Origin of the sequence: Candidatus Enterococcus myersii, assembly GCF_017316025.1 — a bacterium.
Lineage (GTDB): Bacteria > Bacillota > Bacilli > Lactobacillales > Enterococcaceae > Enterococcus_C > Enterococcus_C montenegrensis.
Genome location: NZ_JAFLVT010000005.1, coordinates 1 through 230,686, shown reverse-complemented (window position 1 = coordinate 230,686; position 230,686 = coordinate 1). Strand labels below are relative to the sequence as shown.

The window sequence follows — 230,686 nt, the reverse complement described above, 5'->3', positions numbered from 1 at the left end:
TGGCCAATGAATTTGGCGGACAAGTATTAGAAACTTTAACGATTGAAAATATTATTGGAACGCCAAAAACAAAAGGTCCTAAATTTATGGCCGAAGTAAAGCAACATGTTGAAGAATACGATGTTGATTTGATTGATGGGCAAATTGCCACAAGTATTCAAAAAGATGACCTCGTAACCCTTAATTTAGAAAATGGCGCAACCCTTCAAAGTAAAGCGGTGGTTTTAGCTACAGGCGCACATTGGCGTAACCTGAATATTCCTGGCGAAGCTAAATTCAAAAATAAAGGAGTAGCGTATTGTCCCCATTGTGATGGTCCACTATTTGCTGGAAAAGATGTCGCCGTTGTTGGTGGCGGAAATTCCGGTATTGAAGCGGCTATTGATCTAGCTGGTATTTGTCATCATGTCTATGTTTTAGAATTTTTATCGGAATTAAAGGCAGATAAAATTTTACAAGAACGACTAGGCGAACTTCACAACGTTACGGTTATCTTGAACGCTGAGACAATGAGCATTGACGGAGATGATAAAGTCGCAGGCTTAACATATCGCAAACGTGAAACTGGTGAAAAAGAAACCCTTGCCGTAGCCGGCGCCTTCATTTTGATTGGCTTACAACCAAATACAAAGTGGTTAGAAAGTACGGCTGTTAATTTAAATGAACGCGGTGAAATCATTACCACCGCTGACGGCAGGACAAATGTTGCTGGAATTTTTGCCGCTGGTGATTGCACAGACAGCCGGTATAAGCAAATCATCATTGCTATGGGATCAGGTGCAACCGCTGCGTTAGGGGCTTTTGATTATTTAATTCGTCAAGGTTAAAAAGTAAAAAAAATTTTTTTTTTACGGAAATAATAAGCTGGAAAAACCGGTTATGTCAGTCTTTTACACCAAGAAAAGTTATGATTTTTTTCTAAAGTCATAGCTTTTTTTATTGGGGTTTGTTATCATGAATGAGTAATATTTTTTCCATATTTTGTAATGGTTGAGTCAAAGACTTCAAGGATCGCGTTCTTCAAGGGGTGAGAAGAGCATTTTTGAAGTGCTTTTTTTAAACGTACTTCAATATAGTTGAAGTACGTTTTTTTTATTAGCAAATGACGAGTTATCATTACGATTAGGGCAGTCGTGTCTAGTTTTTTAAAATTACGCTTTTTCGTATTGTAGTGAAGTATTGATAGAAATACTAAGCAAAAATTTTAATGAAAGACTTAAAAGTTGAACTTTTGACAGTTGACTGAAAGCTTTTCTTATTCGCAGCAAAGGAGGAAATCAATTGAAGGAAGCTTTAGATAAGATTAAAGCAGCAGAAATGAAAAACGAAGATTTACAAAATGACTTACAAAAAGAGTTGCAAGAATATGCTGAAAAAAAAGAAATACAATTGCAATTACTCAAAGATGGTCTTAAAGCAAACCGACAGCAACAACTTGAAGCAGCAGAAAAAATTGCAGAAACAGCACTAAAAAGTGAGAAAGAAGAACTTTTAGCCGCTGCTAAACAAGAAAAAGCGACATTTACTGCGCTTTACAAAGAGCGTCATGAAAAAGTCGCCACTTTCATTATAGAAAGGGTGCAGGAGACTTATGGCAGTTGAAGCAGTAAAAAAGATTTCCTTAATTTTAGAAAAATCCCATCAAGAGGAGCTACTCCAACTTCTTCAGGGGCTACAAACTGTTGAAATTACAGATTTAGTATCAGATGAAGAGAATAAAACCTGGATTGACTATTACTTTCCCGCTGGGGTACAGATTTCCCACGAAGGTATGCAAAAATACGAAAAATTATTACAGCAAATTGAAACAGCTTTGCGCTTTGTCAGAAATCATGGGAATGCAAAAGAAAAAACAGTGGAGTTAAAACGCAAGACGCTGGATTTTTTTGCTTTGGAAAATGAGTTTGATGAAACTAAATTACGCAAACAATTAGACCAGTTAGCTGATTTACAAAATCGCTGGTCTGAAATGCAAGAAGCTAAAAAAGTTAATTTAGAAAAAGAACAATGGGGAACATTATGGCAAAGTCTTGATGCATATACAGCTGATGAAACTGCCAGTACCCAAATGTTGTTAGGAACTTTAGAAGATAAATCGTGGTTAGATTTTTTAAGTGAAGTAAAAGATAATGACAATCTTTATGTCGAAAATATCTTTACTGAAAAACAAATGACAGGTTTTGCTTTGATCTATTTAAAATATGAAGCAAAAAATGTGCAAGAATTATTACAAAAGTATGGGGTCAAAGAGGAAGTAAACCCATATAACAAATTACCAAAACAAGTCCTACAAGCCGCTAAAGCACAATTGGCAACTCTTGCTAAACAAGAAAAAGCTTTGGTGGCAGAAATTGGGCAACGAAAAAAAGAAATTGCTTCTTTACAATTAGCTGAAGAAGTCATTTTAGCTAAAAAAGAACGAGAAATCGTTAAAGCAGGCTTAGTAAAATCTGATAATCTCGTCGTATTATCCGGTTGGATCGCAGATAGTGATTGCCAACAGTTTGAAATGCAGTTAGCCAAACACTTTTTGAATCATGAAATTTACTATACCTACGCAAAACCAACAGCAGCAGAAATAGAAACGTTAAAAACCCCCACCAAGTTGAAAAATGCAGCCGTGGTTCAGCCTTTTGAAATGTTAACTGAGATGTATAGTCTGCCACAATATCAAGAAATTGATCCTACACCGTGGTTGGCACCATTTTATTTTGTCTTTTTTGGCATGATGGTGGCAGATTTAGGCTATGGTCTTTTAATGCTTTTAGTCACAACCGTGGCATTAAAAAGAGTTACCTTAAGTAAAGGCGTCGCGCGCTTTATGAAATTGTTCCAATATTTATCAGTTTCGACGATTATTTGGGGGCTCATCTATGGCAGCTGCTTTGGGGCAGAATTACCATTTTATCTCTTGTCTCCTTCAAAAGATTTCATGGCGATTTTTGGTATCTCAATGGTTTTTGGCGGAATTCAATTGTTTACCGGCCTGTTCTTAGCTGCTAAAGAAAACATTAAGAAAAAAGATTATGTACAAGCTGTGAATCAAGGGTTTTCTTGGCAAGCAATTTTAGCTGGGATTATTATCGCCGCAGCTGGGAAATTGGTACTCGCATCTGAAGCAATCTTTATTTTAGGAATTGTCGTCGCAGTAATCGGTGCAATTTGTGTTCTTTTAATTCCGGCTGTAACCGGAAAATCAAAAGTGGGCGGCTTTTTCATGGGATTGTATGAACTTTATGGCGTTACTAGTTATATTGGCGATTTCGTTAGTTATAGTCGCTTAATGGCCTTAGGGATTTCTGGGGGGAGTATTGCTGCTGCCTTTAACATGTTAGTGGGGTATATGCCCCCTGTGGCGCGCTTTAGTGCTGGTGCCGTTTTAATCATTGCTTTGCAGGGGTTAAATATTTTCTTATCTTTGCTTAGTGCTTATGTTCATGCGGCACGGTTACAGTATGTCGAGTTTTTTGGAAAATTTTACAACGGCGGTGGACGTGCTTTTAAAACGTTTAAGCCGACAGAAAAATATGTCAACTTTAAAGAAGAAAATGGAGGAAAGAACAAATGATCGACTTTTTAATTAACAACCAAGGTGGTATGATTTTTGCGATTATCGGAATGGGGATTGCAACAATTTTTTCAGGGATTGGATCATCTAAAGGGGTAGGTCTGACCGGTGAAGCCGCTGCGGCGTTAACGACGAGCCAACCAGAAAAATTTGGACAAGCGTTAATCTTGCAATTATTACCAGGTACTCAAGGTTTGTATGGATTTGTTATTGCGTTTATGATTTATGGTAGTTTATCTGCTGATATGTCAATTGTAACGGGCATGGCCTATTTAATGGCTTCTTTACCAGTTGCGTTTACCGGCCTATTTTCAGGGATAGCCCAAGGTAAAGTTGCTGCTGCTGGTATTCAAATTTTAGCAAAAAAACCAGAACACTTCTTTAAGGGGGTTATGTTTGCGGTAATGGTTGAAATGTATGCCATTTTAGGTTTCGTTATCTCATTTCTACTTTTAGGTAGCATCTAGTTTCCAATAGTAAAAGGAGGTAGAAAAATGGACGCCATTACAAAAATTATTGAACAAATAGATGAAGCTGCAGCAACAAAACGTGCAGCCTATAAAGCAGAACAACAGGCGCAAATTGATGATGATTTTCTGAGGCGCAAAGCTTTGATTGAAGCTGAAGACGAAAAATTAACCGCACAATTAGAAAAAAATCAAAACGTAAAATATAAGCAACTTCATGCCCGGCAACAGATGGAAGTAAAGCAAGAAACGCTGTTGGCAAAACAGAATTATCTAAGTCAAGTCTTTGAGGAAGCCTATGCCAAAATGCAAGCTTGGCAAAATGACGCCCTCCAAGATTTTGCTGCCGCTTGTTTACAACAGCTTCCTTTTGAAAAAGGGAAAAAAGTTATTTTCAAACCAGCAAACAAAATGCCAAAATCATGCTACCCGGAAAAATGGTTAGAGCAAATGAATGAAAAATTGGACTATGAGTTGGTTTATGGAGAAGAAATTACGGCAGATTCATACGGTTTTATCGTCGATGATAACGGCGTGCAGTATAACTTTTTGTACCGAGACTTACTAAATGAAATCAAAACATCAAATAGCAACAGTATTTCACAAATGTTGTTTGAAGGATAAAAAGTCGAACCTTTTAAAAGAGGTTGGCTTTATGACAAGGAGCGCGTTTATGAAACAAGATTTATATCATCAACTAAATCCTTATGTTCGCTTGAAAGAAACAGAAATTTTAGCTCCTAGCTTTTATGAGCAATTGATATCTTCAGATTTACCAAAAATAAAAGAACTATTAAATGCTACGGTCTATGGTAAATATTTAACAACGGATTTCCCCAATAATTTTGATGCTGTTTTAAATCAAGAATTACTAGCAAGCTACCGTGAACTAGTTGAAAGAGCACCCGTACCAGAGGTTATTTTTATCTTTACGATGCGCTTTACTTTGCATAATTTAAAAGTTTTAACAAAAGCGCATTATATTGGCGAAAATTACGACTATTTATATTTACCAGATGGCTTTTATGAACTAGATGAGCTAAAACACGCCATTGAAACGGGAAAATCCGCTGTATTGCCACCCTCAATTTTAAAAAGTATCAATGAAGTGCGGGAGTACTTGGCAGAATCTGCAATTTTGCAAGGAATCGATGTTATTTACGATCGTCGCTTTTTAAAAGAACAAAGACGTTTAGGCGAGGAACTAGGTTATCCTGAATTGTTAAAAGAAATCATTACTTTTATTGATTTAACTAACATCATAACCGCTTTACGCTGTCTTTTACAAAAACGGAGTCAAGCCTTTTTAACGGCCGTGTTGTCAAGTTCTGGTAGTATTTCAAAAGAAACGTATTTGGACTTTGCCAAATTAGATATTTCAGCTTTAAAAGAGTATCTTTTGGCAAGCGAGTATGGGGATCTTTTGGCACCTGCGATTAGTGGTGAAAAAATTGATTTTGCCAAATTAGATACAATTAAGGATAATCGGCTGACAGAAATGTTCGCATCCGCCCAAACGGAAGCTTTTGGACCGTTACCGCTATTAGCGTATCTAAACGCCAAAGAAATCGAAACAAAAAATCTACGACTGATTGTTACGGGTAAGAAAAGTGGCTTTACAAACGAACAAATTAAAGAGAGGATGCGAATAACCTATGACATATAAAATTGGTGTAATTGGAGATAAGGAATCCGTATTGCCGTTTAAACTGTTTGGGTTCACCGTCTTCTCAGACACGAAGAAAGAGGCTGTTTTGCAAGCTTTTTTACAAATGGCATCAGAAGGTTATGGTGTTATCTATTTAACCGAAGCTTGCGGTAAAGAAATTGCAGAAGAAATCAATCGGCATAAATCAAATCCTAAACTGTCCGTAGTTTTGATTCCAAATCATGATGGTACGTTAGGTATTGGCCGCCAAATGATTCAAGACAATGTTGAAAAAGCAGTCGGACAAAACATTTTGTAAAGGAGCTAAAGATAGTGCAAGTTGGCAAGATAATCAAAGTATCCGGTCCCTTAGTAATGGCCGAAAATATGAGTGAAGCCAGCATCCAAGATATTTGTTTTGTAGGTAGTCTTGGAGTTGTTGGCGAAATTATCGAAATGCGAGGCGATGTTGCTTCAATTCAGGTTTATGAAGAAACTGCTGGTATTGGACCTGGAGAACCCGTTCGTTCTACGGGTGAAGCTTTATCCGTTGAATTAGGACCCGGGATTATTTCCCAAATGTTTGACGGTATTCAACGACCGTTGGATGTTTTTATGGCCCAAACAAAAAGTAATTTTTTGACACGGGGTGTTCAACTACCAGCATTGGATCACGAGAAAAAATGGGACTTTCAAGCCAATGTAGCCGTTGGAACTAATGTCTCTGCGGGAGATATTGTCGGGACAGTGGCGGAAACAAAAATTATTACCCATAAAATTATGGTACCAAATGGCGTTTCTGGTACGATAAAAGAGATTAAATCGGGTATGTTTACTTTAGATGAAGTTATTTATGTCTTAGATACTAAAACAGGTGATAAAGAATTCACCATGTTGCAAAAATGGCCGGTGCGTCGTGCGCGGCCTGTGAAAGAAAAAATGAATCCCCAAGCCCCAATGATTACCGGACAACGTGTAATTGATACTTTTTTCCCTGTAACCAAAGGTGGCGCTGCGGCAGTTCCTGGTCCTTTTGGGGCGGGTAAAACCGTCGTTCAACACCAAATTGCCAAATGGGCAGATGTAGATTTAGTTGTTTACGTCGGTTGTGGTGAGCGGGGCAATGAAATGACGGACGTTATGAATGAATTTCCAGAATTAATTGATCCCAATACTGGGGAATCTTTGATGGAACGCACAATTTTAATTGCAAATACATCAAATATGCCAGTGGCAGCCCGGGAAGCTTCAATTTATACCGGTATTACAATTGCCGAATACTTCCGTGATATGGGCTACTCTGTGGCCATTATGGCAGATTCTACCTCTCGTTGGGCCGAAGCGCTAAGAGAAATGTCTGGTCGGCTAGAAGAAATGCCTGGAGATGAAGGGTATCCTGCTTATTTAGGTTCACGTTTAGCTGAGTACTATGAACGAGCTGGCAAAGTAATTGCCTTAGGACAAGAAGGTCGCCAAGGCAGTATTACAGCTATTAGTGCCGTCTCTCCTTCTGGTGGGGATGTTTCAGAACCGGTGACCCAAAACACACTACGCGTCGTAAAAGTATTCTGGGGCTTAGATTCTACTTTGGCACAAAAACGACACTTTCCGTCAATAGACTGGCTTAAAAGCTATTCTTTATATGACACAGAAGTTGGCAATTACTTAGACCAAGAATTACAAGTTCCTTGGTCAGAACTTGTAATAAAAGCCATGCGTCAGCTACAAAAAGAATCAGAATTACAAGAAATCGTGCGCTTAGTCGGAATTGACTCTCTATCTGAAAAAGATCAGCTGTTACTAGAAGTAACCAAATCCATTCGTGAGGATTACCTACAGCAAAATGCTTTTGATGATGTTGATACTTTCACTTCAAGAGAAAAACAATATCAGATGCTTTCTAATATTATCGCTTTTGGGGATGAAGCAGAAAAAGCCTTAGAATTAGGATCTTACTTGTCAGAAATCATGTCAGGCACTATCTTACTGCGCGATAAAATTGCCCGTATGAAATACGTGCCAGAAAACGAAATCAATAAAATTACAGATTTAGCGCAAGAAATTAAAGAAACAATTAAAACGATTATCCAAGAAGGGGGCATGAATCGTGATTAAAGAATATAAAACGATTGGCGAAGTTGTTGGCCCCTTAATGGCTGTTGATAAAGTTGCCGGTGTGAAGTACGAAGAATTAATCGAAGTACGTTTACAAACAGGAGAGATGCGCAAAGGTCAAGTTTTAGAAATCTCAGAAGATAAGGCCTTGGTTCAAATTTTTGAAGGTACTGGCGGTATCAATCTTAAAGATTCAGCAGTACGTTTTTTAGGTCATCCTTTACAGTTGGGCGTATCACTAGATATGATTGGTCGAACATTTGACGGGTTAGGACGACCAAAAGACAATGGGCCTGAAATTTTGCCTGAAAAAATGTTGGATATTAACGGTGAAGTAATTAATCCAATGGCACGAGATTATCCAGATGAATTTATTCAGACCGGTATTTCATCCATCGATCACCTGAATACACTGGTCAGAGGTCAAAAGCTACCCGTATTTTCTGGTTCAGGTTTACCTCATAAAGAACTAGCTGCACAAATCGCCAGACAAGCAGCAGTGTTAAATACCGATGATGATTTTGCTGTTGTTTTTGCTGGTATCGGGATTACTTTTGAAGAAGCGGAATATTTCATGGAAGACTTTCGTAAAACCGGAGCAATCGACCGTTCGGTAGTCTTTATGAACTTGGCTAACGACCCTGCGATTGAGCGGATTGCGACACCACGTATGGCATTAACTGCTGCTGAGTATTTGGCTTATGAAAAAGGAATGCACGTTTTAGTTATCATGACAGACATGACAAATTATTGTGAGGCATTACGGGAAATTTCAGCAGCACGGCGAGAAGTTCCAGGCCGACGAGGTTATCCAGGATATTTATATACCAACTTAGCAACGTTATACGAGCGAGCAGGTCGAATTAAAGGGTTAAAAGGTTCTGTCACGCAGATTCCAATTTTAACTATGCCAGAAGATGATAAAACACATCCAATTCCCGATTTAACTGGCTATATTACAGAAGGACAAATCATTTTATCTCGAGATTTGTATAAGAGTGGGATCAAACCACCAATTGACGTCTTACCTTCTTTATCGCGACTTAAAGATAAAGGAACCGGCCCAGGTAAAACTAGAGAAGACCATGCTGCGACCATGAACCAACTATTCTCAGCCTACGCTCAAGGAAAACAAGCGAAAGAATTGGCGGTTGTTTTAGGGGATTCTGCTTTATCTGAAGTTGATAAAATTTATGCCCAGTTTGCTGAACGTTTTGAAACTGAATACGTTAACCAAGGTTATGAAACGAATCGCTCGATTACCGAAACCCTTGATTTAGGTTGGCAATTATTAAGTATTTTGCCAAAAACTGAATTAAAACGAATTAAAGATGATATGATTGAAAAGTACTTGCCAGAAAAGGGGTAGTTTAGATGGCGCGTTTAAATGTTAATCCGACTCGAATGGAGTTGGCGCGCTTGCAAAAGCAGCTGACAACGGCCAAACGGGGACATAAATTACTAAAAGATAAACAAGATGAATTAATGCGCCGCTTTATTTTGATGGTCAAAGAAAACAATCATTTACGCCAGGAAGTAGAAGGGTTGATGGAAAGCGCCATGCGCGCTTTTCGCCTTGCTAATGCAACTTTAAATGAAGCGTTTATTGAAGAATTGTTCATTTTACCCGCTACCAGAGTAGAACTGGAAATGGATCAAAAGAATATTATGAGTGTGGAAGTTCCTGTTTTGAATTTCCATTACGATGAGGATCTTTTTGAGGCACCATTAGAGTATGGCTATCTGAATTCTAATGTTCCTTTAGATAATGCCATTGCTCGATTTACGACCGTTTTACCGAAGTTGTTAGCTTTAACCGAGGTGGAAAAAACGTGTCAATTGATGGCTGGTGAAATTGAAAAAACAAGACGCCGAGTGAACGCATTAGAGTATATGACGATTCCAGAGTTGGAAGAGACAATTTATTACATCAAAATGAAGTTGGAAGAAAATGAGCGTTCTGAAGTAACGCGGATGATTAAAATAAAAAATATGAACCGTAATATGTAACAAAATTTTGCTTTAAAAAATCCGGGAGAAATCATTGCGAATTTTTCCCCGGATTTTTTTATTATCTGGTACAATCTAGGGTAAGCATTTCATTGCTTTAACTTAAATTATCCTAGAACGTGTAATTGGAGGTAAGTTTCTTGAAACGATGTAAAAAAGCTCCCTTAGCAACACCGCAGCTAATATCATTAGGTTTTGCCGCGGTAATTTTTGGCGGAGCTTTATTATTGATGTTGCCTATTTCTAGTCGTCAAGGCGTAGTTACGCCCTTTATTGATGCCTTATTTACTGCAACATCGGCAACTTGTGTTACCGGCTTAACAACAGTTAATACTGCAGAACACTGGACACCTTTTGGTCAATTTATTATTTTAATGATGATTGAAACAGGCGGTTTAGGTTTTATGTCGTTACCGGTATTCTTTTTTATGATTGCTAAAAAGAAAATCAATTTACGCACCCGAATGCTATTAAAAGACTCACTTAATTTGGAGCAAATGAATGGCGGCGTCAATTTGATGCGCTACATTTTATTAACTTCTGTCATTATTCAAGGTCTCGGCGCTTTGGCTCTGAGTTTTTCCTTTATACCGCGTTATGGTTGGGCAAAAGGAAGTTGGTTTAGTATTTTTCATTCTGTTTCGAGTTTTTGTAATGCTGGTTTTGACTTATTGGGTGATAGTTTAGCAGGTGACCAACAAGATATTTGGCTTCTTTTTGTGGTGATGATTTTAATCATCGCAGGCGGACTAGGCTTTTTAGTCTGGTACGATATTATGCAATATCGCCAGCGCAAGCGTCTGTCCATCCACTCTAAAATTGCCCTGATCATGACAGGTAGTCTTCTTTTATTGGGCACTTTGGGATTTTATCTGACCGAACATAACGGTGAAAGCTTAGTGGTAGGAAATTGGTTGCAACGTCTATTTAATACCATGTTTATGGCAGTAACACCACGAACAGCAGGTTATTACTCGGTCAATTACTTTGAGATGAGCCATGCCGGTTTAATTCTAACCATTGTTTTAATGTACATCGGTGGCACATCAGGTTCCACTGCTGGTGGTTTAAAAACCACAACTTTTGGTGTGTTACTCATTCAGATGAAGAGCATCCTAAAAGGACGCAATCAGGCGGAATTTAGCGGTCGAACGATTCCAGCTGGTGCTATTTTTAGAGCTTTAACGCTATTTTTTATTACATTATCACTTTGCATTTTTGCGACGATGATTTTATCAGTCACAGAAAAAATTCCCGATGTTGATGGCTTGGGACTAGAGTATATTGTTTTTGAAGTTGTCTCAGCTTTTGGGACAGTCGGTTTAACGATGGGATTAACCCCTGAACTTAGCATGGTAGGCAAAGTAATTATTATAGCCTTGATGTTTATTGGCAGGGTGGGAATTATGACAGTATTATTCTCATTAATTGCAAAAGCAAGACAGCAAGAACAACATTTCAAATATCCGGAAGAATCAGTTTTAATTGGGTAACAATAAGTTTCGTATAATTAGAATATGTAAACTTACAACCTAAAAAAGTATGCCATTATTTTTCTGGCATACTTTTTTTTAGGGTCAATTTAGGTTCTAATTGTTGTTTACGGTAGCTATTGGCAAAATTATCGTCAGTTAACCAGGAGCGAATAGCTTTTTTTTCAATGATTAACGGCATCCGATCATGAATTTTAGCAACAGTTTCATTGGGACTCGTCGTCATAATAACAGATTCCAACTCGTCATTGTGTTGGCGATAAAAGCCACCGACATAAATTTCTTTTTCATCGGTAGGGGTAAATAGAATTTTATTTTTGTCATGATCCCATTCAAAGAATCCTGTCATTGGAAAAACACAGCGACGCTGATAAAAGCTTTCAGCAAAAAGTGGTTTTTCTGTTACCGTTTCACTACGGGCGTTAATAATACGACTTTTATTTTTGGTTGTCGTAAATCCCCAACGCGTAAGTCCCAAGCGGATTTTTCCGTCTTTACCAGGAGCAAGGGTTACAACATTTTCGCTAGGAGCAACCTCACCGATTTTCCCTAATTGTTGTAGTTGTTGATAATATTTTAATAATTCCGTTGTCTTTAAATCAAAAAGATAACGACCACACATCACAAAAACCTCCTAACCTCAGTTTCATACATTCATAAGTAATTGCGCTATAATGAAGAAGAGGTGATAGTTTGAAACAACAGGTATATGCATTATATCAGAAAATGTTCCAAAAGATGGGGCCTCAAGGCTGGTGGCCAGCTGATTCAAAAGAAGAAATTATATTAGGAGCTATTCTTGTTCAAAACACCAACTGGCAAAATGCAGCAATTTCACTAGAAAATTTGAAAATGGTAACGGATTTTTCTAGTTTCCAAATTGCGAATTTATCTGTGGCACAGTTACAAGCATTGATTCGTCCCAGTGGCTTTTTCAAAAATAAAAGTCAGGCTATTCACGAAATTTTTACCTGGTTGCTAGCTTTTGATGTCGATTTTTTTAAAGTGCGTAACTATTATGGTGAAAATTTAAGAGATCAATTACTCACTTTACACGGGATTGGTCCAGAGACAGCCGATGTGTTATTACTGTATGTTTTTGATCTGCCTGTTTTTGTCGCAGATAGTTATGCCAGACGTCTTTTTACACAGTTGGGAACACCACAACTACATAACTATCAAGCTTTAAAAAAGCTGGTTAACTTGAGTGATTTCACCTTAGCAGAGGCACAAGAATTTCATGGGTTAATCGATGAGTTTGGAAAAGAGTTCTTGAAAAAGAATACATTTAATAGGAGTTTTTTAAGAGATTACAAAATCAATTTACGTCAGGAGTAAAATTATGAATCCATTTTTTACAGTTTTTAAAAAGACCCAACAATTTCTTTTATTACAAGCTTATGCAGATGAAATTATGAGTGAAGAAGAGCTAATGACATTTTTGTTAAATGAAACAACGGATGCCCGCTTTAGCCTGATCAGTCAAAAAGGTTTATATCTGGTAACCCCAAATGTATCATTGGATGAGTTTACCTATGATTTTTATGCCCCAAGTGAAGTTCAAGCCAGTTTAGCAAAAGAAAGTGTTGCGGTTTTACTAGCCACGAAGGTAGAAACAATTGCTTTACCTTTTAGTGAACTAGATGATGCAAAAAGTATTTTGGCAGATATTAACTATTTGTGGTCTAATTAACTTCACATTTACGAACAAACGTTCTATACTGTTGTTATCACCAACTCTTTTATGTTTATTTTAAAATAAATAAATTTTGGCAGTTGGACAACTGATTAAATGAGGGATGTTATGAAGACAGCACTAACTTTAGCCATGGAGGAAGCTTTATATTTTCATTGCCGCCAAAAAGGTGATGTGGTAATTGAGGAAGTTGTTATGCCAGACAATAAAGGGATCGTGGATACTTTATCTTGCAAAATTTTACCGGATCAAACTTTTGAATGGCGTTGTTATGAGTTAAAAGTGAGTAAGGCTGATTTTAAAAGTACCGCAAAGTTGTCTTTTGTGGGTCACTTAAATTATTTTGTTTTACCTCCGTCTTTGTACGAAAAAGTCAAAGAAGAGATTCCACCGCATGTGGGCGTACTTCTCTTTCACCCATATCTAAGTGATTTGGAGTATGGCGTGCCGGGATATTTTGAAACGGTAAAAAAAGCGCAGCGCCAACTTTTACAAGTAAATGAAAATGAACTCTTGTATCACTTGATTACTTCTCAAGCAAGGGAAGTGAATAAAGCCAAACAAACCGAACGTGGGTTACGAGTATTTAGCACCGACCAACTGTATAAAGAGTTAAAAAGACGGGAAAAAGATTACGATATTTTTAGCGGTGCGGTTAATTATTATGATCGTTTTATTGCAGAAACACAAAACCAAGCAGTAGAAGCACTAAAGGAAGAATTAGAAGCAACGCGGGCCGCTTATTTCACTCTTGAGCAACGTCTATTGGAGGAGTAGTGATGTATTATCCTTATTTTCGCGGTAAACAATTTGACCTGTTAGCTTTACGCCAACTCAGTGAAGCCGGTAAATTAAGCCCGGTTATTAAGCCTGTTATTGAGCCAGTCAAAGATAATCCTGCTTTAGGAAAATTGCTGCTACAATTTAACAACGTCAATCAACCTTATTTTCTCATTGACAACCCGCAAGCAGGTGATTTTTTAACATTAGCAGGGCAAGAAAAATTACAGCAGTTAAATGGTCTTAAGACGCACATTATCACGGAACCTGTAAAAAGTGTGACAGATTATCCACTTTTGATTGCGCAAAGTGCAGCGGTACTACAAGATGCTGACTTTCCTACTTTTGAGATACCTACAATTGCACCTTTAGAATTTCGGCTGTTGCAACATGTAAAAGGACCCAAAATAGTTTTAGAAGATAATTTTTTACGCTTAAGAGCTAGTTCCTATCGGGAAATACCTGATGAAGTTTTTACTCTCAGTCATCTAACGTATCAAAAAAGAGGGTTTGTAGGCTTTAGCGACTTTTCAATTGATAGTCGACTTTACTATGAGCAAAACTACCCGACAAAAGCAATCGTGTTACATTTGGTTTATTTTGCTGAACAAGAACAATTAAGAATTCATCATTTTGTTTCCCCCGCCGAAGAATTACCTGATTTTGCGACGCGTTTTATGGCGGTGATGGCAGAGGTTAGCCAATTTCCGGCGTTTTTAAGTAACGATACCTTAGGGTTGGAAATTTTGAAACAAAGTTACGCAAAAGGGAAATTTCCCGGAATGGGTGTCCTACGCAAAGCTTGCGTGATGCACCATTTAGAATTGATGAGTCGTTTTTTTGAGACAAAAACAAAGGAATGAACATTTTTTGCAAACTTCTTTTGTTATTGCGCAATAAGATTAGGATATTTCATTTTCATTTTTCAGATTTCAAAATTTATATTTTCCGAAAAAATAGTTTGTGAAGTTACATATGGATATGCCAGCTGTAAAAAGACTTATTCATATGAAAATTTTATATTATCCTTCTAAATAAAAAGTGCACAGTTTAGAAACTGTGTATTTTTTTTACCTTGTAGAAAAGTTAGGCTTGCCGAAAAATAAAAGTTTGGGTATACTAATCTAAAGTATTATTATTTAGGTATGCCTAAAAATATAAAATGATGAGGTGAATGAAATGATTCGTTTTGAAAATATAACTGCAGCATATAGTCAACAAATTGCTGTCGATCATGTTAGTTTTGAAGTTACACAACCAACTATCGTGGGTCTTTTAGGACCCAACGGAGCGGGTAAATCCACTTTTTTAAAAGCGGCTTTAGGATTAATTCCTGCAACTGGCTCAGTCACTTATAAAGGGGAACCCTTACAAAAAAATCAGCAAGAAGTCGCCTACGTTGAACAAAAAAGTGCAATTGATTATACCTTTCCAATTACAGTAGCAGAAGTAGTCTCGTTAGGTGTCTACCCGCATTTAAAACCATGGGCTAGTATGAAAAAGTATTGGGGAAAAGTTATGGATGCCCTAAAAGCGGTGGATATGCAAGATTTTGCCAAACGTCAAATTGGTGAACTGTCTGGCGGTCAATTTCAACGTGTCTTGCTTGCCCGCACATTAGTACAAGATGCAAGTTTGATTTTCTTGGATGAACCTTTTGTTGGCATTGATGCCACGAGTGAACAAATTATTATGGGCTTGTTGCGTAAGTTAAAAGAAAATGGAAAGACTATTTTTATCGTTCACCATGATTTAAGTAAAGTTTCAGTGTATTTTGACGAAATTTTACTATTAAGACAACAAAAGATTGCCTACGGAACAGTCCAAGAAGTTTTTACCCCCCACTATTTAAAAGAAGCCTATGGGGATGCAATACTTATTGGAGGTGATTTTACGTGATTACGCATTTTATTAACGGTTTAACAGAATACCATTTTTTACAAAACGCTTTAATTACGTCAATTGTGATTGGGATTGTAGCCGGTGCGATTGGATGTTTCATTATTTTACGTGGAATGTCACTAATGGGGGATGCAATTTCTCATGCGGTCTTACCAGGAGTTGCGTTATCGTATATTTTAGGGATAAACTTCTTTATTGGTGCGGCTGTTTTCGGTATTTTAGCAAGCTTGGTTATCACATATATCGCCAATAATAGTACGGTCAAAAGTGATACTGCCATTGGGATTACCTTCAGTTCGTTTTTAGCTTTAGGTGTGATTCTAATTGGTGTTGCTAACAGTTCCACAGATTTATTCCATATTTTATTCGGGAACGTTCTTGCAGTTCAAGATAGTGACAAATGGATTACCATTGGAATTTCTGCTTTGGTGTTACTATTACTTATTATTTTTTACCGTCCCTTATTGTTGACCTCTTTTGATCCCATGATGGCCAAAGCCTTTGGAATGAAAGTAAATGTGTACCACTACTTATTGATGTTAATGTTAACATTGGTCTCTGTTACTGCAATGCAAAGTGTAGGGACAATTTTAGTGGTGGCGCTGCTGATTACACCAGCAGCAACAGCCTATTTATTTACTAAGCGATTAAAATATATGATTTTACTTTCCGGAACACTAGGGGGCTTAGCTTCTGTTATCGGACTTTTCATAGGGTATAGTTTTAATATTGCTGCTGGTTCTTCAATCGTATTAACAGCAGCGACAATGTTTTTAATCGGCTTTTTCATATCACCTAAAAAAGCTGAACAAACAAAAATGAAACAAAAAGTTTACACGGCCATTGCTGCTCTTGCAGTTTTTGGTATTGGTATTTTTGGCTATCAGCATTTTAGTACACCAAAAGTAAATGGCAGTGAAGAAAAAATTTCGGTAGTAGCGACAAATTCGATTATTGCCGATATGGTAAAAGAAGTAGCCGGCGACAAAGTGGCACTCCACAGCATCGTCCCCGTAGGAAAAGATCCCCATGAATATGAACCTTTAGCCAAGGATGTTCGTAAAACTCAGGATGCAGATGTCATTTTTTATAACGGCTTGAACCTTGAAACAGGTGGTAACGGCTGGTTTACCAAGCTAATGGCCAATGGACAGAAAAAGCCAAATGAAGATTACTTTGCAGTAAGTGACGGTGTTGCGGTGATTTATCTTGAAGGGGATGGTCATGGTAAAGAAGATCCTCATGCTTGGTTAAATATCGAAAATGGAATTTTATATGCTAGAAATATCGCGAAAACATTAAGTCAAAAAGATCCTGCTAACAAAGCGATCTATGCGGAAAACTTAACAAAGTATGAAGAAAAATTATCCGCTTTAGATAAAGTGGCAAAGAAACAATTTGCTAGTATTGCTACCGATCAAAAATTAATTGTAACCAGTGAAGGCTGTTTTAAATATTTCTCTAAAGCATACGGCATTCCTTCTGCTTATATTTGGGAAATCAATACAGAAGAAGAAGGGACACCAGATCAAATTACCTCGTTAGTTGATAAATTGAAAGCTTCGCAGGTAAAGGCGCTTTTTGTAGAAAGTTCTGTTAATAAAAAACCGATGCAAAGCGTTTCAAAAGATAGCAAGATACCAATTTACGGGGAAATTTTTACTGATTCAATTGCAACTCCTGGTAATCCTGGGGATAGCTACTACAATATGATGAAGGAAAATTTAGAAACTATTTTTGCTGGTTTAGCCGGTAAAAATGATTAATATTATTTCCTACACAAAAAGCAGCCAGTTTATTCTGACTGCTTTTTGTTTGGTGTAAAATAGGCGCAAAAAGCATAAAAATATTTTACTTTATGCTATTCTTAACCCAGGAGATGATAACAATGAAATATACTTGGGTAGCAAAGACAGCGATGTGGGATAAGGCCATTTTGTCGATTGAAAAAGTCCCTTGGCCAGCTGGGGCCCATTTAGCAGAGCAAATGAAAAATCACGCTTTAACTGATTGGGAAAATGTCTTGATTTGTTGGCAAAAAGAAGAATTGGTCGGTTTTTGCGCGCTGTTAAAAAAAGACATATTAAAACAAACAGCGTTAACGCCCTTTATTGGCGTCGTCTTTGTGGCTGAAAAATATCGCGGACACCGAATTAGCCAAAAACTTGTTGCAAAAGCAGAGGAAAAAGCGCGTTCTTTAGGATTTGAACATACATTTATCGCAACGCAACATTTAGGTCTATATGAAAAATTCGGATACCATAAAATCGGCGAAGAAAAAGACATTTTTGATCGCTGGTTGAACCTTTACCAAAAGGATCTCACGCACTAGTTAGCTGCTTTAAAATAAATAAATTAGCTAAATGTTTCCAAGCAGATGGAAAAAAGGCTTTGAAAGATATTAGAATCGAAATTTTTAACATTATCTTCACTTGAAAAAACGATTTCAGAAATTGTTATGCTAAAATAGAGTTATTAAGTGGATTAGGAGTTTTGCTATGCAATCGTTTAAAAATTCGAAATTGTTTTATTGGACCGCAGAATTGGTCTTAGTTATTATAGGTGTTTATTTTTTATGGCAAATGCCAGAAGTTTTTAAACCTGTTTTTGAAATGGTAGGGGCCGTTTTATTACCCGTATTTATTGCAGGATTTTTATATTATATGTTTGACCCAATCGTCAACTTCTTACAAAAGCGTGGATTATCCCGAGTCTTAGGTTTTTTACTTTCATTTTTAGTCGTAGTCATCATTATTGTTTTAACCGCAATGAATGTCATTCCCCAGTTGATTGAGCAGACAGTCCAATTAACACAACAATTACCTACTTATGCTGATGAATTAGTTAAGTGGTTAGATGGACTAGCTAAGCAAGATGAATTCAAAAATTTTAATTTAGAACAACAGCTGGATTCGGCCAATATTACGATTAATCGCATTATTAATTTTATTATTGTGAATGTAACTTCCAGTTTATCTTCTATTTTTTCTATTTTAACGAAATTTTTTGTTCTCTTGTTTACGGTACCTTTTATTTTGTTATTTATGTTTAAAGATGGTCATCGTTTCTTAGATGCGCTATCAAATTTTTTCCCGCGGACAATTCGCACTGAACTACGACAAACGGTTCGAGAGTTAAATGATACGTTGTCTGCTTATATTAGCAGTACAGTATTAGATGCATTTATTATTGGAATTATGAGCTTTATCGCCATGACAATTTTCGGGCAGCCCTATTCATTATTATTAGCCCTGATTTGCGGTATCACCAATATAATTCCTTATGTCGGTCCGTTTATCGGCGCTGTACCTGCTGTGATTGTGGGGCTGTTTATTTCACCGTGGCAAGCCTTGTACATAGCATTATCTATTCTAGTTATCCAGCAACTCGATGGGAATCTGATTAAACCGCTTTTATTTGGGAAATCATTAAATGTGCATCCTATTACTATTATCTTAGTTTTATTGGGTGCTGGTAGAGTTTCTGGTATCATGGGGATGTTGATTTGCATTCCTGTCTATGCGGTAATTAAGACATTGATTATTAATATTCGTAAAATTTATCTCTTGAAAAAAACAGAAGCATTAACAACTAATTTAGAAGAAACCGAAGAGTAATACACAAACCTCATTTTAGTGTTCTTAAAAGAACTAAGATGAGGTTTTTTTACGTGAATTGCAAATGCAAAAGTACTTGTGATGCAACGATCAAAAAAAGGAAAACTTTTTTACTGCAGAAGTAATAACAAGCAAATAATTTCTTCTTATAAAATAGAAATTTTCTGCTAATAATCCTTCAGAAGGAGAAATTCAATAAGCAATGTAAGTTACGCTACTCAATTTAATTGTTGTGGTATTTTTTTGCAAATGGTTGGTTTGAAAACATGCCAATTGGTTGTGGGCAACCCACTGGAAGTTTGCTAGACTTTTAATCACAAAGGGGGATAAGAGGATGACAAAAATAGTGTTAACGATTGGTGGGTCAGATCCTTTTGCCGGCGGTGGAATACAAACGGACTTAAAAACATTCGGTGATTATCACACTTTTGGTATATCAGTTTTAACTTCTATTGTCACGCTTGTTGACAATAATTTAGCAATTCATCCCGTTACAAAAGAAGTATTCTTAGCCCAATTAAAAAGTATCGAGCAGGTAAATTTTAGTGGAATTAAAATTGGGTTAATTGCAAATCCCGAATTTATTCCTTTAATTAAGGAATTTTTGCAAAAGCATCCCGATATCCCCATTATCTTAGATCCTGTTTTAGTTTTTAAAGAGGGAAATTCAGCGATTGAAAAAGAGATTTTAGCAGGAATTCGTGGTGAATTGGCTCCTTTGACCACTTTAATCACACCTAATTTAACTGAAGCCGAAACGTTGAGCAAAAGAAAAATTAACAGCTTGCAGGAAATGAAAGAGGTAGCTATCCTGCTACAAAAAGAGTATAAAACAGCTGTCTTAATAAAAGGTGGCGGGCGACTTGCAGGAGAGCGTGCTATTGATTTATTAGCACTACCAGAAACGAAAATAGTAGAATATCAGGCACAAAAAATTAAGGCCATTACAATTAATGGTGCCGGTTGTAGTCTATCTGCTGCAATTACAGCTGGTCTAACTAAAGATAAGCTAGAAAAGGCCGTAAGTGATGCAAAAGGTTATGTTTACAAAAGCATACAAGCCGGCGTGATGGTGACAGCAGAATTTGGCAGTGTTTATTTTGAAGAATCGATTATTAAATCAAATAATCTTCCAGCTTAAAGTTAAAGGAGAGGGGAAACAATGCAAATAAAAAAAATAACACTATATGCTGTCTTAGCAGCTTTAACAAGTGCAGTTTCTTTACTTGTTATAATTCCAATTCCGGGTACAAATGGCATTATAACTCTGTGTGATGCCGGCATTGCGATTACAGGGTTATTATTAGGTCCAACAGCGGGACTTTTTGTCGGTGCTATCAGTGGTGGATTTATCGATTTATTAGCGGGCTATCCACAATGGATTTTGTTTTCACTACTTATTCATGGCGTACAAGGATTTGTATTTGGTTATTTTTTCCAACAAAAGAAATTTTTAAAGTCATTAGGATTAGTTTTGGGCGTCATCATTATGGTTGTGGGTTACGCTTTAACTACAGGATTACTTTATGGACTTGGGGCTGCGATTGCCTCGATTCCAAGCAATCTATTCCAAAGCACATTTGGCGCATTAATCGCAATCCCAATAACGACCATGTTAAAAAAGGCAACAGGGAAACGTTTGAAGTTTGATCATTAAATCAAAATGATTGTTCATATCAGGTAAATGGATCAAACATAATCATTTTGAGTATTTCAGCTTATGATTTTATTTGAGATAAAAAATTCAGTTTGAAATTAATAGTGCACTTTAAAATTCGTGAGACAGTATCAGATCAAAAAATTTCTTTATAGTAAGTTATTTCGCGCAGCTGCATTTAACAGTTTTTAAATGCAGCCTTAAAAATTAGGCAGGGAAGTGCAAAAGTAGCAATATAATCAGTAAATTAGATTAGTTTTACATTTTAGTTTACATAATATATATTATACGAAGTTAATATTCAAAGGCGAATGTTGAGATTAAGTGCAACAACCTATTGTTTTAACACAATCATTGTTCGTGGTTTAGTCTATTATACCATGTCGTTCATTTTATTTAAAGCACATCGTTCGTGAACGTGTTTTCTATAACAAAGAAACATAATATTGTAAGTTTTCATGTTACTTTTGCGTATTCTAGTTTGAATTTATGTTCAGGAGTTTTCCAACCCAAAACTTTTCTGGGACGAGTGTTCATACTAAATACAGCTTCGTCAATTTTACGCTGTGAAACGTTCTTAAAGTTAAATGGTTTGGGGAAATATTCTCTCAATAATCCGTTATGATTTTCGTTAGAACCACGTTCGTAAGGCGCATAAGGATTAGCGTAATAAATTTTGCAACCAAACGTATCTTCAAGCGTCCCAATATTGAATTGATTCACAAACTCGGTTCCACGGTCACAGGTAATGGATTTGACACCTTGAGGATATAATTCTATGAGTCGTTTGATTGCTAACATCATATCCGTCCCAGTCTTATGAGGGATCTTTATGGCCACGTAATGCCTTGTTTTACGCTCCACAAATGTAGCTAGACAAGTTGCTACACCACGCTTAGAAACCACCGTATCTGCTTCCCAATGGCCAAATTCTGTACGCAATTGTACTGCCTCGGGTCGAAAGTCAATGGTTCGATTTGCGAAAAATGTACGGTCTACTCGGATTTTAGCTCCTGTCGTCTTTACTTTATAACGTTTTCCGTAATGTCGTAATTTCTTCATATCGAAATTGATAACCTTCGAATAAATCCAATTGTATATTGTTGCCCTACACACCTTCACGCTTCGTACAGCGTTTACAATTTGTTCTGGTGAGTACTTCATATTTAGATATTTTAAGATGGTTCGAGTATTATGAATCGTTGCTTTTGTTTTCGTACCACAGTTACGTTTACGCATTCTTGCAATATTTTGAGCACTGGTTGCTTGGTAACGGAGTCTGGCAATGCTATTACGACCCCGTTGTTCGCTGCCCCGTTTTATTTCTCTTGAGATAGTTGAACGGTTTCTATCTAGTCTTCTAGCTATTTCAGCTTGGGATAGCCCTTCGTCAAGATATGCTTCAATCTTGCCACGTTCTTCTGGTGTTAGATGTTTATAGCTCATACAAGGTATTCCTCCTTACAAACTACACATGAAAGTTAAACGCACACCGAGACTAACAGATTTAGTATTAGTCTTGGTGTGCGTTCTTCCATTCCTGACAAGGGTCATTTTTCCTGTAATAACTGTTTGATTTCTTTTGGTTTTGCAACTCGGCCACTAACTACCAATTTATCATCAATGATGAGACCAGGAGTCTTCATGACACCCGACTTCACAATTTCAGCCATATCCTCTACTTTTGTGATTGAAGGCGTAATGCCAAGATCATTGGCAGCTGTTTCTACGTTTTCCTTCAGTTTTTGACAATTTTTGCACCCTGGGCCTACGATTTTAATTTCCATTGTTTTCAATCTCCTTTAATTTTTATATAGCTACACTATTGAATATCAAACCAATCAATAGAATGCCGACAACACAAATGGTAATAAAGATTCCTAATAATTTTGGTTTTACTACTCGACTTAACATTACCAAGGATGGTAAAGAAAGGGTTGTAACTGACATCATAAAGGCCATAAGCGTGCCTACAGGAACCCCTTTAGAGAACAACGCTTCTGCTATTGGCAGAACACCAAAAATGTCCGCATAAATTGGCGCTCCAATCAAAGTTGCGATAATAAGTCCAAATGGATTGTTATTGCCCAAAATGCTTTGAATAAAACTAGTTGGAATCCAGTTATGGATTAAAGCACCAATTCCTACCCCTATCAACACATAGATCCAAACTTTGCTTGCAACTTCCTTGACTTGCTCCCAACCATAAGCCAATCGCTTCTTAATCGTGTATGTTTCGACTTGGCTGAGGCCCTCTTCCATCTCACGAATATAATCTTGAATCTCGTTCTCCAAGTGTAGTTTATCGATTATCGTGCCCCCTACTACCGCTAAAATTAAACCTAAAACAATATAGGCAATGGCAAATTTCCAACCGAAGAAAGACATTAACATAATGATGGATGCAATATCTACCATCGGAGACGAAATCAAAAAGGAAAAAGTCACGCCTAAAGGCAATCCTGCTGTTGTAAAACCGATAAAGATTGGAATACTTGAACAACTACAAAACGGTGTTACCGTCCCTAAAAGTGCGCCTAATAAGTTCCCTTTCCAGCCCTTTAAGCCACCCAACAACACCTTGGTTCTTTCTGGTGGAAAGAAGGTTTGGATGTACCCCATGAAAAAGATTAAGACGGTCAATAAAATAAAAATCTTAATTGTATCAAACAGAAAGAACTGGAGACTTGCACCAACCTTACTGTCAAGGGAGAGACCAAACAACTCGACCAATTTCCCCATCAATTCATTTAACCAAACCATTTTTAACAACTGGTCACTAATCCACGTCCACATAATTTACTCCGCCCCTTTAATTACCCATTGAGCTGCTTTGCCAGTTCAATCATTCGTCTTTCAATCTCATCTCGTGTATTACGAAAAGCAGTCATAATCTCTTCTTCTGTTCCCACAGCTTTTGCTGGGTCTTCTAAATCCCAATGAAGATGGGTGCTTTCTTTTGGAATCATTGGGCACTTGTCTGCTGCGTCGCCACAGAGGGTGATAATCATATCGGATTGATTAAAGTAATCTAAGTCGATTAAATCCGAAGTTTGAGTAGAAATATCTATCCCTGCTTCCTTCATCACGGCTACTGCTTTAGGATTTAAGCCGTGGCTTTCCACACCTGCGCTGCGAATTTCCCATTTGCTATTCAAATATTTCTTTGCGTACCCTTCGGCTATCTGACTGCGACAGGAATTGCCTGTACATAAAAAATAGATCTTTTTCATTTTGTATCTCCCTTCGTTGTGAACCAACCTCTTGTATGGTTAATCATTTTTACTAATAACAACATTACTGGTACTTCTGTTAAAACGCCCACCGTTGTGACTAAAACAACAGGTGAATTTACCCCAAATAAAGTAATTGCCCCCGCCACAGACAATTCAAAGAAGTCAGAAGCTCCAATTAAAGCCGCTGGTGCTGCTACATTGTGTGGCTGTTTTGTCCACTTACAAGTGAAATAAGCAAAGTTTGCCGTGATGATATTTTGCAACACTAACGGCACCGCAATCATCAAGACATGGACTGGGTTATTTAGAATAATATCTCCTTGGTAGGTAAAGATAATCACCAACGTCAATAAAAGCCCAATCGTTGTAATGGAATCAAATTTAGGCAAAAACTGTTGGTTAAAGTAGTCAATCCCTTTTCTCTTAATCATGAGATAGCGTGTGAGTGCTCCGCCTACTAATGGTACCAACACGAAGAGTAAAACTGAGGCAAAGAGGATATTCCAAGGTACAAATACATTGTTTACGCCCAAAAGAAAAGAGACAATCGGAACGAACAATACAATAATTAGTAAGTCATTAATGGAAACTTGTACCAAGGTATGTGCGGGATCACCTTTTGTTAGATTTGACCAAACAAATACCATTGCAGTACAAGGTGCTGCCCCTAATAATACTGCCCCTGCTACATAATCTTTCGCTAAATCAGCCGGTATAAAATTACTGAACACAACATAAAAGAAAAATGTTGCCAAGCCAAACATTAGAAACGGCTTGATTAACCAACTCGTAATACTGGAAATTACGATTCCTTGGTAGGTTTTACGCACATTTAGAATGGATTTAAAATCAATTTTCATCATCATGGGAAAAATCATGACCCACGTTAAAATGGCAATCGGGATATTGGTATTTAGGACTTGATAGCTTTCCAGATGGTCAGCTACTCCTGGTAAGAATTTCCCGATTAGCATACCAGCTGCCATACAGAGAAGCACCCAGACAGTTAGATACTTCTCAAAGAAACTGATGCCAGACTTTTCTTTTACTTCGGTGTATACGTTATTCATTCAAAAGACTCCTTATGGTTTAGTAGCGGATGGAAGTTTCTGGTAAAAGAAATTCTTTTAATGAGGATAGAAACTCCTCAACAAATTCCTCTTGCAAAGCGTAATGACTCCACTGACGCTTCTTCGTCACACTGACAATACCTGCTTTCTCCAACAGCTTCATATGATGAGATAAAGTTGGCTGAGTAAAGTCAAAGTGTTCCAACAAGTCACAGGCACAAAGTGAATCTGTGGCGGAAAGTAATTCTACAATTTTTAATCGTTTTGGATCAGCTAAAGCTTTAAGAATCACTGCTAATTGTTCATAGTTCTCCATGGAAAATCCTCCTATTTTAACACATAGATAATTATCTATATACAATATAGATGAATGTCTATTTGTCGTCAAGCGTTTCTGTCTTTTTGATTATAGCTCCTATTAGATAACAAAAACACCCAACAAGAATCTGCTGAGTGTTGCACTTTATTTTGGCATTCAGGAGTTAATATTCAAAAGTGTATGTTAGAATTAAGCGCAACATCTGCCTTAGCTATCATAATCAAATAATGATTACCCATGATTAGGTCTATTAATCCATGTTTATTTTTTATGATTGTATAATATTGTTCGCGGTAAAATTATTTTGATTGTTTCTGGAAAGCTTCCGAGTACTCGAAATTAAATTTGTACTGAGAAGATTTCTGTTTAAAAATTTTTCGTAACTTTAAATTCTCATCCTTTGCACAGTTTGATCAATTTTATTTTGCGAAATATTTTTAAAATCAGACGGTTTTGGGAAATATTTGCTAAGTAATCCGTTGTGATTTTCGTCAGGTCAGATCCGCGTTCCTGCAGCACACACGATTAAAACATACATAATATATTTTACGATCGAATTTTTCCTCAATAAGTCCAATTTCAAATTGATTTAAAAATTCGTTTTCATAGTCACATGTGATTGATCTCACACCATGGGGATACATTTCTACTAAATGCGTGATTGTAATCATCGTGGGTCAACTAGTTTTGTTTGGTATTTTGATTGCTACGTAATGTCTCAATTTGTACTCGATAAAATCTTGCTAGGTACGCTGTTAAACTCGCTTAGAGGCAACTGTGTCTGCTGCTTAGCTATTTTTCTTTGTTAGACGCTTCAAGATGAAATTTCATAATATAACGCAAATTATCATTATGCCCAACGTGCCCAAGCAGAAAATTCCAACGTATTAAAACCTAAATTTTAAGTGGCTTTGTTAATTCTTTTTTTTAATTATAGCCCCCCTCTTACATTTTATCTTCGCAATTGTTGCACCATTTAATTGATTATTTGTGCTAAAATGAAGTTTAATAGTACTGGTAAAGTGAAAGGATGGGATAAAATGAATTTGTCTTTGCAAGTTGAAGAAACGCTTAAAGCTTTGGCGATCCCTTTTGAAATAGTGGAACACCCTCCTGCTTTGACAACTGCGGAGGCCGACAGCTTTATTACTGGAATTGAAGGTGTCCGTACAAAATCAATGTTTCTAACGAATAAAAAGAAAACTGCCTATTATTTACTGATTATGGACGATGAAAAACGTTTAGATATGGATAAGTTTAAAGAGATTGTAGGCGCTAATCGGATCAAAATGGCTTCTACTGATAGCCTAATGGAGCAATTACAACTCCCTCCAGGTGTGGTTTCGGTGTTTGGTTTATTAAATAATACCAAAAAAAATGTTCAAGTATTTTTTGATACAGAAATTTTGGACAAAAAGAAAATGAGTTTTCATCCAAACGTCAATACGAAGACAATTTTCCTATCAACTAAAGATGTCTTAAAGTTTGTCAACGCAATTGGCTTTGAATACACTATAATCGATTTGTAGACTAAAAAACCTGCTAACTATCTAAATAGTCAGCAGGTTTTGTTTTTAAACTTCTTTTAATTCAGGCAGTGCTGTTTTATTTTTATCTCTACGGGCAATTGTTGGTAAAATCATGCCCAATAAAATTAAAACGATCGGTGTTAAGACATTTGTCATTAACTGGAACCACCAAGCTTTTGGATTTGTTGCGTAATCCAATTTTGGAACCATTCCTAAGACACAAGCAAAAGCTGTGAAGGCAAAACACCATGTACCCGCGATAAAGCCAAGTTTTGGATTTTTTAAGAATTTATATTCGGATTGATAGTTTTTCCAAGCTTTATTTAACATCATATAAGCAAAGAATACCCATAAATAACGCATTGGCATTACGACAGAGTTAAGGTTAGTCATCCATTTTACTAGCTCATCTGTATTACCGATTCCTAAAATTGGCAATAAGATAATGACGCTAACTAAAATACCAGTTAATAAGTAACCATTAACTAAAGTACCTTTGGCTGAACGTTTTCTTAACCAATTTGGCACAAACATTGGATCTGCGTCCGCCAATAAGATTTGTAATGGCGCATCAATTGAAAAAGCTAACGCTGAAATTTGGCCAATTGTATTGGTTAATGCATAAATGATCATTAATAAGTTTCCAACACCGTAATAATTACCTAGTTGTTGGAATGCGCTGTAAGCCCCGTTACGCATTAAATCAGCTGGGATATTATTGCTAGCAAACAACATACCCATAGCCACAGAACCTAAAATTGCAGAAACCCCTACCATACCAGCTAATAAGAACATACCACGCGGGAATTCTTTGGCAGGATTTCTAGTTTGGTTAACATAAGGCGAGATTTTTTCAGCTCCCCCTACGGCAAAAACTAACATGGAGATGGTTGTAAAATAAGAGAAGTCAAATTTTGGAATGTATGTTTTAATATTTCCCATGTCAGGGGTCGCAAATTCCATACCTTTACTTACAGCCGGCGCACCTACTGCTAGCAAGATAAACAGAATTGACATCACAAACATCGCCGTACCAGCCAAACCGCCAATAACTTTTAATGTTGTTAATCCCTTTGTCGATAAATATAAAAACAGCAAGAAAATAACTAAACTTAAAAGTGCAATAGTTGTCATTGACATGCTTGATACCATATCTCCATTACCTTGGACAGCCCAACCTAACGCAATTAAGATTGCTTGCGGTTTTTGCGCAAGATACGGAATATGCACGACCCAATATGTCCAGGCCGCATAATAAGCTAAGCGTTTTGTTGAGGTATTTTCAACCCATGAGCTGACGCCGCCTTTGCTGTTTTTAAAAGTCGAGCCCAGCTGACCGACAATTAAAGCATATGGAATAAAATAAAGTGCTAAGATAAGAATCCATGAAGTAACAACAGAGATTCCTTGTTGGGCATAGTTATTTACAACATTTCCTAAACCCCAAACCATATTAAAGGCAATTAAGCCAACGGTGAACCACCGCAGTTGTTTTTGATTTTGACTCATGAAAAAACTCCTTTAAATAATAAATTGCAACTTCTATATCATAGTTATTTTTAAAGGAATTCTCAACTACTAAAATAATGAATTTAGCACAGTTTCACCAACAATTAATACTACTTTCATTTAAAAGACAAAATTTTGCTAAAATCGTTTGCAAAAATGTTATTTGGATAACAAAATAGCAAAACAACTTTTTGATCACTCAAAGAAAGTTATTTTGCTATTAGTAAATTTTCATTCTGAAATCGTAGCGATATCTTCCGTAATAATCCAGTCATCCATATTTTTTTTGCATTTATAGTAAAAAGAATCGATTTTTTCTAAATTTGCAATTTCATAAACCGCTAGATATTTTTTTCCAGTCCAGCGTTGTTCTTGTTTTGTTGAGAGTTGAAGTTGATTGGCGTAATTTTCTACAAAAGAAGCGGATTCTTCTGGAGTCATCTGCTCAGACTCAATCACAGCTTTAATCACAGCACGATAATTTACCACTAGATTGCTGTTAGTTTCGACAAAATAAATATCCTCCCCCGCTCTTGCTCTACCCCCTAAAGGCGATTTTCTGCCAGCAGCACCACGAATAATCATCGTTTTTTCGCCAGATAAGAGTTTTGGTAGTTCCTCTGCCTCACGATTCAAATAGACGAGATGCACTGCTTTAGCGCCTCTTTGATACCATTGTGATTTTTCGGCTGCCTTTTTTTGTGCTGGAATTTTTTTAGCAGAATCGGCAGTAATTAAGCGATAATTGTTGGCATTAATCGTTAATTGAATTTTTCTTGCTGGTTGCCAGACATAATAATTTTTCCCTAATTGGGTAATTTCGGTGTCTGCTGCTAGCAAAATCACTTGAACAAGTTTCTCGATTTGGCTCGGAGTATAATTTGTTTTTAGTTTTTTGTTGAAACGATCGTATACAAGTTGTGTGTATCCGATATTACTGGCAATTTTTTTTAACATTGAAAATCTCCTTTTAAATGATAAGGCTTTCTTTTACAATACCATATTAGACTATAGATGCGATTAATTTGTCATAGCCATGAGGTAAAAAAACTAATCTTTATTTTTTAGATAAAAAATTAAAGATTGGTCTTTAATTTATAGTGTTTATATTTTAAATCTTATCTTCTAAAGTCGGCATCTCCATTTTATTCTTTAAAGTTGTTTAGAGCATACTTTTAATTAAACAGCTATTGGGAATAAAGTAGCTTTTTATGCATAACATATCTATTGACAAAGCATGTATTGAATCAAGATCCTTGAGGTAAAAAAAAGCCAAGAACATTTTTTCTTGGCTTTTTAACTATCCTAATTAGGTATTCATTTTTCTTTGTCCAAGCCAATCAATTCACGCTGCTTACGGTTGGATTCATCTGCTACAAATTTAAAGACTGTTTTCAATTCTTTTGCAGAAGCATTCTTTTGTAATTTAGAAAAGTTACGATCGTACTTTGCCATAATTTTTTCAACTTTTTCTTTTTCAGTCATGTAACTCCTCCTCCAATCCGTGTTTTGTGTAATTAATCGGTAATGTCAACGTAATATTATCAATATCCATTAGAAAATCAGAAATCGTATTTTGAAAATCCTTCACCAAGACATTGATTGTAACTCGTTCTTGAAATTCTTCTTTCACGTGTATCAAGTTCTTCCGTGATTGGAAAAAAGCATTGATAAAACGTTCTTTCGGAACAAATCGGCCTTCAACCACTTCTCGTTTTTTGGTAAAATCCCAAGCGATAAACGGATCTTGATAAACATAATAGACAAGAACATTATAATTCTTTTTGAGCGCTCGTTCAATGTTTTGATTTACCTTAGCAGTTGCAAAAGTACCATCAAGAATAAAACTATACCCCTTTTTTAGAACTAGATCGAGAGCCGCATCTACCAAAAGAGCCGCGCCTCTTTGAAACTCATCAGAATTATTTCCAATATAACCAGGAAATAAAGCCCGAAACTTATCTGCATCAATTATACATAGATTATTATTTAACGCCATCAAAGTTTGTGCTACCTCAGTTTTTCCAGCTCCAGGACTTCCCGCCATAAAAATGGCAGTCTTTTCCTCTTCTATATCTTTCCCCTCAGTAATAGAAGAAATTAAGATTTTCTTATTCTTTTTGGCATAATGCAAAGAAAAATCTTCCGTCATTTTTATGGCACCTCCTATCGCCTTCAAAGCCAGTTTACCACACTTCCTAAAAGACAACCTCAAATTATAGCACTCTGCTAAGTGCTAATTTTCAAACTATACTCTACGACTTTACGATGAATTTTAACTGAGTAATTTAAATGACGGTGCTTACGAAATTATAAACCAGAGGAACTGACGGTTTTAAAGCTCCCTAAAAAATTTTTATCAATTTTCCCAAACATCGGCGCGTAACAGCTTAACAATTTCAATTTGCGACATTTCTGGACCAATCATTTTTTCATTTTCAAATTTCAAATAATCTTTGTCTAACCACCAGTTAGCCATGTTGATCTCGGAAAAAGAAAATCTTTGTATTCGTTGCTGGTGGCGTGAAACAGTTGTTTCAAACGAAAGGTCAAAATAATAACAATGTGTCTGATCGAAAAGTTCCTGCAGTTTATCAAGCATGTGACCATATTTCTTTCGACTTAAAATTCCTTCGATAATTACGATAGGATAATGTTGGCATCCAAAAATTGCGAGGGTTTCAATTGCTAAAACAGCCAAATTAGAAGTATCATCTTTGATGTTTAACATATCTCGCCTTACTTCATCTTGTCCAATAGACATGACAGTTCCTTGCGGAAAGCTGTGTTGTAATGCTTTGGCGACTGTAGTTTTGCCACTGCCAGAATTCCCCCGTAAAATAATTAGTTTACTCATAACCTTAAACCCTTTCCAATGACTGAAGTTCTGTTCTTAAAATTCCATATTTAATAGAATCCCAATATTGACCTTGCCAATAGCGCACTTTTCGAATTTGCGCTTCTTTTTTCAGCCCCAGCTTTTCACCTAATGCTATCATGGCACCATTTCCTGACCAGGTGGTATACCCTATCCGTTCAATTTTAGGATAAAGAGCAAATAAATAGTTAATCCATAAAGTGACAGCTACCTGTCCAACGCCTTTATTCCAGTTTTTAGGTTGATAAATCGAAATCCCAAATTCCAGCCATCTTTTTAAAGAGCCGTCTTCAAAATAGGCCGTTACCACACCCAGCATTTCAGCTCCATAAAAAATGACGCCGGCATTTTCATCTGTTATAAGCCGTTTGCCAAATCCCTTTTGATATTCTTCCCAAGTAAGAATGGGGTCTTTAAAATAAGGACCATCAAAATTTTTCCAGGTTAAATCTGCTTTAGGCCCGTAGCTTAACTCCCATAGCTCCTTTAACTCTGTTTTTGTTATGTTCTTAATCGTAATGGGCGATGTTTCTGATTTTAGCTGCAAAATTTTTCTCCTTTTTCGCCTAAATTATTCCCTTTTATTTAACTGTAGCACAATCGCGATAGGCAGTGAAGAAAATCACGATGCTAGCGCAAAGTTTTAAAATCGCGCGAAAAATGAAATAGCAACAAGGTATTTACACCACTAAAAAATTTGTGGCTTTTCTAAAAGACCACTTTTTTGAAAGTTAAAAGCCTAAACAGCGGAACTAACCCTGTGTAGGCTTTTAATTTAACTTTCTAATTCGATTATGCGATCGACAAAATCTTCATAAAACTCTGCTTCATGGGAAACGACGACAATCGTACCAGGAAAAGCAATTAAAGCTTCTTGGAGATTTTCTTTTGAAGCCTGATCAATGTGATTGGTGGGTTCATCAAGAAATAAGAAGTTACTTTTTGGCAGCATCATTTCGGATAGTTTAACTTTTGTTTGTTCGCCACCGCTTAAGTATTTTAATGATTCTTGGACATGTTGGCTGGTTAAGCCTGCACGAGATAAGTAACGTCGCAATTCTTTGTTGTTAATTGTTGGATATTTGTCACTTAAATACTGTAAAGGTGTTGCTAGTGGATTTTCCCAAGCTAATTCTTGCTCAAAATAATTAATCTTTGTATGCTGCGGAAAGTGAAATTCGCCACTGAGGGCTGGAATAAGCCCTAACAGTGTTTTAATTAGGGTTGATTTACCGATCCCGTTGAATCCGCGCAAAGCGATCTTCTCCCCGGCTCGAATCGTCAAATCAATTGGTGCTAACAATGGTTTTTCATAGCCGATAACAAGTTCTGCTGTCTCTAGAGCCAAAGTTGTTACAATTGGGGCATAGGTAAAGGTTACATGAGGTTTTGGTGCATCTGTTGGCGGCGTGAGACGATCAATTTTTGCTAACTGTTTTTCCCGGCTTTTGGCCATTGTAGAACGAGAACCGGCTTTGTATTTGCGAATATAGGCTTCTGTTTTTTTGATGTGATCTTGTTGGGCTTCATATTGGCGCATATAAGTTTCTTGTTGGAGTTCCTTTAGCTTCAATGATCGATTAAGATTTCCAGTGTATTTGGTTAATTTGCCAAATTCAATATCAATAATATGAGTAGTAATCGCATCTAAAAAGACTTGGTCATGGGATACTACGACAAAAGTGCCATCAAAGTCTTGTAAAAATTGTGTCAACCATTGAATATGATTATCATCTAAATGGTTTGTCGGTTCATCCAAAATTAACAAGTCTGGTTTTTCTAACAGCATTTTGGCCAAAATAATTTTTGAACGCTGTCCGCCACTCAAATTTTTTAAAAGACTATCCATTCCCAATACGTTAATTCCCAGTCCCGTAGCTAAATCATCAATTAAGGTATCCATTTGATAAAAAGAACCTTGATCCAACTCGTTTTGCAAGCGACCAGCCTGCTCTAATAAGCGGTCATCAAAACTTTCGCTATAGTCTTCATAAAGTTTTGCTATTTTCGCTTCTTTTTCAAATTCTTCCTTAAAAGCAGTCTGCATAAATTTTCGAATACTTAAGTGTTCATCTACACCAACATATTGATCTAAATAACCTAAACGTAAATTTTTAGGAAAGTTAACGTGCCCGTCATCAGGCAAAATCTCACCGGTGATAATTTTGATTAAGGTGCTTTTTCCTGCTCCGTTGCGGCCGATTAATCCGACGTGTTCGCCGCGATTAACTTGGACAGATACGTCTTCATATAAAACTTTATCGCCAAATTGTTGGGTAATATTTTCTAAGCGTAACATGGTTGAATCCTCATTTCTCATAATAAAAAGCGCCAGATAAAATTCATCCGCCGCTTTTGTTTATATCCAGATGGTATTACGTAAAGCCTAACATGAAGCTAGAAGCTTGTCAAAGACTGAGATAAAAACTACAGTTTATCGTGAAGTTTAAATTCTTTTGTAGTAGGATCTGCCTCTTTTACATCATCGGCATAAAAAAGAAAATGTTCCCCGGAATCAAGATCTGTAGCAATAACGAGTCCCCGCCGTTTCAAATCTTTTGATTGCTCAATTTGGGCGGTACGGGCTAGTTCTTTGGTATCAAAGTTGGATGCAATGGCATTCCCAAGATTGAAAAAAACCGTTTCTTCCATCGTAATCCCCTCCTTACTCTTTATTTTACCATGTTGTTTGATTTTTCTGATACTAATAAGAGTTACTTGCAATGTTTTTATTTTTGGTGATAATAAAATCAGAGGTGAAAAAAATGAGCCAAATTACTGAAAATGAGTTAAAAAAACAATTAACTGCGATGGTTGAAAGTGTCTTAGCCACTGCTAATTTACAAGCGGATGATATTTTTGTCTTAGGCTGTTCTACTAGCGAAATTATCGGTGGTGTAATTGGTAAAAATTCTAGTGCTGAAGTTGGCCAATGGGTTATTCGTACACTAAAAGAAATATTAGATCCTTTAAATATCCATTTGGCAGTCCAAGGCTGTGAACATTTAAATCGGGCACTTGTGGTTGAACGCAAGGTAGCAAAAGCGAATCATTTTGAAATTGTTTCGGTTAAGCCGTCATTACATGCCGGGGGTGCATGTTCAGTAGCAGCTTTTGATCAATTTACTGATCCAGTTGAAGTAGAACATATCGTGGCGCAAGCAGGTATTGATATTGGGGACACGTCTATTGGGATGCATGTCAAACATGTTCAAGTTCCCGTACGTCCTAGCTCTAATACACTTGGAGCAGCACATGTCACTGCGCTAAGAACCCGACCAAAATATATTGGTGGTCCTCGGGCTGTCTACGAATAAAAACGTTAATTTTTAATTTTGCTAAATTTTCATAAAAAAACAGGACAGCCGGCTAATAATGGTCTGTCCCGTTTTTTTGTTCTTATAGCTGAAGGGTTGAAGAACCTTTCAGCTTAATCCAATTCAACTTTTCCGGTATAAAGTTGGTAATACATACCTTTTTGTGCTAATAAATCTTCGTGACTCCCACGTTCAATAATACGTCCGTGGTCTAACACCATGATTACATCAGCATTTTGAATGGTAGAAAGACGGTGTGCAATAACAAAGACCGTTCTTCCATGCATCAATTTATCCATTCCCGACTGCACAATACTCTCTGTTCTCGTATCAATACTAGAAGTTGCTTCATCTAAAATCATGACGGGTGGATCAGCAATTGCAGCTCGAGCAATCGCAAGTAATTGACGCTGTCCTTGCGATAATCCTTCGCCATCACCAGTAATTACAGTATCATATTTTTCAGGTAAATGATTAATGAAACTATCCGCATTGGCTAATTTGGCCGCAGCTAAGACATCTGCATCACTGGCATCTAGTTTACCGAAACGAATATTTTCACGAATTGTGCCGGTGAATAAATGAGTATCCTGCAATACAATCCCTAATGAACGACGTAAAGAATCTTTTTTAATTTTTTTAATGTTAATTCCGTCGTAACGAATTTTACCATCTTGAATATCATAAAAACGATTGATTAGATTCGTAATCGTGGTTTTACCAGCACCGGTAGCACCTACAAAGGCTACCTTTTCCCCTGGTTTAGCATATAGGTTGATATCATGGAGAACGATATTATTATCTACGTAGCCAAAATCAACGTCTTCAAAAACAACGTCCCCTGTTAATTGTGTGTAGGTGATACTTCCATCGCTGTGGGGGTGTTTCCACGCCCATAGACCCGTTCTTTCTTCAGTTTCTACTAATTGACCATCAATTTTCTTGGCATTTACTAGCGTAACGTAACCGTCATCTTGTTCAGATTTTTCATCTAATAAATTAAAAATTCGACCAGCACCAGCTAAGGCCATAATTACAAAATTGATTTGTTGTGAGATTTGGCTAATCGGACCATTTAAAGAACGACTCAATTGTAAGAAAGAGGCAATCATGCCGACAGTTAATCCTGAAATCCCATTAATAGCAAATAAGCCGCCAATAATCGCAACTAAAACGTATTGTACATTTAACAAATTCATCATAATTGGCATTAATGTGTTGGCATTAATATTCGCCTTAGTTGCACTTTCTTGAAGTTGATCATTTAACGTGTCAAATTCTTCCATTACTTTCTTTTCGTGATTGAAAATTTTAACAACTTTTTGACCATGCATCATTTCTTCAATATAACCATTAACTTGGCCCAAGTCTTTTTGTTGTGCGCCAAAAAAGCGGCCGCTTTTTTTCGAGATAAAGCGAATGACATTTAACATCAAAAAGACAGAAATTAAAACAAACCCTGTTAATGGCAAACTTATTGTAAACATCGCGATAAAGACTGAAACAAAAGTAACAAAGGCCATCATTAAGTTTGGGATACTTTGAGAGATCATTTGGCGTAAGGTATCTGTATCATTTGTAAAATGACTCATAATGTCGCCGTCAGAATTTGCATCAAAATAACGAATAGGCAAACTTTCCAAATGGGTAAACATTTGATCGCGGATTTTCTTTTGCGTTCCTTCACTGATTTTGACCATCATAAAGTTATACGTTAAAGAAGCGACTACCCCGATCAGGTAAATGAGTGCCATTTGCATGATGGCTTGAAGCAGTCCAGAAAAATTAGGATCAGACTGCCCAATCAGTGGCGTAATATATTGGTCAATAACCACTTGTAAGAACAAAGAGCCCTTAACGTTTGCATAAGCACTAAGTAAAATCATAATCAAAACGAAAACCAGTTGAATTTTATACTGGCTAAACATTAAAGTTAACAACCGTTTCAGATTAGATCCGGTTGACCGTTTCACGGTTGGTTTACTCATTTCCACTTTCACCAAATCCTTTCTGTTGGGATTGATAAACTTCTTGATAAATTTGATTATTTGCTAGTAGCTGTTCATGGGTACCAACCCCGTTGACTTTTCCATCATCTAAAACCACAATGCGGTCAGCATCTTGGATGGAGCTGATTCGTTGGGAAATGATAATGGTTGTCATGCCAGGGATGGCACTTGCTAGACCTTCTCTGATTGCGCGATCGGTCTTCGTATCTACGGCACTTGTGGAATCATCTAAAATGAGAATTTTAGGTTTTTTAAGTAGGGCCCGGGCAATGGTTAAGCGTTGCTTTTGACCACCAGAAACGTTATTGCCCCCTTGGGAGATCATCGTGTCATATTTATCGGGAAATTCGTTAATGAAACTATCTGCTTGAGCGATTTTACAAGCTGCAACTAATTCTTCATCTGTAGCCGTTTCATTGCCCCAGCGCAAATTATCTTTAATGGTACCTGTAAATAACACATTGTTTTGTAAAACCATACTTACTTGATCCCGTAAAGTAGCTAGATCATATTTTCTTACATCGACACCAGCAACTTTAACTGCCCCATAAGTAACGTCATAAAGGCGGGGGATTAATTGAACTAATGTAGATTTAGAACTACCTGTCCCACCAATAAGCCCAATTACTTCCCCTGTTTTTATGGAAAGGTTGATATGTTCTAAAGCTAATTTATCCATATCATCAGCATAACTAAAGCAGACATCTTCAAATGTAATTGAGCCATCAGCTACTGTAAACAAGGGTGTTGTTTCGTTTTTTAAATCACTTTCTTCTGATAAGACTTCAGTAATACGTTCAGCAGAAGACCGCGCAATTAAAATTTGGACAAAAGCCATCGACATCATCATCAAGCTCATTAAAATCTGCATGGTGTAGTTAAACATACTAACGAGCTCACCGGTCGTTAAACTTCCCTTATCAACGATTAATTCTGCGCCAAACCAAGAAAGTAAAAGCATACACGTATATACTGAAATTTGTAATAGCGGATTGTTAAAAGCTACGATTCGTTGTGCTCTGGTAAAGTTTTTATAGACGTCAGTAGAAACTTCATCGAAGACTTTTTCTTGTTGTTCTTCTCGCACATAAGATTTTACCACGCGAATGCCTTGCAAATTTTCTTGCACAACATTATTCAATTTGTCATAAATGCGAAAAACCTTCATAAACAAAGGATGAGCAAAATGAATCACAATTGCCAAACCGATTGCTAGAAACGGTAAAACTACCAAATAAATAAGCATCAATTGTGGGTTAATGAGGCTGACCATAATTAGTGAAAAAATCAAAATTAAAGGACTACGCACTAGGATGCGAATAATCATTTGATACGCATTTTGCACATTCGTGACATCCGTTGTTAGACGCGTAATCAAACTTGAGGTGGAAAAGCGATCAATATTTGAGAATGAAAAATCTTGAATCCGGTTAAACAAATTATGCCGTAAATTACGGGCGAAGCCAGCAGAAGCAATCGCAGCTGTTCGACCACCCAAAGCGCCGAAAATTAACGCAATTAAAGCGCATAAAAACAAAACAGCACCTAATTTAAAAATAACACTACTATTGCTCTTTTCTACCCCTTGGTCGATCATCATCGCCATAATTAACGGCATGATGACATCAAGCGCGACTTCGCCGGCAACAAACAACGGTGTTAACAGACTATCTTTTTTATACTGACCAACATTGGCCAATAATTTTTTTATCATATCCTCCGTCCTTTCTTGTAAATCAAATTATATAATGGCAAAAAATAGACACCGATCGCAGGGGCGACCAGTGAGTCTATTATTAACTTTAACGGATAAAAGTAGCTCTTTCAAACAAAAACTTTCTCATTTTTCTTATAAAAGTGAGACTTAAAAGTTTTTATTTTGACTAAGAGGAAAAATGGTTGACATAATAATTTTATGGTTATAAGTAACGCGAAATCAATTGAATTAAATCTTCTGGAAAAGTTTCTAGGTCACTAATATCTAAGAAGCGCTCACTACCGTAAATTGTTTTTATCGCTTCTTTATCATCTCCGATGGCTGCAGCCAAATAAATAATCCCTTGGCGTTCAAATTCAGTCATCACTGCTTGTATATCTTCTTTGGCTTTTGTCCCTGTATAATCAGGCAAAGCTTTTGGTTGACCGTCAGAAATATTGATTAATAACTTCGTAGTTGCATTTTCTTCTGCGAGTTTTTGACTTAATAGTCGCAAAGAAACACCATCACGATTGTTTTGCCGGGGCTTCATCGTCACAAGTTTTGCGCCAAGATACAAATAGTCATCAGAAAACTCCTTATAAGAATAAATAGAAGTTTTTTCACGGGAGGATAAATCTGCTGTATCCCCATAAATCATTAATGGGATATTCACTTTTTCAGCAAAACTAGCTACAGCTAAAGCTGCCAAGCGGGCGTTTTTGATCCGTTCATCTTTTAACATTGAACCTGATTCATCAATACGTAGTGCCAATGCTAATGATGGTTCTTCATGGGGCGGATTTTTTTTATCAAAAGTACGATAATCACCATAAGCCACCCGACTCGCATCAAAACGCGTGCCACTATATTTCCCTTTTCCGTAAACTTCACTTTGGTCGTTTTCTAAAATATCAGTTATCTTCTTGGTTAAACGGGTAACGACAGGCAGCACTTCTTGCGTTAAATCTTGAGCTTTAGCGACATCTTCTTTGGTAAATTTGGGACGTTGGATAATTAGTCCCTCTTTTTCGTGGATTGTCCCTTTCATAGCAGAACGCGCTTTTTTGTTTAACTCTTTACGTAACTCTTTTTCAGCCTTCTCGTAAGTTTCAATATCAACATTTTGCTCTTTTGAGATTCCTTCGGTATTTTCTTTACCTGTTTCACTTGCACCATCATGGGCTTCTCGCTCGCCTTTTGTTTGCGGCTGTTCTGGTGAAGGTTTTTCTGTTGTCTTGTTTGAAGATTCTTCTAATTCTGCTTCATTATTTTTAGCATCCGTTGCATCTTTTACTTCATAGCTTTGTAAAACGGCTTCACTAGGGGCTTCTTTTGTGATGTTGCGCATATCAGCTTCTTGTGCAGAAATTTTACGACCTCTTATCTCTTTTAGGGCATCACTGGCATCTGGTACAAGTACTTGGCGCAGTGATACTAGAAGTCTACTGTCGTCTAACGCTTGTTCCAATAATGTAATTTCATTTGGTTCAGTTGTTAGTTTTTAGATAACTTTAGGATAAAGACTTTTAAAAACGTCTTGTCCTTGTTTAAAAGTATTCACCCAATAAAAATATGAGCGCATCCCTGCTACACCTTTAATCGCATTGGTTTTCGCTGTTTCATCTAATAAGCGAATAATTTCAGCCATTTTTGTTAGTAGGGGTAAATTAGTGACTCCAGTTTTTGCTACAGCCCGCTCTACCATAACTGCAAGTTCAGGTAAATCCATGCGTTCTGCATGTTGCATCCGATCCCGCAAGGATTCATTTAAGGGCCGATTGCCTTGATAATTGCGATTGGTTGTAATGACAATAACACAATCCAAATGGCGTTTTATAATCCCTGTAGGTAAATTTAGCATACCATTTGGCTCTAAAGCTGAATTTAAGGCCACTAAAACAGAAGCATCCCGGATCACTGTGGGTTCTTGTATTTCCAATAGGTAGCCCTTTTCCACAGCCCGAACAATTTCAGACGGATAAAATTTGTAATGGACAACTTCTTGTTCATTTGCATCCACACGACTAACAAGCGCAGCCAGACGCATTTTTGCAGCAGCTAAATCAATACTATAATGCTGCGCAATTAATTTTAGAACGGCATCTAGACTATCTGTTTGATAAATCGCTTCAAGCAATTCTCCATCTGTTTTGTCATCTGTTGCTACGACAGGAAGTAAGGCCCCAAAAACGTCTGATTTATCCATATCCGCAAAACAAGTTACTTTGGTATAAGGGAGTTGTAAATCATAGGATAAAGCCTTGGCAAGTTGAGTTTTTCCTGAACCCGCATCTCCTTCTAACAAGACATTCATAATCTTCATTTCAGTATCGTCCCAGTTATTTTTGATCTCGCTGGCAATGCGTAATTCAATTTCACTGGTTTGATGACTTGTTGGTTTTTGCCAAATCATTTGTTTTTCTAAACGACTAAAAACGCGCTTATTGGTAACTGCATAAGGCATTGTCATAGTTTCACCTGCTTTATTTTAATATCCGGCTTCTTCTAATAAACGTTTTAAAATCCGAAACCGCTCGCCTAAAATTTCTCCATCTTTTTGCCATGTATCATGAAACAATTTAATATCCTCGTCAATCATGGGGTTATTGGTATCCACTTCAACAGTCATACGATTTCCTTGTACACCGACAATGTCGACAACCGGATTTTCTGGATCGTAAAATTTCGGGTAGCGATAAGCATCTTGAAAATAGATACTAGCTTGTGCGACTAAAATTGCTAAATCCAAAATACGATTAATGGGTAACTCTTCAGATTGACGAGACCATTTTTCGCCTGTATGGCGCCAAACCTTCCCGGAAATATCTACTTTCCCCCGATCATTCCATTGGGCTAAGCCCAAAGAAAGCCCTTTTGCGTCCGATTCAAACGCTTGCTTACCATCGGCATTATCATAATTTTCTACCACTAAAACAGGTTTATGCTTCAAATTTGTTGGAATTTCCATTGTAACCACTCCTCGTTATTGTGTGCAAAAAAATTGCAAGTTTTCATTTAGTAATTTACTAACATACTACTCTACTAAATTATAAAAAAGGATGGATAAATTGCCAATTATTTTGACTTATTATAATAATTCTCCCTGCTTCTATTAAAACCAAAGCAATTGCATTGCGTTCAATTTAAAATTTATAATGACTGACAGCTGATGAAAATAGTAACTGAACTTTAACGTGTTTTGCTCTTATAAAAAAAGAAGTTAAAACAAAAGTCATTTCTCCTTTTGTTCTAACTTCTTTATCTTGTAATTTTTTTATAAAGCTGAAATTGCAATTCCAATCGCTTTTTCACCTAAATGTGTTCCAATAACCGGACCAAAATATCCGATTTCAATATCTGCATTGGGATATTTTTCAGCTAATTTTTGTTTCTCTTCTTGGGCAACAGTCAAATTATTCGCGTGAATGACATATAACTTAACAGGACGATTAATCTCTTGATCTCGCTGACCAATCACTTCTTCTGCCCGATTAAAGGCTTTTTTACTAGAACGAATTTTTTCGAACAACTCAATCTTCCCGTCATTAAACGTTAAAATTGGTTTTATTTTTAGTAAACCGCCAATTAAAGCAGCACCATTGGTTAAACGCCCGCCACGAACGAGATTATTTAAATCATCAACGATTAAATAAGCATAAGTATTGTCACGAATGATATCCAAGTGGCTGATAATTTCAGTCAAAGAATTACCAGCATCTTTTAATTGTAAAGCACTTTCAACCATATGCCCCATAGGCATACTCGTAATCTTAGAATCATAAGGAATAACTTTGGCACCTTTAATTTCATCTTTAATTGTATTTAGAGTTGCTACAAATCCAGAAATACCACCAGATAAATGGATACTTAAAATCGTATCATAACCTTTTGTTACTAAATTTTCATAAAGCTCGATTACTTCCCCTAACGCAGGTTGTGACGTTGTGGGAAATTCTTTACTGCTATTTAACATGTCATAATACTCGTCAGCATGAATATCAATGCCTTCGTTGTAAATTTGGCCGTCAATAATAACAGGTACCGGAATAATATATAAATCTGGATGATTTTTGATGGTTTCAGGTAGAAATGCAGAACTATCTGTTACTACTGCTAATTTCATTTATAATCCTCGTTTCAAGAAAATTTCACTACTTCTACAAATATAGCATAAACTACGATTTAGGAAAATAGTTTCTGCCAGATTCCCTTTAAAAGAAACCAAACTGAGAAAAGAAAAAGTCAAAAAGGATTGGTTTGTGCTGCCCAATTCTCTTTGACTTAAAATTTTACTTAAAAAATGGCAAGTTATTTTGCTAAAAAGTTATTTATTGCTGTCTTATTAGCTTCCTTATCCACCACTAAGACACTACCAGCTTCAGCAGTATTCCCGTATTCCCACGTATCTTTGGCTGGCACAGTCAAACGATCAATCCCACTAGCTCCTTTTAGGATACTAAAACTATTTTTTACAAGAAAACTAGTCTTTAAATCTGTTCCAGTGTAACCTAAAACTTTACCAGCGGCATAAGGTAATTTAGCAATGGCCAAAGGATTTTTCATCTGACTAAAAATAGCATTCATTACTTGTTGCTGGCGTCTTACCCGACCAAAGTCACCTTCTTCGTCCATCCGGAAACGTGCATATTGCAAAAGGTGTAAACCATCCATGTTTTGTTGTCCTTTTTGAATTGGCACTTCTAAGTTTGTACTCATATTTTTTTCAGCATTAATGGCTACGCCACCTGGAAATAGAGTATCAATGACTTTTTCAAATGATTTAAAATCAACAACAGCATAATATTTACATTCCAATCCAAAATTTTGCGCTAATGTTTGACGAACCAAATCAGCTCCCCCATACGCATAAGAAGCATTAATTTTATTTTGTCCAACACCTGGAATATCAACTAATGTATCCCGCATAAATGAAATCAATTTGGGCTTTTTACTTGGTCCATCTAGTTGTAACACCATAATAGTGTCCGCCCGCGCAGTCTCCCCTTTACGGCTATCACTACCTAACAGCAAAATATTATTGGCCCCATCAGCTGAGGTAAAACCATTAAATGCTTCTGTTTCTTGTTTGGGAATTTCTTTATCAGAAGAGGCGGACATTTTTCCCATTGCAAAAGCGACCCCACTATAAACGAGTAAAAAAAGCAAAAGCCCAATGATAAAGCGGATTACGGGATGTTTTTTCTTTGATTTCTTTATTTTTTGGGGCTTAACTTGACGAGGTTCTTTTTTATTTCCAGTTTCATTGTAGCTGTTGTTGCCATTATTGCCATTATTACCTGTATTTATCCCCGTATAATTTTGATTTGTTTTTTTCTTATTTTTTTTAATACCAAAGCTTGGCAATGACTTTTTACTTCTATTTTTACGATCAGCTTCAGCCATTGGCGGCTCTTCTTGGTGAGCATCATTTTGCTGATAGTCTATTTTTTTGACACTATCACCATCTTTTATTTGTTTACGAGCAAATAAACTTTCTTTTTTATTGGTTTCTTCGTGTATTTCTTTATAGCGATCCATGCGACTCATGTAGGCTACCTCCAAAAGTAAATCATTTCTCTACAAGTTTACCCTAACTGGGTCACAAAAAAAGATGCTATGAAAAAACTTAAGCATTTCATAGCATTTCTTTTCAATTATGTTAGTTGTGAGCAAATTTGACAGGATATGTCCCCAAACAAGTAACTTCACCGCCTAGAAGTTCAATTTCCTCCAACGCATTTTCAATTAATTGCTGCGGGCAATTGAGTAACAGGTCGACTACAAAAAAATATTCTCCTAGACTCGTTTTAAGTGGTCGCGATTCAATTTTACTTAAATCAATTTGGCGCCAGCCAAATGCCGCTAACATCTGATGCAGTGCACCCGCATGATTTGCTGGTAAGGTTAAAATTAAGGACATTTTTTCTGCTGTACCAAAATTAAAGGTCTGATTGGTACCCACAAGCCAAAAACGGGTTTGATTGAAATCGTTGTCTTGAATATCAGAACTAATAACCTTCAAATCATAAAACGTTGCTGCTTCATAAGAGGCAATTGCAGCGACTGCTTCACCACTATGCGTGACAACGTAATCGCAAGCAGCAGTCGTGGAAGCTGTTGGAATTAATTCTGCCATTGGATAATTAGTCGCTAGAAATTTTTGTGATTGTGCTAGAGCTTGCGGATGAGAATAAATCTTTTTGAAATCCCCTTTTGTTAAGGCTAACAGCTGTTGTTTGATTGGTAAAATTACTTCGGATAAGACCTGTAATCTAGGATTTTGAGATAACGTATCAATCGTAGCATGAACCGTTCCTTCTAAAGAATTCTCGATTGGAACAATTGCAAAGTCTATTTCTTCTTTAAGGGCTGCTTGTAAACAGGCTGGAATAGAAGCATAGGCAATTAAGTTTTCTTTTGCAAATTGTTTTCGTGCCGCTTGATGAGAAAATGAGCTTTCGGGACCCAAATAACCTATTTTCATGCCATTGCCAGCCTTTCCATAATTTCTTCAACTATCTCTTCAGGCGATCGCTCTGTGGTTTCAACGGCAATCGCGGCGCTGTCTTCATAATGAGTAAGACGCCCATTTAATAAAGAAATAATCTCTCCTTCACTTTTTTCTGTTGCAAGGGGACGAATATTTTTCGTGTCATTTTTAATTCGTGTCACTAGCGTTTGTGGTTCAGTTTTTAAATAAATAACTTTTGGCTGTGCTTTTAAAAGACTGCGGTTTAACGCACTGACCACAATACCACCTCCAGTGGCAATAATTGCTTTAGTTCTTAGATTGTCTTTTAAAACATTTGATTCAACTTGACGAAAAGCAGCTTCACCAAATTGGTCAAAATAGTCATTAATCGGCATTTGTATTTTTTCAGTAATTAAATCATCTAAATCAATCATTGGCCAATTTAACTTTTGGGCTAATAAGCTGCCTACAGTTGATTTACCTGCGCCCATAAAGCCAATTAGTAAGATACTATTCATTTTTTTCACCTACTATATTTTTAACATCGTCAAAAAATTCAGGGTAAGAAATATTAATCGCCTCAGGTTGATCCAATTGTGTTTTGCCGGTGGCAATTAAAGCGGCAATTTGTAACATCATTCCAATGCGGTGATCGCCGCGACTGGATACATGAGCGCCTTTTAATGGTGTGGGGCCATTAATTATTAAGCCATCTGTTGTCGGAGTAATATCTGCTCCCATCTTCTGTAATTCTTCTGCTGTAGCATCAATTCGATTCGTTTCTTTCACCTTAAGTTCTTGGGCATCTTTAATAATTGTTTGACCGTGAGCTTGTGTTGCCAGCAGGGCAATCACGGGCAGTTCATCAATTAGACGAGGAATGATTTCACCGGCGATAATCGTGGCAGTTAATGTCGATGTTGTCATTTTTAAATCCGCTGCTTGATTTTTCTCGTCATAATTTTCTATTTTTAAGCGGGCGCCCATTTGTGTCAAAACATCCACAATTCCGGTTCGCGTTGGATTCATTCCAACATTTTTTAGTATCAATTGACTCCCGGATGTAATCGCTCCAGCAACCAAGAAAAAGGCAGCCGAAGAAATATCTCCTGGAATAACCACATTTTGTCCAGTCAAAGTTTGCGGTCCACTTACAGTTATTTCTTTTTTATTTGCGGTGATTTTACCGCCGAATTGACGGATCATCTCTTCGGTATGATTACGGGAAATTTCCTTTTCAACAATGGTGGAAGTTCCCTTAGCTTGCAGGGCTGCAAAAAGAATAGCCGATTTTACTTGGGCACTTGCAACTGGCATTTGGTAGTGAATGGGCTGTAAGTTGTTTGTTCCATTAATTGTAATTGGCGGAAACTCACTGCCATTATCCCCCAATAGTGTTGCTCCCATCTGGCGCAAAGGAGCCATTACCCGTTCCATTGGCCGTCTATTTAAAGAAGCATCACCAAACAAAGTGGTAGAGAAATCTTGACCAGCTAAAATTCCCATCATTAGACGAATAGTAGTGCCAGAGTTACCCACATCAATTGCTTTATCACAAGCCTTTAGACCATTGAATCCAACGCCTGTCACCGTAATTGTCTTTCCATCATCGAAGATTGGAACGCCCAATTTTTTAAAAGCCTTTAGCGTACTTAAACAATCTTGGGCCCGCAAAAAATTTTTAATGGTCGTTTGGCCCGTCGCGAGAGCCCCAAACATAATACTACGATGAGAAATTGACTTATCAGACGGTACCGTAATGCTTCCTTGCAAACCTTTTTGTGCTTGTAATAAATCCATAATGCCCTCCTTTTAGTTGCTTATTTAATTCGCGCGGGATAATTGGTATTTTGCAAAATACAGGCTTTCGCACGCATTAAATCCTGTTCATTGCGAAAACTGATTTGCAAAATACCGTGAATATCTTCTCTAGTTTCCTGAATTTTCAGATTAATTAAATTGATTTGATTATACCCCAATAGACCCGTTACCTCTGCAATTACGCCGGGCGCATCCGGAACATCGACAAACAAATCGTAAAAGGCAGGAATCGCACCATTTTTATGAACTGGCAGGCGGTCTCTGTTATCTTTAGCCTGATTAAAAAAAGTAAAAATTGCACCCTCATCCTCAGTTACTAGCCAATTTTGAACTTTTTTCATTTCTTCGGTCCAACTTTCCAACTGCTGTAAAATCGCAGTCTTATTACTTAACAGTATTTCTGTCCACATTATCGGATCAGAAGATGCAATTCGCGTGATATCCCGAAAGCCCCCGGCGGCTAATTGTTTGGCGCGAGGATGTTCTTGATTAAAGATGTCCCCTTGCGTGACTAACCCTGCTGCAATGATGTGTGGCAAATGACTTAGCATAGCTGTAATTTGGTCATGTTCTTTTGGCGCTAGTTCTACAAATTTTGCCCGAGTTCCCCGTAATAGTTCTTCTAATAAGCGCAGTTTACTTTGCGGTGCGTTTTGATTTGTAAAAATATAGTAGGCATTTTCAAATAAATTGACGTCCGCTGCTGTTACGCCAGACTTATGTGAACCGGCCATGGGGTGTCCGCCAATAAAAGTAAATGGTAAATTTGTAGCAGCTGCCATTATTTGACCTTTTGTACTGGCGACATCGGTTACGATTACATCTTTTTTTAGCTGCAATTGGGCTAATTCTTCTAAATAGTCAATGGTTTTAAAAACTGGTACTGCTAAGATAATAATATCAGCTTCTTTGGCACCTGCTGCAAAGTCAATTGCTAAAGCGGAAACAATATCTTTTTTAAGGGCAATTGCGCCTGTTTTTTCATGCCAGTCAAACCCAATAATTTTTACGTTTAAATGTTCTTTTTTTATGGCTAAAGCAAGAGATGAGCCAATTAGTCCCAAGCCTACGATAAAAACTTTTTGCTCCATCTAAAAGACCTCCTAAAAGTTTTTAAGATATTGGCGATACTGGGCCACAGCTGTTTTCAATTCTTCAAAAGAATCGCTGGAAAATTTGTCTAAAATTTCATTTGCTAAGACAGTCGCAACCACATTTTCACAAACGACACTTGCAGCAGGAACAGCTGTACTGTCTGAACGCTCCACACTCGCTTTGTAGGGTTCTTTTGTCTGGATGTCAACGCTCATTAAAGGTTTATACAAAGTCGGAATGGGCTTCATCACACCTTTTACGATGATCGTTTCACCGTTGGTCATTCCTCCTTCAAAGCCACCTAAGTGATTGGTTGTCCGGCGGTAACCAGTTTCTTGTGACCAAATAATTTCATCCATTACTTTAGAACCTGGTAAATTCGCCGATTCAAAACCAACACCAAATTCTACACCTTTGAAAGCATTGATTCCGACAATCGCTTGGGCCAGTTTGGCATCTAATTTGGTATCCCATTGGACATAGCTACCAAGACCAGCGGGAACATTTCCCACTAAAACCTCAACAACACCACCAATTGTATCACCATTTTTTTTCGTCTGATCAATTAACTGTTTCATTTTTTCTTCAACAGCTGCATCCACTACGCGAACATCAGATTCCTCAGAGCGCTTCTTTACTTCTGCAATGCTAATTTCTGCAGGAATGCTCGCTTTAATACCACCTAGAACTGTAACATGGCCGGCCACCTCAATTGCTAATTCTTTTAATAGTTTTTTTGCCACGGCTCCAACAGCCACCCGCATTGTTGTTTCTCTAGCTGAAGAACGTTCTAAAACATTACGCAAATCATCGTGATGGTACTTCATGCCACCAACTAAATCCGCATGACCCGGCCGTGGGTGTGTGACTTGACGGAGTTTTTGATCTTTTTTAGCTACTTCTTCTGCAGCCATAACAGTTTGCCAATTTTTCCAGTCACGATTTTTTACGACTAAAGTAATTGGTGAGCCTAATGTTTTACCATGGCGCACACCAGAAGTAATGCGAACCTGATCTTTTTCGATTTTCATGCGACCACCACGACCATAGCCACCTTGACGCCGTGCTAATTCCACATCAATATCTGCTGCTAAAAGTGGCAATCCTGCTGGTATACCTTCAATAATGGCAGTCAATTCCGGTCCATGAGATTCTCCTGCTGTTAAATAGCGCATCATAACGCCTCCTTTAAGTAATCTTTCATTTCAGTTAAGGGAACTTCAACAATTTTTGCTTCCCCAATTTCTTTTAGTAAAATTAATTTTAAATTAGTTCCACGAGCTTTTTTGTCATGTGTAATTGCACTATACAGCGCTTGTTCATCCCAAGTTGGTAGACGGGTAGGTAAATGAAATTTTGTAATCATCTCTTTTAGTTGTGCGGTACTTCCCACTGGAGATAACCCTTTTGCCTCAGCAACACTGTTAATTTTCACCATACCTAAAGCAACGCCTTCGCCATGGCTAATAACGCCATAACCGGCAGTATTTTCTATTGCGTGGCCGATTGTATGCCCAAAATTTAAAATGAGTCGCATTCCGTTATCAAATTCATCTTCTTGCACCACTTGACGCTTTACTTCAAGTGCTGACGTGATAATAACTTCTGCCTGATTTAATAAATCTGCTTCATCTTTTAACGCTTTTAATTTCTCCCATAAAATTAAATCAGCAATCGCTGCCGATTTAATAATTTCTGCAATTCCCTCACGCACACGGCGTATTTCGAGAGTCTTTAAAACAGCTGGATCGATTAAAACCCCTGCTGGCTGACTAAAAGTTCCAACTAAATTTTTTGCTTTTTGCGTATTGACGCCTGTTTTACCACCGATACTTGAATCAACTTGCGCTAATAAGGTCGTGGGAATCTGCAAAAAATGAATGCCCCGCATATATGTCGAAGCAACAAAACCGGCTAAATCACCAATTACACCACCGCCTAAAGCAATAATCCCATCACTACGGGTAAATCCTGCTTCGGCTAAAAAGTCGTATAATTGTGCAGCTTGCGTTAAAGATTTACTTGCTTCTCCGGCCGGAACTACGGCTAAATAGGGTGAAAAACCTACACGAGTTAATTGCTTCATAACCGTTTGGCTATATAAAGGCGCGACATTACTATCGGTAATAATTGCTATTTTTTGTGGTGTCCATAAAGAAGCAACCCAAGTTCCCAACTGTTCCAATGCACCACGCTTTATTATGATTTCATAGGAATGTTCCTTTAAATCAACCCACATAACTAGTCCTCGATTTCTTTAATTTTTTCCATCGCATCATTTAAAATAGCAACTTCTTGCATCATCTTCATGTAGTTTTCTTCATTTAATGATTGTTGTCCATCAGACCAAGCGTTCTTTGGATCAGGATGAATTTCAACGATCATGCCATCAGCTCCTGCTGCCACACCTGCTCTAGCCATTGGTGTAACCAAATCCCAAACACCAGTACCATGGCTTGGATCGACAATAATTGGAAAGTGGCTTAGTTTTTTAATCAAAGGAACAGCAGACAAGTCAAAAGTGTTCCGGGTGGCAGTTTCGTAAGTGCGAATTCCGCGCTCAATAAAAATTACAGGAGATTTATCTTGAACCGCAATGTATTCCGCCGCATTTAACCATTCATCAATTGTTCCTGCGATACCGCGTTTTAAGCCGATTGGTTTGCCAGTTTTACCGACAGCTTGCAATAATTTGTAGTTTTGCATATTACGCGCGCCAATTTGTAAAATGTCGCTGTATTCAGCCACCATCTCAATATGGCCTTCATCCATGACTTCGGTGATAACTTTCATGTCAAATTCATCGGCCGCTTGGCGAATATATTTTAGCCCTTCTTCTTCTAAACCTTGAAAAGCATAAGGTGAAGTTCGGGGTTTAAAAGCGCCGCCTCGTAAAATTTGTGCACCGCCAGCTTTCGCAATTTTGGCACATTCTCGAATTTGCTCTAAGCCTTCAATGGAACAAGGTCCAGCCATTGTTACAAAACTTCCATCACCAATTTTAACACCATCTACATCAACAACAGTATCTCCTGGGTGGAATTCCCGAGAGGTTAATTTGTAGGTGTTGGAAATTTTTAGTGTCTTTTCGACACCTTCGTAAGTATTAAAAGGCACATCTTGCATCCCTCTAACATCGCCTTTTAAGCCAATCACAATATGTTCAGTTCCTTGATCGATATTTACATCAAGTCCTTCTTTTTTAATTCGTTTAACAACTAATTCTACTTGTTCTTTCGTGGCACCTTGCTTCATAATTACAATCATTTTATCTGCTCCTTTTAACTGTTTTCTACTAGTGGTTTAACAATTTCTAACGGCATTTTTTTGCCGGTCCATAATTCAAATGCATAGGCACCTTGATACAGTAACATACCTAAGCCATTAGCTGTTTTTAAGCCTTTTTCTTTTGCAATTTGTAATAATTTTGTTTCCCTTGGATTATAAATGACGTCATAGACGGCTAAATTTTCGTGAAAGGCACTAAAATCAGAAAGTGCAGTCTGATCTTCATTTGGTTTCATGCCGACAGCAGTAGCATTTACTAATAAATGACTGTGGTAAATCGCAGTATTTACTGCTTTTGTATCTGCCAAATCACGTAAAGTAATCGTACATTGTGTTTTTTGCGCTATTGTCTCTAGCTTTGCCTGACTTGTCGCAAAAAAATCATCCTGGCGATTAAAAACATTAATTTTTTTGACCCCATCTAAGGCAGCTTGTACACAAATGGCTGTCGCTGCCCCACCTGCACCAATAATGGTCATTTCTTTTTTGATAATGTCCACATTGATATCTGCTAGGCTACGCATAAAACCATTTCCATCGGTATTGTGTCCTACTAGCCCATTACCTGAAGGAACAATTGTATTAACTGCACCAATTAATTTGGCTGCCTCACTTAATTCATCCAAATAAGGAATGACGGCCATTTTATAGGGCATTGAAACATTTGCACCAATCATATTCAGTGCCGTAATACTTTTAATTACAGCGGCTAATTGTGGCTTTTCAACCTCAAAAGACAAATAAACAGCATCAATATTATTGGCTTTAAAAGCGGTGTTGTGCATTAATGGTGAAATGCTATGCTTTGCTGGTTTAGCAATAAGACCTGCCAAACGGGTATAACCAGTTATTTCCATTTTTTTCACTCCTTAAATTTTTAAAGCCTATGGGTACAAAAAAAGTGCCCACCTAAGATACAACAATCTACAGTGAACACCTGACACGAAAAATACATTTTTCGATGGTATAAAAATAGCCACTATAGATTCTTGATCTACGTGGCTTTAAAGTCATTCCAAAATCCCCTAGCCATCATAGATACAAACTGCTTTGGTTTGTATCCATGTTTTCATGAATACAAACTATCTAAAATAGCTAAAGTAATAATTATTCAGTTGTGGTTTGCTTTTTTGTAACATAAAAAAGTCCTCCGAACTGATTAAGATGGTGTTAAGTATAGATTGATTTTTTAGGTCTGTCAACTAGTTTTTGTAAGAACTATTGTTTCTTTCATCAGTTTTTACAAATCTTCTTCGAAAAAGAGCAGTAAATCAGTCAATGTAAGTTGCGCTTTTTCTGCTTGATTTAAATCTTTTGCTATTTCTCCTTTTTTCAAAAGTAACAAGCGATTCCCATATTTTAAAGCATCTTCCATTTGATGGGTAATCATCATACACGTTAAATGATTTTCTGTCACCAAATCATTAGTCAGTGCCATAATATTTTTTGATGTTTTCGGATCAAGTGCTGCGGTATGTTCATCTAATAATAAAAGTTCTGGTCTTTCAATGGTGGCCATCAATAAGCTTAAAGCCTGTCTTTGTCCACCAGATAAATGGCCCGTAGGCGTATCAAGCTGTTCTTCTAAGCCATTACCTACCTTGGTGCAAAGTAGTTTGAAATCTTCTTTGCGTTCGTTTAAATTTCTGGGACGCAGGCGCCGTTTTTGTCCTCTGCGCTCGGCTAAAAGTAAATTTTCTGCCACTGTCATCCGCGGGGCTGTGCCCATTTTAGGATCTTGAAAGACCCGTCCCAAATATTTTGCCCGTTTTTCTTCACCAAAATTAGTAACATTTTCACCATCTAAAAAAACTTGGCCACTCGTTAAAGGCAGTGTTCCAGTAACCGTATTAAATAACGTACTTTTTCCTGCCCCATTGCCACCAACGATTGTGACAAAATCACCAGGATTTAAAGTTAAACTGACATGGTTTAAAATCGTCCGCTCGTCAGCAACACCATTTTTAATTTTTTTAACAGCATTTTTTATCGTTAATACGCTCACAGGCTATGCCTCCTTTTCCAATCCAGTTTTTAAATTCAATTTTTCTTTCAGGGTTGGAATCATTAAACAAATCGCTAAGATTGTAGAAGAGAAAATTTTCAAATACGTTGTATCAAAGCCTAGGTAAATAATTAAGGTGATAATTGCTTGATAAATAATACTGCCCACTACCACTGCAATCAACCGTTCAGCAAAGGCTAATTCACCAAATAACACTTCTCCAATTATAATTGAAGCCAGACCGATAACGATTACCCCAGTCCCCTTTGAAACATCAGCATACCCGTCATTTTGCGAAATAAGTGCTCCGGATAATGCAATTACGCCATTAGAAATTGTTAACCCTAAAATCTTCATGCGATCGGTTTTAATTCCTAATGAGCGGGCCATTACTTCATTATCGCCAGTAGCAATATAGGCTTGGCCTAAGTCAGTATTAATGAAAAAAAGGACTAAAATTATTGTAATAATAACTGCAAGCAAGCCTAAAATGACGATGTCAAAATAATTAGGTAGGTTTAAATTAGTAAAAAAAGTTTGAATCCTAGGAAAATTACTTAACCCTTTGTTGGGACTTTGCATGACAAATAAAATAACTGAATTCAACCCTGCCATAACTAAAATCCCAGCTAAAATCACCGGTATTTTCCCTTTGGTAAATAAAATTCCGGTAACAAAGCCGGCTGCCATCCCAGCTAAAACACCTAATAACGTTGCCAAGATAGGATGAATTCCACTGGTAATTGCAGTCACGCACACAGCGCCACCTAAAGGGAACGTTCCCTCTGTTGTCATATCAGGAAAATTTAAAATACGATAAGTTAAATAAATCCCAATTCCCAGCAAGGACCATAACAGTCCTTGCCCAATTGTTGAAACGATCATTTTATTCGTTATCTCCTTTAGCTGTTTGTACTAGTTTTGCAGTATCTTTTAAATCTGCAGGTAAAGTCAGATTAAATTTTGCCAATTGCTCTTCATTAATAATAGTATCACCTTTAGTGAAGGTGTACACGGCTGTATCTTGTGGTTTTGATTTGCCCGCTAGAATTGCCGCTGCCATTTCCCCTGTTTTAACACCTAACTCTTTTTGATTAATTCCGATTGTCGCTAATCCACCTTGTTCTACCATCGTATCTACTGACGGAAAAACGGGAATATTATTTTTATCAGCTTCTTGCGTCACTGTCTCCATGGCGTTGGCGACGGTATTGTCATTAGGAATAAAGATAAAATCAACAGACTGTGACAATACTTGTACAGCTTGTGCGACTTCATTTGTTGAAGTTACAGCTTTACGTTCGACAGTTAAGCCAAGTTTTTTAGCAGCCGTTTCTGCTTGACCTGTTTGAAATTTTGAATTCATTTCAGAAGAAGAGTACAAAAGACCTACTTTTTTGCCTGCTGGTAAAAGCTTATGGGCTAATTCAATAATTGAAGCAACTGGCGGCTGATCAGAAACGCCGGTAATATTTCCCCCTGGTTTTTCGTTACTTTCCACTAAACCAGCCCCTTTAGGATCAGTAACCGCGCCTAATACGATAGGAATGGTTGTTGTAGCGTTTGCTAAAGCTTGTGCGGCAGGTGTTGCAATCCCAATTAAAACATCTGCTTGATCACTAACTAGCTGTTTGCTCATGGTATCTAATTTACTTTGATCAGCTTGGCCATTTTGAAAATTAATTTTTAAATTTTTACCTTCCTCATAGCCGGCTTCTTTCAAACCTTCTTTCACGCCCTCATAGATTTGATCTAAAGCTGGATGGCTCACAAATTGTAAAACACCGACAGTAAGGACTTTTTCTTTATCATTTACCGTTTGTTCTTTGTTATCCTTTGAATTATGAAGTAATTGAAAACCTAAAAATCCAACTAAGATAATTCCCAATGCGATCACTGTGTACATTAACCCTTTGTTTTTCATCATTATTTCCTCCTAAGATATGTTTTGAGATGAAAAAAAGCAATTTCCTCTACCCGCGGAAATTGCTTTTGTAAACAAAATCCGCATAGAGATTGTCTCTATGCGGAATCATCTCAATATTACCAGCATAGATACAAGTTTTAGAGTTCTCTAAAAAGTTGTATCTATGGAAAAATCCATCAATACAACTATCTACGCCAAAATTGCCATGCAAATAAATTTCCTTTGGTTGTAGTAAATAGTTTCATGATGGCTCACCTCGTTTTGTTTTTGTTGTAGTTAAGAATACCGTAGAATTTTTCAAGCGTCAATACTAATTTTAATTTTTCAGAAAATTTAGTAAAATCAATCATCCAAGTCTTTAATATTCCACATCGGCAGACGATTTAATTCTGGAATAAATTCTTCGTCGTAATTTGTCAGCTCACTTACTTCAAAGCGGTTTTTTTCCACCCCTTTTTCAAAGAAGATAAAGGTTACTTTACTAGGGTTAACTTTGTATTTTTGAGCTAGATTTTGTGTGTCATACACTAAAGGATAATAATAAAAAGTCCGGTTTAACTCTTCTTTCTTTTCACCATTTAACGTATTCAACACGTGGTTTAATTCTTGCCCATATGGTGGTGCAAACATAACAGAAATTGCGTTAGCCGACTTTATTTCCTGGTCTTCACTTCCGTAGTCAAAGGACTTGATTTTATTACTTTTAATAGTAGGATGAATTAATTCTACATATTCAGATTGTCGAATGTGGGCGACAGCCACCACCATAGTTGCAGAAAAAAGTGTGACACCAATCAGTAGACCTAAGACTGTTAAAAGTGCTTTACGTTGATTTTCTTCGGCCCAACTGGCAAAATCTTGCCATATTTGTCTAAAACCAGCTTTTACGCTGACAAAAAAATTTTGAATGATCTTCATTGTCTGGCTCCTAATAAATTAATAAGAAAAATCGAGTAATCTTTATGAAAGATGTGCTTTTTATAACAGATAGCACCACAAAAGCAGCTTTTTAAGTAGGGTTGTTCGTTTTCTTGTGAAATTCATTCACTGCTTGTAAGTTCTAATTAAGTATACGCTAGCCGGATTTCTACCATGACAAGAAACACAGTAAGAAATGTAAGATTCCATTTATGACCTTAGTAAAATGTGCATTTAGACTGTAACGTGTTTTATCGCTATCTTTATAGTAGCAATCATTGTTTGGAATCGTCAAGATAGTTGGCAATTCTTTAAATATTCGCTATCATAAGAACAAGAGTTAAAATAACTTTAGGAGGACCACCAGTGGAAGATCTTGGTCACACTATTATGCACCTGGCGATGCCTTTATTTGATATCATTATCGTCTTTCTTAATTTTTTATCTATTTTAGTATTGGTGTGGGGTGTGATTATCGCAGGCTATGATTTCATTAAATCAGAGTGTTCCCACGCTAATCATGTTGAGGCGGCGCGTCACAATAATTTTATCCGTAACTTTCTGGGTAGTTATGTCTTGTTGAGCCTGGAGATATTAATTGCTGCTGATATTATTGAGTCAATTATTAATCCTACTTCAGCTGATATTTTGCGCCTTGCAGCAGTCGTTGTTATTCGAACGGTAATCTCTTATTTCTTGCACCGTGAAATCCAAGATGCTTTGGATAACGAAGAAACGATGGAAAAGCTTAACAAAAATAAATAAATGACACCCTTTAATTTTCAGCAACGATGAAAAGCCAGATTCGATCACAAAGAATCTGGCTTTTATCTGCTATAATGTAGTTATTCTGTCATGAAAGAAGGTTACACAATGTCTTTTGATGGTGTTTTTACCCATTTAATTACCAATGAATTAACTGACTTATTAGTTGGTGGACGCATTTCTAAAATTCACCAACCTTATCAAAATGAAATTATATTGGTTATTCGCTCCCAAGGAAAAAACCATAAATTACTACTATCTGCGCACCCGAGTTATGCCCGGGTACAATTAACCGATATCGCCTATCAAAATCCTGAGACTCCGCCTAATTTTGTTATGATGTTACGAAAATACTTAGATGGCGCAATTTTAACAGGCATTTCGCAGATTGAAAATGATCGCGTGATCCATTTTACCTTCAATAAACGAGATGAATTGGGGGATTTGCAAAATATTGTTTTAGTAGTGGAATTAATGGGTCGCCACAGTACCATTTTATTGTTAAATGAAGCAAACGGCAAAATTTTAGATGCGATAAAACATATTGGTAGCAGTCAGAATACTTACCGTTCCATTTTACCTGGTGCCATTTATGTCGCACCACCTAAACAAGCACTGCTAAATCCTTTTACGGTTACAGACGTTACGCTTTTTGATGCACTCTCGCAATTACCCGAAATTACAGCCAAGGCGCTCCAACAGACATTCCAAGGGCTAGGTTTTGATACAGCACAAGAACTAGCCTTTCGTCTAAACAAAAATGAAAATAAAAAAGTACTGACTTGGCGTGCATTTTTTGAAAGTCTCAATTCTGGACGCCCTACTTTAACTGTTACGCAAACAAAAGAATTTTTTACACCAATTGCTTTTCAATCTTTAGCTAAAACAACGGTTAGTGCTACGACATATCCAAATTTCAATATCTTGTTAGATGCTTTTTATGGCGATAAAGCAGAACGCGATCGGGTCAAACAACAAGGGGGACAACTGCTTAAAAAAGTAGAAAATGAGTTGGCCCGCAATCAGACCAAATTGAAAAAACGACAACAAACGCTAAAGGAATCTGAAAACGCTGAGGAATATCGGCAAAAAGGTGAACTTTTAACGACATTTTTGCATGAAGTACCAAAAGGTGGAAAAAAAGTCGTTTTAGCAAATTACTACGATGAAGATCGACCACTAGAAATTAAGCTAAATCCAGCCCTATCCCCTAGTCAAAATGCGCAAAAATATTTTCACCGTTATCAAAAATTGAAAAATGCAGTGAAATTAATTTATCAACAAATCGATGAAGCAAAAGCAGAAATTGCCTATTTGGAATCTGTTTTCGCTCAAATCGAAATTGCCGGACCAATGGATTTGGATCTAATTAGTGAAGAATTAATTGCACAAGGCTATTTGAAAAAAAACTCAAAACGTAAAAAAGTAGCATCAAAATCTAAACCTGACGAATATACAGCAAGTGATGGTACCACTATTTTAGTTGGGAAAAACAATTTGCAAAATGATCAACTAACTTTAAAAACCGCCCGTAAGACTGACTACTGGCTCCATACCAAAGATATCCCTGGCTCTCATGTAATCATCAAAAGCAGCCAGCCGACTGATGCAACCATTTTAGAAGCCGCAGAATTAGCTGCCTACTTTTCTAAATATCGTCATTCTGCTCAGGTTCCAGTCGATCTAGTTCAAGTCAAATATATTAAAAAACCAAATGGCGCAAAACCCGGGTATGTCATTTACGAAAATCAAAAAACTTATTACGTTACTCCAGAAGCAGATATTACTACCCGACTAAAAAAACAATAAAAAAATGAACGAAGCCCCTTTATTTTCAAGTAGTGGCTTCGTTCATTTTCTATTCACAAAAATAGATTTTTCGGTCTTTTTTATCTTGTAAGGGTCGATTATTACCTTTTAAGATTTCTTCTTGAAATTGGGATAAAAAAGCGCGGGATATTTGATGTCGCTCTTTAAAGACAAACCAGTTAATCGGGCCTTTTGTCGGTGGTGTAGTCAGAGAACCAACATAATGAAAATAGCGTTGTTCTTTTGGTAAAAACAACTCGGGATTGAAAATTTCAATATGCTCTTTTAAATCCCAACGTTGCGCTTTTTTTAGTGGACCTTCTGGCAAAATTCCCGGTATGATGTCACACAATACGCCTACAACTAAATTTGTCCCATCTTTTCTCATGTGCACCAAATGTATCTCTAGTGGCGCTTGTTGGTTATCTAAAATATGCTCACTAGGTAAATGATAATGAATATCCGTTAAACCATACTTTTCCCCTGCAAAGACAACATAGCTCTGACAATCAAACGGAACAAAATGAATGGTATTTTTAAATTCTTTTTCGGTAAACTTCTCAATTTGATAAGAAAAAGTCAGACGCTGTTTTGCGTTTCCTGCTATAGTTTTGCTCGTTTCAATGGCAATTGGTGATTGGTAAGGAAACTGCGCCCCTTCTTTATACCACTCACACAAGGTATGCCAATATTTTGGACCATTTTCTCCTGTATAACTCCAAGGAACATCTAAATTTCGTTTCACTTTTCCACCTCACAAATTTCAAAAGATTTTAAATAGCATATCAAATCCTTTTAATTGTGGCAAATACAAAAACCAAGCAATCGGGGAAATTGTACCACCAAATAACGTTTTTTTCGGCCCTAATAAGAATAAGACCGCTAAAATAAGGAAAATAGCCAAGACGATTAGTAAGACATTTGCACCTTGTAATAAGTTGAACCAAAGTCTTAAATTGCTAAAGAGCATATCCATTTTTTGATTACGTAAAACTTTATCTGTCTCGGCAATGGCGCGCATTTTTTCAATTCTTTGCCAATTTTCTTTAAATAATATCATTTCTTTTTCAGTCAAAACTTCATTAAAAATTTTTGTGTCTGCAGCAAAATCAAGAAAAAACCAATTTATTGTTTGTCGTTTGCGCTTTTCATCCCAATAGCGCATACTCCATTTTTTGGTTGTGATTCCTTTTATTTTGTCATAAGGAAAACTAGAGAACCCCCCTGTTTCAAAAAAATCTAAGAGGGTAAGGAAAATCATGCGCGTATTGGTAAAAATTAGGAGGCGGTTGCCCCGTGTATCATTAAAAGTTTTCACATATTGTTTGGCTTGTGAAGTTCGGGCATAGCCCATTGCCATGGGACCAGCATTCATAAAACCAGAATTTCCTTCTACGGTCATAGGCAAATAGCCCATAATTTCTTCGCTGACAGCTAAATTTGGTTGCAATTTTTCTTTGACCTCTTGAAATAAAATATAATATTTACTGCGCTTGAATAAATCTTTTTTAGCACTAGTGCTTAAATATCCCGGTTGCAACTTGGCATTTTCTGCAAAAATAATCTCTTTAAAGCTCATGCTAATTCCCCCTTTAACGCATTTTGCAACAGTATTTTCCCCCGCGATAGATGATTATATACTGCACTTGTTTTTATTTCTAAAAGCTGGGCTATCTCTATGGGTGCTGTTTGATAAAAGTAATAATGCAAAAAAATTAACTGATCTTGTTCATTTAAAACATCCAATAATTCTAAAAATTGTTCTTTTGCTAAGGGACTATCAGTTTGTTGATAATTACTAGCAACATTTTCAGTCTTGAGGTCTGTTTGTCGCCTGTTTTGTAACTGTTGTTTTCGTTTAAAGTCAATTGCCTTATTGCGGGTTATAACCATGATAAAGGTTGCTAGGCTACTTTTATCCGCAACATAGTTGGGGATTTTTTTCCATAATGTATAAAAAACCTCATTTTCACAATCTGACCAAAGATTACGCTCAGAGTTGTCTGACAAAACACCCCGGATTGTTTTAATAATGGTTTCACCATAGATTTCAATCATTTTTTCCAAACCTGTAAAATCATGATTTCTAATTAAGGTTACGATTTCATTGTCCCCCATCTTATCCCTCCTTTATTTACTTAATATACGAAAAATATGACGCATTTCTATCACGATGTGCCAATATTATGTAATCTTTCTGTCAAAGAAAAATAAAGTGATTTTTATCCACTACTTTCATCGGTTTTAGCTTCAGATTTTGTCTAATTCAACCTTGTAGTTTACAACTTTGAAAGAGTGATTTTATTATTAACCTTCACGATTGCATATCATTTATATGCAATAAATAAAAAAGTTGTGATCCTCGCTTTTGCCAGAATCACAACTTTTTCATTTTACTTGGCTAACCAATTTTCTGGATCTTCTTTCCAAGCTTTTAATAATTTAAGGTCTGCTTCGCTGATGTAATTACTAGCCAATGCCACTTCAATTAAAGTTGAATAATTGGTTAACGTAACCAATGGAACATTCGCTGCCGCAAAGTTTTCCTTTCCTTTTGGCAATTCATAAGTAAAGATTGCAGCAACACCTAAGACATCGGCACCCTCTTTTTCAGCTGCCTCACAAGTGCCCAAGACACTGCCTCCTGTTGAGATTAAATCTTCAATGATTACCATTTTTTGACCTTTTTCAATGCGACCTTCAATTTGTTTTCCTTTACCATGGTCTTTAGCCTTGGCACGGATATAAACCATTGGTAAGTCTAAAATATCTGCTACCCAAGCGGCATGAGGTACGCCACCTGTAGCTGCACCAGCAATTACTTGCACATCAGGAAACTGCGCTTTAATTTTATCGGCTAAACCTTGGGCGATTTGTTTACGCACTTTAGGATAACTAATCGTAATACGATTATCGCAATAAATTGGACTTTTAATGCCGCTAGCCCATGTAAAGGGCTCATTTGGACTCAAAAATACAGCTTCTACTTCTAACAAATCTTTTGCAATTGTGGTTTCTAAACTAGTCATTTTCAATACCATTCCATTCATTTTTAATTTGGGTATATGCTTTATAAGGATCTTCAGCCAGAGTGATTGGACGACCAACAACAATATAATTCGATCCGATTTTTCGTGCATTGCCAGGTGTCACCACACGTTTTTGATCCCCTACTTCACTACCAGTAGGACGAATACCTGGCGTTAAGCAGATAAAGTCGTCACTTGTGGCGCCTTTTATTTCAGAAACTTCTAGCGCAGAAGAAACAACACCATCAAGACCAGCTTTTTTTGCGCATTGCGCATAATGAATGACACTCTGAGCTAAAGGCACTTCAATTAATTGATCTGCGTGCATTTCTTGTTCTGTCGTTGAAGTCAGCTGTGTGATTGCTAAAAGCTTCGGACGCTTTTTCCCCATGGGTGTGCCTTCTTCTAAACCACGCATCGCAGCAGCCATCATTTTGACACCACCAGCTGCGTGAACGCAAGTAATATCAACACCAAGGCCGGCTAATCCGCGCATAGCTTTTTCAACTGTATTGGGAATATCGTGGAGTTTCAAATCTAAGAAGACGTCATGTCCGTTTCTTTTTAACCAACGAACTGTTTCAGGTCCTTCGTGGTAAAACAACTCCATACCGATTTTAACAAATAATGGTTCTTTTTTTGGGAATTTTTTGAAAAATAATTCAACTTCTCCCCGACTTGAAAAATCTAGGGCAATAATTGGACGTTCATTCATTTTTTATTTTTCCTCTCTTACTTGTTGGATTAATTCACCTAAACTGTTAATACCTAGTTCAGCCATTCTTTTAGGGAGTGCATCAATTAATTTAGGACAAACATAAGGGTCAGTAAAATTAGCTGTTCCAACTGCGACAGCACTAGCACCAGCCATCATCATTTCCAGTACATCATCTACTGTTTGTACACCACCCATTCCGATAATCGGAATATTGGTTGCATGAAAGACTTGATGAATTAAACGAATTGCGACAGGCTTAATAGCAGCACCAGACAATCCACCGGTTTGGTTTGCTAAAAGTGGTTTACGTGTTTTTAAATCAATTCGCATTCCCAGTAAGGTATTAATCATAGTAAAGCCATCAGCACCGGCTGCTTCAATTGCCCTTGCAATGGGAACAATGTCGGTTACATTGGGAGATAATTTAACATAAACAGGCACTTTGGCCACCTTTTTTACCGCTTCTGTTAGACTAGCGGCTACTTTGGGATCTGTTCCAAAAGCAATTCCACCGTGTTTGACATTTGGACATGAAATATTCAGCTCGATTGCTTTTACATTTTCAGCGTTGCCAATTTCCTTGCAAACCGCTACATAATCCTCTTCACAAGAGCCGGCAACATTGGCAATAATATTTAAATTTGGATAACGTGTGTTTAAGTTGGGTAAAATTTCTGATTGCACAACTTCTAGGCCAGGATTTTGTAAGCCAATAGCATTTAACATGCCACTGGGAGTTTCGGCAATCCGGGGTGTCTCATTACCAAAACGCGCTTCAGGAGTTGTTGCTTTAATCATAATGGCACCTAATTTATTTAAATCATAAAATTTGCCATACTCATCACCAAAGCCAAAACAACCACTAGCTGGCATGATTGGATTTTGAAGCTCAAGGCCTGGTAATTGGATGTGTAATAAATTGGTCATAATACGATTACCCCCGTTTTAAAAATTGGTCCTTCATCACAAACTTTAACACTTTTATTTGGCTCATCTTTAACGTGGCAAACACAGCCATAGCAAGCACCAACGCCACAAGCCATTCGTGCTTCCATTGAGATTTGCGCGTTGGGATGATTTTGATATTTTTCATCGACCATTTTTAACATACCATTATTGCCGCAAGCAAACACCGCAGCAGGAGTTTGTGCATGTGTATACTCTGCTAAAAGATGGGAAACATTACCCTTAGTACCCAAGCTACCATCATCTGTTGCAATGTGGGTTTTTCCCAAGGATTGGAATTTTTCAGCATAATAGACAACTTCTTTTTTGGCAAAGCCCAAAAAGTGAATTGGGTTTACTCCTTTTTGCACCAATTGGCGTGATAACTCATACAATGGTGGTACGCCAATTCCGCCCCCAATTATATACGCTGTATCACCTTCTTGTAACAGACTAATATCAAAGCCATTGCCTAAAGGTCCTAAACAATCAAGCGCATCTCCTGGTACTAACTGCGTGAAAACTTTTGTACCTTGACCTTCAACGCGATAAATCAAATGACAGGTCAGATTTTTCTTGTCAAATTGATTGATACTAATTGGTCGGCGTAATAATAAATCTTTTTGTGGTACCAAAACATGCAAAAATTGCCCCGGTTTTTCCATCGTTTTTACTAATTCACCCTGTAAAACCAATTCAAAAATATTAGGTGCAATTTCTTGTTGTGCTACTACGGTCAAAATCCCTTGTCTCATGCTGCTCCCCCTGGTATTTAAAATAGACATTATGCTCGCAAATGAAGCTGTGACAAAAGACTTGTCACAGCCCCTTATTAGAAAATAAACAGCGTTTTTTCAGGTAACTGCTGTCACAGTCTTGTCGTTTAGATTGCTTTAGTTGAAAAGGCGCGATCTTCCATTACTTTTAAAATAGCATCGGCTGTATCTAAAGATGTTAGTAATGGTACCCCATGTTCAACGGCTTCGCGGCGAATAATAAACCCATCCGCAGAAGCGCTCTGACGATCTTTATCCATCGTGTTAATAACCAGCTGAGCTTGATTATTCCGAATTAGTTCAACGACATTTGCATCTTTTTCTTCAGAAATTTTGGCAATTTCTTTCACCCGCAAACCCGCTGTTACAAAATAACGGGCTGTTCCTTTTGTTGCAATTAAACTAAACCCAATTTCTGCAAAGCGCTTAGCCAAAGCTAAGGCTTCTTCTTTTGTATCATCTGCGATGGTAAATAAAACAGAACCAAATTCTGGTACTTTCAACCCCGAAGCTTCAAAGGCTTTGTATAGTGCCTTTTCCAAGTTACGGTCACTTCCCATTACTTCGCCAGTTGATTTCATTTCTGGCCCTAAATAAGTATCGACCTTTTGTAACTTTGTAAAAGAAAAGACAGGTGCTTTAACATGAACGTAATCATCTTCTTGATATAACCCATTTTCATAACCTTGATCGCGTATTTTTTCTCCTAAGATAGCTTTGGTTGCAATTTGAGCCATTGGGATTCCTGTAACCTTACTTAGAAACGGAACCGTTCGACTAGCCCGTGGGTTTACTTCAATGACATAAACTTTATTGTCACTAATGACAAACTGAATATTCATCATCCCGACACAATTTAATCCCAAAGCTAATTTTTCTGTATAGGCTGCGATTGTAGCCTGAATTTCTCTATTTAAAAATTGCGGTGGATAGACAGCCATTGAATCACCCGAGTGCACCCCCGCTCGTTCGATATGTTCCATAATTCCTGGAATTAAAACTGTTTCACCGTCACAAATCGCATCCACTTCACATTCACTACCGGTCAAATAACGATCAACTAAAACGGGATGTTCTGGCGAAGCCTTAACCGCATTTTTCATATAATCTTCAAGATCAGCTTGATTTTCCACGATTTCCATCGCGCGACCACCTAAAACATAGCTTGGTCTAACCAAAACGGGATAACCGATTTTTTCAGCGATAGCGACAGCCTCAGTTTGATTTGTTGCAGTTTCACCTGGAGGTTGTGGAATCGCCAACTCCTTTAAGGCCTGTTCGAATAAATCACGATTTTCAGCTCGATCTAAGTCTTCAATGCTGGTACCTAAAATTTTGACACCATTATCTTGCAGAGGCTCAGCCAAATTAATCGCTGTTTGTCCGCCAAATTGTACGATTACCCCAATTGGATTTTCCAACTCGATCACATTTAAGACATCTTCTAAAGTTAACGGTTCAAAATATAATTTATCAGAAACTGAAAAGTCAGTCGAGACCGTTTCTGGATTACTATTCATAATAATTGCTTCATAACCCGCCGCTTGAATTGCCTTAACCGAGTGAACAGTTGCATAATCAAACTCGACACCTTGGCCAATTCGAATAGGACCTGAACCTAAAACTAAAACAGATGGTTTCTTAGTGACGCTACTTTCATTTTCAAATTCATAGCTACTATAAAAATAGGGTGTTTCCGATTGAAATTCAGCCGCACAAGTATCTACCATTTTATAAACAGGTTTGAGATTTTGTTCTTTGCGGAAATTACGTACTTCACTTTCTTTCAAGTGCCAAAGTTCAGCAATCTTTTTATCAGTAAAACCATTTTGCTTGGCTTTTTTCAAAATAGTCGAATCATTTGGGGCAGCTTTTAACGCAGTCTCTAACTCAACGATGTGCAATAATTTATCTAAGAAAAAGAGATCAATTTTCGTCATTTCCGCGATTTCTTCAATCGGATATTGACGCCGGATAGCTTCGGTTACGTAAAATAACCGATCATCCTGAGCTTTTATCATCTTTTCTGTCAGCTGATTATCACTTAATGTTGCTAATTCTGCTAATTCAACGTGTGTGACCCCGATTTCTAATGAACGAACAGCTTTTAATAAGGATTCTTCAATGTTACGCCCAATGGCCATAACTTCGCCTGTAGCCTTCATTTGTGTTCCTAAAATGCGCTCACCTTTTTCAAATTTATCAAAGGGCCAACGGGGAATTTTACAAACGACATAATCTAATGCCGGCTCAAATTCAGCGTAAGTTGTCTCCGTTACTGGATTTTTCATCTCATCTAAAGTTAAACCAACCGCAATTTTAGCCGCCAATTTAGCAATCGGGTAACCGGTAGCTTTACTTGCTAAAGCTGAAGAACGCGATACCCGCGGGTTTACTTCAATAACATAGTAATTAAAACTATGGGGATCTAGTGCTAGTTGGACATTACAGCCGCCTTCAATTTTTAAAGCACGGATAATTGAAAGCGAGGCGTCTCGCAGCAGCTGATATTCGCTATCTGATAACGTTTGACTAGGGGCAAAAACAATGGAGTCGCCGGTGTGAATACCGACAGGATCAAAGTTTTCCATATTACATACGACAATCGCATTATCAGCTGAATCTCGCATAACTTCATACTCGATTTCTTTGAAGCCGGCAATACTTTTTTCAATTAAACATTGCGTAGCTGGCGATAATTTCAAGCCATTTTCTGCGATCAAACGCAATTCCTCTTCATTATCACACATACCACCACCTGTACCACCTAGCGTAAAGGCAGGACGAACGATAACAGGATAACCAATTTCATCAGCAAAAGTAACTGCTTCATCAACCGTATTAATAATGGCAGATTCAGGAATGGGTTGATTTAGTTCTTCCATTAGCTGTTTGAATAAATCACGGTCTTCGGCTTGATCAATCGCGGCAAGCTTTGTACCTAAAAGTTCAATGTTTAACTCGGCTAAAATACCTGAAGCAGCTAATTCCATGGCCATATTTAAACCCGTTTGCCCACCTAAAGTTGGCAAAAGCGCATCTGGATTTTCTTTTCGTAAAATGCGGGAAACAAATTCAAAAGTAATCGGTTCGATATATACTTTGTCGGCAATTTCTTTGTCCGTCATAATTGTGGCCGGATTTGAATTGACCAAAACAACTTCATAGCCTTCTTCTTTTAATGCCAAACACGCTTGTGTGCCGGCATAATCAAATTCAGCTGCCTGACCAATAATAATCGGGCCAGAGCCAATCACCATAATTTTTTTAATATCCGTACGCTTTGGCATCTTTTTGCTCCTTTCCTGCATCCATCATTTCAATAAACTCATCAAACAAGTGCAAAGCGTCATGAGGACCTGGGGCTGCATCTGGGTGAAACTGAACTGTAAAGGCAGGATAATCTTTGTGGCGCACCCCTTCAATCGTTCCATCATTAACCTCAATATGGGTGACCATCAAACGTTTGTTGTCAATGGAGTTGGCATCTACAGCATAGCCGTGGTTTTGCGAAGTAAAATCAATCCGTCCTGTTGCGATTTCACGCACCGGATGATTTAAGCCACGATGGCCGAATTTCATTTTAAATGTATCCGCACCATTTGCTAGTGCAAATAATTGATGGCCTAAACAAATTCCAAAAATCGGCACTTTTCCTTGAATTTCTTGAATCATTTTAATCGCTTCTGGTACATCTTTAGGATCTCCTGGTCCATTGGTCAACATAACACCATCGGGGCATAACTCTAAGATTGTGGCAGCCTTCGTATCGTAAGGTAAAACAGTTAGATTACACTGTCTTTTTGATAGCTCACGTAAAATACTGTGTTTTAATCCAAAGTCAATCACAACGACATTGTGGCCAATTCCTGGACTTGGGTATGGTTTAGCTGTGGAAACTTGAGCCACTTGATTGGTTGGTAGTACTGCTGCTTTTAATTGATCATAGGCATGGGTGAAATCTTCTTCTGCTACAATACTAGCTTTCATAGTGCCGTGCTCTCTAATTTTTCTGGTTAAAGCTCGCGTATCAATCCCAGCGATGCCAGGAATTTCTTTGCGCTTTAAAAATTCGTCTAGTGTCATTTGGTTGCGCCAATTACTAGCAAGTCTGGCATGTTCTTTAACAACGACCGCTTTACAAGTAGGGGCAATTGACTCGTAGTCATCTCGGTTAATCCCATAATTTCCTACCATTGGATAAGTGAACGTAATAATCTGTCCATTAAAACTTTGGTCGGTGATGGTTTCTTGATAACCGGTCATACTGGTTGTAAAAACAATTTCGCCAAATACGTTATTGCTAGCGCCAAAACCTTCCCCTTCAAAGTAGGTGCCGTCTTCTAAGATTAACCAACGTTTCATATTTACTCCCCTTTTTGCCAAACTTTTTGACCATCAACAAAGGTTAAAAGAGTATCGCCATAAACTTTTTTGTGATCAAATGGTGTATTAACTGCTTTTGATACGAATTTTTCTGAGTCGATTTCATATTCTGTTTCGATGGCAAAAACTGCTAGATCAGCTGGCTGACCAATTTGTAAACGTCCTGCGTTTAAGCCAAAAATCGCTGCTGGTTTTGTCGCCATCCAATCAATAACTTGTGCTAAAGTGAAAATGCCGGTCTTAACAAAATGAGTGTAAATTAGCTGAAAAGCATATTCAGAGCCAACAATGCCAAAAGGCGCTTTTAAGAAACTTTGATTTTTTTCTTCAAATCCATGGGGAGCATGATCCGTTGCAATACAGTCGATTGTGCCGTCTAATAGGCCTTCAATTAACGCCTTGCGATCATCTGCTCCTCGTAATGGTGGATTCATTTTCCAGTAGCCAAAATCATTGGGAATTTCTTCTTCAGACAAAATGAGATGGTGAGGTGATACTTCTGCTGTTACATGGACACCAGCTTTTTTTGCATCTCGGATAATTCTCACGCTTTCTTTAGTTGAAACATGACAAACGTGGTAATGGCAGCCGGTTTCTTCGGCTAAAATTAGATCTCTGGCAATTTGAGAACTTTCTGTTGCACTTAAAATTCCTGGCAAATTAAGTTCTGCTGCTTTTTTTCCAGCATGCATAACACCTGCAAACAGCAGTGACTCGTCTTCTGTATGGGCAACCAAAGCCATATTATTGGCAGCAGCTTCTTTCATTGCTAAATACATCGTTCCTGCTGTTTGAACCCCTACACCATCATTGGTAAAGGCAAAAGCACCCGCTTTTTTTAACGCTTTTTGATCTGTTAAGACCTCACTGCGCAATTTTTCGGTAATTGGTGCATATTGCAACACCTTCACGACGGCATCTTTTTTTATAATTGCTTGAACTTTTTGAAATTTTTCAACAGTATCTGGAACTGGATTTAAATTAGGCATGGCACATACCGTAGTAAAACCGCCACGAGCGGCTGCTTGGCTGCCAGTTTTAATTGTTTCCTTGTACTCAAAACCTGGTTCTCTTAAATGAACGTGAACATCTACAAGGCCTGGTGTAATCAACTGACCAGCTGCATCAAACACTTCATCAAAAAAGGTCGGGTCAAAATTTGTGCCGATAGCTTTAATTACGCCATCTTCAATCCAAATTTCTGCTGTCGTTAGGTTGTTATCATAAGTATTGATTTTACCGTTTTTAATGAGTGTTTTCATAATCATCCTCCTAAAATTTGTTGAAAAAATTGCTTTATTTACTGGAAAGGAGATGGCTAATTTGTCAGCACATCTCCTTTTTTATTTTCTTTTAAGCTCTGCCGGCTAAAACTGCTTCTAAAATTGCCATCCGGACAAAAACGCCGTTGGTCATTTGTTGGATAATGCGAGCTTGGTAGCCTTCTACTAAAGAATCTGCCAATTCAACATCACGATTAACTGGCGCTGGGTGCATGATAATTGCCCCTTCTTTCATTTTTTTGGCACGCCCAACAGTTAGTCCATATTGCGCGTGATAGCCTTCTTTTGAAAAGCTTTCATTGCCATCGTGACGCTCATGTTGAACCCGTAACATCATCATTACGTCTACTTTGTCAACAAGTTCATCTAATGGTAAGTAATGCCCATAAACTTCAAATTCTTCATCATACCATTGTGCCGGTCCAGAGAAGAAGACTTGCGCACCTAAACGTTTTAACATTTGCATATTTGATTTTGCCACGCGGGAGTGGGTAATATCTCCGACAATCGCTACTTTTAAACCTTCAAAACGGCCAAACTCTTCATAAATTGTCATTAGATCCAATAAACATTGCGTTGGATGTTGGCCACTACCATCGCCGCCGTTAATAATTCCACATTGGATTGTTTTACTTTGAATTAAATCATCGTAGTAATTTTCATCTCCGTGACGAATAACGGCAACATCGACGCCTAAAGCAGACATGGTCAAAACGGTGTCGTATAATGTTTCACCTTTTTGAACCGAACTTGTTGAAGCATCAAATTCAATGACATCAATGCCTAATTTTTTTTCTGCCACATCAAAACTTTTATGTGTTCGGGTACTATTTTCGAAAAATAGATTTGTCGCAAAATACTGCTCTTTTTCTGGTGTCCATTTTGCGCCGTTTTTAAATTCTTGACCACGTCTAATTAAGCCCATAACCTCTTGGTCTGTTAAAGCTTCAACGGTTAATAAGTGTTTTAAACTAATTCTCTCTTGTTGGATGATCATCTTTTTTCCTCCTAATAGTTCCCTTAAGTTTTTTACTCGGCTTCTTTATTGATGACAATACGGTCCTTACCGTCTACTTCTTCCATTTCCACAATAATTTCTTCGGCTAATGACGTCGGAATATTTTTTCCAACATAATCGGCACGAATTGGCAACTCTCTATGACCTCTGTCCACTAAAACGGCTAAAGAAATTTTACGCGGACGACCATAGTCCATAATTGCATCCAACGCGGCACGAATTGTTCGGCCGGTAAACAAGACATCATCCACCACGATAACTTCTTTACCTTCCAAATTGACGGGGATATCAGAAGCATGAACAGTTGGATCATCTTCTTTTTTTGCATCATCCCGATAAAGTGTAATGTCTAATTGACCGACTGGCACTTTAATACCTTCTAGTTGTTGTAAACGTTCAGCGATACGCTGGGCAATGTAGATGCCTCTTGTTTTGATTCCGACTAAAACCAAGTCCTCAATACCATGATTTCGTTCAATGATTTCATAGGTAATCCGAGTCAATGCTCGCTTCATTGTTACTGCGTCTACTACTTCTTTTATTGCCATTTTTTTCCTCCTCGTCAATTTAAAAGACAAAAAAACTCCTGCCCGAAGTTAGGCAGGAGTGATAATTGATTTAGTATCTGGGTACACTGACCCTTTTTACTACAATTCACCGAACAAGTTTTACTAAGGCGCACCTTACTAAATTACTTGCACACTCCTTTTTAGCCTCACGGGACTACTCTTAAAGGATTACTATTTATTTTTCCTAAAACAAGGTTACACTTCTTTAAATCAAAAATCAATCTTTTTTTCGTAAGTTTGTTAATGTTTTTTCAAAAATTTCTGGCAAAGGTGCTTCAAAAACCATTTTTTCGTTGGTACGAGGGTGTGTGAAGCCAAGTAACTTCGCATGTAAAAATTGACCGTTTCCTTTTAAGGTTTTTTTCGGACCATAGGTTGGATCTCCGGCTAGAGGAAAACCTATGTATTGCATGTGCACCCGAATTTGATGAGTACGACCAGTTTCTAACTGTAGTTCGACTAAAGTAAAGTCACCAAAGCGTTCTAAGACAGTAAAATGCGTCAGCGCCGGTTTCCCGTCTTCTCTTATTGCTTGCATTTTTCGATTAACTTTAGAACGACCAATAGGAGCTTCAATGGTCCCTTTTTCGTGAGTAATATTACCGTGTACCAAAGCAACATATTTACGCAAACTGGTTTTAGCTTTTAATTGTGCTGCTAATGATTCATGGGCAACATCATTTTTTGCCACCATCAATAGCCCAGAAGTATCTTTGTCAATACGATGAACAATTCCCGGACGTACAACATCGTTAATCGTTGATAAATTGCTCAATTGATATAACAATCCGTTTACTAGCGTGCCGTGACTGTGACCTGCAGAAGGATGGACCACCATTCCTTGGGGTTTATTTATCACTGCGACATCTTCATCTTCATAAACGATTTCTAAATCGAGATTTTCTGGCACTAAGTCCAGTGTTTCTGGTTCTGGAATTTGGATGACAATCTCATCTTGGGCTTTGACTTTGTAATTAGCTTTTAACGGTTGTCCCTTTAAGAAGACTACACCTTCTTTTAACCACTGTTGAATTTGCGAGCGGGTATATTCTGGTAAATATGTCGTTAACGCTTTATCAATGCGCGGCCCGTTTTCTTTTATCACAATTAAAAGTTCTTTCATGCTTTTGCTCCTTTAAAGCGTTCTTCAAATAAAATGTAAATAAAAATCAAAATAACTCCCACTACTAAACAAGAATCCGCTACATTAAAAATAGGAAATGAGACAAAATCAGTTTGAAACATATCCACTACGTAACCTAAGCGCATGCGATCAATGAAATTGCCTAATGCGCCCGCAAGCACCAAACTTAACCCCAATGAATAAAGCTTGACACCGTTACGATTTTTGTACAATAAGTAACTACAAGCACCAACTGCTACAATTGTGACAATGGCAAAAAAACTCATTTGCCCTTCTAACATGCTCCAAGCAGCACCTGTATTTTGAAAATAAGTTAGTGAGAAAACATTTTTAATAATCGGCATCGATGTGCCCAATGCAATATTGGCAACGATCCACCCCTTGACCAATTGATCTACTACGATCAAAAGTACCGCAATAAGAATAAAAATTATCATAAATTCAACTCATTTCTAAACATTAAATAAATCACGCGGACGAATAATTCCTAATAAGTTACCATTAGGATTTCCATCGCGTGTAATTAAGATTGCTTCTAACAATCCATTTTGATGAAACATATTTTCTGCTTCTGCCACAGTTGTTTTACTGTCAACAAACTGGTAATTGGTCACTTTACCATCTTCAATTAACAATTCATCTGCCAAGCGATTGCCTAAAACTATCTCACCTTTTAAGCTTTCTTTGGCAAACCAATAACCTAGCGCTCTCAAAGTGATAAGGCCTTTAAATTTGCCTTTTTCGTATAAGGGAAATTGAGAATAGCGCTTTTGAGCAATGGTTTTTAGAATTTCATAAATTGGTAAAGTAATTTCAAAACCTGTTACATTTTTCCGGAAACGCGGCAAGACCAGTTCTGGCTGCAATAGTGCTTTTTCGATTTCCATAATCCGTTTTACTACCCACTCATTTGGTTCTGCGATCACAAAATCTGTACTAATTTGGTCGTGAACAATAGCATTGCGCAATTGCGCCATTTGCAGTAGATCCTCGGCATAATCATTTGTCAAAAATTCTGGTTTTTTGCTTAAACGGCGTACCATTTCACTAAAGCCCATGTTTTTGGGATTATTTAATTGCTCTTTTAACCATTTGTTAATCCGATTAAAACTAGCTAAAAATAAATCAGCATTTTCCGCCATAACGACTGCTCCTTTTTATTTTATTGAAACAAATCACTTTCTTTGGTCACAAATTTTTCAGCTGAAATATGGGTTTTGAGTTCTGTAATTAATGCTGACTTGGTTTTCTTACGCATTAGAAAATGATATTCTTCACCCAAATACAAAAACTCAATACCGTTTTTGATAATGGCGACTTGGGTAATATTGCGGTAATAAAGTTCTTGCTTTTTCCAAAAGCGAGCATAATAAACCGTAATATGATCATGGGTTAAAACAAAGCGGCGCAGACAGCCAATTATAACACAGACAAAAAAGAAGGCCATGACTAAATTGCTTTTCCAGTAGGGTCTAGTATTTTCCAAAGACAATGTCAAACTATAAAAGAGAACAATCAATGTTAATGACCAATAAATGATACTGACAGCAAGTTCTGGCTGCCAACGATATTTTCTATTTTTCATACTTGTAAATTGCTCCTCTTCTGCTAAAGTTAAAACGTGAATTATTTTAATTATAAGGATGATGACTATGATTAAAGCCTATATTGATGCCGCTACAAAAGGTAATCCAGGTCCAAGCGGTGCTGGGTTGTTGTTAGTTTCTGACAATCTGCATGAACAAATCCACCTACCATTGAAAACGATGAGTAACCACCAAGCTGAATTCCATGCTTTTTACGAATTATTAACTTATCTCATCCAACACAATTATATAAATGAAACCATTTTTGTTTACTCTGATAGTAAGATTTTAGTCCAAACAGTAGATAAAAACTATACTAATAACGAAAATTTCCAAGAAATTTTTCAAAAAATTCAAGCTTTGCTACCAAATTTCCCCCTATTAATTTTACAATGGATTCCAGAAAGTAAGAATAAAGGCGCTGATCAACTGGCCAGACAAGGGCTACAAAAAGCATTGCGACAGCATTAAAGAATAAAGACACCAACACGGCAAAGATCAAAGTAAGCTTTCCTTTGAATCTTTGCCGTTGGTGGCTTTTTTACTATACAAGAAAAAATATTGATTTGACTACTTGAGCACGATCTAACTTATTGCTAGTAAGAAAAATAAGTTCGGAAGTTTTGCTTATAAAATTGGTGACAGTAAACGAGAAAAGTTTTGCTTAAAACGTAGCCAATAGGACTGATTGGCAATTATTTCATCTGTTAAAACATAGCATTTTTCTTGATCGGCTAAAAAGATCTGCTGCATTTGTTTGGTTAGCGTTTCATCGTAGACAAAAGCGTTCACTTCAAAATTTAATTCATAACTACGAATATCTTGGTTGGTTGAACCAAAAGAACATAAATTGTCATCCATGACAATGGTTTTTGCATGTAAAAAACCATTGTCGTAATGATAGATTTTAATTCCCATTTTATGCAGTAAATTAGCATAATATTGCGTTGCACGGTAGATAAAAGGATGATCGGGCATATTGGGAATCATAATTCGGACATCAACGCCTGAACGTGCAGCTGTAACCAAAGCATTAAACATGACGTCATCTGGAATTAAATACGGTGTTTGAATCCATACTTTCTCATCCGCAGACAAAATCATTTTAACAAAGGCACTTTTTAAAATATCGATTTTATTTTCTGGGCCATCTGCCACTACTTGAATCTCAGCTTGACCCCCCGTATCTTTTTCAATCACAAAGTAACGTTCTTCGTAATCTAACTGGTCGCTCTCATTTTTAACCGAAGCATTCCAATCCCGAATAAAGATTTCTTGTAAACTGAAACTAGCCGTACCAACAATGCGTCCATGGGTATCCCGCCAGTAACCAAATTTTTCACTGCGACTTAAATACTGATCCCCCACGTTAAAACCACCGGTCCAGCCGATTTTACCATCAATTACTACGATTTTACGATGCAAGTGATAATTTAACCGAGTTTTGCGAATTAAATCTCGCGAAGTAATAAAGGCGGCAACTTTTCCCCCCGCTGCAACTAGCGGCTGAAAGAATTTTTCATTGGAACCTTTTGCCCCCCATGGATCATAGATTAGACGAACTTCTACGCCAGCTTTCGCTTTTTCAATTAATAGTTGTAAAAATTGATGGCCAATTCTATCCGGGAAAAAAGCATAGTATTCTACATGAATATTATCTTCAGCTGATTTAATATCTTCAAATAAAGCCGCAAATTTCTCATTACCATCTGTATAGAGCTTTACGCTGTTGCCCCTTGTTAAAGGTGATTCATCAACAGATTTTAAATAGCGTTCTAATAATTTTAGTTCTTTTTCTACTTCTTCAATATCATAACGCTTATTATTCTGGTGAATTAACGTATTAATTTCTTTGACTTTTCGATTGGTCTCAACATCATATTTATAAACTGTTTCACCATCAATTCCCCGGCCGCAAAATAAATACACGATAAATCCAATAATGGGGATAAAAATTAAGGTCAAAGACCACGCAAGAATGCTCGTAATCGAGCGTGGTTTTCGAAATACTGTAACCAAAGCACCAATCGTGTTAATGAAAATTATAAGTAAAAAAACTGATTGTAAGATACTTAAATCTTGTTGAATCGTCATTGGCTAAACTCCTTTACGTCAAATTTAGATCGTTATAATAAATAGTTGTGATCAAAGGTTATTTCTAAAGTGACAGCACCCAAACGGTTGGTTAAATATTCTGTCAAATTTTCGCGAATTTCAGAATCTTTTTTACCACATTTGGGTGGCACTACGACATCAAAAGACAACTGATTTTTTTCAATCCGAAAATCATGGACACGCAAATCTAACTGTAATGCGCTAATCGCTTCTTTTACGATCTCCCATTTTTGCTGGTACTCAGGACTTTTCACCGCAACCGGATCTAAATGGCAAACAAGCTCCACCTTCAAGTTTTCGCGAAAATCTTTTTCAATGCGGTTAATAATATCATGAGCATGATTTAAGCTCCACGTGTCATCTACTTCAATGTGGACTGTGGCAAATTGTTTTTTAGGACCATAACTGTGAACCAACAAATCGTGATACCCTAAAATATCAGGATATTCATTTAAGTGCGTTTCCATTTTTAAAATTTCTTCGCTACTAGGACGACTTCCCAATAATTCATCGATAAATTCTTTCACCATTTTTAAACCGCTGTATAAAATATAAAGTGCGATAAAAAGCCCCATCCAACCATCAACATGTAGACCAGTAAATAGTTCAACAAAAGCTGAAATGAGAACAGCTGCCGTTGTAATAACGTCATTTAAGCTGTCTTGTGAGGATGCTTTTAGTGTTTCAGAATCAATTTTGGTTGAAATTTTTTGATACATAAAACTTTGCCAGATTTTAATGCCAATTGATAAGAGCAAAATAATAAAAACCAATGGCGAAAGTTTAATTTTGCTTGGATCCATTATCTTTTCAACAGAGGAAACCAAGAATTGAAAGCCAACAAAGGTAATAATAATCGAAATCATGAAGCCACTAATATATTCAAAGCGCTCATGACCATAGGGATGTTCTTTGTCGGCTGGTTTAGCTGCAATTTGAAAACCAACCAAAGTTAACACAGAAGATGCAGTATCGCTTAGGCTGTTGATGGCATCGGCCATGATTGAAACACTATGGGCGAAAAGACCAATAAAAAATTTCATAATAAACAAGAGACCATTTGAAACAAGTCCTAAACTACCTGCTAAAAAACCAAAAGAAGTGCGCGTCTTTTCTGCGTCTTTTGATTCGATTTTTTTTATAAAATAATTAAGCATTGCCGTAAAACTCCTTCAACTAAACTTCTCTTCATTTTACCCTTTTTATCAATTTCAAACAAATTTAAGGCCATTCTTGATAAATAATTATCGGCTTAAAAACGACATAAATAATAACCCGAACGCAATATGTACTTGGCCTTTAAAAGGCGCAACTCTCTAAAATTAAAGAGTGATACATTTATTGTTCGGGTCATCATCTTTTATCACGATTACAATCTAGGTATTCGTGTATTTTTAATTTTTATTATGCTTGTTGTAAGAAATCGGCTACTTTTGCTAGGGCGGCGCTAATGCCAGCAGGATTTTTACCTCCGGCTTGAGCCATGTCAGGACGTCCACCGCCACCACCGCCAACGAGTGGTGCAATCACTTTAATTAAATCTCCAGCTTTTAAGCCTCGTGCGATTGCTTCATTACCCATTGCCGCTAACAAGTTTACTTTTTCACCGCTAGCATTGGCCAACACTAACACATCAGAAGTAGCTTTTTGCTTCCATTGGTCAGCTAATTGACGCAATTGGTTCATATCTTTAACCTTCACTTCAGCGGCGATAAAACTAATACCATTTATAGTTTCAACGTTTTTGAAAATATCGCCAGCTTGTTGATTGGCTAATTTACTTGCCAATTGTTCATTTTCTTTTTGTAAATCTTTTAGTTGTTGTTGTAGTTGTACAGTTTTGGCAACAACTTCTTTTAATTGTGGTGATTTCACAATTGTGGCGATTTCTTTTAGTTGTGTTTCTTCACTATCAAGTAATTCATAGGCTTCTTTGCTGGTTACAGCTTCAATTCGGCGGACACCGGCACCAATTCCTGACTCAGAAACAATTTTGAAAATACCAATATCTTCTGTATTGGCCACATGCGTGCCCCCACAAAGCTCAATGGACCAGTCGGCAACATTTACAACGCGGACATCGTGACCGTATTTTTCACCAAATAACGCCATTGCTCCCATACCTTTGGCTGTATCAATATCTGTTTCAATTGTAACAACGGGTAGTGCATCCCAAATTTTTTGGTTGACGATTGCTTCCATTTGGCTTAATTCTTCTGTTGTCACTTGACCAAAGTGCGTAAAGTCAAAACGTAAGTGTCCTGGGGCCACTAGTGAGCCAGCTTGATTTGCATGGTTGCCCAATACTTCTTTTAATGCTTTGTGTAATAAATGCGTCGCTGTATGGTTTTTAATAATACGATTACGACGAGCAACATTAATTTGTAAGAAGTAAGTCGTGCCTTCTGATACGGGTGCTTGCAGCGTTACCGTGTGTAAAAATTGACCATTTGGCGCTTTTTTCACATCGTGAACTTCAGCGACGATATTTCCTGTTACATCACAAATGATACCAGTATCGGCAACTTGTCCTCCCATTTCTGCGTAAAACGGTGTTTTGGCAAAAATCAATTGTGCTTCACCACTATTTGCAGCACTAACAATCGCTTCGTCTTGAATTAAAACGAGCAATTCACTTTCAGCTTCATAGTTATCATAACCCACAAACTTACTTTCTACTTTAATTTCAGTTAGTAAAGCAGATTGAACTCCCATTGACACGTCCGTACTGCGAGCTGCACGGGCCCGTTCTCTTTGGGCTTGCATTTCTGCTTCAAACCCAGCGTGATCAACTTTTAAGCCTTCATCTTCTGCGACTTCTTCAGTTAATTCAACTGGAAAACCATACGTATCATACAATTTGAAGATATCTTGTCCGCTTAAGGTATCTTTTTTCTCAGCTTTAACTTTTTCAATGACTTGGGTCAAAATTTCCAAGCCTTCGTTGATTGTTTCATGGAAACGCTCTTCTTCTGTTCGGATTACTTTTTCAATAAATTCTTGTTGTTGTAGAATTTCTGGATAATAACTGTCCATAATCTTACCGACAACGACAACTAATTTATACAAAAAGGCTTCATCGATTCCTAGTTTTTTGCCGTGCATAACAGCCCGACGTAATAAACGCCGCAATACATAACCACGACCTTCATTAGAAGGTAACGCCCCATCGCCAATGGCAAACGCCAAAGCCCGAATATGGTCAGCAATTACTTTAAAGGAAATATCAGTTTGTGGTGCATCGCCATATTGGAATTTGCCACTTAAAACTTCTACTTCTTTAATAATTGGCATAAATAAATCTGTTTCAAAGTTGGTTGGTGCATTTTGAACGATGGAAACCATTCGTTCTAGCCCCATCCCCGTATCAATGTTTTTATGAGGTAATGGTTCGTAAGTATCGTCTGGTTTGTGATTAAACTCAGAAAATACTAAATTCCAAATTTCCAAGTAACGTTCATTTTCCCCGCCAGGATAGTTTTCAGGATCGTCTGCTGCTAAATCGTTGAATTCTTCGCCACGATCGTAAAAAATTTCAGTATCTGGACCGCTGGGACCAGCACCAATATCCCAAAAATTGTCTTCAATTTCCACAATATGATCAAGAGGTAATCCGACTTCTTCATGCCAAATACGCTTGGCTTCTGTGTCTTTTGGATAAACCGTAACATATAATTTTTCTGGATCAAAAGCCATCCATTTTTCATCAGTTAAAAATTCCCAAGCCCAATGAATAGCTTCTGTTTTAAAATAGTCACCAATTGAAAAATTTCCTAACATTTCAAACATTGTATGGTGGCGAGCTGTTTTCCCTACATTTTCAATGTCGTTGGTTCGAATTGATTTTTGTGCATTTGTAATCCGGGGATTTTCTGGAACTACAGAGCCATCAAAATATTTTTTTAAAGTGGCAACTCCAGAATTGATCCACAAAAGGGTGGGATCATTCACTGGTACTAAAGATGCACTTGGTTCAACACTGTGTCCTTTTGACTTGAAAAAGTCCAAGAACATTTGGCGGACTTGGCCGCTGGATAATTCTTTCATCATTTCTCCTACTTTCAAAAAAAATAAGACACCACTGCAAGACAAGGACGAAAACCGCGGTACCACCTTGTTTGCAATGATGTCATTCATTACCTCTTAAGCTCTATAACGCGGAGTTGCGTCAGTATTGCTACTGAATTAAAAAAAGGGAGCAACTGCAAACAGGTTTGTGCTTTTTTCTCAGCAAACAAAAGCTTTCTGTAACAAAGAAACTGTTCGGTTATATCCTTTTTCCCTACAAAGTATAGAAGACAAACCTATACTTGTCAACGATTTAATCTAATTCAATTGAGATTACTTTACGATATAAAAAATCTTGTGGTGTTAATTTTTCATCTGCTTTTAGACGTCTATTGGCACGGTAATAAGTTGCTTCTGGTAGCAATTCTAATAAAGGAATCCCGCTTTTTTGACTATGTTCCATTTTCAAGACAGCATCACAAGTTAGTTCATAGCGATTGGCTCCACCGTTAATAACTACACCAAACATATTGGGACCTTGTTTTAAGCTTTTCACTTGTCTGCCCCAGTAACTTTCGTCAACATCAGCAGCATTTCCCCAGCGAAATAGTTTACGTGTTCCTGCGCCTACCATAAATTCCCACTGATCTTCACTTAATAAATCAAAGCCTTCATTTTGAATCGTACGAATTAAACTTGTTTGGTTGCATTCAAAATGTTCAAAGACATAATAACTATCAGTACCATCTGCAATTTCTAAGTAAAAAGCATTTGGTGATAAAATATGGTATGGCAATGAGTAATTTAAGCTTTCTTCAAAAGTTTGCGGCGGCGTAAGCTGTGCTTTAACCTCCGCTTCAAAAGGACTAAATTTTGCCACATTCCCCGTAAATTCCCCCGTAATAGTATCTAACATGCCTAAATAGCGCGTTCCTGCTGGTAGTGCATGTTTTTGTATCAACATGGGGGGAATATCTTTTTTTCGTAAGGGAGAGGTATGCAAATTGACGTATAAATCCCAACTATCCAAATCTCCCAAGTGATATTCTGCAACAATTTGTTTATCGTTTTTTGTTAAGGGATGTGTGTTCGTAATTGACCAAGCGTTAGTTGCTAGTCCTTTTACACCCAAATCCCAGCCTAAAATTGCTTCTTTTTGTCCGGGCACAAAAACAAAAGCTTCGCCATCGATTTCCAATTCAAACGTGCGGCATTTTACGCCATCTAATTGATAAGTCAATAATTCAAGATTGGTGATTTCTTTTAATGGACTGACAAAATACATTAAGACTTGCTGGAACGCTTGAATCTTCGCTTCATCTGTCAAATTCTTCCAATTATTCCAACGTAACATTTCAAATAAATTCATCGAAATTCCCCTTTAAACAATGACTTTTCATGTTATTCTTTTTTTAACCTGCTAAAATTCAGTATATCATGATTGGAGTACATTATGGATAAAATTTCTTTTGGCTGCCAAAACAGTTTACAAGCAGCAGCCTTTTATGTTCGCTATCACGTTTTTGTTTTAGAACAAAAAATAAAGCCAGAATGGGAATTTGACTCTTTGGATGACAAGAAAAGAAAGTACTTTGTTCTTTTTAAAGACGAAATCCCCGTGGCTAGCGTTCGCTATCAGGCCTGGGATCAAAAGACGATTCAACCGGATCGTTTTTGTGTTTTAAAAGCTTATCGCAACCGTGGCTTAGGTCGCAAATTATTAACAGCCTATGAAAAGCAAGCTAAAAAAGATGGCTATATCTTTTCGCAACTGACTGCCGAAGTTACAGCTATTTATTTCTATCAAAAGTTGAATTATCAAATTATCAGTGATGTTTTCTTAGAAGATGGTATTTTGTGTCAGAAAATGGCAAAAAAGCTGTAAGCTTATCCCAAAGAATAAAAGAAAATACTTTGGGACGGTTTGACTGATTTGATAAGCTGGCCTTATATTAGCTGGCAATGAAAACAACATTTCTGGCAGTAGTGTAAATTTTTTTCACTCGCTTTTTGCTAATGGAAAACAACAAAAAGTCATGATACTAAAGCATCATGACTTTTTTAACTATTGACTTGATTTTTTCTTGTGTTTTCGTGCTGTACGCAGTTGCTGGCGTTTTTCGACTTTACGTTTTTGTTTTTTATCTTTGTCGACTGCCCACTGAATTTTTTTCTTATAACCTGGTTTGATTTTTTTCTTTTTCTTTTTAACCAAACCAATCAGCGTCGGATCTAACTCATCTTTTTTGGTCTGTTCCCGTTTTTTCCGACGGTTGCGATCATAACCTGTGACAATTTCGCCATTTTTGATTTCTTTTGGTTTAAAGGTCACGCCGATTTTTTCAATTGCGGCTACTTTTTCCTCATCTTGCGGGCCGTATAAAGTAATCGCCGTACCAGCCAAATTATTACGGCCAGTTCGTCCAACACGGTGAATAAAGAACTCTAAATCATTAGGAATCTCTGCATTAATAACATGGGAAACGCCCTCGATATCAATTCCTCGAGCTGCTAAGTCTGTTGCAACAACGTATTGAAAATCCATATTTTGGATGCTACGCATGATGCGTTTGCGTTCGCGGGGTGTGATATCACCATGGACTTTGGCAACTTTTAATCCTTGTTCTTTGAGATAATCACTAATTTCATCTACGCGTTGTTTGGTATTGGCAAATACTAAGGCCATATAAGGGTGTCCAATTGTCAATAACTGATAAATTAACCGATTTTTATCTTTGCCCTTGGTAGCGATTAACCAATTATCAATCGAATCAGCTATGACAGCTTTGGGTTGAATCTCTTCAATTACTGGATTTTCCAAGTATTTTTTTAAAAATGGACGTAATTTTTCGGGAATGGTTGCTGAAAAAACTAATATTTGAACTTTTTCTGGTAATCGGCTCGCGATTTGATCAACTTCCTGCAAAAAACCCATGTCTAATGTCATATCTGCTTCATCGACTACAAAAGCAAAAGCTTTATGGATAAATAAGGCTTGTTCATTAATCATATCCAACAAGCGGCCTGGTGTTCCGATGACTACATGAGGTTGTTGATGTTTTAATTTGTCAATTTGCCGTTGTTTATCTGTTCCGCCCACAAAATTGCTCACGCGAATTACAGGATCAGAAAAAGCTGCGATTTGTTTGGCAGCCGCATAAATCTGATTGGCCAATTCTCGACTTGGTGCTGTAATGACAACTTGGGCACTTTCATTAGTTGGATCAACTGCATCAAGCAATGGCAGTAAAAAAGTATGGGTCTTCCCCGTACCTGTTTGCGATTGCCCGACAACGCTTCTTTTTTGTTTAATCACAGGAATCAAGCGTTCTTGCACTTCCGTTGGTTTTTCAAACTTCTTTTCTTTAAGAGCTTCGTATATAAAGGGCTTAAATTGAAAATCCGTAAATTGCATATTTCCACCTTCTTTTCATAATGTTCTTAGGGATTATAGCACAAATGGCACACTGCGTCAGATTTCTTTTGGCAAAATTGTACTTATTACGTAAGTCCCACTTCTTTTTTCATAAAACAATTGTCTTTTCTTACGAATCACTGACCAGATAACGTTAATAACAAACAATCCTTGAATGACAGCTGCCCCGATTGTAACCATAGAAGCAATTCCGACTAAAAAGTGGTTGTTGCTTTTCACCAAAGGCGCAAATAAGGTACCGAGTTGTCCAATACCGCCATAAATTAAATACAACAATCCATAACGCTTTACTAACGCTTTTAAGGTGATATGGCGATGCTCGTTTTCAACCACACGAATTCTAACAATTTTTTTTCCCAGTGTTTGACCATTTAGCCCATAGTTTAAAAGGATAAAATAAAGTAAAATGGTGACAAAATACCATGCTGGGGTATCACTAAAATCAATTGCGTAATCTTGTGTAAAAAAGCGTAAAGCAACAGTAAGCACAAAGGTAAAGAAATAAATGAAAAACCAATCTAAGAAAAAGGCAGCAAAGCGTCGGAAAAGAGTCACATCTCGCCCTTTTTCATAGGCTGTTTCGGCTAACTCTTCTCGTGATGGCAATAATAAAGTAAATAAAGGTTCAACCAAATAACCAAGCGTACCACCAATGGTGTTGTGTAAAAGGTCGTTCACATCAGCCAAACGATAATTTCTGGGATAAATAAAATACAGCCCGGTTAATTGTGTAACTTCAAAGAATAATGACAATAAAAAGCTGGCCAATATCGTTTTCTTCAAAGAAAAACCGAAGAAATAGCGTAGGTAAACGCCAAATGGCAACAGTAAAAATACGTTAAATACAGGTTCTAAAAAAACGCCTTGTTTCATGGCGGGCAAATACGTACTTGGATCATTTAGTCTCAAAGCAGTTTGAGTTAAAAAGTTATGCAATGAAGCACCTAAATGCAATTCATAGTGAGGCCCCGTGTAATGCGCCACCTCCGAAATTGGTGGTAATGGCAAAATGACTAAAAAATAGGCACATAACAAATAAAAGACAAAAGAATACATAATAAGGGCACGACTAAAAATAAAGCGACCAAATTTACGATACTCATAAATAAAGAAAAAAGATGAGATAAATAAGGCTAAAAACGGGAAAATCAAAAGAGCTGTTTTAAGTGGTTCAATATAAGCAGACATAAAAGATCCTTTCTTTGCTTAAGCTAAGTCTTAAAATATTTCCCAAAAAAAATACTTTGGCGTATGATAATTACAGGAGGTGCAATTATGTTAAACGAGTATTTTGCATTGGGTGTTCCTATTGCACTAATTGTTTTATATGGCCTAATCTTGCTACTGCGTAAAAAAAGTAAAATTCCCTATCTGGGGTTTGTATTGTTTATTATAGCAGGCTTTATGGTGGCTTTTAGCTACCAAGTGTTGCAATACGCCATAAAAGAACAAGATGATTTAGTAAAAGCAAGTAAAAACTTAGCTTTAAACTATCCATTTTGGTTATTATATATCCCTTTAATTATCGGGATTATTTTAGTTGGCATTAATATTTTTCGTGCTTACAAGCGCATTAAACCACAACTTAAATCATAAAGCATTCTGATAAAAACACAAAACAAAAACGCCCAAACGCGTAGTGCAGATTATCTGAAACACAATAACCTGGCTTGGTACGTTTGGGTTTTTCTTTTTTTAATTAATCTTCTAAAAACTCTGATTCATCGTTGTCTTCAACATATTGGCTACGCTCTTCTTCGTCTAATTGACTGACCAGATAATCATAATCTGCTTGGGATAAAACCACCACATCGACATCATTTTGTTCATCAATTAATTCCACTGCAGAATAATCGTCACCCAAATTTTGTAAAAGGGTAATAAAACCTTTATCTTTAAAAGTTAAATACTCCGTTTTTTTCATTTTCAATCACTCCTAATAAAATTCGTAAAAGCGAATACTAACGGTATTTTTTTTTGCCAAAGCAGTCAGTGTATAAAGATCTAATTTTACATAATCTTCAGCTACTAACTGATAGAGATTATCTTCTAAAGCCTCTTCGATGTATGGCAATACCTCATCTTCATCTCCGTGTGACGCAGCTTTAGTTTTCAAAATTTGTTGAAATAAACGAGGGTCTAAGAGTAAAAAGTATTCTTTATCATACTTATAGACTGCTACATGATATAGCTTATTAGTCAAATGTGCTTCGATAACAAAAAAGCATTCATTGTTGGCAGTTAATGTATTTAAAAGCTCAGCTGGTTCCATAGCTTGTTGGTAGAACATCTCCATCCCCCCTTAACTTGATTATAGGAGATATTCTAACTAAAATAAAATAATAAGTGTTGTGACAAAAGGCACAATCGTACAAATATTGCGCTTAAGACTTTATTTTTCTTTAGTGGCATCTTTACGTCAGCTTTTCATGTAATCATGTTTATTGTCTATTAAGCCTTCTGTTCAAAAATCAGATTAAAAGAACTCCGCGTTTTCCGGCTCCCATTCTTGATAAAATTCTGACAAAAAAGCTTCCATGAATTTTTGCCGTCGCACAGCTTCTGTATAGGCTGTTTTGGTATTCATTTTATCTGGTAGTAACAACAGTTTTTCATAGAAATGATTGATAACGGTAGTGCCTTTTCGGTATTCTTTTTTATCGGTGAAATTGATGGGTTTTATCATTGGATTGTGTAGCGGATGCTGGTGGCTACCACCAAAATAAGCCGTTCTTAAAATCCCCATTGCCCCAAGTGCCTCGAGCCGATCAGCATCTTGAACAATTTGTCCAGCAATAGATAAATTTGCTTTTGCTTCCAATTCTTTTGAAAAAGACATATTCGTGATAATAAAAATAATTTCTGCCTGCTGTTGTGCGCTAAAATTAATTTCCTTCAAAAAACTTTGTAATTTTGTGAGAGCAATTGCTACATCCGGAACAACTTTATCGTCGATTGTATCATGTAAATAAGCCGCAGCAATTAAAACCTCTTCGTCTAATTGCACAGCTTCTTTTTTTGCAATCTGAGTAGCCAATGTCGCCACGCGGCTGGCATGATCAAAACCATGGCCAGTCAAATCTTCTTGCAACTTTTCTTTAGCATATGCGATGATTTCTGGTATCTTATCCATTTTTTTCTCCTTAATATACAAGTTAATATGCAAATTCGAATTTTCACAATCTTCAAAAAGCGTTTACAATAATAATAGAGTGGTCACTTGTTGCAAGACAGTTTTAGAAGATCTCCCCCTCAATCACTAACTGGTAATTGATGCAGACAATTCTAGCCACTTCCCCAAATAATGCCAAGCGAACTCGCTTGGCATTATTTATACTTTCCATACATTTAGTAAAAAGCAATAGTTATGCTTTAATTTGATAAACAGTTTGATAAAGTTCTGACAAATAATCCAGCAGATACTGAGGATTTAAGGTTTCTTTTGTTGCTGCTTTGATTAATTCACTAGGTGTTTTACTTCTTCCAAATTGGTGAATATGTTCTGTCAACCATGCTTTAATCGGAGCATAATCGCCACGGGTTAATAAGTCATCCACCGCTAGTTCTTTTTCCATTGCGTGTAGTAACTGTGCTGCATACATATACCCCAAAGCATAAGATGGAAAATAACCAAACATCCCGCCAGACCAATGGACATCTTGTAAAACACCAACTAAATCATTGTCTGGTCGAATTCCGAGATATTCTTCATATTTATCATTCCAAGCTTTTGGCAACTCAGCTGCCGTTAAGTCACCATTAAATAGCGCTTTTTCTAATTCATAACGAATAATAATGTGTAACGGATAGGTTAAACTATCAGCTTCAATGCGAATCAGACTTGCTGCGGTAGCTTTTAATGAACGATAGAATGTTTCAAAATCAATATCGTCGAAAGTACCTTCAGCCGCAGCTTGAAATATCGGATATTGCTTTTGCCAAAAACTACGCTTACTACCTAAAATAATTTCATAAAACAATGACTGAGATTCATGAATTCCCATCGATGGTGCATCATAAACTGGTGTCATATTGTATTTTTCAGCCATATTCTGTTCATAAATACCATGTCCAGCTTCGTGTATTACACCAAAAATTCCCATTGAAAAGTCCTGCTCGTTCCAACGGGTTGTAATGCGGACATCATTACGAGCAAGTCGTGTTGCAAAAGGATGGACCGTATCATCAAGGCGTCCGCGATTAAAATCAAAGCCTAGTTGTGACACTAAGTTTTCGACAAAAACTTTTTGTTGTTCTTTAGTCATAATTCTGTCTTTAAAGCTTGTATCAGGTTCTATGCCTTCTTGTGCAATCAGTTGTCTAATTTTTACCAATCCATCTCTTAGTTCAGTAAAAACCTCATCCAAGACCGCAGTAGTCATGCCTGGTTCAAATAGATTTAATAAAACATCATAATCTGTTGCTTCATCTTTTTTATAATAAGGAATCAACTCTTTTGTTATGCGGATATTTTCTTCTAGTGCTGGTTTGAAATCAGCAAAATTTTGTGATTTCCTAGCTTTAACCCAAGCAGTATGGGCTTGACTATACAAGCGACTGCGTTCGACCATTAACTCTTTGGGAATTGCATGAATTTCGTCATAATCTTTTTTTGCTACTTGAAAGACAGTTTTGCCAACTTCCGAAAGTTCAGCTTGATGGTCATTAAAATAATCAAGTGCCGCTTTAATTTTAGGACCAGTTTGCTTTTCAAAAGCTAATCCGCTTAGATAACCACTAGCTGCTCCTCGCTCGGTCGCAGCAGTCTCAGGCATACCAGTTTGGCTATCCCAGTCTAGTAAAGCTAGAGTTTGATTTAATAGTGTGATTTCGGCTAATTCATCTAGAAATTCTTTTTCTTTCATTCTGCTTTCTCCTTTGTTCTTGGTGGGCGTGTTCCCCAGTATTGAAATAAGTCTGTTCGTAAAGCTCCGTTATATAGTTTGCGTTTTTTTGTTGCTTTGGCACCATAAAATGATTCAAATTGTAGATCACTTGTCAAAATATATTTACTCCAAGTTTTTAATGGACGTAAAACAGTTCCCATTTCTTTGTATAGTCTTTGGACAGTTTCTGTTTCACCCAAACGTTCGCCATAAGGTGGGTTTGCTACAATCACACCATACTCTTTATCTGTAGTAAAATCTTTTACCGCTTGTTGCTTAAATGTAATCGTATCTCCTAAGCCGATTTCTTCGGCATTTGCTTTTGCTATTTCGATCATTTTACCGTTAATATCATACCCGCTGATATCCAGTTCAATATCATAATCTGCCGCATTATCAGCATCTGTGCGAACTTTTTCAAAAATCGCTGCGTCAGCCCAATCCCATGTTTCACATAAAAATTCGCGATTAAAGCCCGGCGCAATATTATGACCAATTAAGGCTGCTTCAATACAAATTGTACCAGAACCACAAACGGGATCAACAAAAGGATGATCTTTACGCCAATTGGTTAATAGTACCAATGCTGCTGCTAAATTTTCTTTTAAGGGCGCGCCACCTTTTTCTAAACGATAACCTCGTTTAAATAAACTTGGACCAGTCGTATCTAATGTCACCATAACATGGTCTTTTAAAAGTGCGACTTCTACAGGAAATAATGCACCAGTTTCTGCTAATGGCACAGTTGTAGGGCGATGATAATAGGAGCGCAAACGCTCGACAATTGCTTTTTTTGTGATTGCTTGGCAATCAGGAACACTATAAAGTTTTGATTTAATTGACTTTCCACTAACCGGAAACTCTGCATCCAGTGGTAGTAAATCTTCCCATGACAATGCCTTGACTTTTTCAAATAGTTCATCAAAAGTATAGGCATCAAATTCACCCACAACAATTTTAATTCTGTCTGCAGTTCTTAGCCACAAGTTTGCGGTCGCGATTGTGGTTAAATTTCCTTTAAAACGCGCACGACCATTTTCCACTTGGCATTCAATTCCTAAATCTCGTAATTCTTTTCCTACTAAAGCTTCTAAGCCACTGGCACAAGTTGCCACTAAATTAAACGTTTGTTCTTTCATATATTCTCCTTTACCCGCAGGCATAAATTGTTCTTAAATGTATTGAAACACGACTATCACTCGAATGCAAATGATTGCAAAGAAAAAAAGCTGAACTTACTGTCCAGCTTTTAATTTAGTTTCAAAATAAGCCCTGAATCCTGTGATTTTCTATAAGCCATGTTCTGTCCGCAATTTTTTCAGGGTCAAAAATTGCGGGGTAATCATCTATCTGCATCATAAAGATACCTTCTTGTATTCGTTTGATTCCGTCAAAGAAGTGCCCCTACCATTGTTTGGGTTGCTCGCTCGAGGGGTTTACCGCGTTCCACCGTCAAAGTTTCCCTTGACGCTTCGTCACTGTGGCACTTTCAAGGATACTTATCCGTAGCTTGCGCCTTAGGAATTTTTCCTGCCGTTACTAAAATAGCACCCTGGCTTATGGTTTCGCCAGGCACGAACACTACAAGCATCACAGCTTGTGCGAGCATGGACTTTCCTCAGCCTATTGCTAGACCGCGATTACCCGAAAATCACAGACTTCATTAAAATGTTAGAAACGACGTGTCCGTTCGTTATCATCACTATTTTCATCGTTGGTATAATTACCATTTAAAGATTGAGATACACGTGTTGTGACTTCTGAGCGGTCTGCTGTTGTATCTTGATCTAATTTTTTACCAAAAACTTCTTTTTCCAAGTTGGAAAGACGTTTCAAAATGTCAAAATTTGTAACTGTTTGACTTTTTGGCGCTTCTGTTTGCACACGGCTTGGTGCCGGTGTTGGATTGGCAGCTTGTTGGCTTAGTTTAGCCTGTAAGCGATCGTTTTCTTCTTGTAACGCTAAAATTTCTTTGTTATATGCTTCATAGTCTTTGATGACGTTGTCTAAAAATTCATCGACTTCAACGGGATCATAACCACGCATTTTTGTTTTGAATTCTTGTTGCAAAATGTCTTTTGGACTATAGTTTAAATTCGCCATTAATTCATACACCTCATTTATTTTTAGAAACTCTCTTAAAACATTCTATCAAAAATAAACTAGAAAGCAACAAAAATCATTCATAGAAGGTATTTTGTAAATCATCCATCGTAATGAGATGAATGAGATATTCGTTATTTTCCGCTAGTTTTGTGGCACTATCTAGTAAATATTTCGGCTTTCCTGGAAATTCAGGATCAAAAACAGCAAGAACACCATCTGAGTGCTGTAATAAAAAATTTGTATGATTTTGTAATTGTTGCGGATTTTGATAAGGTTTATGACTGACAGACTCTACGTAATCCGCTTCTTTTTTTAAACGAAGTAACTTTTCTTTATTGCCTTCATTCCACTGTTCACCAAATTCTTCAAAAGGAAATAAAACACCTAAATGTAAATCGGGATAAGTTGCTTTTAATTCGCTAACCGTCTCAGCTGCCCACATTTCCACCCCAAGGTTGCCACTAACAATCACCCACTCTAATCCATCGTCCACATAAGGCAACAAATTATTTTTTATGGCTTTCTTAATAATTGCAATTTTAGGGTCCTTATCTTGAAAAACCCCTAATTCATAACTCCTGTAACCTGTTAATAATAATGTTTTTATAGTTTCCATAACGATACCTTTTCTTTCCTTTTGGCTTTTTGGTATAATACACCGGTAGGAGTGTGACGAATATGGTTTTAAAGTACCCCAACGGTCAAATTTATCAAGCTGCGCTACCTGCTAAGCATAAACAAACAAAGGTTAAAACTCAAGAAACAGCTAGTTTTAGCAATCGCGGCATGCGCTTTGAAGAAGCAATTAATGAAAGTAATCTTTATTATTTAACGCATAATCAAGCAGTGGTGCATAAAAAGCCCACCCCGATTCAAATCGTTAACGTAGATTATCCAAAACGCAGTGCAGCAGTTATTAAAGAAGCTTACTTTAAAGAGGCTTCTACTACTGACTATAATGGAGTTTATCGCGGTTTTTATCTTGATTTTGAAGCTAAAGAAACAAAAAACAAGGCCTCATTTCCTTTTAAAAACTTCCATGACCATCAAATACGGCATATGGAAGCTTGTTTAGCACAAGGTGGCATTTGTTTTGTTTTACTTTGGTTTTCTTCCTTACACCGTTGCTTTTTTTTAGACAGTAAAAATTTGATTTCACTGTGGACACAACAAAAAAATGGCAAAAAGTCGATTCCTCTTGATGTGATCGAAAAAATTGGAATCGAAATTACACCTAAAATTGCCCCGCGAATTCCGTATCTTGAGGCAGTAGAAAAATTTGTTTTAAAGGAGTCAAATAAAAATGGGAAATGACACACCATCACGGGCGTCCCGCCACAATGGCAGCAACACGCCACAAAAGAAACCAAAAAAGATGAAAAAGAAATCAAAAAACTCTGTTGGATCAATTATTTTAAAATGTTTGATTGGCTTTTTTATCGTTGGCTGTATCGGCCTACTTTCAGGAATGGGACTTTTTTGGTTTTATGCTAAAGATGCGCCTAAAATTGAGGATAGTAAATTAGATGCCTCTGTTTCTTCAGTAATATACGCAAGTAATAATGATATCGTTGCGGATCTAGGTTCTGAAAACCGCAAAAAGATTTCAGCACAAGATGTTCCCCAATTGCTAGAAGATGCTGTAGTTTCTGTCGAAGACCGTCGTTTTTATAAACATATCGGGGTTGACCCTATTCGGATTGTCGGCTCTGCCTTATCCAACGTAACTAAGGGTGGATTACAAGGTGGTAGTACGTTAACACAACAATTGATCAAGCTTTCTTATTTTTCCACAAAAAAATCAGATCAAACGTTGAAAAGAAAAGCACAAGAAGCATGGTTGGCACTACAATTGGAACAAAAAAAATCTAAGCAAGAAATTCTAACTTACTATATTAATAAAGTTTATATGGCAAATGGTTTATATGGTATGGAAACTGCCGCAGACACTTATTATGGGAAAGACTTAAAAGATCTCGACTTAGCTCAAACAGCACTACTAGCTGGCATGCCGCAAGCTCCGAATGCCTATGATCCTTACCAACATCCAGAAGCGGCAAAAGAACGCCGGGATACTGTGCTGTATACAATGAAAGAAAACAACAAAATCACCGAAAATGAATATCAAGCAGCAATAAAAAAACCGATTAAAGACGGATTGAAAGATTTAGAAAAATCAAGTGAAAATCTACAGCTCGTTGATAACTATGTTAAAGAAGTCATTGAGGAAGTTAAAAACACTACGGGAAAAGACGTCTATACAGACGGTCTAGAGATTCATACTAATTTAGATTTAAATGCACAAAAGCGCTTGTACGAAATCGTGAATACAAATAAATACGTGAATTATCCCGATGAAAAATTACAAGTGGCAACAACGATGGTAGACGTCAATACCGGAAAAGTTTTAGCCCAAATTGGTGCGCGTAACGTGCCAGATAATGTTGTTTTTGGTAACAATCAAGCCGTCAGCACGGCTCGTGACTTTGGGTCAACCGTTAAACCAATCACCGATTATGGTCCTGCTTTTGAAAACCTAAATTTATCGACAGCAAAACGCATTGATGATGCTCCATACAAATATGAAGGTACAAATATCAGCGTTAACAACTGGGATAAACAATACATGGGAAATATCTCTTTGCGCACAGCCCTTTACGAGTCCCGAAACGTCCCTGCTGTTAAATTATTTAACGAAGTTGGCAAAGACAATGTTACAAAATTCTTGAATGGTCTTGGAATTTCATACAAAGATTTAGTTCAATCCAATGCGATTTCAAGTAATACAGCCCAAGACGGCTCAAAATATGGTGTCTCTTCGCTTAAAATGGCAGCTGCTTATGCAGCCTTTGCCAACGGTGGAACCTATTATAAACCACAATATGTTAATAAAATTGTTTATCAAGATGGCTCTTCTGATGAATTTAAACCAGAAGGAAAAAAAGCGATGTCTGTTGGTACTGCTTATATGATTACGGATATTTTAAAAGATGTGATTACACAAGGCACCGGTACTAATGCAATGATCGACGGGCTAATTCAGGCTGGTAAAACAGGAACATCCAATTATTCGGATGAAGATTTAGAAAAAATTGGTATTACAGACGGTATTTCACCAGATGTTACGTTTGTCGGCTATAATCGCCAGTATGCCATTTCTGTTTGGACGGGTTATGAAAAACATTTGACCCCTATTACATCGGAATCAAATATGATTGCCTCAGATGTTTATCGGGAATTAATGCAATATGTTGCACAAAACGGCGAAAATAACGATTGGAAAATCCCAGATGACTTAATCCGTGTGGGTAGTGAATTATATTGGCGAGATAAATATGAACAATCGCTTGAAACACAACCTTCCTATTCACAAAGCCAAACCGTGCCAAGTTCAAGTACAACAGCTGAAACAAATTCAGAATCAAGTTCAAGTACAGAAGAATCTACTGCTTCTAGTACACCACCTGAAAGCAGTAGTGTCACACCAACACCAGATCCATCAACACCTCCTGAAAGTAGTTCAACACCACCTGCCTCTTCAGAGACACCAGAAAGTAGCACAACACCACCTGCTACGAGTTCATCAGGTGGCTAAGGAAATATTTAAAAACAAAAACCGCTCAGAAATGATTCGTCATTTCTGAGCGGTTTTTTAAAGTTTCTTTTTCATTCGTTCTTTACCATCTTGACAAATTGGCAACAAGGGACAAATTTCACATTTAGGATTACGCGCTAAGCAGTGATAGCGGCCAAAGAAAATCATGCGATGATGATCTTTAATCCATTCGTCTTTGGGCAACTTTCTCATTAATGTTTTTTCAACTTCAACAACGGTGGCATTTAACTTACAAATTCGCAGGCGTTTTGAGACCCGTTCCACGTGCGTATCAACTGCAATAGCAGGTACGCCATAGGCCTCTGCCAAGACCACATTTGCTGTTTTTCGCCCGACCCCTGGTAAAGATTCTAAAATTTTGCGATCATTGGGTACAGTCCCCCCATACTCTGTCGCAATAATACGAGCGCAGGCCTTTATATTTTTTGCCTTGGTACGATATAAACCAATCGTCTTAATTTTTGCAATAATATCCTCTAACGAAGCCTCTGCTAATTTATCAGCCGTACCAAAATCAGCAAATAAAGCCGGTGTTGCTTTATTAACTGAGACATCTGTCGCTTGAGCACTTAAGATAACCGCAATTAAAAGTTGAAAAGGTGTATTGTAAATCAGTTCACCATGGGCATTTGGAAACATCTCTCCCATGACTTTTAAAGCATAACGAGTTTTCTCAACATTTAACATCTCATTATTCTCCTTTCAACCAATTTTCTAAAGAATAAGGTGAAAGTTCTCTGTTATCATTGTCAGCCGGCTTTGTTTTTTGCTTTTGATAGTGTTGTTTCTCTTTTGCCACATCTTGGCCTGACTGAATATTTTTGCTCCGCCAACTTGACAAGATACTTTCAATATATTGTAAACTGCGGGCATTGTTTAACACCGCTTCTTTTAAGGCTAAAATAATAATTTCTGGACTGTATTTATCTTCTTCAAGCCATTGTGCAATTCTTTCGTATTCAAATGACGACAAAGGGCGGCCAAATTCTTGTTGAAAATGCTGAAACATTTGCGCGATTTCTTGTTGCTGCCCTTCTTGGATAGTATTTTCTTTATTTTGTGCTAATAGTTGCGCAATTTTCTCAAAGATTGGGGTAAATAAATAGTGATCTTGTTGCTTATTATCCACTACTACTGTTTCAATTTTAATGACTTGTTTTAGAACTAATTGATTTAAAAGTTCAAAGACTTTTTGTTGTGCCAATCCCATCTCAGTTGCAATTTGATTTAAATCAGGAAAGTTGTCTCCTTGTTCATGATGACGATATAATTGCAACCAAAAAATCAATTCATCACTATTCATCCCTAATTGATGGTAGTGATCTAATATCAAATTGGAAATAACTGTTTGTCCAGCAGCAAAATAATCTTCTAAAGCTAACATGGTATCCCTCATTTCTCTATATCAGTATAACGTATTTTTTATCTCACGGCGAAAAAAAAGCCAATCCAAACAGATTCTGTTGGACTGACTTAAATTAATAAAAGTCGTTTAAAAGTACTATTTCACAACTGCAATAATTTCAATTTCGACCATGGCATCTTTTGGTAAAGCTGCCACTTGTAGTGCTGAACGAGCAGGAAAAGAATCATTGAAATAAGTTGCGTAAATTGCATTAAACGCCGCAAAATCATTGATGTCTTTTAAAAAGCAAGTCGTTTTAACAACATCATCCATTGTTAAATCACAACTTTTTAGTAAGCCTTGAATATTTTTAAACACTTGAACTGTTTGCTCTTCAATCGTTGTTCCGACCATCTCTCCTGTATTTGGATCTAGTGGGATTTGACCTGAAGCAAATAAAAAGCCATTTACAATTTTGCCTTGCACATAAGGTCCTATTGCTTGTGGTGCCAAATTAGTTGTTACATTTTTCATTTTTCGTTCTCCTTTTTTTGGCAGTCTGGACATAAGCCGTATACTTCCAAACGATGATCATTAATTTCAAAACCAGTTAATTGACTTGCAGCAATTTCGACATCTTCCAATGATGGATAAAAGAAATCAACTACTTTCCCGCAGTTCGTACAAATTGCATGATAATGTGGTTTTGCCGCAAAATCAAAACGACTGGAGGCATCACCATATTTCATTTCTTGAACAAACCCAATTTCAGTAAATAAGCGTAAATTATTGTAGACTGTTGCAACGCTCATGCTAGGAAACGCTGGGGATAGCGCATGATAAATTTCATCGGCAGTTGGATGGGATCTATGACCAATTAAATAATCTAAAATGGCTTGTCGTTGCGGTGTCACGCGGATATTATCCTTTTTTAACTTTTCGATTGCTTCGGTGACGCTAAGACGCTCTTCCATTTAATCCCCTCCTCTTTGTATTATTATAGTGTAATCATACTATGAGAAGACTAAAAAGAAAAGTGTCTGTTTAAAATCTCAAACCAAAGAAAACTAAATGATGCAATAATTCAATATAAACCTAATTTGGCAGACTTAAACCGCCAATTTTGGCTAATAAAAAACCCTCGAATTTGTACGAGAGTTTTTTTAAGCCAAGTTTTCAAAAGATCATTCTTCGTCAAATTGATAAAGAACTGTCGATAAATAACGTTCCCCATTATCTGGTACGATTGCTAAAACCTCTTTGCCCTTGCCTAGTTTTTTAGCAACATCAACAGCAGCTTTAATCGCAGCACCTGAGGAAATTCCTACTAAAATCCCTTCTTCTGTTCCCATTTTACGCGCTGTTGCAATTGCATCATCACTTGAAACAGCCACTGCTTCATCATATACTTTTGTATCTAAAGTATCCGGAACAAAGCCAGTACCAATCCCTTGAATTTTGTGCGGTCCTGGTTTGCCACCTTCTAACACAGCTGATTCTGCTGGCTCAACGCCGTAAATTTTAATTTCTGGATAAACGCGACGCAATTCATGTCCTGCTCCAGTAATCGTACCACCAGTACCAATACCAGCAACGAATGCATCTAAACCACCAACGCCAAACGCATCAACAATTTCTTTACCGGTTGTTTTTTCATGAATTTCTGGATTGGCAGGATTTTCAAATTGCAATGGTAAAAAGTAGCCGTTTTCTTTTGCTTCTTTTTCAGCTCGCTTGATAGAACCCGTAATTCCTTCTGAACCCGGTGTCAAAATTAATTTTGCACCATAAGCTTGCATTAATTTGCGTCTTTCAACGCTCATGGTATCCGGCATAACTAAAATGACATTATAGCCTTTTGCGGCACCAACCATCGCTAAACCAATCCCAGTATTTCCAGAAGTGGGTTCAATAATTGTCCCGCCAGGTTTTAAATTCCCCTGTGCTTCAGCCTTTTCGATCATACTTTGGGCAATACGATCTTTCACGCTACTACCTGGATTGAAAAATTCTAATTTTACATACAATTCAGCATCATCACTCGAAACCAAATGATTCAGTTTCACAATGGGAGTCTGACCAATTAAATCCAAAACAGATTGATAAATTTCACTCATGCTACTTCCTCCTTGTATTAGCTGAAAAAACAGCTGTACTTATTAGTATAATAGCGAAATTATCACCATTGTGCGAATAATTTGTCTTAAAAAAAACTATTCCTACAATCAGAATTCAAAAATTCATTACGAAAATGATTTTTGTAAAGATTGAAGAAATAGTCAAAATTTATCATCTATTTTATGTTTAGACGTTGAGTTGTTGGCCAACCATGATAGTATCACTTGATAGACCGTTAGTTGCCATCAATTGCTCTACTGTTGTACCGTACGTTGCGGCAATATCCCAAAGTGTATCACCAGAAACAACGGTGTACACATTTCCTGTCGTTTGACTTTGAGAGGCTGCTGCTGTGTTTTCAGCAGTAGATTCAGTATTTGTGTTTGTTTGTGTTGTATAACTTGTTTGAACATAACCAGAAGCTGGCGTATCATATTGGGTCAAATTATAAGCAGCAATTAGATAATTCAATTTTTGATTATACGTAGGATCAGTGGCATATCGTCCAGTTAGATAAGCGGTCGCATCTAGATAGCTTGCAGTGTTACTCTTCCAAGCACCGGCATAATGAGCTGTTCCAGTAGTGAAACTTGTGCTGCGTAACACGTAAGCGTGATCAGCTAAAGATTCCCAATATGAATTATACTGACGGAAAGGTTCATTCATCGTTACCCATTGGCCGTTCAAATATTCTTGCGTTGGAAAAGTTACGGATTGGCCATTATAAGCACCTTTTACACCAAACAAATTATAATACGGCGCCTGTGCAAGAACAGATGAACCATTTCCACTTTCTAGTACTGCCTGCGCAATCATAACAGATGCATATAAATCGTTCTCCTGGGCAATTTGAGAAGCTGCTGCCCCAATTTGATTAATCAAATTGGCCGTATTATCAATTCCTTGATTCTCCAATTGAGCTGCCTGGGCACTCTGAGCAGGCATAAGTGCCATCACTCCAGGAGTACACGCTAACCCCACGCCAACTAGTGACATGGCTTTTTTACCAGTGAATTTATACTCAAAGGTGACTTGCTTTTTTTGATGTCTTTCACTACGGGTACGATACTCTGACATTTTCTTCCTCCTGAAAAAACTTATATAAAATTAAGATAATTATAAAGATAACTAAGTATATGTATTATAGCTTGAATTTTTTCGCTAATCAAATGTTTCACCCTTTGTAACAAATATTTAATATACGCAACATTAAAAAGTTTTCTTAACGTCTTTTCTGACAATCTGCCTAATTTTATCAAAAAACAAAAAGACTCTTTATAAACTGCTGCAAAAAAGCAATTTACAAGAGTCTTTTAATGATTAATTACAAGGAATTATAAACATTAACGACATTTTCAACAGTGAAGCCAAATTCACTAAGCACTTTTTCACCAGGAGCAGAAGCACCAAAATGATTAATTGCAACTACTTTTCCGGCAAAACCAGTGTATCTTTCCCAACCAAACGGAGAAGCAGCTTCAATCGCCACACGATTTTGTACTGCTTGAGGTAAGACACTTTCTTTATATTCGACACTTTGAGCTTCAAATAAATCAAAACTTGGTAGTGATACAACCGAAACATCTTTCCCAGCCTTCTGCAATTCAGCTTGAGCTTTTACAGCTAAATCAACTTCTGAACCAGTTGCAATCAAGATACCTTCAGGTGTTTCACCTTGTTGCGGTGAAACAACATAGCCACCTTTAGCCACATTTTCATCTGCATTTTCTTTTGTACCAGGTAAAACAGGTAAGTTTTGGCGACTTAAAACTAAAACAGTTGGTTTATTTGTTGTTGTCATAGCAATTTTCCAAGCTGCTCTTGTTTCATTTCCGTCAGCCGGACGAATAACTTGAACATTTGGTATGCAACGCACACTTGCTAATTGTTCAATTGGTTCATGAGTTGGTCCATCTTCACCAACAGCCACTGAGTCATGGGTTAAAACATATACAACAGGTGCATTTTGAATCGCTGATAAACGCAATGCCGGACGTAAATAATCCGTAAAGACAAAGAATGTTCCACCATAGACACGGGTACCACCATGTAATTGGATACCGTTCATAGCAGCTGCCATAGCAAATTCTCTAACACCAAACCAGATATTCCGTCCTTCGTATTGACCCGGTTCAAAATCTTTTTCTGCAGCTACCATCGTATTATTCGAAGATGATAAGTCTGCCGAACCACCCCACAGACTTGGAACTGCTTTAGATAAGGCTTGAATCATTTCTTTACTTGATACACGACTTGCTTGAGCGGTGCCTTCTTCATAGACAGGTAATTTGTCATCCCAATCAGCTGGAAGTTCGCCGGCAAATGCTGCTTTAAATTGTGCCGCTAGTTCTGGATAGGCTTGGGTATATTCGGTGAAAACTTTATCCCAGGCATCTTCAGCTTTTTGTCCCCGATCGTTGATCGTTTCTTTAAAGCGTGCCGCTGCTTGTGCTGGCACGGTAAAATCTGGATATTCCCAACCATAAGCTTTCTTAGCCGCAGCAATTCCTTCTACTCCCAATGGGGCACCATGAACTTTATTCGTACCTTCATTTGGTGCACCAAAGCCAATAATTGTTTTCACTTCAATTAATGATGGTTGATCCACGTTTTCTTTTGCTTTTTCTATGGCTGCTGAAATTTCTGCTAAATCATTACCATCTTTAACTAAAATATGTTGCCAACCATAGGCTTCAAAGCGCTTGCCAACATTTTCTGTGAAGGCTTTTGAAGTTGGTCCATCTAAAGAAATATCATTTGAATCATACAAAACAACGAGTTTGCCTAATTTCATGTGACCAGCCATAGAGGCAGCTTCTTGTGAGACACCTTCCATTAAGTCGCCATCACCACAAAGTGCATACGTGTAATGATCAACAACATTGAAATTATCACGATTATAAGTCGCTGCTAAATGCGCTTCGCTCATTGCCATTCCGACTGCCATGGCAATCCCTTGACCTAAAGGACCAGTTGTTGCTTCTACACCATCAGTATGATTTACTTCTGGATGCCCAGGTGTTTTGCTATCCCATTGACGGAAATTTTTCAAATCATCAATTGTGACGTTATATCCTGCACAATGTAATAAACTGTAAAGTAAAGCCGACCCATGTCCGGCAGATAAAACAAAACGATCACGGTCTGCCCAGTTACGAGAAGTTGCTGGGTTAATTTTCAAATGTTTTGTCCAAAGAGCGTAAGCCATTGGCGCTGCCCCCATTGGTAAGCCTGGGTGACCAGAATTTGCGGATTGAATCGCTTCGATACTTAATGTACGTAAGGTGTTAACGCTCAATTCATCGATTTTATCAAACAATTGTGCTTCCTCCTATTTTTAGGTTTTTTTTACCTTTATTATTTACATCCCTATTGTATAGGATTATTACCGGAAAAGCAATTAAATATCAATCTCGATTGTGTAAACCTTTTTCTTTTTGAATTTGTTTTAATTTATCTGGCGTTACGTCGTTTCCTTTAGGATCAACAACCTTCATGCCTTCAATATGATGCCGCATACCGGAGCGGAAAGCTTTTAGATACTCTTCGCGTAAATTTTTTTGTTCCCGTGTTTCTGCATCAGTTAGACCAGCTTCTTTTTTCTTTTTTGCTAGCGCATTAATTCGTGCTAATTTTTCTTCTGATAGCATTTTAAAATCCCCTTTTTATTATGAACGTTAAATTCTTTGAGTGACGCATATCTTTCCTTATCTTAGCTAAAAAAAAGCCTGGTGACAACTACAAACTCAAAGCGAACATCTGTTTGATTTGTTTTATACTTTATGCTAAACTAAAATTATTAAAGAAAGAAGGTGCAGTATGGCTAAACGCACAGAAAATCGCCAAATTGAAATTTTAAAATTTATTCACGATCGCGTCTCGCAAAAAGGTTATCCTCCTACTGTGCGAGAAATTGGTGAAGCAGTCGCTTTGTCTTCCACATCAACTGTTCACGGTCATCTTTCCCGTTTAGAAAAGAAAGGCTTAATTTTACGTGATCCTACCAAACCACGGGCAATTGAATTAACCGAATTGGGTCTTGAAAAAATCGGCGCTCAGCCGGAGACAATTCCGATGCTTGGGGTTGTAACAGCCGGCGAACCAATTTTAGCAGTAGAAGAAGCATCGGATTTCTTTCCCATTCCACCCCATTTATTAAACGACAGTGGTTCTTTGTTCATGTTAACGATCCGCGGTGAAAGTATGATTAATGCTGGCATTTTGGATGGTGATCAAGTTATTGTTCGGAAACAAGCTGCCGCAAGTAATGGTGATATTGTGATTGCCATGACTGACGAAGACGAAGCTACTTGTAAAAGGTTTTTCAAAGAACGTGACTATATTAGACTCCAACCAGAAAATGATTATATGGAGCCTATCATTTTGCCAAATGTTAAAATTTTAGGTTTGGTAGTTGGACTTTATCGGGATTTACTCTAGAACGAATAATAAATCTTCGAATTTTTCGAGGATTTATTTTTTTACTTTACAAACCGAACATACTTTCGTATAATCAATATACAAACATTTGTTCGTATATTTTAATTGAGGTGAAAAGGATGAATACAATTCGCAATATTTCTTTAATCATTTTAGGTTTAATCGTCAGCTTTGTCATTAGTCATTATGGTGTTGCTCTAGCCGCTTTGATTTTTGTTCCCCCTTTTTTAGTCTGGTTTGCCTTATGGGACGAAAAAAAATATCGTCAAAGTATTCGTAAATTTTATCCTTACAATCAAAAACCACGGGATACCTATCATCAATACAAATAATTTTTAGTAATTATTACAATGGGTTACTTTGACCAATAATTTTTAAGGTTTGACAGATTAGTCTTGAGACTTTTGTGTCAAATCTTTTTTATTTGTTTTATACGTAGAGTATTACAATTGAGCTGCTATTCCAATCCATATTTACCCTAATGACTGCTACTATCTTTTTAAACTTTTATAATTCAAACGAAAATTTAAGCGCTTACTATTTTAAAGTCGGATTATTTCCCTTATTTAAAAAACGGCAGTATATTGGTTTTGAGGTAAAAATTTTCATTCTATTAAATAGTATTAAGGAGGAATTTTATTATGACAAGTTATGAACCTAGAAATCCCGAAAAAGATGAACTGCTTTCGCCCGAAAACAGCGTTTTTGTACTAATTGATTATCAGCCTACACAAGTAAACTCCATCAATTCAATGGATCGCCATGAATTAGTTGAAAGTATTGTAAATTTAACAGCTTTGATGCGGGCTTATAATGTCCCTACTATTGTTTCAACGGTCAACGTAGCAACCGGACGTAACAAAGATACTATTCCCCAATTAAAAGAACTAGTAGCTGATTTGCCAAGCTATGACAGAACCTCCATTAACGCATGGGAAGATCGCGAATTTAATGACGCCGTTAAAGCAACGGGTAAAAAGAAAATTATTATTGCCGCATTGTGGACAGAGGCTTGCTTAACTTTTCCAACCTTGGATGCTTTAAAAGAAGGCTATGAAGTCTATGCTGTCGCAGACGCAGTTGGTGGAACAAGCAAAATCGCCCACGAAATGGCACTTCATCGTGTTGAACAAGCTGGTGCTAAAATGACATCCTTTGCGCAACTTGCTTGCGAATTACAACGTGATTGGAATAGAAGCAATACTGCAGCAAAATTTGTGAAAGCCATGCAAGACAAAGGAATTTTCTTAAAATTAGAATAGTAAAAAAGGAGTAATTTTCATGTTAGATATTCAAGGTTCGCTAAAAAATTTGTCCTGGACAGTAGAACATCACTTTTTGCATATAAAAAATCAGCATCCTTTCATGCGTGCTTGGGCCGTTCAATTTGAATTAGCGTATACTGATTTTCGCGTGATTCAATTAGCGTTGCAATTAGCAGAAAATCAAATGGCGCTCTTAAAGACTTTTACAGCACAATATGATGCAGTCTATCAATATGAAATGGCTTTTGCCAGTGGTGGCTTAGAAGGTTTCAACGAAAAATTCACTTCTATCGCAGATTACGATAAAGCACAAAAAGCTTTACTTACCACCATTGATGAAATCATGCAACTTCAACCTGACGATGCCAATGATTTAATTTAGGAGCGATAAAAATGAAAGTAGTAAATGATATTGTCTATGATATGGGGAATGATTTAAAGTTGGATACCTATGCTCCAACTGGTGATTCCAAAGCGGTTTTACTCTTGATCCACGGGGGCGGTTGGTTTCGTGGCGATAAGGAAAAAGAAAATTTTCTGGCTGAAAAGTTTGTGGAAAATGGCTTTTTTGTAGTTGCTCCAAACTATCGCCTTGCACCTGCTCACCTTTATCCTAGCGCTTTAACGGATATTTTCAATGTCTATGCTTGGGTTAAAAACAATGCTGACTTAAAAAATAAGCTAGTTTTTGCTTTAGGTGCTTCAGCCGGTGGAAATTTGGCAATTGAACTGGCCTTACAAAAAGGAATTCCAGCTGCTTCTTGGTCAGGGATTATTGATTTATATGATTGGGTGACAAAACACCCCGAAGTGAAAGCAGTTATGAATAAAGAACAACACTTCGATGAACACGAGAGTCGCGAAATCGACCAAGATGGCAGTAATGATCAATTCTATAAATGGTTTATTTTAAACTATGTTAGAAATGATTTAAATTTGTTAAAAGCGGCTACGCCCTTAACACGAATTACAGCTAACAGCGGTCCTGTATTTTTAGCTAATTCGTTGCATGAACTCGTGCCGATCAGCGGTGTTTTAAAATTACAACAAGGACTCGCCACAGTTGGTGTGGAAAGTTGTGTTAAACTGATTGCTGGCACCATTCATGGTGAGGGGTACTGGGAGAAAACACTGAATCTTACATTAGCTTTTTTTAACGAGCAGCTAGGAGAATAAATAACTCTAAATTTTTACGACCTTAAAATATTGGGTAATACCAAATATTTTAAGGTCGTTTTATTTTAATTATTTGCGATAAAAGGTTTTTATATAGCAATATCTGCTTTATTACTATATTCCAAGGTTTAAGTTAAGAAACTGCTACCTACTTTTACTTTAAAATTGGCAGTTTCTATTTTTCATTAACCACATAGTCATACTTCTTTAAACGCTTGAATTTTTTGTCGTTCTATAAAGGTCTTCGTTTTGGTTAAAAAGAAGTATGTCTGGATGTATATAGGTTTATTTGGTAGTAATGCGCAAGCTTAGTAATGGCAGTTTAACCAGCCATAGATGATAAATACAAAATAACGAATAAAAATGCAATTTTTAGTCCAACATGAGGATAAAAGCACCTAAATATAACGGTATAAAAATTAGCTACCACCGTAAAAAATACAGGTCTCTAATTTGCCCACTCTTCCCTTCTTTTTCTTGCCCTCCTGCTAATAGCAGGAGGGCATTTAGAAAATACGTAACAAAGCAAGCGCCAAAACTGTTTCTTGTATTTTGAAAAATCCCTCGTAAATTTTTAATCGTAAAAAAAATCGTACCATCTTAACCAGAGAGTACGACTTTTTCTTATTTGTTATAAATTTTTGGACCTTTACGCATATTTTTGCGATCATTTTTTGGTGCTTGCATTTCTTTTACACGGCCGCCGCCTTGTTTTTTCTTAATTAATTCCATCATTTTTTCTTTTGTATTCATGATTTTCTCCTCAATTTGCCTTTAACAATCATTAATTTCAGGCGCAGACTTTGTTAGGCTACCAACTTCAAATCAAGCTGTTTAGCCTGCGACTTTTGATTATACAAGATGCAACTCTTGAAAGCAAATACTGCATTTTTATGAGAAGGTTAACTTTTCCATCCGGTCAAAGGCTGATTTTAAAATAGATACCGGTTGATTTGCGGCAATTCGAACCTGGTCTTTGCCAGTTGTTTCACCAAAAGCGACCCCTGGTACCAATAAAACATGACATTCTGCTAATACTTTTTTAACAAAAGTTAAAGAGTCCAAATTAGTTTTAGAGATATCTAAATAAGCATACAAACTTCCTGCAACTTCCTCCATGCTAAGAAAATTAATTTTGGCGACCCGTTTTTCAATATAGCGCAACCGATCGTAAACAAGACTGGCAACTTCGCTAAAGAGCTCTTCCCAATTATCTAAAGCAAAAACACCGGCTGCTTGTGAAATGGAAGGTGCTGTAAAAGTTACGAATTCACTGACATTTCGGCAGGCATCAATAATCTGCTCTGGGGCAATCATAAAACCAATTCGCCACCCCGTCATTGCAAAAGTTTTAGAAAAACTGTTAAAGGTTATAGTATTTTGCGGTGCGTAACTCATCATTGGGGTGAAATTTTCATTAAAACAATAAGCTTCATAAACCTCATCTGAAAAAATATACAAGTTATTTGCAATTGCTAGATCAGCAATTTTTTGCATTGTTTCTTTTGTAAAAACTGCTCCCGTTGGATTATTAGGGGAGTTAATAATAATAATTTTCGTTTTATCGGTGATCTTTTCTGCTAATTTTTCAACATCTAATTGATAGTTTTCTGCTGGATTGGTTGCTACAAATACCGGTATACCTTGACAAGCAAGGACTTGCTCTTTATAAGGGGTAAAGTAAGGTTCATGAATAATCACCTCATCACCTTTATCAACTAAGGCCATTAAGGCTAAATACATACCATGCATCGCACCCACTGTTGCCCGTACTTCATTTTCACTAATTGTCATGTGATAACGTTTTTTGTAATAGCGACAAACAGCACCGAGAAATGTCTTCGTCCCATCTGGCGCTGTATATTTTGTTTCACCATTTTTGGCAGTAGCAAAAGCTGCCGCGATGATTGACTCATTCGTGGTTACATCTAGATCACCAATCGAAAGATCAATTAAATCTGGCGTATCTTTTGCCAAAACAGCAATTTCCATTAGCAAACTATTTTGTTGCTGATATTTTTGATTGATTTGCATTCTATTGGTCAAACTAATCCCTCCTCGCCCATTTTATCTCGTAGTAATTATTTTCTTATTTTAAACAGTAGACCGTAGTTTGCAATCAATTCAAACTCTGATTGAAATCCAAGCTTGTTGCAGACAGTTTTGATGCGATAACGGACTGTATTGGGATGAATAAATAGCGTGTCGGCTGTTTTTTGAATATCACCATTTGCGGCAAAAAAAATGAGTACAGTTTGAAATACCTCTATCCCAAAATCTGCTTGTAGTTCAGCCATTAATTTGTCAACAAGCTTTGTAATACCAGTATTTAGTTTCATTTTGCCAATCAAAGCTAAAATACCTAAATCATCGTAGTGAAAAATTTTGCCAAATTGATTATTAGCTTCTAAAGCCAACAAGGATTCTTCAAATAATTGTGCTAAATCTTTGTTTTGTTCTTGGTTGCTGCTACAGCCGCCGATAAGATTGGACTTAAAACCAGGCGGAAAAGTTAGCTCCAAGGTTGTTAGAACAAAAAGTTTATTTTTCCACCGCGTTAAAAATGCAGCTTGGGGAATATCACGTTTAAATTGATCATACTCCCGTAAAGAAAAGACGGCTTGATCTTGTTTTTCAATCAAATATGCTCGACTCTGAGGCTTTAAAACAAGGGATAGCTGTTGATATAAAGACGCAAAATTGTGTTCATCACCATTTAATAACTGTTGAAAACTATGTTCTAAATAATTTAAATAATCCGCTTGATGAATACTGTTTTTAATTTTAAAAATCAAATTTTCTAAGTAATCCGCTTCTTCCGTCAATAAAAACAAGGGGAAATTTTTTTCGTTGCAATAATTAAGGACCGCTAGGGGAATATCCTTAAAGTAAACATTTTGAATGGCTAAAGAACTCACTTTATCTTGTAATAATTGTTGAATGGTTGGTAACAGTTGCTCTGGATTGTCTTTCATGAACAACAGGCTGGATACAACAATGGAACAAGGTTCAAAATACGGCTGTTCCTTATTTTTCATTAAATCAAATTCGTGATCTAAAATCCCCACATCCATTATCGGATTCTTCAGCCCATTAAAACCAGCACACAAAACAAATCCCTTTGGATCAATAGTGTCCAATAGACCTGTGACAGTCAAACCCATCTTTACACCTCCATCATAAATGAAAAACACGCAAGCATTTTTATTATCTCTACAAAAAATATATCTTAATTTTGGAAATATTACAAAAAAACCTCTTACATTTATCGCTTACAATAAAAGAAGTAAAGGAGTTGTTTCCATGAATAAAGTTACAGTTTTAAATGAAAATGATTTACGAAAAATTTTAACAATGGAAGAAACTATCGCCGCAGTTGAAGAGGCCTATAAACAAAAAGAGTTAAACAAAGCCTTCGTGCTTCCGATGATATTCCATGAATTTGAAGCTGGTGTTGCGGATATGGATATCAAAGCTGGTGTTATGCCTGAACTTGAGCGTTACGGTTTAAAAGTCGTCTCTTGGTTTAAAGATAATCCCGCCAAAAACTTACCGGCTTTATTTGGTACTACCCTCTTATTTGATAGTAAAACAGGAGCACCTTGCAGCTTGTTGGATGCTGAATATATCACGGGCATGCGCACCGGTGCCGCAGGAGCCATTGGTGCAAAATATTTAGCTAAAAAAATGGCCAAAACATTGCTAATTATTGGTTCGGGCCAACAAGCCTTTTTTCAGATTGCTGCATATTTGACGGTTTTTGACAGTATATCGGATATTTTTATTTTTGATCCCTTAGATGCAAACAAAGCAAATGCGTTTGTAACAAATTTGGCGACACCTTTAGAAAGTTTGTTAGCCAAAAATCCAACCAAAAAAGTTTCGCTAAAAAATACGAATGTTAGCGCTGTGACAGATCTTGCGCAAACATTAGAAAAATCAGATTTAGTGGCAACGGTAACCCCTGCCACTACGCCAATTATAAAGGCAAAATGGGTAAAAAAAGGAACACACTTTAGTTGTATTGGCGCTGACATCAGCGGTAAAGAAGAAATTGATCCGCAGATTTTTAAAGATGCTATCATCATCGTTGATGATTTACAACAAGCAATAACTGTTGGTGAAACTGAACGTCCGATCAAAGAAGGAGTTATAAAAAAAGCTGACATTAGCGGTGAAATTGGCGCCCTTATTACAGGAAAAGTTGCAGGTCGTACTACAGATGATGCCATTACGATTTTTGATTCGACAGGAATTGCACTCCAAGATCTAGCTGTTTCAAATTTAGCATTAAAAATAGCTACTAAAGAAAATATTGGCCAAACTGTCTTTTTATAGTTTTTTTTACAAACACGCGGGAACTGCCCTAAATTAAGGAGGAAAAAAATGAATATCAAACCCTTTAAAGTAGAAATGTGGATGAACGAACACGAAGACAAAGCTATTTACAACACTGGTGAAACCTGTGTCGACTCAATTAGTGTCAATGATTTATTCGAATTAGCTGGACTGGATAAAGAAAAAACTTTAAATGATCTTTTAAAAAAACGTCTCACCTATGGTCATATTTTTGGCAATCCAACTTTTAAACAGGGAATCACGAAGCTCTATCAAAATATTACGCCAGATCAAGTTGTTACCACCCATGGTGCAATCGGTGCAAATCATCTTGTCTTATATTCTTTAGTAAATCCCGAAGATGAAGTTGTGGCTATCCTCCCTACCTATCAGCAATTATATTCAATACCGGAATCATTTGGTGCCACGGTTAAAATGTATGCACTAAAAAAAGAAAATAACTTTTTACCAGACTTAGCGGAAGTAAAAAAATTAGTTTCGGATAAAACTAAAGTTATCGTTATTAACAATCCCAACAATCCATCAGGTGCTTTAATGTCAGCAGATATTTTAAATGGCATCGTTGCTCTTGCCAAAGAAGTTGACGCCTACATTTTATGTGATGAGACATACCGCGGCTTGACACAAACTGATGAAGTGAGTCCTTCTATTGTTGATTTATACGAAAAAGGAATTAGCACAAGTAGCATGTCAAAAGTTTGGTCATTGGCCGGCTTGCGACTGGGTTGGATTGCAACCAGAGATTCTGCTGCTATGGATACCTGTTTAATACATCGCGATCATAATACGATTAGTTGTGGCCTGCTAGATGAAGAACTGGCAGCCATTGCACTCACCCATCAAACAGAAATTATGGCCCGCAACTTAACTTTAGTACGTAAAAATTTGCAGATTTTAGACACATGGGTACAAAACGAACCCCATATCCACTACGTGAAACCACAAGCAGGGACGATCACTTTACTGTACTATGATTTTGACATGACAAGTTATGATTTGTGCTTGGATTTAATTGACAATCACGGTATTTTATTCACACCCGGTGAGTGCTTTGAGTTTGAAAAATGCGTGCGAATTGGCTATGCTTGTAAAACTGATGATTTAAAGACTGGACTTGCAAAATTTTCAGAATATCTTCGTCAATTTGATTAATACTTTAACTTAATACACCTTTATAAATAAAGAGCAGGGATAAGAGGGCTTTAGTGAAGTCTTATTATCCCTACTCTTTATTTTATTGTCTAATTTTTAACATAATGACAACCTTTGTGCTATGATAACCTGCGGGAGTGTGGAAGATGAAAAAAATGCTAACAATATTACTAATTCTATTTGGATTTGTCCTTACTGGGTGTCACACCTCAACTGAGGCAAATCAATTTGAGCCAAAAAATAATACGTTTTGGATTGCCACGGATATTCATTTTATTGCCCCGTCTCTTCACGATGATGGCAAAGAATTTCAATTTATCAAAGGAACTGCTGCCGGAAAAGATTTGGATTATCAAGAAGAATCTTTAACAGCTTTTGTGGCTAAAGCAAAAAAAGTAAAGCCTGCGGCAATTATTTTGACAGGTGACTTAACCTTAAATGGTGAAAAACAAAGTGCCAAAGAAATGGCTGAAATTTTAGCTCCTGTAAAAAAGACTGGTACAAAGATACTTGCGATTCCTGGGAACCACGATATTTTTGATGGTTGGGCTCGCAAATACCAGGGTGATACCAAAGAGCGTATTGCCCAAATCTCACCTACTGACTTTAAAGAATTTTTCCCCGATGGGTATAAACTTGCGACTAGTACAGATAGCGCGTCATTAAGTTATGCAATTAAAATCGACAAAAAATATGACTTTATTTTCTTAGATACAAATGAATACCCCATTCAAACCAGTCGTGCGCAACCCCATACAGGTGGCCAAGTAAAAGATGAAACTTTAAATTGGCTTGAAAAAAGATTGCAAATTGCTGAAAGTAAAAACAAAGTTCCGATTCTCTTTATGCATCATAATCTTTTTATTCATAACCCTCTTGTTTACAAAGGTTATGTCTTGTCAAACGCTCAAACTCTTAAAAGTCTTTTAGCAAAATATCAGGTGCCTGTAGTTTTTTCCGGTCATATTCATGCTCAAGATATTATGAAAGATCCTACTGGAAAAACTGACATTACTGAAGTTGTTACCAGCTCCTTTGCGATTGCCGATCATGCTTATGGTGAATTAAAGCTTACCCCAGGCAAAATTTCCTATCACAGACAAACAGTTGACGTAGACGCTTGGGCTAAAGAAAATAAAATGACGGCTAAAAATCTAAGTCAACATAATGCATATTTAAAAGAACTTTTCTTCAAAGATGGGCAAAGATTAGCTTATCAACAGCTTTTAGATCAAAATGTGCGGGATGAAAATATTTTAGCGCCCGCAGCTAAATTAGTTGGTGAAGTAAATTACAATTATTTTACTGGACAAGATGACTATTCATCAAAGAGAAGAGAGCAAATAAAGCAGTCTTTTGCTTATAAAGAACTTGGCAAATATTCTCCCTTTTTACAAAAATACATTGATTCGGCCATTAACGATACCAATTTAGCTGATCAAAAATTAGTCATTAAACCATAAGCAAAAAAACTTCAGGAAGTGTCACCAAGACGGTTTCCTGAAGTTTTTGTTTGTAAAACCAACCTAAAGTCCTTCATTATTAAACACTACCGTTAAAATTGAATTGTTTCAATTAGGTTAGTTACTATCTTTATTCTTACTACTCTTATATGATTAGAAGTTTATTCATAACGCAATGCGTCAATTGGGTCCAACCGAGCAGCGCGATTTGCAGGGAATGTTCCTGCTAAAAAGGCAATTAACATAATGATTACCATAATCATGGCAACCGATGAGAAATTAAACTGCAATAGGTTAAAGCCATCTAATCCTTGTAAGAAAGAATCGGTTGCTACTTTATTTACGACTTTTGCAGCTCCCATTGCAACAGCAACACCTAATGCTGATCCCCAAAAACCAATTAAAATCGCTTCAATACTAAAGGCTAAGAAAACTTTTCCTCGCCCCATTCCCATTGCTTTCATTAAACCAATTTCTCGCGTGCGTTCTTGTACTGACATATACAACGTGTTAATGATCCCAAAACTGGCTGCCAATAATGCAATAGCACCAAACAATGTTAATACACCTGTGATTGCATCGACGGTTGAATGAATCATCCCCACCTGATCAGCAAAGGTACTCGCCCCATACCCGTGTTTACTCAATTTTTCTTTTAATTTTGTAATATTATTTTCTGTTGGATTTTTGACAGTTGCCAAAATAGCGTAATATTGATTTTGCATCCCCTTAGGCAACCCAGCCTTATTGATGGCAATTAATTTTTCAGCCAAAGCTTTACTAACGACAGAATCACCATTATTTACAATACTTGGATTGCGCACGCCGACAACAGTTGCCACCACTTCTGATTGCGCTTTTGTCGCTTGTGACGAGGCCGCTATTCTAATTTTTTTTCCTAGCGCATCTTGTGCATTAGCAAAACCTAAACTCTTGACATAATTTGCAGCTAATGCAATTTCATAGGCATCGCCTTTTTGACTCACTTGTTTACCAGCTTTTAAGTCAACATCAATGCCATCTGTACTTGATGCAGATAAAACAAACTTTTTATTATTTTTTCCGACAATATAGTCTGGACTAAAAGATTCGGCTGGTTTTACATCTGTTAAGCCAGCAATTTTTGTAATTTTTGTGATATCTTTTTCGTCCAATAAATAAGAGTCCTCGGCATTGCCTTGTTCTTCCGTGTATTCTTTTGGTTCATCACTGGCTTTGTTTGGGTCATCACTAACAGCTTTGTTTATCATTAATAAATCATCACGACCAACATTTTTTACTTGTTTATCGACATAGTCGTTAACCCCAGCTTTAATACCCAACGTCATCGAAATAGTAAATGCGCCGATAAAAATCGCTAAAATAGTTAAAATGGTTCGCCCTTTATTCCGCCATAAATTTGCACTGGCAGAAGTTATTGTATCCCATAAATTCATGAACGTTCCTCCTTAACAATAAAGCCATCTTTAATGTGAATTTGCCGATCACACCGGGCAGCAAGATCAGGATCATGGGTAACGACAATTAAGGTGATACCCTTTTGGCGATTTAAACGAAAAAGTAATTCTTCCACTTTTTCACCAGTGGCAGAGTCTAAATTTCCTGTAGGTTCATCAGCAAAAATAATTTCTGGATCGTTGACTAAAGCACGGGCAATACATACGCGCTGTTTTTGGCCACCTGATAAATTATTGGCCTTGTTTTGCGCTTTATCTGCTAAATCCACTGCAGCTAAAGCCGCCATCGCTTTTTCCTTACGTTCTTTACCTGTAATACCGGCAATTTTTAACGGCAAAATAACATTATCTAAAACACTGTCTTTGGCATTCAAAAAGAATTGTTGAAAAACAAAGCCAAAGGTTTGATTGCGTAATTTATTCAACTCTTTCTTTTTAATACCATTTGTTTCTTGACCAACTATTTTGACTTGACCTGTTGTTGGCTTATCTAACAAGGCCAAAATATGCATCAATGTCGATTTACCAGAGCCACTTTTCCCGACAATCGCCACCGATTCTCCTTTTTCAATTTTCAAACTGATTTCTTTTAATGCCGTGAATGCGGTGTTTCCTGAACCATATGTTTTCCCTACACTTAATGTTTCAATTACTTCCATTTTACGCCTCCTTATGAGCCTTCAAAAAAATAACCAATAAGATAACAGTCATTTTCTTCACTTATTCAGTCTACCGCTACTGCAAATGATAAAAATCAGACCTAAGGTGTATTTTTTTATCGTCTTTTAGTCCGTTGTTGCCTGCAGAATCCTTCATTTCAAAAAAATAGCAGTGAAATAAGACGTAGGTTCTTTCAAACGTTAGATTTTTAGTCCAGCTTCAAAGAATCTATCGGCATCAAATTTCTCTGCTATTTGTTATGCTTAGATTTAATTATTATTTGTAAAAAAGTTAATTCAAAGCACCTAGTAAGAGCTGTTTAGGCAATAGGGAGCTTTAACAAACCGCAAAATACATATTTTAATTGATCCACTCCATTATAAAATCAGCTAAGGCAGAAGTATCTTTTTTACATTATTCAGCTTCTTCAATATCTTTTGTTATATCGGCTAATTTTATTTCATTTGCTAAATATTCCGGACTTTCTGTCGGAAAATGTTGTCGAAATTCCGCTAATTCCATTACGTCTACTTGTCCTTTTGTCAACTTGAAATCCAAGACATGACCGCCGAATTTATGGTCATCACTAATAAAATGTAAATGAAAACCTGCTGCAGCCGCCCCGTGAAATAGCTTGGGCGTAAAAAAACCCACGATTGTCCCAGAAATTTCAGCGGCTGAAAATTCGGGTTGGTTGCGTGCAATTTCGACAAATCTTGGATAGGGTTTAACTTGTTTAGGTGCTATCCGTACATGCATATGCTTAAATGTTCCCGCAACTTTGATAGCCGCAAATAGATTATGGCTAATTTTATTTAAAATTTCTGCTTTTAATTCATCATCTGTTATAGCAGAGCTTGGAAATTGAAGATCGGATTCAAAATGAGTAACCGCTGCATAAGGCGTCAGTTCTTCTCCGCTTAGTTGATGAATGGCCCCTGTCTGGTCAGCATGATAGATTACACCGTCTAAGAAAATGACTTCACCATTGGAACCTTCCAATGTCCCTAACCCAAAATCACCATAGTTAGACAACGTGCCAATTTTCTCTGTTCCCTCCATTAAATCTTGCATCAAACCGCCTAAAGTTCCATGTTGATAAATATAATTTTTAGTTTTCACTAACATATCAAATCTCCTCTTATTTCAAACTTAACAAAGAAAATAAACCTTTTTTACTTTATTAAGTGGCCACTGTAGCTGCTGGTTATCTTTTAATAAAATTGATCGGGCAAAATTGTTTTACCTAATTCCTTGTTATCAGAATAATCAATTGGAATGTCAATGATTACAGGACCTTCTGTTTCTAAGCCCGTTTGAATTGCCGCCTCTAATTCCGCTTTTGAAGTTGCCCGTAATCCTTTTGCACCAAATGCTTCGGCATATTTTACAAAGTCAACTGGACCAAAATGCACCCCTGAAGAACGATCGTATTTCATTTCTTCTTGAAATTCCACCATATTATAGCTGCCATCATTCCAAATCAAATGAATAATTTTTTGTTTTAGGCGCACTGCCGTTTCAAGTTCTTGGGCTGAAAATAGGAAGCCGCCATCACCAGAAATTGAAAAAATTTGCGTATTTGGTCGTACTAACGCCGCTGAAATTGCCCACGGTAACGCAACACCTAGTGTCTGCATCCCATTACTAAATAAAAGCTTGCGTGGTTCATAACTGCGAAAATGTCGTGCCATCCAAATATAATGGCTTCCGACATCTACAGTCACTGTCATTTCATCGGAAACATTTTTTTGCAAAGTATCAATCACTTCTAATGGGTGAACACGTCCAGTGTGAGGCGCACTTTTTTGCATGCCATTTTTCAATTTATCTTGTAGCGTAACCAGGTAGTTATTCGCATCTGAGGATAGGCGATAATCCACAATCTTGCCACTTAATTTTTCAATCGTTTTAGCGATACTGCCAATCAATTCTGCTTCTGGTTGCATATATTGATCAATTTCCATCGGCACTTCATCAATCACGATAATGCGTGCATCTTTTTCGGCATTCCAGTTTCGTGCTTCATATTCAATGGGATCATAGCCAATTGCTATTACTAAATCACTACGTTTTAATAACATATCACCAGGTTGATTTCGAAATAAACCAACACGTCCAAAGAAGTGATTTTCTAATTCTCGTGAGATAATACCCGCACCTTGGAAAGTTTCTACTACTGGCATTCCGGTTTTTTTAACTAACATTCGAATTGCCGCTGTTTCTTTTTGCCCAGAAGCACGCATTCCAACTAATAATGTTGGTAATTTGGCTTCATTAATTCGTTTCACTAGATCATCTATATCCTCATCAGAAGCAGCTCCTAACTTAGGCGCTGACAGAGGCTTGATTGCATCACTGTTCACCACACCATCGGTAACATCTTGCGGAATTGATAAAAAGCTGGCTCCTTTTTTAGCTGTTTTCGCTATCCGATACGCATTGGCAATGCTTTCTGAAAGATTTTCTGGATCTTGAATTTCAGAACTATATTTTGTGATTGGTGCAAATAATGCTGCATTATCCATACTTTGATGTGTTAATTTGGAAAGATCAGAACGTTTGACCTGTCCAGCTAATGCTAAGACAGGATCACCTTCAGCTGTTGCGGTTACTAATCCTGTCGCTAGATTACTTGCGCCAGGACCGCTAGTTGCGATTACTACACCTGGTTCTCCCGTTAAGCGTCCAATTGCTTGTGCCATAAAAGCAGCGTTTTGCTCGTGACGCGCCAAAATCAACTGCGGACCATGATCTTCTAATGTATCAAAAACACCATCAATTTTTGCACCGGGAATGCCAAAAATAAATGGGACATTATGATTTTCCAAACTATTGACAATGATTTCTGCACCTTTTTTACTCACTGTATTACATCTCCTTAAAAACTGTATCACTAACAATTATTAATTTAGCACTTATACCTTTATTTTTCAACAATGTAACACTATCTCATATTGTTTTACTGAAAATTAATTATTTTTTCAATTCATTTAATGTTTATATTTATTTTTGCTATTTAAAACTACAATGTTCATCTGAATAGTCAGTATAAAAATAGCGAGCGCAAAAAGTTAGATTTTTGGTCTAACTTTTTGCGCTCGCTACAATACTGAGACATTTTTTTATACTAGAAACGTTAAAACTTCCGATTACCTCATAATCAAATAATCCTAACTACCTTTTAAAAAAAGTCACTACCAGCCCAGTGGTTAATCGGGCCAAATTTATGCCCGATGAAAAGTTCAGTTGCAATTGCCTTATTGACAAATTCTTTAGCAATTTTTACCGCTGTCAACACATCGTTTCCTTTGGCCAACTCAGCTGCAATACAAGCTGACAAAGAATCTCCGGTACCATTTATTCGCTCTGTTTTAAAGTATGGGGCTTTTAACCAATGACTTTCTCCTGTCGCTAATAACAAGTAGTCCACAACTTCTATTTGTTTTTCATCTTGATGGGCACCTTTTATTACCACATTTTTAGCTCCCATCTTCTGTAAAATAAGAGCTGCTGTTTCAAAATCTTTTGCGGTATTTAATTTTATGCCCGTTAATTTCTCTGCTTCATAAAAATTTGGCGTTAAAACGAAAGCTAAAGGAAGTAATTCTTCCTTTAAGGTTGCCAAAGCTTCTTCTTCAATTAACATATTGCCGTGTTTTGTCATAATAACCGGATCAACAACTAAAGGACCAAAATCATACAACTTGTAATTTTTAACAATCGTGCGAATCAGTTCTGAATTTCCTAACATGCCAGTTTTGCTAGCGCGAATCTGGTAATCTGCTGCTAGTAATTCAAATTCTTTATCAATAAATTCTGTCGGTAATGTTACACTGGCCTCAATCCCATAGGAATTTCCAGCGACACAAGCGGTCATAACGGATGCCCCATAGACCTTTCTTGCAAAAAAAGTATGTAAATCTGCTTGCATTCCGGCTGAACCATCACTATCAGAACCTGCAATAGTCAGCGCTTGTGGATACTGTTCCATACTTGTCAATCTCCTTTTTAAATCGTGTAATTTTTGTTTGAAAAATGCGGAACCTTTTATCTCGTTTATTTGACGACAATCCTGCGCAATAATATGATACCATCGTCTATTGGGAAAACTTCCTAGCGCTTGTCTAAGCTATAAGTATCGCGTTATAGCCAGACTAGTCACCTTCAGGATCTTAACCCTAATTTTCAAGCAATAAAATGCGCCATCGCAAAAATCTAGTCTAAAGTAGCTAAAGGTATTTTTCTAGTTTATTCAGAACTTTAAAGGCTGATATCTCTCTTTGCCATTTGGTGTAGTCTTCTTAATTATATTTCCTTTACCCTTTTTTAACGTGGCTATCAGTGTTTTAAAATCACCTATAGCACTAGTTGAAGTAACTAAATCCAAGCTGAATATATTATAGCATTGATAGCTTTTTTACAGGTATTCTAACTATTCGCATTTGTTGTAAATTTTATTTGCGATATTCTTTGCTTGATTTTACTAACACACTAGATAAACTGGCTCCTTTACTTTCTATGTTCACCTGAATACTTACTAGGGGGAAAAATCTCTAAAAATTTTTTATTACTTATCTCAGACACCCTGACTTCTATTTTGAAATCTATTATTTTCTTAATAAAACAACAAAAAAAGAGTTAAAACGCGAAAGTTCTAACTCTAAAAATCATTAAATTACATTGTATCTATAGTACTGCACTCAGGTTTAGTCTTTAGTCAAAATTCCTACGCACTCCACATGGGTTGTTTGTGGAAATAAATCAACCGGTTGGATTTTTTTACATGTGTATCCTTTTGCCTCAAAATCAATTAAATCTCGCGCCATTGTACCTGGATTACATGAAATATAAATAACTTTTTCTGGATTCATATCACAGGCAGCATTAATGAAGTCTGTTGTTAATCCTTTTCGTGGTGGATCAACGAAAATAACAGCTGGCTGCATTTCTTCTTTTGACCACTGCCCCATCACCTTTGTTGCATCCCCAACAAGATAAGTCGCATTATCAATTTCATTTAATTCAGCGTTTTTCTTTGCATCGGAAACGGCAGCTGGAATAGATTCCATCCCGTACACGTGTTTAACGCGATCTGCTACAGACAAACCAATTGTACCAATACCCGCATAAGCGTCAATGACAACATCATCTGGTTTTAGGGCAGCCATTTCAAAGGCTGTTTCATACAATACTTCTGTTTGTTCTGTATTGACTTGGTAGAAAGATTTTGCTGAAATTCGGAAAGTTTTTCCTAGCAATGTATCTTCAATGTAGTCTTGACCATAGAGAACTTTTTCATGTTCCCCTAAAATGACATTCGTTTTTTCAGTGTTAACATTTTGCATAACACTAACGACTTCTGGAATTTCTTTATGAATTTGAGCGGCGATTTCTTCACCTTTAAAGAATTTATTGCGCAAGGTTACCAATACCACCATCATTTGACGAGAATAATGACCTTGACGAATAACAATATGGCGCAGTAAACCTTCGTGTTGTTGCTCATTATACGCTTTTACATTGAAGCGTTCCAAAATATCGCGAACTTTAATAATCGCAGCATCAATAGCGGGATCTTGAATATAAAAGTCTTCAATCGCTACTAAGTCGTGACTGTTCTTACGATAAAAACCAGTTTGTAGCTGTCCATCTTTACGCCGTACTGGAATTTGAGCTTTATTGCGGTAGCCGGTAGGTTTTGCCATTCCGATTGTGGGTAAAACAGGAATATCTGGCATTTTCGCAATTTTTTGTAAAACATTTTCAATTTGCTTTTGTTTAAAAAGCAGTTGTTCTTCATATGTTAAGTGGCTTAATGGTGCAATCCCGGTACGCAATAGATCTTCGTTTGCAACTTCAACCCGTTTTGGGCTCTTTTCTAAGTAAGAAACAACACGCCCAATACCAAATTTTTTACCAACTTTAATTACTTTTAAAATAACTTTTTCACCGGGAAGTGCATTGTCGACAAACAATGGGTAATGATCAATCTTTGCGACCCCCATTCCTTCATAAGTTAAATCTGAAATCACAACTTCGTATTGACTATTTTTCTCCACTGGATATACTTGATCTGTTTTTTTCATAGTTCCTCCTAAATTTAGAACAAAAAACAACCTTAACGGCTGTTGACTGACTTTGCTTAAAACAATCCTTGTTTATTCTAAGGCATAAACTTGACTTATACAACCAAAAACTCCACATCCGCTAAGAGGAATGTGGAGTTTATAATTATTTCTTATCATTTGAGCTAGCGATTTGACCATCGCCATCAATATCTTCATCCGTTAGTTTTTCAACTTCTTTAATAAAGTCACGACTAACCTCTTCATAGTCAGCCTCTTCTTCTTCATAACCGACAATTGCATCGTCTGGAATTGCATCTAGATTCGCATACATTTCAATATGATGATGGTGGTTGACAAAAGTCATTGGGGCATCACCGCCGTATTCACCATCTAAATTAATCATCAAGCGATTTTTCTCACCAACGGTATCAACTTCTAAACGGCTCGTTTTGGTATAAATAATCCGTTTATCATTGATATGTTTCCCACCATTTAGCATTAAAGCGACCAGATGGACAATTTCAAAAATATTAGCTGTCTTGACAATAATCAAAGAAAACTTACCATCATCTAATTTGGCATCTGGTGCAATTTGCTCAAAACCGCCCACTGAATTCGTCAAAGCTAAGAAAAACATGGAAGCATTGCCTTCGTATTCGCCTTCGTCATATTTCAAGTGCATTTTAATTGGCTTTACCCGTGGCAATAATTCTGCCCCTTTGGCTAAGTATGCCAAGTAACCAAAAATACTCTTTAACTCTGAAGGCACTTCATACGTCAATTCTGTCAAATGCCCACCAGCAGCAATATTAATAAAATAATTTTCTTTTGCCTGACCAATATCCATTTTGATCGTTTGTTTTTTCAAAATAACTTCTGCCGCAGATTTCAAATTGTCTCGCGGAATTTTCAAGGCTCTAGCATAATCGTTGGTTGTTCCTGCAGGAATAATTGCCATTTTGGGACGTTTTTTTAATGGTGCGATACCATTCACAACTTCGTTAATAGTACCATCACCACCTGCTGCAACAATTAAATCAAAACCAGCTTTAGCAGCACGGGTAGCTTCATTTTTAGCTGAATTTGGTTCAGGGGTTGTTGCAAAAGCACTAGCTTCAAAACCGGCTTGTTCCAATACCTGCAAGATATCGGCCAAGCTGCGTTTTGTTGCCTCTTTACCTGATGTTGGATTGTAAATCACGCGTGCTTTTTTCATACTCTTATTAGCGTTTGGCCAATTCAGTCTGTAACAATTGGTTAACCACGGCCGGATTCGCTTTCCCTTTCGTTTGTTTCATAATTTGTCCCACTAAAAAGCCAACTGCACGATCTTTACCATTTTTAAAGTCTTCAATTGATTGCGCATTGCTATCTAACACTTCATTAATAATTGGCAATAATTGAGCAGGATCAGATAACTGTACTAATCCTTTTGCTTTTACAACTTCACTGGCATCGCCACCGTTTTGAATTAATTCTCGGAAGACTTTTTTAGCAATTTTAGAGCTGATTGTGCCATCTTGAATTAAGACAATCATACCCGCTAAGTTTGCTGGTGTAAGTTTTGTTTCTTCTAATTCTAGCTTTTCACTATTTAAATAAGCAGAGACTTCACCCATCAACCAGTTGGATGCAAGTTTGGCATCTGCACCTTTTTGTAATGTTGCTTCAAAGAAATCAGACATTTCTTTTGTTAAAGTTAAGACTTTAGCATCATATTCTGGTAAACCAAAATCATTCATATAACGTAAGCGACGAGAAGCCGGTAATTCAGGTAATGTTGCTTTTACTTTTGTGATCCATTCATCATCAATGACAAAACGAGGAATATCTGGTTCTGGGAAGTAACGGTAATCACTTGAACCTTCTTTGACCCGCATCAAAATTGTTTTGTTAGTTGTTTCATCAAAGCGACGTGTTTCTTGTTGAATCTCGCCACCTGAAAGTAAAACTTTAGCCTGACGTTTTTCTTCAAAAGCTAGTCCTTTTTTAACAAAGCTCATGGAGTTTAAGTTTTTTAATTCCGTTTTGGTACCAAATTCCTCTTGCCCGTAAGGACGAATCGAGATATTGGCATCACAGCGCATAGAGCCTTCTTCCATTTTTACATCTGAGACATCTGTAAATAAGATAATTGAACGTAACGCTTCTAAATACGCATATGCCTCTTCTGGAGAACGCATATCTGCTTCTGAGACGATTTCGATTAACGGCGTTCCTTGACGATTTAAATCCACATAAGAGTAACCACCAATACCGTGCATATTTTTACCAGCATCTTCTTCTAAATGAACCCGCTCAATGCGAATTTTTTTCTTTTGGCCTTCTACTTCAATTTCAATCCAGCCATCATGTCCGATTGGTTGGTCAAATTGGGAAATTTGGTACGCTTTAGGATTATCTGGATAAAAATAGTTTTTACGGTCAAAGTGCGTTTCTTTTGAGATTTCACAGTTCAAAGCTAAAGCTGCTTTCATCCCGAATTCGACGGCTGCTTTATTCATGACTGGTAATACCCCTGGATAGCCCCAGTCAATTACGTTAGTGTTACTATTTGGTTCAGCCCCAAAGTGAGCTGGCGCTGGTGAAAAGATTTTAGAGTTGGTTTTTAGTTCCACGTGAACTTCTAACCCAATAACTGTTTCAAAATTCATTATTTATTCCCCCCTAAAATCACTGGTTTTTGTAAATGAAAGTCAGTAGCACCTTCAAATGCTGCTGCTGCTTGATACATTGTAGCTTCATCAAATTGTTTGCCGATAATTTGTAAGCCCACTGGTAATCCTTCAGAAAAGCCTGCTGGGATAGACATCCCAGGAAGTCCGGCTAAATTGACTGGAATTGTTAAAATATCACTCATATACATCGTGATCGGATCATTAATTTTCTCACCTAAGCCAAAAGCTACAGTTGGTGAAGCAGGTCCAATAATTAAATCGTAGTCATTAAAGACTTTGTCAAAATCTTGTTTAATTAAGGTCCGTACTTGTCCAGCCTTTTTGAAGTAAGCATCATAATAGCCAGCGCTTAACGAGAAAGTTCCTAACATAATTCGACGTTTGACTTCTGTACCGAAACCTTCGCTACGAGATTTTACGTAAACATCTTCTAGATTTTCCACATTTTCAGCGCGGTATCCATAGCGAATGCCATCAAAACGTTGTAAGTTTGAGCTTGCTTCAGAAGAAGCGATAATATAATAAACCGCAACACCATATTTTGAATGGGGCAGACTAACTTCTTCAACTGTAGCGCCTAATTTTTCAAAAGTTGCCGCAGCTTTTTCAATCGCCGCTTTAACCCCAGGTTCCACACCTTCACCAAGATATTCTTTTGGCAAACCAATTTTTAAGCCTTTTACGCCTTTTTCAAGGTTAGCTGTAAAATCAGGAACTGAAATACCCGAGCTTGTGCCATCTTTTTCATCATAGCCACTAATTGCATTTAAAGTCAGTGCGTTATCTTTCACGTTTTTCGTTAATGGTCCAATTTGGTCCAAAGAAGATGCAAAAGCGATCAAGCCAAAACGTGATACGCGACCATATGTCGGTTTCATCCCCACAATTCCATTAAAAGCAGCAGGTTGTCGAATTGAGCCACCCGTATCACTACCTAAAGAAACCAGCACTTCTCCTGCGGCTACTGCTGCGGCAGAACCGCCCGATGAACCACCAGGAACTTTTGTTTCATCCCAAGCGTTTTTGGTCTTTTTAAAATAAGATGTTTCACTACTACCGCCCATGGCAAATTCATCCATGTTTAATTTACCAACAGGAATCATATCAGCTTGATAAATTTTATCCATGACTGTTGCATCATAAATTGGTTCAAAATTAGATAAAATTTTAGAAGCAGCTGTAGTTAAAATATCCTTGGTTACAATATTGTCTTTAATCCCAATCGGAATACCCGCTAAAATATTATCTTCAGCAATTCCTTTTAAATCTAAAGCTTTTGCTTGTGCCAATGCTTTTTCTTCACTAACTGTAATAAAAGCATCCACTTTTGGTTCTGTTTCTTTAATGCGCGCAATTGTTGCTGCTGTTAAATCAGTGGCTGTGATTTCTTTTGCAACAAGTAAATCATGTAATTCGCTTAAATTTTTATCGTAAAAGTTTTCCATTAAGCGCCAGCCTCCCCATTGTCAATAATTGCCGGCACTTTAATAAAGCCGTCTTCTTTTTCTGGTACATTTTTCATTAAATCAGCCCGATTCATTCCAGCCTCTGCACGGTCAGGGCGCATAACGTTAACGGTTTCCACTACATTGGAAGTAAAGGGAACGCCGGTTGTATCAACTTCTTCTAAAAGTTCTACCATTTCGATAATTTTACCCAATTGATTGGTAAATTCTGCTGCTTCTGTTTCAGAAAATGAAAGTTTTGCAAGCTTTGCTACATGCTTAACTTGTTCTTCACTAATTGCCATACTACCCCTTCTTTCTTGCCACTAAGTATTTAAACGTGGTGTGTAAAATACTTTTTCTTTTCTATAATGAAATAATTCCGCCTATTTTTCAAGTCACTAATTGAAAATATAAGAAATAATCTCTTTTTGTTCGGGTTTTTTCGCTACGAAAGCTTGTGGTCCCTCCACAGAATTAATTTGAACTTCGACATTACCATTCACCGAGTCAAAAATTGACTCTACTTGTTTTCCGACATATTGCGTGAAACTTGTAATTTCAGTTTTACTATAATACTTTGTTTCAATCGTAATCGTTAAGTTTTCTGCCTGCTCATCGACATAATAAATCTCACCGGTAACACCTACTAAATTTGGAAAGAAATTTTGAACCGCCGATTGAAAAGAATTAAACTTCGTACTCATGCCATCTTGGGTCGCGATATTTTTGGCATCGGCAGCTACAGGAAGTGCCAAATGACTTTCGTTAACTCCTTTAAAATCAGCAATCGTCGTATCCCCGTTTTTGCTCACCGCGGTATAGATGTAATTTCCTCCGTTGATATCTTCTTTACTAGCTTGTTCAAAGATGCCAACCACGATGGGGATATTTTTCAAACCATCCATTTTACGTACTCTTGTAAGGACAGCGTTGATCGTTTTTCTAGCATTGGCCATCAATTCATCCCGGGAGATTTGCGTTTGACTATCATCGCCATAATAAACTGAGTTAAAAGCAAAGCCCAAAGACATTCCCGCTAAAGTTTTCCCATCTTCTTTTAGGAAATCTTGTTCCATTAATTGTTGAAAAATGATAGGTTGGCTTTTGTCCGCAGGATTTAATCCTTGATTATTTTCGTCTGAATTACGTTCCAACCATTTTTCAATTGTATCATAGTCTAACTTTTGACCTTCTTGGAAAAAATATTTGTCAGGTGAAAAAGTCTGGTGGGATAAACGCAACAATCCTGTTTCAAAATTATCTTGATTATAGCCACTGTTTAGTTTTGTGGCATTTAATTCTCTAGCTGCACTCGTTTTGTAACGACCATCATTAATCACAGCTTGATATTCGGAGCGGTCAATTCGACCAGTCGTCATATTCTCGCCATTATTTTTTCCGCCATTGTCTACATTTGTAACGCCTTTGTCTAAATTGCCGCAACCTGTGAGCAACAATACTAATGCGCTTGTTAAAAACAATGATTTAATCTTCATTAACTAAACTCCTATCTAGCGCTTCTACCATCTGCTCTTCATTCCAGACAGTAATGCCTAACTCTTCTGCTTTTGAAAGCTTACTACCGGCATCTTCTCCCGCAACTACAATATCAGTTTTTTTCGACACGCTACCAGTAACTTTCCCACCAAGATTTTCAATTTTTTCTTTGGCTTCATTGCGATTGTAATGGGTTAATTTACCTGTTAAAACAATTGTTTTACCATTAAAAGGTGAATCAATTTCTGATTGCTGAACAACTCTTCCTTTAAAGGAGAAGTTAACGCCTGCTGTTTTTAACTCTTGTAGGAGTTCATGTACCTCTTCGTTTTCAAAATAAGTCACAACACTATCAGCAATTGTTTCACCCAAAGTATCCAATGAAATGATGCTTTTTTTGTCTGCTATGGCAATTGACGCTAAGTCGCCAAAGTTTTCGGCTAAGATCTTTGCCGCTTTGGCACCAACATGGCGAATTCCCAAACCAAACAATAAACGCTCAACAGAATTATCTTTACTGGCGGCAATCGCTTGTAAAATATTGTTGGCCGATTTTTCTTTGATTTTAGGTAACGTCAACAACTGCTCACGCGTTAAACTATATAGCCCCGCAACATCGGTTAATAAGTGGTGGTCATACATTTGAGCCAGTACTTTGGGCCCTAAACCATCAATATTCATCGCGTTTCGGGAAACAAAATGACGTAAGCCTTCTTTGATTAAGGCAGGACATTTGGGATTAATACACCGTAAAGCCACTTCATCGTCTAAGTGGACCAACTCACTGCCACAAATTGGACAAGTAGTTGGAATTGAAACAGGCTGACTATCTTTTTTTCGTAAAGGCAAGACGACTTGCGCTACTTCTGGGATGATGTCACCGGCTTTGTAAATTGTAACAGTATCAAAAGTGTGCAAATCCTTTTGTTTAATAAAATCAACATTGTGCAAACTAGCCCGACTAACGGTAGTACCCGCTATTCTGACAGGCTCCATGACAGCGGTTGGGGTAATCACACCGGTTCGGCCAATTGACCATTCAATATCCAGTAATGTCGTTTGCGCTTCTTCTGGTGGAAATTTATAAGCAGCAGCCCACCGGGGTGCTTTAACTGTGAAGCCTAATTCATCTTGTTGGTGAAAATCATTGACCTTAATTACCACCCCATCGATTTCATATGGCAGTGTTGTCCGCCGTTTGTGGAATTCTTCGATATAAGCCCAAATTTCATCAATATTTTTGCATAGGCGCCGCTCTTTGTTAACGTGAAAGCCAACATTTTCTAATTGCTTTAAAGCAGTATATTGGTCATCAACATGTAGTGGTCCAAAATCAACTACTGTATATAAAAAAGTATCTAAATTTCGTTTGGCCGTGACTTTGGGATCTAATTGTCGTAAACTACCTGCCGCAGCATTCCGAGGATTAGCAAAAATCGCTTGTCCGGCTTCGTCTCTTTTTTCATTTAAAGCCACAAAGGATTTTTTGGGCATAAAACATTCACCCCGGACTTCAATTGTCAAAGGTTCTTGTAAACGCAACGGAATCGAACGCACCGTTTTTAAATTCTCGGTAATATTTTCGCCAACGGTTCCATCTCCACGAGTAGCTCCCCGAATAAAAAGCCCCTCTTCATAGCGTAATGTCACCGAAAGTCCGTCGATTTTCAATTCACAAACATACGTAACGTTTTCTCCTAACTCTTTTGTCACCCGGTTTGTAAAGGCGATGATCTCTTCTTTATTAAAGACATCATTCAAACTATATAAGGGCACATCGTGAACAACTTTTTCAAATCCTTGTAATACTTGTCCACCTACCCGTTGTGTTGGTGAGTCAGGTGTCACAAGCTCAGGATAGCTTGCTTCGATGGCAACTAAATCGTGATAAAGTTTGTCATAGACATAATCTTCAACTGTCGGATTATCTTTAACATAGTATTCATAGGCATAGGTGTTTAATTCTTGTCGCAAAGCAGCTGCTTTTTTTGCTAATTCCGTTATAGATTCTGACATGCACACTTTTCCTTTCTAAAAACTAAACTTTTTCGATTGGGGCAAAAGCTGCTAACAGGCGTTTGATTCCCTGCTCTGGAAAAGCAACGTCCAATTCCATATCTTTTGCCGTCCCGTTTGTTTTTACCACGGTTCCAACTCCCCATTTTTTATGGCGTAATTTATCTCCAACTTGCCAAGCTGATTTCTCGCCACCGGTATTTTGTTTTGCAGTTACCCCGGTAATAGACGGTTGTTGGTATGTTCTGGTTGCTTGAGCTTTTCTAGCAGAAAAAGGGCGACTATTTGCGGGCTGAGCTACTTGACCAGCTTTTGTAAGTAGGTCATCTTCAATTTCTTCTAAAAAGCGAGAAGGGCGGTTGTATTGGGTTTTCCCGTATAAGGTCCGGGTGAAAGCGTTCGTTAAATACAATTCCTCTTCTGCCCTTGTGATTCCTACATAAGCCAAGCGTCGCTCTTCTTCTAATTCACTTTCTTCCATTAGCGCTCGTGATAAGGGAAATACCCCTTCTTCTAAGCCAATTAAAAAGACAACAGGAAATTCCAGTCCTTTAGCAGCGTGAAGGGTCATTAACGTCACTTGACTATTTGACTCTTCAAAACTGTCCACATCTGACAACAAAGCCAAATCATTTAAAAAGACCGATAATTTATCGTCTGCATTTTCTTCATCGCCGCTATTTTCCCGCTCGTAATTTTTATCAAATTCTTGTGTTACTGTTAAAAACTCTTCTAAGTTTTCTAAGCGATTTTGGGCTTCTAGCGTGTTTTGGCGCTTCAATTCATCTTCATAACCACTTTTTGCTAAGACCTCTTTGGTCAATTCGGTAACAGTTAAATAGGTGCGCATTTTTTGAAAGTTTGCGATTAGTTCGGCAAAATCAGCCAACTCTTTCCCTGCTTTACCACTAATATTGGCCAATGCTGAATTTTCAGCTGCTTCTAAAAGTGAAAAGCCGTGGAGATTACCAAATTGTCGCAATTTCTCTAACGAAGTAGTACCAATACCGCGTTTTGGTACATTAACAATTCGTTCAAAACTTAATGAATCAGCGGGATTGGCAATGACTTGCAAGTATGCCAGAATATCTTTAATTTCTTTTCGATCGTAGAACTTATGGCCGCCTACCATTTTGTAAGGCATATTTGACTTCAATAACGTTTCTTCCACCACACGAGATTGGGCATTGGTCCGATATAAAATAGCGAAATCACCGTAATCACGTTTTTGCTCTTGTTTTTTTTGCTGAATTTCACTGACGATAAATCGCGCCTCGTCTCGTTCATTGTCACCACGATAATAAGTGATTTTCTCGCCTGAATCGTTTTGTGTCCAAAGCTTTTTGTCTTTGCGATTTTGGTTATTTTGAATTACTTGGTTTGCGGCATTTAAGATATTTTGGGTGGAACGATAATTTTGCTCCAATAAAATAACTTTAGCGTCAGGATAATCTTTTTCAAAGTCCAAGATGTTTTGCATATCTGCTCCCCGCCAACCATAAATACTTTGATCGGCATCTCCCACCACACATAAATTGCGAAAACGCTCAGCCAACATATTAACTAACGTATATTGGGCATGGTTGGTATCTTGATATTCATCAACATGGATATAATGAAATTTATTTTGATAATAGTGCAGTGATTCAGGATGCTCTTTAAATAAACGAATTGTATTCATGATTAAGTCATCAAAGTCCATACATTCATTTACTTTTAATTCTTGTTGATACATATCATAACAACGAGCGACAATCTCTTCAAAAAAGGCACCTTGTTGTGCTTCATAATCACTTGGTGTTAAAAGTGCATTTTTAGCATTTGAAATCGCCGCTAAAATAGAGCGTGGATCATATTTTTTTGGATCGATATTCAATTCTTTTAAAACACGCTTCATTAAGGTTAATTGTTCAGAACCATCAATAATGGTAAAATTCCGCGAATAGCCAATATAATCTACCTCTCGTCGCAATATGCGAACACACATTGAGTGAAAAGTAGAGACCCAGACATCTTCACCACCAGCCGGGATAATTTTATTCACCCGTTCTTTCATTTCTTTAGCAGCTTTATTTGTAAAAGTAATCGCCAAAATATTCCAAGGATTTACTTCTTTTTCTTCAATTAAATACGCGATTCTATGAGTTAACACGCGAGTTTTACCACTTCCAGCTCCTGCCATGAGCAACAATGGACCTTCTGTATTTTTGACAGCTTCTTTTTGACGAGGATTCATTCCCTCTAATAATGGATTGGGTGACACATAACAACATCCTCTCTAATTCAATCTTTTTAATTATAGCATTTTAGCCTCTTTGGATAAATTGAAAAAGGAAAAAATCTTAGGTTTTTTATAAGTTCACAGGAATATAAAAAGAAGTAAAAAGAAGACACAATTGTGCTTTGCTCTTTTAGCCGAAATTTATTTGTCCTATTAAAAAAAATCCGCTATGATAATAACGCAGTCTATTTTGACAAGTGGATGAAGGAAACGGCGGGGTTAATGTGAAGAAGTTTTTGGATACGCTAGATAAAACAAAAATAAAATATATTGGAAAAGGAATTTTAGTTGGGACTTTGGCGGGAATTGTGGTGAGTGTATTTCGCCTTTGGATTGAAAAGATTGGTGAAATTTTACCTGTCATTTATCAGTACTTAAAAGTACAGCCAATTTTTTTAATTCCTTGGACTATTTTGATGCTTTTATGTGCCATTGTCGTTGGTGCTTTAATTAAAAGCGAGCCCAATATTAAAGGAAGTGGGATTCCTCAGGTTGAAGGACAGTTGAAAGATGAAATTTCGGTTTTATGGTGGTCGGTTTTGTGGAAGAAATTTATCGGCGGTATTTTAAGCGTTGGTACAGGCTTATTCCTCGGAAGAGAAGGCCCCTCTATCCAGCTGGGGGCCAGCTGTGCTCAAGGTGTTGCTACTAAAATGAAAGCTGGCAAAAGCGAAGAGAAAATTTTACTGTCCAGTGGTGCAGCTGCTGGTTTGGCCGCTGCCTTTAACGCACCTGTTGCCGGCTTATTATTTGTCGTTGAAGAAGTTCATCATAACTTTTCCCCATTGGTTTGGTTGACCTCTTTTGCTGCCGCTTTAATGTCTAATTTCGTTTCTTTAACTATTTTTGGCTTACAACCGGTACTGCATTTAGGTGATATTCCTTCTTTGCCGTTAAGACATTATTGGCTACTTATTTTATTAGGAATTGTCTTAGGAATTTTAGGCCGCTTTTATCAAATTATTTTACTAGCACTAGAGAAATGGTATGGCTTTTTACCCTTACCGGCTCATTTGCGTGGTATTATTCCATTTCTTTTGGTCATTTTTGTCGGCCTATTTTTTCCTAATTATCTTGGCGGCGGCAATCAAATCATTATTGCTTTAGGGCAACATTCCCCTACTTTAATCGCATTATTTGGTTTACTGAGCTTGCGTTTTATTTTTTCGATGATTTCTTATGGCTCCGGACTTCCTGGTGGGATATTTTTACCCATTTTAACTCTAGGCGCAATAATAGGTAGTCTTTTTGCTAACTGCGCTGTGATTTTCTTTGGTTTAGAGCCCACCTTTGTTAAAGATTTCATCGTGATCGCCATGGCAGGATATTTTGCTGCCATCGGTAAGGCACCGCTAACTGCCATCATTTTGGTCACTGAAATGGTTGGATCACTCGTACATTTAATGCCCCTCGGCTTGACTGCACTAGTAGCATATGTCGTAGTAGATATTTTAGGTGGCGATCCAATTTATGAGGCACTTTTGGAGCGACTTGTGAAAGGCAAAAAGACGCATTTAACCGGGCAAAGAACAACTGTCGAAATCCCAGTTTTGGCTGGTAGCAAACTAGATGGGACGTTGGTTCGTGATTTTGATTGGCCAAATCATATGCTCTTAGCACTTTTACGTCGTGGTGATCGTGAAATTCTCCCCCATGGGGATACAGTTATCAAAATGGGGGATACGTTAGAAATTCTAACAGATACGACCCATGCTGGTGATATTGTCCGCACTATTAATGAACAAATGTGATAAGAAAAACTGCTAGAACAAAAAACGCAAGACCCAACAGGATCTTGCGTTTTTTTATTCTTGTGGGAATAAGTAGACCATCGAATACGGCGTGCCAGAAAAAATATTGGAAATCATATTACCTGCTAATACCTGATGCCAAAAGCGGTTTTGATGACCATTATTCCCCCAAAAGATACCAATGTGACAATCCGCTCCATATTCTCCCCAACGCCCTTCAAGGTATAAAATATCACCTTTTTTAGCACGACCACTTTTTAGTAATGCGTTGATGGAACCATACGTGTAATATTTACAATTTTTCTTCAAGGCATCGCGCCACAATGTAGCATTTGCCGCACCGCCATACCCTAAACGTGTAATTGGCGCTAAATTAGCCCCGCTGTTACGCATTGCTGCAGCTACAAATCCTGTACAGTTCATACCTTGTCCATATTTATTGGGACGACCCTTTGGTTGCATGAATACTTCTTGATTGCTGATACCACCATAGCCTAACCCCCGATAGCGCGTTCCAACATAAAAGCCATTTTTCTCATTGGCTGTCATATGCTTTAATACTTTTCCCCGCGTTGTTCCCAAATATGCAGCTGTACCTTTTTTAATCCGGACCGCTGCACTATTGACATAACCTAGCCACTTGCCTTTGCCATTATAAATGGAATAGTATTTTGCCCCGTTAAAATGTTGATAATAGCCGCGAGCTTGAACACTCTGATTGAAAATAGCAGAGGTTTTCCCACGTTTTTTAAAATTGAAATCATTGTAAGTTAAATAATTACGGGAAATAACAACGCCTTCATCCCCTAGTTTTTGATACATTCCGCCTTTGCCATTACCGGTTTTTGCACTTGCGGCATTCACATAACCCAACCACTTGCCTTTGTTATCGTAAACAGTATAATAACGGGCCCCGTTAAAATGTTCATAATAACCTCGGGCTTGATACGTTTTTTTGTATAAGTTCTTGGTGGTGCGTAATTTTTTAAAATTAAAATTACTGTACATCCAATAGTTAGCGTTCGTAAATGTAATGTAACGATTACTACTTTGGTAAATACCACCTTTGCCATTACCGGTTTTTGCACTTGCAGCATTCACATAACCCAGCCACTTGCCTTTGTTATCATATACAGTATAATAACGGGCCCCGTTAAAATGTTCATAATAACCTCGGGCTTGATATGTTTTTTTATACAGCGTTTTAGTTGTCCGTAACTTTTTAAAATCAAAATTACTGTACATCCAATAGTTAGCGTTCGTAAACGTAATGTAGCGATTACTACTTTGGTAAATACCACCTTTGCCATTACCAGTTTTAACAAAATTTTCTGGCACATAGCCAATCCACTTACCTTTATTATCATAAATCGTGTAATATTTCTTCCCATTAAAGTGGAGATAAAATCCCCGCGCATCATAAGTTTTTAAATAGTAAGTAGTGGTTTTATTACGCAACGCAAAATTAAAGTCCTTATATATATCACCACTTTTTTCCACAAATGTGACATATTGGCGATTTGCTTGATAAATCCCTCCTGCAGAAGTTTCTTTTAAAACCGTAGCGTCAACGATCCCAACAGCATTATTTTTGTTATCAACAAGCACCTCATACCGTGTACCAGAGTAATCAATATAATAGCCTTTAGCTTTTAATGTCTTACGCAAAATACTCTTAGTAGATTGTGGAGCCGAAGAAAAATTAGCAAATAAGACATCTTTCTCCTCTAGTGTGACAAAATATTTTTCTACTTCATAGGAAATCTCATTTCCTTGTGAGAAGTCACTTGTGGTAACATCTGCCACCAAAACATACCCCAGATCTTTGTCCCCACTAGTAAGTAAGTAGTAGTCTTGTCCTTCTAAAGTAATCGTTTTAGTAACCTGATACGTTTTATTTAATTGCTCTTTGTTTGGTGTTGTGTAAGTATTTAAATCTGTCAAATTTTGATAAATTTTTAATGAATAATTTTGATTAGTCAAAGTGACATATTTTGCTTGAACCAAGTTGCTTTTAATAAAGGCAGCCTTTTTATTTTGTAATTGTTTTTCTGATTGTTTTTCTGACTGTCTTGTTGAACTTTGCGTAGTGCTTGAATCAGTCTTTGTTTCTTCATTCAACGAGGTACTCGTTTCATTTTTTTCGATCGTCTGTTCACTGTTACTTGTAAATTCTTCACTTAAATTTATTTCCTCTGTTGAAGAAGTAAGTGAAGTATCGCTTCTTATATCCGTTTCTGATACAGCTTCACTATTGACGCTACCTTTCGTTTCTGTCAGCGTTTGTGCTACTACTTGCATCGGCACCACACCTTGCAAAATACACAATAAACCAAACCAAATCCCTAATTTTTTCATTTAAATGCACTCCTATTCTATAGGGCCCAAATTTTTTTTGCCACATCCTCATTAACGTACACAGAAATTTGTCCACCATTTACCGGAAACAAACCACGACCATTTTCATCCAATACAACATGAGTATCATTATTTTTTAAAACATCAACAAACGTTTTCCCAGCATGAATTGCGCTGATGGTCATCTCTTTTTGATTGGCATCAGAATCCGTTAAAATGACTGCAAAACCAGATAATTCTTTATCAAAGTCCCCTGTAAAAACCCAACCAATGCAATCAGGATCATCAAAGTAATCCACTTCGTTACCATAGGCTAAGTGTTGGCGGATTTTAAGTAGGTACTCAAGCTTTTCCCCCACTGGTCCAATGTTTTGTGTTTTAATACCATACAAATCTCCCCAAAAAATAGTGGGCGTGCCAATTTTACGTAATAAAATTAGCGCATAGGCATGAACTTTAAACCAGCCCTCCACCCATGATTCTAAACTTTGTCCTTTTTGAGTATCGTGATTATCCACAAAAGTTACTGCATATTCAGGCCTTGACTCTACTAGAGTTCCCGTAAAAATCTCCCGCAAGTCAAAGGTACCGTTTCCGCGACTAGCTTGATAAAAATTAAAGTGTAAAGGCACGTCAAATAAATAAATTAGGTTGCCAGAAGAATCAATATAGTTTTCCAATTTGTCTAACTCATCGGTCCAATATTCTCCTACTACAAAAAGCGGTGCCCCTTTTTCTTGCCTTCGCTTCAATAACCAATCAACAAAAAAGTCAAATTGAATATGCTTCACTGCATCCAAGCGGAACCCATCGACATTCGTCTGTTCTAAAAACCATTTGCCCCAACGGTCCAATTGTTCGATTGTTTCTTCATAAGTCATGTCCAAATTACAGCCCATCAAATAGTCAAAGTTACCATTTTCCGAGTCGACATCTGAAACCCAGCCCTTATCGGCAAGATTAAAAATTGCATGATCTTTATTATGGGCATCATAATCAACGCCAGAAAAATTCCGCCAGCTCCATATATAATCATTATATTTTCCTTTGCGACCTGGAAAAGTAAAGCGCGTCCATGCCTCAATTTCTTCTTCATCACTAATTTGCTGATTACGATTATCCCAACTGTATTTAACAGCTGAGACTTTTTCTGTCTCATCAGCTCCCATAAAATGATTAAAAACAATGTCTGCATAAACATCTATTTGATTTTCTTGTAACTTTTTAATTGCCGTCAAATATTCTTCTTTTGTACCGTATTTGGTTGCAACTGAACCTTTTTGATCAAATTCACCTAAATCATAGAGGTCATAAGTGCCGTAACCAACGTCATTTACACCTGCAGACCCTTTTGCTGCTGGAGGTAACCAAAGGGCATTGATGCCCAATTTTTTAAAGTAATCAATTTCTGTAACCAATGACTGCCAATGATTACTGTTGGCCTCAAGTTCCCATTGAAATGCTTGTAATAAAGTTTTATTCATTTTACCAACACCCTTCTACTTATAATTAAGCCAAAGTTCTCAACTTTTTTCAATTGTTAGCCCTTCCACTGCAGTTTTTTAACCCTTTTCAATTCCTTTTGTGATTCGTTTTGAATGTTTTTGACTGTTTGTAGTTGAATTTGAAAGAAAAACGTGCTACTATATGGTCGAAGGAGGAATTGTAAATGCTTACAGAAGAAAGACAACAAAAAATTTTGCAACTCCTTGCTCAAAATAATATCGTCAAACTGCATGAGTTAACCAACTTATTAGATGCTTCTGAATCAACAATTCGACGTGATTTACAAGAATTAGAGAATCAAAAATTGCTAATTCGAATCCATGGCGGTGCAAAGCGAGCAGGTCAGCACATTGGTTTTGAAGCAGACATGCAGACAAAAACTAAGGAAAATGTTTCTGCTAAACAAATGATCGCTAAACTCGCAGTCACACAAATTCAAAAAGATGATGTCATTTATTTGGATGCCGGAAGTAGTACATTAGAATTAATTCCCCTACTTGCGACTGGAACATCTTTAAAAGTTGTGACCAATTCCGTTAAACACGCTGCACAATTGATTGATTTAAATATCGATACCATCATCTTGGGTGGAGCCATTAAACTTTCAACCAATGCCACGTTGGGAAATACCAGCTTAAAACAATTGGCTGAATTTAATTTCAACAAAGCGTTTTTAGGGATAAACGGAATTGACTTAACTGCAGGATATACTACTCCTGATCCAGAAGAAGCAATTTTAAAAAAAGTAGCCCTACAACAAGCAGAAGAAGGATTTATTTTGGCAGACCATAGTAAGTTTAATCAAATTAGCTTTGCAAAAGTAGCACCATTAGATGCAGCTACCATCTTGACAGATTATTGTCCTGAAGAGCACGTAGAATTGTATCGTGAAGTCAAAATATTGGAGGCAAAAAAATGATTTACACCGTTACGCTAAACCCCTCAATCGACTATATCGTCCATGTGGATGACTTAAAAATCGGTGAAGTAAATCGGATGAAAAAAGATCTGAAATTACCTGGTGGTAAGGGTATTAACGTCTCCCGCATATTAAAGCGGAATAATGTTGAAAATATCGCCTTAGGATTTTTAGGTGGTTTTACGGGTACTTTTATCACTGACTGGCTAAGTCAGGAAAATATTGAACAAAACTTCACCCAAATTAATGCAGATACGCGGATTAACATTAAGTTAAAGGCAGAAGCTGAAACGGAAATCAACGGTCTAGGTCCTGACATTTCAGCAAAAGACATTGCCGATTTAAAAGCAAAATTAAGCACTGTTACTAAAGGAGATATCGTCGTTTTATCTGGCAGCGCTCCTGCTAGTTTACCAAGTGGCTTTTATCAAGAGCTTGTTCAATTAGTAAAAGAAAATAAAGCTGATTTTGTTATTGATACGACCGGTCAAGACTTGATGGATGCTTTGATTAGTCAACCGGTATTAGTAAAACCAAATAACCACGAATTAGCAGAAGCTTATCACACTACTTTCAACAACATTTCAGATATCATTCCTTTTGGTAAGAAACTGCTGAATACCGGGGCTCAAAATGCCATCATTTCAATGGCTGGCGATGGCGCACTGCTCTTCACAAAAGAAGGCGTTTACCAATCAAATGTATTAAAACGCCCCTTAAAAAATTCAGTCGGTGCAGGCGACTCTATGATCGCAGGTTTCATCGGCGCCTATAGTGAGAATAAGGATGCAGTGAATGCCTTTAAATGGGGCGTTGCCAGCGGAAGTGCCACTGCGTTTTCAGATGATTTGGCACAAGCAGAATTTATTCAAGAACTATTAGCTGAAGTTGTAATTGAAAAAATTGCCGATTAATTTCGGTTAAAAATAAGCTGTCGTTTTAACATTAAGGAGGAAAACAATGAATATCAATGAATTATTGATTAAAGATGCCATGATTATGGATCTGAAGGCCACTGACAAAAAAGGTGCAATCGATGAAATGGTTCAAAAAATGTATGATGTCGGCCGAATTTCAGACATCGCAGTTTACAAAGAAGGTATTTTAGCCCGAGAAGCACAAACTTCAACTGGTTTAGGTGATGGGATTGCGATGCCCCATGCAAAAAATAAAGCCGTTAAAGAAGCGACAGTATTATTTGCTAAAAGTAATGCCGGTGTTGACTATGAAGCACTAGATGGTCAACCCACTTATCTATTTTTCATGATTGCCGCTCCAGAAGGTGCAAACGATACCCATTTACAAGCGTTAGCTGCCCTTTCTCGTTTGCTCATTGATGCTGATTTTGTTGCACAATTAAAATCAGCCAAAACACCAGATGAAGTGCAACAACTATTTACCGACGCACAAGCAAAAAAAGACGAAGAAGCAAAAGCTGAAAAGAAAGCTGCCGAAGAAGAAGAATTAAAGAGCTTTAATCGCAAATACATTGTTGCTGTTACCGCTTGTCCAACTGGTATCGCCCATACTTACATGGCCGAAGACGCCTTGAAAAAACAAGCCAAAGAAATGGGTGTTGACATTAAAGTTGAGACAAACGGCTCAGAAGGAATTAAAAATCGTTTAACGGCTGAAGATATCGCTCGCGCTGATGGTGTCATTGTCGCCGCAGACAAAAAAGTTGAAATGGATCGCTTTGATGGCAAACATTTAGTGAACCGCCCTGTTAGTGATGGTATTCGTAAACCAGAAAACTTAATCAATGAAGCATTGAGCGGTTCTGCGCCAGTATTTAAAGGCGATGGTTCTGCCTCTAGTAGTTCAGATGAAAGCGCAGATGGCACAGTAGGACAACGGATATATAAAGACTTAATGAACGGTGTTTCACACATGTTGCCGTTTGTTATCGGTGGTGGGATTGCCATTGCTTTATCCTTTATGATTGACCAATTTATGGGCGTTCCAAAAGACAGTTTAGCGCAATTAGGTAACTATAATATACAAGCATCTTGGTTCAACCAAATTGGTAGTGCAGCGTTTGGTTTTATGTTGCCAGTCTTAGCTGGTTTTATTGCTTCAAGTATTGCTGATCGTCCTGGTTTAATTGTTGGTTTTGCCGCAGGTGCTTTAGCAAATACTGGCGGTGCTGGCTTCTTAGGTGCTTTAATTGGTGGTTTCCTTGGTGGTTATGTTATCTTGTTCTTACGGAAATTATTTAAAGGTCTACCAAAATCACTTGATGGGATTAAAACTATTTTGTTCTATCCAGTATTCGGACTTTTAATTACTGGTTTTCTAATGCTTATCATCAACGTACCCATGAAAGTAATTAACGATGCGTTAAATAGTTTCTTAACTGGTTTAAGTGGTTCTAATGCAGCTTTACTTGGTGCTTTACTAGCTGGTATGATGGCAGCAGATTTAGGTGGCCCAATTAATAAAGCAGCCTATGTTTTTGGTACAGCAACATTAGCTACTACAGTCGCTTCTGGCGGTAGTGTGGTAATGGCTTCTGTCATGGCCGGTGGTATGGTTCCTCCATTAGCAATTTTTGTAGCTACACGTTTATTCAAAAATAAATTTACGAAAGATCAACAAGATGCTGGTTTAACAAACATTGTAATGGGACTGTCTTTTGTTACCGAGGGCTCTATTCCATTTGCTGCAGCTGATCCGCTACGTGCTATTCCAAGTTTCATTATCGGTTCTGCAATTACAGGAGCATTAGTTGGTGCTAAAGATATTCTGTTACTTGCACCTCATGGTGGTATTTTCGTGGTATTCTTAGTCAGCAACCCAATTTTATATCTAGTATTTATTGCCATCGGGGCAGTAATTTCTGGTATCATTTTTGGATTATTAAAAAAAGACGTTAACTAAACAAATAAAACTTCGTAAAAAGACCAACGATTCATATTGATGAATTGTTGGTCTTTTTTATAACAGACATTGCTAGTGAAAAATTACTACTCTTTCCCACTCCTAATTTTTTGAACTTCCAATTTTACTTCTAATTGCCAATACTTGTAAATACATAGGCAGCTTCCTAATAAAATAATCGCTAGGGCTAACGGAATTTTCATGAAAAAATCCGGTAACATTAACAGTAAGATTGTCAGAACACCCGTTGGTAACATATACTTTTTAAACAATAAATCTTCCATTTTTTAACCCCCTACACGACTTTTATTTCATTCGTATTTTTCATTGCCGAAAATGGTACAAAATTGACACGCAAATGATTTTTTTCTTTTTCATATCAAAATATACACGCTGTTTGCGTTTTTTTAACCGTGTAAAATGGATATCTTGCATCCGCTCTTTTAAGATTTTATATGGCACTTTAGTTAGAAAATCATCCGGCAGATAAATATTTAAGATTGCTAAATATTCATGGTAGCGATCATCGGTGATATTTATTTCTAAGTAGTTCCGCAAATAAAATTCATATGCGCAAAGACCCTCATCCAGAGAATACTGCGGATTTAAAACAAGATAATTCATCATCTTCATTCCCTGCTCATCGATCCAAGGAAAATAAGCCTGCGCATTTAAAACGCCTTTGACACGTCTTTCTTGGTAATTATCGTGAACAATATCATAAACACGGGTCACAAAATGCGTTGCTTCTTTTTTAGGTGTTGGCTGCAGCCGGTCATTTTGGTATTGAACTGTCTGAATGACATTTTCTGTGTATGCGTATTCAATTAAGGGTTCACGTAATATTCCAACGCCATTATCCCAGGCTAATTGATCAATCCCCATCTGGTCTCTAAACAAACGCTGATAGCCCAAATTCAAGTCTTCTTGCCAACGATAGGGATCTTTGTAAAGTTCAACGAACCACACATCTTCTGCAGTTTTTGTTACTTGTTCAACTTGTTGCACTTCTTCTACCACCGCTAATGGGATGATTTTATGATAACGAGCAGTGAAGTAGACGCGCCAACAGGAAGTTAAACAAAAACCACGATAAAAAATGTCATACCCGGCAAACTGATTACAATCTACCACCGTTTTATTTTCTTTATTACGGATTTTAGGTAATTTTTCTATTTCTGCTAGCGGCTGAAATACTTGGCGCATTTTTATATCATCGGTATTGTGATACAAATACTCATCGTAATTTCTGATGTAGCCAAATAAGCCGCGCTCCTTCATTTTGACATCGACATAATTTAAGATTATTTGCTTGTTTTTTAAAAAAATTTCTTGTGAAACGAGATGCTTTTCTAATAAATTACCATCGACCAGATGAAAATAAGATTCATTGGGACCTTCTTTTACAATAAACTCCAAATCTTCTTGCTCAGTTAATTGACTCAAAAGTTGATGAACACGCTTTAAAGAAAAAGATTGCATCTCTTCATGGTTCACAATCATCTGCTGTGGTTGATAGAGCAGGCGAACAAAGACAAGCCAGTCTTGCAAATGACGCTTGATCATTTGGTCATTTAAGTTGATATATTGCACTGTGATAAACATCTTATTTGTCAACTTCATCATCTCACCACCTTTTAATCTTTCTATAATTTTATTATAACTAATATTGGCGTTAAAAAAAAGTAAAAAGGAATCGTTTTTTCTTAAAAATCCTACTAAAACGTGCTAAACTCTAACTGGAGGTGGATTGCGATGGGTTTGAAATTTGAACGAGATGATTCATTAGATAAAATGTTTGATGATTTGGTAATTTTACCGGACAAAAAAGAGGAAGTTGATGTTTCCCGCTTTTTAAAACCAGAAATAAAAAAAGAACAAAAAAAGAGCAAAAAAACAGAGTCGAATCAGAAATGATTCGACTCTATTTAATTGCTCTTTCAATAGCTTGCCACGCTTCTTCTTTTCCTTCTTTGGTCACCGAAGAAAAAATAATGAACGTATCCGATCTATCAAAATCCAAAGCTTTTTTAATGACTGATTCGTGTTTATTACATTTGCCACGGGGAATTTTATCTGCTTTTGTTGCAACTACGATTACAGGTAAGTCGTAGTACTTCAAAAACTGATACATTTGAATATCTTCTTGACTAGGGGCATGGCGTAAATCGACTAAAGATACTACTGCCTTCAATTGTTCCCTTTGAGTCAAGTAAGTTTCAATCATCTGCCCCCATTTGGCCCGTTCACTCTTAGACACTTTGGCGTAGCCATAGCCTGGAACGTCAACAAAGTGCAATGTATCCTCAATCAAATAGAAATTGAGAGTTTGGGTTTTTCCGGGCTTAGAAGAAGTTCGGGCAAGATTTTTTCGCTGGATTAGCGTATTAATGAAAGACGATTTTCCGACATTAGAACGTCCTGCCAACGCGATTTCTGGTAAATCTGTTTCGGGATATTGTTTTGGCGCTACGGCACTAATCACAATTTCTGCGTTATGAACTTTCATCTATTTCACTCCTTTAAAAATCAAGCTAAAAGCTGGGTACGAGCCCCAGCTTTTTTGTTCATTTATCCCGCTTTTTTCTCAGCATAAATAACTTTTGGTGCACCAACACCTGTGACAGCATCTTCTGTGATGATAACTTCTTTAATATCTCCATCACTTGGCACATCAAACATGACATCCATCATAATATCTTCAATAATCGAGCGCAGACCCCGCGCACCAGTATTACGCTCAATCGCTTTTGCTGCAATTGCTTTTAGCGCGGATGGTTCAAAGGTTAATTCAGTCTCATCTAAAGACATCAACTTTTTGTATTGTTTGACTAATGCATTTTTAGGCTCCGTTAAAATGCGGACTAAATCATCATTTGTCAATTTATCTAAGGCAGCCATGACTGGCAAGCGCCCGATAAATTCAGGAATCAAACCAAACTTCAATAAATCTTCAGGGATGATGTGTTGCATCACACTTTCGTCATCACCGATTTTTTTATTGTTCGTGCCAAAACCGATGATTTTTTCACCCATTCGATTTTTAACGATTGTTTCAATTCCATCAAAAGCACCACCAACGATAAATAAGATGTTAGTCGTATCAATTTGAATCATTTCTTGATGAGGATGCTTTCTGCCGCCTTGTGGTGGTACACTTGCTTCTGTGCCTTCTAAGATTTTAAGCAAAGCTTGCTGCACGCCTTCACCAGAAACATCTCGTGTAATTGAAACATTCTCACTCTTACGGGCAATTTTATCGATTTCATCAATATAAATAATCCCTTTTTGGGCTCTTTCAACATTGAAGTCAGCCGCTTGTAAAAGTTTTAATAAAATATTTTCGACATCTTCACCTACATAACCAGCTTCTGTCAAGCTTGTAGCATCCGCAATTGCAAATGGAACGTTAAGAGAACGGGCTAATGTTTGGGCTAAGAAAGTTTTTCCTGAGCCGGTAGGCCCGATTAAACAGATATTACTTTTTTGTAATTCTACCTCATCTTCGCTACTTTCCGCATTCACACGTTTGTAATGATTGTAAACCGCCACAGCCAATGCTTTTTTCGCACGGTCTTGGCCGATTACATATTCATTTAAAATTGCTAAGATTTCTTTTGGTTTAGGTACATCGATGAATTCCCGCACTTCTTCATCCAGGAACTCCTCGTCAATGATCTCTTTGCATAAGTCGATACACTCGTTACAAATGTAGACCCCGGGACCGGCGACGATCTTACGCACTTCTTCTTGCGATTTACCGCAAAATGAACAACGTACAGTTTCATTTCCGCTAGTGTTGTCGTACATGGTCTCACCCCTTGAAAAATTTCCGTACTCTTAACGAGTGCTGGATAACTGATTTAAACAGTCTTAAACTATGATAGCATACTATTTACGAAAGAAAAAGTAGTTGCTTTCATTGTGGCCAAGTACAATCGTTTTTTAATAAAATATAAAGCCAGCTTCCATTTTTTTAAGGGCAATAAAGCAAAAAAAACCACCAGCACAAGCTGGCGGCTTCAATTTTAAAAATTATTTTTCAACAGCTGTTCCTGTAACAAGTTCAACCGCTTTTTTCATTGTGATATCATGTTTTAACATATCTTCTGTTAAAACGCGTTTGATTTGATCAACTGGCATGTTGTATGCTTCAGACAATTCAGCGATTTCTTTTTCAACATCTGCTTCTGTTGCTTCTAAGTTTTCTGCAGCAGCAATAGCTTCAATTACCAAGTTTGTTTTAACTCGGTTTTCAGCTTCGCCTTCAAATTGTTTGTGTAAATCTGCTTCTGTTGAACCAGTCAATTGGTAATACATTTCAGGTGAAATACCTTGACGTTGCATGTTGTTTAAAAATTCGTCCATAGAACGGTGTACTTCATCATGAACCATTACATGTGGTAAATCAAGAATTTCAGCATTTTCAACAGCAGTTCTAATAGCTAATTCATCTTTAGCATCTTCAGCTGCTTTTTCTTTTGCTTCTGTTAATTCTGTCATGTATTTTTCTTTTAATTCTGCTAAAGTTTCAACGTTTTCGTCAACGTCTTTTGCAAATTCATCATCCAATTCAGGTAATTCTTTTGTTTTTACTTCGTGAACAACTACTTTGAAGATAGCTTCTTTACCAGCTAAATCTTCTGCTTGATAGTCTTCAGGGAAAGTTACAGTAACATCCACATTATCGCCAGCTTTATGATCTACTAATTGTTCTTCAAAACCAGGAATGAATGAACCTGAACCTAATTCTAATGAGTAATTGTCGCCTTTGCCGCCTTCAAATGCAACTCCGTCTACAAAACCTTCAAAGTCAATCACAACAGTGTCGCCGTTTGCAGCTGCTTCGTCTTCTTTAATCACTAACTCAGCTTGTTGTTCTTGTTCTTGTTTTAATTTTGCGTCAACGTCTGCTTCTGTGACTGTGCGATCTTGTTTTTCAACAGTTAAGTCTTTGTAGTCCCCTAATTTAACTTCAGGTTTAACCGTAACTTCAGCTTTGATTACCCAATCTTGATCTTTTTCCATGCTGTCAATGTCAATTTTTGGTTGAGAAACAGGATCGATTCCGGCTTCTTTCACTGCAGCTTCGTAATTTTCTGGTAATACAGCGTTCAATGCGTCTTCATATAGGGCTTCTTCGCCGTACATACGGTTAAATACTTGGCGTGAAACTTTCCCTTTACGGAAGCCAGGTACATTTAAATTTCCTTTTACTTTGTTGAATGCTTGTGTCAAACCTTTTTGAATTTCAGCTTGATCGATTGAAAATGTTAATACACCATCATTGGTGCCAGTTTTTTCCCATTTTGCAGTCATGTGTTTCCCTCCGAATAAACTAATTTTACTATGAAATACTTTCATGCATACTTTTAAATAGTACACTAACCCTTAGGAATTGTAAACATTTTAAGGTTATTGAAAGTAAAAAAAACTTTAGAAAATCACTTGATAAATTTGCCGAATTTTTTCTTTTTGTTTTGTGATGTCAGCTAGTTTTTCTAGCCCCGCTACTGCTTTATTATTTCCCATCATTGCCTGATATTCTAAAATATAACTTTGCTCCCACCTTTTTAAATCGTCAGTGAAAGGTACAAAAGGATACGTTACAGCTAATTGCGCACTTAGCTCAGTTAAGCAGTAATTTGCCAGTTGGATGTCTGTCGCGGCAATTTCTGTTTCAAAATATGTTTTTAATTTTTGATAAGCTGGGACTTCTTCGGGTAATTTAAGTTCTTTTAAATTTATAGTCGCTATTGTATTATCCCAACGGGCACAACGAATGACTTTATCGCAGCCTAATAAAACGAGCTCCTCTACTAAGCGCGGCCGCAAAAAATTATTTCGGCATTTGGGTAAAAAATCCTGCATTAGCCCGATAAATTGAGGATAAGTTAACTGCCCCACAAAAACTTCCCAGTCCGCTGTTATAATCGGCATTAAACTTTCATCCCACTGATTTAAAAGCTGTCTTTTTACTTGCAAACTTTCCGGATCTAATAAATCAATTGCCAACTCCAATTGTTTAATCTGTTGGGTTAATGTTTTTTTTTGCTCTTTTGTCAAAAGACTGTTTTGTATAACTAGCTTACGAGCAGTTAAAAACTGTTGATTTAATAATAAAATTCTTACATAGGTTGTTATTGTTGTCGCCGTTTTCTGATATTCAATCGCAAAGTCTTGTGCTATTTGCAGTGCACTTTTAAAATCTTCACTTTTTAATAAAGCTTCTGTATAGAGCTGATTAATCTCAAATGACATTTCCATCTCATAAGCTTTTTGTAAATAAGTAACGCTCGTTAGAAACTCTTTTTGTTCCATTGCTTTTTTTGCTAAACGAATATTTCGTTGCAATTCATCTGGGAAGACAATTTTTTCACCCATTTTTAACACCTGCTTTGTTAAAATTAAGCCCGTAATTCTTTATTGAAAGCTTTCAAAACATTAATGGTAATTACCGAAGTGTCCGAAAAATAATCACCCACGTGTTGTTTGTGATCTGTAAAGGCTGCTACAATGTACCCTAAAACAAACGGAAATCCTTTTAAGATAAAGCGGCAAACAGTTTCTCTGACAATAACTGTTCCCCAGGAAAGTTCTGTTTCACTTAAAGAAACTACGCGAATGCCAAAGACCATTTTCCCAATAGTTTGTCCGTGATTTAATTTTGTCAATAAAGTGAAATACGCTAAATAAATCGCCAATGACAAAAGACTAGAAAAACTTAAAAAATTAGTTGCTATTTCTACTGCCGCCACGCGATATGTTAAACCTACTGTTGCGTTTGTAATCGCATGAATACACATTAAGTCAAGGCAATAGGCAAACATGCGAATCCAAAAACCAGCATAAAAATAGTTGGGGAAATACTTTTTATTTTCATTTTTTTCATTTAGCAACGGACGCCATATTTTCTGCTGCTTTTTTACTTCTTCTTGGGTGAAGTTTTTTTTATCATCTTTTGTTTTAAATACTTTTGGACCTTGTATTTTATCGCTCATTTTATTGTCCTCCGTAATAATAAAGAGGTTTTGGTGCCTGAGCATTTCCAAGCGATGCAAATAAATGCACTAATGTACTATCTTCACTTGGTGCTAGTCCTTGTAATTTAGCTGCCTTATTGCCTAACCAAGAAGAATAAAAACCGGTATCGCCAACAGAATATTCAATTACTTGCGCGTTGGTTAATTTTTGGTCTTTTTTTAGTGCGGCTAGCGCATCTTCTGGAAAACCAATTTCATCAACTAATCCATTTGCTTTTGCTTGTGCTCCATCGTAAATACGACCATCAGCAATTTTACGTACGGCAGCTTCTGACATGCCGCGACCTTTTGCTACCACTTTAACAAACCGGTCATAGGCATTGTTGACATACGTTTGCAAGACTTCTTGATCTTTTTGCGTGGGTTTTCTAGTAGTAGAGCCCATGTCTTTTAAGGCCCCACTTTTATAGGTTTCATCGGTGATACCTAATTTCTCCATTAAACCACTATAGTTTACCCCAGACATAATGACGCCAATGGAACCTGTTACCGTTTCATCGGTAGCAAAAATTTTATTAGCAGCTGCTGAGATATAATAACCACCGCTGGCAGCCATATTTTTCATACTAACATAGACAGGAATCTTTAATTCTTTAATTTTGGCAAATTCCTTGGCAATTTCAGCACTCTCATAAACTCCACCACCAGGAGAATTTACTTCTAACAAAATCCCTTTAATATTTCCATCCCTCTGAATTTCTTGTAACTGTGCTAGGAAATCTTGGTGACTATACGTTGCCGTCGAAAAGATACCACCACTACCTGTATCTGCAATCGTACCGTCAACAGTCAATTTGGCAATCTGTTTATCAGCATCGCCATCTTCAATGACATTTTTTTCCAATTGATTTGACCCATACAATAATGCATTTAATCCTGCCAGTGCTTGTTGGCTCTCGGCCTCATTATGGGTGGCAACCCGAGAAGACACCGCTGAAAAAACAAACAACCCAACTGCGATAACAACTGCAATCCATCTTCTTTTATTCATTTTCTACTCCTTTAATTTTGACTATTAATATAAATTTTCAATTACAATGACAGTTTCTTCTGCACCTGTAGCCTTTACTTTTTCGGCTTTTTCACTTAACGCAAAACCGCCAAAATATTCCTTACTAACAGGATCTTGCACTTCAAAATAGCGCGCTTTTTTCACTTCAATACTTTCTGGTGAAACCTCTTGCAAACTATCCCAGCCTGTATCTAAAAAAATTTTGGTTTCTTCTGTGATTCCAGCTGTCGCCTCTAATTTTGCAACAGCGGCTTTTAATTGTTTAAAAGACATGCAACGTACGATATTGTCCATTTGGTCCTCCTTTTATTTTGATAAAATAATCCATCACCTGTTTTCTTCGTATCCCTTACGAGGAAAAGAAAGGTTTTATCTTTCTCATTGTAGCGAAAAGAAAGCAAAAAAAACAGCGATTAAGTAAATAATTGTAAATTAGAAAAAAATAAAAATGCAACGTATTTAAAAAAAATTAAAATTGGAATGCTTGAAATAAGACTATACCAATTAAAGAAAATAAAATTTATAATTGACAAAACCCAAGATAAATAATATCATTTTGAATGTCGTAATAATTAGACCAATAAAAATAAATCTATACCAATTTATTTTTATCCTATCTTTTACTTAATAAAAGCACTCCAATAAGAAGACAAAAAGAAAACAAGATTGAAATAAGAAAGAGGTTTTTTTACATGTGTGGAATCGTCGGAGTCGTTGGAAGAAACGACGCAACAAAAATTATCTTAACTGGTTTAAAACGCTTGGAATATCGCGGCTATGATTCAGCAGGAATCTATGTCGCTGGCAAGAACAATAATCTGCTTAAATCTACTGGTCCCATTAAAAATTTAGAAGCAAAATTAACCCCAGCTATTACTGGCACAATGGGCATTGGACACACACGTTGGGCCACTCATGGTAAACCAACTGAGGAAAATGCGCATCCTCATACAAGTGAAAAAGGTGAGCTGGTTTTAGTACACAATGGCGTTATTGAAAATTATGACGAATTACGCCAAACGTATTTGAGTGAAGATACATTTTACGGTCAAACAGACACTGAAATTGCCGTTCACTTAATTGCCCATTTTAAAAATGAAGGCTTACAAACAAAAGATGCCTTCAAAAAAGCATTACGCTTAATCGAAGGATCTTACGCTTTTGCCTTAGTTGATACACAAGATGATACAACTATTTATGTCGCAAAAAATAAAAGCCCTCTTTTAATCGGCTTAGGAGATGGCTTTAATGTTTTATGTAGTGATGCCTTAGCAATGTTAGATCAAACGAGCCACTTTGTGGAATTAATGGACGGTGAAATGGTCACACTAACCGCAACAGATGCAATCATTGAAGATGCAGCTGGTCAAATTATCAACCGTGATTTTTATGTTGCAGAACTGGATGCAAGTGACATTGAAAAAGGAACTTATCCTTATTACATGTTAAAAGAAATTGATGAACAACCAGTTGTCATGCGTAAAATTGTACAAAAATATCAAAATGAAGATGGCTCAATTGCGATTGATCCCAACTTGTTAGCTACTTTAGAAAATAGCGATCGCGTTTATATCGTTGCATGCGGCACTAGCAGTCATGCTGGTTGGGCAGCTAAGAAATTTTTTGAAACCTTAACGCAGTTACCTGTAGAAATTCATCTATCCAGTGAATTTGGCTACAATATGCCACTACTATCGGAAAAACCATTTTTCATCTACTTGAGTCAAAGTGGTGAAACAGCTGATAGTCGTCAAGTTTTAGTAAAAACAAATGAATTAGGCTACCCTTCTTTAACTATTACAAATGTAGCCGGCTCTACTTTATCAAGGGAAGCAACTTATACTTTGCTGCTTCATGCGGGTCCTGAAATTGCCGTTGCCTCGACTAAAGCTTATACCGCTCAAATCGCGGTTATGGCTGTTTTAGCTAAAGCTTTGGGAACAAAAAAAGCTATTCTTGCAGCGAATGAATTTGATTTATTCCACGAGTTGGGTTTAATCGCCACAGCAATGGAAACAATGATTAATGAAAAAGAATTGCTAGAAGAATTAACCGCAGAATACTTAACACACACCCGCAACGCCTTTTACATCGGCCGGGGCAATGACTACTATGTTTCAATGGAAGCTGCTTTAAAACTAAAAGAAATTTCTTATATTCAAGCAGAAGGTTTCGCAGCTGGCGAATTAAAACACGGAACAATCGCCCTAATTGAAGATAGAACTCCTGTAATTGGTATCATTACTGACGCTGCAACTGGCTTACACACGCGGGGAAATTTACAAGAAGTAAGAAGTCGCGGGGCCAATACCCTTGTCATCGCAACAGAAGAATTAGCAAAGCCAGATGATCAAATTTTATTACCCACGGTTCATCCGCTATTGACTAGCCTACTAGCAGTTGTCCCAACGCAATTAATTGCCTACTTTGCAACATTACAAAGAGGCTATGATGTTGATAAACCACGAAACTTAGCAAAATCTGTCACCGTCGAATAAGACCGCTACTTTAACCTGCTTATGACCATCCGTTGTCGTAGGCAGGTTTTTTAATAGCTTTTTGGTAAAACCTTATTATGGCATTTCTTTGTGTTTATAGGTCTACAAAAAGCAAACGTTGGCTTTTTTATCCATTTCAAGCTATTTTAAATGAAGACGGAGGTGCTTTATGAAAACTTTATTAAAAAATGTCCGCGTGGAAACTAGTTATCTGACAGAAAATGATTTCACTTACGGAACTGCGACGAAAAATATTGCTGTGGCCTTTGAAAATGGAATAATTACAGCGGTCTTTACCAGTGACCAAGTAGATACCAAAACCGATTACACCATAATTGATGGACAAAATGCTTTAATTTTACCTCAATTGCGGGAAATGCACGTTCATTTTGATAAAAGTAAATTAGGTATTCCCTGGACACCGATTGAACCTGTAAAAAACCGCGTGGAACGTTTCACAAAAGAAATTGCCTATTTAAAAAATGCACCGGTCTCTTTTAGCCAGCGCATGGAAAATTTAATTCATTTAGAACTTTCTTATGGCGTTACGCATTTTCGCTCCCATATTGATGCTCATCCTGCTGTGGGGCAAAGTTATTTAGAGGCCGCACAAGCTGTTTTAGCAAACTACCAGGACCAATTGGATTATGAATTAGTGGCTTTCCCCCAACACGGTCTCCTTTTATCCCACGCCTACAATGAAATGAAACTGGCGTTACAAAATGGTGCTAATATCGTTGGCGGAGTCGACCCAATTAGTATTGATAACAACTTAGAAAAATCTTTAAACCAAACGTTTGATTTAGCAACACAATTTGATGTGCCCATTGATTATCATCTTCATGAACGAGGTGATGACGCCAGAAAAGCTTTCGCTAAAATTTTAGCGCTAACAGAAGAAACCAATTGGCAAAAAAGAGTTACGATTAGTCACGCTTATGGGTTACGAGATTTAAATAAAAGTGAGCAAGCTGAATTATTTTCACGTCTTGCCGCCAATCAAATAACAATTATTTCCAGTATCCCCTTAGACTTTGTTATTCCGCCTTTAACAAAATTAAAACAAGCCGGTGTGAAAACCCAGATTGGTTGTGATAATATTTACGATTGCTGGTCACCTTTTGGTAATGGTGATGTGATGAATAAACTTAATCGCTATGCAGAAATGTTTGACTTAACCTCACAAAAAGAGTTAACGGAAAGTTTAGAATTGGTCACCGATCAAAAATTAATCGCTCCTAACGGTTGGTTAAAAAGCGGGATGCCCGCTAATTTTACTTTGGTAAATGCCACCTCTACAGCCGAATTTGTAGCTCGAAAACTCCCTGTTAGTGCCAGTTACTTTAAAGGCAATAAAGTAAAATAATTTTAGCTATACTTGTGATTGGTGCCGAATAAAAAAAATGACAGATTGTTATCTGTCATTTTTTTTATTTAGCACCAATTTCGGCTTGTACGACTGCCGCGATCTTATCAACATAGTAATTTACTAATTCATCCGATGGCGCTTCTGCCATTACGCGTAATAATGGTTCTGTCCCTGAAGGTCGAACCAAAATACGTCCTTCACCATTCATTTCTTTTTCCGCTTCTTCAATTACAGCTTTAATCGCTGGAACTTCCATCGCACCATTTTTGTTTGTGACGCGAATGTTCACTAATTTTTGCGGATAAATTGTTACCTCTGCCGCTAGTTCAGATAATTTTTTACCGGTTTCTTTGATGATACTTAACAATTGGATACCAGAAAGCATTCCATCACCTGTAGTATTAAAATCGAGGAAAACCATGTGACCTGATTGTTCGCCACCAAAATTGTAATCATTTTTTCGCATTTCTTCGACAACATAACGGTCGCCAACTTGGGTAATCACATCTTTTAAGCCAATAGCTTCTACTGCTTTATGGAAACCTAAATTACTCATTACAGTCGTTACAATTGTATCTTGTTTTAAACGTTTTTTTGATGCTAAATATTTTGCACAAATGTACATAATTTTATCACCATCGACAATATTTCCTAACTCATCCACCGCAATCACACGGTCACCATCACCATCAAAGGCAAGGCCTGCATCAGCACCTTTTTCAACGACAAAAGCCGCCAATTTTTCCGGATGAGTAGAACCAACACCATCATTGATGTTTAATCCGTTAGGGGAAGTTCCCATCGTATAAAAGTCTGTTTCTAAATCAGCAAATAGGCGGTTGACACTTGTTGCAGTTGCACCATTTGCAGCATCAATACAAACTGTTAAGCCTGATAAATCTCCTGAAATAGTTTGTTCTAAAAACTGTGAATATTTCAAAAGACCTTCTGGAAATTCTTCAACTGTCCCCAAACCTTCAGCCGAAGGACGTGGCAGAGTATCTTGTGGTGCATCCAGTAGCGCTTCGATTTCTGCTTCCTGATCGTCCACTAACTTGAAACCGTCACTTCCGAAAAATTTAATACCATTGTCTTCAGCAGGATTATGAGACGCTGAAATCATGACTCCTGCACTTGCTTTTTGCACACGGGTTAAATAAGCCACACCTGGCGTTGAGATGACGCCCAGTGTAAACACTTCAATGCCGACAGATAATAACCCGGCAACCAATGCATTTTCCAATAATTGACCAGACATACGGGTATCGCGGCCAACTAAAACTTTAGGCCGATGTTCACTGTTCTCATGTTGACTTAATACATAGCCACCACAACGCCCTAATTTAAATGCTAATTCTGGTGTTAATTCAACGTTAGCTACGCCACGAACACCATCCGTACCAAAATATTTACCCATTATTCTTACCTCACAAAATTGTTTTAGTTAATTTTATTCATTTGCCGTTGCATCAACAGCTGATTGACTTGTCTCGCTGGTTTCCACCGTAGTTGTCGCTGGAGTTGTTTCAGTTACGCTAGAAGAAGTTTGTGACTGTCTACTAGAGGAATTCGTCGTTTCCGTGCTTGTTGTATTGTGTACCGGCGTGATTTCTACTTTGACTGTCTTTGGTGATGCGACGATGCCATCTTCGGTTGGAACAACCACTTCTCTGGTTGTTTTCTCTGTAATATTCGTAATATCCACCGGTAGTGCGAGACTTTCAATTCCATCAAGTTTTGATTGTGGTCCTCTTAGCACCGTTGAAAGGGTATCTAATTTAAAATCATAATGGGAAATCCCATTAGGCAATGTCCCTACTTGCGAAGCATAAAGACTGACAATTTTTTCTGGCGCTTTTACTTTTACAATAACTTGTGCTTCTTGGGGATCTGAAACAACACTCAAACGATTCCCCTCTTTATCCAATGCTTCAATCGTTGCTTTTTCTTCAAAGTCAGCACTAGCTGTTTTAGAAGGATCGATTGTTGCAACTACGCGATCAATTTGGGCTAACGTCTTTTCACCAGTGGTAATCTGAGCTTCTTCTGGTTTTACCGTTACACTATCAACCGAGAACCCTTCCCCTAAATTAGAAAAAGAAACAACCGGATGGATTTTAAAAGATTGCGTTACTTTCTTTTCAATCGTCACGGTAACTTTAGTTGGATTAATCGTATAGCCCACAGCGCTACTGCCGTTTTGAATCCGTAATTTCACTTCATGGGTACCTTCTCCTAATCCGGTTAAATCACAAACGACACGAAATCCTCTGGTATCCGGATTTGCTTCAGCATTTAATTGGATACGATTGGCACTACTTAATTTCACCGAAACATACGGATCAAAGCCTAGAATATAATATTTATCCGAGTCATAAACCGGATGAATTTGCACTTTATTGACTGTTTCTTCAAAATTTTCCGGATTTGTGTTCAATGTCGTTTGAACATTACGTCCGTTGGCATTAAAAAATAAAATCAAGCTGAAAACCAACGCTAAGAAGCCATACAAGATATTGCTTTTGCGACTTGAATTCATTTCTTACCTCCTTTAGCGATACTTTCGATAAAGGATTGCAGCTGGTTTTTCTTTGTCTCTGTTTTTTCTTCTGGAATTAATTCTCTGTGTAAAATTTTCAAATATTCTTCTTGGGATAATTCTGACAACAGTTGATTATTCAAAGTAATACTTACCCCACCAGTTTCCTCTGAAACAACTACGGTAACCGCATCACTAACTTCACTAATCCCAACTGCTGCTCTGTGGCGTGTGCCAAATTCTTTTGGAATTAACATACTTTCTGATAGTGGCAAATACGCACAAGAAACAGCAATTTTGTCATTGCGAATAATGACTGCACCATCATGTAGTGGCGTATTGGGTATGAAAATATTAATCAAAAGCTCACCTGTTATATCCGCCTCTAATGCAATCCCTGTTTCAATATACTCTTCTAAACCCGTATTTCTTTCAATGGTGATTAACGCACCAATTTTACGTTTGGACATATATTGAATCGCTTTGTCTAGTGATGTAATCAGCTGTTCATCTTCTTTTTGCTCTTGTTTGGTCGTCTTAAAGAGGGTACTACGTCCAAGATGTTCTAAACCACGTCTTATTTCAGGCTGGAAAATGACAATAGCCGCTATCACCCCATAGGTAATAACTTGATCCATCAACCAAGACAAAGTATGCAAACCAATGAGTTCAGCTCCAAACCGGATCGCAATAAAAATTGCTACCCCTTTAAATAGCTGAATTGCTTTGGTGCCGCGAACAAGTTGGATTAACTTATAGACGATATACCAGACAACCAGAATATCCAAAATATTAACGAAAAAGTTCCAAGAAAAAATATCGACATTAAACATTTGTTTCCAATAATCGATATTAAATAATTCTTGAATGCTAAATGACATAGGCAGACTCCCTTTACAATTGGACTTACTTCAATAGTATAGCACAGCTTTTCTATCCCCTCACCTGCAAAACCATGGAAGTTACAATTTTTTCACAACTCTTTTTCATTTTCCTTTGAAATCGGTCTACTTAAACACAACATTTCCCATTTCTTTAAACTTTCGCTAAACTAAAAAAGAGAAACAATGAGAGGATGAAAAAAATTGGATATCACAATTATTAATGCAAACGAAACAAATGGCGATGTGGGAATTATAATTGGTAATAAAAATGCGAAAAAAACACTTATAGAATTTATTAACTTACGCTGTCCTTATTGTCGTCAATGGTTTTTAGAACATGAAGATTTATTAAATCAAGAAGTGGCAAGTGGTAATCTAAAACGGGTTATAAAACTCTACGATAAAGACAAAGAAAGCTTACAGCGGGGTAATGTCATGCACCAGTACGTCACAAAAGGTGATGCGACAAAAGCTTTAGCAGATATTAAAAAAATCTTTTTATCCCAAGATTTATGGGGAGATCTATCTTTAGATTCTGTTGTTAAATTTGCTGAAAGTGACTTGAAATTAGCCAACTATGCCGATGAGCTGACTCAAAAAGCGATTATGGATGAGGCAAAAAGAGCCAACATTCAATTTGTCCCAACAATGATTATCGACAATCATATTTTTGATGAAGGAATTAGTGAGGCTACATTATTAGAGTATCTTCATCAATAAAAACGTAAAAAAACCGAGGGTAGTCTGTGTCGCTTTTATTAGCAGCACAAGCTAACCTCGGTTTTTTTTCATTAAAATTAGCAGTACAGGTAAAACATTTGCCAACTATTTCTTATGGTCTTTTTTACTCCTTTTGTAAAAAAATTTAACTTGCCTGCTCTCGTAATCGATCAGCAAATTCATTAATTTTGCGAATGCGGTGGTTAATTCCCGACTTTGAAATAGCACCAGAAGGAATCATCTCGCCCAGCTCTTTTAAACTTACCTCAGGATGTTCCAAGCGTAACTCGGCAATCTCTTGTAATTTTTCAGGCAAAGCCTGCAAACCCACCCGTTGTTCGATAAATTCAATATTTTCGATTTGTTTTGACGCTGCATCAATTGTTTTATTTAAATTAGCGGTCTCACAATTCACCAAACGGTTAACCGAGTTGCGCATATCTCGGACAATTCTGACATCCTCAAATTTCAACATGGAATTTGTAGCACCAATCAGCGTCAAAAAATCGGCAATCTTTTCGGCTCCCTTTAAATATGAAATATAGCCATTTCGTCGATCCAAAGTTCGCGCATTTAAATCATAATAATTGAGCATTTCACAAATATCTTGATTGTGCTCTTCATAAAGCGAATAAATTTCCAAATGATACCGACTCGTTTCCGGATTATTCACCGACCCAGACGCCATAAAAGCTCCCCGCAAATATGAACGCATCTTTTGGGCATTTCCCATAATCTCATCAGAAATATGGGTTTGAAACATCAGACCATCCATAATCGCAAGTTCATTTAAAACTTCTTGCGTTTTTTCCTTCAAACGAACGATATAGACATTATTTTTTTTCAATTTCATCTTGCGTCGTACTAATAGTTCACTACGCACCCCAAAATGATCTTTTAATAACGAATAAATCCGTCGAGCAATCGCAGCATTTTCTGTTTGGACGTTTAAGACAAATTGATGGTTGCTTAAACTCACCGACCCATTCATCCGAATTAAAGCTGCTAATTCAGCTTTTGCATGTTCTTTATGCACTTCTAAAGTCGTTAATTCTTTTTTTACATCCGCAGCAAATGACATCACAATCACCCCTTTCTACTACAAAAATTCAATTGGATCAATGAATTGCTATTAATACAAAATACGTAACAATTCTTCTACAACTTTTTCACCATCATGGAAAACCCCACCATCTCGCAACTGTAAAAAATCAGCCGAGACAACGCGACAACCTTCTTTTCGCAACGCTTTAAAATCGTGTTTTACTTGCACCAAATATTCATCGTATACTTCTGGATCCATATATCCTTCAGGAACCTTTTCTGTATTTACTAAAACAGTATCCACGAAAGGTTTCTTTAGATGCTGATGAAGAACTTGAACGTGATTGGCGTCTGTGAAATGCTCGGTCTCTCCTTTTTGGGTCATGATATTGCAAATATAAACTGTTTCTGCTTTTGTTTCTAGAAGCGCTTGTCCAATTTCTGAGATCATCAAATTCGGCAAAATACTTGTAAATAAACTACCGGGTCCTAAAACAATCATATCTGCTTCCATAATCGAAGATACTACTTTTCGAGCCGCTCTAGGCTCACTATCTCCGTCTTGATTACGGACAAAAACATGATCAATCGTTTTACGATCGATGGCAATTTTAGACTCCCCAATCGCTTGGGTACCATCTTTAAAAACCGCATGCAAAACTAATGGTTTCTCACTAGAAGGATAGATATTGCCGTCAACGTGCATCATTTTTGTTAACAATTGAATTGCTTCATACGTACTGCCACGCATTTCAGACATCGCTGCAATAATCAAATTTCCAAGGGCGTGATTTGCCAAAAACTTATCACTTTTTTTAAAACGATATTGAAAAATATCTGCGTAAAGTTTGGGCATGTCAGATAACGCGACTAATACATTGCGTAAATCTCCTGGTGGCGACATGGCAATGGAGTCGCGAATTTCACCACTGCTTCCTCCGTCATCAGCAACAGTGACAACAGCTGTAATATCAATTCCTTGATTTCGCAATCCCCGTAAAATGACTGGTAGTCCCGTTCCGCCACCGACTACTACCACTTTTGGTTTGCGGATTCGATACGTCTTCATTTTCATGAGCGATTCACCGTCTCTTTACGTTTATCCTTATCGCGGTGCGTGATATTAACTTTATAATTTTTACTTAATGCTTGACCCACTCGCTCAGTTAATGCAACCGAACGATGTTGACCACCGGTACATCCGATTGCGATCGTCAAGCTACTTTTCCCTTCTTTGACATAACCAGGCATAATGGTTTCCAACAATTGATAAAATTGTTGATAAAATTGCTCAGTTTCTGGAAAAGACATCACGTAATCATACACCGCTTGATCTTTACCAGTTAATGGACGTAGCTCCGGAATATAATGTGGATTGGGTAAAAAGCGAACATCCATCACAATATCCGCATCAATTGGCAGACCGTATTTAAAACCAAAAGAAATCATTTCAATCCGAAATCCGCCTTCACTAGACGTTTTAAATTCTTGATTAATTTTTTCTCTTAATTGGCGAGGGGTTAAATTAGTCGTATCTACCACAAATGTTGCTTTGGTTTTTAAATCTTCTAAAATAGCCCGCTCTTTTCTGATACCTTCTGTAATTAAACCATCCATAGCTAATGGATGCACTCGTCTGGTTTCTTTGTACCGGGAAACCAATTCTTCATCCGAAGCATCTAAGAAAAGAACTTGCGTATCAATAAAATTCGTATTTTCGATATCCACTAACATTTCTTGAATTTCTTCAAAAAAAGAACGGGAGCGTAAATCAACAACCAAGGCAATTCTCGTTACTTTACCAGATTCTTTAATCAGTTCCCAAAATTTAGGAATTAAAGACGGCGGCATATTGTCGATACAAAAATAGCCCATATCCTCAAAACTTTGAATTGCCACTGTTTTACCGGCACCACTCATACCAGTAATAATGACTAATTTTAAATTGTCTTGCATATTAAAAGCTCCTCTCATAGTTAAATCGCCGTTTCAAAGAAACGACGATTCCTCACAAACATTATAACATTCCGGGCGTATCATTAGCAATAAAATTACCCCAGGAAATAAAAAAGCTTTATAAAATAATCAAAATAGCGACGCAGTTATAGCAACACTTGTAAATATCTTTTAAACCTAACTAAAAAAACAGACCATTTATTTATAAATGATCCGTTTTTTTATAAAGCAAATATAAATTTTTTGCAAGAAAAAAATTGATTTGACACTATCTAGCTTTCAAACTAGCTAGTTTCATGAATCAATCCGCTGACAAGCTAAAATTTGCGAACATGAAAAAGGCATGGACACAAATTTTACTCGTATATCACTGGGATAAATGATTCCCTCAGCTCTTTTTACGATCTGCTAACGCGCGTTCAATTGTTCGATCAACTAAAATCGACTGCGCATCAACCACATTGTAAGGATTGTCTGTAGCGAATTCTTCCATTAAGGATAATTCTGTACAGCCTAAAACGGCGCTGGCGCAGCCACACTCTTCAATTGCTTCGGCCAAAATTTCGTAATAGAGTTCCTTATTTAAAAAATCATTTTCTTTAATATCACGATAAATTAAATCATTTACTTTTTGTTGTAACTTACTTTCAGGCAACATCACTTCAAAGCCAACTTTCTCCAGTTCCCGTTGGTAGACTCCGGCTTTTACACTGCCCTCGGTACCTAAAAAAGCAACTTTGCCCCCTTTTTGTCGGCGACTCATCTCAATAGCTGCCTCTCTTGGCATATGCAAAATTGGAATCTCTGTTGCAGCTTGTAATGTTTCAAAAAAGTAATGGGCTGTATTACAAGTTAAAACAATAAAATTCGGTTTTAATAAATTTTGCTTGGCAATATCATCCAACAAAAAAGGTAATGGATTTTCTGCTGTTGAATCTAAAATGTACGCCGTACGGTCAGGAACAGTAGCATGATTAAACAAAACATAATTTAAATAATCCTGATCTTTATGGGTAACGGTACGATGGTTCAACAAACGAACAAAACTTTCGGTTGCTTGCGTGCCCATCCCACCTAAAATACTAAAAAAGTTTTCCACTTAGTTTAGCCTTCTTTCTCACTGAAGTATTTCTTAAAGCCTGTCACGTAGTTGTGGAAAGCGTATTTCATCAATACATAGCGACGAATAGATGAATCTTTATCATAAAATAACGTTGTGCCATAACGGCCTGCTTTGATTAGTTTTTCCGCGTATTGTTTATCTGCATTGTCTTTAGCATATTTGCGAAAAACTTTTTTTGGTACGCCAAGCCAAACTTTAGCCTTGGGATTATCTTTACGTCCATATTCAGTTTTTCTAAAGACGCTATTAAATACTAAGTCTTCAGTCACATATTTTGCTAAATTAAATCCGCTTAAGGTTACAAAGAAGCTGCTACGCCCTTGACGCAAGTTAATTTCAAACAATTTATATTGCCCGTCACGGCGATCGTATTTCATATCAAAATTGGCAAAGCCAACGTAATTAATTTTTTCTAAAAAACTTTTAATAGTTTGGTAAATTTCGTCATTTTCATCAGGTACGATCACAACGTAATTGCCAACTGCCGCCGGTGCTGGATCTTCTAATAAAGGATGACCCAAAAACATAAAACGCGTGTTACCCTTTTGATCGACATATGCGTTTAATACCCGCATATTGCTGTCATCCCCGGGAATAAAGTCTTGAGCAATCATTTCACTTTGGTAACCAGCTTTATATAAACGATCTAAAATCGTATTGAACTCCGTCAAATTATCAATGATAAAAGCTTTTTTACGACCTTCAAAGTCTACAGACAACCATTCCACACTATTCGCTGGTTTTAACGCTACAGGAAAATCAAAAGGTAATTCTTGATTTAATTTTCCCGCTGCGACCATATCTTTTGTAATGATTAATGTCTTGGGATAAGGCAGCTGGTATTTTTCACAAATATCATAAAAACTAACTTTATTAATTAATTTTTCAAATAAGGAATAATCGTTGGCAGCAAAAACATAATAATCTTTCAAATCTTCTTTGTGTTGGGACAGTAATTCTGCATAGCCGTCCCCGCAGGCTACTAATAAATACTTTATACTTGGATCATTGTACTTAGACTTAGCCAATTCCAGTAATTTCTCACTAAAAACAGGATCTTGATCAAAGCCTGCAATCACATTTACATCCACAATTTTACTGTACTTTGTTGGCGCTAATTGAAAAGAAGCATACGCCGTTGACTTCATGCCATATTCTTCATAAAAAGCTCGGGCCATGCCATAAACATTCATATCACTACCTAATAATATGGGGACAAAAGGTTGTTGTTCCACTTTTTACCACACTCACTTCATGTTTTACTTTAAATAATTTCAATATCTTCCTTTAATACAACATTCGTATCATACCATAAAGAAAAAGAGCAATCAAAAGCTATCTTCTGACTGCACCCTTTCTAAAAGAAATATTATTGATTTAAACTAAAACTTTTTTCAAGTAGTGACCTGTGTAGCTTTCTTTTACTTTAGCAATTTGTTCAGGGGTCCCTTTGGCAATAATCATACCACCACCATCGCCGCCTTCTGGACCAAGGTCAATCACGTGATCGGCTGACTTAATGACATCTAAGTTATGTTCAATCACCAAAACTGTATTTCCTGCGTCAGCTAACCGTTCCAAAACTTTTAGTAAACGCGCAATATCATCTGTATGAAGCCCAGTAGTTGGTTCATCCAAAATGTAAAAACTTTTTCCATTGGAGTTTTTATGCAACTCACTGGCTAACTTCATCCGCTGCGCTTCTCCACCTGATAAAGTTGTTGCAGGTTGACCAAGGGTAACGTAGCCCAAACCGACATCCACAATTGTTTGTAATTTGCGATGAATTTTGGGAATATGTTTGAAGAATTCCACCGCATCTTCTACTGTCATATCTAAAATTTCAGCAATATTTTTGCCTTTGTAATGAACTTCTAAGGTTTCAGAATTATACCGTTTCCCATGACATACTTCACACGGAACATATACGTCTGGCAAAAAATGCATTTCAATTTTAATAATCCCATCACCGCGGCAGGCTTCACAACGACCACCTTTTACGTTAAAGCTAAATCGTCCTTTTTTATAACCCCGAATCTTTGCCTCATTGGTTTTGGCAAATAAATCACGAACATCGTCAAAGACACTAGTATAAGTTGCTGGGTTACTGCGTGGTGTACGTCCAATTGGACTTTGATCGATATCAATTATTTTTTCAATTGACTCATAGCCGGTCATTTTTTTGAATTTCCCTGGCTTGTTGGAGTTACGGTTAATTTTTTGTGCCAAGGCTTTTTTCAAAATTTCATTCACTAAGGTTGACTTTCCAGAACCAGAAACGCCAGTAACTGCAATGAATTTACCTAAAGGAAATTCGACGTTTACATTTTTTAAGTTGTTTTCTGCGGCACCGGTAATCTTTAATTTGTTGCCATTACCTTTTCGCCGTTGTTCAGGTACGGAAATGACCTTTTTACCTGATAAATACTGACCAGTAATCGAATTAGGATTTGCGGCAACTTCTGCTGGCGTACCAGCAGCGACAATTTCCCCACCTTGTGCGCCAGCACCAGGACCGACATCAATCAAATAATCAGCAGCCCGCATGGTATCCTCATCGTGTTCCACCACGATTAAAGTATTTCCTAAATCACGCATCTTCCGCAGCGAATCTAACAGGCGATCATTGTCTCGTTGGTGCAAACCAATAGAAGGTTCATCTAAAATATACAATACCCCAGATAAGTTCGAACCAATTTGAGTGGCCAAACGAATTCGTTGTGCTTCACCACCAGACAATGTCCCAGCAGCGCGACTTAACGTTAAGTAATCCAAACCAACATTTTGTAAAAAATTCAAGCGATCGCCAATCTCTTTTAAAATTGGTTTAGCAATCATTTGTTCTTGTTCTGTCAGTCTCACAGTTTCAAAAAAGTTTAACGCCCCATGAATAGCCTTTTCACTGACTTCACCGATATGGGTACCATTAACTTGGACCGATAATGCCTGTGGATTTAAACGATAACCATGACAAGCTTCACACGTAAGTTCTGTCATATAAAGTCGCATCTGATCACGGGTAAAATCACTATTGGTTTCATGATATCGCCGTTTAATATTTGTCAAAACGCCTTCAAAAGGCACCTCTACATCTCTGATACCGCCAAAGTCATTTTCATAATGAAAATGGAAAGTCTCACCATTTGAACCGCGTAAAACGATTTGTTGTTGTTCTTCGGGTAATTTTTCAAAAGGTGTATCTAAATCAATTCCAAAACTATCACAGGCTTGTGCTAACATTTCTGGATAATATTGTGAACTAATTGGATTCCAAGGAACAATCGCTCCTTCTCTTAGTGTTTTACTTTGATCAGGAATCACTAAATCCAAATCCACTTCCAATTTAACCCCAAGGCCATCACACTCAGGACAAGCTCCAAAAGGTGCATTAAAAGAAAATAGACGTGGTTCCAATTCTCCTACAGTAAATCCGCAATAAGGACAAGAGTAGTGTTCACTGAATAATTTTTCTTCTTGACCGATTACATCTACTACAGCATAACCTTTTGCCAAATGCAAAGCAGCTTCAAAGGAATCAAATAGGCGAGAACGAATCCCATCTTTAACCACAATGCGGTCAATTACAATGGCAATCTCATGCTTCAAATTCTTTTCTAGTTCTGGTACTTCACTGATGTCGTAGATTTCACCATCTACGCGTACCCGGACGTAGCCTTCTTTTTGAATCAATTCAAAAACTTTTTTATGTTGGCCCTTTTTTTGATACACAATGGGAGCTAAAATTTGAATTTTCGTTCTTTCTGGTAAAGTTAGAACCTCATCTACCATTTGTTCAACTGACTGACTCGTAATTTCAATATGATCATTGGGACAAATCGGGTGCCCAACACGAGCATACAACAAGCGCAAGTAGTCATTAATTTCTGTGACTGTCCCAACTGTTGAACGCGGATTTTTACTCGTTGTTTTTTGATCAATAGAAATAGCTGGACTTAAGCCATCAATACTATCAACATCTGGTTTATCCATTTGCCCTAGAAATTGTCTAGCATAAGCCGATAAACTTTCCACATAGCGCCGCTGTCCTTCAGCGTATAACGTATCAAAAGCAAGTGAACTCTTTCCTGACCCGGAAAGACCCGTCACTACAACTAGCTCATCTCTAGGAATCGTAACATCAATATTTTTTAAATTATGGGCTCTGGCGCCATGAATCACGATTTTATCATTTGCCATATTTTTACTCCTTAATGAGATTAACAGCACCAAAAGATGCTGTTAATCTCAATTTATTCCGTAGCTTTTAATTCTAAAATTGTATCACGCAAAGTGGCTGCTGTTTCAAAATCTAATGCTTTGGCAGCTTCTTTCATTTCTTTTTCCAACTTAATTAACAAGATATCTTTTTCTTCTTTAGTTAATTCATCATAGTTTGCCAACGTAACTTCTTCACCTGTGTCATCACTAGCTTTGGTGATGGCAATCAAATCACGAATTTCTTTAATGATAGTTTTTGGCACGATTCCGTGATCTTCATTATATTTTTCTTGAATACTACGACGGCGGGAGGTTTCATCCATCGCTTTTTGCATCGAATCGGTAATCTTGTCGGCATACATAATAACTTTACCTTCTGAGTTACGGGCAGCACGACCAATTGTTTGAACTAATGAACGTTCGCTTCTTAAGAAACCTTCTTTATCAGCATCCAAAATTGCAACAAGAGATACTTCAGGCACATCCAAGCCCTCTCTTAGAAGATTAATTCCTACTAATACATCAAATTTACCTAAACGTAGATCGCGAATAATCTCAGTTCGCTCCAATGTCTTAATATCACTGTGAAGGTACTTAACTTTAATCCCTAATTCTTTAAAATAGTCCGTTAAATCTTCTGACATCTTCTTCGTTAACGTTGTGACAAATACCCGTTCATCTTTTGCCGCTCGTTCATTAATTTCTCCCACTAAATCATCAATCTGTCCCATAATTGGCCGGACTTCAATCAACGGATCTAATAGACCAGTTGGCCGAATAATTTGTTGCACCACAGTGTTCGTTTGCTCTGCTTCGTATGGACCAGGTGTAGCTGAAACATAAATAATTTGATTGACGTGCTCTTCAAATTCCTCTAGTCGCAGCGGACGGTTGTCTAACGCCGAAGGTAAGCGAAAACCATAATCTACTAACATTTGTTTTCTGGCTCTGTCTCCATTATACATACCGCGAACTTGGGGCATGGTGACGTGGGATTCATCTATGACAATTAAAAAGTCATCGGGAAAGAAGTCAATTAACGTATAAGGTGGCTCTCCTTCTTTACGGCCGTCTAAATGACGAGAATAGTTTTCAATCCCAGAAGTATAGCCCATTTCCCGTAACATTTCGATATCGTAATTGGTTCTCTGCTCTAGTCGTTGTGCTTCAAGTAATTGATTATTTTCTCTTAAAACTTTCAAGCGCAAATCCAATTCATTTTGAATAGAAGCAATTGCCGACTCTAGATGATCTTCATTTGTAACAAAGTGAGTAGCTGGAAAAATTGAAACATGTTCTGTCTCAGCCATTATTTCACCAGTCAGGGCATCGACTTCTCGAATGCGATCGATTTCATCCCCAAAAAATTCGATTCGTAATGCCCGCTCATCTCTTGAAGCAGGGAAAATTTCCACTACATCTCCTCGGACACGAAAACGCCCCCGTTGAAAATCAATATCGTTACGTTCAAATTGAATTTCTACTAAGTCTCGTAAAAGTTGATCACGGCTGATTTCCATTCCCACCCGCAACGAAACAACTTGTTTTTGATATTCCATAGGTGAACCTAAACCAAAAATACAAGAAACTGAGGCAACCACCACAACATCATTGCGTTCCAAAAGAGCGCTGGTTGCGGAATGGCGTAATTTATCAATTTCATCATTAATACTGGAATCTTTTTCAATATAGGTGTCAGAAGATGGAACATAAGCTTCGGGTTGATAATAATCATAGTAACTAACAAAATATTCAACCGCATTATCAGGAAAGAATTCTTTGAACTCACCATACAATTGGCCTGCCAATGTTTTGTTGTGGGCAATAATTAAAGTCGGTTTATTAACCTCTTTAATAACATTTGAAATTGTATACGTCTTACCAGTACCGGTAGCGCCTAGTAAAATTTGCGCTTTTTTTCCCTCGTTAACCCCTGCTACTAATTGGCTAATAGCTTCTGGTTGGTCACCGGCCGGTTCGTATTTTGAAACCAACTGGAATTGATTGGAGGTCACTCGATCAATCATTCACATCTTCCTCCTTAAAAATATTTTATCTTTACAAAAATTGTATTCTTTTCCTATATAAAAGAAAATAAATACGCATTTTGTCCACGAAATATTTTAACATACCGAACATATTTTCGCTAGTTTTCTGCTGCGTCTGAACCTTTTCTTAATGTTACTTTTTATAACATGAGTTGTAACTTTTTTAAGACTTTTTTTCTCATAATTCACAAAAAACATTGTTAAGCAACAGATTACTGCATATAATATTTCATATGTGAATTTTTATATCCACTTTTTATCTGCAGTTAAGAAGGCTTAATCTGCCTGCCATTTCTAAAGGCAGACAGAAGCCTTTTAACATTTATTTATAGGAGGAATTAACTATGAAAAGAAAGCTGATCTTATGTTTATCTTTTTTGGCAGGCTTTTTAACTTTAGCCGTCAATAAACCCGCTGCCGCTGCAGAAGAAACATACAAAATCGGAACTGATATCACTTTTGCCCCCTTTGAATTTCAAAACGAGCAAAATGAGTATGTCGGTATCGATATTGATTTACTAAAGGCAATTGCAAAAGACCAGGACTTTAAAATCGAATTAAAACCCTTGGGCTTTGACAGCTCGATTCAAGGTGTCCAGTCAAATCAATTGGACGGTATGATCGCTGGGATGAGTATCACCGACGAACGTAAAAAATCTTTTGACTTTTCAGATCCTTATTACGATAGCGGTATTCAAATGGCCGTTGCAAAAGGCGATACCAAAATTAAAAACTACACCGACTTAAAAGGGAAAACTGTTGGTGCCAAAGTTGGAACAGAGTCTGCAACTTTCTTGGAAGAAAATAAAGAAAAATACGACTATAGTATCAAATTATATGATGCCGCTGACGCTCTTTACGGTTCATTGAATAACAATACAGTACAGGCAATTTTCGATGATGAACCTGTTTTAGGTTACGCGGTTAGAAAAGGACAACCTTTACAATTAGTCGGTGACAAAGAAAAAGGCAATTCATATGGCTTTGCTGTCAAAAAAGGCAAAAATGCAGAATTACTAAAAAAATTCAACGCTGGCTTAAAAGACTTAAAATCTAGTGGCGACTATGATAAAATCGTGGCAAAATATGTTGCTAAAAGTGAAGATACTGCTGCTACTCCGATGAAAAAAATCGAACCCAAAAAAGCAGAATATGTCATTGCCAGCGATACTGCTTTTGCACCTTTTGAATTTCAAAATACAGATAATAAGTACGAAGGTATTGACGTTGACTTATTAAATAAAGCAGCCCAGATGCAAGGTTTTAAATTAAAATGGAATCATATTGGTTTTGCCGGTGCTGTCCAAGCAGTTCAAGGTAATCAAGCCGATGCTATGATTGCTGGGATGACGATCACCGATGAACGCAAACAAAGTTTTGATTTTTCTGAGCCTTATTTTGAATCGGGAATTCAATTAGCCATAAAAAAAGGCAATGACGAAATCAAGAGTTATGCTGATTTAAAAGGAAAAAAAGTTGGCGCGAAAATAGGAACTGAAAGTGCTGATTTCCTCCAAAAAAATAAAGATAAATATGGCTACACGATCAAACAATATGATACAGCTGACGGACTTTATGATTCCGTTCGCGGGGGGCAAATTGACGCTATTATGGATGACTATCCCGTAATTGGCTATGCTATTAGCCAAGGACAAGAACTAGCTACCCCAATCAAACGTGAAAGCGGCGGTTCATATGGCTTTGCTGTTAAAAAAGGACAATCTCCGGAACTTTTGGAAATGTTTAACGAAGCCTTAAAAGAAATGAAACAGACCGGTGAATATGACAAGATCTTAAATAAATACATTGCTGATGGCAACGAACAAAAAAAATCTACGGTTGATGAGTCAACCATTGGCGGTTTGTTGAAAAACAACTGGAAAGTTTTACTAGAAGGATTATGGAAAACAATCTCACTGGCTTTAATCTCTTTTGTATTAGCACTTGCAATTGGTGTTATCTTTGGTTTGTTTAGCGTTGCGCCAATCAAAGGTTTACGTATTTTTGCTTCAATTTATGTCGATATTATTCGTGGGATTCCAATGATGGTACTCGCCTTCTTTATCTTCTTTGGTTTATCAGATGCAATTGGCTTTACCATTCCCGACTATACGGCTGGGGTTATCACATTAACCCTGAATGCTAGTGCCTATATCGCTGAAATTGTCCGTGGTGGTATTAATGCAGTTCCTGTGGGACAAATGGAAGCTTCTCGTAGTTTAGGGTTAGGCTATACCCATACCATGCGCAAAATTATACTGCCCCAAGCTATTAAAATCATGATTCCATCATTTGTTAACCAATTTGTTATCTCGCTAAAAGACACCACCATTATTTCTGTTATTGGGGTTGTTGAATTGCTTCAGACTGGTAAAATCATCGTAGCCCGTAATATGCAAAGTACTTACGTTTACCTAATTATCGGTGTTATGTATTTAATCGTAATTACTGCCTTAACTCGTCTGGCGAAAGTTTTAGAAAAGAAGGTGAAATAAGATGGCAGAAAAAATTAAAGTAACCAACTTAGTTAAAAAATATGGTGACAATACCGTCTTAAATGATATGAGTATCACAATTAACGAAGGCGAAGTTGTGTGTGTAATCGGCCCATCTGGTTCAGGTAAAAGTACATTTTTGCGTTGCTTAAACCGACTAGAAGAACCTACCAGTGGCGATATCGAAATTGATGGTACCCACTTAATGGCTAAAGAAACGAACATCAACAAGGTTCGTCAGCATATCGGGATGGTATTCCAACATTTCAATTTGTTTCCTCATCTATCCGTGATGCAAAATATTACTTTAGCACCCACCGACCTTGGTCGGATGTCAAAATCAGATGCCGAAAAAAAGGCAGTTAGTTTATTGGAAACAGTTGGCTTAGCTGATAAAAAAGACGCCCTGCCTGGTAGTTTGTCTGGCGGTCAAAAGCAACGTGTCGCTATTGCGCGTGCATTGGCGATGAACCCAGATATTATGTTGTTTGACGAACCAACTTCAGCACTAGATCCCGAAATGGTTGGTGACGTTTTAAATGTCATGAAAAAACTAGCCAAACAAGGGATGACAATGGTCATCGTTACCCATGAGATGGGATTTGCAAAAGAAGTTGCCAATCGTGTTTTATTTTGCGATGGCGGCAAATTTTTAGAAGACGGCACTCCAGATGAAGTCTTCAATAATCCTACTAATCCGCGGACCAAAGACTTCTTAGATAAGGTCTTAAACGTCTAATTACATTAAAAAAAAGCAATCCTCTGCTAAGTTTTCTTAACAGAGGATTGCTTTTTTATGTGAATAAATCATGCGGTCAAAGATTATCCCTGTCAGGCTCCACGAATCAATCCTCACCCACAGGCAAAAATTTATACAAACGAAAAAAATTTTAATAAATTTTACTTTTATGTCTCAAAGCCGAAATATCCCTCCAACTTTTCTTAATTTTAAACAAATGTAAGTGTAATTTTATTTTTTCAGCAAGTCACATTAGTGTTCTGTTCCACCAACAATTTTGATATCTTCTTGCCCAGAAGTAGCTATTGCGGCAATTGCTGCTGTTAGACCAATTACAATGTCATTTATACTCATTGCGGGCTGTTGTGGTTTTGTAACAACCTGTTCGAAAATGAAAGGTACGTGGATAAACCCACCTTTTAAATTTGGATATTTTTTATCAATTAAGTATTGCACATAATACATAATATAGTTGCAAACAAAACTACCCGCCGTATAAGAAACTGCCGCTGGAAGTCCTTTAGCATTAATTGCCGCTACCATGGCCTTTATCGGTAATTGAGTAAAATACGCGGTTTGCCCATCCGTAAATATCGTCTCGTCAAGCGGCTGATTTCCGGCATTATCGGCAATTCGCGCATCAGCCAGATTAATCGCTACCTTCTCAGGTGTAATCGCAAAGCGTCCTCCCGCCTGACCAATATTAACTACGACATCAGGTTTATTTAATTCAATGGCATTTCCAACTACTATACCAGCTTGTCCAAATACTGTTGGAATTTCCAACTTAATAATTTTTGCTCCCGCAATTTCTTCTGGCAGACGTTGCACCGCCTCTAAAGCGGGGTTGATCTTTTCTTTATCAAAAGGATCAAATCCGGTTACTAAAATCTTCATTTTAAGCTCTTCTTTCTATGCTAACTCAGTTAAAGCCGTGCTGATTTTTGCTTCATCTACTTGTTTACCAAGGTGATTTCCAGCTTGCTTCGTTAATAAAATTTTCTTAGCTAGATTCCTAATCATGGTTTGAGATAAATTCAAATTAAGTTCTGGTAAGGTAGTCGGCAGTTTCAAACTCGTAAATAATTGACGGTAATCCTCATACTCTGTTCTCCTTTTTTCAATTAACAACTGTAAAAGTAGTCCCACTGCAACAATTTGACCATGACTGCCTCTTACGCTCAATTGGCAATCTCCCATTATCACGTTATGAAAACTATGGGCCAAGCTCAAGCCGCCATTTTCAAACCCCAAACCACTTAATAAAATATTGGACTCTACGACATTTTCAAAAGCAGCATTTATGATGCCATCCTTTTGTGCTCGTAGTGCACTTTTAATATCACGTATTAAAACGTCGTGACACGTTTTAGCTAAACTTAACGCTGCTAGGGTCGGTTTGGCACCAGCAATATTTACGCCCTGATCCTCCCAAACACTTCGCGCCTCAATATAAGTCGCAATACCATCGGCAAAACCTGCCACTAGCATTTCTTGAGGTGCCGCGAAGATAATTTTAGTATCCACTAGAACGATTTCAGGATTTTTAGCATAAAAATTATAGCGTACAAAATTTCCTGCCTCATCATAAATAACAGAAATTCGCGACGTAGCAGCATCCGTCGCTGCCGATGTAGGTAAGACGGCAACAGGTAAGTGATTGTTATTTGCAACCATTTTCCCTAAATCCATTGCCTTCCCACCCCCTAAAGCAATGATAAATTGATAATTAGCAGTTTGAATCATCTCTTTAGTCTTTGCAAAGAAAGTTGCTTGACTGCTGTCATCTACTAAAACAGCGGCACTTTCAATTTCTACTCTGTTTAAATTCTCTACCAACTGCTCTCCTACCATCTGCATCACAAATGCATCAGTCACAATCAAGGCTTTTTTACCTAATCGTTGCAAGCATAAAAGTTCTGTTTGAAAAGCCGCAAATCCTTGGATATAAACTTGGGGGCTAGCAAAAACGCGCATTCTACCACTCCTTTTATCTGACTATTCTAACTATAACCCAAAATAAGAAAAGCTTCACGAAATTATTTAATTTCACAAAATTAGATAAAGCGGCAAAAAACATAAGTCACTTTTTAACAAATATTTTTTAAGAAAGCTAGGATATGAATATAATTTTCGTTACTATTTATAAAATAAACGGTAGTCTAAAATTAACTTCTGTTGCAATAAGCTGAATACTTCTTTTCCAACTTCCAATTTCAAAAGAAAAAGAGTTCATCAGATTTCTCTGATGAACTCTTTTATCTTATTTTTTCTTACCGCCAAAGGCATCTTTCATTTTATCAAAGAAGCCTTCTGACTGTTGTTCAGTCAATTTTGTTCCACTAACTTCAGCAAATTGACGCAATGCTTGTCTTTGCTCTTCGCTTAGATTTTTAGGTGTAATCAATTTCACTTTTACGTGTTGATCACCATTTCCGCTTCCCCGCAATTTTGGCGCACCTTTACCACGTAAACGGAAATTCGTTCCGGTTTGTGTTCCAGCTGGAACTTTTAATTTCACTTCACCATGAACTGTCGGCACATTAATTTCATCCCCTAATGCAGCTTGAACAAAATTAAGTGGTAATTCATAATAAATTTCAGCCCCATCACGATCAAAAATGTCACTTTCTTCTACGCGAAAGACAACATATAAATCACCGTAAGGTCCACCGTTTTCACCAGCTTCTCCTTGGTTTTGTAGACGCATTTGTTGCCCATCTTCCACTCCGGCAGGGACAGTCACTTTTACTTCATGAGCTTTCTTTTCATGACCTGATCCATGACAAGTTGGACATGGATCTTTGATTTCTTTACCTGTTCCATGACATACATCACAAGTCTGACGACTCATCATCCGTCCTAGAGGCGTTTGGCGTTCAACATTAATCGTACCAGAACCATGACATTTTGAACACGTCACGGGTTGTGTACCTGGTTTAGCACCATTTCCGCCACAAGTATGACAGACTTCTTCACGATTGTATTTAACCGTTTTTTCCACCCCAAAAATGGCTTCTTCAAACTTTAAATTAACCGCATACTGTAAGTCAGCACCTTGTCTTGGTGCATTCGGATCAGCAGAACGACCGCCGCCACCACCAAAGAAGGATTCAAAAATATCTTCAAAACCGCCAAAACTACCGCCACCGCTGAATCCACCATAATTACCGCCGCCAAAGCCACCATAGCCTCCGCCGTAATTCGGATCAGTACCAGCATGACCATATTGATCATATGCCGCCCGTTTTTGCGGATCGCTTAAAATTTCATAAGCTTCCGAAATTTCTTTGAATTTGTCTTCTGCATCAGGTTCTTTATTAATATCAGGATGATACTTTTTGGAAAGCTTGCGATATGCTTTTTTGATTTCGTCATCGGAAGCTCCCTTTTGTAGCCCGAGGACTTCGTAATAATCACGTTTGTCTGCCATAGGCTTTCCCTCCACATACATTTAGTCTCACTTGGGTATTTTAACACATTTTGTTAGGAAGCTGAACTATCTCATAGAAAAAGCCAAAGCTAGGCCTTGGCTTTTTTCTAATCCTACACAGCGAACTATTTCACTTTTACAAAATTATTTATCGTCGCCGTCAACTTCTTCAAAATCAGCATCGACAACGTCATCAGCGCCACCTTGTGCTTGTGTTGGGTCAGCATCAGCTTGTTGTTGTGCTGCTTGTTCGTATAATTTAACTGTTAAATTTTGGACGATTTCGTTTAACGCATCGCGTTTTGCTTTCATATCTTCTAAATTATTAGCTTCAACAGCAGCTTTTAATTCATCCCGCGCATCTTCTGCTTTTTTCACTTCATCTGCGTCAACTTTACCTTCTAATTCTTTTAATGTTTTATCAACAGAGAATAATAAAGCATCTACATCATTGCGCAAGTCAACTTCTTCTTTACGTACTTTATCAGCTTCCGCATTTGCTTCTGCATCTTTTACCATGCGTTCGATTTCGTCGTCTGATAAACCTGATGAAGATTTAATCGTAATTTTTTGTTCTTTTTGTGTACCTAAGTCTTTAGCAGATACATTTACAATCCCGTTTTTATCAATATCAAATGTTACTTCGATTTGAGGAATACCACGAGGTGCAGCTGGAATATCTGTCAATTGGAAACGACCTAATGTTTTGTTGTCCGCAGCCATTGGACGTTCACCTTGCAACACATGAATATCAACAGCAGGTTGGTTATCTGCGGCAGTTGAGAATACTTGTGATTTGCTCGTTGGAATGGTTGTATTGCGGTCAATTAATTTTGTAAAGACTCCACCCATTGTTTCAATACCTAATGATAATGGGGTTACATCAAGTAAGACAACATCTTTAACATCACCTGTAATAACACCACCTTGAATAGCAGCCCCCATGGCTACAACTTCATCTGGGTTAACAGATTTGTTTGGTTCTTTACCAGTTTCTTTGCGAACTGCTTCAACAACCGCAGGAATACGAGTTGAACCACCTACTAAAATTACTTCGTCTACTTCTGATTGTGATAAACCAGCATCTTTTAGCGCTTGGCGAACTGGTACTTTAGTCCGTTCAACTAAGTCAGCTGTCAATTCATCAAATTTTGCTCGTGTTAATGTCATTTCTAAGTGCAAAGGACCAGCGTCTCCTGCAGTGATAAATGGTAAGCTGATTTGTGTACTTGTTACACCAGATAAGTCTTTTTTGGCTTTTTCTGCAGCATCTTTCAAACGTTGCATTGCCATTTTGTCATTTGAAAGATCGATGCCGTTGTCTTTTTTGAATTCTGCTACCATGTGATCGATGATTTTATTGTCAAAGTCATCCCCACCTAAATGGTTATCCCCAGCAGTTGATAATACGTCAAAGACACCATCGCCTAATTCCAAGATTGATACGTCAAAAGTACCACCACCAAGGTCAAAGACTAAGATTTTTTCATCACGATCTGTTTTATCCAAGCCATATGCCAAAGCAGCGGCTGTTGGTTCATTGACAATCCGTTCTACTTCAAGACCGGCAATTTTACCAGCGTCTTTAGTTGCTTGACGTTGTGCATCGTTAAAGTATGCAGGAACTGTAATAACAGCTTTTTCTACTTTTTCACCTAAGTAGTCTTCTGCAAAGCCTTTAATGTATTGTAATACCATTGCTGAAATTTCTTGTGGTGTATAAGATTTTCCTTCTACTTCAACTTTGTAGCCTGCTTCGCCCATGTGGCGTTTAATAGAAGAAACAGTATTTGGGTTGGTTACAGCTTGACGTTTTGCTACTTCCCCAACTTGAATTTCGCCATTTTTAAATGATACAACAGAAGGAGTTGTCCGGTTACCTTCTGGGTTTGCAATAATTTTTGCTTCGCCGCCTTCTAGGACTGCGACTGCAGAGTTTGTTGTACCTAAGTCAATACCAATAATTTTACTCATAATAAAACGCTCCTTTAATAGTTACTCGTAATTTTTTTAAAATTTATTGGGCTACAATAACCATACTTGGTCGTAAGACGCGATCGTGTAGCTTGTAGCCTTTTTGTAGTACCTGCACAATTGTATTGGCAGGTGCATCATCACTTGCTTCAACAGTTTGCACACCTTGATGGAAGTTGGGATCAAAAGCTTCGCCTTCAGCAGCAATCTCTTCAATTCCTTCTTCTTTTAAAGCTTGTTGCAAACTAGCTAAGGTCATTTCAACACCTTTTTTCAAATTAATGCCTTGTTCATCCGAGACATCTGTTGCCATTGCTCGCTCCAAATTGTCAATAGCCGGTAATAGTTTTTTTGCTAAGTCTTGTGAACGATAACGTTGTAAAAGTTCTCTTTCATTACGGTTACGATTGGTAATATTCGCAATTTCTGCTTTTGCCCGTAATAATTGGTCGTCCATTTCATCAATTTTTGCTGTCAGTTCAGTTAATTCATCTGTGACAGATTCTTGTTCCAAATCTTTTTGTTCAGTAGCTTCCGCTACCTCTTGATCTTTTAATTCTTGATCTTTTTCTGACACTGAACTTGCCACCTTTCTACGCAAATTTCTTTTTTAACTTGTTGCGTCGAGCGAACGATAATACTCCGCCAATTTCTCGGCTAGTTCTCTGGAAAACACATCAAGTAAACCAAACATTTTAGAATACTGCATACTTGCAGGACCTAATAATGCAATCACACCTTTACCATGACCAGAAATATCATAACTGGCTTGAATTAAGCTCATATTATGAAATAAGTCATTGCCCAACTCATCACCAATACGAATATCAATGTTATCTGTTGGTGGAATTAAAAGCTGCATCAACTCTTCAGGGTCTTTCATAAAGCGGTAAATTGATTTGAACTGATCCACATCAGTAGCCGGTTCAAAATCAATCATATTCATGCGACCGCCGACAAAGACCTTTTCTTCAAAAACTTGACCCAACATTAAATCAAATAAATCTAAAATACCTTCTGTTGTTTGAAAGTATTTATGCAAGATCATCGGAATCTCAGTACGCAGACGTTGGTAAACCGTTAGTAACGGCTCACCCACTAATTTGTCGTTGATGATCCGTACCATCTTTTCCAAGTCAGCTCCGCTGACACTTTGCGGCAAGGCAAAGACTTGACTTTCAACATTGCCTTGATCCGTTACGATAATCGCAATCACTTGACGACTATTTAACGGGACAATTCGAAAACCGGTCAGACGTCTATCCTTCATATCCGGACCCAAGGACAAGGCAGTATAGCTGGTTAAATTGGATAAAATTTCAGCAGATTGTTGAATAATATCGTTAATCTCATGAAATTCTTTTCCAAAAGACCGCTTGATTACTTGCATATCCGTTTTTGCTACACGAGTAGGCTTTAAAAGATGGTCAACGTAATAACGGTAACCCACCATCGAAGGAATACGACCAGAAGAAGAATGCGTCTTTTGTAAGAGACCTGCTTCTTCTAAAGCTTTCATATCATTGCGGATCGTTGCTGAACTAGCATTAATTCCTGCTGCCATTAAAGACTTAGAACCTACCGGTAAGCCGGTCTTCGTATAATGTTGGATAATGAGACGCAGAATATCTTGTTGTCTTTTTGTCAACATATTCATCACCTCGTATTTAGCACTCCGTCTATCTAAGTGCTAACACATATTAATATACCACAAGAAAGTTTAATGTCAAGAATTAAGCAACAAAAAATTAGCACTCTTTGATATAGAGTGCTAATCATTTTTTTCAATCATATCAAGGCTTACATCAATTTAGAAAATCAATCTAATAAAAACTTCTCAAAAATTTCATTTCCAATCAATAACCCTTTTTCAGTGAGTCTGACATTGTCCTTTGTTTCAAGCAACCATTGTTTGCTTACCAAATCTGCCAAAACATTTCCGTAAACAGCCGTCAGCTCTTGACCAAATTTTTCTGCAAAATGAGCTTTAGAAATACCAGCTTTTTTACGTAATCCCAAAAACATTTCTTCTTCCATTTGGTTATTGCGACTTAACTCTTCTGTTTCATAAATAGGAAGTTGATCGTTTTTCAATGGTTTTAAATAGTGTTGAATTGGGCCAAAATTTTTATAACGCGTTTTTCCTAGATAGCCACTTGCTCCAGCGCCAAAACCAAAGTAGTGTTCATTATTCCAATAAACTAAATTATGTTGGGATTCAAATCCTGGCTTAGCAAAATTACTAATTTCATACTGAAATTTTCCGGTATCATGCATAGCTAACATCGTTTCTTCAAACATCTGACCTTCAATTTCTTGATCCGGCATCTCCAAGCGCCCTTGTCTCACCCAGTTCATAAACATCGTCTTGTTTTCTAAAATCAAAGAATACAACGAGTAATGGGGTAAATCTAATTCAATTGCCCGTTTTAAGGTATCGCAAAAACTTGCTAATGTTTGACCCGGAAGCGCATAAATCAAATCAATCGAAACATTTTGAAAATCTGCTTTTTCTAAGAAGTCCATCGTGTCATAGACGTCTTTAGCCGTATGTTTACGTCCAATCTTTTTTAGCAAAACATCGTCAAATGTTTGCACGCCCATGGAAAGACGGTTCACACTGTGATCTTTCATCACTTGTAATTTGTCTAAAGTCAAATCACCAGGATTTGCTTCCACGGTAAATTCGGTAACAGTCTCCATTGGGAAAAGATCATTAATTCCCCTTAAAAGGGTATCTAGTTGGCCAGCTGAAAGTGAAGTTGGTGTTCCACCTCCAACGTATAAAGTTGGACTTTTTTTTATGGGATTTTTTTCTAGCGTAAGTTTCATTTCTTTTAAAAGACAAGCGATGTATTCATCGACAGGCTGCCCTTCTAAAAAGACCTTATTAAAGTCGCAATAATAACAGATATGTTCACAAAAGGGAATGTGGATATAGGCTGATATTGCCGCGTCTTTTGGTTTTTTCATTTGTTGCATGGTTTAATTCCTCTCAATTAACATTACTTTTTTCTCAATCATTTCATTTTCTCGTCTATCTTACCACAAGTAAATTCCTTCGTGGAAAAATGGCGGGTTTTTAACCAACTCTTTTAAAATTACCGTCTATTTTTTTAACTCTATGACAAGCTAAATTAATGTAGCTAAATTGAGAAATTATAAAAAGGTTGAATCTAGATTCAACCTTTTACTTCATATTGTTTTTTGTCATTACTTGGCTTAAGTATTTTGACGATAACGATTTTGAGGGTGGTTTCGACAAGCTTGACTGCAAGCACCTAAATATTTCGTCTCATTTTCAACCGAAGCCAGAATACGGCGATTACATTCCGGATTGCTGCAATTAATGTAACGCTCACAAGGAGTTCCGTCAAACCAATCACGGCCAACAACCTTTTTATCAACGTGATTGATTTCTACACTAATCCGTTCATCAAAAACATACATTTTACCATCCCATAATTCTCCTTTAATTTCTGGATCTTTGCCATAAGTTGCAATCCCACCATCTAATTGTCCGACATCTTTAAATCCTTCTTTTACTAACCAACCTGAGAATTTTTCACAGCGAATCCCACCGGTACAATAGGTGACTACCCGTTTTTCCATAAACTCTTCTTTATGTTCTTTGATCCACTGAGGTAATTCGCGAAAATTACGAATTTCTGGTCGCACAGCACCCCGAAAATGGCCCAAATCATATTCATAATCATTGCGAGCGTCAATCACAACGGTATCTTCAGCCAACAAAGCTTCTTTAAATTCTTTTGGCGACAAATATGTGCCTGTAACTTCATTGGGACTAAAATCATCGGATAATTGCAACGACACAATTTCTCGCCGCGGACGGACAAACATCTTTTTGAAGGCGTGTTCCGTTGCTTCATCACTTTTAAACGTAATATTTTTAAAGCGAGGATCATCTTTCAATGCTTTTTTATATGCCGCAGTTGCTTTTTTTAATCCTGAGACAGTGCCGTTAATACCTTCTTTTGCAACTAAAATCCGTCCTTTTAATCCTAATTTTTTACAAAAGGCCAGATGTTCTTGTGCAAATACTTCCGGCTCCTCAATTGTTGTGTATTTATAGTAAAGCAATACTTCATAATCCATCTTCATTCCCCTTTCTTATGTAGTATAGCCAATCACAAACTTAGAAGAAATTTCTCTGCTTGTGGCAAGTATCTCAAAATACGTCTTTTTTTCTTAAAAAAAACTCTGCCAATTTTAAATTACATTTTTTCTCCTTTCAAAAGAACATTTTTACAACAATTCCTTTTCACCTCACAAAGGAAATGATTCACAAAACGCAAAAAAAATATAAAAATAATTTACGCACATTGAAAAGCTGCTATTTTATAAATAGTGGTAACCAGATTTTTCATTCTAAACTCACACTAGTATGAGCAATAATTATTTCCTTTCAACTAAACAATAACCACAGCCAAGAAAAGTTTTTCAAACTCTTCACACACCTACAATAAGGCCGAACTTCAATATATTGCATCACAAATTCCTTAAAATTTTAACTTATTTTTTGCAGAGTTAGCGCGATGCTAGATGGCGCTAAAGCAGCCAAATCAATGCTTTTTATTGTAAAAAATCTTAAAAAGATAAAAAAAACCTTGCAATAAAGATTGCAAGGTAAGAGGTGCTTAATATTCCATCAATGTAATCATATCGTAGTCTTTAATTTTGTCTCGACCGTGTAAGTCCATTAGTTCAATTAGAAAAGCACAGCCCACAACTACGCCACCTAATTCTTCAACCAATTCTGTCGTTGCTTTAATTGTTCCCCCGGTTGCCAATAAGTCGTCACAAATTAAAACGCGTTGGCCAGGTTTAATAGCATCTTCATGAAGTGTCAGTGTATCTGTCCCATATTCTAAGTCATAGGTTACTTCAATTGTTTTGCGAGGTAATTTACCTTTTTTACGAACTGGAGCAAACCCAACACCTAATTCATAAGCAACTGGACAGCCCACAATAAACCCACGTGCTTCTGGTCCAACTACCATATCAATTCTTTTTTCTTTTGCATAGTCTACGATTTGTTTTGTTGCTTCCCGATAAGCCAGACCATCAGCCATTAAAGGTGAAATATCGCGAAAAACAATACCTTCTGAAGGGTAATCGGGAATACTTGCAATATAATCTTTTAAATCCATGTTTTTTCCTCCTAGTTTTCAAACCAAGTTTTTAAAGTTGCCATATCACTTAGCAATAAAAATTCTTCTGTTTTGATTTTTTGTTGTCTACGTTTATAAACCACACTGGTAGTAAGATCTTTTTTGCCATCAACTTCTGTCTTGTGTAAAAGACCATCGCTTATTGTAACAAATTCTAAATCAAAAAACACCTGAATCATAAAAATTAATAATTTTTCTGGTATTTTTAAAAATTGCGCAATGCTAGGAAGTTTATATCGGACATCTAGCGTATCTTGTTGTGCAATTAGTTTAAAGAGTCGACCATACTGTTCCCTTGTCCCCAAACCATCTAAATACGCATCATCATCGGCGTTTAAGACTAAATACAACTGATGAAAATCCGTCAGCGACAAAATTTCTTTTAAAACGAGGGCATCCATCGGACAGTCCAAAAATGCAATACTGGAATAACTTTCCTCTTGTACCACCAGTTTTAAATGTGTTAAGTCTTTAAAATGATGCACCTGTGTTAGAATTTGAGATTTTATATCTGTAGAAACTTTATTACCAAAACAAACAAACAGTGTGTTCGCATCAAATTGAAGATTTTGTCGCTTCTTTTTGGCACGTAAATCCACTAGCTGTAAGCCTACAGTTGCAAAATCTATCAATTGCAACTGCGGTGATTGTCGGCCATTCCATTCATTCAATTGTAGTTGCCCTACAATTAAAAGTTCGTTGTTTTCAATTGAAGTTAATTGATTACCAAAACCAAAGCCAATCGTAGTTAATTGCGTATTTTCACCGTCAGTTGCATTAAATTTCAAATGATTATTATCAGCACCAATCGTTTTTAAATCACGAGCAAAGATATGCTGCAACATAAAATAAGGTTGCGGATTGTCCATGCCAAAAGGCGCCAGTTGTTTCAACTCTTTAATTAAAGGAATTGTGGCATCTGCTATATTCAAAATACCGTCAATAGCTAGCGTGTTACCGACCAGCTGTTCTTTATGTCCAGCAGCATAAGCAGCAACATTTTCTTTGAATTGATCAAGGTCTGCAACAGGAACACTAACACCCACAGCAGCATGATGACCACCAAAGCTTGTGAATAGTTCCCGCATTTCATCTAACATTGCAAACATATTCAATGATGCAATACTACGACCAGAACCTTTTGCGATACCATCTTCTTTTATCGTCAAAACAATTGCCGGCTTACCGGTTTCTTTTAAGATTCTGCCGGCTACAATCCCTAATACCCCTTCATGCCAACCAGATTGCGCGACAATGTGAATTGCATCTTGGCTATTGATTAACGCAAGTGCCTCTTTGGTGATTTCTTCAACTAAGCTTTTACGCTTTTGATTAATTTCATCTAAATCCTTTGCAAGAGAGATTGCTTTTTGTTCATCAAAAGTTTTTAACAAGTCGACAGCTTCATTAGGATCAGACAGGCGACCAATGGCATTTAAACGCGGGGCCAAAGCAAACCCGATACTTTGTTCGTCTAGTTTACTTTCTTCTACCCCACTAATTTTTAACAATGCTTGCAAACCCAATCTTTGCGTCTGCTGCAAAGCTTTTAAACCATAAGTTACTAAAACCCGGTTTTCATCAGTCAATGAAACCATATCAGCAACAGTTCCAATGGCTACTAAGTCAAGAAACTCTGCGGGTACTTCTTCTAGTAACGCACACGCAACTTTAAAAGCCACCCCAACACCGGCTAATTCACCAAAAGGATAACTACCAGCAGGATGCCGGGGGTGAATAATGCCAAATGCAGCTGGTAATTCTTTTGGCAATTCATGATGATCCGTTACGATAACATCCACACCTTGGCCATTAGCATAATTAATCGCCTCATGACCTGAAACGCCGTTATCGACCGTGATAATTAACTGAATTCCCGCTGCAATTTTTTCTTGATAAACTTCCAAATTAGGTCCGTAACCATCTTTAAAGCGATTTGGCAAATAAAATGAAACATCCGCTCCTAAAAGCTCTAGTGCTTCTGTCATAATTGTCGTACTGGTTATGCCATCAGCATCGTAATCCCCATAAACTAAAATTCGTTCCCCATTCATAATTGCGGTTTGAATGCGCTCAACGACCTTGTCCATTTCAAACAACGCAAAGGGATCGTGTAACTGATCAATTTGTGGTTGTAAGAAGGCAGTTAATTGGTTTTCTGTTTTTATTTCACGTTGCCAAAGCAGTTTTGCCAAAGTTGTATTTAAATTATATTTTTCGCAAATTTGAACAAATTCTTTTGGCACTTCCTTATTTTCTGGAAGTTGCCAATTATACATAGAGCTACTCAAAAAATCACTCCCAACCAGATTATTATAGCAAAGAGACGAATAGATGGAAAGTTTTCCGGTACTTTAAACCAACTTTCTTTAAATAAAAAATAACATCTTCCTCCTGTAAACAACACGAAAAATTGCCTTTTGAACTCCTTTTGCCTTCAAACTTCAAGAAGAGATTTTAATAAATCGCCTTTCAATTTCTTGAAATTTTTTTAAACCGGTCGGTAAAGTCTGTTCGTAAAACCTGATAGGGATTATTTTGCCGCAAGCTGATTTCTTCATTTGAAAATTATTGTATTTTTCATATAGTTACAGTCAAAAAAAGAGTTAACAACTCCCGCGAGTTGTTAACTCCTTTTACTATTTTTGATTAAACATTCCACCGGCTAACCAGTCGCCAACATGAGGAAATAACGTATAAAATTGACTTGCCACTTGCATAAGGTGGGGCCGATTAATTTCTCTCTTTTGCTTTTTAATACCTTTAATAACAGCTTGTGCTAATTTATCCGGTTCTAAGACAAAATTACCAAGACTTTCTAAATAATTTCCGCTAGGATCGGCTTGTTCAAAGAAATGCGTTGCGACTGGTCCTGGGTTAACCGTCATAACGTGAATGTTCGCCGGTTTTAATTCTAAGCGCAAAGCATTTGAAAAACCCAATACAGCAAATTTTGTAGCCGAATAAACAGCTGTTTTAGGCGTAGCCATTTTTCCTGCCATTGAAGCAATATTAACAATACTACCCGGAATGCCAGCTTCTAACATCATTAGAGCAACCTTTTGCGTTACTACCATCATCCCTAAAACATTCACTTCAAACATTTGATAGGCTTTTGCCATATCAAAGGAAGTAAAGTCCTCAAAAATACCAAAGCCGGCATTGTTAATCAAAACATCTACACGACCAACTTCACTTTGCACCTTATCTAACATCGCCTCAACACTTTCTGGTTGTGCGACATCCAATTGAAAAGCATAAGCACTTTTACCACTTAAACTTTCACAGCGTTCTTTTACTTTACCAATTAAATTAATGCGACGAGCACAAACAATCACAATTGCACCATTTCTAGCCGCCTCATAACAAAGCTGTTCACCTAAACCACCTGAACCGCCTGTAACTAAAACTACTTTATCTTGTAAATTCATCATTATCATTCCTTTATTTCATTTTGAAAGGGAATATCAACAATATCAAAATCTTTGGCAATTTTTGTATTAGGAAAAATTTCCTGGGCTTCTTTTTCTAAATTAAGAGCATCTTGAGCTAAATAACGCGCACTAATATGCGTTAGTATTAGGCGTTTAACTTGGGCCCTTTTAGCAACTTCGGCAGCTTGATGGGTTGTGGAGTGATAGTAATTCCGCGCCATTTTTGCCTCGTTTTTATTAAAGGTACTTTCGTGGACTAAGACATCTGAGGTTTTCGCTAAAGCAATGGAGGTATCACTAATTCGTGTATCTCCTAAAATTGTCACGGTACGGCCTGTTTTAGCAGCTCCGACAAAATCTTTGCCACTGACGGTGCGCCCATCTGGTAATGTCACCGTCTCGCCTTTTTTTAATTGGCCAAAAATAGGCCCTGGTTTTATACCTAGCGCTACTAATTTATCCACCTGTAATTGCCCATCATGGTCATGTTCTGACACGCGATAGCCATAACTATCAATTCCATGATCTAACAGATCACAGGTAACAGTAAATTGATCATCATAAAAGATGACTCCTGGTTTTACTTCAATAAACTTTAGACTGTAAGCTAAACGCGTTTGGGAAATTTTAAGCGCATTTAAAACAAATTGTTTAATTCCTGCTGGTCCATATATTTCAAGAGGCTCATCTCCGCCTTGAAAAGAACGGCTACTAATTAACCCCGGTAAACCAAAAATATGGTCCCCGTGTAAGTGAGTAATAAAGATTTTTTCAATTTTACGAGGGCGGATATTCGTCCGCAGTATCTGCATCTGCGTTCCTTCCCCACAATCAAACAACCAAACAGCATTGCGTTCATCTAATAACTTTAACGCAATACTGGTTACATTGCGATGCTTTGCCGGCACGCCCGCACCGGTTCCTAAAAACTCTAATTCCATTATCCAACCTGGCTTTCTAAAATTTTAACTACGAAAGGTTCCTTAGTAGTATAACACGCTTCAAAGCCAAATTTTATGCTTGTTTCATTCTTTTTCTGTTGGGTTTGCTTGGGTATGGCTTTTTTCCCAACTGTCTTTGGCTTTTTCCTTGGTTTCTTTTGTCACTTGTTGTGCTTTTTGAATTTCAGCTTGAACTTCTTCAAAGTCAAAACGCGTGATTTCACCATGTAATTGTTCAAATACAATCTTATTTAATGGACGATTATCTTCTTCTTCTGCGATGACGATTAAGCCGGTTTGTCCGGGAGCAATTTTATTTAGTAAAAATTTGAAGATATCTTGCGCTTCGTTGATTTCTTTTGCATCCCGCGTTGCCCCAATCATACTACCGCCAACCCAGCCTAATAAAATTGCCAAAGGACTAATTAATACCCCCACCAACATGCCAATAAAGCCGCCCTTAGAAGCATTATCACTACCAGTAAAATCCATGAAGTCCTCAATTTTAAATTGGTGGCTACCATCATCTTGATGCGTTACTACAGCCATTTGCTCCCCTTTTAATTTTCGATTCATTACCAATTGCTTTACCTCTGAAAAAGCTTGGTAACTTTCTGAGGAAACTTTAAAATTCATCACAATAACGCGTTTACTCATTTTTTATCCTCCTTACTACAACTTGCTGTTATAAAAAATCTATTTCCTTAGTTTGAGTGTACCAGTTAAGGCGGGGAAAGAAAAAAGAAAAGCAATCCAAAATGAAGACTTATTCTAAACCCTTAACCAAAGGGTTTACTTAGAATGCTTCAAAGTGGATTGCTCTTTTATTCTTTTCTATTCAACAAACTCAAATTCAAAATTACCAATGCGGACAATATCTCCATCTTTTGCACCACGGGCCCGTAATGCTTCATCAACTCCCAAGCCTCTTAGTTGGCGGGCAAAACGCATAACGGTTTCATCATGAGCAAAATTGGTCATTTGGAATAGCTTCTCAATTTTATCTCCGCTTAATACCCAAGTTGCATCTGGTTCCCGAGTAATTTCAAACTCAGGTTCATCGGATTGATACCCATAATGCACCACATCTTCTTCAATTTCTTCATCGTACAATGGAAATTCTGGTGTTGTTTCCAATAAATCTGCAGTTGCGTTTAATAATGCTTGCAAACCTTTTTTGGAAACAGCTGAAATTGGGAAAATCGGGATATCCGCTGCAAACTCATCTGTTTTTTGTGCTTGTAATTTTTCTTTGAATGCTTTTAAATTTTCCTCTGATTCTGGCATATCCATTTTATTTGCCACAATAATTTGAGGACGTTCCAACAAGCGTAAGTTATGACTTTCTAACTCTTTGTTAATCGCTAAATAGTCCTCATAAGGATCTCGGCCTTCCATACCACTCATGTCAATCACATGTAAAATCACGCGCGTTCTTTCAATGTGACGTAAAAATTGCGTGCCTAGCCCTACACCTTGAGAAGCTCCTTCAATTAATCCAGGTAAGTCGGCCACAGCAAAACTGCGTCCATCTGTTGTTGTTACCATCCCTAAATTTGGTACCAGCGTAGTAAAATGATAAGCACCAATTTTAGGTCGCGCTGAAGAAATTACAGAAAGTAATGTCGATTTTCCCACCGAAGGAAAACCAACTAAGCCCACATCAGCTAAAACTTTTAATTCTAGTTCAATTTTGCGCTCTTGTCCTGGTTCACCGTTTTCCGCCAACTCAGGTGCTGGATTTCGCGGTGATGCAAATCGTGTATTCCCACGTCCACCACGTCCGCCACGAGCGACTACTAGCGTTTGTCCTTCTGTTACCAAATCCCCTAACAGCGCGCCTGTTTCAGCATCACGAACTGTTGTACCTGGTGGAACTTTGACGTAGGTATCTTCTGCACCTCGGCCATGCATTCCTTTACTCATTCCATTTTCACCAGGAGTAGCTTTGAAATGCCGATTAAAGCGAAAATCCATCAAGGTGCGTAACCCTTCATTAACAACTAAAATGACATCACCACCATGACCGCCATCACCGCCGGCAGGTCCTCCGTCTGGCACGTACTTTTCACGACGAAAAGCAACCATACCGTCGCCGCCTTTGCCGGCTTTGACATCAATTGTTACTTGATCTAAAAACATGGACATGTTTTGTCCTCCATTCTATTCCCATAAATTAAGTCTTCATTATTGTAACGACCTAACGCTCATTTGTCTATGATTTTAAAATTAAACCATTTTATTCATAACGACTTAAAAAGCTCTTAACTTTTTCTTCATAACGTTTTGGATCTTTATTAAAACTTTGGGCATGTGCTGCGCCATCTACTACCCATTTTTCTTTTGGCACATTAGTCGCATTGTAAACTTTATCCAACATAGTAAATGGTACGAATTTATCGGCAGAACCGTGGATAAACAACATCGGCGTTTTATTTTTTGCCAGTTGTTTGGTTACGTCGCCATCAGTAAAGAAAAAACCAGCGCGAAGTCGCGTCACTAAATTGGTGACCGGAATAATTGGAAATGTTGGCAAATCAAACAGTTGGTGATATTGATAAATTAACTCCGCTTGAATGCTAGAATACCCACAATCTTCTATAATAGCTTTGACATTCGTTGGTAATTTTTCACCGGAGGTCATCATGACGGTTGCCGCCCCCATACTGACACCATGTAAAATAATATTTTCCTTAGAACCATTTTGGCTCAAAACCTCGTGAATCCATTTGACATAATCCTTGCGTTCTGGCCAACCAAAACCAATATAATCTCCTTGGCTTTTACCATGTCCTCTTGCATCAGGTACTAAAACGTTATAGCCCAGCCTGTGATACATGTCAGCAAATTGGTACATAGATTCTGCATCCCCCATGTAACCATGAGCTATAATGGCTGTTTTATCGCTTTTTTTAGAGGCGGGTAAATAAATACCCCGCAACTTTAAGCCATCTTCGCTAGTTATATACCAATTTTTTCTCGTATTACCTTTAAACCACGTTAAAGCCCTATCAGTAGGTTTGTTATCTGCAGCAGCTTGGGCTTCGTTATCATCAGCTAAAAAATCTTTTTCTGATGGTACAAATGCATAGTTATAAAAATAATTGCCAGCAAAAACAAGGCCACCTGCTAATAATAGCAAAACAATACCAATTGTAATCCATACTTTTTTCACTTCTATTCCTCACTTACAAATTAATCGCAAACTGCGTTTTCCGGATGTTGGTGGTAAGTAAAAGCCGCGCTAATATCTTCTTTTGAAGTCCGCGCTAAAGATAAGTTTAATTGCTCACATTCTGCTTGAGTAAAAAAACCGACAGCTGTCGTTTCCAGCCCTGATCTAATCGTTGTCTCTAACGCCTCGCAATAGATAAAAAACTTGTAGACATAGGTCAAACTTGCGGGATAATGATGTTTTGCTTTATCTTTCACGGCGATTAATTGCAAAGGTTTAACTAAAATCCCGGCTTCTTCCAAAATTTCTTTTGCAGCAATTTCAAACGGAGAATAGCCGATGTCTCCCCAACCGCCGGGAAGCGTCCAGCTATTATCGCTTTTTTCTTTTACTAATAAAAGTTTATCTTCAACAAAAACAACACCGCGAATATCTACTTTAGGCGTAGCATACCCATCATCTGTATAAAGATAATGTTGAATCTGTTTTTCATTCCAATCGGTTAACAAATTCATTAATTTTTCCGTCACTATCAACAGTTGATCATAGCGTTCTTGGTCAAAGACATCCCGGCCATATGTTTTGCCCGATTGTCCAATCCCTTGTAGTTCATTTAATAAAAGTGCCAGCTGATTTTTCATCTACCCACCTCCAACTTTATTATTATACCAAAAAACCCTTTAGACATATGGCATCAAAAGAGAAAAATTATGGGAAATATTAAAAAGTCAGCTTACGTGATTAAAGATCAGCAAAAAAAAAATACCCAGTTAGTATTCTCGTTAAACAAAAAGAATTTTTAGTTCTTTTTGTTTAACGAAGGAATTGATACAACTGGGTAGTTCAATTATTTATTTTCAATTAATTTAAAACTTGACCAAGGTTTTAAGAAATTCAGCAAGAAAAGTTCATCATCACTGATGCGCCCGACAACGTTCACCCGGCCGTCATTTTTCATCTCTTTTAATGCAATTTGCGTTTCGCCTTTATACTGTCCGTAACCAACATTATCGATCAAAACATCGCCCCGCGTCATATCATGTGTATTATGAGCTGGAAATGGTTTGTCTTTGTAATACACCCGCGTCATCGTTGAACGCAAGATGTATTCTGAACGATCGCCACGATAACTGTGCAAATTATCAAACAAACAAATACGTTCGTCTGCTGTTATGTCCTTAGCAGGGTCGACTTTTAAGCTAGGATATTCAGAAAAGAAAGCTTCAGACATTGCTTTTAACTCTGCTTCTGAGGCATAGGCATTTCCTACAGAGATATCGTCAATCAGCCCTGTCAACATGAAGTGCTTAACTTGGGTAGCTATCTCTAAATCACGGTGATCTTCTAGAGTACATAGACCATCTTGGGTTGGCCACGGTCCAAAAGTCGCCTCATGAGAGTTCACAAATGCCATCGTATTTAAATTATATTTACGGAATTTTTTCGAACAAAAGACAAAGTGATCATAACTCAAGCCAGAATAACGATGAGGATAAAAATTATGAGAACCTAATAAGTTATTGGTGTTAGGAGAATAGCTCATAATATTATCGACATAATTTGTTCCTTGACTCATATTAATTTCAATTTTAATACCATAAGGATTTCGCGTCATTTTGGCTTCTTCTGCCCCAGTAAAACCAAGATCTAAACGAACGCCATAGGCTCCCATTTCATCAAAAAAAGAAAGATCATCATATGAAATACCTAATTGTTCAAAAAGGCCTGGATTAATATCTACCATGACTTCCATTTCCAAACTGTTAGCATAATCAACTACTTTTTTAAACCCAGCTAAAACTTTTTCTTTATCGCCATCAATTTCTAAAAGACTAGTAAAGACCCGTTTAAACCCATATTTATGAGCCAAATCTAAATATGTCTTGTCCTTTTCAAATGTTGAACGTTCTGGATAAACTGAAATACCTAATTTTCCCATTACTAATTTCCTCCTTGAGGTTTACATTTTTGAATGCTCTTACATTATAACAAAAACGCTCCAATTGGTCTACACCTTTCCCTTTGCAATTCACTATTTAAAAGCCAACCACGACTGGTCAAACATTTTTTTATTTGTTATTCTTTAACTATCATAGATAAAAGGAGCTACACACATGATTAAAAAACGTATTTTAGGGACAGCAGTTTTATTTTCTGCGCTGCTCGTCATTGCAGGTTGTACAAATAACAGTCCAACCTCTTCTAGTTCCAGTTCAGATAAGACTAGTGAAACTTCTGAAAAAGTTGATGTTAATAAATTGGACTTACCTCAACTAGACGCTAAAGTCAAAGATAACGAAGACCTCGTTGAGCTGCAAACAGATAAAGGAAATATCAAAATCAAATTGTTTCCAGAGATCGCACCAAAAGCGGTAGAAAATTTCATGACGCATGCTAAAAAAGGTTATTATGACGGCTTAACTTTCCATCGTGTGATTAATGATTTCATGATTCAAGGTGGTGATCCTAAAGGCGACGGCACTGGCGGTGAAAGTATTTGGGGTAAAGGTTTTGGAGCAGAACCTTCTAATCAGCTGTATCATATTCGCGGGGCACTAGCGATGGCCCAATCCCAACAACCTAATAGCATTGGCAGTCAGTTTTATATCGTCCAAAATAAAGACGATATGAGTGATGGTCTTTTAAAAGATTGGATTCCAAATAAAATTATCGATGCTTATAAAAAAGGCGGTTACCCTTCTTTAGATGGTAGTTACACTGTATTTGGTCAAGTTATTGAAGGGATGGACGTGGTTGATAAAATTGCCGCAGTAAAAACTGACAGTAATGACAAACCCGAATCCCCGGTAAAAATCAAAACAATTAAAATCTTACAAGAAGCTAAAACAAAATAGAAAAAAAGGATGTGACATAAATTTTTGTCACATCCTTTTTCTTAATGAAAAGTTATTCTTTTTTTATTTTGCACCTACAATAAACGTGAAGACACATTCGGCAACTTTTTTACCCGCTACTGTCGCTTTTGCATCGGCAGTCCCGACGTTTCCTTTCATTTTTGTAATTGCAAAACGCAATTGTAAGGTACTACCTGGTCGAACTAAATCGTAAAAATGAGCTGCATTAATCCCGCCAATATAAGCTGTTTGGCCCAAAAATTCTGGAGATTTTAAAATTAAAATTGAACCTGCTTGCGCCAAAGTTTCTAACACTAAAGTTCCTGGCATGTGGGGATTATCTGGCTGGCTTTGGCAAAAATCTTCGTTATAGGTGACTTGTTTTTCCGCTATAATTTCTTTACCAGCTAAAAGCGAGGTAACTTTATCAATATATAAAATTGGGAACCGATTTGGGATCAGCTCTTTAACGTTTGCAACGGTCAATGTTTGGCTCATAAGAACCCTCCTTGTTTTTTTGCTGATAATAAAATAGATGACAAAACAATCTATTTTGATTATCAAAGTATCATATCTCTAATTTTCTTGCAAATTTATAATCTGTAAGAAAAAAATAGTTTGACAATCAAACAATTTTATCTAATAATAAGAAATCATACGGAGCAAAAAAATGAAATTATTTATTTTGATTATTCAAGGAGTGTAAACATGAGTTTATTAGCTGGAAAAAAAGTTGTCGTTATGGGCGTCGCCAATAAGCGCTCAATCGCCTGGGGCTGTGCCAAAGCATTAAGTGATCAAGGTGCAGAAGTTATTTATACTTACCAAAACGACCGCATGGCCAAACAATTAGAAAAATTAGTTGGCACTGAAGCATTCAAAGTAGAATGCGATGTTGCCAGTGATGAAAGTATTGAAGAATGTTTTGCAAAAATCGGGAATTATGCCGGTGAAATCCACGGCGTTGTCCACGCTGTCGCTTATGCCAATAAAGAAGATTTATCTGGTAGCGTAGTCGATATTTCACGAGAGGGTTACGCATTAGCACAAGATATCAGCTCGTATTCATTACTTGCAGTTACCCGCTATGCAAAAAATATTTTAGCTCAAAACAGTGGGATTGTAACTATGAGCTACTTGGGTTCCCAACGAGCAGTACCAAATTATAATATGATGGGAATTGCTAAGGCCGCCTTAGAAGCTGCCGTTCGTTACTTAGCTGCCGAATTATCTCCTGAAGGCATTCGGGTAAACGGAATTTCTGCTGGTGCCATTAAGACTTTAGCTGTAACAGGGGTTAAAGACTATCAAAAATTAATTCAATTATCTGAAGAAAGAACACCAGACAATGTTGGGGTGACCATTGAAGAAGTCGGTAATACCTGCGCCTTTTTAATCAGCCCGGCTTCTAGTGGGATTATTGGAGAAGTTATTTTTGTCGATAAGGGCGTTCATTTATCTTAGAACACCAACTTTTATAAAAGACCGTTGTTTTGAGGCGATTTAAAGTTAGCTTTTCGCTAGACTTTAAAAGACGCTTTATTGCAACGGTTTTTTTTAACAGCAATTTCTAAGGTAAATCAAAATATCGTTATATGAAGTATTCCCCTTATCTGGCAATCACGTTTTACCAAAGTCAAAAATAATATACGTAAATTAACTTTTATTACATTTATCCCTTATTTCTTTTAACTGAATGTGTCGTCGTTTTTAGTAACAACTGATTTTGTTATTATACAAAAAAATCGTTTACATCCTTTCGTATTTTCGCTATGCTGACTTTAATTGGTTAAAATATTTGCTGGAGGAAATTGTATGTCGTATCAAGAAATGCTCTTTAGCTTTTTAGGTGGTCTGGGAATTTTCCTATTTGGGATTAAATATATGGGAGATGGTCTGCAAAAAGCCGCCGGTGACAGGCTGCGAGAAGTTTTAAATAAATTCACTTCAACACCTTTACGGGCTGTTTTAGCGGGTATTATTGTCACAGGACTAATTCAAAGTAGCTCTGGCACGACCGTTTTAACAGTCGGGCTAGTTAGCGCTGGGTTTATGACGTTGCGCCAAGCAATTGGGGTCATTATGGGAGCCAATGTTGGAACGACGGTAACCGCCTTTATAATTGGGTTTAATTTAAGTGCCTACGCCCTGCCTATCATTGGGATTGGTGCCATTCTTTTATTTTTTACCAAACGAAAATTGTTTCAAAATATCGGTCAAATTTTATTTGGTTTTGGTTGTTTATTTTTTGGCCTTAAATTAATGGGCACCAGTATGGAACCATTAAAAGACTTACCCCAATTTAACGACTTGATGATTGGTGTTTCTCATCATCCTATTTTAGGTGTTGGGATTGGAACGCTTTTAACAATGGTTTTACAGAGTTCTAGTGCCACCATTGGAATTTTGCAACAACTTTATGCCCAAAACAGCTTAGCTTTGGGGGCTGCACTCCCAATTTTATTTGGCGATAATATCGGGACTACGATTACCGCAGTTATTGCTGCGTTAGGCGCTAGTATTGCTGCCAAGCGAACTGCCGGAGCCCACGTAGTCTTCAATCTGGTGGGAGCAGTGATATTCACCTTACTGCTAACCCCTTTTACGCACGTAGTTATTATGATGACAGATGTTTTAAATTTGAATCCTAGCATGCAAATCGCCTTTGCCCACGGACTTTTTAATATTTCAAACTTAGCCATTCAATTTTGGTTTATCCCTCAAATTGAAATGTTAGTCAAAAAAATTATTCCTGGTACCGATAAATCTTTGGATATTCGTGCCGTAGAATTAAACGAAGACTTTTTATATACCTCACCAAGCATTGCACTACGTCAAGCTTCAAACGAAGTTATTCAAATGGGGAACTATGCACTTCGGGCACTTTCTGCCACTAAGGATTTCTACATTAAACCAACAGACGACAAAAAAGATGATGTTTTACAATATGAGGAGGCCATCAATCAATTTGACGTTGAATTAACTGACTACTTGGCTAAAACTGCCACCGTAGAACTTTCACAAACAGAAAGCCAAGAACAAGCAATGCTGCTAGAATTTACCAAAGACTTCGAGCGGATCGGGGACCACTGTAAAAATATCATCGGTTTTATTGAAGAAGCTTGTCAATTGGAACAAAAGCAGCGGAATAAGGAAAAACGCAATGGCAACGGTATGAAAACTACGCGCACCACACTCATTTTATATGATGAAGATTTAATTTCATTGTTTGATAAAGTTTTAAAAAATATTCGCGATGCACTTTTCGTTTTGGAGACTGACGACCACAACCTTGCAACTAAAATTCTTTCACGGGAAAAAGAAGTAAATGAGTTAGTTGACCTATTGCGGAAAAAATATTTCCGTTTAATGAGTAAAGGCGATGGCCGGGCTGCTGATAGTGTTTTGTTTATTGATATCAGTTCAAACCTAGAACGAAGCAGTGACCGTACGTTGCATATTGCCAAATATATTTTGGGGAATGTATACGGCTTTAAAGCTCCCGCGTCTTATTTGCAACAAACAGACGATGTCTAAAGAACGCTTTTGGAATAACCAAGCCAAACAATTAAAAAAATAGAAAACTGCCAGCAAATTGGCAGTTTTTTTATGCTCTTTTTGTTAAGATAAATAGTGCAGAAGATTTATTAGAATCGGAACAACGGATTTTAAGGGAGGATTTTGATGTTACACATTGCAGCACAAACAACCGACTCTACCAGTTCAGGTATTACAGAGCCAGCAGTCCGACAATTGAATGCTTTTCAACGTTGGTGGGGAACTATCAATTGGGAGAATGTCACCGGATTGCTCATTTCAAAAGGACTAATGATTATCTTTTTGATCATTTTATTTAGCGTCTTATTGCGTCTTTGTGATTTTTTAGTAGAACGCAGCTATCAATCCTATCAAAAAAGACAAAAATTCAGCGAAAGCCGGATGAATACATTGAATACTTTAATCCGCAATGTCATTCATTACACATTAGGCTTTTTCTTCATCTATTCCCTACTTTCTACTCTTGGTGTTCCTGTTGGCTCACTACTAGCTGGGGCAGGAATTGCCGGTTTAGCTATTGGTCTTGGGGCACAGGGCTTCATGAATGATATTATTACCGGTTTTTTCATCATCATGGAACAGCAAATTGATGTAGGCGACTATATTATTTTAAGTAATTTAGCTATTGAAGGAACGGTTACTTCTGTCGGCATTCGCACGTTAGAACTACGCTCGGCTAATGGGACTGTTCACTTTATTCCCAACCGTAATATTACTACCATCAGTAATAATTCCCGCTCTAATATGCAAGTCATTGTCGATGTTCGAATTGACCCCAACGAAGGCTTAGATAAAATCAAAACTGCTATAAAACGTGCCAATGATCAAATTGCAAAAACCTATCAAGAAGAAATTCAAACCGAACCCACTATTTTCGGCTTGGTTGATTTAGGCAATAGTAATTATGCGATTCGCACTACTTTTTATGTCTTAAATGGCCAACAGTTCAAAATAAAAGAAGATCTGTTAACAGCCGCCATTAATGAATTAAATGCAGCTGACCTATCCATTCCAGCAACACCAATTTTACCTGCAGCAAAATAAGTTTCAATTTAATCGATTCTAACTACGTTTTTAAAACAAATAACCCGTCAACAATGCCTAATCAGACATTGTTGACGGGTCATTTTTAACTTTCCGTCTTTAAATGACAAAGAGTTTATCTTTCTTTTTTTCTGTCTTATCCACCAATTCATATCGCTTTTCTAGTTCATGAACCAAATGATTCGTAGCTTTTAAAACTTCTTTGCGGGTAATAATTCCCACAAAAATGCGTTCACTGTTTACAATTGGTAAAAAAGCATTATTCACTAAGAGATGTAAAATATCTTCTAGATCAGCATCTTCTCTGGCATAATCTACGCCAATTTCCATCACGTCTGCCACCGTTAACCCTGCTAGATTATCGGTATCAATTCTTCTTAAATCAATCATTTTTCCGACTATATCATTTAAGCCGATTAAACCGACAAAGCGATCATCTTTATCTAAAACCGGAATTTTTGAATAGCCGACTTTTGATAAAACTAACAATGCGTGATCTAACGGATTGGAATACATTAAAGATGCAACGTTTTCTGCTGGTACTAAAAAATTATCTTGATTTTCTAACAAAAGTTCTTGGACAGTGGTTCCTATCAAATTGATTGCCTCCATTTCCACCCAACATACAACCTTATTGTACAAAAAATTGTAAGGGGAAACATCTTGTCTTACGCGCCTTATGAAAATCTTACAGATTACTTTTTAAAGTGGAAATGCAAATCACTAACGGCTGCATGGGCGCGGTCGTAATATTGCACTTCCCAACTATCAGCTGAACTTTCGATAATCGCATAGCTTTGAATTTGAATGGGACCTCTTGGTTGTGAGATACTGCCCGGATTCAAATACAAACATCCCTTAACTGCTTCGCAACCAATTTGATGCGTATGACCAAAAAGGCAAATATCAGCATTTTCGGCTTTAGCCTCTAAAGAAATCTGGGTTAAGCCAAAGCGAACATTAGATAAATGTCCGTGGGTCATATAAATCGTGTCTAGGGGTGTCTTCATAACTAAATGGGACTTAAAACCAGGATCAAAATCACAGTTGCCTGTCACGACATTGTAAGTTTGAAACAATTCATCATTACTTGGTAACTCTGAATCCCCACAATGAAAGAAATAATCCACTTCATCACGGCGACGCTGCAAAATATCAACTAAAATTTCACGATCCCCGTGATTATCACTGACTACTAAATATTTCATATTGCGCTCCTCTTGTTTGTTTTGAAAAACTTTAAAAAGATTTTTTATCCTTCTAACCATGTCTGCCAACTCTTTTGCAGTTTTTTCAGTGCTTGCCCACGATGACTAATCGCATTTTTTTCAGCAGCACTTAATTCGGCAGCTGTCTTTTTCATCCCTTGAGGAATAAATAGCGGGTCATAACCAAAGCCATGATCGCCTCTTGGAATTCGACCAATTTTCCCTGGCCAGTCAGCCGAAACGACAAGACTTTCTTTTTTAGGGGCAGCAAAAACCAACGTGCAGTGAAAATGCGCATTTCTATCTTCATCGGGAACATTGGTTAATTCATGTAACAATTTAGCATTGTTGGCTGCATCACTTTTCATTTCACCGGCAAAACGAGCTGAATAGACACCTGGCATACCATTTAAGGAGTCGACTGCTAAGCCAGAATCATCTGCTAGCACAGGGCGATTTAATAATTGCGCAATTGTTTCAGCCTTTAATCGCGCATTTTCTTCAAAAGTGTGCCCGGTTTCTTCTACTTCAGGAATTTCCGGGTAGTCTAATAATGTTTTAACTTGATAGTCGCTAAAAAGGGCTTCAAATTCCTTTGCTTTACCGGGATTTTTAGTGGCAATTACAATTGATTTGGCATCGTCTTTTGCAAGGACATTTTCAAGTTCAGCGTTTCCTAATAGCGCTTCTTTTTGAAAGGCAACCAAATCATGAATTGCCTGTTTTGCATAAACTAGCATTTCATTTAATTCTTCACCGTTAAAAGTACTTTCTTCACCGGTTCCTTGTAGCTCGACAAATTGCCCACTTTCTGTCATCACAACATTCATATCAACACAAGCTTTAAAATCTTCACTATAATCCAAGTCCGTTACACAAGTGCCATCGGCTAAAATGCCCACGCTAATTGCAGCTAAATGTTCTTTAATCGGATCTTCCGTTAGTTCATTTTTTTGAAGCAGCTTATTTACTGCTAGACGTAAAGCAACAAAGGCACCCGTAATACTTGTGGTTCTAGTGCCGCCATCGGCTTGTAAAACGTCACAGTCAACGATAATACTCCGTTCTCCCAACTTTTCTAAATCCACGACCGCACGTAACGAACGGGCAATGAGACGTTGAATTTCCATCGTTCGACCAGAAAGTTTGCCTTTGGCACTTTCACGGCGATTGCGAGTTTGGGTCGCGCGAGGCAACATACTATATTCCGCATTTACCCAACCTTTGCCAGTACCTTTTAAAAAAGGTGGCACTCGCTCTTCAATTGTGGCAGAACATACAACTTGTGTATCACCAAATGAAATCATCACTGAGCCTTCTGGATGTTTAAATACATTGGTTTTAATTGTTACGGGGCGAATTTGTTGTACCCCACGTCCGTCATGTCTCATTTTATTAATCCCTTTCTAAATCTACATGTTTTGATTTTACCGAAATATTGTCTAACCATTCATTGGCAATCTCATCAAACATTTTAGTTGAACCCGTCGTATAAAATTCATAGTTTGGCGTTTTATTGTCAATGCTATTGGCAATTTCAAAATAATCTAACAAAACACTAACTTCTCCTACTGTTTCCGCACCAGAGTCAATTAAATGCACCTGACTGCCCACCACGTTTTGAATAATCGGCCGCAATAAAGGATAATGTGTACAGCCTAAAATTAAAGTATCCATCCCGCTATATTGCAAAGGTAATAATGTTTCAGCGACCACTTTTTTTGCTACTGGTGATAAAAATTGATTACTTTCCACCAAGGAGACAAATTTGGGACAAGCTAAACTATATACTTTAACATTTGGCATTTTGCTTTGAATTGCCTTTTGATAAGAAGCGCTTTTAATGGTTCCTTCTGTTCCGATCACAGCAACCTGATGATTTTGGGTAGTTTTCACAGCCGCCCTAGTTCCCGGTAGAATAACACCGACTACTGGAATAGCGACCTCTTGGCGAATAACATCTAAAGCAACCGCAGTAGCGGTGTTACAAGCAATTACGAGTAATTTGATATTTTTTTGAACCAAAAATTGTGTCATCTGTCTTGTAAATTCAATTACCTGGTCAGCGGGCCTTGGACCATAAGGACAACGCGCGGTGTCACCAAGATAAATCAAGTTTTCATTTGGTAATTGTTTTAATGCTTCTTTTAAAACGGTCAATCCGCCCACACCGGAATCAATTAGACCGATTGCGTGCTTATTTCCCATACTCTTCATCCTTTGATGTTTGAAATAAGCAAGATATTTCAAACTGGTTTATTTCATTCCAATGTCTCTATTTTCGCTTTTTTTAAGTTTTTTTTCAAGTCCTGTCTCTTTGCCCGCCAAAAAGCCATTTAAGTTTTCTAAAAATAGCAGCAACTTATTTTGCGCCAAAAAATCCAGTCTTCTTTTCTTAAGCGTTAAAGTTCACTTAAGAAAAAAAGACTGGCAATGAAGACTTAATAATTATATTGTCTTGTTTCCAAATATTTTGAAACAAGGGACAATGCGTAACAGACGATAAAATATGCAATTGTCATCGCCAAGAACATTGGTAAAACATAATTTTCATTTTGACCGTAAATAATCTTAGCATTATGTGTCAGCTCAGGTAATGAAATAATTACGGCCAAGGAAGTATCTTTAATCAAAGAAATTAACTGACTAACAATTGCAGGGATCATTGATTTGAACGCCTGAGGAATAACAATCGACCGCATTGTCTCAACATAGGTTAGACCGGTGGATAGCCCTGCTTCCATCTGACCTTTTGGAACTGCATTTAACCCCGCCCGAAAAACCTCTGACAGCATCGCAGATTCAAAAATAGTCAATGCCACCACAGCTGACCAGAAAATATCAAAGCGGATACCAATTTGCGGCAAAGCAAAATACGTGAAGAAAATAATGAGTAACAACGGTAAATTTCGAATAACATCAATCACTATCCCCAAAATTTTGGATAAAAATGGGATATTACTAAAACGAATCACGCCGATAAAGCCACCAACAATAAAGCTAAAAATAATCGATAACACCGAAACTTCAACCGTTACTCGTAACCCATCCATTAAAAAACGCATATTAACAAATGAAAATGCATCAAAAAAGTTCATTTAATCCGCTCCTTTCTAGCCTGTTATGGCCCATTTTTTCTCTAAGTGATTCATTAAGTATGAAAGTGGCAATGTTAAAACCAAATAAAATAGTGCAACAATGATATACGTATCAAAAGTATTAAACGTCGTGCTGGCAATCAAGTCCCCTTGATACATCAAATCAAGACCAGCTACCATTGCCAAAACAGAAGAGTTTTTCACTAAATTAATAAACTGATTGCCTAATGGCGGCACTACGATTTTGAAAGCTTGTGGTAACACAATGTAGCGCATCGTTTGACTATAAGTTAGGCCTTGTGAAAGTCCCGCTTCTGTCTGTCCGCTTGGCACCGTTTGAATACCAGAACGTACCGTTTCGGCAATAAAAGCTGATGTATAAATAATCAAACCAATCGTTCCGGCTTGAAATCCATCAATTTGCACCCAATATAGCGGAACTACGACAAAGAAAAACATCGCAATAATCAATAATGGAATATTCCGGAAAAACTCAACATAAGCCTGTGCCAAAAATTTTATCACGCGGTTGCTGGACAATTGTAAAATTGCCATTAACGTACCGATAATCAGGCTAAAGAAAAGGGCAATTATACTGGAATAAATTGTAAATTTGAACCCTTCAAAAAACATACCGCTGTATTCTTGAAATAATGTCAGCATAACTGGCCTCCTTTATTTTACTTTCCCAGTGTTGTCATTTGGGAACCACTTGCTATAAATTTCATCATACGTGCCATCTTGATGCATTTCATCTAGTGCTTTATTTACTTCTTTTAAAAAGTTGTCTTGACCTTTATTAATGGCAATACCATATGGTTCTTCTGTAAATGTACTACCCGTTAATTTATAGTTTTTATTTTCAGAGGCCATCCCCAACAAGATAGCATTATCAGTCGTCATGGCATCGCCTTGTCCTGACTGCAAAGCAGTGAAAGCTTCGGCATAATTTTCCAACTCCAAAATTTTAGCATCTGGAGCATGTTGCCGAATATTCACGGCAGAGGTGGAACCTTTAACTGCTAGTACTGTATCATCACCAGTTAAACTATCCACTCCGGTAATTTTACTATCTTTTGGTACCAGTAAAGATTGGCCAGCATCAAAATAGACTTGGGAAAAATTCACTTGTTTTTTACGTTCTTCTGTAATCGTCATAGTAGCAATAATCGCATCGATATTTCCGTTTTTTAACAAGGGAATCCGAGTTTTAGAAGTTACTTCCACAAAAATTGCATTGCCGTCCCGTCCAAGAATTTTTTCTGTGATAGCTCTGGCAATATCAATATCAAACCCCTTTACTTCATTGGTCGTGACATCCATCATACCAAACAGACGGGTATCGTATTTTACGCCCCAAATAATCTGGTTGTTTTCTTTACTAACTTTTGAAATATCTTGGTCTGCAACGCTCTTTCCACAACCACTTAATATAAGCAGTACTGCTGCAAGCCCAAACACAAATGAAAAGATTTTTTTCATTAACTTTCCTCCGATCCTTACGATTGCAAAACAAACAAAACCAAAACAATATTAATGATTGATAACTTTACTGATAAATTGTTTTGCTCGGTCCGTTTTCGGATTATTAAAGAAGTTCTCAACGTCGCGACTTTCTTCAACCACTTCACCATCAGCCATGAAGACGACCCGGTCAGCCACTTCTTTGGCAAAGCCCATTTCATGGGTAACTACAATCATGGACATTCCATCTTTGGCGATTTTTTTCATGACATTTAGCACATCACCAATCATTTCTGGATCCAATGCTGAGGTTGGTTCATCAAACAAAAGCATTTGTGGCTGCATTGCAAGACCACGGGCAATAGCAACACGTTGTTGTTGTCCGCCAGATAACATTGACGGATAAGAATCCTTTTTATCTAACATTCCGACACGATCTAACAAGCGTTCTGCAAGGGCGATGGCATCTTGTTCATTTTGTTTCAAAACTTTAATGGGGGCTAATGTAATATTTTCTAACACTGTCTTGTTGGGATATAAATTAAAGTGTTGAAAAACCATCCCGATGTTTTTTCTGATTTCTGTCAGTTTACTATTTTTGCTGTAAAGATCGTGGTCATTTATCAATAAATGACCAGAAGAAATACGTTCTAAACCGTTGATACAGCGCAGCATCGTACTTTTTCCTGAACCAGAAGGTCCGATAACCACGACTACTTCACCTTTTTCGAAATTTAAATTAATATTTTTTAGCGCATGGAATTTACCGTAGTATTTTTCCACGTTTTGAAATTCGATCATAGACATTGGCGTCACTCCTGTTTTAAGTTTAAAATCTATTGATGTTTTAGTTTAAGTAGTATTATAAGCAAATTAAAAAACGTTTGTAAAGTTTTTTCGCAAAAAAAATTAGAATTGACTAACTTTTCTGACAATAACAACGGAGAATTTTGAGAACTTTTCTGACATAGGGATGTAAGTTGTATGCGTTTTCCAATTCTAAAAAACTACTTTTCAGCTATTTTCTTATTTTCCCAGTTTTACTTTTCAATTTCCAGTTATTTGCCTTTTTGGCAGTTGCCGGAAAGTTTAAAAAAAGGTACACTGACATATGTGAGAATAGAATTTAGAAAAAGGTGACAACTCTTGAAAAATACCATTTTAACAGGGGATCGCCCCACTGGCAGATTACACTTAGGCCATTATGTCGGTTCATTAAAAAAACGCGTGGAAATGCAAGCAGATCCCAACAACGAACTTTATATCATGATTGCAGATATGCAGGCTTTAACGGATAATGCCAAAAATCCAGAAAAAGTTTCTTCCAATGTTTTGGAAGTGGCCTTGGATTATTTGGCCGTAGGTTTAGATCCAAGTAAGACAACCCTTTTTATCCAATCGCAAATTCCGCAATTAGCAGAACTAACCATGTACTTTTTGAATCTCGTTTCTGTTGGACGGGTCCGTCGTAACCCAACAGTCAAAAGTGAAATCGAGCAAAAGAATTTCGGCGAAGGTGTACCAACAGGATTTTTCATTTATCCAGTTTCCCAAGCAGCCGATATTACAGCTTTCAAAGCCAACCTTGTTCCTGTTGGCGAGGACCAAAAACCAATGTTAGAACAAACACAAGAAATTGTTCATAGCTTTAACAATATCTACAAACCTGTTTTAGTTGAACCAAAAGCTGTTTTACCGCCAAAAGGAATGGGACGACTACCAGGGATTGACGGCAATGGCAAAATGAGTAAATCCTTAGGTAACGGAATTTATATCGCAGATTCTGCCGATGTAATCAAAAAGAAAGTTATGAGTATGTACACAGATCCCAATCACATCCATGTGGAAGACCCTGGCCAAGTTGAAGGCAATATGGTTTTCACCTATTTAGATGTTTTTGGCACCGATAAAGAATATATTGCAAAATTAAAAGATAACTATCGTCGCGGCGGTTTGGGCGATGTCAAAATCAAACGTTATTTGATCGATGTTTTAGAAGCAGAGTTTGCGCCAATCCGAACCAAACGGGAAGAATTAGCAAAAGACCCTGCTGCTATTATGGAAATTTTGCAAAAAGGCTCCCAACAAGCAGAAATGGTTGCTGCCCAAACATTAGCGCAAGTCAAAGAAGCAATGGGCATTGCTTATTTCAGCTAAAATACTTTTTGTCGACTGTGTTATAAAAAACATCTAAAATTCCTACATGGTTAAATTGTTTTACAAAAGATTATCCATGTCTAGCTTTGCAAAAGCACTTTACTTACAATAAATAAATATTAAACATTTGCGACGCAATGTTTAATATTTCGTTCTTATTGTTCAAAAGTTAAGTACCTTTGCAAAGCCTTTTTTATTTTTTTGCCTTGTAGACGCATAAATTTCTCAGCAAAAAGTACAGATTTTAATTTTCCCTTTGAACTTTTCTGCTTTCAAATTTAGATCGTATCACTTTTATTTCACCAATTTTTTCTAAGTCAAATCAGTTGTCAAATGCCCGAAGTGGGGCTAAATTTAATATGTATGGCAAAGATAATGAGGTGATAAAAATGAAGGATAAAGAATATCCTTTACACGAACGATTGATCATTGGTGTTTTTTTAGCCGCCGCAGCTGGTGGTTTAGATGCCTATACTTACCTTTTTCACGGTGAAGTTTTTGCCGGTCTACAAACAGGGAATTTCATTTTATTAGGTTTAAATCTAGGTCACGGTAATTTTGGAGCATTGCTTCGGTTTATTGTGCCGATTAGTGCTTTTTTTATCGGTAGTGTTGCCACACGTTTTTTGCAACACCACTTAAAAGATGAAACCAGTTTACGCAGTCGGCAAAAATTAGTCTTAATTATTGAAATTATTTTAATGCTCCTTACTGCTTTTTTATCTCCTTATATTTCTGATAAACTGGCTAGTGCATTACTTTCTTTTGCTGCGGCTGCGCAGTTACAAGAATTCCGTAAACTTCATGCTGGACCTTTTACCTCTTTGATGATGACGGGAAATTTACGTACCTTAGGGGAAACATCTTGGGATGCCTTTATTCATCACGATGAAAAAGCTAAAGCCAAATTCAATGATACTGCTATTGTTATTTTAAGTTTTGTTACTAGCGCTACTTTAAATAGCCTTTTAGGCAATCGCTTAGGCACAGCTACAATTATCGTGTCAGCAGTTGTCCTAGTAATCCCACTGTTTATCCTCCACACTAAAGAGAATTAAAAAATACGCGGCTCTCATCGGACAAACTAATGAGAGCCGCGTATTTTTTATTCATAATCCTAAACTTTTCCAACCGATAATTAACGAATTTCCGCTGCTAATTCTTCCGTCAAGTTTTTCGTTACTTTTTCCATCGCCTTATTAATTTCCTCATCTGTCAAGGTTGCTTCTGGATTGACAAATGTTAAACTATAGGCCAATGATTTAGAACCTGCTTTGATGTTTGTGCCTTGGTATACATCAAACAACGTAACTTTATTTAAAAACTTGCCAGCAGCAGCTTTAATTGCCGCCACAACGTCTTGATTGGCAACCTCTTCACTTACTACCATGGCGATATCGCGACTTACTGCCGGAAATTTAGAAACTGCTTGATACACAAGTGGTGTCTTTTCAGCAGCTAATAGCGCAGCTAAGTTCAACTCTGCTACAAAAGTTGCCCCAATATCATAGGCTTTGGCAATTGTCGGATGAACTTGACCAACAAAACCAATCTTATCATCGCCTAAATAAATTTCAGCAGTTTGGCCAGGATGCATTTCTTTCATAGCCGACGTTTTCACGTAAGAAATATCTTTGGCACCTAAAGTTATTAGGAGCATTTCAACAATACCTTTTGCTAAAAAGAAATCAACTTTTTTTCCAGCTTGCTGCCAATCTTTGGTTTGCCATAAGCCAGCTAACGCAAAAGCAACATGATTTTCTTCTAGCGGCAAGTTTTTTAAAGGATCCCTGTCTTGATAAAAGACACGACCAATTTCATAAAGGGCGATCTGCTCGTTTTTACGGGCCATGTTGTAGGCAACATCGTCTAGTAAGCCGCTGATTAAGTTCATGCGTAAAACTGCCCGATCTTCTGTCATTGGCCAATCCAAACGAGTAATGTTACTTTCACGCATCATAAATTGACGAGATTTTTCTTCTGTTGTCAAAGCATAACTAATTGCTTCGGTTACACCTGCACCTTCTAAAGCACTACGCACTTCTCGTGTTTTTAGTTGTTCTTTGGTTAATGCACCTGCAACAGTCTCACCACTTGGTAAGGTACTTGGAATTTTATCATAGCCGTAAATACGGGCAACTTCTTCAATGATATCTGCTTCAATGTGGATATCCCAACGTCGCGGTGGAATTGTCACTGAAAATTCTTCATCACTTTCTGTGTATGAAAATTGTAACGCGTTAAAAACTGCACCTACTTCTGATACACTTAAATTCGTTCCCAACGAACGATTAATTTTAGCCAAAGTAATCTTTACTTCTTCGTCTTTTACTGCGACTGTTGACCCAACTACAGCATCTTTTAAAACAGTTCCGCCAGCAAGTTTAGCAATCATAGCAGCAGCTACTTCACAGGCTTCGTTAATATCACCTTTATTAATGCCTTTTTCAAAACGGGCAGAAGATTCACTGCGCAAATTGAATTGTTTTGATGTTAAACGAATTGACAATGGATCAAATAGTGCCGCTTCTAATGCTACGGTGGTTGTTTGCTCTGTAATTTCAGAATCTAAGCCACCCATGACACCAGCTAAAGCTACCGGTTTTACCCCATTTGTAATCACGATGTTTTCTGGCGTTAATTTTCGCTCTTCACCATCTAAGGTCACAAGCGTTTCTTCTTCATTGGCACGACGAACTAAAATCTCTTGACTATCTAATTTCCCATAGTCAAAGGCATGTAACGGTTGACCAAATAAAAGCAAAATGTAATTGGTAATGTCCACAACGTTATTAATTGGACGAATACCTTCATTCATTAAACGATTTTGCAACCATTGTGGTGATGGCGCAATCTTCACATTTTCTATAATCCGAATTTGATAAGCCGGTGCATCTTTTTCATCTGTCACCACGACTTTAATTTTGTCACGAGCAGCTGTACTTTCTTCAATCAATTCTTCATTTTCAAAGTGCGGTTTTTGATTATAAATAGCCCCCACTTCATAGGCAACACCTCTGATAGATAAGGCATCGGCACGATTTGGTGTGATGGATAATTCGATGATGCTGTCATCTAAATCCAAATAAGGAAAAACAGACTCGCCCACAACTGCAGCTTGTGGTAAATAATAAATACCGTCAGCAAATTCTTTTGGTACGACATTTTCAGAAATACCTAGTTCTTGTAAAGAACAAATCATACCATTTGAAACTTCACCGCGCATTTTTCCTTTTTTAATTTTCACATTGCCGGCAATCCGTGCTCCTGGCAGTGCCACAATAACCTTAATACCTTCTTTGACATTAGGTGCACCACAAACAATTTGAGACAATTCTTCTTCACCAATATCCACTTGGCAAATAGACAAATGATCAGAGTTAGGATGCGGAACACACTTTTCTACTTTCCCTACGACAATTTTCTTTAACCCTGCTGCAGGGACTTCAATACCTTCTACTTCAATGCCGGTTACAGACATTTTATCTCCTAATTCTTTGGGAGAAATTTGAGTAAGGTCTAAATATTCATTTAACCATTTATAAGAAACTAACATAAATTTTTACTCTCCTTTGAATTGACTTAAAAAGCGCAAGTCATTTTGATAGAAGTTCCGAATATCATTCACACCGTAACGCAACATTGCGACACGATCTGGGCCAATCCCAAATGCAAACCCAGCATATTCTTCTGGATCAATTCCAGACATTTTTAAGACGTCAGGATGCACCATACCCGCTCCTAGAATTTCGATCCAACCTGTGTATTTGCAGACATTGCAACCTGCACCACCACATTTAAAACAACTAACATCGACTTCAACAGAAGGTTCCGTGAAAGGAAAATAACTTGGGCGTAAACGAATTTTACGATCTTCTCCAAACATTTTTTGCATCATTACTTCCAAAGTACCTTTTAAATCTCCCATCGTTACATGTTTATCGACAACTAAGCCTTCAATTTGATGGAATTGATGGCTATGCGTGGCATCATCGGTATCCCGACGGAAAACTTTTCCTGGTGAAATCATGCGTAGTGGTCCTTTAGAAAAATCGTGTTTTTCCATCGTCCGCGCTTGTACTGGCGAAGTGTGGGTTCTGATTAAAATATCTTCTGAAATATAAAACGTGTCTTGCATATCTCTGGCTGGATGATCCTTTGGTAAATTCATCCGTTCAAAGTTATAATGGTCACTTTCAACTTCATAACCTTCTACAACTTGGTAGCCCATGCCAACAAAGATATCTTCAATCTCTTCCATAATTTGTGTTAACACATGACGATTTCCTTTTTGAACTTGTTGTCCTGGTAACGTTACATCAATGCTTTCTTTCGCTAAAGCAGCGGTTAGTGCAGCTTCTTCTAATACTTGTTTTCTTTCTTCAAGTGCGCGTGTTAACTCATCGCGAATTTCATTGGCAAAACTTCCGACTTTAGGACGTTCTTCTGCCGATAAATCTTTCATTCCCCGCAAAACTTCTGTAATTGGGCCTTTTTTTCCAAGTGTTTCCACTCGAATTTGATTTAACGCCTGTAAATCATTGACGTTGTCAATTTTTTCCATGGTTTCATTTTTCAATGATTCCAATTTGGCTTGTAAAGACATACTTGTTCCTCCTTAATTAAAAAAGTTCAACTTTACCCCATTCATTCCTTGGAATTTAAAATGCGGTAGCTGGACTTTTGGCTTTAACGATAAAAAAAGACCTCATTCCCTAAAGGAACGAGGTCTCGCGATACCATCCTAATTCGTCAAAATATGACGCACTTAATTTTAATAACGATTGCTAGACAACCGGCCTGGCTTTCACCAAGCAAGCTAGGAAGTGAATTTCATTTTTCGATTGCGGCCCCTGCTTTCAGTCTATGACAGGACTCCCTTTTTCCGAATCAGCCAAATTACTTGTTTCCATCATTGCTTTTTATCCAATTGTATTTAGTGTACAAAACTTTTGGCTGAAAATCAACTGCATTCTGCAGCATCGATCCATTTGTTGCCCCAATCTTTGACTGCAATCAAACTGGTTTCTAAATCATGGCCTTTTGCTGTTAATTGATATAAATTATCTTCTTTGGCGACAATTCCCTCAGCATCTAACTCCCGCAAACGTTCAACCAATACGCGATCACTTACTTCGGGAATTTTATTTGCCAAATCAACAAAACGTTGGGCCCCATCTTCTAATAAAACATCGAGAATCAAACCGTTCCATTTTTTTCCCAAAATCGAAAAAGCTTTTTCAAATTTTGGACACAAACAAAATTCTGTTTCTACAACTTGTTCCACTTTCGGTCACCTCTTTTGACACATTATAGCACGCTTCTTACATTTTGTAAGCACAAAAGATTACAAAAGAGAAATTATTTTACGTCCCTTTAAAAAAATCAGATAACTCTCTGTAACAGGACGGTTATACGTTTCTGTTAATGCTTTTTTATAAAGGTTAATCTGACCTTGATAACGTTTTATAAGTTGTCCTTCATTCTCTTTTGTTAAATGATCGGTTTTAAAATCATAAAGTAAAATTTCATCTGCTAGAATATATCCATCGATAATCCCATGAATAAGCAACTCATCATTTTCATTATCGTAGTCGTTAAAAATTGTCGTTGTTTTTTGCAACATGGCAAAAGGTTCTTCTCGATGCACGTTGCTTTGTTGGGCGATCAGCTTTTGACCCAAGGGCGTGTCAAAAAACCAAAGGATATCTGGTACAACTACTTCTGCGGCAAGTTCTGTAGTTAAAATTCCTTCCGTGACAAGTTTAGCAATAAATTGCTCCAATTGCGTTTCAGTGGGAGCTTTGTTTAAATCTAACAATTGCAACACCGTATGGGTAGCCGTTCCAATGCTAGCGGCATCACGTTTTGTTTCAGCCATAAACTTCGGTGTCGCTAAAGTTTCAGCTGTATAACGGTTACCAGTCGCCTGTTTTTCCAAACTACTTTGCCAATCTAAGCGTTTTTCTTGGGTATTATCTGGGTCCTCAAAAACCCGCTTAATCTCTGTTACGGATTGATAACTTGTCGTTTGTGTTGCTTTTTCATAAGGATAAATAAAATCTAAGCGTTTTTTGACTATTGTTAAATCTGCTTGGATTTGCTCTTTTATTTTCTCGTCCATAGGCGCAATTACATTTTCTTCATAATTTTCGCGCCATGCTTTCACATCGGCTTGGTTAAACCAATAAATGGTGAACTGGGCCGGACTTTGCACGGTATAGCTGCGATCTTTTGCTTCACTAAAAACAGCTTCCATATCCGGATGACGCATCAATGTCATCCCCACCCAATTTAGCAAAACATGGCTACCTTTTAAACGCAAGGCAGGATTTAACACTTTCTTTTCTTGTGTTAGGGCTCCTTGCCACGCTTGCAATGCTTTTTCTTTGTTTTCATAAGAACCAACTAAATACAATTTTTGTTCGGCACGCGTCAAAGCAACATAAAGTTTACGCATTTCTTCTGAAAAAGCTTTGTTTAAACGAACTTGCTTAATACCTTTGTAGGGCATAGTTTCATAGCTGACTTGTCTTTCTTGGTCCACATATTTAATGCCTGCCCCTAGATGCTCTTCAAAAATATAATTGCGGTTAAAGTCCAAACGATTGATATCGCGGGCCATATCTAATAAAAAGACAATTGGAAATTCCAACCCCTTACTACCGTGAATGGTCATAACCCGCACCGCATTCTCCACTGATTTTGTCGCAGGTTCAGCCAAATCTAAATCTTTTTCCTGCATTTTTTCAATCAGACTGATAAATTGATATAAACCGCGAAAATTACTTTTTTCATAATTTTTTGCCCGTTCTACCAAAGCAATCAAATTTGCGTGGCGCTGAATTCCGTTTGGTAAGCCCAAACAATAATCCAAATAGGCAGTTTCTTCATAAAGACGCCAAATTAAATCCGGTAAAGCGTTGCGTTTTGAGAAGGCCCGCCAACTTTCTAATTGGCTTAAAAAAAGATTGATCTTTTCTTTTAGCTCTTCTTTTTTTCCATAAAGGCTATAGTCACTTAAAGCTTCATAATAAAAACCATTTTTATTTTGCAGGCGAATTTGCGCCAGTTCATCTTCTAGTAACCCTACAATTGGCGAACGTAATACAGAAGCCAGCGGTATATCGTTATAAGGATTATCAATAATTTTTAACAAGCTAATAATAGTTTGAATCTCAGTTGCTTGAAAATAACTTTCGGCATCCGTAATCTCCAGTGGAATACCTAAGTCGTAAAAAGTGTCGACAATAACTTGATTGTTTCCCTTTGTTGGGGTAAGTAACACGATATCGCCATATTCAAGTTTTCGCATCATTTTTTTGTCTTTATCATAAATTTGAAAAGATTGGCTAATTAATTCTTTGATTTTTAATGCTGTGATTTGAATTTCGCCAGCTTGACGTGTCTCGAAATGCTTGACATCATCTTTTGTCCCTTTTTCAAACAAAAGTAATTCCGTCTTAAACGCATCGCTTGCTGGAAAATTAGGAAAACCAGGAATTAACGCCGCTGCTTGGTCATAATCGATTTGCCCGACCTGTTGATCCATCAATTGTTCAAAAACTAAATTGGTGAAATCCAAGACTTCTTTGCGGGAGCGGAAATTCTCTGCTAAAACGATTCTGCGGCCATTTTTCTCATTACCATAGTCATTGTATTTTTCAATAAATAATGTAGGATCTGCCAAACGAAAAGCGTAAATAGACTGCTTTACATCCCCTACCATAAACATATTTCCGGCACTTTCTGTATTGTCTCTAACATAACTTAAAATCGCTTCTTGCAAACGATTGACATCTTGATATTCATCCACCATCACTTCAGTAAACTTGCTCTTATAATAAGTGGTAGCAGGGCTATTTTCTGCCATTAAAATTGCCAGTGTATAGTGTTCCAAATCATTAAAGTCTAAAACACCTTTCGCCAATTTTTTTTTAGTATAGGCTTGACTAAAAGCTTGCGTAACTTCACTCATTTTTGCAACTAACGCATGGGACTTCACCAATAAATCATTCATCATAGCCTCAGGATAAGGAAAATAAGTCACCACTTGGGCTACACTTTCTTTTGCGATTCCTTGAAATTCTTTGACACTCACAGAAAGATCCGCCAGCTCTCCCCTTTTTTTTCGGACATTCGTTTTTAAATCGAGTCCTTCAATTTGGGCAAAAAGAGCTGCCATATCGTCTGCTACAAGCGCTGCTTGCAATCGCATCACCTGATTTAGCTGTGTTGTTAACAATGCAACATCTTTTGTCAACTTCTCTTCATTTTGACAAATAGCGATCGCCTGCTCATAGTTTGCGACTGCTAATTCTAACTCTGCCACTACAGCAGGCTTGATTGCTGATTGGTACAATGCAGTTGTTTGAAAACCATCTTGCGCTTGATAATTTTTGGGTAACTCTTCTAGCCAATAAGCAGGATCAGGGGCTGCACAAGCAAATTGATACAAACGCATAACCAAATCCGTTAACCCCTCATCGGAACGATCGCTGCCAAAGTTTTCCGTTAATTTAAAGAAATCCTCGTCGTCATTGGCATAATAATCTTCTCTTAAACCCGTCCAAACTTCTTCTTGCAACAATAATTTTTCAGTTTCATCACTTAAGAGACGGAAAACCGGATCAAGGTCAATCAAATAATAAAAGCGTTTAATCACTGTCATACAAAAAGCATGGAGGGTGGAGATATTGGCTTGTGGCAATAACACTAACTGTTTCACGTAATGTGCGCGTAAATTACTATTTCCTTCTTCATTAATACTTTGCCGCAGCGCTTTTTCAATTCGTTCTTTCATTTCACTAGCAGCAGCTTCTGTAAAGGTTACAATTAATAAACGATCAATATCGACCCCACTTTTTAACTTTTCAATGACGCGTCTGACTAGGACAGTGGTCTTACCAGAACCTGCCGAAGCAGAAACCAATAGATTATCCCCGCCGTCAAAAACGGCTTGCCATTGTCGGTCTGTAAAGCGTTCGTTTTCCGGCCTTACCGGAATAACTGGATTTGTTTTAGACATCGCCGTTTTCCTCCTTGATTTCGTTTAAAATTTCTGATTTTGGTAAATTGGGAATTTCGTGATAATCATTTTGTGCAAGCATGACATCAAAGCCACACAAACTACGGAAAGGACAAAAATTGCACGCCTTTTCCCCACTACTTTTCTTGTAAGGATTTAAGAAAATTTCGCCGGTGACAATATTTTCTGCTGCATTTTTCATTAAATGGCGATTATGTTGTCTTAAAAGCTCCAGCTCCTCTTCTTGATAAAAAGCTTTTGAATTACTTTCTTTAGCCAAAACACCATCTTTATTACTTAAAATTGGATAAACAAAAGAGCGCTCTTTTACCTCCAATGTGTCATCTAACAAAGGATATAATTCACTATCTTCTGCAAAAATCCCTTTATATTTATAAGCTTTTAAAACTTCAGCCAAGCTTGCCTCTTCTGCTTTTAAAACTGGATCATGAATGCGCATATAATACGCCCCCGCAGCCTTAACATTAGTTGTTCCTACTAGTTCAGCCGCGTTTATTAAGGCAATATCTAGATAGGTCAACAATTGCATCGCCAAACCAAAATAAGCGTCGGTTAAATTGAAATCTTTTACACCTGATTTGTAATCGATCACTGCAAGCCAAGTGTGCTCGCTACTTTGGGCCATATCCAGTCGATCAATTTTTCCTCGTACGGCTAAGTGACCGCCGGTTGATAAAGGTTCTTCAATACCTTTAATACCACTAGTTCCAGCTAACTGACCAAAAACAATTTCAGTTGCAAGCGGGGTCATTTTAGTGCGCTTACTTTGCTTATGCAACGCCCAAATCACTTTTTTAATCGTCTTGCCAAGACGATAACGCAAATAATGCATGCGGGCAGAACTTTGTAAAATCATAAAGCGCGGTTCCGCAAAAATTTGCTGCAAAACAGTATCGATTAACTGCTGAGCTTCATTTTCATCTAATTCCACCAATAATTTTTGTTTCGCAAAAACAGCTTGCAAAAACAAATCCAACGCATCGTGAAAAAGCGTTCCAGTTGTAAGTGCATCAAGACCAAATAACTCTCGCTCTTTTAAGCGCAAGCCATAATTAGCAAAATAACGGTACCCACACTGATAAAAACTTTCCATCTGGGAAATCGATGAATACAAATCTTTGCCGTAAAGTTTTGTTGCGACTTCCTTTGGTAATGTTACTGGCACATTCAGGTACTCTCGGCTGGCAAAAGCGCGTTGTGCCAAATTACGATAAGAAGAGGCCAGCAACATCTCTTCTAAAGCGCGCCATTTTGCGTTTACGGTTAACTTTTCATCTTTTGCATTCCGATACAATAAATTCAGCTGGCCCACTAAATTACGATAAGTCGCCACAAAATTTTCTGGTTCACTTGTTAAAGATAGCTCCTCTAGAGGGATTACTTTTAAATTTCCTTGAGTGACAAAACGTTGCAAATACGGCGAAATGCGTAAGTTTTGCTCCGTGTCATGATTAGCCGCATAGCTTAAAAAGAGTTCATCACAAGCTGATAAAAAAACTTTGTAGGCAACAAAAGGTGCTTTTGCTACGCTCTCTGTTCGAAGATCCCGTAATTGTTTTTCATCCGTTAGGCTTGTGTTTAATACTTCCCTGTCTTCTATTGTTAACAAACTATCGTCTGAAACCGGAGCGGGAAAATTCTTATCATTTAAGCCCATGGCAAAGGTAATCTTTGCTTGCCCAATTCGAGCCAGGCCTAACTGATTTAACTGGACTTGGTCAATTGCAGAAGGAACTTTACCATAAAAGGTATTGTCCAATCCCGTAGTAAAAAGCAAACTGAAATTCGTTAAATTAAACGAATCTTCTCCATAAATTTCAACGTAGTCATCCATCAAGTCCATCAGTGCTGACCACGTCTGTTCGTGGTTACGCGCTAATTCCAAGTCACCTGCTGCAATATCTTTTTGGCGCCAATCTTTGATGCGTTCGTCAGCTTTAATCGTCATTAAAAATTGATACAGCTTACTAACAGCTTCTTTTGCTGTTTTACTTTTTTGCAGATTTTGTAAAAAATCTGCAATCTCTGTCGCAAAAGCCCGACGCAGTCGATTACTATCTTGTGACAGTTGGTCAGCATCTTCTTGTTCTTCATTTTCAAAATCATATTGAATGATCTGCCAATCTTCTCTTCGTGTCCAAAAACTTCCTTGAAAATTGAATTTCAAAGCAATATTTTCCGTCTGATCAACGATATTGCGATAGTTTTGTAGTGGATTATCAGTCTCAAAAAAATACGCGGGAATGAATAGTTCTGTTTTCAATAGCCGCATGATATCACTAAGCCGATAATGGTATTCACCTAAAGCAAATAACGCTTGTAAAAATTCTACAAGAGGATGTTGGGCCATCGAAATCTGTTGATCTAGATAAAACGGAATTGCTAACTCGTTAAAAACCGGTGGGATTAAATGCCCATAAGTCTCTAAATCGTTTGTTAAGAGTTGAATATCTTGATAGCGATATTGCCCACTAGCCACCAGTTTGCGAATTTCAGTGGCAATGTAATTGACCTCATCGGTAGGTTTTAATGCTTGCCATAAGTGGATACTTTCTTTTGGTAAAGCCGCAGCAGACGCATTGCCTGCATTTTGTGTTTGACGCCAAAAACTTTCTACTGCAACTTGTAAAGTAGCTTCTGGTAACGGCACAGCCGTTAAATCAACTAAAACTTTCGTTCCATTCTCTTTTGCTGTTTGCAAGAGTTGGTAATAAATTTTACCGGTATCGTGAAATAGATCCAATGCTTCAGGGGGATTTGTTACATAAGCCTTGTCTAACACCAAATCCAATAAAACATGGCCATTTTTGGCCAAAGTCGTCAAAAGACAACGCTCTTGGGCATAAAGTTCTTGAAAATCAGTCGCAATAAATAATGTTTTACTTAAATTAGGTGGCGCAAAAAGACTGCTCCCATCACCACTCAAATAACTCGTCAATAAGGCTAATGGATCTACCACTTGTAATTGACGTTTTGCAAGTTCTGTCTCATAGCGGGTCAAGATTAAACGCAATTCAGCAAACTTTAAGCTTTGATCAGCGTTCACGCTTTCTTTGGATAAAGTAGCTACTAAGTCCTCTGGTGTTAAATTACCTACTTTTAACTCTTGATATAAACCTAATAATTTCCCACAAAAACCTGATTTTTCCACTTCACCACGATACAGCAATAAGTCTTCTTTACTTTCTTCCAATACTTTTTGTAAAAGCATGAGACTTCCAGCCTCTGAAAGTGTTTGATTGGCCAATTGACCTGTTTTTTGTAAATAAAACCAAGCCAGACGATAAAAACTAAAAACTTGGGCACGAATCGTGGAAAAAGATAACGTATTATCAGGTTTCAGCGCTTTTAAAATTTCTTGTTCTTGCTCAAATTTATTGTAGTTAGGGACTAGAAAAAAAACTTGATTTTCTGCGTCTTGCTCAAGCCATGCTTGTGCTTTTTTTATATAAGTTTGGCGATGATCTAAAGCACCATTGCCAATTAAAAATTGTAAAGTCATCTCAAACTCCTTCCTTCAAAAAAAGCAATTGAAGTTATCTTGTTACTAGCATAGTATAACAAAAAAAAGTCGATAAATTGAACGCAGCGGTTCATTTACCAACTTTATTTTCATTCTTAAACTTTTACTTATTTATTAATAAAACCAATTTCTTTTAAAGGCCAAAAAACAAATTTCACATCACCAGAAACTGTCTTTTCATCGATAAAGCCAATCGAGCGCGTATCTTTTGAAATGCGCCTGTTATCCCCTAAAACTAAAATTTTGCCGGCGGGTACTTTTTCAAATTTAAAACTTGCTTCTTGGTTTGGACTTAAAGTTAACGGCATACCATCGGTTAAATCTTTTTTATATTCATTTAAATAAGGCTCCGCCACCTTTTTGCCATTAATCAGCAATTGGTCATTTTGATAACTGACCGTATCTCCTGGCAGTCCAATCACGCGCTTAATATAATATTTATCAGGTTCATCTGGGGCCGGAAAAGTTACAATATCAAAGCGTTTTACTTTTGTATTCAATAAGGCAATCACTCTTTCGCCATCTTGTAAGGTGGGATCCATAGAATCGCCTTTAACGACTACCGGGGTGAAAATAAATAGACGCACTGCTACTAATACTACAACTAAGCCGATTAGAAAAAGTGCCGATTTAAGCCATTCATAATTTTTATCTTTCAAGCGTTTTATCCTTCTTCCTCAAAGTTTCATACATTAATAGTACCATAGAGTCTTTTTTTCACCAAAGTTTGCGACTAGTAATAAGAAAAATTTAAATGAGCATATTAGTTTACTAACTAATTGTAAGTATGTATACTGACGATGTTACTTAATTAAACAAAGGTGGTTATTTACATGTCAAACTTTTTAGAAGCAATCAAAAACCGTCGTTCAATCTACGCATTAGGACGCAACGTTAATCTTAAGGAAACTGAAATTGAAAGCCTGATTAAAGAAGCTGTTAAATATAGCCCAACAGCATTTAACGCGCAATCTCCACGTGTTGTCATCTTATTTGGCCAAGCACATGAAAAATTATGGGAAATGACAGAAGAAGCATTAAAACCTTTAACTCCTCCAGAAGCATTCCCTAATACCCAAGCGAAATTAGCTGGTTTCAAAGCTGGTTTTGGTACAGTTTTATTCTTTAAAAACACAGATACAGTGAAAACTTTGCAAGAACAATTTGCTTTATATGCTGATAACTTCCCTGATTGGGCAGAACAATCAAATGGTATTGCAACAGCAAATACTTGGACTGCTTTAGAAGAAGCTGGACTTGGTGCTAACTTACAACATTACAATCCAGTGATTGATGCCGCTGTTGCAAAAGAATGGAATATTCCTGAAAACTGGCAATTGCGTTCACAATTAGTATTCGGTTCAAAAGAAGCTGAAGCTGGCGAAAAAGAATTCTTAAGTGACGACGAACGTTTCTTAACTTTTAAATAATTTGAACACAAAAATAGACTAGCTGCTAAACTGTTGTTTGGCGCTAGCCTATTTTTTTTCATCTAATAAAATATCAATCGGTGTTCCCTCTTTTAAATGTGTTGCCAAAAACTCCACAATTTCTTCTAGCGGTTCATTCAAAACAAATAGCGGTCCGCGCATGCCCCGGCGAAAAAAATTCACCTTCACTTGATTCTTGGTTTTTAATAAAACAATACGATCTACCTCAGCATAGGGAATTCCTTTTTTATCCATTGCATTAATACTAATATGATTTTCCGCAAAACCTTTGGCATCAATTAAAAAGCTTAAGATAATCAACCCTGCCAAAATACCCCGGACGTTCTCGTCTAAGGTTGTAGGGTTTAAACCAACCAGCACAATTGTTCCCACTCCTAAAGCTAAAATCAAATAAAAACTGGTGGACTTACGGCGAGACTTGAAAATAATTTCTTTTTCGATCAAGAATAAATAGGCAAAAAGCACCAGTACAAAAATTAACAGCAAAATGGTAAATGTCGACAAATACTTTTCCCCCTCCTTTTCTTCATCTTACCATAAAAACGCTATCAGCCAAATTGGTAGTGTCTTTTACCGTTGCAAAAGCGAACCAAGTATTTTCTTTATTCCTCAAATTTCGTTACAATAAAGAAGAGAATAGAAAAATAGAGGAGTTTTGATTATGGATAATTTTTTTAAAACATTTCGTGAAAATTTATTATTAAGTGGCTTCGCCTACGGTATTTTGGGAATCTTGATTTTAATTAAACCTGAACCTTTCTTCAATATGATTGTTTATATTTTTGCTGCTTTCTTTTTTGTTATGGGAATTATTAACTTAGTGAACCATTACCGGGCACAAAAGCGTGGCTATTCTGGTTCCCAATTAACAACTGGAATTTTACTTTTAGCCGCAGCTTTGCTGATTTTGATTTTTGCAAAAGGAATTGTGTCTATTATTCCCTTTTTCTTGGGCTTATTCATTTTAATTAGTGGAATTACCCAGTTGTTACAGGAATTGCAATTAAAAAAAGACGGTACAGCACGTACGGGTTGGTTTATCTTTAGTATCTTAATGATTGTAGCCGGTGCGTTACTCCTATTTAACCCTTTCCGTAGTGTTTTATTAGTTTTCCAAATTTTTGGCGGCCTGTTAGTTGTCTTGGGTGTTTCTCGTTTAGTTGATTTCTTTCGTTTAAGAAATATTTAAAGTTTTAATTATGACAATCTTTTTAAAGATTTCCGTCGCTTTTTTTAATCATTTCCCTTTATAATACTTTTGTTATCAATGAAGTATGAGGAGGTGGAAATATGCCAATTGAAAAAAGCCAACTAAAACAGCAACCAGTAATTATCGTCAAAGACAAAAACGGACAGATCTTACGGAAAGTCTCCGTGAAAGAATGGCTGGAAAATCATCCTCTTGACGCGACTAAAGAAGACTTTGAATTAAAACTTTATCGCGAAGCGTTAAATTACTTTTACTTAAAACAGTATGATCAAGCAGAAGATTTACTAATCTATCTTTGTGAAGGGACCCATTATCAACGTTATGAATACAGTGAACGTTTGGCTACGTTGTATCACACGCAAAACCGCTTGGACAAAGAACGGTGTATTTTACTCCTAGCTAAAAGAGCACAGGAAAAAAATCATGCGCCCAAAGAGTTGTTACAACGTATCACAAGACGTTTGGACAAAGTCGACAAACAATTAAATCACTATCAAAAAACCATCAATCTACTTGCTTTAAGTTAACAAAAGTAAAACAAAGTCTTTTAGCTTTTGCGCAATAAGCAAAAATATTTCGAACTTGTTTGTGTGAAAGTTTTATACTTTCCTGACAATTAACCAAAAACACCCAACTAGTTAGTTGGGTGTTTTTTTCATCTATTGCTGCTTATTTTTCAGCAGAATTTCCGCTTTTCAATATTTGACTTGTGCCATCAGCATAATTTAATTTCACATTATCTTGAACATTGAAAATATAAACATTAAATTTAATTGCTTCACTATTTACAGACTGTGCCATCAAATGGACACCCCGCGCCAAAAGTTCATCATTGCGAAAGATTGGTGTAACTTCATAACGAACAAAATGATTTTTATCTTGCTCTAAATAATACTTGATATCCATTTCAAAACGTAACATTTCAGGGTTATTCAACTGGCGTGTGCCGGTAATTAAATTTTGCCAATTGGCATTTTCACCTGCTAATGCAAAGCCAATTAAATGGGAGCGATTATACAAATAGCTACCACCAATTTTTTTATTGCGCCAGCCAGTCGGGGTAACACTTGAAATACTGCCGCGTTTTTCTTTGGGCATTAAACTTTGATTCAATAATGCCTCCGCACCTGTGGCCCGATTTAGTGCATCTAGGGGATAATACTTTTCCCATGCCCCACTTGTCGTAGCTAATTCGGCTTTTGAAAAAGTTGGCTTTCCTTGATTAATTTCAATCGTTTGTTTTCCTGCATAATTTAATTGGGCTAGTTCTTGTTTTAAAGCTGTCAGTTTAGCGTCACTTTGCAAGGGGCTTGCGCTTTTTTCTTCTGTTGCTCCCTCATCTTCTCTTTGATTACTACTGCTTTTCTCTTCTGAAGCTCCAGATTGCAAAGTAGTGCTGGCCGCCGTAGTATTTGGGTTATCTTTGGGTGCTATTGATTGAAGATTTTCAGTGTTTAATAACCCACTGCCAGATAATACGGCTGCAATTGATGCGGCCACCAAAATGAAGCTTGGCTTTTTCTTGCGATGTTTGGTCGTAGCTTGAATTAAGGTAACAATTCCAATAATTATCCCCAATAGACCACCTAATATTAAAACAGTATCCATTTTTTCCCTTCTTTTCTGTAAATTTAATCCACCTTTATACCCTAGCAAATGGCCTTCTTGAAAACAAGTAGAAATACGCTCAGATCGCCTACTTTTTCATTTTCGTCAAATGCTTGTCACCAGCCCTTTTTCTTGAAATAAAAATTTCATTGGCATAAAATAAAGCATGATACTTTTTTGGCGGAGTTGGTGGAACGGCAGACACGTATGCTTCAGGCGCATATGCCTATAATAGGCGTGAGGGTTCAAATCCCTTACTCCGCATTTTTATTACTCAAAAATTGACAAGGAGCAAATTTATGCCATTTATTGCGATTTTAATTGATGTCTTGACCTTGGGAGCGTATTTTTTGCAGTTGAATAATGATTCGCGTACATTACGATTTTTAGGCCTAATCTTTCAAGTAATTATGACGATTTTACTACTGATCTTAATGATTGCCTATCACGGTAAACGTTATAGTAATTATCGGCCAGCCGGTTATTCTTATTTAACAATTCGCTATGCCCTTATCATCTTCTCTTTTTTGATTAATGCCATCGTCTTGTTTCTTTACATTTTAAACTTTACCGGTGCCAACGATTTAATTTTTTCAAGCTTTTAAAAGTTCTTAACTTTTTCATAAGTTCTTTTGTCCAATCATTTTAAGATAGAAATTGTGCTATACTTAATCTTACGCGAAAAATATTGTTATGCGATAGATTGATTTATTTCGTTGAATTTAATCAAACTGGCGTAACTTAGGAGTTACATGGATGTATTAGAGGTTAGGGAATACATCGTTTAAACGAGAAATAACATGAATTTTAATAATAGTCTTGATCCAACCTTAAATAATAATATTGATTAGTTAGATAGCCTTCTCTAGTAATAGAGAGGGCTATTGTCCATTTTAGCAGATTTTTTTACTTCTCTCTTTACAAAACAAACATATGTTCGTATAATAAGAGTATCAAAAAGTTGGAAGTGATTTTATGCGTATCCCACCTTCTTATCAAGATCGCAAATTATTAAAGTGGAATGGCTTTTACTTATCTGAACATACGCGTCAAATGGCTGAAACCAAAGCTGCGCAAGCTTTTCTTTGGCCCGCCAAACCGATAATGGATAAAGAAGCTATCGCACAAGTTTTATATGAAGCGCGCTTAAAAGAGCGCAGTATTGCACTTCAAAAAGAAGAAGTAGATGCTGAAGGCCACTATTTCCCAGATATTGTTGGGAAAATACAAGGCTATGATGAATTAGGGATTTATATCGCCAATCAAAAAATTGATTACGACGAAATCCGCAGTGTCACCTTTACAACTGTTGCCAAGTGGTCTGCATTGGAGGAATAATGATGATTAATTTAAAGGGTACTATTTCTCAAATCAAAGTATTGAAAATGTCTGATCACCCCCTAGTTTACTTTCAATTGAATGAACACCACTGTTTAATCGCTACTCACGCATTGAATTTTTTAGCTGACGTTGCTGTTAATAGCACAATCAGCGTTGTTGGTCATTATAATGCTCGTAAACAATTTGTTGTAAAAAAATATAGTGTCTTAGGCAAACCTCAAATCGTGATTGAATTTGAAAAAAGTCTCTATCCGCCGAAACACATTTAGTTTCTAGTAAGAAAAGCCAAATTTAGCTGATCACTCGCCAGATAAAAAAGAAGCGTCTTAGCGCTTCTTTGCAAAAATTGTTTCAATTATTTGATCAGCCAAATAAAAAACGCGATCATTACTTTTGGGTCGCGGTGAGGCAGCGTTGAGCCAATCTAATCCTTCCAGCGGAATGCCGTAACAAAAAAGATGCGGTTGAATTTGTCCATTGTTATCAATGATTTGGTGTGTTTTGCGACTAACCAAGATTGCCCCTGTTACATGGCTTTTAGCGTCAAAAGTTACCTTATGTGGGGCTAGATAACCTTTTTCTCTCATATTCTTTAATAAGGGATTCTTTGTCGTTGCAAAACTTGGTTGCGGTAAACGCGCCTCAATCAAATTTTTTCCATTAAATCTTCGCTTTTCATCTTGCTTACTGTAGGCAACAAATTGCCCGTTTTGTTTTGTTACCGTCATCTCTGGAGCTAGAAATTCGACAATTTCCGCTTCTACTAACGCCGCTAATTGTTTTTGTCGTACAACAGGTGCACCGATAGCTAGAAAGCTATAGCTACGATTGAAATCTCCCCAGAAATCTTCATAGTACTCTCTTTCAGAAAATTTTTCATGATCTAACATATAATCAAAAGGTGCCTGCAGTTCTTTAAATGTATCAATCGCCGAGGCAATAGCTCCTGTTTTGTTGCCTAATTCAGCTGATTTTATATCTGATTTTAAATATCCAAGAACAAAACTAGGGAAATGTTCTGGTGAAATATTTCCTGCCGGCTGTAATAACTGCTCCCAATTTAATTGTAGTTCTTTGGGTACACGATATTTTTTTAAAACGGCAGCAGCATCTTTACAACGATATTCTGTTAGAAAGTTAGTCAAATCAAATTTAACATCCTTTAAAACCTTTTGATAATAGACTAATTCGGCTTCTTTTTTTACTAATGTGACTAATTCTTTTACTGATCCTTGAAATTGAGACATAAAATGCGGCGTCAAAATCTCAGGCTTAGCGTCTTCGCCAGGTTCTTTTTGATTAATAGGACGCGCATGATAAGGCAGACCGCGACCTGAGCCAACAATTATTTTTGCTTCTTTGCCTGAAGGCTGGTAACGCAAATTCCCCTCCTTTTCGATAAATTTCCCGCCCCACTTGTCAATTAGTAACGGTAGATAGTCATAAAAACTCAAACCCAACCCTCGAATAATAATTGGTCCATTAACTAATTTTTTTAATGGTGTATTGGCTGGATTTCCCGGTCTTTGATAAAACAAGTTATTTTTTTGGGCAAAATTCTGATTTTCGCACTCTTCTTCACTGGCTTCATTTTGCGAATGTCCCGTTGCCAAAATCACATCAGAAACGAGATATTCTTTTGAGCCAATTAGACTGATTTTTTCTTTTTTTAACGTTAAATCCGTAATTTTTTCTTTAACCAAGTGTACTTGTATTTTTTTTGTGGTTTTCTTTAAAATTTCTGCATAAAACCACCGTTGATAAATACCGTAGTAGCGGCGAGAACAATAGTCGTTTTTAGCTAATCTGGTTTCTGACATAAATTTTTCTTGCTCTGTTCGATCTAACGTAGCTAAAAAAGCGGCGGCCTCCCTTTGACTCCATTCCCCTAGATTAGGACCTTCATCTTCAGAAAATAACGTTACATGTTGCAACACGGTGTTCATGATAACAGCTTTACTTTGATCACTACGCCAGACATTTCCTCCTGGCCCATACGGATCAAAAATAAAAATTTCAAATGCTTCTTTACTTTCCACGGCTCTCTTTATAAGCTTTGACAAGGCAATCAAACCAAATGGCCCCGCACCAATAATCGCGATTTTTTTCATATCCGTCCTCCTTAGTAAAAAAGCCTATAGTTTCTTATCCAGCATATACCTCGCTATAACAGTTATTCTTATTATTAGAGTAAAGAATAATGCAAGCATGTGCAAATCTGAACCTTTGATTATTTCAACTTAATTCGCTTATAAAAAAAGAAAAAAAGCTCTATTTTGACCACAAACGCAACATAATAGAAATTGTTTCTCAAAATCATATCAATTTTCAAAAATATACTTCTATCATCTTGTATGCAAATTATGCAAAAAAACTGGTATCAACGTCAGCAAGACATCAATACCAGTTTTTTTCTAACTATAAGGAGGGACAAATCGTTTTATATCAGGCCTATATGTCTAATTTTACGAACTAACTTTCTTTGATGTTAAGTCGAAATTTCAAAAAATTTTAAAGGCAATTTATCAAGATTCCATCTTATCGTAGAGAGTTCACTCCGAGTATGAGTCCTTTCTAGCAGACCCGTTTCGCAAAACAACTCTTCAAAAATAAGAAGAAATATTTTTCCGAAAATATCGCTCTCTTACTGATGACGGAATGCAGTTTGCTTAACTTTTTTGCTACGCAATTTTTTCTATTCGGATAAAATAACCGTCGATTGATTCACTGATTTGTCTTAAAACATGGAAACCTTGTTCTTCTTTTTGACGGGGAACCTCAATCAATTTAACTTCTTGGCGATTGATAGGAATACCTACAATTAATTCGTCTGAAACCATATGCATCGCCATGATATGAGAAATTTGAGCGCCCAATTTCATTATTTCTTGCTGATTTTTATTCACACGCCAATGCGAATTTTGCATTAAGCGTAAACCACTCGTTAAAACACCACTCTTAACAACTTTTTCTGAAATGACTGGACGCCACATTTAAGCCACCTGCTTTAAAGGGTAATCTTCAATTGTTATAGCGGTATCACTTGCTACAGTGACAGTAACTAAGCTGCGATATTTTGCTGCAATTTTTTTTAGCTGTTCTGCCTCTTTTTTTGAACAATCAACATAAAAAATCACGCCATCATACTGGTCTTCAAACTTTGCTAAAAACGCTTCTGCTTGTTTCAACCATTTATTCTTAATCGTCAGACTTTCATAAAACGTCACTTGCTTATTCCGCAAATAGTTTTCTGGCAGTTTTTTAGGAAATCCTACGACTGCGATTTTTTCACCTGTATGTTGTTTTTTTATATGATTCCAAACATGACTAATTTTTCTTTGGTTACCGTAAATAATATACATTTTGCTTGCTCCTTAATTTATGATTATTCTATTATGACGGCAATAGCCTACCGTCGAATATTCAGCTTGCAAGACTATCCCCTCCTCTAATCATAAATAAAGTAACGCTCTTTATTTATCCACCATACCAAAGATATTATTTAAAGCAAGCAACGTAAGAAATTGGTAAGAGGATAACTTACCAATTTCTTACAAAGTAAAATAAGACCGCTACTTCTTCCACTAAATAAAAGTGCGATAAAACAATTGCGAGCAAAACAAAAAATACCATTGTTCATTGGTAATAAAAAAAACTAGCAAAATTACTCCTTCAATAATAGGGATAATACTTTTTGGTATCCCCCTTGATATTTAGACTATTTTTATCGCCATGAGTCGCGATACTTTCACTTTGCCAAAATATTTTCCAAGAATCACACAATCTAACTTAGACATCCCCCAATTATTCGGACCATCTATCATCCTTACTTCTACAAGTCTGGTTGTAGTTCCTACTTTGTAGATTAATCGATCCCCGCAATTAAAAAAATCGCTAGTATACCTTCTTACCCCTCGGTGAAATCTATCGTTGACTATCTTTATTACTTCCATATTAAAAAACCACCTTATTCATTTAACAATCGCTAATGATCATCTCTAAAACACCTGAAATTTACTACCGCTTCATAAATAGCTATTGCTCTCTTCTTTTTCTTTTTACAAAATAGATGATTAGGAAAATTATTATCATAACGAGTAACGCTACGAGAATTCCAATAATTATAAAAAGCAAAGTATTATCTTTTTTAACCGTGAATACTTTTGTATTAACAGTTTGTGCTTCTTTTTTTGAAATATCAAATTTCTGTTCAAAATGCCATTGTTTATTAAAAACATCTGTAAAATCTAACTTCAACAGATATTTACCGGCATCAAGTGGCTTAGTCGCACCAACAGTACCGTTAAAAAAATTAATCGTAAACGAAGAGGAAGGTGCTATGCCACCATCTTTAATTTCTCTAGAAATAACCGGATTTTTTTGATCTTCCTCTTTATATATCTTCCCAATCATGTGCACTTTACTAATATTTACCGGTTGGGTGTTCTTCAGCTTTACCGTTATACCGGCATTTTTACTAATGACCTCAGGAGATATACTTATTAGCTCTAAATTTAGATTAACTTTTGTTTCATTTTGCGAGAGCATTAATCCTAAAACGTAATCGTAATCCGTTGTCAGTCCAGCTTTCTTTTTTTGCTGAGATTCTCTTTTTACTTGAATACCACCTAAAATCATTCCATCAAATTTTTGTTTGGAAACTGATATATCAAAAGAAACAAGCCCTGCTTTTTTACCGGGAATCGTTACTGTTTTCGGATATTTTACCCACTTTTGAATATCCGTCTCATTTGAAGGACTCGATTTATTTATCTCACCACTATAATCAATCACTAAATTACCATTTGTTTCAGCCCTATTCACGTCAATTGCGAACTTTTGCTGTTGCTCTGAAAAATTATTGATTTTAACTTTTACAGTTGTTTTTTCTTCAGGTTTAACGCTTAAATCAAAAAAAGAATTTCCGCGCTCAAGTTGATTGGCAGAAAAGATGGGCTCAACGCTAAAATTTACTAATTCAGCTTCTTGCTCGGCATAGACCACTCCAGTTGTAGCAAATAGTCCAATGATTAATACAATACACGTGTAAAAAGTCCTTTTCACTATGTCTTCCCCCATTTTTAAAATAATAGAACGGCAAACCATTAATAGTCTGCCGTTCCAAAACCTGCACTTGCTTATAAGGCGTTTACTGCTGAATAGGTGATTGTACCATTGTATGTTTGAATACTTAAATTATTATTCGCAATAGTAAGAACCGGTTCTTTCAATTCATAAGCTTTTGTTCCAACAGGTGCTGATGAAGGTTCATCAACAACCGTACCACTGGCGGTCAATACTTCAACAGAACCAATTGTAAGAGAAGTGCCAATTCCACTTAAAACAGTTGCTTTTGCATCAATTTTCCAAGGAGAAGCTGCAATAGCCTTTGTCCATTTGTCTTGTGATGCATTAATATCTTCTTGCGTTACCTTATCATTAGGAACAACTTTCCCAATTTCACCAAGAGCAGAATCAATCGAATCTTGTGTTGGACGTGTATCTGTCACTTTCAAATCTTTATCGTAGGTTCCTGTGAATGTCGCATTCGTCGCTGCAACGCTATCTAATGAATGTTTTCCAATATCAATATTTGGCACTTCATTTAAAGCAAACGCACCTGGATCAGAAGGCAATCCAGTATCTGGATCAATGGTATAGTCTGTAATTTCTAATTTTGTTGTTCCTTCTTTGGTATCCAAATCCGCTGCAAATGCATTAGTTCCCGTTCCTAATAAAATTCCTGTTAGTAATAAACCACTCATAATTTTTTTCATTTTAAATTCCTCCATTTATTGTATTAACAATGCAATATTGTCAACTCTGATTAAAATTTTGCATTAATAAAACGCCATTGGTTTAGGGCTTGATACTCACCAACCCTATTATTCTTACCAAAATTCAGATTAATTTCGTCTCGATTAATTGTATAGGTAATCCAGCCATGAGCAGAATTACTGTCTGAGCGTAAAACGGTTTGAAATATCGGTTCATCAAGATTTTGATAAAGTGGATAAGTCTTAAGGGCTTGTCCTTTTTCCGTAGTAACTGTTCCTGGTTTTAGCGATATATTTGCATTAGTTAAAGGACTGTCACTTTTTTGTGTTAAACTAGAAAAATTCACTTGTAGATCCCAAGGTATTGATGTTAATCGCGCATCTAAAATTTTTATAGTTAAATTTTCTGTCGCTTTTATATCTTTGCCATACTCTGTTAGCTCGTGATTTCCAAAATCCAAATCATTAATTGCATAAATTCTTGGATATTTTTCATTTAAGGGTAAAATCTCGAGGGTTGTTTTTCCTTCTGCTGCTAAAACATCTAACGGAAAAAGAAATAAGGACAGTCCAATCATAGCAATAGGGATGATTTTCTTCTTTTTACGCATCTTTTTCCCTCCTTCTTTTACATAGAAGAAACAAGATTGCGAGCAATAGCGTTCCTAAAAATGAAAATGCAAAAGATTGGATTTCATTTGTCTTGGGATAATGTTTTCTGGAATTTCCATTAGCTAAAGTATTATCACCATTAGATGTATGCTGGCTCTTATCAGATATTACAAGTGTCGTTTTATTGGTCATCGTATCTGTAGCTGCTACTACAGAGTTAGGTGCTAACACCAATCCTGAAAAGGTAAGCCAGAGAAGGAACAAAATTCTGCATAACTTTTTTGCGTTACTCTTTTTCTCATTCATTCTTCTGACCCCCTTTATGGTGCATCGATTATTGTCCAAACCAATTTGCCACTCACTGTTCCAATTTCACTCGTATTATCTAATTTCAGCAGCAATCCTGCGTCTTTATCATAATTCAGCTCTTTATTTACGGGAAATTCTGTCTCCCCTAGACTTTGATTATTAAACGTAAATTGATCGCTTAGTAATGCCTTACTTGCTGATTTTGCCTCCATCTTTACACGAATAAAGCTTTCTTTTTTTAAATTGCGTGTATCTCGAATCTTAATTTTCATCTTTTCTTGCCGTGACATTGGTGTTTTTGTATCACTTAATTCCGTTCTTGAATATTTCCAAGAATAGTCCTGCGTCAATTCTTCAAAACCCAGATAACCATTAAGTATAAATTTGCTTTCCATTGTTTCAGCTGGATGAATGCCATCATTTATTGAAACAGAGATCGTATTAATCCCAACCACAAATGGTGTATTAGCAGCAAGTAAATTAATATTTGAATCTAGCGTGCCTTCAAATAATTGATCAGAAATATCGCTATCCAATACTGTTTGATCATTAATCGTTTTACCATTAATTTTTACCGCATAAGAAAGTTTGTCTCTATCCGCATCTCTATACTTAAAGCTGTAGTGAAAACTATCCAGATAGTCAGTATATTCTTTTTTGTCAGTAGTTAGCTCACTTAGTATCGGAGCTTGATTTCCTTTGATCCAAAATGGAACTTGTTGACTCAAAAAATCATTTACCGTCTTATTGCCTACTTCTTCAGTAGTCACATGACTAGAAAAATGTGTTTTCTTGGTTTCAGTGTGTTTAGTGGGATTTAATTCATAAGACATATAGACATCTTCTCCAGGATGAACTTCAAGATTTGAAAAAGTTGTCTTTATTTCGCCTGTTTCTCGATTAACAGTAGCTGTACCTGTATATTTTTTTGCGCCAATTTGTGCTATTACATTTTTAACAGTTTTAGTTAAATCAATATCTACTGGACTAACATATGACTTCCACTCGTTAATTTTCAAAGCTGCCTCACCCTCAGAGACTGTAAATCTTGTTTGAAAAGTAAGTAGATCGCTATCTTGAGCAGCGGGTAATTGTGGATTATACGTATCGTGGTCTTCAATATCCACCACCGATTTACCAAGGTTCAGTACATCATTTTCAATTTTTGCACTTAAATCAACAGGGACTTGTGTAAAGACAAATTTCACCTGGCCACTTGCTGCACCATTTGCACCAGTAAATCCCCAATATGCCATATTATTTGAATCTGACAGATTCAATTCCGCACTTAAATCCGCCCATGGTATTGTTACAGGTTGCGTTTGAGCACCAGTAATTGGATTTTTTAAATAATAAGAAAATGTATGCGTCGGTTGATCAAAATCATAACGAAATTCATACCATGTATTATCACGAATATTGTCACCCACTACACCGTTGAGTAACCTAAAGCCATTATGTCGAATTACGGCATCGGCACCATTAGTACTTAAAGCACCACCTTCCCATTTATCTCCATTTCCTTGGGGTCTATACCCTTTGGATAAATTTGAGGGGAAACTGTAAGCCATGTGTGGTGTTTGAGGATTATCTTTATCATAATCGTGTCCGCGTCCATCACTATTGGAATATAAATCAAATTCGATCGCAACTGATTTTTTTATCGCGTATGTCTCTGGGGTCACCCAACTACTAAAAATACTCGATCTCCATGCCTTGGTTCCACCGTAAACACCTAAATTTTGTCCATCATCAGAACTATTTGCAGTTGTTAAAGCCGTAGAAGACGCATTTTGCATGACAAAAGCCAGCCCATCTGCATCTCCATTTGCTGCATTCCCAAAATTTATATAAGTTCGCCCATGAAAACTATTGGAAAAATCCATTCGATACTGATCCTTCGACCAAATTGATAACCAATTTTTTGAACCAGATAGCGATATTTCAGAATAGGGCACACCGTTATTTACATTTGGATTATAAATGTTATTTACACCACTGCTCCCTTTGTTTCCAGCAGAATTAATATTGCCGAAAACGCCCTCCAACAATATCGCTCCTTTAGGTACTTCTGGATTCCCAGTATTTCCTGTTAGTGGAGAACCTAGACTTGCTCGACTAGTATTCATTTTAGCCTGTGTATTCTCTTGCACCGAATTTTGTGTATCAGATGAATCAACTTTTTTAGTCGTATCTGTTATAGATTCACTTGCAACATTTGCGTTAATCTTCTCGTCAGTAGAACTATTTTTCTGAACGTCATCTCGAGTCATAGAATCGCTGCTTTTACCTGATCCTTCTAACTTGTCACTACTACTTGGCATAACATTTGTGGTATTCTCACTGGCTTTTGTTGGACTCTTTGATTCAGCTGGACGGTTTGTATTTTTCAAAGTTCCTAACCTAATTTTTTTACTATCTTTAAACTGATATATATCTGCGGTCACAGAACTTCTTTCCTTAGTATGGAATTCTACTTTTGATTCGCCAGGATCTAATTCAAAAAAACCTTCTTTCTGAGAAATTATAACCCCATTACTTCCCTTCATATTACTGACTTCTTGATTTTCAGAAAAACTGATACCGATTTTTTCGACATCAGATTGCACATTAGTAAATTGAATTGACCAAAGCCACTCATCTACATTACGATCATAAGAAGTACTGCTTAAATACGCATTCAATTTGCTACTTAGCAATTCTCCAGCATTCAATTGAACTGTAGCAGTTTCTTCAGCATAGGATAAATTATTTCCCCCAATCAGCATGTTTACTGGAACAATCAAAACCGTTACCAAACCAGTTATAAATATTTTGTAAAGTACACTTTTTTTCAATACCTCACCTCCAGACTTATTCGCCTATTTCAACATCGATATTACATTGCATTGCCCAGAAAATATTATCATCAATTTCAACTTTTTTTTAAATTTGCGAAAATTTTCATTTGGTTTTTGAGCTATATTTTAGACACGTATATCTATATTTAGTCGCTACTACTTAAACACAATAGCAACTAAATATAAATTTAACGTATTATTATATGTGGGAGCTTCTCAGTATGAAAATTCAAGACCTCTTCGATAAGAATCAAAAATATCAATTGGATTTGCTAACAAACTTGATCAAAAGTAAGCAACCGATAAAAAAAGATGTTTGTTTAAAACGCTTGAATGTATCCGCTTTTTTACTCGATCGAGCTTTAGAAGACTTGCAAGATACTCTTATAGAATTAAATTTAACTATGTCACTTGATTTTCATTCAGCTTCTGATTCAATAGCTCTTTCTAATTACACAATGAAAGAGTTTAATTCGATTTATTATCATTTTAGCCAAACTTCAATTAATCACTCGATTATTCGCTATCTATATTTAAATCGGAATTTTAATATGTATGAATTGTCGACACACCTCTCAATAAGTATTTCTACCCTTTACCGATATATCGCCTATCTAAATGAGCAACTTGAAGAATTTCAGCTCACTGGTGTTAGTATTAAATCT

209 protein-coding genes, 1 tRNA gene, 1 other RNA gene, 1 pseudogene and 1 other annotated feature (1 of these 213 cut by a window edge) are annotated in these 230,686 nt (G+C 37.1%); of the genes and pseudogenes, 62 read left to right on the top strand and 150 right to left on the bottom strand.

The features are described from left to right. From ahpF to JZO76_RS03860, 11 genes are all read left to right on the top strand, one after another. Nucleotides 1-827 carry the 3' portion of an alkyl hydroperoxide reductase subunit F gene (gene ahpF / locus JZO76_RS03910; RefSeq protein ID WP_206902867.1) on the top strand. 703 nt of this gene lie to the left of the window's left edge, so only the last 827 of its 1,530 coding nucleotides appear in the window; the start codon falls outside the window, past its left edge; it ends in the stop codon at nt 825-827. A gap of 454 nt (nt 828-1,281) precedes the next feature. Further along, nucleotides 1,282-1,602: a hypothetical protein gene (locus tag JZO76_RS03905; protein WP_206902866.1), complete on the top strand. Its 321-nt coding sequence runs from the start codon at nt 1,282-1,284 to the stop codon at nt 1,600-1,602. Continuing rightward, nucleotides 1,592-3,568 carry a V-type ATP synthase subunit I gene (locus JZO76_RS03900; RefSeq protein ID WP_206902865.1) on the top strand — a complete coding sequence of 659 codons (1,977 nt, stop codon included), beginning with the start codon at nt 1,592-1,594 and terminating at the stop codon, nt 3,566-3,568. Before JZO76_RS03905 ends, JZO76_RS03900 begins: the two co-directional genes overlap by 11 nt. Next, nucleotides 3,565-4,035, top strand: coding sequence for a V-type ATP synthase subunit K (locus JZO76_RS03895; protein WP_206902864.1), 471 nt, complete (start codon nt 3,565-3,567; stop codon nt 4,033-4,035). The genes JZO76_RS03900 and JZO76_RS03895 overlap by 4 nt, the downstream gene beginning before the upstream one ends. Before the next feature lie 27 nt (nt 4,036-4,062). Next, entirely contained in the window at nt 4,063-4,659 is a 597-nt protein-coding gene (locus tag JZO76_RS03890) for a hypothetical protein (RefSeq protein WP_206902863.1), read from the top strand. 49 nt (nt 4,660-4,708) lie between these two features. After that, nucleotides 4,709-5,701: a V-type ATPase subunit gene (locus JZO76_RS03885; protein ID WP_206902862.1), complete on the top strand. Its 993-nt coding sequence runs from the start codon at nt 4,709-4,711 to the stop codon at nt 5,699-5,701. Further along, nucleotides 5,691-6,002 carry a V-type ATP synthase subunit F gene (locus JZO76_RS03880; RefSeq protein WP_206902861.1) on the top strand — a complete coding sequence of 104 codons (312 nt, stop codon included), beginning with the start codon at nt 5,691-5,693 and terminating at the stop codon, nt 6,000-6,002. Before JZO76_RS03885 ends, JZO76_RS03880 begins: the two co-directional genes overlap by 11 nt. 14 nt (nt 6,003-6,016) lie before the next feature. Further along, entirely contained in the window at nt 6,017-7,798 is a 1,782-nt protein-coding gene (locus JZO76_RS03875) for a V-type ATP synthase subunit A (RefSeq protein ID WP_206902860.1), read from the top strand. Beyond that, nucleotides 7,791-9,167: a V-type ATP synthase subunit B gene (locus JZO76_RS03870; protein WP_206902859.1), complete on the top strand. Its 1,377-nt coding sequence runs from the start codon at nt 7,791-7,793 to the stop codon at nt 9,165-9,167. Before JZO76_RS03875 ends, JZO76_RS03870 begins: the two co-directional genes overlap by 8 nt. Before the next feature lie 5 nt (nt 9,168-9,172). Continuing rightward, on the top strand, nt 9,173-9,808 hold the full coding sequence (locus tag JZO76_RS03865; RefSeq protein ID WP_206902858.1) for a V-type ATP synthase subunit D: 636 nt from the start codon (nt 9,173-9,175) through the stop codon (nt 9,806-9,808). Between the two features lie 140 nt (nt 9,809-9,948). Continuing rightward, nucleotides 9,949-11,301 (top strand): TrkH family potassium uptake protein, encoded by a 1,353-nt coding sequence (locus tag JZO76_RS03860; protein WP_206902857.1) that lies wholly within the window; start codon nt 9,949-9,951, stop codon nt 11,299-11,301. A gap of 55 nt (nt 11,302-11,356) precedes the next feature. On the opposite strand, the gene JZO76_RS03855 is transcribed toward JZO76_RS03860, so the two are convergent. After that, nucleotides 11,357-11,923 carry an SOS response-associated peptidase gene (locus tag JZO76_RS03855; protein ID WP_206902856.1) on the bottom strand — a complete coding sequence of 189 codons (567 nt, stop codon included), beginning with the start codon at nt 11,921-11,923 and terminating at the stop codon, nt 11,357-11,359. Between the two features lie 71 nt (nt 11,924-11,994). On the opposite strand from JZO76_RS03855, the gene JZO76_RS03850 reads away from it, so the two are divergent. The 10 genes from JZO76_RS03850 (at nt 11,995) to JZO76_RS03805 (ending at nt 20,953) form a co-directional block, all read left to right on the top strand. After that, nucleotides 11,995-12,639: an endonuclease III domain-containing protein gene (locus tag JZO76_RS03850; RefSeq protein ID WP_242595762.1), complete on the top strand. Its 645-nt coding sequence runs from the start codon at nt 11,995-11,997 to the stop codon at nt 12,637-12,639. Nucleotides 12,640-12,643: 4 nt separating this feature from the next. Further along, complete coding sequence (locus JZO76_RS03845) at nt 12,644-12,994, top strand: hypothetical protein (RefSeq protein WP_206902855.1); 351 nt, start codon at nt 12,644-12,646, stop codon at nt 12,992-12,994. Nucleotides 12,995-13,105: 111 nt separating this feature from the next. Beyond that, nucleotides 13,106-13,774 carry a hypothetical protein gene (locus JZO76_RS03840; protein WP_206902854.1) on the top strand — a complete coding sequence of 223 codons (669 nt, stop codon included), beginning with the start codon at nt 13,106-13,108 and terminating at the stop codon, nt 13,772-13,774. Between the two features lie 2 nt (nt 13,775-13,776). Then, on the top strand, nt 13,777-14,640 hold the full coding sequence (locus JZO76_RS03835; protein WP_206902853.1) for a sce7725 family protein: 864 nt from the start codon (nt 13,777-13,779) through the stop codon (nt 14,638-14,640). Between the two features lie 316 nt (nt 14,641-14,956). Then, complete coding sequence (locus JZO76_RS03830) at nt 14,957-15,676, top strand: metal ABC transporter ATP-binding protein (RefSeq protein ID WP_206902852.1); 720 nt, start codon at nt 14,957-14,959, stop codon at nt 15,674-15,676. Then, nucleotides 15,673-17,445 (top strand): metal ABC transporter permease subunit, encoded by a 1,773-nt coding sequence (locus JZO76_RS14230; protein ID WP_206902851.1) that lies wholly within the window; start codon nt 15,673-15,675, stop codon nt 17,443-17,445. The genes JZO76_RS03830 and JZO76_RS14230 overlap by 4 nt, the downstream gene beginning before the upstream one ends. A 122-nt stretch (nt 17,446-17,567) precedes the next feature. Then, entirely contained in the window at nt 17,568-18,011 is a 444-nt protein-coding gene (locus JZO76_RS03820; protein ID WP_206902850.1) for a GNAT family N-acetyltransferase, read from the top strand. A 166-nt stretch (nt 18,012-18,177) separates the two neighbouring features. Continuing rightward, a complete protein-coding gene (locus JZO76_RS03815; RefSeq protein ID WP_206902849.1) occupies nt 18,178-19,296 on the top strand; it encodes an AI-2E family transporter in 1,119 nt (372 codons plus the stop codon). 334 nt (nt 19,297-19,630) lie between these two features. Then, the gene (locus JZO76_RS03810) at nt 19,631-20,437 is read left to right on the top strand and encodes a hydroxymethylpyrimidine/phosphomethylpyrimidine kinase (protein ID WP_206902848.1); all 807 of its coding nucleotides are present in this window, start codon (nt 19,631-19,633) and stop codon (nt 20,435-20,437) included. Nucleotides 20,438-20,458: 21 nt separating this feature from the next. Beyond that, the gene (locus JZO76_RS03805) at nt 20,459-20,953 is read left to right on the top strand and encodes an ECF transporter S component (protein WP_206902847.1); all 495 of its coding nucleotides are present in this window, start codon (nt 20,459-20,461) and stop codon (nt 20,951-20,953) included. A gap of 456 nt (nt 20,954-21,409) precedes the next feature. Here the strand turns inward: JZO76_RS03805 and JZO76_RS03800 are convergent, their stop codons facing one another. The 6 genes from JZO76_RS03800 to JZO76_RS03775 form a co-directional block, all read right to left on the bottom strand. Next, nucleotides 21,410-22,399, bottom strand: a complete 990-nt coding sequence (locus JZO76_RS03800) for an IS30 family transposase (protein WP_206902846.1) — start codon at nt 22,397-22,399, stop codon at nt 21,410-21,412. A 104-nt stretch (nt 22,400-22,503) separates the two neighbouring features. Then, nucleotides 22,504-22,740 carry a thioredoxin family protein gene (locus tag JZO76_RS03795; protein ID WP_206902845.1) on the bottom strand — a complete coding sequence of 79 codons (237 nt, stop codon included), beginning with the start codon at nt 22,738-22,740 and terminating at the stop codon, nt 22,504-22,506. 22 nt (nt 22,741-22,762) lie between these two features. Continuing rightward, nucleotides 22,763-23,749 (bottom strand): permease, encoded by a 987-nt coding sequence (locus tag JZO76_RS03790; RefSeq protein WP_206902844.1) that lies wholly within the window; start codon nt 23,747-23,749, stop codon nt 22,763-22,765. A gap of 20 nt (nt 23,750-23,769) precedes the next feature. Next, a complete protein-coding gene (gene arsC, locus JZO76_RS03785; protein ID WP_206902843.1) occupies nt 23,770-24,186 on the bottom strand; it encodes an arsenate reductase (thioredoxin) in 417 nt (138 codons plus the stop codon). Then, nucleotides 24,183-25,259, bottom strand: a complete 1,077-nt coding sequence (gene arsB, locus JZO76_RS03780) for an ACR3 family arsenite efflux transporter (RefSeq protein ID WP_206902842.1) — start codon at nt 25,257-25,259, stop codon at nt 24,183-24,185. The genes arsC and arsB overlap by 4 nt, the downstream gene beginning before the upstream one ends. Before the next feature lie 19 nt (nt 25,260-25,278). Then, a complete protein-coding gene (locus tag JZO76_RS03775) occupies nt 25,279-25,575 on the bottom strand; it encodes an ArsR/SmtB family transcription factor (RefSeq protein ID WP_206902841.1) in 297 nt (98 codons plus the stop codon). Nucleotides 25,576-26,618: 1,043 nt separating this feature from the next. On the opposite strand from JZO76_RS03775, the gene JZO76_RS03770 reads away from it, so the two are divergent. Next, on the top strand, nt 26,619-27,107 hold the full coding sequence (locus tag JZO76_RS03770) for a prolyl-tRNA synthetase associated domain-containing protein (RefSeq protein WP_206902885.1): 489 nt from the start codon (nt 26,619-26,621) through the stop codon (nt 27,105-27,107). 45 nt (nt 27,108-27,152) lie between these two features. On the opposite strand, the gene JZO76_RS03765 is transcribed toward JZO76_RS03770, so the two are convergent. From JZO76_RS03765 to JZO76_RS03730, 8 genes are all read right to left on the bottom strand, one after another. Then, nucleotides 27,153-28,616: an APC family permease gene (locus tag JZO76_RS03765; protein WP_206902840.1), complete on the bottom strand. Its 1,464-nt coding sequence runs from the start codon at nt 28,614-28,616 to the stop codon at nt 27,153-27,155. A gap of 231 nt (nt 28,617-28,847) precedes the next feature. Continuing rightward, the gene (locus JZO76_RS03760) at nt 28,848-29,573 is read right to left on the bottom strand and encodes a DUF3781 domain-containing protein (RefSeq protein WP_206902839.1); all 726 of its coding nucleotides are present in this window, start codon (nt 29,571-29,573) and stop codon (nt 28,848-28,850) included. 360 nt (nt 29,574-29,933) lie between these two features. After that, the gene (locus JZO76_RS03755; protein ID WP_206902838.1) at nt 29,934-30,101 is read right to left on the bottom strand and encodes a hypothetical protein; all 168 of its coding nucleotides are present in this window, start codon (nt 30,099-30,101) and stop codon (nt 29,934-29,936) included. Then, nucleotides 30,094-30,768, bottom strand: a complete 675-nt coding sequence (locus JZO76_RS03750) for a zeta toxin family protein (RefSeq protein ID WP_206902837.1) — start codon at nt 30,766-30,768, stop codon at nt 30,094-30,096. Before JZO76_RS03750 ends, JZO76_RS03755 begins: the two co-directional genes overlap by 8 nt. A gap of 207 nt (nt 30,769-30,975) precedes the next feature. Then, nucleotides 30,976-31,473 carry an AAA family ATPase gene (locus tag JZO76_RS03745; RefSeq protein ID WP_206902836.1) on the bottom strand — a complete coding sequence of 166 codons (498 nt, stop codon included), beginning with the start codon at nt 31,471-31,473 and terminating at the stop codon, nt 30,976-30,978. Between the two features lie 4 nt (nt 31,474-31,477). Continuing rightward, nucleotides 31,478-32,041 (bottom strand): GNAT family N-acetyltransferase, encoded by a 564-nt coding sequence (locus tag JZO76_RS03740; protein WP_206902835.1) that lies wholly within the window; start codon nt 32,039-32,041, stop codon nt 31,478-31,480. Nucleotides 32,042-32,269: 228 nt separating this feature from the next. Beyond that, nucleotides 32,270-33,793 (bottom strand): ABC-F family ATP-binding cassette domain-containing protein, encoded by a 1,524-nt coding sequence (locus JZO76_RS03735; protein ID WP_206902834.1) that lies wholly within the window; start codon nt 33,791-33,793, stop codon nt 32,270-32,272. Nucleotides 33,794-33,921: 128 nt separating this feature from the next. Then, a complete protein-coding gene (locus JZO76_RS03730; RefSeq protein ID WP_206902833.1) occupies nt 33,922-34,146 on the bottom strand; it encodes a hypothetical protein in 225 nt (74 codons plus the stop codon). A gap of 113 nt (nt 34,147-34,259) precedes the next feature. On the opposite strand from JZO76_RS03730, the gene JZO76_RS03725 reads away from it, so the two are divergent. Next, nucleotides 34,260-34,811: a TIGR01440 family protein gene (locus JZO76_RS03725; RefSeq protein WP_206902884.1), complete on the top strand. Its 552-nt coding sequence runs from the start codon at nt 34,260-34,262 to the stop codon at nt 34,809-34,811. A 113-nt stretch (nt 34,812-34,924) separates the two neighbouring features. Here JZO76_RS03725 and JZO76_RS03720 read toward each other — a convergent pair whose 3' ends face one another. The 18 genes and pseudogenes from JZO76_RS03720 to JZO76_RS03635 form a co-directional block, all read right to left on the bottom strand. After that, a complete protein-coding gene (locus JZO76_RS03720) occupies nt 34,925-36,799 on the bottom strand; it encodes an ABC transporter ATP-binding protein (protein ID WP_206902832.1) in 1,875 nt (624 codons plus the stop codon). Beyond that, a complete protein-coding gene (locus JZO76_RS03715) occupies nt 36,792-38,534 on the bottom strand; it encodes an ABC transporter ATP-binding protein (protein WP_206902831.1) in 1,743 nt (580 codons plus the stop codon). Before JZO76_RS03715 ends, JZO76_RS03720 begins: the two co-directional genes overlap by 8 nt. Nucleotides 38,535-38,739: 205 nt before the next feature. Continuing rightward, nucleotides 38,740-40,989, bottom strand: a pseudogene (locus tag JZO76_RS03710) (AAA family ATPase). An 18-nt stretch (nt 40,990-41,007) separates the two neighbouring features. Continuing rightward, a complete protein-coding gene (locus JZO76_RS03705) occupies nt 41,008-41,487 on the bottom strand; it encodes a DUF6530 family protein (RefSeq protein ID WP_206902830.1) in 480 nt (159 codons plus the stop codon). A gap of 306 nt (nt 41,488-41,793) precedes the next feature. Beyond that, nucleotides 41,794-42,642 (bottom strand): DegV family protein, encoded by an 849-nt coding sequence (locus JZO76_RS03700; RefSeq protein WP_206902829.1) that lies wholly within the window; start codon nt 42,640-42,642, stop codon nt 41,794-41,796. A gap of 185 nt (nt 42,643-42,827) precedes the next feature. Beyond that, on the bottom strand, nt 42,828-44,066 hold the full coding sequence (locus JZO76_RS03695) for an LCP family protein (protein ID WP_206902828.1): 1,239 nt from the start codon (nt 44,064-44,066) through the stop codon (nt 42,828-42,830). Between the two features lie 112 nt (nt 44,067-44,178). Beyond that, nucleotides 44,179-45,003 carry a prephenate dehydratase gene (gene pheA, locus JZO76_RS03690; RefSeq protein ID WP_206902827.1) on the bottom strand — a complete coding sequence of 275 codons (825 nt, stop codon included), beginning with the start codon at nt 45,001-45,003 and terminating at the stop codon, nt 44,179-44,181. Beyond that, nucleotides 45,000-45,509: a shikimate kinase gene (locus JZO76_RS03685; RefSeq protein WP_206902826.1), complete on the bottom strand. Its 510-nt coding sequence runs from the start codon at nt 45,507-45,509 to the stop codon at nt 45,000-45,002. The genes pheA and JZO76_RS03685 overlap by 4 nt, the downstream gene beginning before the upstream one ends. Beyond that, nucleotides 45,502-46,791 (bottom strand): 3-phosphoshikimate 1-carboxyvinyltransferase, encoded by a 1,290-nt coding sequence (aroA, locus tag JZO76_RS03680; protein ID WP_206902825.1) that lies wholly within the window; start codon nt 46,789-46,791, stop codon nt 45,502-45,504. The genes JZO76_RS03685 and aroA overlap by 8 nt, the downstream gene beginning before the upstream one ends. Nucleotides 46,792-46,811: 20 nt before the next feature. Continuing rightward, entirely contained in the window at nt 46,812-47,903 is a 1,092-nt protein-coding gene (locus tag JZO76_RS03675; protein WP_206902824.1) for a prephenate dehydrogenase, read from the bottom strand. 12 nt (nt 47,904-47,915) lie between these two features. After that, entirely contained in the window at nt 47,916-49,082 is a 1,167-nt protein-coding gene (gene aroC / locus JZO76_RS03670; protein ID WP_206902823.1) for a chorismate synthase, read from the bottom strand. Beyond that, nucleotides 49,082-50,146: a 3-dehydroquinate synthase gene (gene aroB / locus JZO76_RS03665; protein WP_206902822.1), complete on the bottom strand. Its 1,065-nt coding sequence runs from the start codon at nt 50,144-50,146 to the stop codon at nt 49,082-49,084. Before aroB ends, aroC begins: the two co-directional genes overlap by 1 nt. A gap of 2 nt (nt 50,147-50,148) precedes the next feature. Continuing rightward, nucleotides 50,149-51,174, bottom strand: coding sequence for a 3-deoxy-7-phosphoheptulonate synthase (gene aroF / locus JZO76_RS03660; RefSeq protein WP_206902821.1), 1,026 nt, complete (start codon nt 51,172-51,174; stop codon nt 50,149-50,151). A gap of 14 nt (nt 51,175-51,188) precedes the next feature. Continuing rightward, nucleotides 51,189-52,052, bottom strand: coding sequence for a shikimate dehydrogenase (gene aroE / locus JZO76_RS03655; RefSeq protein WP_206902820.1), 864 nt, complete (start codon nt 52,050-52,052; stop codon nt 51,189-51,191). 383 nt (nt 52,053-52,435) lie between these two features. Further along, nucleotides 52,436-53,200, bottom strand: a complete 765-nt coding sequence (locus JZO76_RS03650) for an ATP-binding cassette domain-containing protein (protein ID WP_206902819.1) — start codon at nt 53,198-53,200, stop codon at nt 52,436-52,438. Between the two features lie 3 nt (nt 53,201-53,203). Further along, entirely contained in the window at nt 53,204-54,085 is an 882-nt protein-coding gene (locus tag JZO76_RS03645; protein WP_206902818.1) for an ABC transporter permease, read from the bottom strand. A 1-nt stretch (nt 54,086) separates the two neighbouring features. Next, nucleotides 54,087-55,124, bottom strand: a complete 1,038-nt coding sequence (gene trpX / locus JZO76_RS03640; protein WP_206902817.1) for a tryptophan ABC transporter substrate-binding protein — start codon at nt 55,122-55,124, stop codon at nt 54,087-54,089. Between the two features lie 345 nt (nt 55,125-55,469). After that, complete coding sequence (locus JZO76_RS03635) at nt 55,470-56,045, bottom strand: hypothetical protein (RefSeq protein ID WP_206902816.1); 576 nt, start codon at nt 56,043-56,045, stop codon at nt 55,470-55,472. A 366-nt stretch (nt 56,046-56,411) separates the two neighbouring features. On the opposite strand from JZO76_RS03635, the gene JZO76_RS03630 reads away from it, so the two are divergent. Next, nucleotides 56,412-56,810, top strand: a complete 399-nt coding sequence (locus JZO76_RS03630; RefSeq protein WP_206902815.1) for a DUF1622 domain-containing protein — start codon at nt 56,412-56,414, stop codon at nt 56,808-56,810. Between the two features lie 108 nt (nt 56,811-56,918). Next, on the top strand, nt 56,919-58,619 hold the full coding sequence (efbA, locus tag JZO76_RS03625; protein ID WP_206902883.1) for a fibronectin-binding protein EfbA: 1,701 nt from the start codon (nt 56,919-56,921) through the stop codon (nt 58,617-58,619). A 49-nt stretch (nt 58,620-58,668) separates the two neighbouring features. On the opposite strand, the gene JZO76_RS03620 is transcribed toward efbA, so the two are convergent. From JZO76_RS03620 to JZO76_RS03545, 16 genes are all read right to left on the bottom strand, one after another. Continuing rightward, the gene (locus JZO76_RS03620; protein WP_206902814.1) at nt 58,669-59,364 is read right to left on the bottom strand and encodes a carbonic anhydrase family protein; all 696 of its coding nucleotides are present in this window, start codon (nt 59,362-59,364) and stop codon (nt 58,669-58,671) included. Between the two features lie 18 nt (nt 59,365-59,382). Continuing rightward, the gene (locus tag JZO76_RS03615) at nt 59,383-60,198 is read right to left on the bottom strand and encodes a PH domain-containing protein (RefSeq protein WP_206902813.1); all 816 of its coding nucleotides are present in this window, start codon (nt 60,196-60,198) and stop codon (nt 59,383-59,385) included. After that, nucleotides 60,195-60,737, bottom strand: coding sequence for an RNA polymerase sigma factor (locus tag JZO76_RS03610; RefSeq protein ID WP_206902812.1), 543 nt, complete (start codon nt 60,735-60,737; stop codon nt 60,195-60,197). The genes JZO76_RS03615 and JZO76_RS03610 overlap by 4 nt, the downstream gene beginning before the upstream one ends. A gap of 275 nt (nt 60,738-61,012) precedes the next feature. Beyond that, a complete protein-coding gene (gene pyrE / locus JZO76_RS03605) occupies nt 61,013-61,648 on the bottom strand; it encodes an orotate phosphoribosyltransferase (protein ID WP_206902882.1) in 636 nt (211 codons plus the stop codon). Continuing rightward, entirely contained in the window at nt 61,641-62,363 is a 723-nt protein-coding gene (pyrF, locus tag JZO76_RS03600) for an orotidine-5'-phosphate decarboxylase (RefSeq protein ID WP_206902811.1), read from the bottom strand. Before pyrF ends, pyrE begins: the two co-directional genes overlap by 8 nt. 3 nt (nt 62,364-62,366) lie before the next feature. Next, nucleotides 62,367-63,293 (bottom strand): dihydroorotate dehydrogenase, encoded by a 927-nt coding sequence (locus JZO76_RS03595; protein WP_206902810.1) that lies wholly within the window; start codon nt 63,291-63,293, stop codon nt 62,367-62,369. Further along, nucleotides 63,290-64,066, bottom strand: coding sequence for a dihydroorotate dehydrogenase electron transfer subunit (locus JZO76_RS03590; protein ID WP_206902809.1), 777 nt, complete (start codon nt 64,064-64,066; stop codon nt 63,290-63,292). Before JZO76_RS03590 ends, JZO76_RS03595 begins: the two co-directional genes overlap by 4 nt. 128 nt (nt 64,067-64,194) lie before the next feature. Further along, nucleotides 64,195-67,377: a carbamoyl-phosphate synthase large subunit gene (carB, locus tag JZO76_RS03585; protein ID WP_206902808.1), complete on the bottom strand. Its 3,183-nt coding sequence runs from the start codon at nt 67,375-67,377 to the stop codon at nt 64,195-64,197. Beyond that, nucleotides 67,355-68,452 carry a carbamoyl phosphate synthase small subunit gene (locus JZO76_RS03580; protein WP_206902807.1) on the bottom strand — a complete coding sequence of 366 codons (1,098 nt, stop codon included), beginning with the start codon at nt 68,450-68,452 and terminating at the stop codon, nt 67,355-67,357. The genes carB and JZO76_RS03580 overlap by 23 nt, the downstream gene beginning before the upstream one ends. 2 nt (nt 68,453-68,454) lie before the next feature. Further along, nucleotides 68,455-69,735 carry a dihydroorotase gene (locus tag JZO76_RS03575; protein ID WP_206902806.1) on the bottom strand — a complete coding sequence of 427 codons (1,281 nt, stop codon included), beginning with the start codon at nt 69,733-69,735 and terminating at the stop codon, nt 68,455-68,457. Between the two features lie 91 nt (nt 69,736-69,826). Beyond that, a complete protein-coding gene (locus JZO76_RS03570; protein WP_206902805.1) occupies nt 69,827-70,753 on the bottom strand; it encodes an aspartate carbamoyltransferase catalytic subunit in 927 nt (308 codons plus the stop codon). Nucleotides 70,754-70,785: 32 nt separating this feature from the next. After that, on the bottom strand, nt 70,786-71,322 hold the full coding sequence (gene pyrR / locus JZO76_RS03565) for a bifunctional pyr operon transcriptional regulator/uracil phosphoribosyltransferase PyrR (protein WP_206902804.1): 537 nt from the start codon (nt 71,320-71,322) through the stop codon (nt 70,786-70,788). 238 nt (nt 71,323-71,560) lie between these two features. Further along, nucleotides 71,561-72,466 (bottom strand): RluA family pseudouridine synthase, encoded by a 906-nt coding sequence (locus JZO76_RS03560; RefSeq protein ID WP_206902803.1) that lies wholly within the window; start codon nt 72,464-72,466, stop codon nt 71,561-71,563. Then, nucleotides 72,463-72,924, bottom strand: coding sequence for a signal peptidase II (gene lspA / locus JZO76_RS03555; protein WP_206902802.1), 462 nt, complete (start codon nt 72,922-72,924; stop codon nt 72,463-72,465). The genes JZO76_RS03560 and lspA overlap by 4 nt, the downstream gene beginning before the upstream one ends. Before the next feature lie 15 nt (nt 72,925-72,939). Further along, entirely contained in the window at nt 72,940-73,629 is a 690-nt protein-coding gene (locus JZO76_RS03550) for a CBS domain-containing protein (protein WP_206902801.1), read from the bottom strand. Between the two features lie 20 nt (nt 73,630-73,649). Further along, nucleotides 73,650-74,072, bottom strand: a complete 423-nt coding sequence (locus JZO76_RS03545; protein WP_206902800.1) for an EbsA family protein — start codon at nt 74,070-74,072, stop codon at nt 73,650-73,652. 67 nt (nt 74,073-74,139) lie between these two features. Between JZO76_RS03545 and JZO76_RS03540 the strand changes: the two genes are divergently transcribed. Continuing rightward, nucleotides 74,140-74,544, top strand: a complete 405-nt coding sequence (locus JZO76_RS03540) for a ribonuclease HI family protein (RefSeq protein WP_206902799.1) — start codon at nt 74,140-74,142, stop codon at nt 74,542-74,544. A 156-nt stretch (nt 74,545-74,700) separates the two neighbouring features. Here JZO76_RS03540 and cls read toward each other — a convergent pair whose 3' ends face one another. The 4 genes from cls to JZO76_RS03520 form a co-directional block, all read right to left on the bottom strand. Then, complete coding sequence (cls, locus tag JZO76_RS03535; protein ID WP_206902798.1) at nt 74,701-76,167, bottom strand: cardiolipin synthase; 1,467 nt, start codon at nt 76,165-76,167, stop codon at nt 74,701-74,703. 32 nt (nt 76,168-76,199) lie between these two features. Then, entirely contained in the window at nt 76,200-77,345 is a 1,146-nt protein-coding gene (locus JZO76_RS03530) for a cation diffusion facilitator family transporter (protein WP_206902797.1), read from the bottom strand. A 247-nt stretch (nt 77,346-77,592) separates the two neighbouring features. Next, on the bottom strand, nt 77,593-80,235 hold the full coding sequence (gene alaS, locus JZO76_RS03525) for an alanine--tRNA ligase (protein WP_206902881.1): 2,643 nt from the start codon (nt 80,233-80,235) through the stop codon (nt 77,593-77,595). A 274-nt stretch (nt 80,236-80,509) separates the two neighbouring features. Then, nucleotides 80,510-81,565: a DUF7278 family profilin-like fold-containing protein gene (locus JZO76_RS03520; RefSeq protein ID WP_206902796.1), complete on the bottom strand. Its 1,056-nt coding sequence runs from the start codon at nt 81,563-81,565 to the stop codon at nt 80,510-80,512. 84 nt (nt 81,566-81,649) lie between these two features. Here JZO76_RS03520 and JZO76_RS03515 point away from each other — a divergent pair, with 84 nt between their 5' ends. Beyond that, nucleotides 81,650-82,081, top strand: a complete 432-nt coding sequence (locus tag JZO76_RS03515) for a GNAT family N-acetyltransferase (RefSeq protein WP_206902795.1) — start codon at nt 81,650-81,652, stop codon at nt 82,079-82,081. Between the two features lie 180 nt (nt 82,082-82,261). Here the strand turns inward: JZO76_RS03515 and JZO76_RS03510 are convergent, their stop codons facing one another. Both JZO76_RS03510 and JZO76_RS03505 read right to left on the bottom strand, forming a co-directional pair. Further along, a complete protein-coding gene (locus tag JZO76_RS03510; protein ID WP_206902794.1) occupies nt 82,262-83,611 on the bottom strand; it encodes a DEAD/DEAH box helicase in 1,350 nt (449 codons plus the stop codon). A 57-nt stretch (nt 83,612-83,668) separates the two neighbouring features. Continuing rightward, entirely contained in the window at nt 83,669-84,820 is a 1,152-nt protein-coding gene (locus tag JZO76_RS03505; protein ID WP_206902793.1) for a VanZ family protein, read from the bottom strand. Nucleotides 84,821-84,907: 87 nt separating this feature from the next. On the opposite strand from JZO76_RS03505, the gene JZO76_RS03500 reads away from it, so the two are divergent. Continuing rightward, complete coding sequence (locus JZO76_RS03500) at nt 84,908-85,228, top strand: hypothetical protein (protein WP_206902792.1); 321 nt, start codon at nt 84,908-84,910, stop codon at nt 85,226-85,228. A gap of 103 nt (nt 85,229-85,331) precedes the next feature. On the opposite strand, the gene JZO76_RS03495 is transcribed toward JZO76_RS03500, so the two are convergent. The 8 genes from JZO76_RS03495 to JZO76_RS03460 form a co-directional block, all read right to left on the bottom strand. After that, nucleotides 85,332-85,556 (bottom strand): hypothetical protein, encoded by a 225-nt coding sequence (locus JZO76_RS03495; protein WP_206902791.1) that lies wholly within the window; start codon nt 85,554-85,556, stop codon nt 85,332-85,334. 12 nt (nt 85,557-85,568) lie between these two features. Further along, nucleotides 85,569-85,922 (bottom strand): hypothetical protein, encoded by a 354-nt coding sequence (locus JZO76_RS03490; protein WP_230710845.1) that lies wholly within the window; start codon nt 85,920-85,922, stop codon nt 85,569-85,571. A gap of 186 nt (nt 85,923-86,108) precedes the next feature. Beyond that, complete coding sequence (locus tag JZO76_RS03485; RefSeq protein ID WP_206902790.1) at nt 86,109-86,765, bottom strand: HD domain-containing protein; 657 nt, start codon at nt 86,763-86,765, stop codon at nt 86,109-86,111. 232 nt (nt 86,766-86,997) lie between these two features. After that, entirely contained in the window at nt 86,998-88,497 is a 1,500-nt protein-coding gene (locus JZO76_RS03480; RefSeq protein ID WP_206902789.1) for a carboxypeptidase M32, read from the bottom strand. Beyond that, entirely contained in the window at nt 88,494-89,657 is a 1,164-nt protein-coding gene (locus JZO76_RS03475) for a THUMP domain-containing class I SAM-dependent RNA methyltransferase (protein ID WP_206902788.1), read from the bottom strand. Before JZO76_RS03475 ends, JZO76_RS03480 begins: the two co-directional genes overlap by 4 nt. 148 nt (nt 89,658-89,805) lie before the next feature. Next, nucleotides 89,806-90,170: RNase P RNA component class B (gene rnpB / locus JZO76_RS03470), an RNA gene on the bottom strand. Between the two features lie 19 nt (nt 90,171-90,189). Continuing rightward, the gene (gene gpsB, locus JZO76_RS03465; RefSeq protein WP_206902787.1) at nt 90,190-90,621 is read right to left on the bottom strand and encodes a cell division regulator GpsB; all 432 of its coding nucleotides are present in this window, start codon (nt 90,619-90,621) and stop codon (nt 90,190-90,192) included. A gap of 76 nt (nt 90,622-90,697) precedes the next feature. Beyond that, entirely contained in the window at nt 90,698-91,240 is a 543-nt protein-coding gene (locus JZO76_RS03460; protein WP_206902786.1) for a DUF1273 domain-containing protein, read from the bottom strand. Between the two features lie 62 nt (nt 91,241-91,302). On the opposite strand from JZO76_RS03460, the gene recU reads away from it, so the two are divergent. Further along, nucleotides 91,303-91,938, top strand: a complete 636-nt coding sequence (recU, locus tag JZO76_RS03455; protein WP_206902785.1) for a Holliday junction resolvase RecU — start codon at nt 91,303-91,305, stop codon at nt 91,936-91,938. Next, entirely contained in the window at nt 91,928-94,219 is a 2,292-nt protein-coding gene (locus JZO76_RS03450) for a PBP1A family penicillin-binding protein (RefSeq protein ID WP_206902784.1), read from the top strand. Before recU ends, JZO76_RS03450 begins: the two co-directional genes overlap by 11 nt. A 57-nt stretch (nt 94,220-94,276) precedes the next feature. Here JZO76_RS03450 and nth read toward each other — a convergent pair whose 3' ends face one another. The 8 genes from nth to JZO76_RS03410 all read right to left on the bottom strand — a co-directional run bounded on the left by nth (nt 94,277) and on the right by JZO76_RS03410 (nt 101,353). Continuing rightward, entirely contained in the window at nt 94,277-94,927 is a 651-nt protein-coding gene (gene nth, locus JZO76_RS03445; RefSeq protein WP_206902783.1) for an endonuclease III, read from the bottom strand. Nucleotides 94,928-94,931: 4 nt separating this feature from the next. Further along, nucleotides 94,932-95,624 carry a DnaD domain-containing protein gene (locus JZO76_RS03440; RefSeq protein WP_206902782.1) on the bottom strand — a complete coding sequence of 231 codons (693 nt, stop codon included), beginning with the start codon at nt 95,622-95,624 and terminating at the stop codon, nt 94,932-94,934. A gap of 117 nt (nt 95,625-95,741) precedes the next feature. Continuing rightward, a complete protein-coding gene (locus tag JZO76_RS03435; RefSeq protein WP_206902781.1) occupies nt 95,742-96,119 on the bottom strand; it encodes a RidA family protein in 378 nt (125 codons plus the stop codon). Beyond that, nucleotides 96,116-96,559 (bottom strand): Fur family transcriptional regulator, encoded by a 444-nt coding sequence (locus tag JZO76_RS03430; RefSeq protein ID WP_206902780.1) that lies wholly within the window; start codon nt 96,557-96,559, stop codon nt 96,116-96,118. Before JZO76_RS03430 ends, JZO76_RS03435 begins: the two co-directional genes overlap by 4 nt. A gap of 210 nt (nt 96,560-96,769) precedes the next feature. Next, nucleotides 96,770-97,702, bottom strand: a complete 933-nt coding sequence (gene cysK, locus JZO76_RS03425) for a cysteine synthase A (protein ID WP_206902779.1) — start codon at nt 97,700-97,702, stop codon at nt 96,770-96,772. Between the two features lie 187 nt (nt 97,703-97,889). After that, a complete protein-coding gene (locus tag JZO76_RS03420) occupies nt 97,890-98,780 on the bottom strand; it encodes a glucosaminidase domain-containing protein (protein ID WP_206902778.1) in 891 nt (296 codons plus the stop codon). A gap of 247 nt (nt 98,781-99,027) precedes the next feature. Then, a complete protein-coding gene (tkt, locus tag JZO76_RS03415; RefSeq protein WP_206902777.1) occupies nt 99,028-101,022 on the bottom strand; it encodes a transketolase in 1,995 nt (664 codons plus the stop codon). A gap of 88 nt (nt 101,023-101,110) precedes the next feature. Beyond that, nucleotides 101,111-101,353 (bottom strand): DUF896 family protein, encoded by a 243-nt coding sequence (locus JZO76_RS03410; protein WP_206902776.1) that lies wholly within the window; start codon nt 101,351-101,353, stop codon nt 101,111-101,113. Nucleotides 101,354-101,522: 169 nt separating this feature from the next. On the opposite strand from JZO76_RS03410, the gene lexA reads away from it, so the two are divergent. The 5 genes from lexA to JZO76_RS03385 all read left to right on the top strand — a co-directional run bounded on the left by lexA (nt 101,523) and on the right by JZO76_RS03385 (nt 104,584). Continuing rightward, the gene (gene lexA / locus JZO76_RS03405; protein ID WP_206902775.1) at nt 101,523-102,143 is read left to right on the top strand and encodes a transcriptional repressor LexA; all 621 of its coding nucleotides are present in this window, start codon (nt 101,523-101,525) and stop codon (nt 102,141-102,143) included. 119 nt (nt 102,144-102,262) lie between these two features. Further along, entirely contained in the window at nt 102,263-102,475 is a 213-nt protein-coding gene (locus JZO76_RS03400; protein WP_206902774.1) for a hypothetical protein, read from the top strand. 309 nt (nt 102,476-102,784) lie between these two features. Further along, nucleotides 102,785-103,405 (top strand): hydrolase, encoded by a 621-nt coding sequence (locus JZO76_RS03395; RefSeq protein ID WP_206902773.1) that lies wholly within the window; start codon nt 102,785-102,787, stop codon nt 103,403-103,405. A gap of 19 nt (nt 103,406-103,424) precedes the next feature. After that, on the top strand, nt 103,425-103,790 hold the full coding sequence (locus JZO76_RS03390; protein WP_206902772.1) for a hypothetical protein: 366 nt from the start codon (nt 103,425-103,427) through the stop codon (nt 103,788-103,790). Between the two features lie 11 nt (nt 103,791-103,801). Beyond that, nucleotides 103,802-104,584, top strand: coding sequence for an alpha/beta hydrolase (locus JZO76_RS03385; protein WP_206902771.1), 783 nt, complete (start codon nt 103,802-103,804; stop codon nt 104,582-104,584). A gap of 624 nt (nt 104,585-105,208) precedes the next feature. Here the strand turns inward: JZO76_RS03385 and JZO76_RS14195 are convergent. The 3 genes from JZO76_RS14195 to JZO76_RS03375 form a co-directional block, all read right to left on the bottom strand. Beyond that, nucleotides 105,209-105,337 (bottom strand): hypothetical protein, encoded by a 129-nt coding sequence (locus JZO76_RS14195; protein ID WP_277988635.1) that lies wholly within the window; start codon nt 105,335-105,337, stop codon nt 105,209-105,211. Nucleotides 105,338-105,475: 138 nt separating this feature from the next. Then, nucleotides 105,476-106,618: an aminotransferase class I/II-fold pyridoxal phosphate-dependent enzyme gene (locus JZO76_RS03380; RefSeq protein WP_206902879.1), complete on the bottom strand. Its 1,143-nt coding sequence runs from the start codon at nt 106,616-106,618 to the stop codon at nt 105,476-105,478. 47 nt (nt 106,619-106,665) lie between these two features. Next, nucleotides 106,666-107,748, bottom strand: coding sequence for a helix-turn-helix domain-containing protein (locus tag JZO76_RS03375; RefSeq protein ID WP_206902770.1), 1,083 nt, complete (start codon nt 107,746-107,748; stop codon nt 106,666-106,668). A 139-nt stretch (nt 107,749-107,887) separates the two neighbouring features. Here JZO76_RS03375 and JZO76_RS03370 point away from each other — a divergent pair, with 139 nt between their 5' ends. The 3 genes from JZO76_RS03370 (at nt 107,888) to JZO76_RS03360 (ending at nt 111,558) form a co-directional block, all read left to right on the top strand. Next, nucleotides 107,888-108,922, top strand: a complete 1,035-nt coding sequence (locus tag JZO76_RS03370) for an ornithine cyclodeaminase family protein (protein WP_206902769.1) — start codon at nt 107,888-107,890, stop codon at nt 108,920-108,922. A gap of 48 nt (nt 108,923-108,970) precedes the next feature. After that, on the top strand, nt 108,971-110,095 hold the full coding sequence (locus JZO76_RS03365) for an aminotransferase (protein ID WP_206902768.1): 1,125 nt from the start codon (nt 108,971-108,973) through the stop codon (nt 110,093-110,095). Nucleotides 110,096-110,241: 146 nt separating this feature from the next. After that, the gene (locus JZO76_RS03360) at nt 110,242-111,558 is read left to right on the top strand and encodes a metallophosphoesterase (RefSeq protein WP_206902767.1); all 1,317 of its coding nucleotides are present in this window, start codon (nt 110,242-110,244) and stop codon (nt 111,556-111,558) included. Nucleotides 111,559-111,719: 161 nt separating this feature from the next. Here the strand turns inward: JZO76_RS03360 and JZO76_RS03355 are convergent, their stop codons facing one another. The 13 genes from JZO76_RS03355 to pcrA form a co-directional block, all read right to left on the bottom strand. Continuing rightward, nucleotides 111,720-112,994, bottom strand: a complete 1,275-nt coding sequence (locus JZO76_RS03355; RefSeq protein ID WP_206902766.1) for an ABC transporter permease — start codon at nt 112,992-112,994, stop codon at nt 111,720-111,722. Then, nucleotides 112,991-113,674, bottom strand: a complete 684-nt coding sequence (locus tag JZO76_RS03350) for an ABC transporter ATP-binding protein (protein ID WP_206902765.1) — start codon at nt 113,672-113,674, stop codon at nt 112,991-112,993. Before JZO76_RS03350 ends, JZO76_RS03355 begins: the two co-directional genes overlap by 4 nt. Before the next feature lie 415 nt (nt 113,675-114,089). Next, nucleotides 114,090-114,803 carry an acetolactate decarboxylase gene (gene budA / locus JZO76_RS03345; protein WP_206902764.1) on the bottom strand — a complete coding sequence of 238 codons (714 nt, stop codon included), beginning with the start codon at nt 114,801-114,803 and terminating at the stop codon, nt 114,090-114,092. A gap of 86 nt (nt 114,804-114,889) precedes the next feature. Then, nucleotides 114,890-116,542, bottom strand: a complete 1,653-nt coding sequence (alsS, locus tag JZO76_RS03340) for an acetolactate synthase AlsS (protein ID WP_206902763.1) — start codon at nt 116,540-116,542, stop codon at nt 114,890-114,892. Nucleotides 116,543-116,859: 317 nt separating this feature from the next. Further along, complete coding sequence (gene thiD, locus JZO76_RS03335) at nt 116,860-117,669, bottom strand: bifunctional hydroxymethylpyrimidine kinase/phosphomethylpyrimidine kinase (protein ID WP_206902762.1); 810 nt, start codon at nt 117,667-117,669, stop codon at nt 116,860-116,862. Between the two features lie 715 nt (nt 117,670-118,384). Continuing rightward, nucleotides 118,385-119,764, bottom strand: a complete 1,380-nt coding sequence (rlmD, locus tag JZO76_RS03330; RefSeq protein WP_206902761.1) for a 23S rRNA (uracil(1939)-C(5))-methyltransferase RlmD — start codon at nt 119,762-119,764, stop codon at nt 118,385-118,387. A 145-nt stretch (nt 119,765-119,909) separates the two neighbouring features. Then, nucleotides 119,910-120,962, bottom strand: a complete 1,053-nt coding sequence (locus JZO76_RS03325; RefSeq protein WP_206902760.1) for a diacylglycerol kinase — start codon at nt 120,960-120,962, stop codon at nt 119,910-119,912. 7 nt (nt 120,963-120,969) lie between these two features. After that, nucleotides 120,970-122,400 (bottom strand): Asp-tRNA(Asn)/Glu-tRNA(Gln) amidotransferase subunit GatB, encoded by a 1,431-nt coding sequence (gene gatB, locus JZO76_RS03320; protein ID WP_206902759.1) that lies wholly within the window; start codon nt 122,398-122,400, stop codon nt 120,970-120,972. Then, nucleotides 122,400-123,869 carry an Asp-tRNA(Asn)/Glu-tRNA(Gln) amidotransferase subunit GatA gene (gatA, locus tag JZO76_RS03315; RefSeq protein ID WP_206902758.1) on the bottom strand — a complete coding sequence of 490 codons (1,470 nt, stop codon included), beginning with the start codon at nt 123,867-123,869 and terminating at the stop codon, nt 122,400-122,402. The genes gatB and gatA overlap by 1 nt, the downstream gene beginning before the upstream one ends. After that, nucleotides 123,869-124,174 carry an Asp-tRNA(Asn)/Glu-tRNA(Gln) amidotransferase subunit GatC gene (gene gatC, locus JZO76_RS03310; protein WP_206902757.1) on the bottom strand — a complete coding sequence of 102 codons (306 nt, stop codon included), beginning with the start codon at nt 124,172-124,174 and terminating at the stop codon, nt 123,869-123,871. Before gatC ends, gatA begins: the two co-directional genes overlap by 1 nt. Before the next feature lie 96 nt (nt 124,175-124,270). Beyond that, nucleotides 124,271-125,368, bottom strand: coding sequence for a CamS family sex pheromone protein (locus tag JZO76_RS03305; protein WP_206902756.1), 1,098 nt, complete (start codon nt 125,366-125,368; stop codon nt 124,271-124,273). After that, nucleotides 125,358-127,385, bottom strand: coding sequence for an NAD-dependent DNA ligase LigA (gene ligA / locus JZO76_RS03300; RefSeq protein WP_206902755.1), 2,028 nt, complete (start codon nt 127,383-127,385; stop codon nt 125,358-125,360). The genes JZO76_RS03305 and ligA overlap by 11 nt, the downstream gene beginning before the upstream one ends. Nucleotides 127,386-127,407: 22 nt before the next feature. Next, nucleotides 127,408-129,621, bottom strand: a complete 2,214-nt coding sequence (pcrA, locus tag JZO76_RS03295) for a DNA helicase PcrA (protein ID WP_206902878.1) — start codon at nt 129,619-129,621, stop codon at nt 127,408-127,410. 269 nt (nt 129,622-129,890) lie between these two features. Here pcrA and JZO76_RS03290 point away from each other — a divergent pair, with 269 nt between their 5' ends. Continuing rightward, entirely contained in the window at nt 129,891-131,417 is a 1,527-nt protein-coding gene (locus tag JZO76_RS03290; protein WP_206902877.1) for a chloride channel protein, read from the top strand. A gap of 54 nt (nt 131,418-131,471) precedes the next feature. On the opposite strand, the gene JZO76_RS03285 is transcribed toward JZO76_RS03290, so the two are convergent. Then, the gene (locus tag JZO76_RS03285; protein ID WP_206902754.1) at nt 131,472-133,775 is read right to left on the bottom strand and encodes a hypothetical protein; all 2,304 of its coding nucleotides are present in this window, start codon (nt 133,773-133,775) and stop codon (nt 131,472-131,474) included. Nucleotides 133,776-133,792: 17 nt separating this feature from the next. Beyond that, nucleotides 133,793-135,259, bottom strand: a complete 1,467-nt coding sequence (locus tag JZO76_RS03280) for an alpha-amylase (protein WP_206902753.1) — start codon at nt 135,257-135,259, stop codon at nt 133,793-133,795. A 185-nt stretch (nt 135,260-135,444) separates the two neighbouring features. Here JZO76_RS03280 and JZO76_RS03275 point away from each other — a divergent pair, with 185 nt between their 5' ends. From JZO76_RS03275 to JZO76_RS03265, 3 genes are read left to right on the top strand one after another with little or no spacing between them, the layout of a single operon-like run. Next, on the top strand, nt 135,445-136,200 hold the full coding sequence (locus JZO76_RS03275; protein WP_206902752.1) for a DeoR/GlpR family DNA-binding transcription regulator: 756 nt from the start codon (nt 135,445-135,447) through the stop codon (nt 136,198-136,200). Next, nucleotides 136,197-137,114 carry a 1-phosphofructokinase gene (gene pfkB, locus JZO76_RS03270; RefSeq protein WP_206902751.1) on the top strand — a complete coding sequence of 306 codons (918 nt, stop codon included), beginning with the start codon at nt 136,197-136,199 and terminating at the stop codon, nt 137,112-137,114. Before JZO76_RS03275 ends, pfkB begins: the two co-directional genes overlap by 4 nt. Before the next feature lie 46 nt (nt 137,115-137,160). Then, complete coding sequence (locus JZO76_RS03265; protein WP_206902750.1) at nt 137,161-139,080, top strand: PTS fructose transporter subunit IIABC; 1,920 nt, start codon at nt 137,161-137,163, stop codon at nt 139,078-139,080. Nucleotides 139,081-139,166: 86 nt separating this feature from the next. Here JZO76_RS03265 and JZO76_RS03260 read toward each other — a convergent pair whose 3' ends face one another. Beyond that, the gene (locus JZO76_RS03260) at nt 139,167-139,364 is read right to left on the bottom strand and encodes a hypothetical protein (protein WP_206902749.1); all 198 of its coding nucleotides are present in this window, start codon (nt 139,362-139,364) and stop codon (nt 139,167-139,169) included. A gap of 40 nt (nt 139,365-139,404) precedes the next feature. Beyond that, nucleotides 139,405-140,703, bottom strand: a complete 1,299-nt coding sequence (locus JZO76_RS03255; protein WP_206902748.1) for a hypothetical protein — start codon at nt 140,701-140,703, stop codon at nt 139,405-139,407. A 132-nt stretch (nt 140,704-140,835) separates the two neighbouring features. Here JZO76_RS03255 and JZO76_RS03250 point away from each other — a divergent pair, with 132 nt between their 5' ends. Further along, the gene (locus JZO76_RS03250; protein WP_206902747.1) at nt 140,836-140,997 is read left to right on the top strand and encodes an SPJ_0845 family protein; all 162 of its coding nucleotides are present in this window, start codon (nt 140,836-140,838) and stop codon (nt 140,995-140,997) included. Between the two features lie 7 nt (nt 140,998-141,004). On the opposite strand, the gene yihA is transcribed toward JZO76_RS03250, so the two are convergent. The 7 genes from yihA to JZO76_RS03215 form a co-directional block, all read right to left on the bottom strand. Further along, entirely contained in the window at nt 141,005-141,589 is a 585-nt protein-coding gene (yihA, locus tag JZO76_RS03245) for a ribosome biogenesis GTP-binding protein YihA/YsxC (protein ID WP_206902746.1), read from the bottom strand. A 62-nt stretch (nt 141,590-141,651) separates the two neighbouring features. After that, on the bottom strand, nt 141,652-142,890 hold the full coding sequence (gene clpX / locus JZO76_RS03240; protein WP_206902745.1) for an ATP-dependent Clp protease ATP-binding subunit ClpX: 1,239 nt from the start codon (nt 142,888-142,890) through the stop codon (nt 141,652-141,654). A gap of 225 nt (nt 142,891-143,115) precedes the next feature. Next, nucleotides 143,116-144,399 carry a trigger factor gene (tig, locus tag JZO76_RS03235; RefSeq protein ID WP_206902744.1) on the bottom strand — a complete coding sequence of 428 codons (1,284 nt, stop codon included), beginning with the start codon at nt 144,397-144,399 and terminating at the stop codon, nt 143,116-143,118. A 117-nt stretch (nt 144,400-144,516) separates the two neighbouring features. Then, nucleotides 144,517-145,464: a hypothetical protein gene (locus JZO76_RS03230; protein ID WP_206902743.1), complete on the bottom strand. Its 948-nt coding sequence runs from the start codon at nt 145,462-145,464 to the stop codon at nt 144,517-144,519. A gap of 23 nt (nt 145,465-145,487) precedes the next feature. Continuing rightward, a complete protein-coding gene (locus tag JZO76_RS03225) occupies nt 145,488-146,081 on the bottom strand; it encodes an RDD family protein (protein ID WP_206902742.1) in 594 nt (197 codons plus the stop codon). Nucleotide 146,082: 1 nt separating this feature from the next. Next, nucleotides 146,083-147,114: a signal peptide peptidase SppA gene (sppA, locus tag JZO76_RS03220; RefSeq protein WP_206902741.1), complete on the bottom strand. Its 1,032-nt coding sequence runs from the start codon at nt 147,112-147,114 to the stop codon at nt 146,083-146,085. Between the two features lie 24 nt (nt 147,115-147,138). Next, nucleotides 147,139-147,429, bottom strand: a complete 291-nt coding sequence (locus tag JZO76_RS03215) for a hypothetical protein (RefSeq protein WP_206902740.1) — start codon at nt 147,427-147,429, stop codon at nt 147,139-147,141. Between the two features lie 398 nt (nt 147,430-147,827). On the opposite strand from JZO76_RS03215, the gene glmS reads away from it, so the two are divergent. Both glmS and JZO76_RS03205 read left to right on the top strand, forming a co-directional pair. Then, a complete protein-coding gene (gene glmS / locus JZO76_RS03210) occupies nt 147,828-149,633 on the top strand; it encodes a glutamine--fructose-6-phosphate transaminase (isomerizing) (RefSeq protein ID WP_206902739.1) in 1,806 nt (601 codons plus the stop codon). Between the two features lie 169 nt (nt 149,634-149,802). Then, entirely contained in the window at nt 149,803-150,999 is a 1,197-nt protein-coding gene (locus JZO76_RS03205; RefSeq protein ID WP_206902738.1) for an amidohydrolase family protein, read from the top strand. 64 nt (nt 151,000-151,063) lie between these two features. On the opposite strand, the gene glmM is transcribed toward JZO76_RS03205, so the two are convergent. The 3 genes from glmM to cdaA are packed head-to-tail and all read right to left on the bottom strand — an operon-like array spanning nt 151,064 to nt 154,422. Further along, entirely contained in the window at nt 151,064-152,419 is a 1,356-nt protein-coding gene (gene glmM, locus JZO76_RS03200) for a phosphoglucosamine mutase (protein WP_206902737.1), read from the bottom strand. A 33-nt stretch (nt 152,420-152,452) separates the two neighbouring features. After that, nucleotides 152,453-153,541, bottom strand: a complete 1,089-nt coding sequence (locus tag JZO76_RS03195) for a CdaR family protein (RefSeq protein WP_206902736.1) — start codon at nt 153,539-153,541, stop codon at nt 152,453-152,455. After that, the gene (gene cdaA, locus JZO76_RS03190) at nt 153,538-154,422 is read right to left on the bottom strand and encodes a diadenylate cyclase CdaA (protein ID WP_206902735.1); all 885 of its coding nucleotides are present in this window, start codon (nt 154,420-154,422) and stop codon (nt 153,538-153,540) included. The genes JZO76_RS03195 and cdaA overlap by 4 nt, the downstream gene beginning before the upstream one ends. 204 nt (nt 154,423-154,626) lie before the next feature. Here cdaA and JZO76_RS03185 point away from each other — a divergent pair, with 204 nt between their 5' ends. After that, nucleotides 154,627-155,145: a thioredoxin domain-containing protein gene (locus JZO76_RS03185; RefSeq protein ID WP_206902734.1), complete on the top strand. Its 519-nt coding sequence runs from the start codon at nt 154,627-154,629 to the stop codon at nt 155,143-155,145. Between the two features lie 145 nt (nt 155,146-155,290). On the opposite strand, the gene whiA is transcribed toward JZO76_RS03185, so the two are convergent. The 7 genes from whiA to uvrB form a co-directional block, all read right to left on the bottom strand. Further along, complete coding sequence (gene whiA / locus JZO76_RS03180; protein WP_206902733.1) at nt 155,291-156,226, bottom strand: DNA-binding protein WhiA; 936 nt, start codon at nt 156,224-156,226, stop codon at nt 155,291-155,293. A 51-nt stretch (nt 156,227-156,277) separates the two neighbouring features. Then, nucleotides 156,278-157,264 carry a gluconeogenesis factor YvcK family protein gene (locus JZO76_RS03175; RefSeq protein ID WP_206902732.1) on the bottom strand — a complete coding sequence of 329 codons (987 nt, stop codon included), beginning with the start codon at nt 157,262-157,264 and terminating at the stop codon, nt 156,278-156,280. Next, the gene (rapZ, locus tag JZO76_RS03170; protein WP_206902731.1) at nt 157,261-158,145 is read right to left on the bottom strand and encodes an RNase adapter RapZ; all 885 of its coding nucleotides are present in this window, start codon (nt 158,143-158,145) and stop codon (nt 157,261-157,263) included. The genes JZO76_RS03175 and rapZ overlap by 4 nt, the downstream gene beginning before the upstream one ends. Before the next feature lie 388 nt (nt 158,146-158,533). Next, nucleotides 158,534-159,244, bottom strand: coding sequence for an amino acid racemase (locus tag JZO76_RS03165; RefSeq protein WP_206902730.1), 711 nt, complete (start codon nt 159,242-159,244; stop codon nt 158,534-158,536). Nucleotides 159,245-159,249: 5 nt separating this feature from the next. Then, nucleotides 159,250-160,461: a carboxylate--amine ligase gene (locus tag JZO76_RS03160; RefSeq protein WP_206902876.1), complete on the bottom strand. Its 1,212-nt coding sequence runs from the start codon at nt 160,459-160,461 to the stop codon at nt 159,250-159,252. A gap of 184 nt (nt 160,462-160,645) precedes the next feature. Continuing rightward, nucleotides 160,646-163,465: an excinuclease ABC subunit UvrA gene (gene uvrA, locus JZO76_RS03155; protein WP_206902729.1), complete on the bottom strand. Its 2,820-nt coding sequence runs from the start codon at nt 163,463-163,465 to the stop codon at nt 160,646-160,648. Between the two features lie 53 nt (nt 163,466-163,518). Beyond that, nucleotides 163,519-165,513: an excinuclease ABC subunit UvrB gene (gene uvrB / locus JZO76_RS03150; protein ID WP_206902728.1), complete on the bottom strand. Its 1,995-nt coding sequence runs from the start codon at nt 165,511-165,513 to the stop codon at nt 163,519-163,521. Nucleotides 165,514-165,878: 365 nt separating this feature from the next. Here uvrB and JZO76_RS03145 point away from each other — a divergent pair, with 365 nt between their 5' ends. Together JZO76_RS03145 and JZO76_RS03140 are read left to right on the top strand one after the other, a co-directional pair. Further along, nucleotides 165,879-168,029 (top strand): amino acid ABC transporter substrate-binding protein/permease, encoded by a 2,151-nt coding sequence (locus tag JZO76_RS03145; protein ID WP_206902727.1) that lies wholly within the window; start codon nt 165,879-165,881, stop codon nt 168,027-168,029. Nucleotide 168,030: 1 nt separating this feature from the next. After that, nucleotides 168,031-168,768: an amino acid ABC transporter ATP-binding protein gene (locus JZO76_RS03140; protein WP_206902726.1), complete on the top strand. Its 738-nt coding sequence runs from the start codon at nt 168,031-168,033 to the stop codon at nt 168,766-168,768. A 252-nt stretch (nt 168,769-169,020) separates the two neighbouring features. Here JZO76_RS03140 and pcp read toward each other — a convergent pair whose 3' ends face one another. The 17 genes from pcp to JZO76_RS03055 form a co-directional block, all read right to left on the bottom strand. Continuing rightward, a complete protein-coding gene (gene pcp / locus JZO76_RS03135; protein ID WP_206902725.1) occupies nt 169,021-169,665 on the bottom strand; it encodes a pyroglutamyl-peptidase I in 645 nt (214 codons plus the stop codon). Nucleotides 169,666-169,680: 15 nt separating this feature from the next. Then, entirely contained in the window at nt 169,681-170,745 is a 1,065-nt protein-coding gene (locus JZO76_RS03130; protein ID WP_206902724.1) for an iron-containing alcohol dehydrogenase, read from the bottom strand. Between the two features lie 286 nt (nt 170,746-171,031). Further along, nucleotides 171,032-172,201, bottom strand: a complete 1,170-nt coding sequence (gene dnaJ / locus JZO76_RS03125; RefSeq protein ID WP_206902723.1) for a molecular chaperone DnaJ — start codon at nt 172,199-172,201, stop codon at nt 171,032-171,034. A 144-nt stretch (nt 172,202-172,345) separates the two neighbouring features. Beyond that, nucleotides 172,346-174,175: a molecular chaperone DnaK gene (gene dnaK / locus JZO76_RS03120; RefSeq protein ID WP_206902722.1), complete on the bottom strand. Its 1,830-nt coding sequence runs from the start codon at nt 174,173-174,175 to the stop codon at nt 172,346-172,348. Nucleotides 174,176-174,218: 43 nt separating this feature from the next. Then, complete coding sequence (gene grpE / locus JZO76_RS03115) at nt 174,219-174,752, bottom strand: nucleotide exchange factor GrpE (protein WP_206902721.1); 534 nt, start codon at nt 174,750-174,752, stop codon at nt 174,219-174,221. 33 nt (nt 174,753-174,785) lie between these two features. Then, entirely contained in the window at nt 174,786-175,826 is a 1,041-nt protein-coding gene (gene hrcA, locus JZO76_RS03110) for a heat-inducible transcriptional repressor HrcA (protein ID WP_206902720.1), read from the bottom strand. A gap of 167 nt (nt 175,827-175,993) precedes the next feature. After that, the gene (gene hemW, locus JZO76_RS03105; RefSeq protein ID WP_206902719.1) at nt 175,994-177,157 is read right to left on the bottom strand and encodes a radical SAM family heme chaperone HemW; all 1,164 of its coding nucleotides are present in this window, start codon (nt 177,155-177,157) and stop codon (nt 175,994-175,996) included. A gap of 240 nt (nt 177,158-177,397) precedes the next feature. After that, nucleotides 177,398-178,291 carry a rhodanese-related sulfurtransferase gene (locus JZO76_RS03100; protein WP_206902718.1) on the bottom strand — a complete coding sequence of 298 codons (894 nt, stop codon included), beginning with the start codon at nt 178,289-178,291 and terminating at the stop codon, nt 177,398-177,400. A 542-nt stretch (nt 178,292-178,833) separates the two neighbouring features. Beyond that, a complete protein-coding gene (locus tag JZO76_RS03095; RefSeq protein ID WP_206902717.1) occupies nt 178,834-179,346 on the bottom strand; it encodes an adenine phosphoribosyltransferase in 513 nt (170 codons plus the stop codon). An 11-nt stretch (nt 179,347-179,357) separates the two neighbouring features. Beyond that, a complete protein-coding gene (gene recJ / locus JZO76_RS03090) occupies nt 179,358-181,658 on the bottom strand; it encodes a single-stranded-DNA-specific exonuclease RecJ (protein WP_206902716.1) in 2,301 nt (766 codons plus the stop codon). Between the two features lie 348 nt (nt 181,659-182,006). After that, a complete protein-coding gene (locus JZO76_RS03085; RefSeq protein WP_206902715.1) occupies nt 182,007-182,798 on the bottom strand; it encodes an SDR family NAD(P)-dependent oxidoreductase in 792 nt (263 codons plus the stop codon). Nucleotides 182,799-182,803: 5 nt separating this feature from the next. Beyond that, nucleotides 182,804-183,742 (bottom strand): ribonuclease Z, encoded by a 939-nt coding sequence (gene rnz / locus JZO76_RS03080; protein ID WP_206902714.1) that lies wholly within the window; start codon nt 183,740-183,742, stop codon nt 182,804-182,806. Nucleotides 183,743-183,826: 84 nt separating this feature from the next. After that, nucleotides 183,827-184,399: a DUF1269 domain-containing protein gene (locus tag JZO76_RS03075; RefSeq protein WP_206902713.1), complete on the bottom strand. Its 573-nt coding sequence runs from the start codon at nt 184,397-184,399 to the stop codon at nt 183,827-183,829. 177 nt (nt 184,400-184,576) lie between these two features. Further along, on the bottom strand, nt 184,577-185,890 hold the full coding sequence (gene obgE / locus JZO76_RS03070; protein WP_230710744.1) for a GTPase ObgE: 1,314 nt from the start codon (nt 185,888-185,890) through the stop codon (nt 184,577-184,579). 91 nt (nt 185,891-185,981) lie between these two features. Beyond that, nucleotides 185,982-186,917, bottom strand: coding sequence for an alpha/beta fold hydrolase (locus tag JZO76_RS03065; protein ID WP_206902712.1), 936 nt, complete (start codon nt 186,915-186,917; stop codon nt 185,982-185,984). A gap of 20 nt (nt 186,918-186,937) precedes the next feature. Then, entirely contained in the window at nt 186,938-187,558 is a 621-nt protein-coding gene (locus JZO76_RS03060; RefSeq protein ID WP_206902711.1) for an NUDIX hydrolase N-terminal domain-containing protein, read from the bottom strand. A 206-nt stretch (nt 187,559-187,764) separates the two neighbouring features. Then, nucleotides 187,765-188,856, bottom strand: coding sequence for a DUF871 domain-containing protein (locus JZO76_RS03055; RefSeq protein WP_206902710.1), 1,092 nt, complete (start codon nt 188,854-188,856; stop codon nt 187,765-187,767). A 175-nt stretch (nt 188,857-189,031) separates the two neighbouring features. On the opposite strand from JZO76_RS03055, the gene JZO76_RS03050 reads away from it, so the two are divergent. Continuing rightward, nucleotides 189,032-189,772 (top strand): peptidylprolyl isomerase, encoded by a 741-nt coding sequence (locus JZO76_RS03050; RefSeq protein ID WP_206902709.1) that lies wholly within the window; start codon nt 189,032-189,034, stop codon nt 189,770-189,772. Nucleotides 189,773-189,835: 63 nt separating this feature from the next. On the opposite strand, the gene JZO76_RS03045 is transcribed toward JZO76_RS03050, so the two are convergent. Continuing rightward, nucleotides 189,836-190,270 (bottom strand): 3-hydroxyacyl-ACP dehydratase FabZ family protein, encoded by a 435-nt coding sequence (locus JZO76_RS03045; protein WP_206902708.1) that lies wholly within the window; start codon nt 190,268-190,270, stop codon nt 189,836-189,838. 210 nt (nt 190,271-190,480) lie between these two features. Between JZO76_RS03045 and fabI the strand changes: the two genes are divergently transcribed. The 3 genes from fabI to JZO76_RS03030 all read left to right on the top strand — a co-directional run bounded on the left by fabI (nt 190,481) and on the right by JZO76_RS03030 (nt 194,374). Beyond that, a complete protein-coding gene (gene fabI, locus JZO76_RS03040; RefSeq protein WP_206902707.1) occupies nt 190,481-191,236 on the top strand; it encodes an enoyl-ACP reductase FabI in 756 nt (251 codons plus the stop codon). Nucleotides 191,237-191,587: 351 nt separating this feature from the next. Then, nucleotides 191,588-193,309, top strand: a complete 1,722-nt coding sequence (locus JZO76_RS03035; RefSeq protein WP_206902706.1) for a Na/Pi cotransporter family protein — start codon at nt 191,588-191,590, stop codon at nt 193,307-193,309. Nucleotides 193,310-193,456: 147 nt separating this feature from the next. Beyond that, nucleotides 193,457-194,374 carry a mechanosensitive ion channel family protein gene (locus JZO76_RS03030; RefSeq protein ID WP_206902705.1) on the top strand — a complete coding sequence of 306 codons (918 nt, stop codon included), beginning with the start codon at nt 193,457-193,459 and terminating at the stop codon, nt 194,372-194,374. Between the two features lie 99 nt (nt 194,375-194,473). On the opposite strand, the gene cbpB is transcribed toward JZO76_RS03030, so the two are convergent. From cbpB to JZO76_RS02990, 8 genes are all read right to left on the bottom strand, one after another. Continuing rightward, complete coding sequence (gene cbpB / locus JZO76_RS03025; protein ID WP_206902704.1) at nt 194,474-194,971, bottom strand: cyclic-di-AMP-binding protein CbpB; 498 nt, start codon at nt 194,969-194,971, stop codon at nt 194,474-194,476. Between the two features lie 98 nt (nt 194,972-195,069). Next, nucleotides 195,070-195,582 carry a metallophosphoesterase gene (locus tag JZO76_RS03020; RefSeq protein ID WP_206902703.1) on the bottom strand — a complete coding sequence of 171 codons (513 nt, stop codon included), beginning with the start codon at nt 195,580-195,582 and terminating at the stop codon, nt 195,070-195,072. Between the two features lie 44 nt (nt 195,583-195,626). After that, nucleotides 195,627-196,973, bottom strand: coding sequence for a ribonuclease PH (rph, locus tag JZO76_RS03015; RefSeq protein WP_206902702.1), 1,347 nt, complete (start codon nt 196,971-196,973; stop codon nt 195,627-195,629). Between the two features lie 4 nt (nt 196,974-196,977). Further along, nucleotides 196,978-197,790, bottom strand: a complete 813-nt coding sequence (gene racE / locus JZO76_RS03010; protein WP_206902701.1) for a glutamate racemase — start codon at nt 197,788-197,790, stop codon at nt 196,978-196,980. 233 nt (nt 197,791-198,023) lie between these two features. Next, nucleotides 198,024-198,680 (bottom strand): amino acid ABC transporter permease, encoded by a 657-nt coding sequence (locus tag JZO76_RS03005; RefSeq protein WP_206902700.1) that lies wholly within the window; start codon nt 198,678-198,680, stop codon nt 198,024-198,026. A 15-nt stretch (nt 198,681-198,695) separates the two neighbouring features. After that, nucleotides 198,696-199,343, bottom strand: coding sequence for an amino acid ABC transporter permease (locus JZO76_RS03000; protein ID WP_206902699.1), 648 nt, complete (start codon nt 199,341-199,343; stop codon nt 198,696-198,698). Nucleotides 199,344-199,355: 12 nt separating this feature from the next. Continuing rightward, nucleotides 199,356-200,162: a transporter substrate-binding domain-containing protein gene (locus JZO76_RS02995; protein WP_206902698.1), complete on the bottom strand. Its 807-nt coding sequence runs from the start codon at nt 200,160-200,162 to the stop codon at nt 199,356-199,358. 51 nt (nt 200,163-200,213) lie between these two features. Next, nucleotides 200,214-200,951, bottom strand: coding sequence for an amino acid ABC transporter ATP-binding protein (locus JZO76_RS02990; protein WP_277988633.1), 738 nt, complete (start codon nt 200,949-200,951; stop codon nt 200,214-200,216). 339 nt (nt 200,952-201,290) lie between these two features. Between JZO76_RS02990 and trpS the strand changes: the two genes are divergently transcribed. Next, a complete protein-coding gene (gene trpS, locus JZO76_RS02985; RefSeq protein ID WP_206902697.1) occupies nt 201,291-202,301 on the top strand; it encodes a tryptophan--tRNA ligase in 1,011 nt (336 codons plus the stop codon). A gap of 389 nt (nt 202,302-202,690) precedes the next feature. Next, nucleotides 202,691-203,359, top strand: coding sequence for a YoaK family protein (locus tag JZO76_RS02980; RefSeq protein ID WP_206902696.1), 669 nt, complete (start codon nt 202,691-202,693; stop codon nt 203,357-203,359). Between the two features lie 80 nt (nt 203,360-203,439). On the opposite strand, the gene pheT is transcribed toward JZO76_RS02980, so the two are convergent. From pheT to lepB, 6 genes are all read right to left on the bottom strand, one after another. After that, nucleotides 203,440-205,857, bottom strand: coding sequence for a phenylalanine--tRNA ligase subunit beta (pheT, locus tag JZO76_RS02975; RefSeq protein WP_206902695.1), 2,418 nt, complete (start codon nt 205,855-205,857; stop codon nt 203,440-203,442). 6 nt (nt 205,858-205,863) lie between these two features. After that, the gene (gene pheS / locus JZO76_RS02970; protein ID WP_206902694.1) at nt 205,864-206,907 is read right to left on the bottom strand and encodes a phenylalanine--tRNA ligase subunit alpha; all 1,044 of its coding nucleotides are present in this window, start codon (nt 206,905-206,907) and stop codon (nt 205,864-205,866) included. A 110-nt stretch (nt 206,908-207,017) separates the two neighbouring features. Continuing rightward, nucleotides 207,018-207,226, bottom strand: a binding site (T-box leader). 38 nt (nt 207,227-207,264) lie between these two features. Then, entirely contained in the window at nt 207,265-207,588 is a 324-nt protein-coding gene (locus tag JZO76_RS02965) for a winged helix-turn-helix transcriptional regulator (RefSeq protein WP_206902693.1), read from the bottom strand. 60 nt (nt 207,589-207,648) lie between these two features. Beyond that, nucleotides 207,649-211,329, bottom strand: a complete 3,681-nt coding sequence (addA, locus tag JZO76_RS02960; RefSeq protein ID WP_206902692.1) for a helicase-exonuclease AddAB subunit AddA — start codon at nt 211,327-211,329, stop codon at nt 207,649-207,651. Further along, a complete protein-coding gene (locus tag JZO76_RS02955) occupies nt 211,322-214,852 on the bottom strand; it encodes a PD-(D/E)XK nuclease family protein (protein ID WP_206902691.1) in 3,531 nt (1,176 codons plus the stop codon). Before JZO76_RS02955 ends, addA begins: the two co-directional genes overlap by 8 nt. A gap of 128 nt (nt 214,853-214,980) precedes the next feature. Further along, the gene (lepB, locus tag JZO76_RS02950) at nt 214,981-215,532 is read right to left on the bottom strand and encodes a signal peptidase I (protein WP_206902690.1); all 552 of its coding nucleotides are present in this window, start codon (nt 215,530-215,532) and stop codon (nt 214,981-214,983) included. Nucleotides 215,533-215,706: 174 nt separating this feature from the next. On the opposite strand from lepB, the gene JZO76_RS02945 reads away from it, so the two are divergent. Then, nucleotides 215,707-216,303 carry a nitroreductase family protein gene (locus JZO76_RS02945; protein WP_206902689.1) on the top strand — a complete coding sequence of 199 codons (597 nt, stop codon included), beginning with the start codon at nt 215,707-215,709 and terminating at the stop codon, nt 216,301-216,303. Nucleotides 216,304-216,351: 48 nt separating this feature from the next. On the opposite strand, the gene JZO76_RS02940 is transcribed toward JZO76_RS02945, so the two are convergent. Continuing rightward, on the bottom strand, nt 216,352-216,828 hold the full coding sequence (locus tag JZO76_RS02940; protein ID WP_206902688.1) for a hypothetical protein: 477 nt from the start codon (nt 216,826-216,828) through the stop codon (nt 216,352-216,354). 157 nt (nt 216,829-216,985) lie between these two features. Here JZO76_RS02940 and JZO76_RS02935 point away from each other — a divergent pair, with 157 nt between their 5' ends. After that, nucleotides 216,986-217,513: an HdeD family acid-resistance protein gene (locus JZO76_RS02935; protein ID WP_206902687.1), complete on the top strand. Its 528-nt coding sequence runs from the start codon at nt 216,986-216,988 to the stop codon at nt 217,511-217,513. 101 nt (nt 217,514-217,614) lie between these two features. Beyond that, entirely contained in the window at nt 217,615-218,061 is a 447-nt protein-coding gene (locus tag JZO76_RS02930; protein WP_206902686.1) for a hypothetical protein, read from the top strand. A 142-nt stretch (nt 218,062-218,203) separates the two neighbouring features. On the opposite strand, the gene JZO76_RS02925 is transcribed toward JZO76_RS02930, so the two are convergent. Continuing rightward, complete coding sequence (locus tag JZO76_RS02925) at nt 218,204-219,142, bottom strand: DNA/RNA non-specific endonuclease (RefSeq protein ID WP_206902685.1); 939 nt, start codon at nt 219,140-219,142, stop codon at nt 218,204-218,206. Between the two features lie 180 nt (nt 219,143-219,322). On the opposite strand from JZO76_RS02925, the gene JZO76_RS02920 reads away from it, so the two are divergent. From JZO76_RS02920 to JZO76_RS02905, 4 genes are all read left to right on the top strand, one after another. After that, nucleotides 219,323-219,406 (top strand) — tRNA-Leu (locus tag JZO76_RS02920). Between the two features lie 35 nt (nt 219,407-219,441). After that, the gene (locus JZO76_RS02915; protein WP_206902684.1) at nt 219,442-219,747 is read left to right on the top strand and encodes a hypothetical protein; all 306 of its coding nucleotides are present in this window, start codon (nt 219,442-219,444) and stop codon (nt 219,745-219,747) included. A gap of 370 nt (nt 219,748-220,117) precedes the next feature. Then, on the top strand, nt 220,118-220,480 hold the full coding sequence (locus JZO76_RS02910) for a hypothetical protein (protein WP_206902683.1): 363 nt from the start codon (nt 220,118-220,120) through the stop codon (nt 220,478-220,480). A gap of 2 nt (nt 220,481-220,482) precedes the next feature. Continuing rightward, on the top strand, nt 220,483-220,752 hold the full coding sequence (locus JZO76_RS02905) for a hypothetical protein (protein WP_206902682.1): 270 nt from the start codon (nt 220,483-220,485) through the stop codon (nt 220,750-220,752). Nucleotides 220,753-220,809: 57 nt separating this feature from the next. On the opposite strand, the gene JZO76_RS02900 is transcribed toward JZO76_RS02905, so the two are convergent. The 8 genes from JZO76_RS02900 to JZO76_RS02865 all read right to left on the bottom strand — a co-directional run bounded on the left by JZO76_RS02900 (nt 220,810) and on the right by JZO76_RS02865 (nt 230,018). Then, entirely contained in the window at nt 220,810-222,594 is a 1,785-nt protein-coding gene (locus tag JZO76_RS02900) for an FAD/NAD(P)-binding protein (protein WP_206902681.1), read from the bottom strand. Between the two features lie 570 nt (nt 222,595-223,164). Beyond that, on the bottom strand, nt 223,165-223,476 hold the full coding sequence (locus JZO76_RS02895) for a hypothetical protein (protein ID WP_206902680.1): 312 nt from the start codon (nt 223,474-223,476) through the stop codon (nt 223,165-223,167). After that, the gene (locus JZO76_RS02890) at nt 223,477-223,845 is read right to left on the bottom strand and encodes a hypothetical protein (RefSeq protein ID WP_206902679.1); all 369 of its coding nucleotides are present in this window, start codon (nt 223,843-223,845) and stop codon (nt 223,477-223,479) included. It lies immediately after the preceding gene. Between the two features lie 673 nt (nt 223,846-224,518). Beyond that, nucleotides 224,519-225,562, bottom strand: coding sequence for a DUF916 and DUF3324 domain-containing protein (locus JZO76_RS02885; protein ID WP_206902678.1), 1,044 nt, complete (start codon nt 225,560-225,562; stop codon nt 224,519-224,521). Between the two features lie 59 nt (nt 225,563-225,621). Next, nucleotides 225,622-226,260 carry a hypothetical protein gene (locus tag JZO76_RS02880; protein WP_206902677.1) on the bottom strand — a complete coding sequence of 213 codons (639 nt, stop codon included), beginning with the start codon at nt 226,258-226,260 and terminating at the stop codon, nt 225,622-225,624. Between the two features lie 50 nt (nt 226,261-226,310). Next, nucleotides 226,311-226,871, bottom strand: coding sequence for a WxL domain-containing protein (locus JZO76_RS02875; protein WP_206902676.1), 561 nt, complete (start codon nt 226,869-226,871; stop codon nt 226,311-226,313). Further along, nucleotides 226,864-227,178, bottom strand: a complete 315-nt coding sequence (locus JZO76_RS02870; protein ID WP_206902675.1) for an LPXTG cell wall anchor domain-containing protein — start codon at nt 227,176-227,178, stop codon at nt 226,864-226,866. Before JZO76_RS02870 ends, JZO76_RS02875 begins: the two co-directional genes overlap by 8 nt. A 14-nt stretch (nt 227,179-227,192) precedes the next feature. Further along, nucleotides 227,193-230,018 carry a lectin-like domain-containing protein gene (locus tag JZO76_RS02865; protein WP_206902674.1) on the bottom strand — a complete coding sequence of 942 codons (2,826 nt, stop codon included), beginning with the start codon at nt 230,016-230,018 and terminating at the stop codon, nt 227,193-227,195. Nucleotides 230,019-230,242: 224 nt separating this feature from the next. Between JZO76_RS02865 and JZO76_RS02860 the strand changes: the two genes are divergently transcribed. Further along, a partial coding sequence (locus tag JZO76_RS02860; protein ID WP_206902673.1) for a helix-turn-helix domain-containing protein occupies nt 230,243-230,686 on the top strand: 444 nt, incomplete at its 3' end.

Coding starts and splice junctions, on each gene's coding strand:
- JZO76_RS03900 (WP_206902865.1), top strand. CDS start 1,592: ATGGCAGTTGAAGCAGTAAAAAAGATTTCCTTAATTTTAGAAAAATCC.
- JZO76_RS03895 (WP_206902864.1), top strand. CDS start 3,565: ATGATCGACTTTTTAATTAACAACCAAGGTGGTATGATTTTTGCGATT.
- JZO76_RS03890 (WP_206902863.1), top strand. CDS start 4,063: ATGGACGCCATTACAAAAATTATTGAACAAATAGATGAAGCTGCAGCA.
- JZO76_RS03885 (WP_206902862.1), top strand. CDS start 4,709: ATGAAACAAGATTTATATCATCAACTAAATCCTTATGTTCGCTTGAAA.
- JZO76_RS03880 (WP_206902861.1), top strand. CDS start 5,691: ATGACATATAAAATTGGTGTAATTGGAGATAAGGAATCCGTATTGCCG.
- JZO76_RS03865 (WP_206902858.1), top strand. CDS start 9,173: ATGGCGCGTTTAAATGTTAATCCGACTCGAATGGAGTTGGCGCGCTTG.
- JZO76_RS03855 (WP_206902856.1), bottom strand. CDS start 11,923: ATGTGTGGTCGTTATCTTTTTGATTTAAAGACAACGGAATTATTAAAA.
- JZO76_RS03845 (WP_206902855.1), top strand. CDS start 12,644: ATGAATCCATTTTTTACAGTTTTTAAAAAGACCCAACAATTTCTTTTA.
- JZO76_RS03840 (WP_206902854.1), top strand. CDS start 13,106: ATGAAGACAGCACTAACTTTAGCCATGGAGGAAGCTTTATATTTTCAT.
- JZO76_RS03835 (WP_206902853.1), top strand. CDS start 13,777: ATGTATTATCCTTATTTTCGCGGTAAACAATTTGACCTGTTAGCTTTA.
- JZO76_RS03830 (WP_206902852.1), top strand. CDS start 14,957: ATGATTCGTTTTGAAAATATAACTGCAGCATATAGTCAACAAATTGCT.
- JZO76_RS03820 (WP_206902850.1), top strand. CDS start 17,568: ATGAAATATACTTGGGTAGCAAAGACAGCGATGTGGGATAAGGCCATT.
- JZO76_RS03815 (WP_206902849.1), top strand. CDS start 18,178: ATGCAATCGTTTAAAAATTCGAAATTGTTTTATTGGACCGCAGAATTG.
- JZO76_RS03810 (WP_206902848.1), top strand. CDS start 19,631: ATGACAAAAATAGTGTTAACGATTGGTGGGTCAGATCCTTTTGCCGGC.
- JZO76_RS03805 (WP_206902847.1), top strand. CDS start 20,459: ATGCAAATAAAAAAAATAACACTATATGCTGTCTTAGCAGCTTTAACA.
- JZO76_RS03800 (WP_206902846.1), bottom strand. CDS start 22,399: ATGAGCTATAAACATCTAACACCAGAAGAACGTGGCAAGATTGAAGCA.
- JZO76_RS03795 (WP_206902845.1), bottom strand. CDS start 22,740: ATGGAAATTAAAATCGTAGGCCCAGGGTGCAAAAATTGTCAAAAACTG.
- JZO76_RS03790 (WP_206902844.1), bottom strand. CDS start 23,749: ATGTGGACGTGGATTAGTGACCAGTTGTTAAAAATGGTTTGGTTAAAT.
- arsC (WP_206902843.1), bottom strand. CDS start 24,186: ATGAAAAAGATCTATTTTTTATGTACAGGCAATTCCTGTCGCAGTCAG.
- arsB (WP_206902842.1), bottom strand. CDS start 25,259: ATGAATAACGTATACACCGAAGTAAAAGAAAAGTCTGGCATCAGTTTC.
- JZO76_RS03775 (WP_206902841.1), bottom strand. CDS start 25,575: ATGGAGAACTATGAACAATTAGCAGTGATTCTTAAAGCTTTAGCTGAT.
- JZO76_RS03770 (WP_206902885.1), top strand. CDS start 26,619: ATGAATTTGTCTTTGCAAGTTGAAGAAACGCTTAAAGCTTTGGCGATC.
- JZO76_RS03765 (WP_206902840.1), bottom strand. CDS start 28,616: ATGAGTCAAAATCAAAAACAACTGCGGTGGTTCACCGTTGGCTTAATT.
- JZO76_RS03760 (WP_206902839.1), bottom strand. CDS start 29,573: ATGTTAAAAAAAATTGCCAGTAATATCGGATACACACAACTTGTATAC.
- JZO76_RS03755 (WP_206902838.1), bottom strand. CDS start 30,101: ATGACTGAAAAAGAAAAAGTTGAAAAAATTATGGCAAAGTACGATCGT.
- JZO76_RS03750 (WP_206902837.1), bottom strand. CDS start 30,768: ATGACGGAAGATTTTTCTTTGCATTATGCCAAAAAGAATAAGAAAATC.
- JZO76_RS03745 (WP_206902836.1), bottom strand. CDS start 31,473: ATGAGTAAACTAATTATTTTACGGGGGAATTCTGGCAGTGGCAAAACT.
- JZO76_RS03735 (WP_206902834.1), bottom strand. CDS start 33,793: ATGTTACGCTTAGAAAATATTACCCAACAATTTGGCGATAAAGTTTTA.
- JZO76_RS03730 (WP_206902833.1), bottom strand. CDS start 34,146: ATGGAAGAAACGGTTTTTTTCAATCTTGGGAATGCCATTGCATCCAAC.
- JZO76_RS03725 (WP_206902884.1), top strand. CDS start 34,260: ATGAGCCAAATTACTGAAAATGAGTTAAAAAAACAATTAACTGCGATG.
- JZO76_RS03720 (WP_206902832.1), bottom strand. CDS start 36,799: ATGAGTAAACCAACCGTGAAACGGTCAACCGGATCTAATCTGAAACGG.
- JZO76_RS03715 (WP_206902831.1), bottom strand. CDS start 38,534: ATGATAAAAAAATTATTGGCCAATGTTGGTCAGTATAAAAAAGATAGT.
- JZO76_RS03705 (WP_206902830.1), bottom strand. CDS start 41,487: ATGGAAATTCCAACAAATTTGAAGCATAAACCTGTTTTAGTGGTAGAA.
- JZO76_RS03700 (WP_206902829.1), bottom strand. CDS start 42,642: ATGAAATTAGCAGTAGTAACAGATAGTTCTGCATTTCTACCTGAAACC.
- JZO76_RS03695 (WP_206902828.1), bottom strand. CDS start 44,066: ATGAGTCGCATGGATCGCTATAAAGAAATACACGAAGAAACCAATAAA.
- pheA (WP_206902827.1), bottom strand. CDS start 45,003: ATGAAAATAGGTTATTTGGGTCCCGAAAGCTCATTTTCTCATCAAGCG.
- JZO76_RS03685 (WP_206902826.1), bottom strand. CDS start 45,509: ATGAATAGTATCTTACTAATTGGCTTTATGGGCGCAGGTAAATCAACT.
- aroA (WP_206902825.1), bottom strand. CDS start 46,791: ATGGATTTATTACAAGCACAAAAAGGTTTGCAAGGAAGCATTACGGTA.
- JZO76_RS03675 (WP_206902824.1), bottom strand. CDS start 47,903: ATGGAGCAAAAAGTTTTTATCGTAGGCTTGGGACTAATTGGCTCATCT.
- aroC (WP_206902823.1), bottom strand. CDS start 49,082: ATGCGCTATTTAACAGCAGGAGAATCTCATGGACCGGAATTGACTGCC.
- aroB (WP_206902822.1), bottom strand. CDS start 50,146: ATGTGGGTTGATTTAAAGGAACATTCCTATGAAATCATAATAAAGCGT.
- aroF (WP_206902821.1), bottom strand. CDS start 51,174: ATGATTGTAATTATGAAGCAAGGTGCCACGAAAGAACAAGTAGAATTA.
- aroE (WP_206902820.1), bottom strand. CDS start 52,052: ATGGAAATAACTGGTTATACCCGTTTGGCAGGTCTTATTGCTAAACCA.
- JZO76_RS03645 (WP_206902818.1), bottom strand. CDS start 54,085: ATGATCGTTTCAACAATTGGGCAAGGACTGTTATGGTCCTTGCTGGGA.
- trpX (WP_206902817.1), bottom strand. CDS start 55,124: ATGAAAAACAAAGGGTTAATGTACACAGTGATCGCATTGGGAATTATC.
- JZO76_RS03635 (WP_206902816.1), bottom strand. CDS start 56,045: ATGAAGATCATTCAAAATTTTTTTGTCAGCGTAAAAGCTGGTTTTAGA.
- efbA (WP_206902883.1), top strand. CDS start 56,919: ATGTCTTTTGATGGTGTTTTTACCCATTTAATTACCAATGAATTAACT.
- JZO76_RS03615 (WP_206902813.1), bottom strand. CDS start 60,198: ATGAGCTTTAAAGAGATTATTTTTGCAGAAAATGCCAAGTTGCAACCG.
- JZO76_RS03610 (WP_206902812.1), bottom strand. CDS start 60,737: ATGGGGGACAATGAAATCGTAACCTTAATTAGAAATCATGATTTTACA.
- pyrE (WP_206902882.1), bottom strand. CDS start 61,648: ATGACTAGTTTAGAAACCACAATTGCAAAAGATTTGTTAGAAGTAGAA.
- pyrF (WP_206902811.1), bottom strand. CDS start 62,363: ATGAATGAACGTCCAATTATTGCCCTAGATTTTTCAAGTCGGGGAGAA.
- JZO76_RS03595 (WP_206902810.1), bottom strand. CDS start 63,293: ATGACCAATTTATTACACATCCAATTACCAGGCCTTGAGCTTCAAAAT.
- JZO76_RS03590 (WP_206902809.1), bottom strand. CDS start 64,066: ATGAGACAAGGGATTTTGACCGTAGTAGCACAACAAGAAATTGCACCT.
- carB (WP_206902808.1), bottom strand. CDS start 67,377: ATGCCAAAGCGTACGGATATTAAAAAAATTATGGTGATTGGCTCTGGC.
- JZO76_RS03580 (WP_206902807.1), bottom strand. CDS start 68,452: ATGAAACGTTGGTTAATCTTAGAAGACGGCACCTACTTTGAAGGGGAA.
- JZO76_RS03575 (WP_206902806.1), bottom strand. CDS start 69,735: ATGAAAACACTCATTAAAAACGGTAAAATCAATACTTATGATAACAAC.
- JZO76_RS03570 (WP_206902805.1), bottom strand. CDS start 70,753: ATGATCATCCAACAAGAGAGAATTAGTTTAAAACACTTATTAACCGTT.
- pyrR (WP_206902804.1), bottom strand. CDS start 71,322: ATGGCAATAAAAGAAGTAGTAGACGCAGTAACAATGAAGCGAGCATTG.
- JZO76_RS03560 (WP_206902803.1), bottom strand. CDS start 72,466: ATGAAAGAACTTTTAATTGTGATAAAAGAAAACGGGCCGCGCATTGAT.
- lspA (WP_206902802.1), bottom strand. CDS start 72,924: ATGATAATTTTTATTCTTATTGCGGTACTTTTGATCGTAGTAGATCAA.
- JZO76_RS03550 (WP_206902801.1), bottom strand. CDS start 73,629: ATGGCGGAAAATGCTGATTTATTTTTAGCTAGTTTTAATCGGATTAAC.
- JZO76_RS03545 (WP_206902800.1), bottom strand. CDS start 74,072: ATGAAAAATAGAAAATATCGTTGGCAGCCAGAACTTGCTGTCAGTATC.
- JZO76_RS03540 (WP_206902799.1), top strand. CDS start 74,140: ATGATTAAAGCCTATATTGATGCCGCTACAAAAGGTAATCCAGGTCCA.
- cls (WP_206902798.1), bottom strand. CDS start 76,167: ATGACGATTCAACAAGATTTAAGTATCTTACAATCAGTTTTTTTACTT.
- JZO76_RS03530 (WP_206902797.1), bottom strand. CDS start 77,345: ATGCTTAATTATTTTATAAAAAAAATCGAATCAAAAGACGCAGAAAAG.
- alaS (WP_206902881.1), bottom strand. CDS start 80,235: ATGAAAGAATTATCCAGCGGCCAAGTCCGCCAAATGTTCTTGGACTTT.
- JZO76_RS03520 (WP_206902796.1), bottom strand. CDS start 81,565: ATGAATTTATTTGAAATGTTACGTTGGAATAATTGGAAGAATTTGACA.
- JZO76_RS03515 (WP_206902795.1), top strand. CDS start 81,650: ATGGATAAAATTTCTTTTGGCTGCCAAAACAGTTTACAAGCAGCAGCC.
- JZO76_RS03510 (WP_206902794.1), bottom strand. CDS start 83,611: ATGCAATTTACGGATTTTCAATTTAAGCCCTTTATATACGAAGCTCTT.
- JZO76_RS03505 (WP_206902793.1), bottom strand. CDS start 84,820: ATGTCTGCTTATATTGAACCACTTAAAACAGCTCTTTTGATTTTCCCG.
- JZO76_RS03500 (WP_206902792.1), top strand. CDS start 84,908: ATGTTAAACGAGTATTTTGCATTGGGTGTTCCTATTGCACTAATTGTT.
- JZO76_RS03495 (WP_206902791.1), bottom strand. CDS start 85,556: ATGAAAAAAACGGAGTATTTAACTTTTAAAGATAAAGGTTTTATTACC.
- JZO76_RS03490 (WP_230710845.1), bottom strand. CDS start 85,922: ATGTTCTACCAACAAGCTATGGAACCAGCTGAGCTTTTAAATACATTA.
- JZO76_RS03485 (WP_206902790.1), bottom strand. CDS start 86,765: ATGGATAAGATACCAGAAATCATCGCATATGCTAAAGAAAAGTTGCAA.
- JZO76_RS03480 (WP_206902789.1), bottom strand. CDS start 88,497: ATGAAAGAAAAAGAATTTCTAGATGAATTAGCCGAAATCACACTATTA.
- JZO76_RS03475 (WP_206902788.1), bottom strand. CDS start 89,657: ATGAAAGAACAAACGTTTAATTTAGTGGCAACTTGTGCCAGTGGCTTA.
- gpsB (WP_206902787.1), bottom strand. CDS start 90,621: ATGGCGAATTTAAACTATAGTCCAAAAGACATTTTGCAACAAGAATTC.
- JZO76_RS03460 (WP_206902786.1), bottom strand. CDS start 91,240: ATGGAAACTATAAAAACATTATTATTAACAGGTTACAGGAGTTATGAA.
- recU (WP_206902785.1), top strand. CDS start 91,303: ATGGTTTTAAAGTACCCCAACGGTCAAATTTATCAAGCTGCGCTACCT.
- JZO76_RS03450 (WP_206902784.1), top strand. CDS start 91,928: ATGGGAAATGACACACCATCACGGGCGTCCCGCCACAATGGCAGCAAC.
- nth (WP_206902783.1), bottom strand. CDS start 94,927: ATGTTAAATGTTGAGAAAACTCGTTATGCTTTAAAAGTCATGGGAGAG.
- JZO76_RS03440 (WP_206902782.1), bottom strand. CDS start 95,624: ATGTTAGCTTTAGAAGATTATTTTGCTGCTGGACAAACAGTTATTTCC.
- JZO76_RS03435 (WP_206902781.1), bottom strand. CDS start 96,119: ATGAAAAATGTAACAACTAATTTGGCACCACAAGCAATAGGACCTTAT.
- JZO76_RS03430 (WP_206902780.1), bottom strand. CDS start 96,559: ATGGAAGAGCGTCTTAGCGTCACCGAAGCAATCGAAAAGTTAAAAAAG.
- cysK (WP_206902779.1), bottom strand. CDS start 97,702: ATGAGTGAAATTTATCAATCTGTTTTGGATTTAATTGGTCAGACTCCC.
- JZO76_RS03420 (WP_206902778.1), bottom strand. CDS start 98,780: ATGTCAGAGTATCGTACCCGTAGTGAAAGACATCAAAAAAAGCAAGTC.
- JZO76_RS03410 (WP_206902776.1), bottom strand. CDS start 101,353: ATGCTATCAGAAGAAAAATTAGCACGAATTAATGCGCTAGCAAAAAAG.
- lexA (WP_206902775.1), top strand. CDS start 101,523: ATGGCTAAACGCACAGAAAATCGCCAAATTGAAATTTTAAAATTTATT.
- JZO76_RS03400 (WP_206902774.1), top strand. CDS start 102,263: ATGAATACAATTCGCAATATTTCTTTAATCATTTTAGGTTTAATCGTC.
- JZO76_RS03395 (WP_206902773.1), top strand. CDS start 102,785: ATGACAAGTTATGAACCTAGAAATCCCGAAAAAGATGAACTGCTTTCG.
- JZO76_RS03390 (WP_206902772.1), top strand. CDS start 103,425: ATGTTAGATATTCAAGGTTCGCTAAAAAATTTGTCCTGGACAGTAGAA.
- JZO76_RS03385 (WP_206902771.1), top strand. CDS start 103,802: ATGAAAGTAGTAAATGATATTGTCTATGATATGGGGAATGATTTAAAG.
- JZO76_RS14195 (WP_277988635.1), bottom strand. CDS start 105,337: ATGAATACAAAAGAAAAAATGATGGAATTAATTAAGAAAAAACAAGGC.
- JZO76_RS03380 (WP_206902879.1), bottom strand. CDS start 106,618: ATGCAAATCAATCAAAAATATCAGCAACAAAATAGTTTGCTAATGGAA.
- JZO76_RS03375 (WP_206902770.1), bottom strand. CDS start 107,748: ATGGGTTTGACTGTCACAGGTCTATTGGACACTATTGATCCAAAGGGA.
- JZO76_RS03370 (WP_206902769.1), top strand. CDS start 107,888: ATGAATAAAGTTACAGTTTTAAATGAAAATGATTTACGAAAAATTTTA.
- JZO76_RS03365 (WP_206902768.1), top strand. CDS start 108,971: ATGAATATCAAACCCTTTAAAGTAGAAATGTGGATGAACGAACACGAA.
- JZO76_RS03360 (WP_206902767.1), top strand. CDS start 110,242: ATGAAAAAAATGCTAACAATATTACTAATTCTATTTGGATTTGTCCTT.
- JZO76_RS03355 (WP_206902766.1), bottom strand. CDS start 112,994: ATGAATTTATGGGATACAATAACTTCTGCCAGTGCAAATTTATGGCGG.
- JZO76_RS03350 (WP_206902765.1), bottom strand. CDS start 113,674: ATGGAAGTAATTGAAACATTAAGTGTAGGGAAAACATATGGTTCAGGA.
- budA (WP_206902764.1), bottom strand. CDS start 114,803: ATGTTAGTGAAAACTAAAAATTATATTTATCAACATGGAACTTTAGGC.
- thiD (WP_206902762.1), bottom strand. CDS start 117,669: ATGGAACAGTATCCACAAGCGCTGACTATTGCAGGTTCTGATAGTGAT.
- rlmD (WP_206902761.1), bottom strand. CDS start 119,764: ATGAAAAAAACAGATCAAGTATATCCAGTGGAGAAAAATAGTCAATAC.
- JZO76_RS03325 (WP_206902760.1), bottom strand. CDS start 120,962: ATGAAAAAAGCACGCGTGATTTACAATCCAACATCAGGTAAAGAGGCA.
- gatB (WP_206902759.1), bottom strand. CDS start 122,400: ATGAATTTTGAAACAGTTATTGGGTTAGAAGTTCACGTGGAACTAAAA.
- gatA (WP_206902758.1), bottom strand. CDS start 123,869: ATGGAAAACTTTTACGATAAAAATTTAAGCGAATTACATGATTTACTT.
- gatC (WP_206902757.1), bottom strand. CDS start 124,174: ATGGCAATTAGTGAAGAACAAGTTAAGCATGTAGCAAAGCTTGCAAAA.
- JZO76_RS03305 (WP_206902756.1), bottom strand. CDS start 125,368: ATGAAGATTAAATCATTGTTTTTAACAAGCGCATTAGTATTGTTGCTC.
- ligA (WP_206902755.1), bottom strand. CDS start 127,385: ATGTCAGAATCTATAACGGAATTAGCAAAAAAAGCAGCTGCTTTGCGA.
- pcrA (WP_206902878.1), bottom strand. CDS start 129,621: ATGAATCCTCGTCAAAAAGAAGCTGTCAAAAATACAGAAGGTCCATTG.
- JZO76_RS03285 (WP_206902754.1), bottom strand. CDS start 133,775: ATGAAAAAATTAGGGATTTGGTTTGGTTTATTGTGTATTTTGCAAGGT.
- JZO76_RS03280 (WP_206902753.1), bottom strand. CDS start 135,259: ATGAATAAAACTTTATTACAAGCATTTCAATGGGAACTTGAGGCCAAC.
- JZO76_RS03275 (WP_206902752.1), top strand. CDS start 135,445: ATGCTTACAGAAGAAAGACAACAAAAAATTTTGCAACTCCTTGCTCAA.
- pfkB (WP_206902751.1), top strand. CDS start 136,197: ATGATTTACACCGTTACGCTAAACCCCTCAATCGACTATATCGTCCAT.
- JZO76_RS03265 (WP_206902750.1), top strand. CDS start 137,161: ATGAATATCAATGAATTATTGATTAAAGATGCCATGATTATGGATCTG.
- JZO76_RS03260 (WP_206902749.1), bottom strand. CDS start 139,364: ATGGAAGATTTATTGTTTAAAAAGTATATGTTACCAACGGGTGTTCTG.
- JZO76_RS03255 (WP_206902748.1), bottom strand. CDS start 140,703: ATGAAGTTGACAAATAAGATGTTTATCACAGTGCAATATATCAACTTA.
- JZO76_RS03250 (WP_206902747.1), top strand. CDS start 140,836: ATGGGTTTGAAATTTGAACGAGATGATTCATTAGATAAAATGTTTGAT.
- yihA (WP_206902746.1), bottom strand. CDS start 141,589: ATGAAAGTTCATAACGCAGAAATTGTGATTAGTGCCGTAGCGCCAAAA.
- clpX (WP_206902745.1), bottom strand. CDS start 142,890: ATGTACGACAACACTAGCGGAAATGAAACTGTACGTTGTTCATTTTGC.
- tig (WP_206902744.1), bottom strand. CDS start 144,399: ATGACTGCAAAATGGGAAAAAACTGGCACCAATGATGGTGTATTAACA.
- JZO76_RS03230 (WP_206902743.1), bottom strand. CDS start 145,464: ATGGGTGAAAAAATTGTCTTCCCAGATGAATTGCAACGAAATATTCGT.
- JZO76_RS03225 (WP_206902742.1), bottom strand. CDS start 146,081: ATGAGCGATAAAATACAAGGTCCAAAAGTATTTAAAACAAAAGATGAT.
- sppA (WP_206902741.1), bottom strand. CDS start 147,114: ATGAATAAAAGAAGATGGATTGCAGTTGTTATCGCAGTTGGGTTGTTT.
- JZO76_RS03215 (WP_206902740.1), bottom strand. CDS start 147,429: ATGGACAATATCGTACGTTGCATGTCTTTTAAACAATTAAAAGCCGCT.
- glmS (WP_206902739.1), top strand. CDS start 147,828: ATGTGTGGAATCGTCGGAGTCGTTGGAAGAAACGACGCAACAAAAATT.
- JZO76_RS03205 (WP_206902738.1), top strand. CDS start 149,803: ATGAAAACTTTATTAAAAAATGTCCGCGTGGAAACTAGTTATCTGACA.
- glmM (WP_206902737.1), bottom strand. CDS start 152,419: ATGGGTAAATATTTTGGTACGGATGGTGTTCGTGGCGTAGCTAACGTT.
- JZO76_RS03195 (WP_206902736.1), bottom strand. CDS start 153,541: ATGAATTCAAGTCGCAAAAGCAATATCTTGTATGGCTTCTTAGCGTTG.
- cdaA (WP_206902735.1), bottom strand. CDS start 154,422: ATGTCATTTAGCATTCAAGAATTATTTAATATCGATTATTGGAAACAA.
- whiA (WP_206902733.1), bottom strand. CDS start 156,226: ATGTCATTTGCTGCGGATGTAAAAAAAGAATTAACGACTTTAGAAGTG.
- JZO76_RS03175 (WP_206902732.1), bottom strand. CDS start 157,264: ATGAAAATGAAGACGTATCGAATCCGCAAACCAAAAGTGGTAGTAGTC.
- rapZ (WP_206902731.1), bottom strand. CDS start 158,145: ATGCAAGACAATTTAAAATTAGTCATTATTACTGGTATGAGTGGTGCC.
- JZO76_RS03160 (WP_206902876.1), bottom strand. CDS start 160,461: ATGAATGTTTATGGCATGGCCCGAGCTTTTTATGAAGAATATGGCATG.
- uvrA (WP_206902729.1), bottom strand. CDS start 163,465: ATGGCAAATGATAAAATCGTGATTCATGGCGCCAGAGCCCATAATTTA.
- uvrB (WP_206902728.1), bottom strand. CDS start 165,513: ATGATTGATCGAGTGACCTCCAATCAATTCCAGTTGGTTTCAAAATAC.
- JZO76_RS03145 (WP_206902727.1), top strand. CDS start 165,879: ATGAAAAGAAAGCTGATCTTATGTTTATCTTTTTTGGCAGGCTTTTTA.
- JZO76_RS03140 (WP_206902726.1), top strand. CDS start 168,031: ATGGCAGAAAAAATTAAAGTAACCAACTTAGTTAAAAAATATGGTGAC.
- pcp (WP_206902725.1), bottom strand. CDS start 169,665: ATGAAGATTTTAGTAACCGGATTTGATCCTTTTGATAAAGAAAAGATC.
- JZO76_RS03130 (WP_206902724.1), bottom strand. CDS start 170,745: ATGCGCGTTTTTGCTAGCCCCCAAGTTTATATCCAAGGATTTGCGGCT.
- dnaJ (WP_206902723.1), bottom strand. CDS start 172,201: ATGGCAGACAAACGTGATTATTACGAAGTCCTCGGGCTACAAAAGGGA.
- dnaK (WP_206902722.1), bottom strand. CDS start 174,175: ATGAGTAAAATTATTGGTATTGACTTAGGTACAACAAACTCTGCAGTC.
- hrcA (WP_206902720.1), bottom strand. CDS start 175,826: ATGTTGACAAAAAGACAACAAGATATTCTGCGTCTCATTATCCAACAT.
- hemW (WP_206902719.1), bottom strand. CDS start 177,157: ATGCAACAAATGAAAAAACCAAAAGACGCGGCAATATCAGCCTATATC.
- JZO76_RS03100 (WP_206902718.1), bottom strand. CDS start 178,291: ATGGATTATGAAGTATTGCTTTACTATAAATACACAACAATTGAGGAG.
- JZO76_RS03095 (WP_206902717.1), bottom strand. CDS start 179,346: ATGGATTTAAAAGATTATATTGCAAGTATTCCCGATTACCCTTCAGAA.
- JZO76_RS03085 (WP_206902715.1), bottom strand. CDS start 182,798: ATGAATTTACAAGATAAAGTAGTTTTAGTTACAGGCGGTTCAGGTGGT.
- rnz (WP_206902714.1), bottom strand. CDS start 183,742: ATGGAATTAGAGTTTTTAGGAACCGGTGCGGGCGTGCCGGCAAAGCAT.
- JZO76_RS03075 (WP_206902713.1), bottom strand. CDS start 184,399: ATGAGTAAACGCGTTATTGTGATGAATTTTAAAGTTTCCTCAGAAAGT.
- obgE (WP_230710744.1), bottom strand. CDS start 185,890: ATGTCCATGTTTTTAGATCAAGTAACAATTGATGTCAAAGCCGGCAAA.
- JZO76_RS03060 (WP_206902711.1), bottom strand. CDS start 187,558: ATGAAAAATCAGCTGGCACTTTTATTAAATGAACTACAAGGGATTGGA.
- JZO76_RS03055 (WP_206902710.1), bottom strand. CDS start 188,856: ATGGGAAAATTAGGTATTTCAGTTTATCCAGAACGTTCAACATTTGAA.
- JZO76_RS03050 (WP_206902709.1), top strand. CDS start 189,032: ATGATTAAAAAACGTATTTTAGGGACAGCAGTTTTATTTTCTGCGCTG.
- JZO76_RS03045 (WP_206902708.1), bottom strand. CDS start 190,270: ATGAGCCAAACATTGACCGTTGCAAACGTTAAAGAGCTGATCCCAAAT.
- fabI (WP_206902707.1), top strand. CDS start 190,481: ATGAGTTTATTAGCTGGAAAAAAAGTTGTCGTTATGGGCGTCGCCAAT.
- JZO76_RS03035 (WP_206902706.1), top strand. CDS start 191,588: ATGTCGTATCAAGAAATGCTCTTTAGCTTTTTAGGTGGTCTGGGAATT.
- JZO76_RS03030 (WP_206902705.1), top strand. CDS start 193,457: ATGTTACACATTGCAGCACAAACAACCGACTCTACCAGTTCAGGTATT.
- JZO76_RS03020 (WP_206902703.1), bottom strand. CDS start 195,582: ATGAAATATTTAGTAGTCAGTGATAATCACGGGGATCGTGAAATTTTA.
- rph (WP_206902702.1), bottom strand. CDS start 196,973: ATGAGACATGACGGACGTGGGGTACAACAAATTCGCCCCGTAACAATT.
- racE (WP_206902701.1), bottom strand. CDS start 197,790: ATGGGAAATAAGCACGCAATCGGTCTAATTGATTCCGGTGTGGGCGGA.
- JZO76_RS03005 (WP_206902700.1), bottom strand. CDS start 198,680: ATGAACTTTTTTGATGCATTTTCATTTGTTAATATGCGTTTTTTAATG.
- JZO76_RS03000 (WP_206902699.1), bottom strand. CDS start 199,343: ATGCTGACATTATTTCAAGAATACAGCGGTATGTTTTTTGAAGGGTTC.
- JZO76_RS02995 (WP_206902698.1), bottom strand. CDS start 200,162: ATGAAAAAAATCTTTTCATTTGTGTTTGGGCTTGCAGCAGTACTGCTT.
- JZO76_RS02990 (WP_277988633.1), bottom strand. CDS start 200,951: ATGTCTATGATCGAATTTCAAAACGTGGAAAAATACTACGGTAAATTC.
- JZO76_RS02980 (WP_206902696.1), top strand. CDS start 202,691: ATGAAGGATAAAGAATATCCTTTACACGAACGATTGATCATTGGTGTT.
- pheT (WP_206902695.1), bottom strand. CDS start 205,857: ATGTTAGTTTCTTATAAATGGTTAAATGAATATTTAGACCTTACTCAA.
- pheS (WP_206902694.1), bottom strand. CDS start 206,907: ATGTCTTTACAAGCCAAATTGGAATCATTGAAAAATGAAACCATGGAA.
- addA (WP_206902692.1), bottom strand. CDS start 211,329: ATGTCTAAAACAAATCCAGTTATTCCGGTAAGGCCGGAAAACGAACGC.
- JZO76_RS02955 (WP_206902691.1), bottom strand. CDS start 214,852: ATGACTTTACAATTTTTAATTGGCAATGGTGCTTTAGATCATCGCCAA.
- JZO76_RS02945 (WP_206902689.1), top strand. CDS start 215,707: ATGTCAAACTTTTTAGAAGCAATCAAAAACCGTCGTTCAATCTACGCA.
- JZO76_RS02935 (WP_206902687.1), top strand. CDS start 216,986: ATGGATAATTTTTTTAAAACATTTCGTGAAAATTTATTATTAAGTGGC.
- JZO76_RS02930 (WP_206902686.1), top strand. CDS start 217,615: ATGCCAATTGAAAAAAGCCAACTAAAACAGCAACCAGTAATTATCGTC.
- JZO76_RS02925 (WP_206902685.1), bottom strand. CDS start 219,142: ATGGATACTGTTTTAATATTAGGTGGTCTATTGGGGATAATTATTGGA.
- JZO76_RS02915 (WP_206902684.1), top strand. CDS start 219,442: ATGCCATTTATTGCGATTTTAATTGATGTCTTGACCTTGGGAGCGTAT.
- JZO76_RS02910 (WP_206902683.1), top strand. CDS start 220,118: ATGCGTATCCCACCTTCTTATCAAGATCGCAAATTATTAAAGTGGAAT.
- JZO76_RS02905 (WP_206902682.1), top strand. CDS start 220,483: ATGATTAATTTAAAGGGTACTATTTCTCAAATCAAAGTATTGAAAATG.
- JZO76_RS02900 (WP_206902681.1), bottom strand. CDS start 222,594: ATGAAAAAAATCGCGATTATTGGTGCGGGGCCATTTGGTTTGATTGCC.
- JZO76_RS02895 (WP_206902680.1), bottom strand. CDS start 223,476: ATGTGGCGTCCAGTCATTTCAGAAAAAGTTGTTAAGAGTGGTGTTTTA.
- JZO76_RS02890 (WP_206902679.1), bottom strand. CDS start 223,845: ATGTATATTATTTACGGTAACCAAAGAAAAATTAGTCATGTTTGGAAT.
- JZO76_RS02885 (WP_206902678.1), bottom strand. CDS start 225,562: ATGGGGGAAGACATAGTGAAAAGGACTTTTTACACGTGTATTGTATTA.
- JZO76_RS02880 (WP_206902677.1), bottom strand. CDS start 226,260: ATGAAAAAAATTATGAGTGGTTTATTACTAACAGGAATTTTATTAGGA.
- JZO76_RS02875 (WP_206902676.1), bottom strand. CDS start 226,871: ATGCGTAAAAAGAAGAAAATCATCCCTATTGCTATGATTGGACTGTCC.
- JZO76_RS02870 (WP_206902675.1), bottom strand. CDS start 227,178: ATGAATGAGAAAAAGAGTAACGCAAAAAAGTTATGCAGAATTTTGTTC.